198 protein-coding genes (1 of these 198 cut by a window edge) are annotated in these 230,686 nt (G+C 52.2%); 124 read left to right on the forward strand and 74 right to left on the reverse strand.

All coding sequences use genetic code 11. From position 1 onward, the window contains the following. The 5 genes from L2725_RS00005 to hemC all read right to left on the reverse strand — a co-directional run. Positions 1–4,432, reverse strand: a 4,432-nt coding sequence (locus L2725_RS00005) for an Ig-like domain-containing protein (protein WP_249246973.1), incomplete at its 3' end; no start/stop codon positions are given. Positions 4,433–4,735: 303 nt separating this feature from the next. Next, the gene (locus L2725_RS00010; protein WP_249246974.1) at positions 4,736–5,899 is read right to left on the reverse strand and encodes a heme biosynthesis HemY N-terminal domain-containing protein; all 1,164 of its coding nucleotides are present in this window, start codon (positions 5,897–5,899) and stop codon (positions 4,736–4,738) included. Beyond that, positions 5,896–7,089: a uroporphyrinogen-III C-methyltransferase gene (locus tag L2725_RS00015; RefSeq protein ID WP_249246975.1), complete on the reverse strand. Its 1,194-nt coding sequence runs from the start codon at positions 7,087–7,089 to the stop codon at positions 5,896–5,898. Before L2725_RS00015 ends, L2725_RS00010 begins: the two co-directional genes overlap by 4 nt. A 57-nt stretch (positions 7,090–7,146) precedes the next feature. Continuing rightward, the gene (locus tag L2725_RS00020) at positions 7,147–7,863 is read right to left on the reverse strand and encodes a uroporphyrinogen-III synthase (RefSeq protein WP_249246976.1); all 717 of its coding nucleotides are present in this window, start codon (positions 7,861–7,863) and stop codon (positions 7,147–7,149) included. A 2-nt stretch (positions 7,864–7,865) separates the two neighbouring features. Further along, positions 7,866–8,798, reverse strand: coding sequence for a hydroxymethylbilane synthase (gene hemC, locus L2725_RS00025; protein WP_115138370.1), 933 nt, complete (start codon positions 8,796–8,798; stop codon positions 7,866–7,868). 246 nt (positions 8,799–9,044) lie between these two features. Here hemC and L2725_RS00030 point away from each other — a divergent pair, with 246 nt between their 5' ends. Continuing rightward, the gene (locus L2725_RS00030; protein WP_428985254.1) at positions 9,045–11,540 is read left to right on the forward strand and encodes a class I adenylate cyclase; all 2,496 of its coding nucleotides are present in this window, start codon (positions 9,045–9,047) and stop codon (positions 11,538–11,540) included. A gap of 65 nt (positions 11,541–11,605) precedes the next feature. Here the strand turns inward: L2725_RS00030 and cyaY are convergent, their stop codons facing one another. Further along, the gene (cyaY, locus tag L2725_RS00035; RefSeq protein ID WP_115138369.1) at positions 11,606–11,938 is read right to left on the reverse strand and encodes an iron donor protein CyaY; all 333 of its coding nucleotides are present in this window, start codon (positions 11,936–11,938) and stop codon (positions 11,606–11,608) included. Between the two features lie 78 nt (positions 11,939–12,016). On the opposite strand from cyaY, the gene lptM reads away from it, so the two are divergent. The 6 genes from lptM to L2725_RS00065 are packed head-to-tail and all read left to right on the forward strand — an operon-like array spanning position 12,017 to position 16,576. Continuing rightward, a complete protein-coding gene (gene lptM / locus L2725_RS00040; RefSeq protein WP_428848487.1) occupies positions 12,017–12,157 on the forward strand; it encodes an LPS translocon maturation chaperone LptM in 141 nt (46 codons plus the stop codon). 6 nt (positions 12,158–12,163) lie between these two features. Then, positions 12,164–13,408, forward strand: a complete 1,245-nt coding sequence (gene lysA / locus L2725_RS00045) for a diaminopimelate decarboxylase (RefSeq protein WP_249246977.1) — start codon at positions 12,164–12,166, stop codon at positions 13,406–13,408. 60 nt (positions 13,409–13,468) lie between these two features. Beyond that, on the forward strand, positions 13,469–14,296 hold the full coding sequence (gene dapF / locus L2725_RS00050; RefSeq protein WP_249246978.1) for a diaminopimelate epimerase: 828 nt from the start codon (positions 13,469–13,471) through the stop codon (positions 14,294–14,296). A 59-nt stretch (positions 14,297–14,355) separates the two neighbouring features. After that, positions 14,356–14,961 (forward strand): DUF484 family protein, encoded by a 606-nt coding sequence (locus L2725_RS00055; RefSeq protein WP_115138382.1) that lies wholly within the window; start codon positions 14,356–14,358, stop codon positions 14,959–14,961. Positions 14,962–14,972: 11 nt separating this feature from the next. Further along, positions 14,973–15,866, forward strand: a complete 894-nt coding sequence (gene xerC / locus L2725_RS00060) for a tyrosine recombinase XerC (protein WP_249246979.1) — start codon at positions 14,973–14,975, stop codon at positions 15,864–15,866. After that, positions 15,863–16,576: an HAD-IA family hydrolase gene (locus L2725_RS00065; RefSeq protein ID WP_249246980.1), complete on the forward strand. Its 714-nt coding sequence runs from the start codon at positions 15,863–15,865 to the stop codon at positions 16,574–16,576. Before xerC ends, L2725_RS00065 begins: the two co-directional genes overlap by 4 nt. A gap of 49 nt (positions 16,577–16,625) precedes the next feature. On the opposite strand, the gene L2725_RS00070 is transcribed toward L2725_RS00065, so the two are convergent. Continuing rightward, positions 16,626–17,384 (reverse strand): outer membrane protein OmpK, encoded by a 759-nt coding sequence (locus tag L2725_RS00070; protein ID WP_249246981.1) that lies wholly within the window; start codon positions 17,382–17,384, stop codon positions 16,626–16,628. Positions 17,385–17,609: 225 nt separating this feature from the next. Here L2725_RS00070 and L2725_RS00075 point away from each other — a divergent pair, with 225 nt between their 5' ends. Then, a complete protein-coding gene (locus tag L2725_RS00075; RefSeq protein WP_249246982.1) occupies positions 17,610–18,095 on the forward strand; it encodes a hypothetical protein in 486 nt (161 codons plus the stop codon). On the opposite strand, the gene L2725_RS00080 is transcribed toward L2725_RS00075, so the two are convergent. After that, positions 18,051–18,545, reverse strand: a complete 495-nt coding sequence (locus tag L2725_RS00080) for an AlbA family DNA-binding domain-containing protein (protein ID WP_249246983.1) — start codon at positions 18,543–18,545, stop codon at positions 18,051–18,053. The genes L2725_RS00075 and L2725_RS00080 overlap by 45 nt on opposite strands. A 146-nt stretch (positions 18,546–18,691) precedes the next feature. Here L2725_RS00080 and L2725_RS00085 point away from each other — a divergent pair, with 146 nt between their 5' ends. Further along, a complete protein-coding gene (locus tag L2725_RS00085; protein ID WP_248933833.1) occupies positions 18,692–18,928 on the forward strand; it encodes a hypothetical protein in 237 nt (78 codons plus the stop codon). Positions 18,929–18,990: 62 nt separating this feature from the next. Here the strand turns inward: L2725_RS00085 and fis are convergent, their stop codons facing one another. From fis to prmA, 3 genes are all read right to left on the reverse strand, one after another. Continuing rightward, a complete protein-coding gene (fis, locus tag L2725_RS00090; RefSeq protein WP_011761333.1) occupies positions 18,991–19,296 on the reverse strand; it encodes a DNA-binding transcriptional regulator Fis in 306 nt (101 codons plus the stop codon). Further along, entirely contained in the window at positions 19,289–20,284 is a 996-nt protein-coding gene (gene dusB, locus L2725_RS00095) for a tRNA dihydrouridine synthase DusB (protein WP_249246984.1), read from the reverse strand. The genes fis and dusB overlap by 8 nt, the downstream gene beginning before the upstream one ends. Before the next feature lie 149 nt (positions 20,285–20,433). After that, positions 20,434–21,315, reverse strand: a complete 882-nt coding sequence (gene prmA, locus L2725_RS00100; protein WP_249246985.1) for a 50S ribosomal protein L11 methyltransferase — start codon at positions 21,313–21,315, stop codon at positions 20,434–20,436. Positions 21,316–21,646: 331 nt separating this feature from the next. Between prmA and L2725_RS00105 the strand changes: the two genes are divergently transcribed. From L2725_RS00105 to L2725_RS00115, 3 genes are read left to right on the forward strand one after another with little or no spacing between them, the layout of a single operon-like run. After that, positions 21,647–22,372 carry a fumarate reductase cytochrome b subunit gene (locus tag L2725_RS00105; protein ID WP_249246986.1) on the forward strand — a complete coding sequence of 242 codons (726 nt, stop codon included), beginning with the start codon at positions 21,647–21,649 and terminating at the stop codon, positions 22,370–22,372. 59 nt (positions 22,373–22,431) lie between these two features. Further along, positions 22,432–24,429, forward strand: a complete 1,998-nt coding sequence (locus L2725_RS00110; RefSeq protein WP_249246987.1) for a fumarate reductase flavoprotein subunit — start codon at positions 22,432–22,434, stop codon at positions 24,427–24,429. Further along, positions 24,426–25,163, forward strand: a complete 738-nt coding sequence (locus L2725_RS00115; RefSeq protein ID WP_249246988.1) for a fumarate reductase iron-sulfur subunit — start codon at positions 24,426–24,428, stop codon at positions 25,161–25,163. Before L2725_RS00110 ends, L2725_RS00115 begins: the two co-directional genes overlap by 4 nt. Before the next feature lie 81 nt (positions 25,164–25,244). Here the strand turns inward: L2725_RS00115 and L2725_RS00120 are convergent, their stop codons facing one another. The 3 genes from L2725_RS00120 to trxA all read right to left on the reverse strand — a co-directional run bounded on the left by L2725_RS00120 (position 25,245) and on the right by trxA (position 28,175). Continuing rightward, positions 25,245–25,931 carry a YajG family lipoprotein gene (locus tag L2725_RS00120; RefSeq protein WP_249246989.1) on the reverse strand — a complete coding sequence of 229 codons (687 nt, stop codon included), beginning with the start codon at positions 25,929–25,931 and terminating at the stop codon, positions 25,245–25,247. Positions 25,932–26,372: 441 nt separating this feature from the next. Further along, positions 26,373–27,638: a transcription termination factor Rho gene (rho, locus tag L2725_RS00125; RefSeq protein ID WP_115138353.1), complete on the reverse strand. Its 1,266-nt coding sequence runs from the start codon at positions 27,636–27,638 to the stop codon at positions 26,373–26,375. 210 nt (positions 27,639–27,848) lie between these two features. Further along, complete coding sequence (gene trxA / locus L2725_RS00130) at positions 27,849–28,175, reverse strand: thioredoxin TrxA (protein WP_115138352.1); 327 nt, start codon at positions 28,173–28,175, stop codon at positions 27,849–27,851. A 271-nt stretch (positions 28,176–28,446) separates the two neighbouring features. Between trxA and rhlB the strand changes: the two genes are divergently transcribed. After that, positions 28,447–29,763, forward strand: a complete 1,317-nt coding sequence (gene rhlB / locus L2725_RS00135; RefSeq protein WP_249246990.1) for an ATP-dependent RNA helicase RhlB — start codon at positions 28,447–28,449, stop codon at positions 29,761–29,763. Next, positions 29,764–30,681, forward strand: coding sequence for a Ppx/GppA phosphatase family protein (locus L2725_RS00140; protein ID WP_249246991.1), 918 nt, complete (start codon positions 29,764–29,766; stop codon positions 30,679–30,681). A gap of 62 nt (positions 30,682–30,743) precedes the next feature. Here the strand turns inward: L2725_RS00140 and L2725_RS00145 are convergent, their stop codons facing one another. The 13 genes from L2725_RS00145 to rraA form a co-directional block, all read right to left on the reverse strand. Further along, the gene (locus L2725_RS00145; protein ID WP_249246992.1) at positions 30,744–31,277 is read right to left on the reverse strand and encodes a thioredoxin family protein; all 534 of its coding nucleotides are present in this window, start codon (positions 31,275–31,277) and stop codon (positions 30,744–30,746) included. Between the two features lie 175 nt (positions 31,278–31,452). Beyond that, positions 31,453–32,463, reverse strand: coding sequence for a porphobilinogen synthase (gene hemB / locus L2725_RS00150; RefSeq protein WP_115138348.1), 1,011 nt, complete (start codon positions 32,461–32,463; stop codon positions 31,453–31,455). Next, positions 32,460–34,352: a sensor domain-containing diguanylate cyclase gene (locus L2725_RS00155; protein WP_249246993.1), complete on the reverse strand. Its 1,893-nt coding sequence runs from the start codon at positions 34,350–34,352 to the stop codon at positions 32,460–32,462. Before L2725_RS00155 ends, hemB begins: the two co-directional genes overlap by 4 nt. Beyond that, positions 34,349–35,149, reverse strand: a complete 801-nt coding sequence (locus L2725_RS00160; RefSeq protein ID WP_249246994.1) for a TatD family hydrolase — start codon at positions 35,147–35,149, stop codon at positions 34,349–34,351. The genes L2725_RS00155 and L2725_RS00160 overlap by 4 nt, the downstream gene beginning before the upstream one ends. Positions 35,150–35,151: 2 nt before the next feature. Continuing rightward, positions 35,152–35,670, reverse strand: coding sequence for a hypothetical protein (locus L2725_RS00165; protein WP_249246995.1), 519 nt, complete (start codon positions 35,668–35,670; stop codon positions 35,152–35,154). Positions 35,671–35,723: 53 nt separating this feature from the next. Continuing rightward, on the reverse strand, positions 35,724–36,476 hold the full coding sequence (gene tatC / locus L2725_RS00170; RefSeq protein WP_115138344.1) for a twin-arginine translocase subunit TatC: 753 nt from the start codon (positions 36,474–36,476) through the stop codon (positions 35,724–35,726). A 3-nt stretch (positions 36,477–36,479) separates the two neighbouring features. After that, entirely contained in the window at positions 36,480–36,914 is a 435-nt protein-coding gene (gene tatB, locus L2725_RS00175) for a Sec-independent protein translocase protein TatB (protein ID WP_249246996.1), read from the reverse strand. Between the two features lie 6 nt (positions 36,915–36,920). After that, positions 36,921–37,187, reverse strand: a complete 267-nt coding sequence (tatA, locus tag L2725_RS00180; protein WP_249246997.1) for a Sec-independent protein translocase subunit TatA — start codon at positions 37,185–37,187, stop codon at positions 36,921–36,923. Positions 37,188–37,250: 63 nt separating this feature from the next. Further along, positions 37,251–38,900, reverse strand: a complete 1,650-nt coding sequence (gene ubiB, locus L2725_RS00185) for a ubiquinone biosynthesis regulatory protein kinase UbiB (RefSeq protein ID WP_249246998.1) — start codon at positions 38,898–38,900, stop codon at positions 37,251–37,253. Continuing rightward, positions 38,897–39,517 (reverse strand): ubiquinone biosynthesis accessory factor UbiJ, encoded by a 621-nt coding sequence (locus L2725_RS00190; RefSeq protein WP_249246999.1) that lies wholly within the window; start codon positions 39,515–39,517, stop codon positions 38,897–38,899. Before L2725_RS00190 ends, ubiB begins: the two co-directional genes overlap by 4 nt. Next, on the reverse strand, positions 39,517–40,272 hold the full coding sequence (ubiE, locus tag L2725_RS00195; RefSeq protein ID WP_249247000.1) for a bifunctional demethylmenaquinone methyltransferase/2-methoxy-6-polyprenyl-1,4-benzoquinol methylase UbiE: 756 nt from the start codon (positions 40,270–40,272) through the stop codon (positions 39,517–39,519). The genes L2725_RS00190 and ubiE overlap by 1 nt, the downstream gene beginning before the upstream one ends. A gap of 291 nt (positions 40,273–40,563) precedes the next feature. Then, entirely contained in the window at positions 40,564–41,571 is a 1,008-nt protein-coding gene (locus L2725_RS00200; protein WP_249247001.1) for a formimidoylglutamase, read from the reverse strand. Between the two features lie 461 nt (positions 41,572–42,032). Further along, positions 42,033–42,518, reverse strand: a complete 486-nt coding sequence (rraA, locus tag L2725_RS00205; protein ID WP_115138337.1) for a ribonuclease E activity regulator RraA — start codon at positions 42,516–42,518, stop codon at positions 42,033–42,035. A 283-nt stretch (positions 42,519–42,801) separates the two neighbouring features. Between rraA and L2725_RS00210 the strand changes: the two genes are divergently transcribed. The 3 genes from L2725_RS00210 to L2725_RS00220 all read left to right on the forward strand — a co-directional run bounded on the left by L2725_RS00210 (position 42,802) and on the right by L2725_RS00220 (position 44,769). Continuing rightward, positions 42,802–43,047, forward strand: coding sequence for a uroporphyrinogen decarboxylase (locus tag L2725_RS00210; protein WP_248933851.1), 246 nt, complete (start codon positions 42,802–42,804; stop codon positions 43,045–43,047). Positions 43,048–43,126: 79 nt separating this feature from the next. Beyond that, on the forward strand, positions 43,127–43,669 hold the full coding sequence (locus L2725_RS00215; RefSeq protein ID WP_249247002.1) for a phosphatase PAP2 family protein: 543 nt from the start codon (positions 43,127–43,129) through the stop codon (positions 43,667–43,669). A 29-nt stretch (positions 43,670–43,698) separates the two neighbouring features. Beyond that, the gene (locus L2725_RS00220; protein WP_249247003.1) at positions 43,699–44,769 is read left to right on the forward strand and encodes an MJ1255/VC2487 family glycosyltransferase; all 1,071 of its coding nucleotides are present in this window, start codon (positions 43,699–43,701) and stop codon (positions 44,767–44,769) included. Positions 44,770–44,773: 4 nt separating this feature from the next. Here the strand turns inward: L2725_RS00220 and L2725_RS00225 are convergent, their stop codons facing one another. Next, a complete protein-coding gene (locus L2725_RS00225; protein ID WP_249247004.1) occupies positions 44,774–45,157 on the reverse strand; it encodes a gamma-butyrobetaine hydroxylase family protein in 384 nt (127 codons plus the stop codon). Positions 45,158–45,320: 163 nt separating this feature from the next. Here L2725_RS00225 and L2725_RS00230 point away from each other — a divergent pair, with 163 nt between their 5' ends. The 3 genes from L2725_RS00230 to L2725_RS00240 all read left to right on the forward strand — a co-directional run bounded on the left by L2725_RS00230 (position 45,321) and on the right by L2725_RS00240 (position 50,228). After that, complete coding sequence (locus L2725_RS00230; RefSeq protein ID WP_249247005.1) at positions 45,321–48,566, forward strand: nSTAND1 domain-containing NTPase; 3,246 nt, start codon at positions 45,321–45,323, stop codon at positions 48,564–48,566. Between the two features lie 22 nt (positions 48,567–48,588). Continuing rightward, on the forward strand, positions 48,589–48,936 hold the full coding sequence (locus L2725_RS00235) for a DP-EP family protein (protein WP_249247006.1): 348 nt from the start codon (positions 48,589–48,591) through the stop codon (positions 48,934–48,936). 317 nt (positions 48,937–49,253) lie between these two features. Then, entirely contained in the window at positions 49,254–50,228 is a 975-nt protein-coding gene (locus L2725_RS00240) for a sensor domain-containing diguanylate cyclase (RefSeq protein ID WP_249247007.1), read from the forward strand. Positions 50,229–50,351: 123 nt separating this feature from the next. On the opposite strand, the gene L2725_RS00245 is transcribed toward L2725_RS00240, so the two are convergent. Further along, positions 50,352–52,163: a tectonin domain-containing protein gene (locus L2725_RS00245; RefSeq protein WP_249247008.1), complete on the reverse strand. Its 1,812-nt coding sequence runs from the start codon at positions 52,161–52,163 to the stop codon at positions 50,352–50,354. 372 nt (positions 52,164–52,535) lie between these two features. Continuing rightward, a complete protein-coding gene (locus L2725_RS00250; RefSeq protein ID WP_249247009.1) occupies positions 52,536–53,138 on the reverse strand; it encodes a histidine phosphatase family protein in 603 nt (200 codons plus the stop codon). Positions 53,139–53,357: 219 nt separating this feature from the next. Between L2725_RS00250 and L2725_RS00255 the strand changes: the two genes are divergently transcribed. The 3 genes from L2725_RS00255 to L2725_RS00265 are packed head-to-tail and all read left to right on the forward strand — an operon-like array spanning position 53,358 to position 56,026. Further along, the gene (locus L2725_RS00255) at positions 53,358–54,407 is read left to right on the forward strand and encodes an HlyD family secretion protein (RefSeq protein WP_249247010.1); all 1,050 of its coding nucleotides are present in this window, start codon (positions 53,358–53,360) and stop codon (positions 54,405–54,407) included. 20 nt (positions 54,408–54,427) lie between these two features. Further along, entirely contained in the window at positions 54,428–55,504 is a 1,077-nt protein-coding gene (locus L2725_RS00260; protein ID WP_249247011.1) for a DUF2955 domain-containing protein, read from the forward strand. A 60-nt stretch (positions 55,505–55,564) separates the two neighbouring features. After that, positions 55,565–56,026, forward strand: coding sequence for a MarR family winged helix-turn-helix transcriptional regulator (locus L2725_RS00265; RefSeq protein WP_115138328.1), 462 nt, complete (start codon positions 55,565–55,567; stop codon positions 56,024–56,026). Positions 56,027–56,147: 121 nt separating this feature from the next. On the opposite strand, the gene hslU is transcribed toward L2725_RS00265, so the two are convergent. Both hslU and hslV read right to left on the reverse strand, forming a co-directional pair. After that, positions 56,148–57,479, reverse strand: a complete 1,332-nt coding sequence (gene hslU / locus L2725_RS00270; RefSeq protein WP_248933864.1) for an ATP-dependent protease ATPase subunit HslU — start codon at positions 57,477–57,479, stop codon at positions 56,148–56,150. Between the two features lie 22 nt (positions 57,480–57,501). Next, positions 57,502–58,026 carry an ATP-dependent protease subunit HslV gene (gene hslV / locus L2725_RS00275; RefSeq protein ID WP_115138326.1) on the reverse strand — a complete coding sequence of 175 codons (525 nt, stop codon included), beginning with the start codon at positions 58,024–58,026 and terminating at the stop codon, positions 57,502–57,504. Between hslV and L2725_RS00280 the strand changes: the two genes are divergently transcribed. Next, positions 58,019–58,216, forward strand: a complete 198-nt coding sequence (locus L2725_RS00280; protein ID WP_249247012.1) for a hypothetical protein — start codon at positions 58,019–58,021, stop codon at positions 58,214–58,216. The two genes, hslV and L2725_RS00280, sit on opposite strands and share 8 nt — an antisense overlap. A gap of 13 nt (positions 58,217–58,229) precedes the next feature. Here the strand turns inward: L2725_RS00280 and L2725_RS00285 are convergent, their stop codons facing one another. Further along, positions 58,230–58,805 carry an SPOR domain-containing protein gene (locus L2725_RS00285; RefSeq protein WP_248933866.1) on the reverse strand — a complete coding sequence of 192 codons (576 nt, stop codon included), beginning with the start codon at positions 58,803–58,805 and terminating at the stop codon, positions 58,230–58,232. 3 nt (positions 58,806–58,808) lie between these two features. After that, positions 58,809–60,554: an arginine--tRNA ligase gene (argS, locus tag L2725_RS00290; protein WP_249247013.1), complete on the reverse strand. Its 1,746-nt coding sequence runs from the start codon at positions 60,552–60,554 to the stop codon at positions 58,809–58,811. Between the two features lie 330 nt (positions 60,555–60,884). Here argS and L2725_RS00295 point away from each other — a divergent pair, with 330 nt between their 5' ends. The 3 genes from L2725_RS00295 to L2725_RS00305 all read left to right on the forward strand — a co-directional run bounded on the left by L2725_RS00295 (position 60,885) and on the right by L2725_RS00305 (position 62,857). Then, on the forward strand, positions 60,885–61,253 hold the full coding sequence (locus L2725_RS00295; RefSeq protein ID WP_249247014.1) for a hypothetical protein: 369 nt from the start codon (positions 60,885–60,887) through the stop codon (positions 61,251–61,253). A gap of 53 nt (positions 61,254–61,306) precedes the next feature. Continuing rightward, positions 61,307–61,963 (forward strand): DedA family protein, encoded by a 657-nt coding sequence (locus L2725_RS00300; protein WP_249247015.1) that lies wholly within the window; start codon positions 61,307–61,309, stop codon positions 61,961–61,963. 237 nt (positions 61,964–62,200) lie between these two features. Next, on the forward strand, positions 62,201–62,857 hold the full coding sequence (locus L2725_RS00305) for a DedA family protein (protein ID WP_205407365.1): 657 nt from the start codon (positions 62,201–62,203) through the stop codon (positions 62,855–62,857). A 61-nt stretch (positions 62,858–62,918) separates the two neighbouring features. Here L2725_RS00305 and priA read toward each other — a convergent pair whose 3' ends face one another. Beyond that, positions 62,919–65,114, reverse strand: a complete 2,196-nt coding sequence (gene priA / locus L2725_RS00310) for a primosomal protein N' (RefSeq protein WP_249247016.1) — start codon at positions 65,112–65,114, stop codon at positions 62,919–62,921. A gap of 73 nt (positions 65,115–65,187) precedes the next feature. Between priA and L2725_RS00315 the strand changes: the two genes are divergently transcribed. The 31 genes from L2725_RS00315 to tldD all read left to right on the forward strand — a co-directional run bounded on the left by L2725_RS00315 (position 65,188) and on the right by tldD (position 108,137). Then, entirely contained in the window at positions 65,188–65,901 is a 714-nt protein-coding gene (locus L2725_RS00315) for a LysM peptidoglycan-binding domain-containing protein (protein ID WP_249247017.1), read from the forward strand. Positions 65,902–66,043: 142 nt separating this feature from the next. Further along, positions 66,044–66,256, forward strand: a complete 213-nt coding sequence (gene rpmE / locus L2725_RS00320; protein ID WP_249247018.1) for a 50S ribosomal protein L31 — start codon at positions 66,044–66,046, stop codon at positions 66,254–66,256. A 418-nt stretch (positions 66,257–66,674) separates the two neighbouring features. After that, positions 66,675–67,922: a malic enzyme-like NAD(P)-binding protein gene (locus tag L2725_RS00325; protein WP_249247019.1), complete on the forward strand. Its 1,248-nt coding sequence runs from the start codon at positions 66,675–66,677 to the stop codon at positions 67,920–67,922. A 389-nt stretch (positions 67,923–68,311) separates the two neighbouring features. Further along, positions 68,312–70,210: an RNase E specificity factor CsrD gene (csrD, locus tag L2725_RS00330; RefSeq protein ID WP_249247020.1), complete on the forward strand. Its 1,899-nt coding sequence runs from the start codon at positions 68,312–68,314 to the stop codon at positions 70,208–70,210. A 297-nt stretch (positions 70,211–70,507) separates the two neighbouring features. Then, complete coding sequence (locus L2725_RS00335; RefSeq protein WP_249247021.1) at positions 70,508–71,329, forward strand: MSHA biogenesis protein MshI; 822 nt, start codon at positions 70,508–70,510, stop codon at positions 71,327–71,329. Next, complete coding sequence (locus L2725_RS00340; protein WP_249247022.1) at positions 71,326–71,943, forward strand: fimbrial assembly protein; 618 nt, start codon at positions 71,326–71,328, stop codon at positions 71,941–71,943. The genes L2725_RS00335 and L2725_RS00340 overlap by 4 nt, the downstream gene beginning before the upstream one ends. Next, positions 71,940–72,584: an MSHA biogenesis protein MshJ gene (locus L2725_RS00345; protein ID WP_249247023.1), complete on the forward strand. Its 645-nt coding sequence runs from the start codon at positions 71,940–71,942 to the stop codon at positions 72,582–72,584. The genes L2725_RS00340 and L2725_RS00345 overlap by 4 nt, the downstream gene beginning before the upstream one ends. Further along, positions 72,574–72,909, forward strand: a complete 336-nt coding sequence (locus L2725_RS00350) for a general secretion pathway protein GspB (protein WP_249247024.1) — start codon at positions 72,574–72,576, stop codon at positions 72,907–72,909. The genes L2725_RS00345 and L2725_RS00350 overlap by 11 nt, the downstream gene beginning before the upstream one ends. A 10-nt stretch (positions 72,910–72,919) precedes the next feature. Beyond that, the gene (gene mshL / locus L2725_RS00355; protein WP_249247025.1) at positions 72,920–74,614 is read left to right on the forward strand and encodes a pilus (MSHA type) biogenesis protein MshL; all 1,695 of its coding nucleotides are present in this window, start codon (positions 72,920–72,922) and stop codon (positions 74,612–74,614) included. A gap of 6 nt (positions 74,615–74,620) precedes the next feature. After that, on the forward strand, positions 74,621–75,520 hold the full coding sequence (locus L2725_RS00360) for an ExeA family protein (protein ID WP_249247026.1): 900 nt from the start codon (positions 74,621–74,623) through the stop codon (positions 75,518–75,520). Beyond that, on the forward strand, positions 75,517–76,758 hold the full coding sequence (locus L2725_RS00365; protein ID WP_249247028.1) for a tetratricopeptide repeat protein: 1,242 nt from the start codon (positions 75,517–75,519) through the stop codon (positions 76,756–76,758). Before L2725_RS00360 ends, L2725_RS00365 begins: the two co-directional genes overlap by 4 nt. Beyond that, positions 76,755–78,497, forward strand: coding sequence for a GspE/PulE family protein (locus L2725_RS00370; protein WP_249247029.1), 1,743 nt, complete (start codon positions 76,755–76,757; stop codon positions 78,495–78,497). The genes L2725_RS00365 and L2725_RS00370 overlap by 4 nt, the downstream gene beginning before the upstream one ends. Then, a complete protein-coding gene (locus tag L2725_RS00375) occupies positions 78,497–79,720 on the forward strand; it encodes a type II secretion system F family protein (RefSeq protein ID WP_249247030.1) in 1,224 nt (407 codons plus the stop codon). The genes L2725_RS00370 and L2725_RS00375 overlap by 1 nt, the downstream gene beginning before the upstream one ends. A 3-nt stretch (positions 79,721–79,723) precedes the next feature. Further along, positions 79,724–80,251, forward strand: a complete 528-nt coding sequence (locus L2725_RS00380; RefSeq protein ID WP_249247032.1) for a hypothetical protein — start codon at positions 79,724–79,726, stop codon at positions 80,249–80,251. Between the two features lie 69 nt (positions 80,252–80,320). Next, positions 80,321–80,932, forward strand: coding sequence for a pilin (locus L2725_RS00385; RefSeq protein WP_115138305.1), 612 nt, complete (start codon positions 80,321–80,323; stop codon positions 80,930–80,932). Between the two features lie 65 nt (positions 80,933–80,997). Beyond that, positions 80,998–81,501, forward strand: a complete 504-nt coding sequence (locus L2725_RS00390; protein ID WP_249247035.1) for a type II secretion system protein — start codon at positions 80,998–81,000, stop codon at positions 81,499–81,501. A 140-nt stretch (positions 81,502–81,641) separates the two neighbouring features. Continuing rightward, positions 81,642–82,136, forward strand: a complete 495-nt coding sequence (locus tag L2725_RS00395; protein WP_249247038.1) for a prepilin-type N-terminal cleavage/methylation domain-containing protein — start codon at positions 81,642–81,644, stop codon at positions 82,134–82,136. After that, the gene (locus L2725_RS00400) at positions 82,123–82,623 is read left to right on the forward strand and encodes a type IV pilus modification PilV family protein (RefSeq protein WP_249247041.1); all 501 of its coding nucleotides are present in this window, start codon (positions 82,123–82,125) and stop codon (positions 82,621–82,623) included. Before L2725_RS00395 ends, L2725_RS00400 begins: the two co-directional genes overlap by 14 nt. Next, positions 82,623–83,474 carry a PilW family protein gene (locus tag L2725_RS00405; RefSeq protein ID WP_249247045.1) on the forward strand — a complete coding sequence of 284 codons (852 nt, stop codon included), beginning with the start codon at positions 82,623–82,625 and terminating at the stop codon, positions 83,472–83,474. Before L2725_RS00400 ends, L2725_RS00405 begins: the two co-directional genes overlap by 1 nt. Beyond that, positions 83,464–83,928, forward strand: a complete 465-nt coding sequence (locus L2725_RS00410) for an MSHA biogenesis protein MshP (protein ID WP_115138301.1) — start codon at positions 83,464–83,466, stop codon at positions 83,926–83,928. The genes L2725_RS00405 and L2725_RS00410 overlap by 11 nt, the downstream gene beginning before the upstream one ends. 46 nt (positions 83,929–83,974) lie before the next feature. Further along, a complete protein-coding gene (locus L2725_RS00415; RefSeq protein ID WP_249247050.1) occupies positions 83,975–88,225 on the forward strand; it encodes a DUF6701 domain-containing protein in 4,251 nt (1,416 codons plus the stop codon). A gap of 135 nt (positions 88,226–88,360) precedes the next feature. After that, the gene (locus L2725_RS00420; protein WP_249247053.1) at positions 88,361–92,800 is read left to right on the forward strand and encodes a DUF6701 domain-containing protein; all 4,440 of its coding nucleotides are present in this window, start codon (positions 88,361–88,363) and stop codon (positions 92,798–92,800) included. A 215-nt stretch (positions 92,801–93,015) separates the two neighbouring features. Beyond that, positions 93,016–96,555, forward strand: coding sequence for a polymer-forming cytoskeletal protein (locus L2725_RS00425; protein WP_249247054.1), 3,540 nt, complete (start codon positions 93,016–93,018; stop codon positions 96,553–96,555). A 356-nt stretch (positions 96,556–96,911) separates the two neighbouring features. Next, positions 96,912–97,961, forward strand: coding sequence for a rod shape-determining protein (locus L2725_RS00430; protein WP_115138297.1), 1,050 nt, complete (start codon positions 96,912–96,914; stop codon positions 97,959–97,961). Positions 97,962–97,997: 36 nt separating this feature from the next. After that, on the forward strand, positions 97,998–98,867 hold the full coding sequence (gene mreC / locus L2725_RS00435) for a rod shape-determining protein MreC (RefSeq protein WP_115138296.1): 870 nt from the start codon (positions 97,998–98,000) through the stop codon (positions 98,865–98,867). Beyond that, on the forward strand, positions 98,864–99,352 hold the full coding sequence (mreD, locus tag L2725_RS00440; RefSeq protein ID WP_248933900.1) for a rod shape-determining protein MreD: 489 nt from the start codon (positions 98,864–98,866) through the stop codon (positions 99,350–99,352). The genes mreC and mreD overlap by 4 nt, the downstream gene beginning before the upstream one ends. After that, positions 99,352–99,936 (forward strand): Maf family protein, encoded by a 585-nt coding sequence (locus L2725_RS00445; RefSeq protein WP_283164150.1) that lies wholly within the window; start codon positions 99,352–99,354, stop codon positions 99,934–99,936. The genes mreD and L2725_RS00445 overlap by 1 nt, the downstream gene beginning before the upstream one ends. Positions 99,937–100,085: 149 nt before the next feature. Continuing rightward, the gene (gene rng, locus L2725_RS00450) at positions 100,086–101,594 is read left to right on the forward strand and encodes a ribonuclease G (RefSeq protein ID WP_248933902.1); all 1,509 of its coding nucleotides are present in this window, start codon (positions 100,086–100,088) and stop codon (positions 101,592–101,594) included. Beyond that, a complete protein-coding gene (locus L2725_RS00455) occupies positions 101,594–105,877 on the forward strand; it encodes a YhdP family protein (protein WP_249247055.1) in 4,284 nt (1,427 codons plus the stop codon). Before rng ends, L2725_RS00455 begins: the two co-directional genes overlap by 1 nt. Next, positions 105,801–106,658 (forward strand): carbon-nitrogen hydrolase family protein, encoded by an 858-nt coding sequence (locus L2725_RS00460; protein ID WP_249247056.1) that lies wholly within the window; start codon positions 105,801–105,803, stop codon positions 106,656–106,658. Before L2725_RS00455 ends, L2725_RS00460 begins: the two co-directional genes overlap by 77 nt. Positions 106,659–106,688: 30 nt before the next feature. Next, complete coding sequence (gene tldD / locus L2725_RS00465; RefSeq protein ID WP_249247057.1) at positions 106,689–108,137, forward strand: metalloprotease TldD; 1,449 nt, start codon at positions 106,689–106,691, stop codon at positions 108,135–108,137. A gap of 139 nt (positions 108,138–108,276) precedes the next feature. On the opposite strand, the gene L2725_RS00470 is transcribed toward tldD, so the two are convergent. Both L2725_RS00470 and L2725_RS00475 read right to left on the reverse strand, forming a co-directional pair. After that, the gene (locus tag L2725_RS00470; RefSeq protein WP_249247058.1) at positions 108,277–108,960 is read right to left on the reverse strand and encodes a hypothetical protein; all 684 of its coding nucleotides are present in this window, start codon (positions 108,958–108,960) and stop codon (positions 108,277–108,279) included. A 470-nt stretch (positions 108,961–109,430) separates the two neighbouring features. Beyond that, positions 109,431–109,922 (reverse strand): GNAT family N-acetyltransferase, encoded by a 492-nt coding sequence (locus L2725_RS00475; protein ID WP_249247059.1) that lies wholly within the window; start codon positions 109,920–109,922, stop codon positions 109,431–109,433. Between the two features lie 287 nt (positions 109,923–110,209). On the opposite strand from L2725_RS00475, the gene ppiC reads away from it, so the two are divergent. The 4 genes from ppiC (at position 110,210) to L2725_RS00495 (ending at position 114,436) form a co-directional block, all read left to right on the forward strand. Beyond that, the gene (gene ppiC / locus L2725_RS00480; protein WP_248933907.1) at positions 110,210–110,488 is read left to right on the forward strand and encodes a peptidylprolyl isomerase PpiC; all 279 of its coding nucleotides are present in this window, start codon (positions 110,210–110,212) and stop codon (positions 110,486–110,488) included. A gap of 343 nt (positions 110,489–110,831) precedes the next feature. Then, complete coding sequence (locus L2725_RS00485) at positions 110,832–113,285, forward strand: TonB-dependent receptor (RefSeq protein WP_249247060.1); 2,454 nt, start codon at positions 110,832–110,834, stop codon at positions 113,283–113,285. Positions 113,286–113,407: 122 nt separating this feature from the next. Continuing rightward, positions 113,408–113,770 carry a hypothetical protein gene (locus L2725_RS00490; protein WP_249247061.1) on the forward strand — a complete coding sequence of 121 codons (363 nt, stop codon included), beginning with the start codon at positions 113,408–113,410 and terminating at the stop codon, positions 113,768–113,770. Between the two features lie 117 nt (positions 113,771–113,887). Then, positions 113,888–114,436 (forward strand): sugar O-acetyltransferase, encoded by a 549-nt coding sequence (locus L2725_RS00495; RefSeq protein WP_249247062.1) that lies wholly within the window; start codon positions 113,888–113,890, stop codon positions 114,434–114,436. Positions 114,437–114,550: 114 nt separating this feature from the next. Here the strand turns inward: L2725_RS00495 and L2725_RS00500 are convergent, their stop codons facing one another. Next, entirely contained in the window at positions 114,551–115,468 is a 918-nt protein-coding gene (locus tag L2725_RS00500; protein WP_249247063.1) for a LysR family transcriptional regulator, read from the reverse strand. An 81-nt stretch (positions 115,469–115,549) separates the two neighbouring features. Between L2725_RS00500 and L2725_RS00505 the strand changes: the two genes are divergently transcribed. Both L2725_RS00505 and L2725_RS00510 read left to right on the forward strand, forming a co-directional pair. Next, a complete protein-coding gene (locus L2725_RS00505; protein WP_249247064.1) occupies positions 115,550–116,146 on the forward strand; it encodes a glutathione S-transferase family protein in 597 nt (198 codons plus the stop codon). After that, entirely contained in the window at positions 116,146–116,553 is a 408-nt protein-coding gene (locus tag L2725_RS00510; RefSeq protein ID WP_249247065.1) for a VOC family protein, read from the forward strand. The genes L2725_RS00505 and L2725_RS00510 overlap by 1 nt, the downstream gene beginning before the upstream one ends. A gap of 204 nt (positions 116,554–116,757) precedes the next feature. Here L2725_RS00510 and L2725_RS00515 read toward each other — a convergent pair whose 3' ends face one another. Beyond that, positions 116,758–117,798, reverse strand: a complete 1,041-nt coding sequence (locus L2725_RS00515) for an alkene reductase (RefSeq protein WP_249247066.1) — start codon at positions 117,796–117,798, stop codon at positions 116,758–116,760. A gap of 147 nt (positions 117,799–117,945) precedes the next feature. On the opposite strand from L2725_RS00515, the gene L2725_RS00520 reads away from it, so the two are divergent. Continuing rightward, positions 117,946–118,524: a TetR/AcrR family transcriptional regulator gene (locus L2725_RS00520; protein WP_249247067.1), complete on the forward strand. Its 579-nt coding sequence runs from the start codon at positions 117,946–117,948 to the stop codon at positions 118,522–118,524. Here the strand turns inward: L2725_RS00520 and L2725_RS00525 are convergent. Further along, on the reverse strand, positions 118,521–119,012 hold the full coding sequence (locus tag L2725_RS00525; protein WP_249247068.1) for a hypothetical protein: 492 nt from the start codon (positions 119,010–119,012) through the stop codon (positions 118,521–118,523). The two genes, L2725_RS00520 and L2725_RS00525, sit on opposite strands and share 4 nt — an antisense overlap. A gap of 77 nt (positions 119,013–119,089) precedes the next feature. Next, a complete protein-coding gene (locus L2725_RS00530; protein WP_249247069.1) occupies positions 119,090–119,719 on the reverse strand; it encodes a hypothetical protein in 630 nt (209 codons plus the stop codon). Positions 119,720–120,085: 366 nt separating this feature from the next. Here L2725_RS00530 and L2725_RS00535 point away from each other — a divergent pair, with 366 nt between their 5' ends. Genes L2725_RS00535 through L2725_RS00550 form a run of 4 tightly spaced genes read left to right on the forward strand, consistent with a single transcriptional unit; the run spans position 120,086 to position 124,903 of the window. Further along, complete coding sequence (locus L2725_RS00535) at positions 120,086–121,582, forward strand: TolC family protein (protein WP_249247070.1); 1,497 nt, start codon at positions 120,086–120,088, stop codon at positions 121,580–121,582. Then, entirely contained in the window at positions 121,572–122,543 is a 972-nt protein-coding gene (locus tag L2725_RS00540) for an HlyD family secretion protein (RefSeq protein ID WP_249247071.1), read from the forward strand. Before L2725_RS00535 ends, L2725_RS00540 begins: the two co-directional genes overlap by 11 nt. Positions 122,544–122,567: 24 nt before the next feature. Beyond that, positions 122,568–123,755 carry an ABC transporter permease gene (locus L2725_RS00545; protein ID WP_249247072.1) on the forward strand — a complete coding sequence of 396 codons (1,188 nt, stop codon included), beginning with the start codon at positions 122,568–122,570 and terminating at the stop codon, positions 123,753–123,755. Beyond that, positions 123,755–124,903 (forward strand): ABC transporter permease, encoded by a 1,149-nt coding sequence (locus tag L2725_RS00550; protein ID WP_249247073.1) that lies wholly within the window; start codon positions 123,755–123,757, stop codon positions 124,901–124,903. The genes L2725_RS00545 and L2725_RS00550 overlap by 1 nt, the downstream gene beginning before the upstream one ends. A 76-nt stretch (positions 124,904–124,979) precedes the next feature. On the opposite strand, the gene L2725_RS00555 is transcribed toward L2725_RS00550, so the two are convergent. Both L2725_RS00555 and yjgA read right to left on the reverse strand, forming a co-directional pair. Next, complete coding sequence (locus tag L2725_RS00555; protein ID WP_249247074.1) at positions 124,980–127,469, reverse strand: Ig-like domain-containing protein; 2,490 nt, start codon at positions 127,467–127,469, stop codon at positions 124,980–124,982. A 76-nt stretch (positions 127,470–127,545) separates the two neighbouring features. Next, complete coding sequence (gene yjgA, locus L2725_RS00560) at positions 127,546–128,076, reverse strand: ribosome biogenesis factor YjgA (RefSeq protein ID WP_115138276.1); 531 nt, start codon at positions 128,074–128,076, stop codon at positions 127,546–127,548. 192 nt (positions 128,077–128,268) lie between these two features. On the opposite strand from yjgA, the gene pmbA reads away from it, so the two are divergent. Next, entirely contained in the window at positions 128,269–129,612 is a 1,344-nt protein-coding gene (pmbA, locus tag L2725_RS00565) for a metalloprotease PmbA (RefSeq protein WP_249247075.1), read from the forward strand. A gap of 120 nt (positions 129,613–129,732) precedes the next feature. Here the strand turns inward: pmbA and rimO are convergent, their stop codons facing one another. Then, the gene (gene rimO / locus L2725_RS00570; protein WP_249247076.1) at positions 129,733–131,148 is read right to left on the reverse strand and encodes a 30S ribosomal protein S12 methylthiotransferase RimO; all 1,416 of its coding nucleotides are present in this window, start codon (positions 131,146–131,148) and stop codon (positions 129,733–129,735) included. 258 nt (positions 131,149–131,406) lie between these two features. On the opposite strand from rimO, the gene L2725_RS00575 reads away from it, so the two are divergent. From L2725_RS00575 to L2725_RS00590, 4 genes are all read left to right on the forward strand, one after another. Then, a complete protein-coding gene (locus tag L2725_RS00575; protein WP_115138273.1) occupies positions 131,407–132,108 on the forward strand; it encodes an oxidative stress defense protein in 702 nt (233 codons plus the stop codon). 141 nt (positions 132,109–132,249) lie between these two features. Further along, on the forward strand, positions 132,250–132,504 hold the full coding sequence (locus L2725_RS00580; protein WP_249247077.1) for a hypothetical protein: 255 nt from the start codon (positions 132,250–132,252) through the stop codon (positions 132,502–132,504). Positions 132,505–132,555: 51 nt separating this feature from the next. Further along, on the forward strand, positions 132,556–132,789 hold the full coding sequence (locus L2725_RS00585; protein ID WP_249247078.1) for a hypothetical protein: 234 nt from the start codon (positions 132,556–132,558) through the stop codon (positions 132,787–132,789). 149 nt (positions 132,790–132,938) lie between these two features. Beyond that, the gene (locus L2725_RS00590) at positions 132,939–133,169 is read left to right on the forward strand and encodes a hypothetical protein (protein ID WP_249247079.1); all 231 of its coding nucleotides are present in this window, start codon (positions 132,939–132,941) and stop codon (positions 133,167–133,169) included. 18 nt (positions 133,170–133,187) lie between these two features. Here L2725_RS00590 and L2725_RS00595 read toward each other — a convergent pair whose 3' ends face one another. Then, positions 133,188–133,745, reverse strand: a complete 558-nt coding sequence (locus tag L2725_RS00595; protein WP_249247080.1) for a MarR family winged helix-turn-helix transcriptional regulator — start codon at positions 133,743–133,745, stop codon at positions 133,188–133,190. 166 nt (positions 133,746–133,911) lie between these two features. Between L2725_RS00595 and L2725_RS00600 the strand changes: the two genes are divergently transcribed. Both L2725_RS00600 and L2725_RS00605 read left to right on the forward strand, forming a co-directional pair. Further along, positions 133,912–134,652 carry a hypothetical protein gene (locus L2725_RS00600; RefSeq protein WP_249247081.1) on the forward strand — a complete coding sequence of 247 codons (741 nt, stop codon included), beginning with the start codon at positions 133,912–133,914 and terminating at the stop codon, positions 134,650–134,652. A 10-nt stretch (positions 134,653–134,662) separates the two neighbouring features. Next, complete coding sequence (locus L2725_RS00605; RefSeq protein ID WP_249247082.1) at positions 134,663–135,241, forward strand: peroxiredoxin family protein; 579 nt, start codon at positions 134,663–134,665, stop codon at positions 135,239–135,241. A 30-nt stretch (positions 135,242–135,271) separates the two neighbouring features. On the opposite strand, the gene L2725_RS00610 is transcribed toward L2725_RS00605, so the two are convergent. From L2725_RS00610 to L2725_RS00620, 3 genes are read right to left on the reverse strand one after another with little or no spacing between them, the layout of a single operon-like run. Continuing rightward, positions 135,272–136,240 carry a 5-oxoprolinase subunit C family protein gene (locus tag L2725_RS00610; protein ID WP_249247083.1) on the reverse strand — a complete coding sequence of 323 codons (969 nt, stop codon included), beginning with the start codon at positions 136,238–136,240 and terminating at the stop codon, positions 135,272–135,274. After that, positions 136,222–136,932: a 5-oxoprolinase subunit PxpB gene (pxpB, locus tag L2725_RS00615; protein ID WP_249247084.1), complete on the reverse strand. Its 711-nt coding sequence runs from the start codon at positions 136,930–136,932 to the stop codon at positions 136,222–136,224. Before pxpB ends, L2725_RS00610 begins: the two co-directional genes overlap by 19 nt. Further along, the gene (locus L2725_RS00620; RefSeq protein ID WP_249247085.1) at positions 136,933–137,694 is read right to left on the reverse strand and encodes a 5-oxoprolinase subunit PxpA; all 762 of its coding nucleotides are present in this window, start codon (positions 137,692–137,694) and stop codon (positions 136,933–136,935) included. 186 nt (positions 137,695–137,880) lie between these two features. Between L2725_RS00620 and L2725_RS00625 the strand changes: the two genes are divergently transcribed. From L2725_RS00625 to L2725_RS00635, 3 genes are read left to right on the forward strand one after another with little or no spacing between them, the layout of a single operon-like run. After that, on the forward strand, positions 137,881–138,864 hold the full coding sequence (locus L2725_RS00625) for a TRAP transporter substrate-binding protein (protein ID WP_249247086.1): 984 nt from the start codon (positions 137,881–137,883) through the stop codon (positions 138,862–138,864). Further along, on the forward strand, positions 138,861–139,379 hold the full coding sequence (locus L2725_RS00630) for a TRAP transporter small permease (RefSeq protein WP_249247087.1): 519 nt from the start codon (positions 138,861–138,863) through the stop codon (positions 139,377–139,379). The genes L2725_RS00625 and L2725_RS00630 overlap by 4 nt, the downstream gene beginning before the upstream one ends. Next, positions 139,372–140,670: a TRAP transporter large permease gene (locus L2725_RS00635; RefSeq protein WP_249247088.1), complete on the forward strand. Its 1,299-nt coding sequence runs from the start codon at positions 139,372–139,374 to the stop codon at positions 140,668–140,670. Before L2725_RS00630 ends, L2725_RS00635 begins: the two co-directional genes overlap by 8 nt. 91 nt (positions 140,671–140,761) lie before the next feature. On the opposite strand, the gene gdhA is transcribed toward L2725_RS00635, so the two are convergent. After that, positions 140,762–142,105: an NADP-specific glutamate dehydrogenase gene (gdhA, locus tag L2725_RS00640; RefSeq protein WP_346429376.1), complete on the reverse strand. Its 1,344-nt coding sequence runs from the start codon at positions 142,103–142,105 to the stop codon at positions 140,762–140,764. Positions 142,106–142,297: 192 nt separating this feature from the next. Further along, positions 142,298–142,555 carry a hypothetical protein gene (locus L2725_RS00645; protein ID WP_249247089.1) on the reverse strand — a complete coding sequence of 86 codons (258 nt, stop codon included), beginning with the start codon at positions 142,553–142,555 and terminating at the stop codon, positions 142,298–142,300. Between the two features lie 334 nt (positions 142,556–142,889). Between L2725_RS00645 and L2725_RS00650 the strand changes: the two genes are divergently transcribed. Further along, positions 142,890–145,622, forward strand: a complete 2,733-nt coding sequence (locus tag L2725_RS00650) for a TonB-dependent receptor (RefSeq protein ID WP_249247090.1) — start codon at positions 142,890–142,892, stop codon at positions 145,620–145,622. A gap of 664 nt (positions 145,623–146,286) precedes the next feature. Here the strand turns inward: L2725_RS00650 and L2725_RS00655 are convergent. Further along, a complete protein-coding gene (locus L2725_RS00655) occupies positions 146,287–147,270 on the reverse strand; it encodes a helix-turn-helix domain-containing protein (RefSeq protein WP_249247091.1) in 984 nt (327 codons plus the stop codon). A gap of 647 nt (positions 147,271–147,917) precedes the next feature. Further along, entirely contained in the window at positions 147,918–148,730 is an 813-nt protein-coding gene (locus L2725_RS00660; RefSeq protein ID WP_249247092.1) for a hypothetical protein, read from the reverse strand. Between the two features lie 425 nt (positions 148,731–149,155). On the opposite strand from L2725_RS00660, the gene L2725_RS00665 reads away from it, so the two are divergent. Further along, on the forward strand, positions 149,156–149,878 hold the full coding sequence (locus tag L2725_RS00665) for a hypothetical protein (protein WP_249247093.1): 723 nt from the start codon (positions 149,156–149,158) through the stop codon (positions 149,876–149,878). 526 nt (positions 149,879–150,404) lie between these two features. Here the strand turns inward: L2725_RS00665 and L2725_RS00670 are convergent. After that, the gene (locus L2725_RS00670) at positions 150,405–152,012 is read right to left on the reverse strand and encodes an alpha-glucosidase family protein (RefSeq protein WP_249247094.1); all 1,608 of its coding nucleotides are present in this window, start codon (positions 152,010–152,012) and stop codon (positions 150,405–150,407) included. A 533-nt stretch (positions 152,013–152,545) separates the two neighbouring features. On the opposite strand from L2725_RS00670, the gene L2725_RS00675 reads away from it, so the two are divergent. From L2725_RS00675 to L2725_RS00705, 7 genes are all read left to right on the forward strand, one after another. Next, positions 152,546–155,266 (forward strand): TonB-dependent receptor, encoded by a 2,721-nt coding sequence (locus L2725_RS00675; protein WP_249247095.1) that lies wholly within the window; start codon positions 152,546–152,548, stop codon positions 155,264–155,266. 173 nt (positions 155,267–155,439) lie between these two features. Next, a complete protein-coding gene (locus L2725_RS00680; RefSeq protein ID WP_249247096.1) occupies positions 155,440–156,951 on the forward strand; it encodes a tryptophan halogenase family protein in 1,512 nt (503 codons plus the stop codon). Continuing rightward, positions 156,951–159,551 (forward strand): alpha-amylase family glycosyl hydrolase, encoded by a 2,601-nt coding sequence (locus L2725_RS00685; protein ID WP_249247097.1) that lies wholly within the window; start codon positions 156,951–156,953, stop codon positions 159,549–159,551. Before L2725_RS00680 ends, L2725_RS00685 begins: the two co-directional genes overlap by 1 nt. A 32-nt stretch (positions 159,552–159,583) precedes the next feature. Then, on the forward strand, positions 159,584–161,473 hold the full coding sequence (locus L2725_RS00690) for an alpha-amylase family protein (protein WP_249247098.1): 1,890 nt from the start codon (positions 159,584–159,586) through the stop codon (positions 161,471–161,473). A 60-nt stretch (positions 161,474–161,533) separates the two neighbouring features. Beyond that, positions 161,534–163,921: a TIM-barrel domain-containing protein gene (locus L2725_RS00695; protein WP_249247099.1), complete on the forward strand. Its 2,388-nt coding sequence runs from the start codon at positions 161,534–161,536 to the stop codon at positions 163,919–163,921. Positions 163,922–164,031: 110 nt separating this feature from the next. Beyond that, the gene (locus L2725_RS00700; RefSeq protein ID WP_249247100.1) at positions 164,032–165,558 is read left to right on the forward strand and encodes an MFS transporter; all 1,527 of its coding nucleotides are present in this window, start codon (positions 164,032–164,034) and stop codon (positions 165,556–165,558) included. Then, the gene (locus L2725_RS00705) at positions 165,551–167,209 is read left to right on the forward strand and encodes an alpha-amylase family glycosyl hydrolase (protein ID WP_249247101.1); all 1,659 of its coding nucleotides are present in this window, start codon (positions 165,551–165,553) and stop codon (positions 167,207–167,209) included. The genes L2725_RS00700 and L2725_RS00705 overlap by 8 nt, the downstream gene beginning before the upstream one ends. 60 nt (positions 167,210–167,269) lie before the next feature. On the opposite strand, the gene L2725_RS00710 is transcribed toward L2725_RS00705, so the two are convergent. Beyond that, a complete protein-coding gene (locus L2725_RS00710; RefSeq protein WP_249247102.1) occupies positions 167,270–168,310 on the reverse strand; it encodes a LacI family DNA-binding transcriptional regulator in 1,041 nt (346 codons plus the stop codon). A gap of 286 nt (positions 168,311–168,596) precedes the next feature. Between L2725_RS00710 and glk the strand changes: the two genes are divergently transcribed. Continuing rightward, the gene (gene glk, locus L2725_RS00715; RefSeq protein ID WP_249247103.1) at positions 168,597–169,577 is read left to right on the forward strand and encodes a glucokinase; all 981 of its coding nucleotides are present in this window, start codon (positions 168,597–168,599) and stop codon (positions 169,575–169,577) included. Here the strand turns inward: glk and aroQ are convergent. Together aroQ and arfB are read right to left on the reverse strand one after the other, a co-directional pair. Beyond that, positions 169,570–170,013, reverse strand: coding sequence for a type II 3-dehydroquinate dehydratase (aroQ, locus tag L2725_RS00720; protein WP_249247104.1), 444 nt, complete (start codon positions 170,011–170,013; stop codon positions 169,570–169,572). The two genes, glk and aroQ, sit on opposite strands and share 8 nt — an antisense overlap. An 82-nt stretch (positions 170,014–170,095) precedes the next feature. Beyond that, positions 170,096–170,512, reverse strand: coding sequence for an alternative ribosome rescue aminoacyl-tRNA hydrolase ArfB (arfB, locus tag L2725_RS00725; protein ID WP_249247105.1), 417 nt, complete (start codon positions 170,510–170,512; stop codon positions 170,096–170,098). 92 nt (positions 170,513–170,604) lie between these two features. On the opposite strand from arfB, the gene L2725_RS00730 reads away from it, so the two are divergent. From L2725_RS00730 to L2725_RS00755, 6 genes are all read left to right on the forward strand, one after another. Further along, positions 170,605–170,976, forward strand: coding sequence for a SpoIIAA family protein (locus L2725_RS00730; protein WP_249247106.1), 372 nt, complete (start codon positions 170,605–170,607; stop codon positions 170,974–170,976). Positions 170,977–171,036: 60 nt separating this feature from the next. Further along, a complete protein-coding gene (locus L2725_RS00735) occupies positions 171,037–171,207 on the forward strand; it encodes a DUF3012 domain-containing protein (RefSeq protein ID WP_115137428.1) in 171 nt (56 codons plus the stop codon). 212 nt (positions 171,208–171,419) lie between these two features. Next, a complete protein-coding gene (locus L2725_RS00740) occupies positions 171,420–171,836 on the forward strand; it encodes a hypothetical protein (protein WP_249247968.1) in 417 nt (138 codons plus the stop codon). A gap of 183 nt (positions 171,837–172,019) precedes the next feature. Continuing rightward, positions 172,020–173,372, forward strand: coding sequence for a TolC family protein (locus L2725_RS00745; RefSeq protein ID WP_249247107.1), 1,353 nt, complete (start codon positions 172,020–172,022; stop codon positions 173,370–173,372). A 12-nt stretch (positions 173,373–173,384) separates the two neighbouring features. Then, positions 173,385–174,587 carry an efflux RND transporter periplasmic adaptor subunit gene (locus L2725_RS00750; RefSeq protein WP_249247108.1) on the forward strand — a complete coding sequence of 401 codons (1,203 nt, stop codon included), beginning with the start codon at positions 173,385–173,387 and terminating at the stop codon, positions 174,585–174,587. A gap of 23 nt (positions 174,588–174,610) precedes the next feature. Further along, the gene (locus L2725_RS00755; RefSeq protein ID WP_249247109.1) at positions 174,611–177,754 is read left to right on the forward strand and encodes an efflux RND transporter permease subunit; all 3,144 of its coding nucleotides are present in this window, start codon (positions 174,611–174,613) and stop codon (positions 177,752–177,754) included. Between the two features lie 687 nt (positions 177,755–178,441). Here L2725_RS00755 and L2725_RS00760 read toward each other — a convergent pair. Together L2725_RS00760 and L2725_RS00765 are read right to left on the reverse strand one after the other, a co-directional pair. Next, on the reverse strand, positions 178,442–179,275 hold the full coding sequence (locus L2725_RS00760; RefSeq protein WP_249247110.1) for a DUF2726 domain-containing protein: 834 nt from the start codon (positions 179,273–179,275) through the stop codon (positions 178,442–178,444). 633 nt (positions 179,276–179,908) lie between these two features. Further along, positions 179,909–180,436 (reverse strand): SMI1/KNR4 family protein, encoded by a 528-nt coding sequence (locus L2725_RS00765; RefSeq protein WP_249247111.1) that lies wholly within the window; start codon positions 180,434–180,436, stop codon positions 179,909–179,911. A gap of 137 nt (positions 180,437–180,573) precedes the next feature. On the opposite strand from L2725_RS00765, the gene L2725_RS00770 reads away from it, so the two are divergent. Together L2725_RS00770 and L2725_RS00775 are read left to right on the forward strand one after the other, a co-directional pair. Next, entirely contained in the window at positions 180,574–181,149 is a 576-nt protein-coding gene (locus L2725_RS00770; RefSeq protein WP_249247112.1) for a GNAT family N-acetyltransferase, read from the forward strand. 3 nt (positions 181,150–181,152) lie between these two features. Beyond that, positions 181,153–182,481, forward strand: a complete 1,329-nt coding sequence (locus tag L2725_RS00775) for an NAD(P)/FAD-dependent oxidoreductase (protein ID WP_249247113.1) — start codon at positions 181,153–181,155, stop codon at positions 182,479–182,481. Between the two features lie 2 nt (positions 182,482–182,483). Here the strand turns inward: L2725_RS00775 and nhaC are convergent, their stop codons facing one another. The 4 genes from nhaC to L2725_RS00795 form a co-directional block, all read right to left on the reverse strand. Next, positions 182,484–183,950: a Na+/H+ antiporter NhaC gene (gene nhaC, locus L2725_RS00780; protein WP_249247114.1), complete on the reverse strand. Its 1,467-nt coding sequence runs from the start codon at positions 183,948–183,950 to the stop codon at positions 182,484–182,486. A gap of 140 nt (positions 183,951–184,090) precedes the next feature. Continuing rightward, positions 184,091–184,711: a DedA family protein gene (locus tag L2725_RS00785; RefSeq protein WP_249247115.1), complete on the reverse strand. Its 621-nt coding sequence runs from the start codon at positions 184,709–184,711 to the stop codon at positions 184,091–184,093. Positions 184,712–184,879: 168 nt separating this feature from the next. Then, a complete protein-coding gene (locus L2725_RS00790) occupies positions 184,880–186,694 on the reverse strand; it encodes a DUF3413 domain-containing protein (RefSeq protein WP_249247116.1) in 1,815 nt (604 codons plus the stop codon). A gap of 149 nt (positions 186,695–186,843) precedes the next feature. After that, complete coding sequence (locus L2725_RS00795; protein ID WP_249247117.1) at positions 186,844–187,305, reverse strand: NanQ anomerase/TabA/YiaL family protein; 462 nt, start codon at positions 187,303–187,305, stop codon at positions 186,844–186,846. Between the two features lie 151 nt (positions 187,306–187,456). On the opposite strand from L2725_RS00795, the gene L2725_RS00800 reads away from it, so the two are divergent. The 3 genes from L2725_RS00800 (at position 187,457) to L2725_RS00810 (ending at position 190,270) form a co-directional block, all read left to right on the forward strand. Next, positions 187,457–188,518 (forward strand): patatin-like phospholipase domain-containing protein, encoded by a 1,062-nt coding sequence (locus tag L2725_RS00800; RefSeq protein WP_249247969.1) that lies wholly within the window; start codon positions 187,457–187,459, stop codon positions 188,516–188,518. Between the two features lie 157 nt (positions 188,519–188,675). Then, complete coding sequence (locus L2725_RS00805) at positions 188,676–189,248, forward strand: LON peptidase substrate-binding domain-containing protein (RefSeq protein ID WP_115137417.1); 573 nt, start codon at positions 188,676–188,678, stop codon at positions 189,246–189,248. A gap of 98 nt (positions 189,249–189,346) precedes the next feature. Beyond that, positions 189,347–190,270, forward strand: coding sequence for a pseudouridine synthase (locus L2725_RS00810; protein ID WP_248933989.1), 924 nt, complete (start codon positions 189,347–189,349; stop codon positions 190,268–190,270). 238 nt (positions 190,271–190,508) lie between these two features. On the opposite strand, the gene L2725_RS00815 is transcribed toward L2725_RS00810, so the two are convergent. Then, positions 190,509–192,449, reverse strand: coding sequence for a metallophosphoesterase family protein (locus tag L2725_RS00815; protein WP_249247118.1), 1,941 nt, complete (start codon positions 192,447–192,449; stop codon positions 190,509–190,511). A gap of 140 nt (positions 192,450–192,589) precedes the next feature. Between L2725_RS00815 and L2725_RS00820 the strand changes: the two genes are divergently transcribed. The 3 genes from L2725_RS00820 (at position 192,590) to L2725_RS00830 (ending at position 195,257) form a co-directional block, all read left to right on the forward strand. Next, positions 192,590–193,843 (forward strand): sensor histidine kinase, encoded by a 1,254-nt coding sequence (locus tag L2725_RS00820; protein ID WP_249247119.1) that lies wholly within the window; start codon positions 192,590–192,592, stop codon positions 193,841–193,843. After that, on the forward strand, positions 193,840–194,373 hold the full coding sequence (locus tag L2725_RS00825; protein ID WP_249247120.1) for a response regulator transcription factor: 534 nt from the start codon (positions 193,840–193,842) through the stop codon (positions 194,371–194,373). The genes L2725_RS00820 and L2725_RS00825 overlap by 4 nt, the downstream gene beginning before the upstream one ends. A gap of 83 nt (positions 194,374–194,456) precedes the next feature. Beyond that, the gene (locus tag L2725_RS00830) at positions 194,457–195,257 is read left to right on the forward strand and encodes a hypothetical protein (RefSeq protein WP_249247121.1); all 801 of its coding nucleotides are present in this window, start codon (positions 194,457–194,459) and stop codon (positions 195,255–195,257) included. A gap of 84 nt (positions 195,258–195,341) precedes the next feature. On the opposite strand, the gene metJ is transcribed toward L2725_RS00830, so the two are convergent. Then, positions 195,342–195,656: a met regulon transcriptional regulator MetJ gene (gene metJ / locus L2725_RS00835; RefSeq protein ID WP_115137411.1), complete on the reverse strand. Its 315-nt coding sequence runs from the start codon at positions 195,654–195,656 to the stop codon at positions 195,342–195,344. 211 nt (positions 195,657–195,867) lie between these two features. Here metJ and metB point away from each other — a divergent pair, with 211 nt between their 5' ends. From metB to L2725_RS00865, 6 genes are all read left to right on the forward strand, one after another. After that, a complete protein-coding gene (gene metB / locus L2725_RS00840; protein ID WP_249247122.1) occupies positions 195,868–197,031 on the forward strand; it encodes a cystathionine gamma-synthase in 1,164 nt (387 codons plus the stop codon). A 3-nt stretch (positions 197,032–197,034) separates the two neighbouring features. After that, positions 197,035–199,431 carry a bifunctional aspartate kinase/homoserine dehydrogenase II gene (locus L2725_RS00845; protein WP_249247123.1) on the forward strand — a complete coding sequence of 799 codons (2,397 nt, stop codon included), beginning with the start codon at positions 197,035–197,037 and terminating at the stop codon, positions 199,429–199,431. Positions 199,432–199,629: 198 nt separating this feature from the next. Continuing rightward, a complete protein-coding gene (gene metF, locus L2725_RS00850) occupies positions 199,630–200,532 on the forward strand; it encodes a methylenetetrahydrofolate reductase (protein ID WP_249247124.1) in 903 nt (300 codons plus the stop codon). A 213-nt stretch (positions 200,533–200,745) separates the two neighbouring features. Beyond that, a complete protein-coding gene (locus L2725_RS00855) occupies positions 200,746–201,330 on the forward strand; it encodes an HdeD family acid-resistance protein (protein WP_249247125.1) in 585 nt (194 codons plus the stop codon). Positions 201,331–201,439: 109 nt separating this feature from the next. Further along, positions 201,440–202,891, forward strand: coding sequence for a basic amino acid/polyamine antiporter (locus tag L2725_RS00860; RefSeq protein WP_249247126.1), 1,452 nt, complete (start codon positions 201,440–201,442; stop codon positions 202,889–202,891). A gap of 57 nt (positions 202,892–202,948) precedes the next feature. Further along, entirely contained in the window at positions 202,949–203,572 is a 624-nt protein-coding gene (locus L2725_RS00865; protein ID WP_249247127.1) for an HAD family hydrolase, read from the forward strand. Between the two features lie 58 nt (positions 203,573–203,630). On the opposite strand, the gene L2725_RS00870 is transcribed toward L2725_RS00865, so the two are convergent. Beyond that, a complete protein-coding gene (locus L2725_RS00870) occupies positions 203,631–205,514 on the reverse strand; it encodes a DEAD/DEAH box helicase (protein ID WP_249247128.1) in 1,884 nt (627 codons plus the stop codon). Positions 205,515–205,812: 298 nt separating this feature from the next. On the opposite strand from L2725_RS00870, the gene L2725_RS00875 reads away from it, so the two are divergent. Continuing rightward, the gene (locus tag L2725_RS00875; protein ID WP_249247129.1) at positions 205,813–206,838 is read left to right on the forward strand and encodes a YncE family protein; all 1,026 of its coding nucleotides are present in this window, start codon (positions 205,813–205,815) and stop codon (positions 206,836–206,838) included. Between the two features lie 48 nt (positions 206,839–206,886). Here L2725_RS00875 and L2725_RS00880 read toward each other — a convergent pair whose 3' ends face one another. Continuing rightward, complete coding sequence (locus L2725_RS00880) at positions 206,887–207,120, reverse strand: transposase (RefSeq protein WP_249247130.1); 234 nt, start codon at positions 207,118–207,120, stop codon at positions 206,887–206,889. 372 nt (positions 207,121–207,492) lie between these two features. Between L2725_RS00880 and L2725_RS00885 the strand changes: the two genes are divergently transcribed. The 6 genes from L2725_RS00885 (at position 207,493) to dbpA (ending at position 213,841) form a co-directional block, all read left to right on the forward strand. Further along, complete coding sequence (locus tag L2725_RS00885; RefSeq protein WP_249247133.1) at positions 207,493–207,855, forward strand: VOC family protein; 363 nt, start codon at positions 207,493–207,495, stop codon at positions 207,853–207,855. Positions 207,856–207,864: 9 nt separating this feature from the next. After that, positions 207,865–208,284, forward strand: a complete 420-nt coding sequence (locus L2725_RS00890) for a DUF1801 domain-containing protein (protein ID WP_249247136.1) — start codon at positions 207,865–207,867, stop codon at positions 208,282–208,284. Between the two features lie 133 nt (positions 208,285–208,417). Continuing rightward, on the forward strand, positions 208,418–209,347 hold the full coding sequence (lpxL, locus tag L2725_RS00895; RefSeq protein ID WP_249247138.1) for an LpxL/LpxP family Kdo(2)-lipid IV(A) lauroyl/palmitoleoyl acyltransferase: 930 nt from the start codon (positions 208,418–208,420) through the stop codon (positions 209,345–209,347). Positions 209,348–209,500: 153 nt separating this feature from the next. Next, positions 209,501–211,483, forward strand: coding sequence for a U32 family peptidase (locus L2725_RS00900; protein ID WP_249247139.1), 1,983 nt, complete (start codon positions 209,501–209,503; stop codon positions 211,481–211,483). A 180-nt stretch (positions 211,484–211,663) separates the two neighbouring features. Further along, on the forward strand, positions 211,664–212,218 hold the full coding sequence (locus L2725_RS00905; RefSeq protein ID WP_249247141.1) for an SMI1/KNR4 family protein: 555 nt from the start codon (positions 211,664–211,666) through the stop codon (positions 212,216–212,218). 246 nt (positions 212,219–212,464) lie between these two features. Continuing rightward, complete coding sequence (gene dbpA, locus L2725_RS00910; protein WP_249247971.1) at positions 212,465–213,841, forward strand: ATP-dependent RNA helicase DbpA; 1,377 nt, start codon at positions 212,465–212,467, stop codon at positions 213,839–213,841. A gap of 64 nt (positions 213,842–213,905) precedes the next feature. Here the strand turns inward: dbpA and L2725_RS00915 are convergent, their stop codons facing one another. The 3 genes from L2725_RS00915 to L2725_RS00925 form a co-directional block, all read right to left on the reverse strand. Continuing rightward, on the reverse strand, positions 213,906–214,214 hold the full coding sequence (locus tag L2725_RS00915; protein WP_249247144.1) for a helix-turn-helix transcriptional regulator: 309 nt from the start codon (positions 214,212–214,214) through the stop codon (positions 213,906–213,908). A gap of 4 nt (positions 214,215–214,218) precedes the next feature. After that, positions 214,219–214,620 carry a hypothetical protein gene (locus L2725_RS00920; RefSeq protein ID WP_249247145.1) on the reverse strand — a complete coding sequence of 134 codons (402 nt, stop codon included), beginning with the start codon at positions 214,618–214,620 and terminating at the stop codon, positions 214,219–214,221. A 210-nt stretch (positions 214,621–214,830) separates the two neighbouring features. Beyond that, on the reverse strand, positions 214,831–215,838 hold the full coding sequence (locus L2725_RS00925) for a M20/M25/M40 family metallo-hydrolase (RefSeq protein ID WP_249247146.1): 1,008 nt from the start codon (positions 215,836–215,838) through the stop codon (positions 214,831–214,833). 147 nt (positions 215,839–215,985) lie between these two features. Here L2725_RS00925 and L2725_RS00930 point away from each other — a divergent pair, with 147 nt between their 5' ends. Next, positions 215,986–216,471, forward strand: a complete 486-nt coding sequence (locus L2725_RS00930; protein WP_249247151.1) for a flotillin family protein — start codon at positions 215,986–215,988, stop codon at positions 216,469–216,471. 71 nt (positions 216,472–216,542) lie between these two features. Here L2725_RS00930 and L2725_RS00935 read toward each other — a convergent pair whose 3' ends face one another. Continuing rightward, a complete protein-coding gene (locus L2725_RS00935) occupies positions 216,543–218,174 on the reverse strand; it encodes a WG repeat-containing protein (RefSeq protein ID WP_249247170.1) in 1,632 nt (543 codons plus the stop codon). 191 nt (positions 218,175–218,365) lie between these two features. Here L2725_RS00935 and L2725_RS00940 point away from each other — a divergent pair, with 191 nt between their 5' ends. From L2725_RS00940 to L2725_RS00950, 3 genes are all read left to right on the forward strand, one after another. Then, a complete protein-coding gene (locus L2725_RS00940; protein WP_249247172.1) occupies positions 218,366–218,734 on the forward strand; it encodes a hypothetical protein in 369 nt (122 codons plus the stop codon). A gap of 192 nt (positions 218,735–218,926) precedes the next feature. After that, complete coding sequence (locus L2725_RS00945; RefSeq protein ID WP_249247174.1) at positions 218,927–220,498, forward strand: GGDEF domain-containing protein; 1,572 nt, start codon at positions 218,927–218,929, stop codon at positions 220,496–220,498. After that, positions 220,488–220,928, forward strand: a complete 441-nt coding sequence (locus tag L2725_RS00950) for a hypothetical protein (RefSeq protein WP_249247177.1) — start codon at positions 220,488–220,490, stop codon at positions 220,926–220,928. Before L2725_RS00945 ends, L2725_RS00950 begins: the two co-directional genes overlap by 11 nt. Positions 220,929–221,200: 272 nt before the next feature. On the opposite strand, the gene L2725_RS00955 is transcribed toward L2725_RS00950, so the two are convergent. Further along, positions 221,201–221,563, reverse strand: coding sequence for a hypothetical protein (locus L2725_RS00955; protein ID WP_249247179.1), 363 nt, complete (start codon positions 221,561–221,563; stop codon positions 221,201–221,203). A 293-nt stretch (positions 221,564–221,856) separates the two neighbouring features. On the opposite strand from L2725_RS00955, the gene L2725_RS00960 reads away from it, so the two are divergent. Next, positions 221,857–222,762 carry a GGDEF domain-containing protein gene (locus L2725_RS00960; protein WP_249247183.1) on the forward strand — a complete coding sequence of 302 codons (906 nt, stop codon included), beginning with the start codon at positions 221,857–221,859 and terminating at the stop codon, positions 222,760–222,762. Positions 222,763–222,809: 47 nt separating this feature from the next. Here L2725_RS00960 and uvrA read toward each other — a convergent pair whose 3' ends face one another. Continuing rightward, complete coding sequence (gene uvrA / locus L2725_RS00965; protein WP_249247184.1) at positions 222,810–225,641, reverse strand: excinuclease ABC subunit UvrA; 2,832 nt, start codon at positions 225,639–225,641, stop codon at positions 222,810–222,812. Between the two features lie 289 nt (positions 225,642–225,930). Between uvrA and L2725_RS00970 the strand changes: the two genes are divergently transcribed. Both L2725_RS00970 and ssb read left to right on the forward strand, forming a co-directional pair. Further along, entirely contained in the window at positions 225,931–227,298 is a 1,368-nt protein-coding gene (locus tag L2725_RS00970; protein WP_248934017.1) for an MFS transporter, read from the forward strand. A gap of 35 nt (positions 227,299–227,333) precedes the next feature. Further along, positions 227,334–228,014, forward strand: a complete 681-nt coding sequence (gene ssb, locus L2725_RS00975) for a single-stranded DNA-binding protein (RefSeq protein ID WP_248934018.1) — start codon at positions 227,334–227,336, stop codon at positions 228,012–228,014. A gap of 258 nt (positions 228,015–228,272) precedes the next feature. Here the strand turns inward: ssb and L2725_RS00980 are convergent, their stop codons facing one another. Beyond that, positions 228,273–229,208: a response regulator gene (locus L2725_RS00980; protein ID WP_249247189.1), complete on the reverse strand. Its 936-nt coding sequence runs from the start codon at positions 229,206–229,208 to the stop codon at positions 228,273–228,275. 120 nt (positions 229,209–229,328) lie between these two features. On the opposite strand from L2725_RS00980, the gene L2725_RS00985 reads away from it, so the two are divergent. Next, entirely contained in the window at positions 229,329–230,576 is a 1,248-nt protein-coding gene (locus L2725_RS00985) for a sugar transporter (RefSeq protein WP_249247190.1), read from the forward strand. A gap of 54 nt (positions 230,577–230,630) precedes the next feature. Here the strand turns inward: L2725_RS00985 and L2725_RS00990 are convergent, their stop codons facing one another. Further along, positions 230,631–230,686: the final stretch of an NCS2 family permease gene (locus tag L2725_RS00990; protein WP_249247192.1), read on the reverse strand. Its footprint extends 1,306 nt past the window's final position; only the last 56 of its 1,362 coding nucleotides appear in the window; the start codon falls outside the window, past its right edge — the gene reads right to left on this strand; the stop codon is at positions 230,631–230,633.

Consider the following 230,686-nt stretch of genomic DNA (forward strand, 5'->3'; position numbering starts at 1 on the left):
CGACCACAGTGATGTCGCCCAGCTCAAAGCCTTTGATGGCTTCGCTGAAGGTGAAAGTCACCAGTGAGGTCTGGCCTTCATTGAGGGCATCGGCAGCAATGTCGATGTTCAAGGTTGGGGCCAGGGTGTCTACGGCTGTGGTATCGGAGTTACCGGTGCCGGCATTGCCATTCAGATCTGTGTAGGTGTCGTCGGCCACCGTGACACTGGCGGTGCCGGTGAAATTGTTATCCGGAGTGAAGGTGGCAGTCCAGGTGATGCCACCATCTGTGCTGACCAGATTGGTGAGTACACCACCGACCACAGTGATGTCGCCCAGCTCAAAGCCTTTGATGGCTTCGCTGAAGGTGAAAGTCACCAGTGAGGTCTGGCCTTCATTGAGGGCATCGGCAGCAATGTCGATGTTCAGTGACGGGGAAGATACATCTACTAAATACTCTTCTTTGTCGGAAACTGAAGTGCTGTTACCGGCGGCATCAATAGTGGTAACCGACGCGGTAATGCTGTTGCTGCCTGCATCGGCCAGTGCGCTGGCGTCGACATCAACGGTGAAGCCAAGCAGGCCGTCACCCAAATCAATGACGGTGGTAGAGGCTATGGTGCCATCGCCCAGCGTCAGGGTGACAGTGTCGCCAACCTTAACGTCACCGCCTACCGTACCGGTGAGGGTGACAGTGTCTTCGCTTTCAGCCTGGTTGATGACGTTGTCATCGCCGATGACGATAGGATTGAGATCAATGCTGGCTGCGGGTCCCTGAAGATCAATCACCACATCCTGAGTCACAGTGGAAGTGTTGCCCTGTGCATCAGTGACTGTGGCAGTAACCGTGTAGGTGCCGTCTGCCAGTTCAGTGCCGGTCACATCCAGCGTCCAGTTGCCGTTGGCATCGACACTGAGGAAGCCATCACCGACCGTGTAATCTTTGCCATTGAAGTTCACGGTCATGGTGTTGTTGTCGCCCATGTCGACCTGACCGGAAATCACCAGGGTTTGATCGTTGGTGATGAAGTCGCCGTCAATGCCAGAGTCTTCAGTGATGTCAGTAATAGAGACGGTCACGCCATCGCCATCATTGTCGGCAGTGGTATCAATCACTACATCCTGAGTCACCGTCGAGGTGTTGCCCTGTGCATCGGTGACTGTGGCGGTGACTGTGTAGGTACCGTCTGCCAGCTCAGTGCCGGTCACATCCAGTGTCCAGTTGCCGTTGGCATCGACAGTGAGCTCAGTATCCGCCAGCGTGTAATTCACGCCATTAAAGTTCACGGTCAGGGTGTTGTTGTCGCCCAGGTCGACCTGACCGGAAATCACCAGGGTTTGATCGTTGGTGATGAAGTCGCCGTCGACACCAGAGTCTTCAGTGATGTCAGTAATAGAGACGGTCACGCCGTCGCCATCATTGTCGGCGGTGGTGTCAATCACTACATCCTGAGTAACGGTTGAGGTGTTGCCCTGTACATCAGTCACAGTGGCCGTGACGGTATAAGTTCCGTCTGCCAGCTCAGTGCCGGTCACATCCAGGCTCCAGTTGCCGTTGGCATCGACAGTGAGCTCAGCATCCGCCAGTGTGTAATTCACGCCGTTGAAGTTGACGGTCAGGGTGTTGTTGTCTCCCAGGTCGACCTGACCGGAAATCACCAGGGTTTGATCGTTGGTGATGAAGTCGCCGTCGACACCAGAGTCTTCAGTGATGTCAGTGATGGAGATGGTCACGCCATCGCCATCGTTATCGGCAGTGGTATCAATCACCACGTTCTGGGTGGCGGTTGAGGTGTTGCCCTGTGCATCGGTGACTGTGGCCGTGACGGTATAAGTGCCGTCTGCCAGCTCAGTACCGGTCACATCCAGGCTCCAGTTGCCGTTGGCATCGACAGTGAGCTCAGCATCCGCCAGCGTGTAATTCACGCCATTGAAGTTCACGGTCAGGGTGTTGTTGTCGCCCAGGTCAACCTGGCCGGAAATCACCAGGGTTTGATCGTTGGTGATGAAATCGCCATCAATACCGGAATCTTCAGTGATGTCAGTAATAGAGACAGTGACGCCATCGCCATCGTTATCGGCAGTGATATCAATCACCACATTCTGAGTCACTGTCGAGGTGTTGCCCTGTGCATCAGTCACAGTGGCCGTAACCGTGTAGGTGCCGTCTTCCAGCTCAGTGCCGGTCACATCCAGTGTCCAGTTGCCGTTAGCATCTACCGTCAGGAAGCCATCATCGACCGTGTAATCTTTGCCATTGAAGTTCACGGTCAGGGTGTTGTTGTCACCCAGGTCAACCTGACCGGAAATCACCAGAGTTTGATCGTTGGTGATGAAATCGCCATCGATACCGGAATCTTCAGTGATGTCAGTAATAGAGACGGTCACGCCATCGCCATCATTGTCGGCAGTGGTATCAATCACCACGTTCTGAGTGACAGTGGAAGTGTTGCCCTGTGCATCAGTCACAGTGGCCGTAACCATGTAGGTGCCGTCTTCCAGCTCAGTGTCGGTCACATCCAGTGTCCAGTTGCCGTTAGCATCCACCGTCAGGAAGCCATCACCGACCGTGTAATCTTTGCCATTGAAGTTCACGGTCAGGGTGTTGTTGTCGCCCAGGTCAACCTGACCGGAAATCACCAGGGTTTGATCGTTGGTGATGAAGTCGCCGTCGATACCAGAGTCTTCAGTGATGTCAGTAATAGAGACAGTCACACCGTCACCATCGTTGTCGGCAGTGGTATCAATAACCACGTTCTGGGTGGCGGTTGAGGTGTTGCCCTGTGCATCAGTGACTGTGGCGGTGACGGTATAAGTGCCGTCTGCCAGCTCAGTGCCGGTCACATCCAGCGTCCAGTTGCCGTCGGCATCAACGGTCAGCTCGGCATCCGCCAGCGTGTAATTCACGCCATTAAAGTTCACGGTCAGGGTGTTGTTGTCGCCCGTGTCGATCTGACCGGAAATCACCAGAGTTTGATCGTTGGTGATGAAATCGCCGTCGACACCAGAGTCTTCAGTGATGTCAGTAATAGAGACAGTTACACCGTCGCCATCATTGTCGGCAGTGGTATCAATCACTACATCCTGAGTCACCGTCGAGGTGTTGCCCTGTGCATCGGTGACTGTGGCCGTAACCGTGTAGGTGCCGTCTGCCAGCTCAGTGCCGGTCACATCCAGGCTCCAGTTGCCATCGGCATCGACAGTGAGCTCAGCATCCGCCAGCGTGTAATTCACGCCATTAAAGTTCACGGTCAGGGTGTTGTTGTCGCCCAGATCAACCTGACCGGAAATCACCAGAGTTTGATCGCTGGTGATGAAGTCGCCGTCGACACCAGAGTCTTCAGTGATGTCAGTAATAGAGACAGTCACGCCATCGCCATCATTGTCAGTCGTCGTGTCAACGGTGGCGCTGTCAGAACCTGTCGCGCTGTTACCAGCCGGATCCGTCACCGTGGCGGTTATCTCCAGGCTGGCGCCGTTTTCCGGAGTTGGGGGGGAAAGTTGCAGGCCGTTATCCAGCATATCTTGAGTAACAGGGCCCTCAAAGATAACCTGGCCGTTCTGATCGGTGATGATCAGAGTGTCGCCGACCGCCGTGCCTTCTCCCAGTGACACGACGAAGCTAACACTGTCGCCAAGTTCAGCTTCATTGATGTATCCATCATTATTCTGGTCATTGGTGATTGCGACAGATACCGCTGGGGCTGTTGTATCCACATCTCCGACGTCTGAATCGTTGGCTGTGTTGTTATTGCTGTCGATCACTGTGCCGTCGACGTCATAGCTGCCATCTGGTAACGGCTCGGTTACCTCGGCACTGAATGAACCGTCAGGTTGAACGATTGCAGAGATGGTTTGCTGATTTCCCTCTGAGTCTGTCACGACGATAGTCACAGTGCTTCCCGGCGCGGCGTTGGTCGTGCCTGTGATGACAGGTGTGTTGTCCGAGCTGTTGTCTGGAGCAGACAGATCCAGTGTCAGAGATTCAATAAATGATGTCAGGAACTCTTCTTCACCGTTACCGCCCTGAAAGCCGACGTTGGTGGCATTTGAGTCATAGCCGGCACTGCCGAAAGTTTCGCCGCCGCTGCGATCAATATTGCTGAATCCAGCGTGGCCCTGATTGCCCCCATCTCCGGCTGCAGTTTCCGGCAAGCCTTCTGTTGGATCATCACCATCAAGGATTTGTTGCTGAAGGGCATCGATTTCTGCCAGTAAGGCATCGTCTTCTTCTATGGGAGTATCTGGATTGAAAGACGCCGTTTCATTGGACAGCGTGCTGCCGTCGTCGAACAGGATTTCAAATTCAGCATTGTCGTCGATCACCAAGATGCTGCCCTGTTCAAACCTTTCACCAGACTGCAGTTGGAGTTCAAGTTCTCCGGTATCAACGGATATGCTTCCGTTTACATATGTCAGTTGACCTGCTTTAGGTGTGGTGTAAGTTCCCATTTCATTGCTCCCAACAGCCTCAAAAAGTCCGTTTTTCTGATTCGGGTTGGGCGATGCCCAACCAAGCATCTAATGGTATTTTGTTGCAAGCTATAGGGTCAATTTATTGACGTAGGTTAAAGTGTTGTTTGATAAACGTTTTTATGTTGGTTTGTGTGGTTTGGCGGGCTTGATTTGGATTGTAATATTACTTTTTGGGTAATAATTAGACGATTGATGTGTTTGGTCTGGTTGGCGTCAGAATTTTGTGTGATTTCCTGTTTGGGCAGAGATTATACAATATCTACCCAAACAGCTGATTATTCACATTTTTGCAGCATGATGAAAGCTATTCAGGGCGGTCAGATTGTCTCCCAATTGCTGCTGAAGCTCACCTAAAGCTAACCATGATTGACGGCTTGGAGCCAATTCACATACACGTTGCCAATGCAATTTAGCCTGTTTGAACTCCCGACGACGTTGATTCAATTTGGCCATGGCTTCCTGGTAGGCTGCGTTATTTTCTTCTGCTACGGCGATATCGGAAAGAAACTTAATGGCGCTGTCATTGTCGGTTGGCGCTATCTCCGCCAGAGTGACTATCAGTTCTGGGTGCAGGTGTTTTTTCAGAGATTTGAGTAGCAGCTTGATCGCTTTCTCACCCTGATTGAACTTTGCAAGTCCCCGACAATAAAGCGCTAACAGATCTGAGTCCTGTTGCGTTCGTGGCACGTCACCCCATGTAAGTTCCAATTGTGGCAGTCCGGCCTCACTGGCATGCTCCAGTCGATGAGTGTGAACAGTGTGCTCCAGTGCAGCCAACTCTTCAGGTGTGGATATCTGTTTTTTCTTCAGAACAGGGATGAGTTTCAGTAGCTCTCCCCAGCTTTTTTCTTGGCGGTATAGCTCAAGTGCCAATTTAAGTACTGGAACACTGCTGCGTGGTCCAGGGTGTAGCTTATCCAGCTCGCGGGCCGCTTCGTCCCAGGCCTGTTGCTGCATTAAATAGCGCACCCGGCTGGTACGCACAGCTTGCTGCGCCTGAGGGTAGGTTTCGGCTTCAGTGAGGTAAAGATCCCGCTGCTCATAATTTTGCTGATGCTGGGCCGCGCGGGCCGCCGCAAGCAGATTCAGTGCCGGTAGCTCACCCTTTTGGGCGCCTTTGGCCATTGAAACTTCAGCCTGTTGCCAGTTCTCTTCGGCCAGTGCCAGTGCGCCCAGCAGGGTGTTTTTACGGGCAGCATTACGGCGCCAGCGTTCGGGTAACAGGCGACTGTTTATCATCAGGGTGAGTAGGCGGATCAGCAGCCATTCGACCAATTGCAGCAGACCGAAAGCCAAAACCAGCAGGAATGTGGCAAACACCAGACTGGTTTCAATCTGTTTATCCGCAATCGCAACATAGACATAGCCCGTATTGCCCACCATAAATGGGTTTAAACACAGACCCAGTAAAATAATGATAAGAAAAGCCAGCGCCCTGATCATAGAGACTCTCCCTCTGCCGGTTGCAGTTCACCCAGCTCGGTCAATTGTTTCAGCAGGGATGAAGAGGCAAAACGATTGAGGGTGACGGGTGACAGCTTCAGCGTCTCCATTACTTTCAGTACTTCCAGGGTAGATTCAACTTCTGGAGAGGACAGGTCGTAGTACTGATACAGCCAGTTATGGGCCATTTTAAGTGAGCTGCGGTAGTTCACTTCATCGCCCCGATACAGAGCCAGCTGTGCCTGCAGCAGCTTGCTGCGGATATTTTCAACCAGATACCACTGTTGTTCTGGTGTCAGCAAAGGTGCGGTGTCAGTTGTCCTTGTACGAATAACGATAAAGTCATCCAGTAACGCCTGCCAGGTTTTGTAGAGATTGGCTTGCCAGTCAGAAACAGAATCCGACAGCTCATTATTTTGCTCTTGAGGAATGAGGCCGGCCTGAGCGTCTGCACGGTTCAGCGGCAGCGTGTCCAGATTATTGATGATCTCATCCAGGGTGAAAGCGGTTCCGGCAATATCAGCCTGCTTAATTGCTTTTACGGCGGCAATGTCCCTGGCCAGCGCTTTACGCAGCGGCAGCAAAGAGGGATCTTTCATGGCGGCAATACGTTGATCGGCCGCCTCCAGCAGTCCCGCTGCAGTCAGGGAGTCTTGCTCCAGCCAAAGTTTGCGGCCTGCCATGGTTACCAGATAGTTGGCTTCTGCTGCCTGCCAATGGTTTGGATTTCGTTTCGCCAACGAGGTCAGGCGCTCACTCAGTTCTCTGTGTTGCTCCGGGAGAGACTCCAGTTGTGCCAGTTCCGCAGCGGTTTGTCGCTGCTGTTGGCTTAACGTCGCCAACTGAGATTGAGGACCTGCCAACGCCTGTTGCATGGCTTTGTCCTGCTGAGCTAACTGTTCATTCAGTCGCAGGTTTTGTTTGTTGAACTGGTCGTACAGATACAGGCCTCCGGCCAGAGCCAGAAGGCTTAGCAGAAGTCCCAATAGTGCCAATAAGGCTAATCCCCAGCGACGAGGCGCTGCAGGTGCCGTGGCAGTGGATTCATTGACTACAGGTTGGGGAGTGACCACTGGCTCCGGAGTTTCCGGTTCAGTGGGTGTTTCAGGGGGAATGTCCCGGGTGATCGATTCTACAGGCTCTTGCTGATTGTTTTCAGCTTCCTGGGACTTGGGCGGTTTGTTGTCCATGAAACAGTCCTTGATGGCGAAAATGCAACGACCGTGCGCTATGCCATCAAGGGTATGTCATTTCAGAGCTGCCAGCATGGCCTCCGCATGTGCGGCACCGGCGTTGGTGACATGGGTCAATCCCCTAGCGATGGCCTGCGCTTCGGCCCGGCTACTGGGTACTATGATATGACATGCGCTCAGCCATGGAAATAATTCTTTTGGTACCAGTGTGATAAGGTTTTCCAGCATGTCAGGGCTGGTTATTACTATGGTATCAATACCGAACTCTTGCCACTCGCGGCATACTTGAGCGGCATCATAATCCGGACAGGTGCGGCGATATACTTCCCAGAATTCGACAGTGGCGCCACGAGATGTCAGCGTCTGTGCCAGCAGTTCCCGGCCACCATTTCCCCGCACAATAACAACTTTCTTTCCATCGACATGCTGCAATGCGCCCAGCTCCAGCAAGCCTTCGGTTTGCTGATTGTCATCTGCGGCTCTGACGCCGGAAATTCCGGCAGCAGCAAAACTTTCCCAGGTGGCTTTTCCCACAGCAAAGTACTGTATGTGGGCAGGCCAGGACTGATCCAGAGCCTGAGTGCCAAAGTTCACGGCATTGGTGCTGACAAAAATAATGATGTCGGCGCTGAGGATGTCATCGGCGGAGCGGGAGGAGGGAGTAGCTTCAACGCCAAGCAGGGGCGTCACCAAATGGGGAGTACCGCGCTCAGACAGCGCGGTGGACATAGTCTGATTGCGCCCCTCGGGGCGCGTCAGCAGTACCTTCATGGTTACGCCTTGTTGTAAACGGCATCCAGAATGGTCTTGGCACCCTTTGACAGCAATTCCTCTGCCAGAGAGATACCCAGCTGTTCAAAATCAGCACTTGAACCGGTAACTTCGCCACGAATGATCTCGCTGCCATCCGGGTTGCCTACCAGACCACGCAGGTGCAGGGTGTCACCTTCAAGCGTAGCAAAAGCCCCGATAGGCACCTGACAACCGCCTTCCAGGCGAGTGTTCATGGCGCGTTCTGCCAGTACACGGTGGCGGGTTTCTTTGTGTTCCAGTGGTGCCAGCAGGGCTTTTACTCTTTCATCATCAGTGCGGCACTCAATACCTACAGCGCCCTGACCGTTTGCCGGCAGAGACTCTTCTTCGCTGATAAAGCTGGCGATACGCTCATTCAGTTCCAGACGGATAAGACCTGCGGCGGCTAGGATGATGGCATCGTACTCACCGGCGTCCAGTTTACCCAGACGGGTTCCCACGTTACCACGCAGATCTTTAATAACCAGGTCTGGGCGGGCTGCGCGGATTTGGCACTGACGGCGCAGGCTTGATGTGCCTACAACAGCACCTTCAGGCAGTTCATCGATGGACTTGTAGGTGTTGGAAACGAAGGCGTCGCGAGGATCTTCACGCTCACAGATAACTTCCAGGCCCAGACCTTCAGGGAACTCAACAGGAACATCCTTCATGGAGTGAACAGCGATATCTGCTTCACCGGCCAACATGGCAACTTCCAGCTCTTTTACGAACAGGCCCTTACCACCTACTTTGGCCAAAGGAGTGTCAAGGATGATGTCACCTTTGGTGCTCATTGGCAGCAATTCAACTACCAGGCCAGGGTGAATACGTTCCAGTTCGGCTTTGACAAACTCTGCCTGCCACATAGCCAGTGGGCTCTTGCGTGTAGCGATACGAATCAGGTTTTGGGACATGCTCTAAATCCATCTGAGATCTTAATTTCGGACATGCTAAACACTAATCTCCCGTGATGAAAGTCATGGTTGCAGGATCTTTGAAGTCTGTCCCTGTCGTTATCAGTAAATATCGCTTCATTTTTCAGCGAGACGTTGCTTTTTACAGCTTATAGCTCGCTAATTAGTGTGATCTTGATCTCGTTCTATTGTGTCGAACCGCTAAGCTGATAGCATCGACCTTGTTGTTTTTCTCGGGAAATTAATTTGGAAAACGGTAGGTTAATTGACGGCATATCAGCGCCTGACAACTCAGGTGTCGGGGAGGGTGTGTTTATTGAAGCCTTGCCGGGAAGTCGCAATGACAAACTGTCCCGTAGCCGGGATCTGGCTGCTCGCCTGAATCAGGTACGGCTTGCACGGGCACAGGCCTTGTTGTCTCCACTCAAACGTCAGCTGCTGAAATTAATTCCCGCTCTGTTTCATTGTCATGCCCGTGGTCTGCCGGGTTACAACGGCCCCTTCGCTCCCAGCGGCATCTTTGATTACCGCATTTCCCCCAGAGTACTGGAAACCCTCAAAAGCCTTGGCCTGCCGGAGCCGGAGTCACCATCTGGTTTGCCTGCCATTGAAGGCATCTACACCATGGGCAGTAGTGGCAGCTTTGGCCAGAACCGTTTCAGTGACCTGGATGTATGGTTGGTGCATCACCCCGAGCTGGGCCCCTATGAGCTGCAGCAGCTGCGTGAAAAAGCCGATCTCATCGGTCAGTGGCTAATGCAGTATCAGCTTGAAGCCAACTTTTATCTGGTTCATCCACGGCAATTTACGTCGAAGCTGGACGATGATGCCCCGGACAGAGCGATGGGGCATGAGCACAGTGGTACAGCTCAGCGCTGGCTATTGCTGGAAGAGTTCTACCGCAGTCATATCTGCCTGGCGGGTAAAACCGTGGCCTGGTGGCCTGGTGCTCAGGCCGCACCTGATCTGTTGCTGCTGGGAGATGTGCATCAGCAGCTGGCCGGAGAGTATCTCGGGGCTGCATTGTGGCAGTTGTATAAAGGCCTGGGCGCTCCTCATAAAGCTTTGCTTAAGGTGGTCTTGCTCGAAGCCTATGCCTCAGGAGAGGCCAATCAGGAACTGCTGACAGATCTGCTTTGGAAGCGCACCTGTGAAGGGGATTTCTCTGCCGGTAATGATCCTTATTGCATCCTCTACGAACGGATTGAAAGCTACCTGACCAAACTGGGAGACGACAGACGTTTAGAGCTGGTTAGACGCTGTTTTTATCTCAAGTGCGGTGTGCGTTTGACAGCCCGCGAACAAAGCATCGACTGGCGTTTCTATAAACTTAGAAGCATGGTCGAAGCCTGGGGCTGGGATGAGGAGTTGTTACAGCGTTTGGATGCCAGCGAGAACTGGCATGCGGGGCAGTTGTTGTGGTTCAACAGACAGTTGAATGAACTGATGATCCGTAGTTATCAGACCCTGCTCAAATTCGCTGCTTCCCGTCAGCTTAACAGTGATATGCGGATAGATGAACTGGGGATGTTGACCCGTAAACTGCACACCTACTTCAGTGGTGACAGTGATCAGCTGGTACGGCTCAACCTATTGTGGAGCAGTGGTGTTGCAGAGCAGAGGTTGAGAATCATCCATGAGCATCAGTTTCTATTGGTGAGAATGCAGCATGATGGTGATACCGAAGGGGAGCTGCTGTTTCAGGGGGATACCCTGGCGGCAGTATTGGCCTGGGCTTGTATCAATGGTGTGGCTACAGCGCAGACCGCCTGGTTCCGCGACAGAGGCGATGATCTGATCCCTGATCGGCGACTGCAAAGCCTGTGTCGGCAAATTCTGCCGTTGCTGCCACGCAATGAGATCAAAGTGTCCAAACAGGATCTCTGTAATCCATGGTATTTCAGACAGGTACTGTTCTTGTTGAATCTGGAGCAGGACCCCACAGGTCAATGGCAGGGGCAGGAGATGATGGTGGACCGTCTCAATGCCAACGTACTGTCTCTTGGTCGGGATAAGCGCAATATGTTGGCTGGGGTGGATATTCTCTCAATCAATAACTGGGGGGAGTTCCATATTCACCATTATCAGGGGGATAAGGCTCTGCTTCAGGCGCTGGTTTATGTGGCTCCCGGGCTAAAACGCTCGAAGGAAGAAGTGAAACTGGATGTGTTGTCTCACTCCCAGCGTTTGACGGCTCAGTTGAGCCAAACCGTACTCAACTTCCTGCGCCAAAATGCCAGATTGAGTCATCACGGCAAAACGGCAACAACCATGATGCAACCCGTCCAGATTGGCAAAGAGCAGTATGGGCTTTTCTACAGTACAACTGGACTGGTGTGGCAGGATCTCAGTGATACCAAGTCGCTGTTTCAGCAACTTGTGAAAGGTCATGTGGTGTCTTTACCCCGGCCTGCGCTGCCAGATGAGCCACTGGCGACCTTGCCTGAGGCGATTCAGCACTATGCCACTAAAGGCGTGACTCAGTATTTCCTGCGTCAGGATGGCCAGGACCTGGATGTGTTTGTGCTGGACGAAGACAATGCCCAGCAGCACTTTGTGCAGAAGAATTCTGAAATTGGCGCCATGGTAAAGCGCATCAGCCACCAGTTTGTATTCGGAGCTCAACACTCACCGGGTATCAGGTTCAATATGCCGCAGTTTTTCCGGCTTGAGCGGGTCAATGGCGAGCTGACACTATCACCATTTGGTATCGCCAGTCGCGAGCTAAACAGGGAGTTTTGAGTGAACCGCTGTATCGGCAACAAAAAAGCAGCCATATGGCTGCTTTGGGTCAGTAACAGGGAGTATCAGAAGCTCACCTGAATCCCACTTTGGCGGGCGATTGACTGCTGCACAAACGGCATAAACTCGCCGGCATTGGTGCGCATATCCAGCCATTGACCATTTTCAAATGAGAAGTGGTAGCCACCAAACTTGGTCGCAACCCAGATCTGATGCAGGGGTTCCTGCTTGTTGATTACGATTTTGGAGCCGTCATCAAATTCCAGCTGGAGCACACCACCACTGGCGTCTATATCCACGTCTGCATCCTGCTCGTCTATAGCGTTTTCAATAGCCGTCTCAATGGTATTGAACATCTCATCGGCTAATTGATGAAACTCGGTATCTGTCATAGCCATGTGTAACTGTCCTTTGCTTTCTCGCTGATGGATGCGATTATAAGTCCATTGCCCACAGAAGCACAGATGTTGAGAAAAATGAGACTGTTTTTACTGGTATTACTTGCTAGTTTAGTGAGCGTCGGATGTGGTCAGAAAGGCCCTCTGTATAAAGCCCCTGCCATGCAGGACAATCAGGCAGGCAAGGTGGAGCAAACAGAACAAAATTCAAAGGAATAAATTAAGTTGGATCACTTTCTCTATAAGGATGATGTACTCTGCGCCGAGGATTGCCAGATAGCGGATATCGCTGCTCAATATGGCACCCCTTTATATCTGTATTCGAGAGCCACACTGGAGCGTCATTGGCACGCATTTGATAAAGCAGTTGGCTCAGTTCCTCATATGATCTGTTATGCGGTGAAAGCCAACTCCAATCTGGCGGTATTAAATGTACTGGCCAGACTGGGCAGTGGTTTTGATATCGTTTCAGGCGGTGAGTTGGCCAGGGTGCTGGAGGCTGGAGGTGAGCCTGCCAAAGTGGTGTTTTCCGGTGTGGGTAAAACCCGGGACGAGATGGCTCAGGCGCTGCGAGCGGGGATTCACTGCTTCAATGTCGAGTCTGCGGCTGAACTGGAAACCCTGAATGAGGTGGCCGGTGAGCTGGATATGCAGGCACCTATCTCCCTGCGCATTAATCCGGACGTCGATGCAGGAACCCACCCTTATATCTCTACCGGACTGAAAGAGAATAAGTTCGGTATTGCCATGGAGGAGGCTGAAGGCCTGTTCCTGCGCGCTCACGCTTTGCCTTATCTGAAGGTCAAAGGTGTGGATTGCCATATCGGATCTCAGCTGACAGAGCTGAACCCATTTCTGGATGCCGTTGATCGCCTGTTGGCGCTTATCGATACGCTGGCAGAGCAGGGCGTGGTGATTGAGCACTTTGATGTGGGTGGTGGCCTGGGTGTGACCTACGACGAAGAGACTCCTCCTCACCCTGATGATTATGCCAAAGCCCTGCTGACTAAATTTGAAGGTCGCCAGCTGACGCTGATTTTTGAGCCGGGCCGTGCCATTGCTGCCAATGCCGGACTCTTTGTGACTCAGGTGCTTTATCTCAAAGAGAACAGTGACAAGAACTTTGCCATTGTCGACGGTGCCATGAATGATCTGATCAGGCCATCCCTCTACAGTGCCTGGCAGAAGATTATTCCCGTGTCGCCGCGGGCCGGTGAAACCCGGGCGTTTGATATTGTTGGTCCTGTGTGTGAAACCGGTGACTTCCTCGGTAAAAACCGTCAGTTGAATGTGCAGGCGGGCGATCTGCTTGCAGTGCGCAGTGCCGGAGCTTACGGTTTTACCATGGCATCCAACTACAATTCCCGTCCCCGGGTGGCAGAAGTCATGGTGGACGGCGACAAACATTATCTGGTGCGCGAGCGGGAAAAATTAGTCCAGCTCTGGCAAGGTGAGCACCTGCTGCCGTAAACTGACAATTAAGTTAATGAGTTAGCCGACGTCTGCGGGCGTCGCGAAAGGAACCTTCTTTTGATCCATTTCACTAAGATGCACGGTCTGGGCAATGACTTTATGGTGGTCGATGGCGTAACACAGAATGTGTTTTTTTCGCCCGAGCAGATCAAGCGTCTGGCTGACAGAAATTTTGGTATCGGCTTTGACCAGTTACTGCTGGTAGAGCCACCCTATGATCCTGATCTGGATTTCCATTATCGTATCTTCAATGCCGATGGCAGCGAAGTAGAGCAGTGCGGTAATGGTGCCCGCTGTTTCGCCCGCTTTGTACGTAATAAAGGACTGACCAACAAGCATAAAATCCGTGTCAGCACCGCCAATGGCAAGATGACGCTGCGAATTGAGCGTGACGGTAATGTCACGGTTAATATGGGCGTTCCTGTGCTGGAACCTTCACAAATTCCTTTCAAAGCCAAGAAACCTGAAAAGACTTACCTGCTGCAGGCAGGACAACAGGCGTTCCTGTGTGGTGCTGTCTCCATGGGGAATCCTCACTGCGTGATGGATGTGGATAACGTCGATGAAGCTGATGTCGATGGCATTGGCCGTCAGCTGACCCGCCACGAACGTTTTCCCAAAGGGGTGAATGTTGGCTTTATGCAGATACTTAGCAAAGATCATATTAAACTGAGAGTGTACGAAAGGGGCGCTGCAGAAACTCTGGCTTGTGGCAGTGGTGCCTGTGCCGCCGTAGTTGTAGGCCAATTGCAGGGTAAACTTGGACAGCTGGTTCAGGTAGACTTACCCGGTGGCAGCCTTTCCATCAGTTGGGAAGGCGAAGGTAAACCTTTATGGATGACAGGGCCTGCAGAGCAGGTATTTGACGGACAATTTCAGTTATGAGTGACATCATTCAGCCTGCCAGTCAGGTTGTGACTTCCGATATCGAGGCCGACGTGGCCATGCTGGATGAGCAGATAATCCGTGAGTATCTACTCGATAATCCTGACTTCTTTCAGCGTCATCCTGAGCTGCTGCTGGCACTCAGGTTACCACACGCTGAGCGGGGTGCTGTGTCTCTGGTTGAACGTCGTCAGGAGATGCTCAGGGCCAGAGTCAGTCAGTTGGAAGAGGAGATCACTCATCTGCTGTCGATGGCTTCCCGTAACGAAAAGATATTCAGATTTAATTGCGAACTTTCCAGTGAGCTGCTGGACTGTGAAGATATGGGTGAGCTGCGGCAACTGCTGTCGACCCGGCTCCAGACTCAATATGGTTTCAGCCATGTTCGCTTAATCACAGTGCATGACCTCGACAGCGCGCTGGCCGATATCTGGAAAAAACGGCTGGATACAGGTTACTACTTCGGTCGATTGACTCAGTCGGAGTCACAGCGATTGTTTGGTGCTGAAATTGGCTCTGTGGCCCTGACCCGCTTATCAGAAGAGTGTGGCCGGGTTATCTTTGCCATTGCCAGCCATGACGGCAGTCATTTCCATCCCGAGATGGATCATATGTTGATGGACCAACTGAGACTGATGCTGGATCACCTGTTACCCAAACTCTGACAGGGTAAGCCATGACAGATAAAGACAGCCTGTGGCTGGAACGCTTTAGCAATTTTCTCGCATCTGAGCGGCAACTGTCGCCGCTCACCTGTCGTAACTATCTCTACGAATTACAACGTATCAAACTGCTTAAGCCGGAGCTGAGCCTGCTCAGCGCAGACCGGGATGAACTGCAGGGTGTTTTGGCCAAACTGCACCGGCAGGGGCTGAGCCCTCGTTCCATTGCCTTGTCTGTGTCCGCAATCAAGCAGTTTTACGAGTTTCTGCGGCGGGAAAAGGTCGTCGAAGCCAATCCGGCCAGAACGCTTAAAGCTCCCAAACAAAATAAACCTTTGCCCAAGAATATGGATGCCGATGGCGTCAGCGCACTCTTGAGTATGGATGGCGACGACCCGCTGCTGCTCAGAGATAAAGCCATGATGGAGTTGTTTTACTCTTCAGGTTTACGACTGGCTGAGCTGGCGGCGCTTGATACCGGGGATATCGATTTTTCGACCCGGGAAGTCAGAGTCATGGGTAAAGGCAGTAAAGAGCGGATTGTTCCTGTGGGCAGTAAAGCCATTGCCGCGCTGCAGGATTGGCTCAAAATCCGTGGGACATTTCCCTGTCAAGACAATGCGCTGTTCCTCGCCAAAACCGGCGCCCGTTTATCCCACCGCAGCATTCAATCCAGGCTGGCCAGATGGGGTGTTGAACAGGGCAGTAGTGGTCGGGTTCATCCCCATAAACTGAGACACTCATTTGCCACCCATATGCTGGAGTCCAGCGGCGATTTACGGGCGGTTCAGGAACTATTGGGGCACGCCAATCTGGCGACCACACAGATTTATACCAGTCTGGACTTTGGCCATTTGGCCAAGGTATACGACGGGGCTCACCCAAGAGCCAGAAAAGGAAACAAATGAAGATCTATTTGCGGCCGGGCAACGTCAGTGTGTTGTCCTTTGATCTGGACGACACACTATATGACAACAGACCTGTCATCCGCACCGCCAGAGCCAGATTGAATGACCATTTGTGCAGCCGCTTTAATGCTGCACATGAATGGAGTGACTCCGATTGGCTGGCTTGCAAACGCCTGGTGGTCAGGGCTAATCCGGCACTGCTGAATGACACCGGTGCTTGTCGCGAGGCTGTATTGACCCGGGCGCTGACCCTGTGGGGATATTCACCGGATCAGGTCAAGCGGGAAGTGGCCCAGGCGATGGAGTGCTTTTTACACTATCGCAGTGACTTCAGCGTACCTGAAGATACTCTGGCGTTGCTGGCACAACTGGATGAGAAGTATGTTCTGGTTGGCATCACCAATGGCAATGTCGATGCCGACAAAATAGGCTTGGGTGAACTGATGCGATTTGTGTTGCACCCGGGGCAGGGGGTGAGAATGAAACCCTGGGGCGACATGTTTGAGCAGGCCTGTGAGCGATTGGCTGTTACTCCAGCTGAGATACTGCACGTCGGAGACAGCTGGTCGTCTGATGTGCAGGGCGCTCGTCGTGCAGGTTGCTACTCCGCCTGGTTGAACCCTGGCGTCGGTGCCGAGCCTTCTATACCGGGAGCGGGCAGTTTGCCCCACCTTGAACTGGCTAAACTGAGTGAATTGACTCAGATATAATGTAAAAGGCCCCGAATCGTTTCGAGGCCTTTTGGCTTTTACGTAAATATTAGAAGTGGTACTTGGCAATCACAGAGAAGGTGTTCTGCTGGATACCATCGACACCGAACTTGTTTTCCCAGAAATCATATTCGATACCGACCAGGAATTTGTCGGCTTTGGCGTCGCCCATCAGCAACTGGCCCAGATCGTATTTAATCTGTGGGTTGAAGTGGAAGTGAGGCTCAAAGGCGTCATCATCGGTAGCGAAAACCCAGTCGATATAGCCATCAATGATCAGCTTACTGCTGCCAACAGGGATGTCGATACGGAAAGAGGGAGACAGCTGCCAGCCATCAGTGATATTGCCATTGCTGTTGAGTGCGTGACGACGATAAGTGTTCAGGTTCAGGTAGGTAAAGCCGGGAACATCCAGGTCCATACCCAGACCATACAGCAGAGTTTCTACATCACCTTTGCCCTCTTCCAGAGACAGGGCCAGCGACAGGTCTGACACCGGTCCCATGGCCTGCATACCGAATATCTTGCCCATGCTGAAGCGGGTGGTGATTTCACCATAGGTGGAGTCATCTACACCACCGTTGTTGCCATTGAAGAAAGTGACATCCTGGAACGCAAACCAGTCACCGTACTTCCAGCCACCGGCCGTTTCAAAGGTCAGTCCGGTCTGATCATGGCTGGGGGCCAGGTCATAGTTTTGGCCATACAGGGCGGTAACGCTCACATCCCACCACTGGATCAGTTCTTCGCTTTGGGCAGCAGGTGCAGACAGCAGCAGGGCAGAGCAGAGTATAGCTTTTGTGTTCATCGGGCACTCTCATCTTATTGTTTTTGCTCTCCGATTTACGGAAAGCCTGGGGTTATGAAAAGCGGGGTCACTATAAAGCTTGGCAGATATGATGTTGCGATCCCGGTCAATATTTTAACCCGTTGTTTGTTCTGTGAATGCAATGCTGAATAGTCATTTCGGAACAATCCCAATTTCTCTTTGGTCGCCTATGCTTAAAGCTGGTGCTTGAGGGGAGAGGCGGCAATGGATAGGTTGCTGATAAGCATGTTGATCTGTTTGGTATTAGTGGGCTGCCAGTCCACATCTGACAAGGTGTTACCACTGCCACAGATCTGTGTGGTTAAACAGGGAGATGTCAGGCCTGATTTTACCGACAGTCTGATGGGCGAATTAAAATCCAGGCAGATTATTGTGACGCCTGTTTCAGAAGAGGTTGGTTGTGAGTGGTTGCTTACTTATGGTGCGAGTTGGGCCTGGCCGCACTCAGCCTATATGCAATCTGCGCAGCTCACATTCAGCAGGCGTCATCTGACGTTAAGTCAGCAGGCTTACCCGTCAGCAGGAGGTGCCTTGTTCGCTCAACCCGGTGATTGGATCTCCGCCTGGATTGAGTCAGGTATTTGCGAAAACCCTGAATATTTAAGTGCGATTGAAAAGGCTGTGATATCCCGTCCCTGGTTTGATCTATTGCCCAGAGAGAGCCTCCCTTGCCCGGCGCATCATCTGTGATACCTGACGCCGGCTGGCATGCATATCGGCTTCATCCACTCTCAGGTAGCAGCCACTGTAGGCATCGGTACCAATAAACACAGGCCTTTGATGAATCTCCGCCTGGGGAACCCGGATACGAATGACATGTTTATCGACAAGTCGAATAAGTTGAATATCCGTTGGCTGAAGTATGTTGATACTGACTTTGGATTTGTCGTTCAGGTGTTGCCACAGATACTCAATCATAGGGTCCGGCTGAGGAATACCTTCCAGGGTAAATACACCTTGCTCTTCCCGTACGCCAAGAATGATCTCGCCGCCAATGGTATTGGCGAAGGCGCTGTAACTTTCCCACATATCCTCGGGAACTTTTCCTTGGCCATCGCGACCGGCGGCCAGCTTAAACTCAACCTGTACCGATTCGGCCAAACTGGACATGTCGTCCAACACAAAGGTTTGATACTGCATACCTGCACCCGGGAAAAAGAGGGACTCTTCAGATGTAGCACGGCGCCGATACAATTGCCAGATTCTACTTTCTGGCAGTCGTCATTCGATGAAAGTCTTGATAGCTTGGATAAATTCGTTACAGCAACAGGCAAAGGAGCAGCTTGATGGACTTCTGGGTTTATCTGGGGGTGGATTGGTTGGCGATGCTGCTCACCTTTATCGCTATCTGGCTGATCGGCAACAAGAGTCGCAGTGGCTTTGTGGTGATGATATTCGGCAATCTGTGCTGGATAGTGGTGGGCGTAATGTCGGGCAGCAGTGCCATGTGGGTCGCCAATATGGTTTTCGCCCTGATGAATGTACGCGCCATTATCAAATGGACAGATGTGGATGCTGCCTAAAGAAAAAGGGCCCGTTAATTACTTAACGAGCCCTTTTGAATCAAAGCATTAAGAATACTTGATTAGTTCATGCCGTACTTTTTCAGCTTCTTGCGCAGAGTACCACGGTTGATACCCAGCATGTTGGCTGCGCGGGTTTGGTTACCGCGAGTGTGCTGCATGATGATGTCCAGCAGTGGAGCTTCAACTTCGCAAAGCACCATCTCGTAAACTTCCTGTGCTTCCTGACCGTCCAACTGAGCGAAGAAGTTGCTTACAGCGCGCTTTACAGCGTCGCGCAGCAACTGAGGCTTAATGGTGCCGTTAGCAGTTTCAATTTTGCCTACGGTAAGCGGATGGGCTTCTGTGTGAGTTGTCTGATCAAACATTCGTAATCTGCTCTTTGTCTAATTCTGAAATCAATTCATCAAAATAATATTCCACAAGGGAATATTGCTCCGCCGCGGATTCCAGCTTGTTAAACTGGGCTCTGAAATCCCGTTGTGCGTCCTGGTCCAGGTACCAGCCGATATGTTTGCGGGCGAATCGCACGCCTTTAAACTCCCCATACAGGGCATACAGCTTGGTAAGGTGGTCAAGCATCACTTGACGCTTTTCCTCCACCGTCACGGGCGGCAGCTTTTCCCCGGTATCCAGATAATGTTGTATTTCTCTGAATAACCAGGGGCGTCCCTGAGCTCCCCGGCCGATCATCAGGGCATCCACTCCGGTGTAGTCCAGCACATAACGTGCCTTCTCCGGCGTGGTGATATCCCCATTAGCGACCACGGGTATTGAGACGCTTTGTTTTATAGCTTTAATGGTGTCGTACTCGGCATCGCCTTTGTACATGCACTGTCTGGTACGGCCGTGAACGGCCAACGAGGCAATGCCACTATCTTCGGCTATCCGGGCGATCTGGACACCATTCCTGTGGTCCGGATCCCAACCCGTGCGAATTTTGAGCGTAACCGGTACATCCACTGCGCCAACCACGGCCTTGAGGATTTGATCCACAAGCTCGGGATTTTGCATCAGGGCTGAACCAGCCAGCCTTTTATTCACTTTCTTGGCCGGGCATCCCATATTGATGTCGATGATCTGGGCACCTTGCTCTACGTTGTAGCGCGCGGCCCAGGCCATGGCATCTGGATCTGCCCCGGCAATCTGTACTGAGCGAATACCTTCCTCACCTGAATGACTCAGCCTCAGGCGGCTTTTATCCGTGTCCCATACATCCGGATTGGCCAGCAACATTTCCGACACCGCCATGGCTGCGCCATAACGAAGGCAGAGGTTGCGGAAGGCTTGATCGGTGACACCAGCCATTGGTGCCACGATCAGCTGATTCTTCAGTTGATAGGGTCCAATCTGCATGATTGCTTCACCTTGCTCTTCAAAGGGGCGCTATAGTACGCCTTTTTACACTTCCTGAAAAGGTCAATAAATGACCTGAGTGCAACTTTTTTTCTTGACATTTGTCTGGCAAGAAGTCAGCGCTGACGCGCCATGCAAGGGTGTTTGTACTATTTACGTACACCCGTCAAGCGCGTCCAGTCCTCTTTGTGAGCAGGTTCATCCATCACAAACCACTGGGCATAACACTCGGAGATCTCTTCAGCCTGTTCACGCAGCAGGCCGGACAGAGCCAGCTTGCCACCCGGTTGCACCAGGTCGGCGATCAGCGGTGCCAGTTCGCGCAGTGGGCCGGCCAGAATATTGGCTACCAGAATCTCGGTTTTCAGGTCAGCAGGTTGGTCCTGAGGCAGATACAGAGACAGACGATCAGCCACGTCATTACGCTCCGCATTGGCTTTGGAAGCATCAATGGCCTGATAGTCGATATCGATACCGGTGACTTTGTCCGCGCCCAGTTTCAGGGCGGCTACTGCCAGGATGCCGGAGCCGCAACCGAAGTCGACCACCTCTTTGCCGGCCAGATCCAGTCCATCCAACCATTCCAGACACAGAGCTGTAGTAGGGTGGGTACCGGTACCGAAAGCCAGACCAGGATCCAGGATCACGTTAACGGCTTGTGGGTCAGGAATTTCGCGCCAGCTTGGGCAGATCCACAGACGCTGACCAAACTTGATTGGGTGGAAGGCATCCATCCACTCACGTACCCAGTCCTTGTCTTCAATTTGCTCAATCTTGTAGGCGAAGTCCTGGCTCATGTACGGCAGGTTCTTCAGCATTTCTACGATTGGTTGCAGATCCATATTGGCATCGAACAGGGCGATAACCACTGTATCTGTCCACAGCGGGGTTTCTCCCAGCTTAGGTTCAAAAATCGGTTCATCCTGACCATCTTCAAAGGTGATGGAAACCGATCCCAGCTCCATTAAAAGATCACTTAACAACTCGGCTTCCTGTTTGCCGGTATGAATTCGCAGTTGGATCCAGGCCATGACATGCCTCTGTGGCTATGTTGAAAATTGGGGCGGTATTGTAGCCCAAGGCGAGGTGCAGTGCGAATATTCGACCAATATGTGTCGACATCCTGTTGCTGCAATTGTGAGTTTCACATTGGGCGTCAGGTAACTAAATGAATTTATTGGTTAATTGGTCTGGCCACTTGCCGCAGAAGCAAGGGTTGGCGTGATCATGCTCTGAAAAAAGCTATCCTGCCGGTGATCTGTGTCGCAACTTGTTGATTATTGCGTCAAGGCTAACAGAGTCGCTGCTATCTTAATCGCCCCTACTCAAAACAGGTCGATACCGGCCACATAATAATTAACAATGACAACCAAAACCTATGTACCCAATCCCGTCAGCCCACGGGTGCTTGGTCATCACTGGTCAGCCAAGGCTGATCGGTTGCAAAGCGCCACCGGGGTACTGATGGGCGTATTTCTGCTGTTCCATCTGCACTTTGAATCCAGCATTCTGCTGGGCAAAGATGCTTTTTATCATGTAGTGCACTTTCTTGAAGGCAGCATTTTCAGTGACGATGGCAAAGGATTCCCGATAATCACCCAGATCATCTCTGTGTTTATGCTGGCCGTCTTTGTATTGCACGCACTAACAGCTCTGCGTCGTTTCCCGACTCAGTTGGGCCAGTGGCGCGCGCTGCAATCCAGCCTGAATACCATCCGCCACAGTGACACCCGTATCTGGTATTTCCAGTTGCTGACTGGCGCTGCACTCTTCTTCCTGGTTCCGGTTCACCTGTTTGAAATGATCCAGGCCCCCAATATTGGCCCGAATATGAGTGCTGAGCGGGTATATCACGACAACACCTGGGTTCTGTACGCCCTGTTGCTGCCAGCGGTAGTGGTACACGCTGTGTTTGGTCTGTACCGGGTTGCAGTGAAGTGGGGCCTGACTTTCCAGCGTCATAAACTGCGCCGTTTTGCCCATGGTCTGATGATCTATTTGATGGTGCTGGGTATCGCCAGTCTGATGTGCTACCTGCTGATTGGCAGTGAGTTGACTCTGCCGGTAACACCATATTCACCGAGCTGAGCCAAAGCTGAAGTGTAACTACTTGATATTGCAGCTGTAGAAAGTTGTAAGGAACAAGCGTGAAAATTATCTATACAGATTCATTGGTGGTGGGTGCCGGCCTAGCAGGTTTGCGGGTAGCCATTGCCTCCAAAGAACGTGGTCTGGACACTCTGGTATTGTCACTGATCCCGGCCAAGCGTTCTCACTCTGCTGCTGCCCAGGGCGGTATGCAGGCGAGTTTGGGTAACACTGTAAAAGGGATGGGCGATAACGAAGACGTTCATTTCCAGGATACAGTCAAAGGTTCAGACTGGGGCTGTGATCAGCAGGTGGCTCGTATGTTTGCCCACTGTGCCCCCAAAGCTGTGCGCGAGCTGGCCAACTGGGGAGTGCCCTGGACCCGAGTGACTCAAGGTCCCCGTCAGGTTGTGGTTAACGCCGAGAAGGTGACTATTGAAGAAGCCGAAGCGGCACACGGTCTGATTAACGCCCGTGACTTTGGTGGTACCAAGAAGTGGCGCACCTGCTACACCGCTGATGGCACAGGTCACTCGCTGCTGTATGCAGTCGATAACAAAGCTATCTCTATGGGCATTCCTGTGCATGAGCGTATGGAAGCCCTGAAGATCATTCACGACGGCAAGCGCTGTCACGGTGTGATCGCCCGCTGCCTGATCACCGGTGAGCTGCGCGCCTATATTGCCAAGTCCACCACAATTGCCACAGGTGGTTATGGCCGCATCTATGAAGTATCTACCAACGCCATTATCTGTGAAGGTATTGGCCAGGCGATGGCGCTGGAAACCGGCGTTGCGACCTTGGGCAATATGGAAGCAGTACAGTTCCACCCAACCGCCATTGTGCCTGTGGGCATTCTGACCACTGAAGGTTGTCGTGGTGACGGTGGTCTGCTGCGTGACGTCGATGGTCATCGCTTTATGCCTGACTATGAGCCTGATAAGAAAGAGCTGGCCAGTCGGGATGTGGTTTCCCGTCGTATGACTGAACATATGCGTAAAGGCAAAGGCGTTGACTCTCCTTACGGCCCTCATCTGTGGCTGGATATTACCCTGCTTGGCCGCGAGCATATCGAGACCAACCTGCGTGAAGTGCAGGAGATCTGTGAATACTTCCTGGGGATTGACCCTGCAGTGGATTGGATCCCTGTGCGTCCAACCCAACACTACTCCATGGGCGGTATCCGTACCGATGCCACTGGCGAAAGCCCACAGCTGAAAGGTCTTTTCAGCGTAGGTGAAGCGGCTTGCTGGGATATGCACGGCTTTAATCGTCTGGGCGGTAACTCCCTGGCTGAGACTGTGGTTGCCGGCATGATCATAGGTAAGTATGTGGCTGACTTTGGCGAGAACAACGATTTGGTGGTGGACACCCGTCTGGTTGAGCAGGCGATGGGCGAGCTGAGCACTGAGATTGATGCTCTGATTGACGGCCATGGCACTGAGAGCCCTTACATACTGAAGCAGGAAATGCAGCGAATCATGATGGACTATGTGGGCATCTTCCGTAACGGTCCTGAACTGGATAAAGCGGTTGAAGGCCTGAAAGCCCTGCTGGAGCGCAGCCGCAATCTGATCGTTAAGAACAAGAAGCGTCATGCCAACCCTGAGCTGGTGGAAGCCCTGCGGGTACGCCGCATGATTAAGGTGGCACTGACCGTTGCCTGCGGTGCTGCAGCCCGTACCGAGAGTCGTGGCGCCCATGCCCGTGAAGACTTCCCGCAGCGGAATGACCGCGACTGGCTGAAGCGCACTCTGTGCTGTTGGCCGGATGCCAATGCGCTGGAGCCGGAAATTCACTATGAAGATCTGGATGTGATGCAGATGGAGTTGCCACCTGGCTATCGCGGCTATGGTATCGACAACACTATTCCACACCCGGATACCGCTACCCGTGAAGCTGAAATCGCCGTTAAGCTGGCGGAGCTGGGTGAAAATGCAGACAGATATACCCAGCAGCAAGCGCTGATGCCATTTGAACTGCCACAAGAATTAATGCCAAAGAACGAACGTCTGATCGACAAATTGTCAGCGCAGGTTGGAGAGAAAAACTCATGAGTCAGGGCCGTACCCTAACATTCAATATTTTCCGTTTTGATCCGCAACAGCCGGGTGACAAGCCGAAAATGGTCAGCTATCAGCTGGATGAAACGCCGGGAATGACAGTGTTTATCGCCCTGAATCGTCTGCGTGAAGAGCAGGACAGCTCGCTGCAGTTCGACTTTGTGTGCCGCGCCGGTATCTGTGGCAGCTGTGCCATGGTGATTAACGGTATGCCAACGCTGGCTTGCCGTACCCTGACCAGCAAATTCAGTGATGCCACTATCACCCTGATGCCATTGCCGGGCTTTGAGTTGATTGGCGATCTATCGGTGAACACAGGCAAATTTATGCGTGAAATCGCCGAGCGTCTGAAGCTGTGGCTGCACCCACGTGGTGACGGACAGGATATCCATGTGCTGGAAGCGCCGATGGACCCAGAAGAAGCTGCCAGGCTGTATGAGCTGGAGCGCTGTGTTGAGTGTGGTGTGTGCGTATCCGCCTGCGCCACCAAGCAGATGCGTGAAACCTTCGTCGGTGCCGTTGGCCTGATGAAGATTGCCCGCTTTGAGCTGGATAGTCGCGATGCCCGCAGTGTCGATGACTTCTACCATGTTATTGGTAACCAGGATGGTGTATTCGGTTGTATGACGCTGTTGGGTTGTCAGGACAATTGTCCTAAGGACCTGCCGCATATGCAGCAGATCGCCTATTTGAGACGCAAGATGTCAGCTACCCTGGTGTCTTGCTAATCAAGTGAAAGCCAGCTGGAGCGAACCAGCCATTACTCTTACTCCGTAATTCAAAAGCCACCGTCTCCGGTGGCTTTTTTTCTATAGTGCTTCAGACACTGTCGCTGTTGTTTGGGCTTTGATAATGGCGGCCTTGAGTTCAGGATCAGACAGGAGTTGCTGGAGTTGATCCCTGTAAGCTCTGAGAACATTATTCTGTGGAGACTCAGACGCTTGTTCATCGATCACATCCCGCTCTTTGGTCTGCTTGTAGTAGACCTGACCCTGACCCTTTTCGAATAGGTAAAGGTGGGCATCGGTATCAAAGTTGAAGGCGGTCACCCAGTTGAGGTTGATACTGAAATACCACTCCTGCAACTCGAGAGTCAGTAATTGAGTTGCTTGATTTTGAGTCAGGGTGATTTCAGCCTGCTCTGAGGTTGGTACCGAGTTCAGGTCAACTCCCTTAACTGACCAGCCTTTTTCCTGCAGTCCTTTAACCAGTCTTTTTTGTAGCCACTGGGCAAGTGTGAGAGACTTATCATCTTTTTCAGTCGCCAACAAAATATCTACGTTCCAATCTACCGGGATACCAAAAGCGCCGTGGGCCACACCAACAAAGTTCGCCGGCTTACCTTCCTGCACCCGGTTTCTTTTATCGACAACACTGATAAGTACAGGTTGAGTCGCCTTATATTCAGGGGAAGGGATCTGTTCTTTCAGTGGAATGGGGGTTACACAGCCGGAGAGCCCGATAACTGCCAGAAATCCTATTATGAGCTTTTTCATCAATCTTCCTTTGTTGATTTATTATTTTGCCGACTTAAGTTAGCCATTTACCCCCAAAGTGGCAATTGCTCAATCTTACTAGATGTTTTGTTTATTAAGGGCGGAAAGACAGATTCAGACCTAGTGTGTTGGGTAGCACAGAAGCTCCTATCAGCGGCCATATCATAGTGCTGGTGGCATCGGGTCACAGACAATAAAAAAGCCACTCGTTTGAGTGGCTTTCTGTTCAAGCTTTCAGTGCAGTTAAGCAGCTGATTAAGACTTGGCGCCCTTCTTCGCAGTGAAGAACTCGTCACTAGTCTTGGTCATGGCCAGCTTGTCGATCTCAGGGTTACTCACATAGCCATGCGCTTGCACCATCAACTGAGCATCGCTCAATAAAAAAGCCACCTGGGAAAGGTGGCTTTTATATCAGACTATTGGTCTCAACGTATTAGCTGATTAAGACTTGGCGCGCTTCATGGCAGTGAAGAACTCGTCATTAGTCTTGGTCATGGCCAGCTTATCAATCAAGAACTCCATGGCGCTTACTTCGTCCATTGGGTTCAGAATCTTACGCAGGATCCACATCTTCTGCAGCTCGTCAGGGGTGGTCAGCTTCTCTTCGCGACGGGTACCTGAACGGTTAAAGTCGATGGCCGGGAATACACGTTTCTCTGCCGCCTTACGGGACAGGTGCAGTTCCTGGTTACCGGTACCTTTAAATTCTTCGTAGATCACTTCGTCCATCTTGGAGCCAGTATCAACCAGAGCCGTGGCGATAATGGTCAGGCTGCCACCGTTTTCGATGTTACGTGCAGCACCGAAGAAGCGCTTTGGACGGTGCAGGGCGTTGGCGTCCACACCACCTGTCAGTACTTTACCGGAAGAAGGGATTACTGTGTTGTAGGCACGGGCCAGACGGGTAATAGAGTCCAGCAGGATCACTACGTCTTTCTTGTGCTCTACCAAGCGTTTGGCCTTTTCAATCACCATTTCAGCAACCTGAACGTGACGGCTTGCTGGCTCATCAAAGGTAGAAGCGATCACTTCACCTTTAACCAGACGCTGCATTTCGGTTACTTCTTCAGGACGTTCGTCAATCAGCAATACCATCAACACCACATCTGGGTTGTTGTAGGAGATTGACTGAGCAATGTTCTGCAGCAACAAAGTCTTACCGGCTTTTGGCGGGGCTACAATCAGACCACGCTGACCTTTACCCACTGGGGAACACAGGTCAAGAATACGGGCGGTAATATCTTCAGTTGAACCGTTACCACGCTCCATACGCAGGCGCTCTTCAGCGTGCAGTGGGGTAAGGTTTTCAAACAGGATCTTGTTGCGGGAGTTTTCAGGCTTGTCGAAGTTAACTTCGTTGACTTTCAGCAGGGCAAAATAACGTTCACCTTCTTTAGGTGGGCGAATCTTACCTGCAATGGTATCACCGGTGCGCATATTAAAGCGGCGAATCTGGCTTGGTGATACATAGATATCGTCCGGGCCTGCCAGGTAGGAACCGTCGGCGCTGCGAAGGAAGCCGAAACCATCTTGCAGAATTTCCAGTACACCGCCACCGAAAATGTCTTCACCGCTTTTGGCGTGGGCTTTCAGGATAGAGAAAATAATGTCCTGCTTGCGGGCGCGGGCCATATTTTCCAGTTTCATGCTTTCGGCTAAGGCTACTAAGTCGGAAATCGACTTGTTTTTCAGTTCTGATAAGTTCATTTCGATGGGTCTTGTAACTACGCGACAGGCTCATCGCGCTCAATCTGCTTCGATTGTGTAGGCTTGAGTGGATTGAACGGTGAGGAGTGGGTTATTTGAAAGAATCTGGTTATTAAAGTAGCACTAACCAATGGAGGCGTCCATATTTTTTCGGAAGGAACGGCACAATTTATCAATAAAATTGTGCCGTTTGACGCACTCGGGCTCAAATTAGATCTGAGCGTCGATAAACTCTTTCAGTTGAGTCTTGGACAGAGCGCCAACTTTGGTACCAGCCAGCTCACCGTTTTTGAACAGCAGTAGTGTTGGAATACCACGCACACCATATTTGGCTGGAGAGGCGTTGTTCTGGTCAACGTTCAGCTTGGCTACGGTCAGTTTACCTTCGTACTCGCCGGCAACGTCATCCAGGATTGGAGCGATCATTTTGCATGGGCCGCACCATTCAGCCCAGAAATCTACCAGTACAGGCAGTTCTGATTTCAGTACGTCATTTTCAAAGCTGTCGTCGCTCAGGGTTACGATTTTGTCACTCATGATCTTCTCCGGTTTATGTGGTGCCATCGCTGGTTTGTGAATGGCATACCCTGTATATTGGGTGCGTTTTTTGGCTTTTCAAGCCCGGGGTATGAGACTCATTTTCATCTCAATGAAAATATCAGAAATCCATTCCGAATAAGGCGACCGCCAATATTTGAGTTTAGAAACCTGATTGATTATATCGCCCCGTTAGTTACACCTTGTTTTACTTGCCGCTATTTCAAACGATCGAGTATCTTATTGCAACCCTAACTGGTATGCTTGCGCTATGAGCGAAACACATTTATCCAAACAAAAATTTGCCGAGTTCCCTCTGCAAGAGAAGGTGCTTAAGGCACTGTCCGAAAACGGCTTTGAGTATTGCACTCCAATTCAGGCGCTGTCGCTGCCAATTCTCCTCCAGCAAAAAGATATCGCAGGTCAGGCACAAACCGGTACAGGTAAAACCCTGGCATTTCTGGTGGCTACCTTTAACCATCTGTTGACGACTGCTGAGCCGGAAGGTCGCCAGACTAATCAGCCTCGAGCCATCATTATGGCACCTACCCGTGAATTGGCGATTCAAATCGCCAAAGATGCCACTTTGCTGTCCAAGCATACCAAGCTGAAAGTGGGCATTGTTTACGGTGGTGAAGGCTACGATGCCCAGATGAAAGTGCTGGAAAAAGGCGTCGATGTCCTGATTGGTACCACAGGTCGTATTATCGATTACGTGCGTCAGGGGGTGATTAACCTGTCTGCCATCCAGGCCGTGGTGCTGGATGAAGCTGACCGCATGTTCGACCTGGGCTTTATCAAGGATATTCGTTTCCTGTTCCGCCGCATGCCGAACGCGAAAGACCGTCTGAATATGCTGTTCTCTGCCACCCTGTCCATGAAGGTACAGGAGCTGGCTTACGATCATATGAACGACCCTGAAAAGGTTGAGATCGCGCCGGAGGAGAAAACCTCCAAGAATATTAAAGAAGAACTCTTCTATCCTTCCATGGAAGACAAGATGCGTTTGCTGCAGACGCTGATTGAAGAGGACTGGCCGGACAAAGCCATTGTGTTTGCCAACACCAAGCATATGTGTGAAAAGCTGTGGGCAGCACTGGAAGGTGATGGTCACCGTGTTGGTCTGTTGACCGGTGATGTGCCTCAGAAGAAGCGTTTGCGTATTTTGGATCAGTTCACCAAAGGTCAACTGGATATTCTGGTAGCGACCGACGTAGCAGCCCGTGGCCTGCACATCTCTGATGTGTCCCATGTATACAACTATGATCTGCCGGATGATTGCGAAGACTATGTACACCGTATCGGTCGTACCGGTCGTGCAGGTCAGAAGGGCGTGTCTGTCAGCTTTGCCTGTGAAGAATACGCTCTGAATCTACCAGCGATTGAGGAGTACATTAAGCACTCCATTCCTCTGAGCAACTACGACAGAGAAGCGCTGCTGGAAGATCTGGCTCCGCCGGTGAAGATCCACCGTAAACACAGTACCGCGCCGCGCAATCTGCGCGAACGCACAGGTGCACCACGACCACAGGGAGCTCATCGCAGTGGTCGTCCTCCACGTCACGACAGGACCCGTAGACACTCGTAAATGCGCAAGACCAATTATGCAGCCATAACGCTGGGCTCTAACAGCTTTAACATGTTGGTGGCTCATACAGAAGGCCACCGCCCCAAGATCATCGCCAAGTACAAGCGCAAAGTACGCTTGGCTGAGGGGATGGGGGAAGATGGCCGACTGCAGCAATCCGTGATGGAACGGGGGCTGGATTGTCTGGCGATGTTTGGTCGTATGCTGGACCATCACAAGGTTGATCGTCGCAACGTTGCCGTTATCGCTACGGCAACACTGCGCAGTGTCAGCAATGCCGATGAGTTCAGCGAGCGCGCAGTGCCTCTGTTGGGATGTCCCATCGAAGTCATTTCCGGTATGCGCGAAGCCGAACTGATTTATCAAGGCATGGTGGCCAACACTCAGGGCGGCGGTCGTCGTCTGGTGGTGGATATTGGCGGCGCCAGCACCGAATTTATCGTGGGCGAGGGGATGGAAGTCCTGTTCAAAGCCAGTGTAGGTTTTGGTTGTGTGACCAGCTCACGTCAGTACTTCGATAGCTTCCCCTACTCAGTGAAAGATTTTGAAGATGCCGCCGCAGATGCCATCCGTATTCTGGGCGAGAAGGAGCAGGAACTGCGCCGACTCGGTTGGAATGGAGTAGTTGGAGCATCGGGTTCAGTGCAGTCTGTGATGGAGTTATTGGCTCACAGGGAGCTGCCACAAATCATCACCAAAGAAGTACTGCTGAGCATACGTGATGAAATTCTGACCCAGGCTGATGCCAGGCTGACCGGAATAACAGGATTGAACGCCGAGCGTGTCCCCACCTTTGCGGCAGGTGTTGCTATCCTTATCGCCCTGTTTGATCAGCTGCATATCGATAAGCTGCATCTGTCCGGTGGCGCCCTGCGTGAAGGTGTGCTGCAACAGTTGGCAGAAAACCTCAGTCATTAAGCTGGGGGTTCGATAGTAAAAAGGCCGCTACTGCGGCCTTTTTTGATCCTGGGAGATTTTGATTACTTCAGAATCTTCGCCAGATCTTTTTCCAGAGACTCAGTCGGACGCTCAACAATGCGGCCAATCTCTTTGCCATCCTGAATCACGATAAAGGTGGGGATACGGGTAAATTCATACTCGTTAGCCAGGCCCTCATCATCTTTTTTCTGACGATCAACGCCTATGTATTTGGCGGTGATGTTCGGGTTATTCAGCTCTTCCATAATGCTGATAAAGCGAGGTGTTTCGCGGTGACAGTCTGGGCACCAGGTACCGATAATCACGACAATCTCAGTCGGTGTGGTAACAGACTTCAGCGCAGCCAGCGAGCCCTGATCTACCTGATAACTTTGGTAGCCTTCACTGAAATCATCTTCCTGAATCAGCGTCTTGGGTTCTATCATTCCGGTCAGAATCACTTCTTGTTCCTCTTGGGTACAGGAGCCGATCAGCCCTGTGTTTTCTGTTTCAAAGCCGCATCCACCGGAAGCCAGAGTTTGAGCACTGAAAAACAGTGCAGTGGTGGCGAGCAGAACTTTTATCGCTTTAGTCATGGTATCAGAACCTCACACTTCAGTATGTTCTTATCCAATCATGGTGGAGAGTTTTTGCCCAGCGGTAGAGGCCCTGAATGTTAGCTGGATCACTTTGTTTATAAAAGATTAACTGGTGATATCACAGATACAAAAACGCCGCTGAATGCAGCGGCGTTTTACCTGGTTCAGGCGATTATCTGGCTTCTTTCAGCCACTGTGCAGCCTGCTTGGCAAAGTAGGTCAGAATGCCATCGGCACCGGCACGCTTGAAGCACAGCAGGGATTCCATGATCACTGCCTTTTCAGACAGCCAGCCGTTCTGAATGGCTGCCATGTGCATAGCGTACTCGCCACTGACCTGATAAGCGAAAGTGGGTACCGCCAGCTCTGTCTTCACGCGGCGAACGATATCCAGATAAGGCATACCTGGCTTCACCATCACCATGTCAGCGCCTTCCTGAATGTCCAAAGCCACTTCATGCAGGGCTTCGTCGCTGTTGGCAGGATCCATCTGATAGCTGTGCTTGTTACCGCCCTTCAGGTTACCGGCTGAACCAACTGCATCACGGAATGGACCATAGTAGTTGGAAGAGTACTTGGCGCTGTAAGCCATAATCTGGGTGTTGACATGACCGGCCTCTTCCAGTGCCTGACGGATGGCACCGATACGGCCGTCCATCATGTCGGAAGGAGCAACCACATCAGCACCGGCCTCGGCGTGAGACAGGGCCTGCTTCACCAGAATCTCTGTGGTGATGTCATTCAGGATATAACCGGTATCGTCGATGATGCCGTCCTGACCGTGGGTAGTGAAGGGATCCAGCGCCACGTCGGTCATAATGCCCAGTTCAGGGAATTCACGCTTGAGTTCACGTACTGCACGCTGAGCCAGCGCATCGGCGTTATAGGCTTCTTCAGCCATCAGAGATTTTTTCTCTGAAGGAGTGACCGGGAACAGGGCAATCATAGGGATACCCAGTTCAACCAGCTCTTCCGCCTCTTTCAGCAGCAGGTCAATGGAGTAGCGCTCAACACCCGGCATGGAAGCAACCTGCTCAGTACGGTTGTTACCTTCCAACACGAACATAGGATAAATAAGGTCGTTCACCGTCAGCTGATTTTCAGCCATCAAGCGGCGGCTGAAATCGTGCTTGCGCATACGGCGCATTCTGCGGTTGGGAAAAGCACTGGTAATGATATTCACATTCGACTCCTGAATTCGGTGACTGTCGTGTCCTTTGGCGAATAGAGGCACACCTTGTTACGGCCTGTTTGCTTGGCCTGGTACAGGGCCTTATCCGCTTGCTCTAGTAACTCTGTCGGGTGCTCATCGGACTCAATAATAGCGGCACTGACCCCGACACTGATGGTCAGTGGAATGGCTTTGCCCTCCCACTCAATATCGGCGTCTAACACGGCTTCACGTATCTGTTCAGCCAGCAGAATTGCCCCCTCGGCAGAGGTGTTGGGCAGTATGATAGCAAACTCCTCACCCCCAAAACGTGACAGCAGATCACTTGGGCGCTTAAGTTGTGACTGAAGTAACTCTGCCACCTGGCGCAAAATTTCATCACCGGCAAGATGGCCATAACTGTCGTTGATAGCCTTAAAGTGATCGACGTCTGCCATCAGCAGTGACAGCGCGGTTTGCTGACGCCGGCTAATGCGACCTTCTGCCACCAGGCGTTTATCAAAGGCACGGCGGTTTTTCAGCTGAGTCAGGCTGTCCACCGTCGCTTTTTCAGTGAGCTTTTGGTTGGCTTCATTCAACTCTCGCAGGGTGATTTCCAGCTCCAGGGTGCGCTCCTGCACCATGCGCTCCAATTGCTGCTTGGTCTTCTCTTCATCCCGCAGGGCTTCCTCTCTGAGGTCCTGCAGCCGCTGGGCCTGTTCCAGTGCCTTCTCTTGCATCGCCTGTTTGGCACGGCGTTCATCGTTGTAGCGAATAGCCAACACGGCGGCCATAAACACCACCTCAAATGTCAGCCCAACCATTACTGGCAACTGTGGTTTGTAGTCGGCATGGAGTATACCCAGATACAAGAGTCCTGTGTACAGGGCTCCTGCCAACATGGTGCACCAGCCAATGCTGTAGAGCCTGGCCAGCCTGTCACCCTTAATCGCCTGACGAATGGCGAAGAACATCAACATGCTGCTGATGGCCAGTACCATAATGATTTGGATACGTATCGCCAGATCATAGGGCATCAACGGCGAGATAAGGCTGATCAATACGGCGATGGCCGCCGTCGCTCTGGAAAGCTGTAACTGACGCACACTATGACGTTTAAGTTGCAGTAATTTCTCGGTAAACATGACGGCGAAGGCCATCACCAGCGGGATTAGAAAGGGGATTGCGTACAGTTGCATCTGCGGCAGCGAGGGCCACAGAAAGCGAAAAGCAAAGCCATTAATGGCCGCAACCAGCAGGGTCATACTCAGCACATAGCCCGAGTAATAGGCGTAACTGAATGATTTGGAGGTCAGGGCAATAAACAGGGAGAACAGACCTATCGCAGCCAGCGCGCCAAGCTGGGCACCATTGAGCAGCAGATAGGATTCCATCTGCTGGTACATCAATTTTGGTGACAGCAGCATAAAGTTCAGGTGCGCGGCGCCACGGGAGTCAATCCGAACATACAGAGTATGCTCAGAGTTGGGCTCCATCTCGATGGGGAACAGGAAACCTGTGCTTTTTACCGGCCGCTGGGAGAAGGGTAAGCTGTCCCCCATAATGGCCTGATCAATCAAGCGGCCATTTTCAAGATGGAAGATCTCAATGCGATCCAGCAGAGGATTATTAAGAGACAGGATGCGGTAGTTGTAGCCCAGACCGTTGGCAACCTTCAACCTGAACCAGAATTGGCTGACACCAATTCTTTCTGTGTCACCGGTTTTAAGAGGTTGCCAGTCATCCTCAGACAGACGCATCAGCGCATTAAGGCTCATCACCTCTTTAGTGCTGATATCCATCCACTGATTCAGGGCTATACGTGGCTGTGATGAGTCATTGATCTCCAGCTCATCTTTGGCCTGCGCAGTCGGTGCAACGAGCACCCATACCCAGGCCAGCAACAACATCAGGTGTTTCATGGCAGGGCATCCAGGCGGAAGAAACGGCGACTGTTGGCCAGGGTTCTGGCGGCAAACTGATCCGGTTGCTGGCGACGCAGGCCGGCAATGTACTCAGCGATATAGGGCAGGTACTTAGGCAGGTTTTTGCTGGATTTTGGCTTGGGGCGCATGCTGCGGGGCAGCAGGTAGGGACTGTCCGTCTCTATCATAATGCGGTCGTCAGGGATTAAAGGCACTATTTCGGCCAGCTCCTGACCACGACGCTCGTCGCACACCCAGCCGGTAATCCCAAGATAAATATCCTGCTGCAGATAAGCTTCAAGGGACTCACGGTTACCGGTAAAACAGTGCAGTACGGCATCTACCAAATGGGGTCTGTACTCTTTCAGAATTGCCAGAAAATCTGCATGGGCATCCCGCTCATGCATTAAAACGGGCAACTGCAACTCCACTGCCAGCTTAAGTTGAGCGGCAAAGGCTTCACGCTGTTTGTCTCTTGGAGAAAAGTCGCGGTTATAGTCCAGACCACACTCGCCCACAGCCACTACGCAAGTATTGGCGCACAGTGCACGGTTCTCGTCGTAGCTGGACTCATTCCAGCTGCTGGCATGGTGAGGGTGCACGCCAGCGGTGGCGTAGAGCTTGCCGGGATACCCCTGACATGCCTCAATGGCCTGACGGCTTTCTGCCAGAGAACTGCCGATAACAATCAGAGGAGAAACACCGGCTGCTTCGGCTTCAGCTACAACAGTGTCGAGATTCGATTCAAGGGCGCTGCCAATCAGATTGACAGCGATGTCTATGTGGTCGGACATATTTACTTAATGCGTTTGACCCTGATAGTGCTGTTACGGTCATCCATTCCCATCAGGAAAGAGCCCAGCGCGGCGCGTTCAATAAACACGGTCTGGCCTGCTTTCACCTTAAAACGGCGGCTTTCGGTTTGCTTCCACTTCTGGCCATTGCTGAAGGTCAGCTGCAGGCGACCATAGGGGTCTTTATCAACCGAAGCAACTTCGAAGTAGAGCTTTTCTATCTCTTCCGCTTGTTGTCTTTTGGCTTTGTTTTCATTACCAAACTGCTCTTCAGCACTGACTACAGCAACAGGTGCTGCCACCGGGGCCGCAGGTACTGGGGCGACGGCTGGCTTGGCTGGAGCAGAAACAACAGCAGGTTGGGAGGAGGAGTGACCGACAGCGGCCGCCAGCTTGTCGTAACAGATAAGCCTGTCCAGCTTATCGCTAATGGTGGCACATTGGGTCAATTGAGTTTCAACCGAGGCAAAGGCCTGAGTTGACAATAAAAGGCAAACGGCGGAAATCCCTGCAAAACGCATACACAGCATCCTTATTGTTTTACAGCCGGGAGATCCGCAGTACTGCAGTCGGATCAGTTGGCGTGTTCTTGTTCGTCGGATTCATCTTCGCTGTCAGTTTTACTGTAAAAACGAGCAGCAAGCAATCCGGCTTCAAACAAAAGCAGCATAGGCACGGCCAACATGGTCTGAGAGATCACGTCTGGCGGTGTCAACAACATACCAACTACGAAGGCACCAACAACTATGTAAGGGCGCTTCTCTTTCAGGTCTTCCACTGAGGTCACACCGGCCCAGCACAGCAGTACCACAGCCACAGGGATTTCAAATGACAGACCGAATGCGAAGAACAGCTTAAGCACGAAGCTCAGGTAGCTGTTGATATCGGTTGCAATGTTAACCCCTTCCGGCGCGACACTGGTGAAGAAGCCGAACACAACCGGGAACACAATAAAATAAGCGAACGCCATGCCCAGATAGAACAGCATAGTACTGCTGAACAGCAGAGGCATTACCAGTCGTTTTTCATGCTTGTACAGGCCGGGTGCGATAAACGCCCAGATCTGATAAAGCACGTAGGGAATGGCAATAAAAAACGACAGGATCAGTGTCAGCTTAAAGGGCGCGAAGAATGGCGCAGCCACATCGGTAGCAATCATGCTGCCGCTTTGTGGCATCACTTCCAGCAGCGGCGTTGCTACATAGTGATAGATGTCCTGCGCCCAGTAAACCAGGCAGAGAAACACCAGCATCACAGCAGCAACGGCATGCAACAGGCGTGTGCGCAGCTCCAGCAAGTGTGCGATTAAAGGTTGTTGTTGCGACATCGATTATCCGTTTGCTTGAGGCTTGTTATCTGCAGAGTCAGCAGTGTTGCCGGTCTGAGTAGCCTGTGCGGATGAAGTGGTGTTCGCTGGCGCGGCAGAGGGTGCTGATTCCTGCTTTTTCTGGTTGTCGAGCACATCGTCAACCTGATAAGGGCGGTTCACCGACTGAGCAGCCTGCTTAAGCTGATCAATGGACTCCTGCAACTCAGGGGACAGGTTAGACAGCCCCTTTGACTCTGCTTGTTTCAGGTCATTGTGCAGTTGTTCAATTTTCAGCTCTTGTTCCAACTCATCTTTCACTGAGTTAGCCATGCGTTTCATCGCACGGATCCAACCTGTGATTGAGCGAACTGCCACCGGTAATCTCTCAGGGCCCAGTACCACCAGGCCGATAATACCGATGAGCAGCAGCTCCATAAAGCCGATACCATCGAACATAGAAAATTACGCCTGTTCTTTCTTCTCTTCAGCTTTTTGAGCTGGTTGTGCAGTCTGCTCTGGCTGCTGCTGAGCTGCGGTCTGTTGTGGAGCAGCTTGCTGAGCTTTCTGCTCTTCAAGAGCCTTTTTCTCGTCTTCAGAAGACATGGCGTTCTTGAACCCCTTGATTGCACCGCCCAGGTCACCACCCAGGGTACGCAGTTTCTTGGTACCGAACAGCAGTACTACGATCAGCGCGATAATCAGAAGTTGCCAAATACTAATGCCACCCATGTGAAGCTTTCCTCTTAGATTAAGTATCGGTTCTATTATGAACCTTTAGTTGTTTAGTGCTACCTAAAATTTTCGCTTTCGAGGCCTGGCTCGCCATCCCAAAAGCCACACTGCTGCGCCGGTCACAATACAGGCGCAAGGAAGCCATAGTGTATCCATCTGTCCGAACAATATCGTGCCGCAGATCACCAAAACGGCAGAAGTTATCAGCAGGTAGTTACTTTTATGAGCTCTTTCTTGATGACTTAAGTAACGGTCAATGAGCTGTTGGTAATTACCCATTAACTTCTTACCCAGCTTGAGATTGTCATACACCAGCTCAGGAAGCTCAGGGAGTTTATCAGACCAGTAGGGGGCCTTGGATTGCACTTTTTTGAACATTGCTTTGGCACCGACCTGCTCAGCCATCCAGTTTTCAAGAAATGGCTTGGCGGTGGCCCACAGGTCAAGCTCCGGGTAAAGCTGGCGTCCCAAACCTTCAATATAAAGCAGGGTTTTTTCCAGCAATACCAGTTGCGGCTGCACCACTATGTCGAAGCGGCGGGCGGTGCGGAACAGCTCCAGCAGTACGTGACCAAAAGAGATCTCATTCAGCGGTTTGTTGAACATAGGTTCACATACCGCCTTGATTGCCTGCTCAAAGGCGGGCACATCTGTGTTGGCGGATACCCAGCCGGACTCCACATACAGCTGGGCAATACGCTTGTAGTCGCGGTTGAAGAAGGCCAGGAAGTTCTCGGCCAGATAGCGCTGGTCTTCCTCAGTCAGTGTGCCCATGATGCCGCAGTCCAAACCTATATAGTAAGGGTTGTCCGGGTGATCACGGGAGACAAAAATATTGCCCGGGTGCATATCCGCATGGAAGAAGTTATCGCGAAACACTTGAGTAAAGAACAGCTCTACTCCGCGTTCTGCCAGCAGCTTGAAGTTGGTGCCCTGAGCTGTCAGCGCCTCGATATCGGAAACCGGAATACCTTCGACCTTCTCCATCACCATCAGCCGGGGATAGCAGAGATCTTCGTAGACATAGGGAATATAGATGGCGTCTGAATCCTGGAAATTACCCCGCAGCTTCATGGCGTTGTGGGCTTCCAGCTTGAGGTTCAGCTCACCCAGAATGGTGTTCTCATAATCCTGCACCACTTCCAGTGGACGCAGACGGTTGCCGTCACCCAGAACCCATTCAACAAAGCGGGCGCTTTGGGTCATGAGTTCCAGATCCGCTTTCACCTGAACTTCCACATTGGGGCGCAGTACCTTGAGTACCACAGGCTCGCCGGTGCGCTTCAGTGTGGCGGTATGGACCTGACTGATGGAGGCTGAGGCCAGAGGTTCATCGTCGAAATCATCAAACAGGCTGTCGATGGATTGTCCCAACTCAGCTTCAATGGCTTCACGGGCCAGGGTTGAGCAGAAAGGTGGAACTCTGTCCTGCAGCATGGCCAGCTCTTCTGCCCACTCATCGCTCAACAGGTCTCTGCGGGTAGACAACATCTGACCGAATTTAATGTAAACCGGTCCCAATTCCTGCATTGCCAGTTTCAGGCGTTCGCCGGAGGGCTTGTCTTTATGTTGATTGCGCAACCAGAATAGGCTGCCTCGCAGAAGTTTGTAGTACCAGGGAGTGAGTTTCGCCGGTAGCATGTCATCCAGGCCATACTGCAGCGCAGTGCGGATAACCTGGTAGCCACGGCGGAAGCTGGCGCCTGTCATGGTTTTACCTTGTCTGTCAGTTGTTGTATCCGGGTGTCTATGTTGTCGACATCACGGCACAGATCTTCGAGTCTGTCTTTGAAGTGCAGATACTCCAGTCGACCCGGAGCGATGCGGTACTCTTCGGTCGCCAGTTCACTTAAATGATCACGGGTACCCTGGAGTACCTTGAGTGCGAACATCTGACCGGACTTGAGCGTTTCGAAGAGTTTATGGGTAGGTGCATCTCCCAGGTAGTGGGAAATGGGTTCAGCAAAATCCAGCGGGTTTTGCTGCAGGAACTGACTCAACGCCTGTAGGGTCGCCAGGTCACCGTCCAGAGACAGCTTGTCCTGCTTAATTAATTCAGTCAGCTGAGCGCCTTCGCCCAGCTTAATCAGAGTGGCTGCATCCGCTTTCACACTGACGCTGACATCACCTTCATAACGGCTCAGTACCTGAGCACGCTGGCCGCTGAATATCAGGGTCAGAGGGAAGGAAAGCTGAGTCAGTTCCATTGTCACCGACTTACCATCCAGCTGAGCTCTGGCATATTCCGCCGGAGCCTGCTGAATCATCCGGTTAATGCCGGACTCGGCGGCGGCACAAACCAACAAAGGCCACTCCCGCTGCAACATCAGAACTTGTACCCTTTGTGCAGGGCGACGATGCCGTCAGTCATGTTGGTGTAATCCACCTGCTCGAAACCGGCGTCGAGCATCATCTGCTTCAACGTCTCCTGATCCGGGTGCATACGGATAGACTCAGCCAGATACTCATAGCTACCGGCATCCTGAGTGATGATATCACCCATCTTAGGCAGGATTTTGAAGCTGTACATGTCGTACACCTTGCGCATCAAATCGTGCTGCGGCTTGGAAAACTCCAGCACTAGCAATTTACCACCCGGCTTCAGTACACGCTGCATAGAACGCAGGGCTTTGTCCTTGTCGGTCACGTTGCGTAGACCAAAGGCAATGGTGATGATATCGAAATGGTTATCAGGGAAAGGCAGGGCTTCAGCGTTGGCCTGAACATAGTTCACATTGCCCACAATGCCACGGTCGCGCAGTTTAGAGCGGCCCACTTTCAGCATGGAGTCGTTGATATCGGCCAGGATAACCTCACCTTTTTCACCAACCAGCTGGGAGAACTTTGCGGTCAAATCACCGGTACCACCGGCCAGATCCAGCACCTTCATACCCGGACGGGCTGCAGCCGTCTCAATGGTGAATCGTTTCCAGAGCCTGTGAATACCGAAGGACATCACGTCATTCATAATGTCGTATTTGGCGGCTACTGAGTGGAATACGTCGGCAACCATATCGGCTTTCTTTTCCGACTCTACGGTTTTATATCCGAAGTGGGTACTGGATGACTTGTCCTCAGACATTGATTGCTTCCTGTTGTATCGATGATGTACAGCGAGTGTATGTCAAAGGGGATATACCGGGTAACTTTGACGCCCCACTCTGTGATCGAGTTGGTAATTAACTTTCCTGTTATGTCGGCATCACTGCCTTTGCTCACCAATTCGGCGCGCAGAGTCATATTTGCTGGAAAAACCTGACACAGCGCACGGGTTTGGCAAGGCATGCCGCATTATAACCAAGCTGTAAGATTTAGCGATACGTAACATACGTCATCTTTCTACTTGAGGTTTATTGCGGCAAGCCAATGAAAACTAGGGCTTGCCGCTCATATAAGCCAGCAGCAGCTCGGCAATAGCCTGACCTGTGACTCTTTTACCCGCTTCGATACCGGCGGGATGACGTGCCGGCGCCGCTTCTGCCAGATGCAGATAAGCGCAGGGGCAGTGGGTCGCCAGGGAGGAAATATAGTGGCAGGCATCTGTCAGAGGCACACCGGCAAAAGTGATGGCGCTGGAGGGCAACTCACTGATGGCATCCAGATCCAGCTCCAGCCCCACAGGCTGCTTATTATTGGCCTCAATGATCTGCGTCAGCGCGTTTTCCAGCGAAATCGTGCGACGTACCCAGATATCCTGAAAGCTGTGCCAGCTGCCCCCAAAAGCTTCAAGCTGTTGCAGACTGGCTTCGCTGTTTTTCTGTTCATGCAGTCCCAGAATATGATACTGAGCCAGATATCCCTGATCGGCGGCATAGCTGAAGCCATTGCCACTGTGACGGCCTTCCAAAGGGCGGAAATCGCAGTGGGGATCCAGATTCACCGCTGCCACACCTTTACCATGATGCTCAGAGGTCGCCCGCAGCAAGCCATAGGCATTGTTATGACCACCACCAATCACCACAGGTACCAGTCCGGCAGTGAGCAGCATAGTGACAGTCTGAGTCACGGCATCGTCCAGCTGTGCTACTGCCAGGCGCAGTGCGTCCAGTTCGTCCTCAATTTGAGGGTGGCTTAAACTGATATGACCGACCAACAGGCACTGTTCACCATCGAAAAAGCGGTTGGACTGCAGGTTGGCAAAGGCTTTGATGGCAGGAGTAAAGCTGTGGTCGGCGCCACCCTGACCCAGATTGGCCCGGGGGCCTACATCTTCACTGACACCCAGCAAGGCATAGCGGGCACCATTGGCTTTGGCCTGGTTGAGTGCCTGTGGGGTAAAGCTGTCGAGCAGGGCAAAGCATTGGCCCAGTTTGGTTTCTCCCGGCCTTGGGGAGATCAGGGAATCAAGCAGTTCCTTGGGGAAAAGTGTCAGTGCATCCATTTGGGCCAGTCCATATAAATTTTGGCGATGGCCGCTATTTTCACTGTGGTGACGGGGGATTACAAGCAAGCTAGGGGCTGTTGACCTTTCAAGGTTGAATTTTGCTCGAGATAGACGCGCTTTAATCGCGACGCAAGGTGTGCCGCCTAGGGGCCTAAGCAAATACCTTGCAACAAAGAGTAAAGCGCGTATAGCCGAGCCCTTCGGGCAGCGTTTGTCGTCGCTTTCTACTGCATTAACGCTCATTTATGTAGGGCACTACACCACAATCGCGTTGCTTTGTATAAAACAACGACAAAAAGCTGCAAAACCATTCTCAAAGGTTAACAGCCCCTAGTATTCATTACCCAGCTTTCATTGTGCTGCGTGTAAATTGAGAAAAATAGCGCAAACAAAAAGGGAGCCAATGGCTCCCTTCCGGCGGTGTATCGCGTTGCTGTGGCGCGTTATTCAATCGCTCTTTATTCAATATCCAGGGGCTCAGGCGACAGGATAACGCCTGTGTTGTCGGCGTAGACATGGTCACCGGGCAGGAAGGTGACGCCACCAAAATTCACCGGTACATCAACTTCACCCACGCCGTTATTGTCAGCACCTACCGGAATTGAGGCGATAGCCTGAATACCAATATCAAACTCTTCCAGGGCATCGACATCACGCACACAACCATAAACCAGAATGCCTTCCCAGTTATTGGCTACTGCTGTCTCTGCCAGATTGGCATCCAGCAGTGCGCGACGCAGCGAACCGCCACCGTCAACCAGCAATACCCGGCCTTCGCCGTCTTCAGAGAGCACATCGGCAATCACACCGTTGTCTTCAAAGCATTTCACGGTGCTGATAGCACCACCAAAAGAGCTACAACCACCATAGTTGCTGAACATCGGCTCGACGACATCGACCACATCCAGGAACATGTCACAAAGTTCTGAGGTGTTGTATTCCATATAGCACTCCTGTTTGACGCACCCTGATATTGGGCATGGCTACTTATCGCAGTATATAAGGGAATCTTAAAAATTAAAGCGTCATCAATCACGGTATTGCCGCAATTTTGTGCGGCTTGTCACACAAGCTTTCAGCAGACTGATTTGTCAGGTTTTATCTGGCTTGATGCGACAAATCCTCATCATGACAACATATTATCCGATGGCAAACCCGACATGCGGGGGATTTTTAATCATCCCTTTGTTAGACTGCCATGGAAAGCCAAATGTTGCCGGAGGCCAAATGGATACCGTAGAAATTACTGGTTATGCTGCATCAGTCATGGTGGCCATTTCACTCATGATGAAAGATATTATCTGGCTGCGCTGGCTTAACTTTATCGGCTGCTCTCTGTTTGTCATTTATGGCGTCGCCATCACCGCCTGGCCGGTGGCGGGGATGAATGCCTTTGTCGCCTGCATCAATATCTACCACCTGATTAAGATTTACCGTGCCCGGGCGGCCCGGGATCACTCTGCGGTTTCATAAATCTGTAGGCAAACTGTCACGTTCGCGTCATGCCTCAAACTTAGCCTGAGTCAGAATCAATCTGACTGGAGGCACGCAAGTGCGGCTATTATTCCTGGCTCCGGCAAAGCTGTTAAGTGAACAGGACAAGCGTCTCTATTGCACCATAGTTGGCTGGTTTCACCGATATAACAGCCTGCGTTGGCTCAGGCGACTATCGGCGACCGCCGATGGCCCTGTTTATCTGGTGACGGCATTGGCTCTGCTCGGGCTGAGCGAAAAAGGTCAGCATTTTTTTCTGCTGTTGGCCGCCGGATTTGCCATTGAACTCCCCCTTTATTGGCTGCTCAAAAACAGCATACGTCGAACCCGTCCATGCCATCAGGCACTGGGGCTGAAAATCGATTTTGAACCCTCAGACAGATTCAGTTTGCCATCCGGTCATACCGCGGGCGCCTGTGTATACGCCAGTGCGATATTGGCGGTTTACCCCGTCTTTGCGCCTCTGGCCTTTGCCTGGGCGGCGATGGTTGGCCTCTCCCGTATAGGTTTGGGGGTGCATTACCCATTGGATATTGTGGCCGGGGCCGCTTTGGGGATCGGCGCATTTGGATTGGTCCCGGCAACCTTGCTGGTCGCCTGATTCAGGGAAGAAAGAGGGGATATGAGCCAATGAAAATATTGTATGGAGTGCAGGGCACAGGCAATGGACACCTGAGCCGCGCCAGAGTGATGGCTGATGCGCTGGCCAGGCAGGGCGTTGAGGTCGACTACCTGTTCAGCGGCCGGGCGACGGATCAGTTTTTTGATATGCAGGCGTTCGGCGACTACCGGGTTGCCAGAGGGCTGACATTTGTCACCTGCAGCGGCTCTATCTCGCCGGGCAAGACGGTATTGAAAAATCTGAACCTGGGATGGTGGCGGGAGATCAACTCGCTGGATCTGTCAGGTTATGATCTGGTACTCAACGACTTTGAGCCGGTTTCCGCCTGGGCAGCCCGTCGGCAAGGAGTGCCCTCTCTGGGGATAAGTCATCAGGCTGCCCTTAAGTATCCCGTGCCCAAAGTCGGCGATACCTGGCTTAACGAAAAGCTGTTGAACTACTTTGCTCCGGTAGACATTGCGTTGGGTTGTCACTGGCATCACTTTGGCTTTCCCATTCTGCCGCCTTTTGTTGAAGTCAGCCCCGTGCAGCAGGAGTTCCCCCATCATATTCTGGTGTATCTGCCCTTTGAGTCTCCCGAATCTATTGCCACCCTGCTGGCACCTCACATTGACTACAGCTTTAAGGTGTATCACGCAGGCATAAAGCCGGACGCATTGCCTCCACATATCGAGTGGCACGGGTTTGACCGGGATGGTTTTAAGGCGCAACTGGCAAGCTGCGGTGGTGTGATAGGTAATGCCGGATTTGAACTGGCCAGCGAAGCGCTGACATTAGGAAAGAAGCTGCTGGTTAAGCCGGTTATCGGTCAGTTTGAGCAGCTGTCCAATGTGGCGGCGTTGGAGTTATTGGGAGCGGCTGAGACCATGATGAGTCTCGACCCTGTCACCCTTGAACGCTGGCTGAAGCAGTTGTCTCCCCAGCCCATCAATTACCCCTGTGTTGCAGATAAACTGGTGCACTGGTTGTTGGCTGGAAGGTGGGATAATTCTGCGGAGCTGTGCCGTGATCTGTGGTCGGCAGTGGAGTTGCCCGACAGCTGGCGATCCCGTCGGGATGCCGCTGCCATAGCCGGATAGTTGCTCAGGAATACTTGATATTCATTGCGATCAGCGGCTCGCGGGAGGCTTTCTCTGCGCGCAGACGGGCCAGATATTGTTCCCACAGTGTGGTCTGGTTGCTGGCCAGATCCCACAGCACTTTCCAGGAGTAGAGGCCGGTATCATGTCCATCATCGAAGATCAGCTTAACCGCATAGTTTCCCACGGGTTCGATAGCCCTGATGTTCACATCTTTCTTATGGGTAACCAGTACGGGCTTGCCGTGTCCGTGGACCTCGGCGGACGGGGAGTGCACCCGCAAAAACTCACAGCTCAGGCTGTGCTGGCTGCCGTCGCTGAAGGTGATTTCCAGCAGGCGGGACTTCTTTTTCAGTTTCAGTGCTGTGACGTTGGGATGAGTGTTCATGACTGCTCGCATTCCAGAGTGATGAGCTGATTTTAAGCGCTTGAGCGCCACTTGTCCTGTTTGTCATAGATAAGCCTGTCCGTTCTTTTCAAATTGTTTCACTTGTTGGTTGTGTGATTAACTTTTGTTATTGAATGAGATATAAAGGTGCCTTGATTCAGGGATGGCATATCAAATGGACAGGGTAGAGTTTGGTTTGGGTGAATGGCAGGTATTGCCGGCCACCAACAAATTAGCGCGACATGGCCGGGCCAAATCCGTCGAACCCAAGGCGATGGAAGTGCTGCTGTTGCTCTGCGCCCATCCCGGAGAACTTGTTACCACCGAACAGCTACTGGACAGTGTCTGGCCAGCCTTCGAAAGCGGCGACAACCCGCTGCACAAGGTGATAAACCAGCTGCGCCGTGCGCTCGGAGACAGTGCATCCAATCCCTCATATATTGAAACCATTCGCGGCAAAGGCTATCGCATCCTTGCTGATATCCAACTGCCCCAAAGCCCTGCGCCACAGTCTGAATTAGCCTCTTCCTGGGCGGGAAAATCCCCCTTCCCCGGTCTGCAGGCGTACTCACCGGCGTATTCAGATCTGTTTTTTGGTCGTGAGCGGGCGCTGGATGCCCTGCTTGAACGCATTGTGCGCCAGGTCCGTTATGGCCGTGCATTTTGTCTGGTATTGGGGCCAAGCGGCTGCGGCAAGTCTTCACTGCTGCAGGCTGGAGTGCTGCCAAAACTGGCGGCGCCAGAAGGTGTTGATGGCGTCGCTGTATTGTCCCATGTCACAGTGGATTTTGCCGATGTGGAGCAGGGCATGCTGTTTATGGCAGTGGCCAGTGCCATGCTGGATTGGGAGCTGGATGATGAGGGGCTGTTCCCTGACGAAAGTGCCTTCAGCCTGTCAGAAAAGCTTCGCAACAATGCTGCTGAGCTGCTGAAAGACCTCAAAAAACGCCTGCCGCGAGTCGGGCCTGACATGCCCAGGCTGGCGTTGGTGGTGGACAGGCTGGAAGTGCTGCTTACCTCCCGGGCACACAGCCGACAGGACAGGACCGCCTTTATTGAGCTCCTGGAGACCCTGGCAGGATCTGGCGCGGTACTGGTGCTCAGCGCCTGTCGCAACGAGTTTTACCCTGAACTGGTGAGTTTTCCCACGCTGTCTGAAGGACGTGCCCGCGGGGCACAGTTTGATTTGGCCCAGGCATCCAGGGCAGAGCTGGCCCGCATGATACGACTGCCCGCGCGGGCCGCCGGATTAGAGTGGCAAACCGATCCTGAGTCGGGCCTGACTCTGGATGAACTGCTGGTGGAGGAAGCCGCCAACTACCCCGATGCACTGCCCATGTTGCAGTACACCCTGGAAGCCCTGTATCTGGGCAAACAGGACAATACCCTGCTGGTCAGTTGTTATCAGGCACTGGGCGGACTTGAGGGAGCCATAGGCCAGACCGCCGAGCAAACCATCAGTCAACTCCCCAAAAAGGATGCCGAAGCCCTGCCGAGAGTTCTCTCCCTGCTGGTCAGTTTCCGCGAAGACGAGGAGACACTGACCAGCCGCAGCGCCCGGTTCAGCGCCCTGCAAACCGATGCTGAAAGACGTCTGGTGGATGCTCTGGTGACCGCCCGTTTGTTTGTGGCTCACCTGTATCAGGGGGAGCGCTGTTTCCGCATCGCCCATGAAGCCCTGTTACGGCGCTGGCACAGAGCCAGTGAGTGGATTAATCAGCATCAGGATGCGCTCAAAAGCCGGGCCAGGCTCTCTGTTCATACCCGCCGCTGGCTGGATGAAAAGCGGTCCCGTAACTACTTATTACCCCATGGTAAACCGCTGCAGGAGGCTCAGGAATTGCGAGCCGATCCTCTGCTGGTATTAACCGAGTCTGAGATGACCTATATCAGAGAGTCAGAGCGGCGGGAGCGTTTACTGCAGCTGAGCAAAATAGCCATTGCCGCTTCTTTGCTGTTGTTGACCTGCCTGTCTGTCTACATGGGCGTTCAGAGTCAGCAGGCTGAGCAGCGTGCCACCGAAAAGCGGCTGGCGGCGGAAAACCTGCTGGGCTTTATGGTGGGGGATTTTGCCGACAAGCTCAGAGGCATTGGTCGTATGGACTTGCTCGACGGCATCAGCAACAAGGCGCTGGAGTATTTCAGCCGCCCGGATTGGGACGAGGGTGTTGGTTTCGACGCCCGTTTCCAGCATGGCCAAACGCTGGAGGCGATAGGCGAAGTGGCCTACTCCCGCGGCAAAACCGATGAGGCCAAACAGGCACTGTTGACCGCCCGGGAACAACTGCTGGCGTTGTCGAAGATTCAGCCCGAGAACTTGAAACTGCTTAAAACCCTGGGTGCGAATGCGTTTTGGCTGGGGCAGCTGGAGTATGACAACTCAGACTGGGACGCCGCCCGACCCTGGTTTAAGGCTTATCTTGACCACAGCGAGGCTATGGTAGCGGCTGCGCCGCAGGATTTTGACGCGCTGCTGGAGCTTTCCTATGCCCAAAGCTCCTTAGGCTCGCTGGCACTCAAGCGCATGGATTTCGACTCAGCCACAATCAATTTTGAGACGGCCTTGATGACTCAGGAGCGCTTATTGCAGTTACAACCGGATAATGAGCAGCTGTTGGCCAATACCGCCAACACTCAATCCTGGTTGGCCACGTCCAAAGTACATCTGGGGCAGATAAGTGCAGGGATACAGCTTTACGAGCAGATTGATGCTGCTCTGGAGCGGGATAAAGACGCTTACATCAAAGATCGCCGCAGCTATCTGCTTGAAAAACTGGCAGACCTTTATTTTTATAAAAGTGAAGTGCAGAAAGGAAAGTTGGCTTTAAATACAGCTTTTTCACTCAGATACGAGGTGCTAAAGGAAGACCCAAACAATTTGTTATGGGTCTATGAACTGGCTGTGCTGGAAGTCACTCGGTTGCTTCATGGCTTGATACCCGTTCAAGACCTGAATGCTATCAGCGATATAGAGCGTCGACTCAATATAGATACCACTCAGCTGTCTGCTGCAAGGCAGGACAAGCTTGCCGCATTGCTAAGTTATGCCAAAGCCGAACAATACCTACTCAGTGGCGATGATGCTGAAGCGTTGGCAGCAAGTCTCATAGCTGTGGATTTGCTGTCCAGCCTGCATCTGGAAACATCGGCTGATACCAGTCTGCTCAGTGACTTGTCTGCAGCAAAAATGCTCCTGTTTACCATAGAGCAAAGCCATTTCTCTCAGGCGTCAAAAGCGCTTTGCTTTGAGGTCGAGGCCAGCCTGGCCACTATGATTGATAAATCAATTGAGCCCAGGTTGCTGGTGCCCTATATCGAGGCGCTTGAATGTTTGGAAGAGGGACAAAAGCTTGAGTCGCTGAAACAGCGACTGGCAAGACAGGGCGAGTTGCCCTCTGTGTATTTGTAGTTTCAACAACAAGGAAGAAAAAATGGCACAAAAAGACATTACCGTAACTGTTACTTTGGATGAGGCTGGCGTTCCACTGTTTACTTATAACCCGCCAGGCACTGTAGTGGTAACAGAGGAAAATACCGAGATTATCTACAGTCTGGATGACCAGACAGGTAAAGGCTTAAGCTTTGCCGGAGCCTCATTTGCCAACCCCTTTGACGGCGTGATTGACTCGGTCAGCGTAACGCCAAACATTCTGACATTGCATGACTCCGACCAGGTGAATGGACAAACTGGATTTAGATTGCTGTTTAAGATCGAGGGCCAGACCCTGTTGTTAAATAGCCCAGATCCTGTGGTGATTGATAAAAAGCGCACAGCTTAAAGTCCGATTTGCAGCTGTGTGTGTAGTTTGGTGCCGATCTTTTTCGGCACTTTTATTTAGAGCAAATAGTCATCTTATAAGAGCAAATCGTCATCGATACGGTCAGTATTCTGTCTCTCCTTCCTTCAAACACCAGTTCCAACATCTCATTTTATCCGCCAGCAACCTTACAACAGGCTCCGTCTTGCTGTTGAGGTTGAATTTATTTTGTTTATAAACAGTAGGTTAAAAATCAAGGTTGCCGGAAGGTTCAACATATAGTGGCGTCATAAACTGGGCTTGCCAATTCGGGAAAGTGTACCGACAGGGAGCCGGTGATGAGCGTATTAACCGCCAAATATAACAAGATAACCTCAGCCAATGTGACACCATTTCACCCCAGATTGAACCATCTGAGAGTGGGACCAGATCCATTGCAGAATGAACTGACTCAACTGCTGGGGCAGATGCAGGACGCCAAGGTGCTGGTGGATGGTAAAGGCAAAGTGTTGAGTATCAATCTGGCGGCAGCCATGCTGCTGGGCGACACCTGCGAATCGTTTTTGGATGAACATTGGCAGAGCTGGCTTACCACGCCTTTTAAGTCTGAGTACGAGTTTATGCTGGTGCGCCGGGAGGGGATGTTGATGCCCCTGCAACACGGCCCCAGAGAGGTGGTGATTAATCAGGCCTGTGGCGGTGTGTTACCTGTGCATTTGTCGGTTTCCAGTATTGGCGAGCTGTTTGTGTTGTCACTGCAGGATTTAAGTGACCTGAAAGCCGAGCTGGCGCGCATGTCTGAACTGGCGGCCAAAGATCCCCTGACATCTCTTTATAACCGGAGAGCGTTTGATGAAGCGCTGCAGCGTCATTGGGACAGTTGTAAGGAGGATAAGTTGCCTCTGTGTACCGTCATTATCGATGTGGATTACTTTAAGTCTTTCAACGATATGCATGGCCATATTCAGGGAGATAAGTGTTTAAAGCGGATTGCCCGGGTGATCCGCGGTGAATTGCCCAACAAGCAGTCGATGGCTGCCCGTTATGGCGGAGAAGAGTTTGCCCTGATCCTGCCGGGCTGTGCGGAATGGCAGGCGCAGGAAGTAGCTGAACGTATTCGCGCCAGAGTGCGCTCGCTGGAGTTCGGCATGTATGGATTGCCGGAGGAAACCATGGTGAGCGTCAGCCAGGGAATTGCATCGGAAGAGGGTGAGAACTTTCCTTCGCCTGTTGCCATGCTGTGCTGTGCCGATACCGCCCTTTACCGCTCCAAAAAAGAGGGGCGTGACAGAATTACCAGTTGCAGTTGCTGAATGATTTGAACATCGCCCTGAGATGATTGGTGCTGCTCTATTGCTCCACTGAATAGTTGATGCAAAGTTGCCACAGCCGCCCGACGGATAAGCCTTTGGCTTTCCCCGGGCGGCGTTTTTTGCTTATCGGGCCGATACTGCTTTCATCTGACCCAGAGACTGCCAGCGGTTACCATCGCGGTAGTACACAGTATTGTTGCCGTTGACTCCCCAGACATTGCCATGGGTTCCGGCTGATATCTGCTTCAGACCGCCACTGATATTGCTCCATCCTGAGCCGTTCCAGCGCCAGATGGTGTTGTTGGGTGCTATGCCCCAAACCTCTGAGCCATCATCATTGACAGATACCTGCTTCAGACCGCCGTTAACCCGTGACCAACTGCCCGAAGCTGTGCGTTTGAAAACCCGGTTGCTGCTGGTGGTTGCCCAGAAGACGCCGCTGTCTGTGGCATCCACGGTAATCAGCTTTTCACCACTGTTCAATGAAGGTTTGGCCAGCCCGGTCCAGCGGTTGTTGGCTCTGTCTCTCTGATAAAGGTTGCCGTCACGGTTAACTCCGACTACCCGGCCTTTACCTGCAACCTGTACATGGACCAAAGCACCTGAGATACGCTGCCACCCGGCATGCTGGCTGGGGCGATGCCAGATACTATCGTTTGATGAGATCCCCCAGACTTCACCACTGCTGGTGGATGAGAGCTGACCCAGAGCGCCTGAGTTATGCACCCAACCCGCACCGGACAGGTTATGACGGGTGCGCACATAACGGTTGGTGTCGGTGGCATCGGCAGGTCGGAAATTATTCTTCAACCTCGCCTGATAGGTATGGAACTCATTCTGGCGCTGATCTATCACAGCCTGAGTACATCCGGACTTATTGAAATAGTCGCTGCAGTCCCAGTACATGGGGATCTCTACCGAAATGGCTCCCCAATTTGCAGCATTGTTCATGGCTCCTTTGAGTTCACTGATACCAAAGAAGTTACCAGTGTCGCTTTTGAATACATTGGTCTGGAAATAAACGGGATCACCAGCCTGTGCAACTTCATACAGCAGTTGGTTAACTGAGCCGTCATCATTGACTTCATCATGGCGCAGACTGTTGTTGCCCAGTACGCAACGCTTACCCAGGCGTGTGTTGTCCCGACAGTAGTCGAATAGCTCTTTGGTTTTGGCGTAATCACTGGTTTTGCTGCCATCGGAGTAGTCATAAACCTGATACAGATGGCTGCCAAACAGGGTGGGGGTGTTATGCCACTTATTGGCATGAATGCGGACCTGGCGCTTCAGGCAGTTGAAGTCGCGTTGGTTGGTGTATCGTTTTGCTGTGCCCAGAGCTCGCATTCTTTCCATGTTAATCGCTCGCACATCGCTGCGCCCGGTGCGGTTCCACATGATTTCAGTATGTACTGTCATACACATGGAGGCTGCAACGCCGCCGACCACATCGACATCATCGTATTGGCTTGCGGCCTCAGTCATGAGATCAGCGTAGTGATCCTGGTAGGCGCTGGTCCAGAACAGAGGCAGATCGTAAGTTTGATTGGCTGAGGTGTCTTTGAAGTGCCAGGTAATTTTTCCCACCTCGGGATCATCCTTCACCCAGTCCGGCGCGTAGACACCGGTACGGATGCGTATCATCACCTTATAACCATCCTTATTGGAAACACCCTTGTCTGAGTTGTAGTCTTCGGCCACTTTAATGGCATCGTCGATGACGTCCCAGTTGAATTCCCCTTTGACTGGTTCGACATCTTTCCAGTAAACCTGACAGTAGCCTGCGGCCATATTGCCCCGTGGTGCTTCACACCTGGTGCCGTCATATTTTCCCCGCATGATTAGCCCGGCGGGATAGGGCTTGATAACGGCCTCGGCTGTAGCGGTCAGACCCGCCAACAACAGCAATGAAGCCAAAGCGCTTTGATATAGTTTCATGGTCGCTCCCCTTGACCAGTGGTGACTTTTTGTAATTAACAACCGCTTTTTATACCGGCCCTGCCAGGCAATTCTGCCGCCGTGGAAACTATATGTATTATAAATACGATCAAAAAGTAAACGAACGTAATGCTGGCCATTAATCGAAATAGCCGATTTGAGGTGGGATCTTTACCTTCGCGTCAACCCCGGCAAAAAAACCAAGGTACAAGGTTTATCTTGGGTTTGCGTCGCGGTTTGTATTCAAAGTGTTGGGATTCTGGCTGGATAGGGAGGATTATGCGAAAAGTCTTTTTTTCACCCTGAATTGGCTCTGCTCGGACCTGTTGGCGAAGAAGGTATGTGGAACAGGAGGCTGTGCGCCTCCGAAGATCAACAGGACACCTTTATCCGGTTTAACTGGCCGTCCCGGAAATGATAAAAGGCATCTTGAGGCTTATCTTGCTGCCACAGGGCGTCATCATCCAGATGTTGCAGCATACCTCTGAGCACCACACCGGTCAGACCGTGTGAAACCAGTATCACCTTGTTTGGCGTCGCCGGATCCTGCAACCAGTTTTGCAGCCGACATCGGATCTGCGCCAGAGTCTCGGCATTGGGTGCCTGCAGATACCAGTCGCCGCGGCCATCCAGTTCTGGGTGAGTTGCCATAATGGTGGCGATCTCCTGTTGCTCCCAATCGCCGAGTCTTGCTTCCATCACCCGCTCATCGGTATGAATTGCGCTGTTATCCAATCCCAGACCCTCACATACCAACTGAGCGGTTTGCACGGCACGACCCAGCGGACTGGCGATCAACTGCCACTCATCAACAGGGCTGCCATCCTGAGTCAGGGCCCTTGCCAGCGCTGTTCCCAGGGCTCTGGCCTGAGACTCGCCCAGCTCAGTCAGAGGGGAATTACAGTGGCCCTGAAGTTTGCCTTCGGCGTTAAATCGGGTCTGGCCATGGCGCAGTATGTAGAGTTGTTTGTTCATTTAAGTGCCGGTCAATTCGGTGAGGAAAATCCTGATTCAGGATGGTGGCGCTTTTATCCAATGAATTCAAACCCTCAGCTGTGAGCTGCCCCGAATTTCATCAAGATCTTATTCTTTGTTAACGCAGATTGATCCGATCTATTCTGATTTTATTGTTGCTTGTGTAACAAAAGCAAATATAATGCCTCTCATTGTTTTTTTTGTTGCTTGGGTAACAATGTGAGAGAAGTCATCTATAAAACTTTGCTTTGGGCTGTGATTGCCGTGGCTGTGACATTTTCCGTCTTGCTGGTGATGTCGGATAACCTGGCGCCTTTCACCACTCAGGCAACCCTGCATAAGTCAGTGTCCAATATTGCCCCGGAAGTGTCGGGCGTGGTGACACAGGTTGCTGTGCATAATGGTGAGCAGGTTCAGCAAGGGCAGTTGCTGTTCAGCATAGATGCCACAAGCTACCAGTTGGCGGTTGCGCAGGCGCAAGCTGAGCTGAATAAGGCCAAAGAGGATAATGCGGCCAGAGTGCAGGAGCTGCAGGCCGCCAGACAGGCGTTAGCGCAGAAACGAACTGAAGCGGCCAACAGTCATGTGCGGTTGAAGCGGGTACAGGCATTACAGGCAAAGGGCCTGGTGTCTGAGCAAGAGCTTGACGATGCACTGGCTGCCACCAAGGTGGCTGACAGTGGTGAGGCGGCTGCCGGGGCTGATGTCAGCCGTATTCAGGCTGAGCTGACCCAAAGCGGTGAGTCTGCCTCTGTGGCATTGGCCCGTGCCAAGTTGGAAAGGGCGCAGCTGGATCTATCCAGAACTCAAATTAAGGCGCAGTCGGCCGGTACCGTCAGTAATCTGCAGCTGCAGACAGGCAGTTATGTTAAAGCCGGTAGCCCGGTGCTGTTTGTGGTGAATGAGCAAAGCAATTGGCTGAGTGCTGATTTCAATGAGAAAGGCATTACTCACCTTAAGCCGGATACCCGGGTACTGATCAGCTTTGATGCCATTCCGGGGAAGCTGTTCAGCGGCGCAATCATGAGTCAGGACAGAGCGGTTTTCGATGCCAGTAATCCGGGTAATCAGCTGTCGACCGTCACCAATGACAACCGTTGGATCCGCGAGCAGCAGAAGGTGCGGGTCCGTATTCATGTTGATGGTCAGGATCCCAGTCTGTTTTCCGGCTCCCGTGCCAGTGTGGTGGTGGATGATGGCGGAGCAATTATCGATGGCCTGAGCCATAGCTGGATAAAGCTGGTGGCCCTGTTTCGCTACTTGTACTGATGGCTCGAGGGGAGTTGCAGATGACAACTATGGTCAATCAAAGCGCCGACGAGACTCAGGTATCCCTGACAGAGCCGAAGAAATCAGGGCAGAGAACAGCGGCCGGGTACTGGTCTGTGGATGCCCTGCGCATCAGCCTGGTGGTCTGCGTTTGTATGCTGCTGGGCAAGCTGCTGCATCTGGACGCTTCTGTATACCTGTCATTGTTTCCTGTGATAGTGCTGACCAAGGGCAAAGATTACAGCTGGAAAGGGCTGGTGGGTATGTTTGCTCCCACTATGGCAGCGGCATGCGGTGCACTCATCACTTATGAGATGTTCAGTGACCACCCTTTTGTAGTGTGGAGTATCAGTGCGGTGCTGTTTGATCAGATGCGTCGGCGTGCCGACACCCCGGCCAAAATCGGCAAACTCTTTATGCCCACCATCAACTGGGTATTGATTGTGGTGTTTGCCCAGCATACCCAGGCGGATATGCCCCAGCGACTGCATGAGATTTTGTTGGCTATGGTGATCACTGCTTTGGTACTTAAAACCATGCTCTGGTTTTTGCCGGTCAAGCCTGAGGCTAAGGCTCAGAATACAGCGATAAGTTCTCCGCCGACTCAGGTCACCTATGAACAGAGGCTGGTGTCGCTCGGCTTGATAGGCGCTGGGCTGGCATTTCTGATGATGGTGGATCTGGTATCGGCAGCTTTCTGTATCGTGCCGGTTATTGCGGTGGCTACCCAAACCAGCCGACAGAGGTTTATGGCAGTGCTGCAGGACAGGTTTGTGACTCAGGTGGGGGGCTGTGCGGTGGCGGCATGCTTTATGATGTTGATGGCCGGCCATCAGGGCGTGGTAAGCTTGTATGCTATCTGTTTGTTTGCTTTGGTGTATTGGATTTCTTTCAATTTCACCAAGGAAACCGGTACATTGCGGGACGTACACGGTGACGCCCTGTTGGCGACCGTATTGCCGTTGCAGCTGTATATGACCAACACCAATATCGGGCTGTCTGATACCTTTTTACGGGGCTGGGAGCTGACCGCCACCCTGGGTATTTTGTACCTTATTTTTCGACTGACGGGTTGGTTAGTCCGCAGTGAACATTAAAGCGCGTTGCGCACAGCGCTTACCCTTGTATTTGATAACGCCAGAGAACAAGAGAATCCAATGAGCAAAGGCATTACCGATATTCCCGAGTTGGATATGAGCCAATCTTTTATGATGGGACTGGCTTACAAGCAGTTTCGCACCCTGGCCAACCAACAACTGGCAGCTGAGTTTGATATCACTCTGGAGATGCTGGGGGCACTGAGGGTGCTGGCCCACCTGGGGGAGGTGCCGCAGCAAACATTATGCGACCGGCTGCACCGGGAACGTTCAGTGATAAAACGTCTGGTAGACAACTGCATCAAGCGTGAGCTGATAGTGGCCCATAAGAGTGAGCAGAACAAAAAGGCCAGATATTTGAGCCTGACAGATAAGGGCCGGGAGGTGGAGACCTCAGCCCAGAAATCCGTGGCACTGGTGGTCGATGACTTTTATGCGCCTTTGTCTGGCGATGAGCGAGAGTTGCTGCTGTCACTGTGCAAACGTCTGATTAAAGAGGATGTGTTGTTGGGGGCTGACTGAGCGCCGATTGCTTCACTCCAGATACGCAAAAGCCGGGGACCATTCCCCGGCTTTTTTAATCAGTTACTCAAGGGCAACTGCAGTTTTCCCGCGCTAACAGGAACAAACAAACTTTGGCGCATTAAAGCACGAAGCGGCTCAGATCTTCGTCCTGAACCAGGTTGTCCAGGTGAGCGTTAACATAGTCAGCGTCAATCACCATGGTGCTGCCGGACTTGTCGGAAGCCTCGTAAGAGATCTCCTCCATCAGGCGCTCCATCACAGTGTGCAGACGACGGGCACCGATGTTTTCGGTACGCTCGTTGACCTGCCATGCGGCTTCAGCGATACGGTCGATACCAGACTCGGTAAATTCAATGCTCACACCTTCAGTCCCCATCAGGGCGACATACTGCTCGGTCAGCGAGGCATGTGGCTCGGTCAGAATACGCTTGAAGTCACCTGCGGTCAGGGCATCCAGCTCAACACGGATTGGCAGACGACCCTGTAGCTCAGGGATCAGATCCGATGGCTTGGCCATCTGGAACGCACCTGATGCAATAAACAGGATATGGTCAGTCTTCACCATGCCGTGCTTGGTGTTTACTGTGCAGCCTTCTACCAGTGGCAGCAGGTCGCGCTGTACACCTTCACGGGATACGTCCGGGCCTGAGGTTTCACCGCGCTTACAGATCTTGTCGATCTCGTCCAGGAACACGATACCGTGCTGTTCTACCAGTTCGATAGCCTGTTCTTTCAGGTCTTCCTGGTTGACCAGCTTGGCCGCTTCCTCTTCGATCAGTTGCTTTTGAGCATCCTTGATCTTCATCTTCTTACGCTTGCTGGCACCCTGGCCCATGTTCTGGAACAGACTCTGCAGCTGGTTGGTCATCTCTTCCATGCCTGGAGGAGACATGATCTCAACGCCCATTTGTGGCGCAGAGATATCGATTTCGATCTCTTTGTCATCTAACTGACCTTCGCGCAGTTTCTTGCGGAAGATCTGACGAGTGTTGGACTGGCTTTCGCTCTGGGTGTCGTTATCCCAGTCATTCTTTGGCTTGGGCAGCAGCGCATCCAGAATACGCTCCTCGGCAGCTTCTTCTGCGCGGGTGCGGCACTTCACCATCTGCTCTTCACGGGTCAGCTTAACGGCTGCATCGGTCAGATCACGGATGATGGTTTCAACTTCTTTACCCACATAGCCCACTTCGGTGAACTTGGTAGCTTCAACCTTGATGAAAGGTGCCTTGGCCAGCTTTGCCAGACGGCGGGCGATTTCGGTTTTACCGACACCGGTTGGGCCGATCATCAGGATGTTCTTTGGGGTTACTTCCTGACGCAGGGCAGCATCCAGCTGCATACGACGCCAGCGGTTACGCAGGGCGATGGCGACAGAGCGTTTGGCCTTATGTTGACCGATAATGTGGGCGTCCAGTTCGTGGACAATCTCGCGGGGGGTCATTTCAGACATATTACTTCCTCAACGCTCCGTCTCAGTAAGACAGTTCTTCAACGGTTTTGAATTGGTTGGTGTACACACAGATATCACCGGCGATGGTCAGGGCTTTTTCAGCAATGTCGCGGGCGCTTAAGTCTGTGTTTTCAATCAGGGCCAGGGCGGCTGCCTGGGCATAGTTACCGCCTGAGCCAATGGCCAGCAGGTCGTGCTCTGGCTGCACCACATCACCATTACCTGTGATGATAAGGGAGCTCTCATGGTCGGCTACTACCAACATGGCTTCCAGCTTGCGCAGGGCGCGGTCAGAGCGCCAGTCTTTGGCCAGCTCAACGGCTGATTTCAGCAGGTGACCCTGGTGCATTTCCAGTTTGGCTTCGAAGCGTTCAAACAGAGTAAAAGCATCGGCGGTGCCACCGGCAAAACCAGCCAATACTTTGTTGTTGTAAAGACGACGGACTTTTCTGGCGTTGCCTTTCATCACTGTGTTGCCCAGAGATACCTGGCCATCACCTGCGATAACCACGTGGTTGTTACGGCGTACTGATACGATTGTGGTCACGATAGATCCTCTCAAGTTGCCAGCAAAAACAGCATTGCTGCTGGTCGATGAAAAGGATATGGGGACAGCCAAAAGGGAATACAAGGGGAAAAATGATTTGTTACAAGGGCGCGGGGAGGGAGTGCACAAAAAAACAGCCCCGCGTGATGCGGGGCTGAAAAGCAATTCTCTATGTGGATTAGCTGGTTAACCTGCTGTAGGTATTAACCTTCCCAGAACCAGATCTGACATCCATTGATACCGGCACGTTGCAGCACATGGCGCTGACGTTCGGCGGCACGCTTGGTGTCATAGGGACCCAACACCACCTTGTACCAGGTGCCACTGCTGCCCTGTACCTTACGTACCTGAGCTGTAAGGCCCTGGAAGGCGATCATGGCTTTCATTTCATCAGCCTGTGACTCCACCCGGAACGAAGCGCACTGCATCTGATAGGGGCGGGTAGGTGCGGTTGACTGCTCTGGCAGGTCCACTTCCACCTGTTTGTTTTCCAACTCGGTCTGATAAGTCCACTCATCCTTGGGTTTGGGTGGCAGAGCGTCCGGATCCTTTTTGGGCGCGGGTTTAGGCTTGGGTTGCTCGACCTGAGTCTCTACAACCTCTGCCTGATCTGAGCTACCCGTGATGCTCCACAAAAAGTAACCAAAGCCTGCCAGTCCCAACAGGGCAATTGCCGCCACCACAACAGGGAAGCGCTTTTTCGGCGCTGCCTTACTGTTGCTGCGGGGTTTGCGGGGCTTGGTGCTGCGAGGTTTACGATTAGCGTAGTCCCGGGTCATTGATTACATGCGCTCCAGAGTCTCGATGCCCAACAGATCCAGACCTTGCTTCAGGGTCTTGGCTGTCAGTTGGCTCAGCAGCAAACGGCTGTGCTTCTGCTCTTCCGTTTCTGCGTTCAGTACCGGACAGGCCTCGTAGAAGCTGGAGAAGGCACCGGCCAGCTCAAACAGGTAACCACAAAGTACGTGCGGGTGACCTTTGCCAACCATACGGGTCAGGGTTTCGCCAAACTGAGCCAGCTTGTTACCCAGATCCTTCTCTTTGTCGTGTTCCAGGCTGATAGTCGCGTTGGACAGGTCAACGCCTTCAGCACGCTTAAAGATACCGGCAACACGAGTATAGGCGTACAGCAGGTATGGTGCTGTGTTGCCTTCGAAGCTCAGCATCTGCTCGAAGCTGAAGATATAGTCGCTGGCGCGGTTCTTGGACAGATCGGCATATTTAACAGAGCTGGTACCCACCACTTTGGCGATGTGTGCCAGTTCCTGCTCATCCATATCCGGGTTTTTGCTGCGAACCAGTTCCAGTGCGCGGACGTTGGCTTCATCCAGCAGGTCAACCAGCTTGACGACACCACCGGAGCGGGTCTTGAATGGACGGCCATCTTCACCGTTCATGGTACCGAAGCCCAGGTGTTCCAGGCTCATGGACTCAGGGGCAAAACCTGCAGTCTTGGCCAGCGAGAATACCTGCTGGAAGTGCAGCGCCTGACGCAGATCCACGAAGTACAGGGCGCGGTCAGCTTTCAGGGTGTTGGCACGGTGACGGATTGCTGCCAGGTCAGTGGTGGCATACAGGTAACCGCCATCGGCTTTCTGAATGATTACCGGCAGAGGCTCGCCCTCTTTGTTACGGAACTCTTCCTGGAATACCACTTTGGCGCCATTGCTTTCAGACAGCAGGCCCTGGGCATCCAGATCTTTAACCACCTGAGCCAGATCGTCGTTGTAAGCAGATTCGCCATGTACGTCTGCCTTGGTCATGCTAACGCCCAGACGCTCATAAATCTCCAGACAGTGGCTCAGGGAGATATCGTTGAACTCTTTCCACAGTTTCAGGCAGTACTCATCGCCTGACTGCAGTGATACTACCAGGTTACGGGCACGGGTCGCGAACTCAGCAGACTCGTCGAAACGCAGCTTGGCAGCACGGTAGAAGGTTTCCAGATCAGACAGTGCCAGTTCGGCCTGTTCGCCTTTTTCTGCCTGCAGCTCTTCCATATAGGCCAGTAGCATACCGAACTGGGTACCCCAGTCGCCTACGTGGTTTTGACGAATAACTTTGTGACCCAGGAATTCCAGAGCGCGGGCACAGGCATCACCAATGATGGTGGAGCGCAGATGGCCTACGTGCATCTCTTTGGCGAGGTTAGGGGAGGAGTAATCCACCACTACCGTCTGGGCAGCAGGCAGCTCAAGACCGAATTTGTCGTCTTTCAGGGCTGTCATCAGCTGGTTGGCCAGGGCGTTTTCATCAATAAAGAAGTTGATAAAGCCAGGACCTGCGATCTCTACCCTGGCCACATGGCTGGAGGCAGGCAGGTTATCGATGATCAACTGCGCCAGCTCACGTGGATTCTTGCCGGCGGCCTTGGTCATCATCATGGCCAGGTTGGTTGCCAGATCTCCGTGGCTCTTATCCTTGGTTCGATCTACCTGGATTCGCGGCGCAAAATCAGCTGGCAGAATTGCTTGCTGTTTCAGGGAATCGACAGTTTGTTCGAGTAACGATTGGATATGTGATTTCATGGCGTAGTTTTACCGACAACTTATGGCTTGGAAATTTGTGGAAGGTACCCTTCCTTACCGAATAACCGCTCATTCTAACGGTTTGTGGCGAACAATTGCTATCTTCTGAATGAATTTTTATTGGTGCTTTGTGCATAGGCTTGTGGCGGGGTTGGACACAGGGCTCAGATACAGAATTCCAGCCCGTTTTTGAGCCTGATTGAGGTGGCTTTGTTAATAAAATGGAACTGGAGTTTTAAATCCGCTGTTATCGCTTCATCTTTGCTTGCCTTTTATCCGTCTTGGCAGTAAAAATCTGCCATTCTCAACAGGTGCGTAGCCGGACTCTCAATGCGCCCATTTTCCTCCCGCCTATGGCCATTACTATCCATATTGACTGTGCTTCTTCTGGGGCAGGTATGGGTGTTGCTGGCTGCCAAGCAGGGGATAGTGCAGCAAACTGTTGCGGAGACCTCTCAGGTCAGGGGTGTCAGTGAAGGTCAGGTGACTCTGGCACCTAAGCGACAGCTACAACGTGCTCAGGCCTGCGGCGTGCAGCTGCCTGCGTTTTCTCCCCTGTTGTTGATTCTGTTGCCTTTGTTGGTGGCCAAACCCTTGTTGGGGCGATGGCCGCCGGGATATCTCAACTTCGCCAATCACAGACTGGGCGGCTGGCAGGAAGCCAATTTGCAATTCAGGTTTACCCAGTCCCGCCAATGATGGCTTGTGTGAATTGAACCGTTTATCTGCCTGTTTGTTTTTCGGAGCGTGAGATGTTGGACTCCATTTATACTGTATTGTCTGCCCTGTGGAATCAGGACTTTAATGCCTTGCTGGCCCCCGGCAGTGCAACCTTGATCTACCTGTGTGTAGGCACTTTGATTTTCCTGGAAAGTGGCTTTATTCCGGCTGCGCCTTTCCCCTGTGACTCTGTTGTGGTGCTGTCCGGCACATTGGCGGCAGTCGGGGTTATTGACCCGGTATTAATCCTGATACTGCTGATCGTCTGTGCGGCTATGGGCAGTTGGATGGCGTATCTGCAGGGCCGTTGGCTGAACCGTTTGCCCATAGTGCAGCGCTGGGTGGACTCGGTTCCATCTGAAAAGCTGCAGCTGGTGGACAAGCTGCTGGGCCGTCATGGTCTGGTTGCCCTGTTCTGCGCCCGCTTTGTGCCTGTGGTTCGCTCTTTGTTGCCGCTGATGATGGGTATGCGGGTGAAAGAAGCCCCCAAGTTCCATTACTTCTCCTGGCTGAGCGCTGTGCTGTGGACCATTCTGTTGGTGGGGCTGGGGTATTTGCTGCCGTCTTTGCCTGAGCCAATCAGCAAGACAGTCACTATGGGGCTGATGGCGGCACCTGTGATCACTTTCTGTGTGGCGGTGACCAGCTGGATTGCGATTAAGTTGCGCAGCAGATTCAAGCGCGCTTGATTCAGAGTAATGCGAAATCAGTAAAGGTCGGAATTAATCCGGCCTTTTTGCTATCTGCTGGTGAATATTAGTATCTGCTTGATGAATCTCACTATCTGCAAACATTGCCATTTTTTCATTAAATCCTTCACTTCGAAAAGATGAAATCGGTGTATGCTTGCTCTTCCCGGGCCACCAAGTGCCCGAAAATTCCCATTGTTTATGCTGGCCCCGCCAGGTTGTTTGGAGCATAAGGTATTGGACTCCCTCATTAATGTTATTACCGCTCTGTGGCATCAGGACTTTACTACCCTGATGGCGCCCGGGAGTGCTTTGCTGATTTACCTGTGTGTCGGGACCCTGATTTTTCTTGAAAGTGGCTTTATTCCGGCTGCGCCGCTGCCCTGTGATTCTGTGGTGATCCTCTCTGGCACCCTTGGGGCTGTGGGTGTGGTTAACCCTGTGCTGATGTTGATCATCATTATCTGCGCCGCCGCTATCGGCAGCTGGCTGGCCAATATGCAGGGTAAGTGGCTTAATCGCCTGCCTATGGTGCAGCGTTGGGTGGACTCGGTGCCATCCGACAAGCTGCAAACCGTGGATAAACTCCTGGGCCGACATGGTCTGGTGGCCTTGTTTACTGCCCGTTTTATTCCTGTTGTTCGCTCACTTTTGCCCTTGATGATGGGCATGCGTTTGCAGCGCCAGCGGGTGTTCCAGTACTTTGCCTGGTTCAGCGCCTTTATCTGGGGCTGCTTGCTGGTAGGACTGGGTTATCTGTTACCTTCACTGCCTGAAAATGTCAGTCGGGTAGTGACCATGATTTTGATGGCCGCGCCAATCATCACTCTGTGTCTGGCGATCAGCAGTTGGGTGATATTCAAATTCCGCGGCAAGTTAAAGAAGTCAGCTTAGCCATCTCATCTTATGTGTATGGAAAAGCAAAAAGCGCCCGCGGGCGCTTTTTTATTACTTCTCAGAGCAGATCCTGGGGATCTCTGTCCAGGCTCCAGCGGCACTTCTTGGCCGATTGCAGCTGACTGACCTGAGCCAACATGCGTTCGGTTTCCTTTTGCAGCCGGGTTCTGTCTTTGGCCTGGAACATCAGCTGTCGTCTGTATTTACCGGCTTTTCGGTCCAGCGGGGCAGGCATCGGGCCTATCACTTCAAACTCTCTGTCTCTGGGCAGCATCATCGCCATCTCATTCAAAAAGCTATCGGCATCCTGAGGGTTGTGGGCCTCGGCCCGGATAAGCACCATGTGCCAGGCGGGTGGCAGCAGAGCCTGTTGTCTCTCCTGCAGCTGGCTGCGGGCAAACTCACCATACCCTCGCTGCATCAGATCTCTCAGGATAGGGTTATCTCCCTGATGGGTCTGCAGCAGCACCATGCCGGGTTTGGCGGCCCGACCGGCGCGGCCGGACACCTGGGTGTAGAGCTGGCCGAAACGTTCAGGCGCTCGGAAGTCGGCACTGAACAGGGCACCATCGACATCAAGCAGACCAACCAGAGTTACATCGGGGAAGTGATGACCCTTAGCCAGCATCTGGGTGCCCACCAGAATTTTGTACTCGCCTCTGTGGATAGCACCCAGGTGTTCTTCCAGCGAGCCCTTGAGGCGTGTAGTGTCACGGTCGATACGCACCACAGGGTGTTTGGGGAAGAGTTTTTCCAGTACTGAGGCCAGCTGCTCTGTGCCGACCCCCTGACCGGCCAGCATGGTACTGCCGCAATTATGGCACTGGCGGGGAATAGGATACTGGTTACCACAGTGGTGGCAGCAGATCTCCCCCAGCTGCTGGTGCAGAGTAAAGAAGGCGTCGCAGCGATCGCACTCATGCAGGTGGCCACACTCGTGGCACAGTAGTGCAGGGGCAAAACCGCGGCGATTAAGAAACAGCAGTACCTGATTGCCCGCATCCAGGTGCAGGCGCATTTCATTTATCAGTGGTTGGGATAAACCGGCAGTCAAAGGCTGGCTGCGAATATCGATAATCCCTTGCTTAACATTCTGGGCTGCGCCCGCCCGTTTACTCAAACTCAGGTGGCGATAGCGCCCGCTGAGCGCATTATTAAGGGTTTCCAGCGAGGGGGTGGCGGTTCCCAGAATCACGGGGATCCCCTCCAGATGACCTCGCATGACCGCCAGATCCCGGGCGTGATAGCCAACGCCTTCCTGCTGCTTGAAGCTGGAATCGTGTTCTTCATCCAGAATAATCACACCGGGATATTTCATCGGCGTGAACAGGGCTGAGCGAGTGCCGATAATAATGGCCGCTTCACCACACTTGGCGTCGCGCCAGGCGTTCAGGCGGGCATTGTCGGTCAGGCCCGAGTGGATAACAGCGACCTTTACCCTGAAACGACGACGGAAACGGTTGATGGTTTGCGGTGTCAGGCCAATCTCGGGGACCAGGATTAGCGCCTGCCGACCCTGTTTAAGGTGGTGTTCCAGAGTAGCCAGATAGACTTCGGTCTTGCCTGAGCCGGTAATCCCCTCCAGCAAGGTACAGCTGAAATTATCTTCCTGAGTCATGGCTGCTACCGCCACGGCTTGCTCTTTGTTGAGCTTGTGAGGTTCTTCATCCATCACCAGCAGTTGGCGCCAACTGAGATCCAGTTGCTGGGTAATCTCCAGCTTTTCTACCCAGTTCTTGTCGCACAGGGCTTTAAGTCCTGACTTGCTCAGCTCCAGCGCGTTGAACTCTTCATCGGTCAGGGCTGACTTGGCCAGCTCCATCAAAATCTTCTGTTGAGCCGGTGCTCTTTTGATACTGGCAGGATCGGCAGCGCGCCCCGCTTCGGTCAGTTGCAGCTGGGTGATGGTATCGCGACTGGAGTCAGCGCCCTTTCGCAGCGCCGCTGGAATCGCCTGGCTCAGCATCTGACCATGACTGCAGAAGTAATACCTTGCAGCCCACTGGGTGAGTTTATAGAGTGGGTCAGGCAGTAGTGCTGAGTCATCCAGCAGCTCAATAATCGGTTTGACCTGCGCCGGAGCCAGGTCGCACTTATCTGTTACCCCTGTCACCAAACCTATCAGTTGCTGGCGGCCGAAAGGCACTTTAACTCTGGCACCTATGGCAGGTTGCTGTGGCATACTCTCTGGCAGGCGATAGCTGAAATCGCGTTTCAGGGGAACCGGCAGCGCAACCTCTACATACAGGGACATATCAGGGTAATTTCTTTTCAGGATGGCAGCTTAGTTTACCCAAAGGGAATGATTTGTGAAGGACGAAGGAAGAATGCTTAGATCAGGTGGTGCAGGATTTTTAGGGCTGTTATTGCTGTTGCTGACAGCTTGGCCTGCGAGCGCGGAGATTGAACATATCAGCTTGAACAAACTCCAGTTTCTTCAGGGCGAGTCGGTGAAGATGCGGATAAACCTGGTGGCTGAACCCAAAGATCTCAGGCGACTTGAGTTTGTACTGTGGCAGGAGTCAGGTCCGGAAAAGCTGATGGTGCAGCGCCTCAGCCCCTATCTGGTGGAGTTGATGGGGTTTGAAAAAGTGGTCGACCCCAATGCTTATATTATGGTGCGCGTATACTTGATAAACCGTTGGGAACCCATGACCCGCATTGCCCTGTTTAATGAACTGGATGCATTACCCGATTACAGTCAGATTGCGGCTGCAGTGGAAAATCCTGCCCCGGCTCAGATCAAAAAGGATCAATTGGGATCCGGATCCGATCTGATTGCTGCAAATTGCACCATAGATTATCAGCCCGGAGAGACCCTTTGGCGTATAGGTACCCGCTATGCCAAAACCTGGAACAGCCATGTTTATGGTGCAATTCTGGCGATTTTTGAAGCCAATAAAGGATCTTTTTACAAGAGTAATATCAAATACTTAAAGAAGAATGCTCATCTTGAGTGTCCTGCGCAAGGCGCCTGGAATGGCTATGGCAGCAAGGCTGAGGCGGAGCAGATGTTTGAACAGTTAAGCACCGCGAACTAAGGCTGGCGAAGGCTGGAAAATCTGCTTGTTTCCCTTGGCGAGATACTGTACTATTCTGCGCCCTGAACATATGTCATTAACTGCATGTGGTGTCCGACTTCGGGTTGGAAGAGCGACATGGCCTTAAATTGAGGTAATCCCAATGAAACCAGGTATCCATCCTGAATACGCAGAAATCACTGCAACCTGTACTTGTGGTAACGTTATCAAGGTGAACTCTACCGTAGGTAAAGATCTGCACCTGGACGTATGTGGTGCTTGTCACCCATTCTACACTGGTACCCAGAAAGTTGTTGATACCGGTGGTCGTATCGACAAGTTCAACAAGCGTTTCGGTATGCTTGGCAAGAAGTAATTGCGATTGCAATGATTTCTATAAAAGGCGCCTCAGGGCGCCTTTTTTGTATCTGGAATTTGTAAAAATAGCCACTCGTCCGACCAATTGTCCAATTTTCTAGTAAATTTACAATTTATCTTCAGTAGTTCCTCTGTAAACCGCATTTTTAGGCAGTTCTGAATGTAGCTTTTCTACAGTTAACCCTACTGCAAAAGCCTAATTTACTGCCTGAATAATTCAGCTAATATCAGGTTTGCTTTAATTTTTTTACACTAAACCCATAAATCACAATATTTTGTTTAAATAGCGTTGATATTGGCGTATTGTTGTGCGCCTGTAGACCCCGCACCTGTCAATACTGCTTTGGGAGAGACAGTGTTGATATCTGAAGGGTTGACCTCTTTCGCTCAAATTAGTTGTTTTTCAGGAATAGAAAATGACCGACCTTCGTCAACAAGCCCTTGATTATCATGAGTTTCCTGTGCCAGGTAAAACTGCTGTTTGCCTGACCAAACCCGCCCGCACCAGTAAGGATTTGGCACTGGCCTACAGCCCGGGTGTGGCTGAGCCTGTGCGTGAAATTGCGTCTAACCCGTCTGATGCCTACCGCTATACCAATAAAGGCAATACGGTTGCCGTTATTTCCAACGGTACTGCGATTCTGGGTCTGGGGAATCTGGGACCTTTGGCATCCAAGCCTGTGATGGAAGGTAAGGCTCTGTTGTTCAAGCACTTCGCCAATATTGACGCGACAGATATTGAAGTGAAGCACCGTACTACTGAAGAGTTTATCAATACCGTTGAAGCGATCGCCGACACCTTTGGTGGTATCAATCTGGAAGATATTAAAGCGCCAGAGTGTTTTGAGATTGAGCGCGAGCTGATTGAGCGCTGTGCTATCCCGGTATTCCACGATGACCAGCACGGTACTGCGATTGTGACTGCTGCCGGTATGATCAATGCGCTGGAAATTCAGGGCAAGGAACTGTGCAAGGCGGTATTCGTTTGTATGGGGGCCGGCGCTGCTGCGATCGCCTGTATGACCATGTTGGTTAAGTGTGGTGCCCAGCGCGAGAACATCTATATGCTGGACCGTCAGGGCGTACTGCATACCCGCCGTGATGATATGAATGAATATAAGCAGCTGTTCGCCAACAACACAGACAAGCGCACGCTGCAGGATGTTATCGCCGGTGCGGACGTATTCCTGGGTCTGTCCGGTCCGGACCTGCTGACCGAAGAAGATATCAAGTTGATGGCTGACAAGCCGGTGATCTTCGCCTGTTCCAACCCGGATCCCGAGATCAAGCCTGAGCTGGCCCATGCTACCCGTCAGGATCTGATCATGGGTACTGGCCGCAGCGACTATCCAAACCAGGTTAACAATGTTCTGTGCTTCCCATTCATCTTCCGCGGTGCACTGGATGTGCGTGCTACCCGCATTAATGATGAGATGAAGATTGCTGCCGTTCGCGCGATCGCCGATCTGGCGAAAGAACCAGTACCGGATTCGGTACTGGCAGCCTATGAAGGCGTGACCGAAATGAAGTTTGGCGCTGATTACGTACTGCCAAAGCCCATGGATCCACGTCTGTTGTCCCGTATTGCCAAGGCTGTGGCGCAGGCTGCCATCGACTCAGGCGTCGCTCAGCTGACTGACTTGCCTGATGGGTATATGGACTGATTGAGTTGAATCTGTCACAAGGGGCCTTCACGGCCCCTTTTTATTGGCTTCGACCCGTTTAACCTGGACCAGAGATTTATTGGCGTTTTATAACTGCTTGAAAGGCTGTGCAACAAGCTGCAAATATGGGTTTTTATGTGACTCAAGGTTGCCTTTTGTTGGTCACTTAGAAATAATCAAGCTTCCTCAGTACAGGTGCTGAAACATTTGGCAAAAAAGCTGCTCACTGCTTAAGGATACTTGATGAGTGGCACCGCTTTCACTGAGTTTATTTTGTTGTCGGGATCATGCTTGTCGACAGTTTATGGTTGTAGTTGAAGAAAATGACATTCAACTGCAGTTGACGTGGCGATGGCCGTTTTCAGAGTGACAGGGACAAGACGCTGAATATGAAGCTGACTCGAATGCTGACAAAAAAACTGGTGAGCTTCTGGATTGTATCTCTGGCGGCTGTGGCTTTCCTGTTCATGCTGTTTGCATTTTTCAGCTATGTGCACCTGACTTCCAGATTCCAGCAACACCAGGTTGATGAGTTGCAATCTCTGCTTATTGTTGAACGTCATGAGCAGCGCAACGAACATGTTAAAGAGTGGCTTCCCTCAATACTTCAGGCCTACGACGCCCAGTCCTTCGATCTTCTTGAAAATGGTAAAGTTATCTACAGCTATCGCGCAGAGCAAGTATCCGGGCGTCCGGTACTGTATCTAGAGCAGCTGTCAGTCGAACCGGATCTGAGGATGCGGCTTGAACTTCCCAGACCCTTCACCATCAATACCCCTGACTGGCAGGAGTTGTCGATTATCGGCGTCACTCTGTTGTTTCTTATCCTGTTGGTGACCTATGGGCAGAGTTGGTTGAGAAAACAGATGATGGGGATTGAAGAGCTCTCTTCCCGTAGCCAATTGATTCTGGCTGGTGATTACCAAAAAGCAGCCAAGGCCGAGGGTAACGGTCAACCTAAATTGATTAATAAAGCGATTACCGAGCTGTTGAATGCGCTTGAGGATGCCAGCGTAGAGCGCACCCGCTTTGATCAGTTTATTCGCACCAACACATTTCTCGATCCCGAAACCCGGGTGGGAAACCGGCTGTTTTTGAACAATCGCCTTGAGGCGCTGAGCTATCAACAACGGATGATAGTGTCGGGGACTCTCTACCTGATCATGCTCGAAGGTCTTGAAACCTATAAAAAGAAGCAAGGTGAGCAGGAATTGTCTGAACTGCTGGATCTGGTGATCGACGGCATCAATAAGGTGTTGAGCTTACAACCCAACAGCCTGCTTGCCCGACGGGCCAGCAATCAGTTTGCTGTGGTGGTGCCGCAGTTTTCTTTGGCCGAAGCCGATCATCTGGCGGAGCGCTTACTCAAGTTGTGTGTGTCGCAGCTGGATCTGGTTACCCGCAAAAAGGCTCGCTGTTACATAGGCGCAGCTTATTTTCGAGAAGGAGATCCAGTACACCAGTTGATGGAAGAGGCCGAGATGTCACTCAAGGCTGCTCAGCTGCAGGAAGCCAGTAATTGGTTTATGTACGATAAAGGTGCCGTTGATGAAGAATTTGCCAAAGGTTCTGTAAGATGGCGCTCATTATTGGAGACAGCTCTGGCTCACCGTCGTGTGTACGCCTACGGCCAGTCAGTTGTCGATATTGACAATAATGTGCTGCATACCGAATTGTTCAGCCGTATCAAGGATGCTCAAGGTAAGATGATCCGTGCCAACCAGTTTGTGCCCATGGCCAATAAGGTTGGTTTGATGCCGAGAATTGAGCGACAGCTTATCGAGTTGGTGTTGACCCAGGTTATTCCCAAATACCCTGATGCATATTTCAGCGTTAATCTGAGTCTGGACAGTTTGCAAAATAAGGCGTTTGTTCACTGGCTGACCGGCTATTTACTGGAGCACAGAGCACACATTCAAAGACTGATTATTGAAATATCTGAAGAAGTTATGGTCAGGCATGGGGATAAGTTCAAATCTGTGCTGCAGATGATTAAAACCATGGGAGCCAAGCTTTGTGTCGACAATGTCGGGCAGGATGTTGTCAGTGTTCACTATATGAGTGAGTACAAGGTCGATCTGATGAAACTGCACAGATCAATTATCCGTCAGATTCACCTTCGCCCAGAGAATCAATTGTTTGTGCGAAGTCTGATTGGCGGTTTGTACCGCACAAATGTTACAGTACTGGCAGAAGGTGTTGAATTGTTCGAAGAGTGGCAAACATTACAAATTTTAGGGGTCAGTGGTGGTCAGGGTAAATTCTTTGGTTCCCCTGAAGCGGTATAATCCTAATTTGCATTGCAAAGTTAGTAATTTAATTGGCGAACACGGTAAAATCCGCTTAACTTACAGATAGGCTGGGTAAATTGTGTTAATTGCCTAAATCACAAAGAATTATCTGCAAAGTTGTGCTTGGTAACGGCATCGAAAAACCGTTGCGATTATTGATGTGGCAGATTTTGTGCATATGTGCCGGGTATGGCAATTTCCCCGTTAATCACTACTGGAAAGTAGAAATATTATATGAATAACACTGTTTTCAATCGCCTCGCGTTTTGGAAGAAGCGCCGCGAGGGGAAGGTTTTGGGAGTCTATATTGCACCTGACAGGGTTTGGGTTCATCAGGCTGCCGCCGAAGACCAGGCCGCGGTTGAAATGGAGTTCGCAATCGAAGGTGACTGGGAAGACATTTTCGGTAAAGTGGCCAAAGAGTTTGGTCACGCCAGCTTAAGGATAGTGCTGGCCCCGCATTGGTATCAATTACTGCCGGTAGACCGTCCAGATGGTGACGACAATGAAGTCGCCAATAGCTTGCTGTGGGCGGTTAAAGATATGGTCAATATTCCTGTGCAGAATCTGCATCTGGATTTCTTCGACTCATGCTTGCCCAATCAACCCAAGGTTTCTGTGGTTGTCATGGATAAAAGCGAGTTGCAAAAGTTGGTTCACGGCGCCGTTGACTCCCATTTGACGATTGAAGGCATCAGCATCGAAGAGCTGGCGATGTGTCATGTCACTCCCAAAAACGAACAGGCGAAATTGATTATCAGCCACTACGCTGGCCAGGACCTGCTGTTTACTGTGATACGTGATGGTGGCCTGTGTATGCATCGGCGAGTCAGAGGTTTTACCGATATTCATGCCATTTCCGAGCAGGATCTGGCGTACGGCGCTGCTGACAATTTGAGTCTGGAGCTGCAACGCTCCATGGATTATTTCGAAAGTCAGCTGCGTCAGGCCCCTGTATCCGCTGTTGATATCCTTATCGATGGTGCCAATGAGGCCCTGGCCAAGCTGGTGGGGGCAAACTTTAATCAGCCTGTCTCTGCAGTGCCACACACCTCGGTAGGTATCTCTTTTGCTGGCTGTGCGTATCAGGAGTGGCAGCAGGAGGAGCAGGCATGAAAACCCGCATTAACCTGTTAACCCCGGATCTCCTGCCACCTGAGCTCCGTATCTCCTTTGAGCGAACCGTTCTGGTTGCGCTGATTGTCTTGGTGGTTGGTGGCGCAGCCAATGCCTGGTTTTACTGGAAGAATAACTTCCTTACCCAGGAGTTGTCCCAACATCATCAGGCCCGGACCCACCTGCAGAACCAAAAGAAAGATCTTGAACAGAAGGTCAGCAACCATAAGCCGGATCCCCGCCTGGTCGCTCAGGTTAAAGCCATGGATGAAAGGCTGTTACTGAAACAACAGCTGTTGGCTGAGCTGGATCGGCGCAGCGATATCACCAGCGAAGGTTTCTCCACGCTGCTGACTGATCTGGCGGGCGTGTCAGCAAACAAGCTATGGCTTACCCGTATCCAGGCCGCCAATCAAAAATTCAGTTTTGAAGGTTACAGTGTGCAGGCACAAACGGTTCCCTTCTGGATTGACCAGCTTAAGTCGACTGAAACCCTTAAGGGCTATGCATTCTCCGCCATCAATATGGACCGCGGCGAAGGTCAGCCTATTGCCTTTGTGTTAAGCAGCAAGCCAGAAGAGAAACCGGCTGCGACAGCGGAGGGCGCCAAATGAAGCATCAATGGCACCAGTTAAGAGATAAGTTTGATGCCCTGACCGCCAGAGAGCGAGGCTTGATTGCCATCGCAGTGCTGGCTGTATTACTCGCCATATTGATCTTGCCCCTGAGCAGTATGATGGAGAGTAACCAAAAGCTGAGCCGGGAAATTAAATCTGTCACTCAGGAAAATGACATTTCCAACCAACAGATCGCCATGTATCAGGCCAAACTGGCGGAAGACCCAAATGCCGAGTTCCGTCGTCGTCTCGATGACCTGCAGCAGCAACTGACAGATATTGAAGACAGGCTGGAAAGCCACAATGTCGTGCCCTCAGATGTTATGCCTGTGCTGCTGAATACCATGATGGCCAGCGCCAAACGGGTTACGGTTACCGGCTTCGAGTCTTTGCCACCCAAGCCTTTGCTTGATGGTGATACGGAAAGCAAAATCAATCTATATAGCCATGGGGCGAAATTAAATATTAAAGGCCAGTACTTTGATGTTTTACGCTTTATGCAAACGGTAGAGAAATTGCCTGAGAAGGTTTACTGGAAGCAGTTGGACTATCAGGTCAAGGAGTATCCGCTGGCTGAGGTATCGCTGGAGTTCTACACCCTGAGCGTCAATGAGGAGTACATCAGTGTTGCTTATTAGACTCGTTTCCACCGGCGCTTTGATGGGGCTGCTGACCTGTTCAGTGGCCTTTGGTGTTGGCGCCCAGACGCTTAAAGACCCAACCCGGCCTGCAGTGATATTTGATCCCGATGGAAAAGGTCCGGTTGCCAGTAGTGGCAACGGTAGGTTGGTACTCAACTCAATCACCTGGACGGGGAAACAGGCTTTCGCCGTTATCAATAACAAGATTTATCATAGGGGAGACAGTGTGCAGGGAGTGAAAATAAGTGAGATCAACAAAGAGCAGGTGATGCTTGAAGATGGTCGCAGATTGGTTTTGTTCACCTCTGTCACTGGGAAATAAGGTTAACCTCATGATTTCAAGTAAGTATTCTTTTCTTATTGTTCCCCTGTTTGTGATGGGGTGCCAGTCGGTGGATCGTCCTCAACCTGAGGCCGCCAAGGAGACAGTGCGGGATATGATGTCCCAGCAGCAAGCCAAAGCTGCAACGCCCCCGCCACCGGCAGTGATGCCAGATTCAGTGAAGCGGGAGTTGGCTGCCTCAAGCTTGCTGGGCGACAGCCAGGCAAGAGTGCCTTCTGAGCGCAGGTTTGATGTCTCTGCCAATGATGTGTCAGCCAGAGTCTTCTTTGCCAGCCTGGTTCAGGGTTCTCCATTGAGTGTGGTGGTGCATCCCAATGTGACCGGCGAAATTACTCTGTCTCTTAAGAAGGTGACACTGAGTGAGGCGCTGCAGGTCGTTGAGGATATGTATGGCTTCGACATCAAGGTCGAGGGCAATATCCTGCGTGTCTATCCTGCAGGCATGCGTACTGAAACCTTCCCGCTGAATTATCTGTATATGCAGCGCCAGGGGTTGAGTATCACCTCTGTCAGTGCTGGTCGCATTTCTGATAACAGCAATAATGGCAATTCCAGCAATACCAACTCCTCCAGTAACAATCTGAGCAATAACGTTGGCGGCAGTGATAGTGGCTCCAGCAGCCAGGAAACCAACGGTACTTTTATCCGTTCGCAAACTGATACGGATTTCTGGGGCGAACTGCAGGAAACCCTGACTGCTATTATCGGCAATACAGGTGGTGGTCGTCAGGTGGTATTGTCTCCTCAGGCCGGTCTGGTGACTGTGCGGGCTTATCCCAATGAGATCCGCGAAGTGCGTAACTTCCTGCAGAAAGCCGAAAGTCATCTGCAGCGTCAGGTGATTCTGGAAGCCAAGGTGCTTGAGGTGACTCTGTCTGATGGCTATCAGCAGGGAATTCAATGGCAGGATGTGCTTGGCCATGTCGGCAGTACCAATATTGAATTTGGTACCTCTCCAGCGACGTTGGGCGATACCATCACCAACACTCTTGGCGGCATTACTTCTTTGAAAGTTTCTGGTAAAGACTTCTCAGCCATGATTAGCCTGCTGGATACCCAGGGCGATGTGGATGTACTGTCCAGCCCACGGGTGACGGCGACCAATAACCAGAAAGCTGTGATTAAAGTGGGTAAGGATGAGTACTTCGTGACTAACGTGTCCTCCACAACTGTAGCGTCAGCAACACCGGTTACCACACCTGATGTGGAGCTGACCCCTTTCTTCTCCGGTATTGCATTGGATGTTACTCCTCAGATTGATGAGCAGGGCAATGTACTGCTGCATATTCATCCTTCCGTTATTGACGTCAGCGAGCAGGTTAAGCAGATCAAGGTCAGCGGCAGCACATTGGAATTGCCTCTGGCAGAAAGCGAAATTCGTGAGTCTGATACCGTAATCAAAGCCAACTCAGGCGACGTAGTGGTGATTGGCGGTCTGATGAAGTCTGACAACACTGAGGTGGTGTCTCAGATCCCGCTGCTGGGTGATATCCCGCTGCTGGGCGAAGCCTTTAAAAACCGTGCCATGCAAAAGCGCAAGACAGAGCTGGTGATCATGCTTAAACCAACCGTGGTAGGCAAAGACACCTGGCAGAAAGAGCTGGAACGTACCCGTGATCTACTGGACCGCTGGTACCCGACAGAACAGCAAGATGATTCCCAAGAGCAGGGGCAGGAGCAGTAACAGGCTATGTATCTGCAACACTTCAGGCTGACTGAGACGCCGTTTTCGCTGACGCCCAATACAGGATTTTTCTTTGGGCTGGCGCCCCATGTGGAGGCGCTGCAGGTGCTGCAGGCTGCGCTGCAAACCGGCGAAGGTTTTATCAAGGTTACAGGTGAAGTGGGCACAGGCAAGACGCTGATTTGTCGTAAATTGATGAATGAGCTGCCTGAACGTTTCCGCTGTGCTTATGTGCCCAACCCTTACCTGACACCTGCTGAGCTGCGCTGGGCAGTAGCGATGGAATTGGGCATTGAATACAGCAAAGAGGTGGATCAGCAGCAACTGACTCAGCTAATCCAACAAAAACTGGTTGAACTGGCGTCTGAAGGACTGCATACCGTGTTGGTGCTGGATGAAGCCCAGGCTTTGCCGGAAGACAGTTTGGAAGCTCTGCGCCTGTTCACTAATCTGGAAACAGAGAGCCGTAAATTGCTGCAGGTGGTGCTGTTTGGTCAGCCCGAATTGGATCAACGGCTGGCTGAAGACAGATTCCGCCAGCTACGGCAGAGAATTACGTTCAGCTATCAACTGCGTCCTCTGACGGCTGTCGAAGCTCAGGGCTATATCAATCACAGGCTTAACGTCGCTGGCTACCAGGGACGACCTCTGTTTACCGGCCGTGACAGCCAGATGATCGCCAAGGCTTCCAGAGGTATTCCCCGATTGATTAATGTGCTCAGCCACAAGGCCATGATGCTGAGTTATGGTGAAGGCGATGACAGAATTCGTCGTCGTCACATCAAAGGTGCCATTAAAGATACAGAAGATGCTTCCCAGTTGAACCGGCAGGGAATTTTGATCGCTGCTGCAGTGAGTATTTGCGCGCTGACCGCTGCAATTGTGTGGAGCGTAACGAGTCTATGAGTGTAATTAACCAGATGCTGAAGGATCTGGAATCCAGACAGCAGCAACATCAGGTCACCAATTTAGAGTCTGCAGCTCAGGCGCGTCTGCCTCAGCAGCCCAAATCCAGAGTTTGGCTGTGGGTTCTGCTGTTGGTAGCCATAGTGGCGGGCACAGGGGTAACCATCTACCTGTGGCTGCAATTGCAGGCTAGTTCGCCGAATGATCAGGATGCCCGACAGCAAACTCAGGCACAGACATCTGAGCCACAACCAGTGGTCAATAACGACAAGCCAACAGTCACCGGCTTGGCGCAGACAGATGAACAGGCCCTGACTCAGGTCGGTGAAGGCGCGGAACAATCGCCTCAGTTAGCAGCGCCAGCTCGAGACACTGTTCAGGCAGAGCCTGCCGTCGCCTCAGCTGTCCTTAATGAGGCTGGTACAGAAACAGCTGCTGCTCAGCAGTCCAGAACAAGTATTGCCGCCAAGCTGCCTGCCAGAGAGGAGGCTGTTGCTGACACCTCTGTACTCCCCAAAGAACAGCCGTCTGCAGAGGCAAAGGTTAAGCCAGAACCCAGAGTTACTGTATCCAGGCCGGTTCAATCCGCTGCAGTGAATACTGACAGGGGTAGTGATAAGCAGGCCGGGCAAATGGCGGTGACACCTGTGCCTATGTCTCCGGCAGAGTTGGCTCAAAAGCGTTACGAGCTGGGTGATAAAGCTCAGCAAAATGGCGACTTTGAGCGAGCCAAAGCTGAGTACATGAGGGCGCTTGAGTACAACCCAGGATTACACAGTGCCAGAGAACATCTTGCGGCGATCTTCTATGGTCAGGGTGAGCTGGAACAGGCTGCTTCTACTCTGATGCAGGGGCTGGATGCGTTTCCGGAACATCAGAATTACCGCTTGCTGCTGGCTCGGGTTTATCAGTCAGCCGGTCAACTGCAGCAAGCCTATGACAACGCCCTTTTGATGCAGGCCAGTGGTGTTCAGGCGATAGAAAAATGGGCTCTGATTGGCGATTTGGCTCAGGGGCTGAATCGTAACGATCTGTCTGAGCAGGCATACGACAGATTGCTGGCATTGCAGCCGGGACAGAGTCGTTGGTTGATGGCCAAAGCCTATGCGGTGGATCTGCAGGGCAGATACGCTGAAGCTGCAGGAGTTTATCGGAATGCCCTGGCGGCAGGTGGGCTGTCAGACAGCGCGACCACTTTTGTACAGCAAAGATTGGAGCAGTTGGGAGCTGTGGAATGAAGCCAAAATTAAAAATGCGTCTGGGTGATCTGCTGGTACAGGAGCAGATCATCTCTGAAGATCAGTTGATGCAGGCGTTGGCAGAGCAGAAAAAATCCGGTCAGAAGCTGGGGCGTGCACTGATCACCCTCGGATGTTTGACCGAGGAACAATTGCTGAAATTCCTGTCCCACCAGATGAACATTCCATTTTTGGATGTCAGTCGCCGGGCTGTACCCGCCGCTGTGGTCAACCTGCTGCCGGAAGTACAGGCTCGTCGTTATCGGGCCCTGGTGGTTGAGGACAATGGCGATTCTGTACTGGTGGCCATGAGTGATCCGGCAGATCTGCAGGCGATCGATAACCTCGAGGTGTTGCTGACTCCCAAGGCGATATCCCTGGCGGTGGCTACCGAAGCCCAACTGATGGCTGCCTTCGATACCCTGTATCGTCGTACCGGCGATATTGCGGCTATGGCGGGTAAACTGGAAGAGGAGTACGCCGCAGACGATATGTTTGACCTGGGCGCTCTGACCCAGACAGACAGTGACAGCGAAACCACAGTCGTTAAGCTGCTCAACTCTATTTTTGAAGATGCGGTGCAGATGCGGGCATCGGATATCCATATCGAGCCGGGTGAGAAGGTGCTGAGGATACGTCAGCGTATCGATGGTCAGTTGCACGAAAACACCCTCAATGAGTCAAATATTGCCGCCGCACTGGTGCTGAGACTTAAGCTGATGGCTGGCCTGGATATCTCAGAGAAACGTTTGCCGCAGGATGGTCGCTTCCATGTGGATATTAAAGGTCACGCCATTGATGTTCGTATTTCCACCATGCCGATTTATCACGGCGAGTCAGTGGTAATGCGTATGCTGGATCAGTCGGCGGGCCTGTTGACGTTGAATGAAACCGGTATGCCACAGGATATTCTTAACCGGGTACGTAAACAGATACGTCGTCCCCACGGCATGCTGCTGGTTACCGGCCCTACGGGTAGCGGTAAAACCACCACGCTTTACGGTATTTTGAGTGAATTGAATACTGCCGATCGCAAGATCATCACGGTCGAAGATCCGGTGGAATATCAGCTGCCAAGGATTAACCAGGTGCAGGTGAACCATAAAATTGGCCTCGACTTCTCCAACGTACTGAGAACCACCTTGCGTCAGGATCCCGATATCATCATGGTGGGTGAGATGCGTGACCAGGAGACAGTGGAGATCGGTCTGCGAGGCGCATTGACGGGTCACTTTGTTCTCTCGACTCTGCACACCAATGATGCCGTCACCAGTGCCCTGCGTTTGCTGGACATGGGCGCGGCCCCCTATCTGGTTGCCAGTGCATTGCGGGTGATTATTGCCCAGCGTCTGGTGCGCCGGGTTTGCCAGAACTGTGCGGTTCCCTACGAACTGACACCTCAGGATTCTGCCTGGCTGTCCAGCATTACCCCGGATGATTTCTCCTCTGCGCCACTGAAACAGGGTGTTGGCTGCCAAAGCTGTAACGGCAGTGGCTACCGTGGCCGTATCGGTATCTTCGAGATTCTAGAGCTGGATGAGATCATGGTCGAAGCAATGCGCAGCGGTAATCCTCAGGATTTCGCCAAAGCGGCTAAAGAAAGCCCCAACTTCACGCCTTTGTCTGAATCGGCGCTGTACTATCTTCGTCAGGGTATGACCACTATCAGTGAAGTGGCCAAGCTGGTGGAAGATGCCGGTGGCGAAGTGCCGGAAGAGCAGTTGGCTGAGGATAGATAATGGCTAAGTTCAGCTATCGGGGAAGGGACAGGCAGGGAGCCACTATTAAGGGGCACCTCGACGCAGCCAATGAATCGGCTGCGGCTGATGTATTGCTGCAGCGAGCAATTATCCCCCTTGAGCTGAGAGAAGTTAAGGATGGCCAGGGCTTTGATCTTCAGAGTTTGATTGGTGGTCGCCGGGTCACCTTGGATGAACTGCAGATTTTCACCCGTCAGATGTACTCTTTGACCCGCTCAGGCATTCCCATGTTGCGGGCGATTGCGGGCCTGGCTGAGACTGCCCACTCTCAGCGGATGAAAGATGCGCTGAATGATATTTCTGAGCAGTTGATTTCGGGACGCCCGCTATCGGCAGCTATGAATCAGCACAGAGACGTGTTTGATACCCTGTTTATCTCTATGGTTCATGTGGGGGAGAACACGGGTAAGCTGGAAGAGGCCTTTAAACAGCTGTCCGGTTATATCGAACGCGAGCAGGAGACCCGCAAGCGGATTAAAGCCGCCATGCGTTACCCTGTGTTCGTACTGTTCGCTATTACCATCGCCATGGTGGTTTTGAATATTTTTGTGATTCCAAAGTTTGCCACCATGTTCTCCAGATTTGGTGCCGAGCTGCCATTACCGACCCGGATTTTGATTGGCACGTCGGATTTTTTTGTCAGCTATTGGCCATTTATGTTGGTGGTCGCCGGTGGTGTCATCTTCGGTATTCGTTACTGGATGAATTCGGAGGAGGGGCAGAAAAAGTGGGATCGTTGGAAGCTGCATATGCCTGCAGTGGGCTCCATTATTGAGCGCTCTACCCTGGCAAGATATTGCCGCAGCTTCGCCATGATGATCAGCGCCGGTGTTCCCATGACCCAGGCGCTGAGTTTGGTAGCGGATGCAGTGGATAATGCCTATATGCACGATCGAATAGTGGATATGCGTAAGGGTATTGAGTCCGGTGACTCACTGCTGCGGGTATCCAACCAGAGTAAGTTGTTTACTCCTCTGGTACTGCAAATGGTGGCCGTGGGCGAAGAAACCGGACAAATAGATCAGCTGCTGAATGATGCTGCCGACTTCTACGAAGGCGAGGTTGATTATGACCTGAAGAATCTGACTGCCAAGCTGGAGCCCATACTTATTGGTATTGTGGCCGGTATTGTATTGGTGCTGGCGCTGGGTATTTATCTGCCAATGTGGGATATGCTCAACGTGGTCAAAGGTGGAGGTTAACGGATGGATTCATCCGAAGAATCCGCCGGTCGTCTGCAGGGCGTTTTTCGGCAGATGGTCGCAGTTGTGCTTTTGCTCTTGGTGTTGGCGGTACTGGGTTACAGATATTTTGAGGCTGTCCCCGGGGTTGTTGCCCAGGGGCTGCAGTTAGAGCAGACCCGACTGTTGAATGTATTGGCCATGACCCGCTCCAAATGGCTGGGAGAGGGCAAGCCACCAAAGCTGACCCTTGCATGGGTGGAGCGAGTGGATATGGCAGGAACCAGTGATGATGAGGCCGTCTCTTTGGAGCACAGTCGTCCATCACAGGTTGCTATGGCTGATGGTGGCTGGCCTTTGCCCCATGAGCAGAGTCAGTCAGGCTGTGAAACCTTATGGTATCAATTGCTTGGCGTCCGGCCTGACGGTGAGGATCTGCTGGTTGAGTATGATGCAGACTCCCGCGCATGCTGGTTTATGGCACCGGATGGCAGTCGCCTCAGCTATCAGCTGCAATCCGGTGAGGTGACTTTTTTAACGGGTGGCAGATGATGATCACAATCTGCTTTTTAATGTGAGATTAATTGGTAAAATGGACAGGTTATAGTCTATGGGGGAAGGATGAAGAGACAACAGCAGGGTTTCTCTCTGATCGAATTGGTTATTGTGATCGTTATCCTCGGGTTGTTGGCTGCTACGGCCATTCCCAGGTTTTTGAACGTCACTGACGATGCAGAGAACGCAAGTGTCGACGGTGTTGCCGGTGGTTTGGCTACTGCCGTCGGCTTTGTGCGTGCACAGTGGGAAGTAGAAGGTCGCAACAACGACAATGTGGTGTTGGATGGCAGCCGGGTGACTCTGGATAGCCGTTTCGGTTTCCCTACCGGCGCAGTAACAGGCGGTACTCAGGTCACCAATGCTACGCAAATGACGGATACCTCCTGTCAACAGGTGTTTAACAATGTTTTGCAAAATGCACCACGAAATGTGTTATACAATCAAGATGCTAGGGATAAGCGTTATACAGTAAAAGTGCTGGATGGTGCTGGTGGCAGCGGCATCTCCATTGATGGTGAAACCGTAAACAATCTGGATCTGTGTTTATTCCACCAGGTTGCGTCGTTAAAGCTTGACCCAAATACGGGGATTCCGGAAGGAACGCTGGATCTTTCTCTCGGGAAAGGTGTGGTATACAACCCGGGTACGAGTCAGGTGTTGAGCTTTACCAACTGATAATTGCGTAAAGCGTTTTGTATTTTGTCACTACTGGTGGCAGCTAAAGTAGAGAAGGTTGAGTTATGAAAAGACAACAAGGTTTTACCCTAATCGAACTGGTAGTAGTGATCATTATCCTCGGTATTCTGGCGGTAACCGCTGCGCCTAAGTTTATTAATCTGCAGTCTGATGCTCGTGTGTCTGCCTTGGAAGGAATGAAAAGCTCAATCCAGGGCGCCAACAGTCTGGTTTACTCCAAAGCAGCTCTGTCTGGAGAGCAAAATGAATCTACTTTTGATCTAGATGTAGGGACAGGGACAGATGTTGCTATCGCATATGGCTATATGCAAGCGACATTGGCTTCGATTGAAGCGGGTACTGATGTTACATTTAACGTCGGCACCAGTGCGACCGATTCCACTATAGTGACTGACAACAATGCTGATTGGACTATATTTGCTGATTCAGGTGTTGCAACTATATGGCAAGTAGGTGCTCCAGATACATGTCGTTTCACTTACACACAAGCTGCTGCGCTTAATGGGACTCCTCAGTATTCTGCTGTTCCTGCAGCGTCAAACTGCTAATTAGTCTGTTTATTAAAAGGCCTGCCCAGCAGGCCTTTTTTGTATCTATGCCATGAGTTTGTCATACTCACTAGTAGTGTTTTTTACAGTGCTGTCAGCCGCTTGCCCTGTGGCGAGCAATATCGTTGAGGAGAGGCCCGGTGCCGGGAATCATCAAACCTCAATCGGGATTTACCCTGGTTGAACTTGTAGTCACCATTTTGCTAATCGCTATATTGTCGGTTACCGTACTGCCGCGCCTGTTGTCTTCCACCAGTGTCAGCAGTTTTACCCTGAGAGATGAAGTGATTGGGGAGTTGCGCAAGGCACAGTTGATGGCGCTCAATAATGCCGACCGCTGTTATCGATTCAACGCCACTACCTCAGGCTATCAAATTGTTCATTACAACGGCCGCAGCGGTGACCTTTGCAGCGGCACTGTCGAACGTACCGATGCGCTGCAGGATCTGCCAAGAGGAACATCCCTCACCCTGACTCCCAATGCTTCTCAAACCTTCTTCCTCGACTTTAACCGTCTTGGGCAGGCCTTTTGGGGCGCCGGATCTGTGTGCGCCGGTAACTGCTTACAGATAACCGCCGATGACACTACGAGTATTGCCATTGAAGCCCAGGGGTATATCCATGAAGGCAGTTAAATACCGGTCGCAGGGTTTTACCCTTATCGAAATGGTCGTTGGCATGATGGTGCTGGCGGTGGCCCTGGTGATGTTGGGCACTATGCTTTTCCCTCAGGCGGACAGGGCGGCAGACACACTGTATCGGGTTCGCAGCGCTGAGCTTGGGCATTCTGTAATGAATGAGATATGGGGCAAGCGCTACGACGACAATGCTGATGCCAATGGTGGCACGCCCTGTGGTACCAATGGCTTACCCGCCTGCACGACAGTGCCTGGTCCGGAGGCTGGTGAAAGTCGGGATGACTGGGATGATATTGATGACTACAACGGCATGAACCAGAACTCTCAGATGTTGGACTCCAGCCAGACTTATGCGGATATTTATCCTGGCTATGGTCTGGCGGTCTCCGTGGGCAGCGGCAATACTACCCGTTTGATTACAGTGACGGTAACCACGCCTAATGGCGAAGCGATTACCTTCAATGGTGTCAGGAGTAACTATTGATGGTTAAGCGTCAGTTGCATCAATGCGGTAAAAAGAGCCTTTATCAGCGCGGTTTTACCCTGGTGGAGATGGTCACTGTGATTATCATTCTGGGGATTCTGGCGGTGGGCGTCACCAGCTTTATCGTGTTCGGTACCCGGATTTTCCTGGATTCTACATCCGTGGATCAGGTGTTAAGTCAAAGCCGGTTTGCCCTTGAGCGAATGACCCGTGATATCCGCAATGCCGCACCCAACAGCTTAAGAGTGCGCAGTAATGGCAGCCTGTGGCAGTGTTTGGAGTTTGTTCCTATTGAGGCAGCATCCAACTATCTGTCGATGCCGGTATACCCCAATGCCGCGTCCAATTCGGGGACGGCCATTGTGGCGCCGATGACTGTCAGTGCAAATTATATGGCGCTGATATATCCGCTGGTAACCTCTGATGTTTACACCAACCCTGAATCGACTACAGGTAAGCTGTTTTCCATCAATTCTGTGTCCACAGCAGCCAATGTCACTACCTATACTTTTAACCGTAATGTGCAGTTTGCTGAAGCATCACCAAGACAAAGATTTTTTTTAGTATCCCAGCCCATCAGCTATTGTTTTATAAGGGGGGGAAGCAGTGTGAGCCTTTATCGGTATGCAAACTATGGCATTAACAATCCTACTCAGCTTGCTCCATCTGCTATGGGCACAGGAGTTCTAATGGCTGAAGGTATCACCAATGATCTGGCGGCAGATGCACCGATTGAGTTGGAGCCGGCGACCCTGGTGAATAATGCCATTGTTATGCTGACTCCTGAATTCGAGGCTGTGGGTCAGAAGTTTAGATATCAACAACAGGTACAGGTGGTTAATGTCCCGTAATTTTATGCGTTCCAGACAAAGTGGCAGTGCGCTTGTGGTGGGCATTTTTATCATCACAGTGATGTTTGTGCTTACTGCCGCATTGATTCGGGTACTGGGTGATGCTGATGACAACGTCAACCTGGAAGTCTGGGGCACAAGAGCCTTATTGGCAGCTAATAGCGGCGCGGACGCGGCTTTGGCCCAGCTATTTCCCCCCGGAGGCAGTGCAGCAACCGATTGCAGTGCAGTGGGAACCAGCTGGACGCCACCCAATCAACCCGGATTCAGTGGCTGTAGCATCAGCGTCGGCTGCAACTTGATAACTGTGAATTTTAATGGCGACACCCTGCATCAGTTCACTTTGTCCAGTAATGCCGTTTGTGAGGCGGGACAATGCAGTGGCGGGGCAGGGGGAACCAGCAATTGCTTACGGGTAAACCGTATGGTGGAGGTGCAGGCGCGTGTGGACTAGCCTCAGGGCGATAGGGATATCAATCGGGATGTGGCTGGCAATGATAATGCCAGCATGGGCGTTGCCGTTATGTGAAGATGTTTTCACTGAACCACCCCAGGGTAATCAGGGGCTGAATACCCTGCAACCTCCCAGTGGTATTTTGGCCCCGCCGCTCAGTAATTTCACCTGCAACAACAATGCTACCTGTGACTTTCCACAGGGAGATACAGATTATAATAACGCGACCTTCAGCAATGGCTCTAAACTGACGACCAATGGTCCAACTACTCGCCTTTATCTCAATTCTCTATCGTTAATCAATGCTGACATCAATGTCGATGGTGACCCCGAAGACTTATTTATCTATGTTGCCGGTAGCCTGAGTGTTTCAGGGCAGAATGACATTAACGCTATTATTTATGTGAACGGCTCCGTTAGTTTTTCCGGAAACGCCTCTTTGAACGGAGCTCTTGCCTCTGGAGGAGCACTACAAGTTACGGGGAATACCGATGTTGATATTGACATTGGCTCGCTGGATGACGCTCAAATCAGTGATGTTTGTGCATCAGCGTTTGACCTTCAATTCGGAAGCACGTCTCAGCGCACAGTAACTTTTGCACGGGCATATCCTACTGGTGTTACTCCTCTGGTTTTCCTAATGCCAACGATAGATGCTGTTAGCCCTGCATCAGATGGCCCTGCTTCGCTGTTTTTAACCAGTGTCAGTGGCACAGGTTTCAGTTTCGAACAGCGGCAACCTTCTGGTTCTGACTTTGGCGCGGAGACGATGACAAATGTTTCCTGGATAGCTGTGACGCCTGGTACTCATACACTCCCGAATGGAGATGTTCTGCAGGCTGGTTCTGTGATAACCAATCGCTGGCTTAGAAGGAACAACGGCAGTTATGAAACAGTGAACCTGGCTTCTGGGTTAGATGTCGCATTACATCAGCTACAGTCCCGAAATAACAACTGCTGGTTGACTTCAACTTCTTTGCTGAGTAATCAAAGTATTCGTCTGTCTATGGATATGTCTCAGGTATACAGTAGTCGCCGTTGCCAACCGGGGAATATTGACCAGAATAATCTTGCCAATGAAACCATTGCTTACCTCGCACTGGATTCTGGCTCTGGCAATATGACGATTCACGGTGAGTCAATCAATTATCAGTTTGCCAATTTTAATATAGGTAATAACTCCCAGCTGTCTCAACAATGTGCCTTCAGCTCTTCGCTGACCGGATTTAGCTCACCTCCGGTATTAGTCGCTGGTAAGACTTCCCGCAATAGCTCTGAAGGTGGATGGCTCAGACGATGTCGTCTATCCAACTCGGCGGTTTCTATGGTGATAGATGAAGATCAGTTCAGAGATTCAGAGCGAAATCATACAAGGTTAGAGACCTATAGTGTCGCTGCCTTTGAAGTTGATGACAGTGACCCGTTAAAGTGCTTTGGTGACTCCTTTAGCAGTGGCAATATCAGCGATGACTGGGAGATTACCAAGCTGGGTAATTCGGTATCCCCCTCCATTGTCGGTGGCCGTCTGCGCATTACCGAAGATATCGGTGATCAGGCAAATTCCTTGACCTTCCAAAAATTGTTTCCTGCTGCTGATAATCTAGTGGTGGTAGAGTTCGATTATTACGCCTGGTCTGAATTTTCGGGCACGGGAGCTGACGGTGTCACCGTGATTTTCTCCGATGGGACTGTTGACCCCAGGCCCGGTAGTTTTGGGGGCTCCTTAGGCTATGCTCAGCGTAACAATGGTGATCCCGGTTTTGCTGGTGGTTGGATCGGTGTAGGTCTTGACGAGTGGGGGAATTTTTCAAACCCCACCGAAGGGAGGATTGGCGGGCCGGGGTTTCGTCGCCAGGCAATTGCAATTCGCGGTTCAGAAGCTTCAGGCTACCGTTATTTGGCAGGTACAGCTGCGGGGTTGTCTCCTGCAATTGATGTACGGGGTACCAACACTGCTCAGCCCAATCATAGATATCGAGTCAAACTGGATTCAAGAACCGCCGGTAGCACTATTGTTTCGGTTGAAAGAGATACCAGAAATGGAGCGGGCTATGTCGAGTTGGTGGCTCCTTTTGATGCACAGGCCATTGGGGGGCAAGGTGTTGTACCTGAAGACTTTATGTTGTCGCTGACAGGATCAACGGGGGGAGCTTACAATAACCACGAAATCGACTTTTTTGAAGTGTGTGCCATCAAGGCCAATGATTTTGGTGGAAATGTCGATCATTTCGAGATCTCTTATTCATCCTCTCCCCTGACCTGTACACCTGAGGTAATGACCATTCGCGCGTGCGCCGATGCCAGTTGTAGTCAGCTAGTGACTGATCCGGTAACGGGCACCTTATCGCTTAGTGATTCCAGTATTGCTAACTGGGTAGGTGGTAGTGGTTTTAATTTGGTCAATGGCAGTGCACAAATCAGTTTGCAGGGTTTATCTACTTCGGCCGTGACCATTGGCGTGGAGCGGTCTAATCCTGCCGCCGATAATCCCGTATTGTGCAGTCGTGGTGGAGCAACGCCCACTGCTGCCCAGTGTCAGCTGAGTTTTTCCGACAGTGGATTCCTGATTGATGTGCCCGATAAGCTGGCTGGTCAGCCTGTTACTGCCAATATCACTGCTGTACGTTCGTCCGACGATGCGCTGGTGTGCACTCCGGCTTTCGCCAGTGTGAGCAAAGATATTGAATTCTGGAGCAGTTATAACTCTCCTGCGGCACCTGTTCCGGTTGGGGCTCAGCCTCAGGTAGCTCTGTTTGGCAACGATATAGGTCGAACTCAGGGTACAGCGTCAAGCATCACGGCCAGTTTTAATGCCCAGGGACAGGCTCAGTTGACACTGGATTATCCCGATGCCGGAAGCGTGAATTTGAATGCCAGTTATTCAGGAGCGGTAGGGGATGATGATGAGGGTTTGACGTTCACCGGCTCAGGTAGTTTTATCAGTGCCCCAGCAGGGTTGTGCGTATCTCCGGAGTCAAGCTGCAGTGCGGCAGACGGAACTTGCCCGGTATTCAAGCGCGCCGGGGATACTTTCAAATTAACTGTCAGCGGCAGAGCCTGGGTGGCTGCCGATGATGGTGACCTCTGCAACAACCCTGTGACGCCGAACTATGCTCATGCCGGTATTCAGCTGGGCTCTCAGTTAGTGGCTCCTGTAGGAGGCGCAACCGGGGCAATAGGCCTGACAACCTACAACCATTCTGTTGCTGTCACCGGAGAGCAGGAACTTGATCAATCTATCAGTGAAGTTGGAGTGTTTCGTTTCAGTGCAACTCCGGCTGCAGATTATCTGGGCAGTAGCAGTGCTGTGGCAGATATCCCGGCTGCTGTAAGTGAGCCGGTCGGACGTTTTGTACCTGCCGAGTTTTTGTTGTCGACTGTCTCCCTGACCCCTTCCTGTGGCAGTGGCGGCGCTGCATTCAGCTATATGGGACAAGAGTTTTCTGTCAGCTTTACAGCCACCGCAAGAAACCTGCAACAGGCGCAAACTCAGAACTTTGTTTCCTCAGCCTCAGCCTCCGCTAACTTTGCCAATGCCACGGCGCTTTTTGCTGCCGAAAATGCTGATTCCGGCGTGGATTTGGCAGCCAGACTGAGTGCGGTACCGTCGCTGAGCTGGGTTAATGGTGTGGCCACTGTCACTGGCCATGCAGTGAGTTTTAACCGTCCGACAGCGCCGGGTATTGATGGGCCATTTGTGTCTCTGGATACCGGCATCATTATCCAGGATGGTGATGGCCTGGCAGAGATGGCCAACCCGGATATGGATGCCGGCGGCAGCGGTATTTGCAGCGGTTCCGCCTGCACATCTGTGAGGTTGGGAAGCCAACAGGTCTTGTTTGGCAGATTGGCCATGGACAATGTGTATGGTCCTGAGTCTGCACTGTTGCAGATGCCACTGCGCGCCGAGTACTGGAGTGGCAGCAGCTGGGCGACCAACCTGTTGGATAGCTGCACTGCTCAGGGCTCGGGTATTTCGGGCTTCAACCCTGCATTATTGTCTGCGGTAGATGACAGTAATGGATATAGTTATGACCCGGATCTTGGTACTGGCCAGGCCATTACTCGCAGTGGATCAGGAACTCTGGTTCAGGGGCAATCAAGCTTACGATGGCAATCCACGGGAAGCACCCTGTATCGCGGCTGGATACAGGCACCTCTGGCTTCACCCTCCTGGCTTAAATTTTACTGGAACTGGGATGGCAGCAGTCCAACCCAGGCTCAGGATCCAAGATCCAGTGCTTACTTTGGCACTTTCAGGGGGCATGACAAGAAGTTGCACTGGCGAGAGCAGTAGCAAAAAAGTGCTGCAGGTACGCCATAAGTTGCCTGAGTGGGGGATGCAGGAGTACGCTGTGTAACACAGTGATACATATGCCGCTTATTTGCCCGGTTTATTACCGGCTGCGGTTTTTGCAATAAGGCGCGTCCCATGGGCTGTATACGGCCACTCTCCGTCAACTATCTGATCATGACAGGGCTGGCACTGCTCTGCTGGTTTATCCCGCTTTCTTCCGCGCAGGCCTTACCTGCCTGCAAGCAGATCTTCACCGATCCTGTAACTGGCCTGCATCCCAATGCTTTGACCCCTCCCAGAGATCTGCGTAGTGCAGGCAACATCAGCTGTCATATGCTGTCATCCTGTCCTGCCAGTTTCCCAGATGAGTTTGAACCCGGTGATTACAGATTTGGCAATGGCCATTTCAGCGGTATCTCAGCCGTTGAAGCAGAGGACAGAAGTGTGCGTCTTTACTTCGATAATCTGTATCTGGATGCCACCTGGTTCAATGTTGATTATGGCTTTGGTGATGCCGCCAATCTGGTGATCTATGTATCGGGCAACCTGACCATGCGCCACGGCAGTAAAATTCATGGCGTGGTTTATGTGGGGGGCAGTGCAGATATTGATGTGACCTCTGAGATCACCGGCGCACTCTCTGCCGGGGGCGCAATGGCTCCCTGGTGGATAGACAGGGTCGATGTTGATTTGGATGATGTTGCCAATGCTGACTTTGGCCCTTTGTGTCCCTCCGCCGTCAAGACCGGCTTACCGCTTCAGTTTGGCCAGGCAAGCCAGCAAGCCGTCAGCTTTGACAGACCCTTCCCACCGGGCACTAAACCTCTGGTATTTCTGATGCCGCGTATTACTGCCTCCAACCCTGGGCGCAGGGCTCCCGCATCGGTGTTTTTAACCAGTGTGGACAGGTATGGCTTCAGTTACCGCAGTAAGACAGCACCGGGCAGCAGTGGGGTGGCGAGAGTGACTCCGGTTGACTGGATTGCTGTGCTGCCCGGAAAGCACTGGCTTAAGACTTCCACCGGCAAGCGTTTGATAGTCGCTGGCCGTGAAGAGATAGATACCGTCAACCGGGGAGGAAAACGGGGGCGTTTTGAAAGCCTTGATCTGGAACCCGGATTGACCACTGTATTGACCCAGTTGCAAACCAGCCGCAATAACTGCTGGTTGACCAGTGTGGGGCTGAGGCCATCTGCTTATTCTGATGAACTGTGGTTGGCGATGGAGAGCTCAGGTGCTGTGCGGGGAAACCGTTGTTATCCGGGTGGGGTAAATCTGAATCATCTTCAGGATGAGGATATCGCTTTCCTTGCAATGGCGCCGGGTAAAGGCGTGATAGACACACCCGATGGCGAGGTGCGCTTTCAGGCCGGCAGTGGCGTCAATGTCTCAGGATACAACGCCAGCCTGTCTCGCCAATGCGCTTATTCTTCGCCGCTTGCCTCTGGCTGGTTCAGCTCCGCCCCAGTGCTGGTGTCGGGTCTTGAGTCCAGAAATGACAATGATGGCGGTTGGCTGCGGATGTGCGGTATCAACGCCAATGAAGTCAGTATGGTGGTGGACGAAACCGCCAATCAGGATCGGCATGATAATCAAGAGAACTTTGGTTTCCTGGCGCTGGAAAAGCCAACTGAGCCGGAGATGACCTGCCTGCCGATCGATACCTTTTCCCGCGATACACTGGGCAGCAATTGGGTCTCTGCCAAGCTGCCGGGCTCCGCTTCACCCGGGATCAACAACGGTCGACTGGTGATCACCCGTAAGCTGGGTGATCAGGCTGCCTCTTTGACTTACAGATATCTGTTCCCGGCTGACGCCAATGCCATTCGGGTTTCGTTTGATTATTACGCCTGGCACCAGAGCGCCGGGCGGGGCGGTGATGGTGTCGCTGTGGTGTTCTCCGACGCCAACCAATCTCCTTCACCGGGTGGCTTTGGTGGTGCGATGGGATATGCCCAGCGAATGCGGGATGGCAAGCAATTCCCCGGTTTTCATGGCGGTTGGTTGGGTATCGCCCTTGACTCCTGGGGCAACTTTTCCAGTTCTGAAGGTGGCAAGGTGGGTGGTGCAGGTTCTCGTCCCGACACTGTGGCAATGAGGGGCGCATTTAATACCGGGTACGCCTATTTGGGGGGCGCGCCGGGTAACAGCCAGAGTACCGCAAAACTGAGCCCGCCATTGGAGCAGGCCAACAGTTCGTATCCTGGTCCGGGAGATCACTACAGTTTCCTGCTGGATACCCGCAGTGCTGATCACAGTTATGTTTCCGTGGACAGGGTGCTGGCAGGCAATGGTCGTCAGCAGCGCATAGTCAACAATATGGATATCACCCAAACCCTATCAGGACAAAGACAAAGGCCAAATAACTTCTATATCTCGCTGACAGGCTCAACCGGACAGGCATTTAACGAGCACGCTATTGATAACTTTCAGGTGTGCGCCTTAAAGTCTCAGCCAGTGGAGGAGGAGGTACATCACTTTGAATTCGATTACTCAGGTTCCCCATTGGCCTGCGCGCCTTTGGCTGTGACCGTCAGGGCTTGTGCCAATGAAGATTGCAGTGAACTGTACACGGATGACGTGCGGGCAGATCTGCTGCCGCGAAATTCAGGCTCCGTGAGCTGGTTGAATGCCAATCAACAACCGCTGGGTACCAATACTGTCAACATACAGGGAGGTGAACGCAGGTTGTTCCTCAGGCAAACCAGTGCAGCGCCTGAGGATGTGGTGAGCCTGGATGTTGGTAATTCTTCCCCCGCGACTATGCCATACAGCCAGACCCTCTGTTTCAATGGGGGAACCCGGGCCAGTTGCTCAATGAACTTTGCCGAGGCGGGATTTATTCTCGATGAGGTGGCGACCTACGCCGGGCGACCTGCCACTATGCGTTTGCAGGCGGTTCGCAAGTCGGACAGCAGCCTGATGTGCCAGCCTGCGTTCGCCAACCAGAGTAAAGATCTCTACCTGTCAGTGGAGCACCATCAACCCCGACTGCCGGTAGACCCTTCCGCAGATGGCCTGAAAATCAGGCAGTCCGGTGGTAAAACGGTGACACTGCCTAAAGTCTCCCAGGCGCCTTTGCTGACCCCGGTGAAGTTTGACAGCCAGGGTATAGCTCATCTGGAGCTGACATACCCTGATGCCGGTTGGCTTAATCTGAATGCCAGTTATCAGGGCAAAGGAGATGACACTGGTCTGGTGATGCGCAGTACCAACGGTAATCTGCGCAGTGTACCTGCAGGCTTGTGTCTTACGCCTCCTGCTGGCGCCGTGTGTCGCCTGGGTAATCCTGCGGGCTGTAAGCCCTTTGCGCGTGCAGGAGAAGGCTTCCAACTGGTCATATCAGCCCATGCCTGGCAGTCAGACTCAGACAACAAGTATTGTGATAACCCTGTGACGCCGAGTTTTGCGATGCCAGATATCAAACTGGGTAGCGAGCTGGTGGCTCCTGTTGGCGGTGAAACCGGTAAAACCGGGATGACGGAGCAGGACATCAATCTTGGTGGGGTTGCCAGATTTGAGCAGTCGATAGATGAAGTAGGCGTGTTCAAATTCAGCGCATCCAATCCTGAAAACAAACAAGGGCAACCTATCTATTATCTTGATGCAGGGCTCCCTGTGGGGCAGGCTCAAACACCGGCAATAGGTCGGTTTGTGCCCGCCGCATTCCGAATTGGCGATAGCGTGATCGCCCCAGGTTGTAATACTGGTTTCAGCTACATGGGGCAACCTTTCGGGTTGGGCTTTACTGCCACGGCGCTGAATCTTGAATACCATCAAACCTTTAATTATCGGGGGCAGTACGCAAAAGGTATCGCGGCCCTGCAGGCTGAAAACAGTGACGATGGCATATCACTGAGTCACAGGCTCAGCCCATTACCGCCTCTTGTTTGGCAACAGGGCAAGGCCGTGGTGGCGTCAACCCAGACAATCCATTTTGGCAGGCCACCGGCACCAGGCCTTGATGGACCCTATGAGCAACTGGCTGTGGGAATCGCTATAGATGACAGGGACGGTAATATGGCGGTGATGGCTGGCGCTGACATGAACTCAGATATACAGGGGGATTGCCATACTCTGGGTTGTGGCGCTGTTGCCCTTGGCACGCAGAAAATGCGTTTTGGCAGAATGCATATGGAGAATGTCTATGGACCGGAAAATGCTGATTTGGCGATGCCTGTTCTGGCAGAGTACTGGGATGGTAAACATTGGCAACTGAATGAGCTGGATCAGTGCTCCAGCCCCTTGTCCGTATCCCTGCAACCGAGCACACAATTCAGGCCTGAATTGAAATTTGGTCAGCGGGTGTCCAGGAGTTTGCCTCAGGGGCAGACTCACATCAGTAACGGCAGGCTGAAGCTAATCTGGCATAATCACTTTGCACCTTCCGCGCCGCAGGATAGTCGGTTCTACCGTGGAGAGGTGAGTGCGCCTTTGGCTGTGCCGGACTGGCTGAAATTTTATTGGGGTTGGCAGAAGTCTGACGCTCTCCAGGCCACAGACCCAAGAGGCAGTGCTTTTTTCGGTCGCTACCGGGGGGATGATAAGGTGATCTATTGGCATGAGGTAAAATAACCTCGGCTTTTTAGGCGCTTTGTTTGAACGAAAGTAATAATTTGCTGGACATTGCCTCTCAGGCAGAGACAATCTTCTGTAGGATTGTCATCATTTTGTTGTATTCGGTTTGCTACCAGCCTGAGAGGTCAGTTTTGTTTGCCCCCTTTATAAAAAGAGCCATATTAATGGTCGCAGTGGCTACATCGTGGTGGTCAACAACAGCTGTTGCGGCTGTGCAATGTGATGATATTTTTACCGACCCTCCTACTGGTAACCATGGCGATGCTTTGGTGCCTCCCCCTCATCTTTGGCCGCCTAAACAGGGCTCTTATCTTGAGTGTATCAATGATAAACACCTTGGCGGCAATGTTTGTACTACAGAACGTAAAGCCGGTAACAACAATCGGAATTGGTTTCCTGCTGTCTTTAATGCTGGCGACTACGTTTATGAAGAAGGTGTTGTTAAAAATAAAGCCCAGCTCTTAATGCCGGAGGTATCGGCCAGACTCTATTTCAAAACGCTGAATGTGGATAATGGAGAGTTGAATGCCGAACATGATGAGTCACACCTTGTGATTTATGTTGAAGACTCCATGAAGATTGCCGGTCAGTCGGAGATTAATGGGATTCTCTATGTGGCAGGTAACCTGAATATAGAAGGTAACGCCGAGGTCGAGGGCGGTGTGGCAGCTGGAGGATCATTGATCGTCAACGGCAATGGTGAAGTCGACTTTGAACAAGAGGCTATAGATAACGCCGACTTTGGTGGTATGTGTGAAAACAAGCTCAAGCCCGAGTCTTTCCATTTTGACTATGGAGTCAGTGAACCCACTAATGGTAAGGGGCAAGTCAGGTTTGAGACTCCTTTTCCTCAAGGGCAAAAGCCTTTGGTGTTTTTAATGCCCACCATCACCAGCGCTAATCCAGCAGCAGATCGGCCAGCATCACTTGAGTTGACCCATATTGACCACCTTGGCTTTACCTACGAGCAAGGGGCAGCGCCAAATTCTTACAACAATACAAGCTGGAAGCCAATGCCAGAGGTGCATTGGTTGGCAGTCAACCGTGGTGAGCACAGTTTTCCCAGTGGGCCGGATTTTAAAGCTGGGCTGCTCACCGCAAAAAATGCTCTGGGGCTGAGTAATAATGCCTGGATGCCGGTCACTGGAAAGAGTCGTTACTCGGTATTTTTAACTCAAAGACAGGACGACACTCAAAACTGTTGGTTGACTTCAACAGCAGAACCTACGGTGACTGGGTTGAATTTGGCCTTGGATACCTCAGAAGTTCGTTCGTGGAGTGGCGGCAAAATGCGATGTCGCCCGGGTGGTGCATCCAAGCTGAATGATGTCCCGGTTGCTTACATGGCGATTACCGGTGGCATGGGTAAGATGTTCCTTAATGGGCGATGGATAGCTTATGACTTTGGCCAGGGGCAAAACTTATCCAGAAACGGTGCTCAGGAGCCTGCTCAGCAGTGCGAATATCTCAATGACTTCAGGCAGGACTTCTCTGCACCACCGGTTTTTCTCGCAGGTAAACATAGCCGTAATGGCGGCAATGGAGGCTGGTTACGTCGATGTAAGCTTGATGAAAACAGTGTGTCTATGGTCGTTGAAGAGGATCAGTACTCTGACGCCGAGCGCCGTCATGTGAGGGAAACCTTCGGTTATGTGGCGCTGGAGCGACTTGATACTCCTGAGCAGCCTATACACCATCTGGAACTGAGTTACTCAGGCAGTCCGCTGGCATGTGCGCCATTGTCTGTCACGGTAAAAGCCTGTGACAATGCCGACTGCAGTCAGCTCTATCCCAATCCTGTGGTGGTGAATCTGGGCTCTGATAATGGCAAGGCGAACTGGACACCATCCAGTCTGAATATGACAGGCAGTGCTACGGTTTCTCTCAGCCACTTTCCGACGACACCTGTGACCCTGACTGCAGGTTCACCTACTACCTCTGTACTTAATAATACGCTTTGCCGCGCTGATGGTGGGACGGCGTCTGAGGCTGCATGTACACTGAGTTTTGCCGAAGCTGGCTTTGTGATTGATGATCTCAATAGCTATGCCAATAAACCCGGCAGTGTGAATATCAAAGCGGTGCGTAAGAGTAATAATGGACTTGAGTGTCAGGCCGCTTTCTCCGGTCGAACCAAAGAGGTCAATCTGTCGAAACAGCATGTCACCCAGGTAGCGCCCAGTTCCACAGCGGTATTGACCGTGAATGGTGGCAGTGTAGCGCAGTCGCCAAATATCCACAGACTCGACTTTGATGATGATGGTGTTGCCAGTGTGGAGTTGCAATATCCGGATGCCGGACACCTTGTACTCAAGGCCAGTTACTTTGGCTCTGGTGAAGAAGATGGCCTGGTGATGCACAGTGTGAACGGTAACCTGCGCAGTGTGCCCTACGGTTTGTGTGTCACCGGCGAGCGGCGGGGCGAATATAACGCATTAAGTGATACTGCTTACATGACTGCGGGTAGTCAGTTCCCAGTTTCTGTATCTGCTCATGCCTGGGCTGAAAACAGCTCCCGGGTATGTGGCAATCCGGTCACACCCTCGTTCCAGTATGAAAGTATTGAGCTTAACAGCGAGTTTGCCGATGTATATGTGCCTGCGCCGGAGCAGGGAGCGTCGTGGCACGATGGCATACTGACTCCCGGGCAGTATCAACACCCTTTAGGGGATGACCACCAACTGCAGGTCGCGCAGAATGAAGTTGGTGTGTTTTATCTCTCAGCTTCTGTTCCCGCAGGGCAGACCTACCTGAATTCCGGACTGAGCATTCGGTCTGAACCTTCTGCTGCTATGGGGCGCTTTGTTCCCGCCCTGTACCAGGTGTCAGGTGTGAGTATTACCCAGGGGTGTGGTTCCTTCAGTGGCGGTAACGCCTTTACCTACATGGACCAGACTTTCCCATTGTCATTGGTGCTGAAGGCTCAAAATCAGCAGGGGCAGCAAACCCTAAACTATCAGGGATGGTTGGGACGGGCTTATGCGTCTTTGGTGGCTGAGTCCGGTGATACCGGCCTTAACCTCAGCAGTCGTCTGACTGTTCTGCCCACGCTTGATTGGCAGGCGGGACAGGCCAGCCTGGCTTCTCAGCCAATCAGTTTCAGTCGTGTTGCAGCACCAGGGGCAGATGGACCTTATCCTGTGCTCAATCTGGGGGTGGATATACTGGATGGCGATGGAAGGATGGGCACTGTCGCCGATGCAGATATGAACCCGGACACCTCTGGAACTGGTGGCGGAATGACGGCCAAAAAACTGGATACCCTGGATTTGCGCCATGGCCGGGTGACATTGCAAAACAGCTATGGTCATGAGTCTGCAACCCAGAATATGCCATTGGCGATAGAGCAGTGGACACCTGCGGGTTGGCGGGTAAACAGTGATGATGTTTGTACCTCTGTTTCTCCTGCGGCCGGGACTGACATTAACTCAGGCCTGGCGACCCATGAAACAGATACAGAACTGGGTTATGTGTATCTGCCTGCAATCACTCCCGGGCAAGGGGTCAGCCGCAGCGGCACAGGAGTTGTCAACGGCGGACGATTTGATTTGCTCTGGCGTACCTTCACTTCTGGTTCTGCTGCCACTTACCGGGGTAAAGTCACGGCTCCGGTTGAGGTTGCTCCCTGGCTTCAATGGTACTGGAACTGGCAGGGAGATCGTCCGCAGCAACTACAGGACCCAAGAGCCAGTGTGGTGTTTGGTCAGTACCGTGGACACGATAAAGTGATTTTCCACCGTGAAGTGAGATAACTCAGCCAGTTCACTGAACTGGTGCAACTGGGATAAAACTGACATTTCTTACGCTTTTGGGGTATTTGGACTAAAGTTGCGAATTTTTGATGCTATCCATGTCGCTGACAGCTGAGATGCAATGGTTTTTCCTGTCAGGCTATTGGCAATTGTCCCGCGTTTTGACGCTGGTCACAGGCAGATGATGCAGTGAAAAGTGTCGAAAATATCGGGATATCTAAAATTACAGCGTATAACCGTAAAAAAATTTAACTCATTAGCGATTGTTAACCTCTGCGCTATTGTGGAAACTGGGGCGCATTGATAAAGTTAGCTGGTTTGAATTCTCAAGACTCCACCGATTACAGGCTAGATACATGTTCAAAAAGCTGCGAGGCGTTTTTTCCAACGATCTGTCGATCGATTTGGGTACCGCGAATACTCTGATTTACGTACGTGAAGAAGGTATTGTCCTGAATGAACCATCTGTGGTTGCAATCCGCGGTGAGCGCACCAGCAACGGTCAGAAGTCCGTCGCAGCTGTGGGTACCGAAGCCAAGCAGATGCTGGGCCGTACTCCGGGCAACATCCAGGCCATTCGTCCAATGAAAGACGGCGTAATCGCTGACTTCTACGTGACTGAAAAGATGCTGCAGCACTTTATCAAGCAGGTGCACAACAACAGCTTCTTCCGTCCAAGTCCACGTGTACTTGTGTGTGTGCCTGTTGGCGCAACTCAGGTTGAGCGTCGTGCCATTAAAGAATCTGCCATGGGCGCAGGTGCCCGTGAGGTTTACCTGATTGAAGAGCCAATGGCGGCAGCAATCGGTGCAGGTCTGCCTGTATCTGAAGCAACTGGCTCCATGGTAGTGGATATCGGTGGTGGTACCACTGAAGTTGCCATTATCTCTTTGAATGGTGTGGTTTACTCGTCCTCTGTCCGTATCGGTGGTGACAAGTTCGATGAAGCTATTATCAACTATGTACGTCGTAACTACGGCAGCCTGATCGGTGAAGCGACTGCAGAACGCATCAAGCACACCATAGGTACTGCTTATCCAGGCGAAGAAGTGCTGGAGATCGAAGTACGCGGTCGTAACCTGGCTGAAGGTGTACCACGCAGCTTTACCCTGAACAGCAACGAAATTCTGGAAGCTCTGCAGGAGCCTCTGTCCGGTATCGTCAGCGCTGTGATGGTGGCACTGGAGCAATCTCCTCCGGAACTGGCTGCCGATATCTCCGAGCGCGGTATGGTACTGACCGGCGGTGGCGCCTTGCTGCGTGACTTGGATCGTCTGCTGATGCAGGAAACCGGCATCCCAGTGATGGTGGCGGAAGACCCGCTGACCTGTGTGGCCCGCGGCGGCGGTCGTGCATTGGAAATGATCGACATGCACGGCGGTGACCTCTTCTCCGAAGAGACCTAAAGATAACAGGGCGGTGCAAACCGCCCTTGCTGTTCTATGAAACCCATTTTTGTTCGCGGTATCTCAATCCAACTGAGGCTGACACTGGCTATTGTGCTGTCGGTGGCACTCATGTTGGCCAACGACAGGCTTGAGCCTGTTCGTCAGTCCCTGTCTTCATTTCTCAGCCCGCTGCAGTATCTCGCTAATGTTCCCGGCCTGTTGCTGGACTGGTCAGCCGAAAGTCTGGCGACCCGCAATATGCTGGAAAAACAAAATAAAGAGCTGATGCGTCAGCAACTGCTGATGAGCGAGCGTTTGCAGCGCTTTGAACAGCTGCGTCAGGAAAACGACCGTTTGCGCGCACTGCTTGGATCTCCTGTTCATATGGACGCCCGCAAGATGGTGGCAGAAGTGATGGAGGTCGCCAGCGATCCCTATCGTCACTATGTGGTGCTGAATAAAGGCAGTGACAGCGGCGTGTTTGTCGGTCAGCCGGTGGTTGACGCCTTCGGTGTTGTCGGTCAGGTGACTCAGGTGTCCAAACTCACCAGCCGGGTGCTGTTGGTATCAGATGCCAGCCATGGTTTGCCGGTGCGGGTGACCCGTAACGACGTGCGTCTGGTGGCTAATGGTACCGGTGTGCTGGATGAAATCGAACTCAAGCACGTAGCCAAGAGTACCGACATCAAAGCCGGCGATCTGTTGGTAACTTCAGGTCTGGGACAAAGATTCCCGGAAGGCTATCCGGTTGCCCGTGTGACTCAGGTTATCAAAGATGATGGCCAGACCTATGCCAGTGTATTGGCCCGCCCATTGGCGGCACTGGACCGGATCCGTTATGTCTTGCTTATCTGGCCTGAACTTGAAACCGGTACTCCCACTGAGTTTGTAGAGCCAGATAAAGATGCTGAGGTGAAATCATGAGTTACCAGGCTGCACACGGCCGTCCGGTTGCCTGGCTGACTATGTTGCTGGGCCTGATGTTCCAGATTATGCCCTTGCCCAATCTGGTTGAGGCCTGGCGCCCTGACTGGTTGCTGCTGGTACTTATCTACTGGTCTATGGCCTTGCCCCACAGATACAATATTCTCACCGCATTTATGATGGGAATCGCCCTGGATGTGCTGCTCGGCTCTGTGCTGGGTATCCGCGCACTGGCGTTTTCTCTGGTGATCTATGTGGTAGTGCTGCACTTCCAAAGGCTGCGTAACTTCCCGTTGTGGCAGCAGGCCTTTGTGGTGGCACTGTTGGTGAGCTTCTATCATCTGGTGGTGTTCTGGGCCGAGTTTGTGATTGATGGTGCCCACTTTAACATCAGCCTGTTTTTGCCTGCCGTCGCCAGTTTATTGCTATGGCCCTGGGTATTTATGATTTTGCGTCGACTGCGACGCCACTATAAGGTGAGATAATGACTCTGGTATTGGCTTCCACCTCTCCCCGTCGTCGTGAGCTGCTGGCTCAGGCACTGTTCTCTGCTGACCATGATGGTTTTGAGCTGGTGGCGCCGGATATTGACGAGTCCCATCGCTCAGGCGAGGCACCCGCAGACTTTGTGGTGCGTCTGGCCTGTGAGAAAGCCAGTGCCGGGCTTGCATTGAGCGCTGGTGTTGATGCGCCTGTGGTGCTGGGCTCAGACACCATAGTGGTCTGTGATGACACCATTCTTGGCAAGCCGGTGGATGAACAGGACGCCGCCGTTATGCTGCGCAGTCTGTCTGGCCGTGAGCACACAGTGATGACAGCTGTGGCCGTCACCAATGGCGAACGCACTGAGTCTGAACTGGTGTGCACCAAAGTGCGCTTTTGCGAGCTGTCCGATAAGGATATTCAGGCTTATATCGCTTCCAAAGAGCCTATGGATAAAGCCGGTGCCTACGGTATTCAGGCCATAGGTGGCAGTTTTGTTGAGGCGATTGAGGGCAGTTACTCCGCCGTGGTGGGGTTGCCTTTGGTAGAAACCAGAAATCTGTTGAAACGCTTTTCTGTACTGTGATGGTGGGCTTTTGCGAGCAATCACGGCACAATTGACTACAACCAGTATGGGTTGGAGCAGTGAGTTCCCCACCGGTAGACCAACACCGCCGGTATTCCCGTAATAGATTGAATTTGACAGCCCAATTGGGCACCCGCCAGGGGTGAGTCGTGGATCGCAGCCGCAATAATAATTTAAAAACTGCCCGCAAACTGGGCTCAGAACTGCTTATCAATGTAACGCCATTTGAGGCCAGGGTTGCCCTGATCGAGCATGGCGTCCTTCAGGAAGTCCACATTGAACGCCGTATGAAGCGTGGTTTGGTGGGCAATATCTATAAAGGTAAGGTCACCCGGGTACTGCCGGGTATGCAGGCTGCATTCGTGGATATCGGCCTGGATAAAGCTGCCTTCCTGCACGCCTCCGACATAGTTCCCCACACTGAATGTGTTGCCGATGTAGAAAAAGGCAACTTTGTGGTGCGCGACATCGCTCAGTTGGTGCGTCAGGGCCAGGACATCATGGTGCAGGTGGTGAAAGATCCCCTGGGTACCAAAGGCGCCCGCCTGACCACAGATATCACTTTGCCATCCCGTTACCTGGTGTTTATGCCGGGTTCCAGCCATGTGGGTGTTTCCCAGCGTATCGAGTCCGAAGAGGAACGTGCCCGTCTGAAGAAGATTGCACTGCCCCATGTGGACGACGATGGCGGCTTTATTATCCGTACCGCGGCTGAGGGTGTAGGTGAAGAGGAGCTGTCACAGGATGCGGCTTTCCTTCGCCGGGTGTGGAAGAAGGTCAGTGAACGCCGTAAGCGTCGCGGTATCGCCTTGCTGTATCAGGATCTGCCTTTGCAGGTGCGAGTTGTGCGTGACTTTGTCGGCACTGAGCTGGATTGTATTCAGGTGGACTCAAAAACCACCCACCTCGAATTGATGGAGTTTGCCAACGAGTTTATGCCGGAAATGGCCGGTCGCATTGAACTCTACTCGGGCAAGTCACCGGTTTTCGAACTCTATGATGTTGAGAACGAGATCAAGCGGGCGCTGAACCGCAAGGTGGAGCTTAAATCAGGCGGCTATCTGATTATCGATCAGACCGAAGCCATGACCACTGTGGATATTAATACCGGGGCCTTTGTGGGTCACCGTAACCTTGAAGACACCATATTCAACACCAATCTGGAAGCGACCCAGGCTATCGCCCGGCAGCTTCGCCTGCGCAATCTGGGCGGCATCATCATTATCGACTTTATCGATATGGTGAATGATGAGCATAAGCAACGAGTGCTGGATGGGCTGCAGTCTGCGCTGGCTCAGGACAGGGTGAAGACCAATATCAGTGGTTTCTCCGGTCTGGGCCTGGTGGAGATGACCCGCAAACGTACCCGTGAAAGTCTGGAGCATGTCTTGTGTGAAGAGTGCCCGGCCTGTCGCGGTACCGGCAGCATCAAAACGGTGGAAACCGTTTCCTATGAGATTCTACGGGAACTTATTCGCCTGGATCACGCCTACAAAGTAGATGAGTTTATGTTGTATTGCTCGCCAGCGGTCTATGATCAGTTGACCAGTGACAACGGACAGCAAATTGCCGAGCTTGAAGTCTATATCGGCAAGCGCATTCGGGTTCACAGCGAGCCCATGTATGCGCAGGATAAATATGACGTGGTAATGGTGTAGTGAGCCAGTCCTCCGCTTTTGCAAAGTTTACCCGATTCTGCGGCTTTACCCTGGCCGCGGCCTTGGTGCTGTTTGCCCTGACGGTCAGCCTGATCCGTGGCTTGCTGCCTCAGCTGGACGAGGTGCGTCAGGATCTGGTGCATATGCTGGAAGCGGATTACGGCATTCACCTCGAAGTTGGCCGTCTGGAGGCTCAGTGGCAGGCATTCGGCCCGGCCCTGACGGTGACAGATCTGCAACTGCCTGAGCAGGATAAGTTACCACTGGCGCTGGATGTGAAGCAGGTTCAGGTGAAACTGGACTTCTGGGAAAGCCTGATGACACTGAGTCCTCAGGTAGAGGATGTGCTGTTTGACGGCGTCGCGGTCAAGCTGGATATCGACAGACTCAAGTCTCTCTCAAGCGGTGGCGGTGATACCAACCTGGATTGGTTGTATCGATTGTTGTTGGAACAGCTGCAGCGATTCTCCATTGCTGGCTTGTCACTGGACCTTATCAGCGCCAAACATGATTACCGACCGATTTACCTCAAAGACCTGCATTGGCTGAACAGTGGCGCAAGCCATCAGGGGCAGGGCGCTTTGTATCTTGATGCTGATGCGTCAGATAAAGAGCTGTTGACCCTAAGGGTCGATCTCAACGGCGATGGCAACCGTCCGGACACGCTCAAAGGTCAGGCTTATCTTGCGGCCCGGGCGCTGGATCTTGGCGAATGGGCATCCCGTCGTCCCAACCCCTACAATCCCAAAGCCACCTTGCCGCTGGAAGGCGTGGTTAACTTTGAAGCCTGGCTGGATCTGGGCAACCGCACTATCACCTCAGGCATGATGGCCTTTGCTCCCAGTTATCTGGAATGGCAACTGAATAAAGAAGTTCAGCGGCTGACAGTGCTGGGGGGGGAGATCAACTGGGTGCCATCAGCCCGGGGCTGGCAGATGTATACCCATGATTTGAGTCTGCAAACCAATGGTGACAACTGGCCTGATCCTCAGCTCAGCCTGACCCGCAAAGATGATGCCTTCTATCTGGAGTCGCAGCCGTTATTGGCTCAGCGCTTGCTGCCGCTGTTGCCTCTGGTACCTGGGGTCACCCTGGATGAGTTGTATCAATGGCAGGCGATGGCGCCCCATGGTGAAATTGGCCCGCTGGCACTTTACTGGCCTATGGGGCAGCAAGCTGTGGCCAAAGTGGATATCAAGCAGTTGGGTTGGAAGCCAGCTCAGGGTATTCCGGGTATCGAGTCATTGACGGCCACCTTGGGCTGGCAGAATGAACAGCTCTACTTCCAGCTGCCAAAGCAGCAGCTGATTACCGATTTTGACGGCGAGTTTGCCAAGCCGCTGAGCTTTGAGCTGGATGAGCTCAAGGGACAGTTCAACAGCTCCAGCAAAACCCTGATGTTGCCCGGACTGGTGCTGGATAACCCGGATATTCGTCTGGCTGCAGATACTCGCCTCGAGTTTGCTGATAAGCCCTTGTTGGCCCTGTCAGCAGACTTACAGATCAAGAATGCCGCCCATGCAGATCGTTATTACCCGGTGGAAGCCATGGGGCAGGATCTGGTGGATTACCTGGCTGACGCCCTGAAAAAAGGCAACAGCCCCGATGCCAAAGTGGTGTGGAACGGCGAACTGTCGGGCTTCCCTTACAAGGATAACTCCGGGGTATTCCAGGCCGGGTTCCACCTTAATGATGCCGAATTCAAATTCCAACCGGACTGGCCGGGAGTCACAGATCTCAGCCTTTACGCCCTGTTTGAAAACCTGCGCATGGATCTCTGGTTGAAACAGGGCAAGTTACTGGATGTCGACGCCAAAGGCGCCCATGTTTTTATTCCCAATATGGGCGATAAAGTGGTGCTGGGAGTGAAGGCTGACCTTAACACTCAGGCTGATAATGGCGTAGCCGTGATCAATCAGTCTCCGCTGGAGTCTGTCAGCTCGACACTGGATGTGGTGCAGCTCAGCGGCGATATTGGGGTGAAGCTGGACCTTACCATTCCGCTCTACGATGGTGGTGAGGAAGCGATTCTGGGTTGGGTAACCCTTAAAGACAATCCGCTGTTTATCAGTAAGCCCGGCATTCAGCTGGAAAAGGTAAAAGGCGTGGTTGCCTTTAACAATGACAGGGTGTCAGCTCCTGAGCTGCAGGCTCTGCTGTATGACCAGCCGCTGCAACTGGACTTTACCACTGAATCCAGAGGCGATGAGTATGCTCTGGATCTGAATCTGGCCGGTCAGTGGCAGTTGGATGCCTTACCACAGGTATTGGATAACCCCTTAAGTAATAACTATAAAGGCAGTGCCGACTGGGATGGCAAACTGACCATGATCTTCGATCAAACCGGTTATCGTTTGCAGGCCAAGGTGGATTCAGACCTTAAAGACGTTGAACTTATGCTGCCAGCGCCTTTTGCCAAACCGGCAGATGACAAGGCTTCTTTGAGCGCTGAGTTGATTGGCGACAACAAGGAAACCAATCTGAGCGTGAAGTTGGGTGATAAAGCTGAGTTCTGGGGAAGCTTTGATGCTGCCTCCGGCTCAGGATTTGCCTATTACGACCTGCTGCTCGGCCGCCTGTTCCGTCCCGGCGATCAACTGCGCCGTCAGGGGGGCCATATCCAACTGGCGCTGGATTCTGCCAGTATGGATGAGTGGATGCCTGTGATAAACAGCTTCCTGCCTGAGCAGCCCGCAGTGCCAGCGACAGAGGTGAATCTGAGTGGCAGCACCCAAGTGCCGGTGAAACCCTCTGAGCCAGTGACCTATCGTCCCGAAGTCGCTGGTGAAAGTGTTGCCATTGCAGAGCAGACCGCTCCGATTCAAACCGTACAGACAGATAAGACACCTGAGACTGCTTTAACTGAATCAAGTGAGTCGACTGACGTCGCCGGGAATGAATCCAGGCCACTGTTTCCATCATTGCAGGCCATCACAGGCGAAGTGACCAGTCTGAGTTTGCTGGGGCAAACACTGCAGCAAGTGAAACTTGATGCTGCGCCGACAGCCAATGCCTGGCGTATTAAAGGTGAGTCTCCTCAGTTTATCGGTCATGTGGACCTCTATCCGGACTGGCACAATCAGGGGCTGAAACTGGTGGCATCCCGCCTGTATCTGTCGGCCTTTGAAGATAAGTCAGAAACTGGCGAACAATCTGAGCCGCTGGGGGCAACCCAGTTACCGCCGATCGCTGCCGATGTGGATGATTTCAGGTATGACAATAAACCCCTTGGCCACCTGGTGTTGCAGGGTACACCTTCGGCAGAGGGATATGAGATCCAGACGCTGTCACTGAGCTCAGCGGACGCCACCTTGGCGGCCAAAGGTAACTGGTTCCACATAAATGGTCAGAACCTGACTGATCTTTCTTTGACGCTGAAGGCGAGTAAGTTTGATGCTTTGACCGGACGCCTGGGTATCGATCCCGGAGTAAAGGACGCTTCGCTTGATATGACGGCCAACCTGAACTGGCAGGGCGCACCCTACAATTTCTCAGTGGCCAGCCTTAACGGGGATGTGAAGTTTGACCTTGGTAAAGGGCATCTGTCCCAGATCAGCGATAAAGGCGCACGTATTTTCTCCCTGTTCAGTCTGGATTCTTTGCTGCGTAAGCTGTCGTTGGATTTCTCGGATGTATTTGGTAAGGGACTGTATTTCAACTCTTTTGGTGGTACGCTGCAGATAGACAATGGTGTGATTAAAACCACAGACACCGAGATGGAAGCTGTGGCGGGTAATATGAAAGTTCGGGGTTATACTGACCTGCGGACCGAAAGCCTGAACTATGACATCAGCTTTGTGCCACAGTTGGCGTCAAGTGTGCCCACTGTGGTCTTGCTCAGCACCAGTGCCTGGACTCTGGGTATCGGTGCCTTTGCGCTGACCAAGGTGCTTGAGCCTGTGATTGAAGTGATTTCAGAAATCCGCTTCCGCCTCACAGGGACCATGGCCGATCCCAAGCTGGAAGAGCTGGAGCGCAAGAGCAAGGAGATTGAGATCCCCGAATCTGTGCTGCCAAAGCAGCAGGTGACTGAACAGCCGACAGAGGAAGGAACGCCTCAAGGTAAACAGGCCGCACAGCCTGATACAGGTGACAAACCTGTGGAGCCAAAAACTCAGAATGAGACTGAGCCCGTGGAGTCCGGGGGCGATACCACAGTAAAATTGCTGCATTTCCCCGTTAAGGGAAAAGTACAGGGAGTGAGTAATGCAAATCAGTGTGCTGCAGTGCCAGAGCAGCCGGGATGTAAAGGACAATCTCAGGCAGCTCGAATCGCAGCTTAATCAATTGCAAACCCTATCGGGAGAACCACATCTGGTGGTGCTGCCCGAGTGCGTCTGCCTGTTTGGTGGTCACGAAAAGGAACAGCTTGCCCATGCTGGTGAGCTGACTGCCGGTCTTCATATGAGCGAACTGAAACAGGCGCTGGCTGAATTGGCCGGCAGGTTTCAGGTGTGGCTGGTTGCCGGTACCATTCCTGCTCTTGCTGAGGATGGCCGGGTTTACAGTCGCTGCTACCTGTTTGATGATCAGGGCGGTGTGCAGGGACAGTATGACAAGATGCATCTGTTCGATGTTGAGGTTGCCGATGGCACCCGCAGCTACCGTGAGAGTGACACCTTTTGTCCGGGCGAGCAGATTAGCGTTATCGATACCCCATTTGGCCGCCTCGGCCTGGCAATTTGTTATGATGTGCGCTTCCCGGACCTGTTCCGCGCCCTGCGTCTTGCCGGTGCAGAGATTATCGCACTGCCCTCCGCTTTCACCGCCGTAACAGGTGAAGCCCATTGGCAAACCCTTATTCAAGCCAGAGCGCTGGACAGTCAGTGCTTTATTCTTGCTGCCGACCAATGGGGACGCCACAATCAGGGCAGTCGGGAAACTTGGGGACAGAGCATGATTGTCGACCCCTGGGGACGAATTCTGGCCCAAATGGCGGAAGGTGTTGGCTGGGTTGAAGCCACACTGGATTTTGAAGAGCTGACCAGAGTCAGGCGTGCCATGCCCATCGTCAGCCATAATAGATTTGAGGCGCCGAAACTGAAGTCTGCGCCCACCAAGTAACTTATCCCAAGTGGATTAAAGAGAGAGTCAATGCCATTTCTAACGCAAGTAGGACAAAGTCTGTTACAGCAAGGATTGCAGCTGGACGATCTGCAGTCGTATCTGGATCTGATCCATCAGCACCAGATTGATTTTTCTGATCTCTATTTCCAGGGTAGCCGTCATGAATCCTGGGTGCTGGAAGATGGCATTATCAAAGACGGCAGCTTCCACATCGAACGTGGTGTGGGTGTGCGCGCCATTACCGGCGAGAAAACAGGTTTTGCCTACGCCGACGATATCACCCCGGAAGCCCTGACATCTGCTGCCATTGCCGCCCGCGGTATCGCCCAGAGTGGCAGTACCGGCAAGGTGCAGGCGTGGAAACGTCGTGGTGTCCATACCCTGTATGACAGTGCCGATCCAATTGCCGCCATGGAGCAGGACAAGAAGATCGACCTGCTGCGTCAGGCCGATGCCTACATCCGCAGTCTGGACTCCCGCATTATTCAGGTGGTTGTGAGCCTGTCCGGGGTGCATGAAGAGGTGTTGGTGGCAGCCAGCGACGGTACTCTGGCCGCGGATATCCGTCCTCTGGTGCGTTTTAACTGCTCAGTGATTATGGAAGACAATGGCAAGCGTGAACGTGGCGCTGCCGGTGGCGGTGGTCGCCATGGCTATGAAATCTTTATGGAGTCGGATGTCGAAGGCCTGCCAGCTTGTTTTGCCCACGCCCGCGAAGCTGTGCGTCAGGCACAGGTAGCCTTGATTGCCGTTGATGCCCCAGCCGGTGAGATGCCAGTGGTGCTGGGTGCTGGTTGGCCGGGTGTGCTGCTGCACGAAGCCGTGGGCCATGGTCTGGAAGGCGACTTCAACCGTAAGGGATCCAGTGCTTTCTCCGGTAAGATCGGCCAGCAGGTGGCTTCTGAGCTGGTGACAGTTGTGGACGACGGTACTATTGAGAACCGCCGTGGCTCCCTGAGCATTGATGATGAAGGTACCCCGACTCAGAAGACTGTGCTGATTGAGAACGGTATCCTCAAGGGCTATATGCAGGACAAGCACAATGCCGGCTTGATGGGCACAGCCCTGACAGGTAATGGTCGTCGCGAGTCCTATGCGCACCTGCCTATGCCACGTATGACTAACACTTATATGCTGGCCGGTCAGTCCGATCCAAAAGAGATCATTGGCTCTGTGAAGAAGGGTATCTATGCCCCTAACTTCGGTGGTGGCCAGGTGGATATCACCTCAGGCAAGTTTGTATTCTCCGCCTCTGAAGCCTATCTGATTGAGAACGGCGAGATCACCCAGCCAATCAAGGGCGCAACTTTGATTGGTAATGGCCCTGAGGCGATGAAGCAGATCTCTATGGTGGGTAGTGATCTGGAACTGGATAAGGGCGTCGGGGTCTGCGGAAAGGACGGACAAAGTGTGCCAGTCGGTGTTGGTCAGCCTACTTTGAAGTTGGACTTGTTAACTGTTGGGGGCACGGCTTGATCTTTGGGTTGAGCTAGCCTGAACCGCCGGGGCTATTTTCTCCCCTCGCGTTGTTGCCAGCGCCTCGTGTAGCGGACTACACGTCGTTGCTGGCGCCTAGCGAGGAATGAAAATCTCTCCCGGCCATTGTCTGATAGTTCTATCCAACACATCTCACATGTTTTTGTTGTTTAGCTTGTATTCTTTTTATTCGACCTTGAAAGCCTGTTTTCGTCCCATCATCTAGCCCAAGTGCTAAGGCTTCTTTACAAACTTCAATCGCCTCTAGGAATTTTCCATCTTCGGTATAGATGGTTGCCAGATATTGAAAAGAGGGAACTCGTGGCGTAACCCCTGCAATTTGTTTTAAATTCGGCAAAACTTTTGGAGTGTTTAAAATACTTTGTTTTGACGCTTCAATGCACTTTTGGCGGCTAATACTCAGCTTTCTGTCGCAATAAGTCAGATTGACTATGGCATTCAGAATGAAATGTCTCTCAAGGTCATTACGTTCAAATACGAGTGCTTTTTCTAACGACTTCAAATCCCCTCCATGCCAGTCTTGACGCACTGGTTGTGACATCTCTGTCGATGTTGGACCGGACTTAATTGGCTGGGTGATGGGTACAGAACACTTCTGTGATTTTTTGAAGCATGAGCTGCAAAGCGCATGGTTATTGCCATCAACGTTGACCCAATAGCGCTTTTGTTTTCGATGGCTAATTTGTTTATGGCATCGGTAACACTGAGAAAACTGAGGGGACGAATAATAAAAAATTGTCAAAATAAGCAGTAGTGGAAACCCAATTACCATTGCAATTAGATTTAATTCGTCCTTTGACATGCGCTGTTCCTGAGTTCCGAAGTTCATGGAGATTGAGATTATGTATTTGAAATCATCTTGTCACTTGATTTATATGGGGAAATTGAAGTCATTCTAGATAGTGTTCTCCATAGAATTTGGATAGGCATGTTTTTACTCAGTTCTAGCGGAACACTCCTGTCCCCGTCCGACGCTGCTGAAGGTGTTGTGGAAAATGGCGTAGCGAGGCATGGATGCCGAAGCAGTGACAGTCGAATCATGGACGAGCGTTTGTCACGTTAGTCAATTTTCGACATAAGCCTGAGGAGTTGTCAGCGTTGGTTGGGGCGTCCTTGGGGTTGTTAGGGGCGTTGGACGAGCAAGGCCCCTGACCCGGGTGTGGGTTGGAGACCCACGACTTTCTGGCAAGCGCAGCTTGCCTAACAACTAACAGCCCCTAGGCGCGTGAAGGGCAGACCCGCGATAGTAGGCAAGTCTGCCAAGCTACCCGCTTAACGATCTTGATCGGCAGGCAGGTTTTGGTGGGTAAAACATTGTCTTGTCACCGTGCCCCACTTCTTGTCCTGGTAAACATCTTCGACATAGTTGCCCGCGGTATAGTCATTGACCACATCCCGCCAGAAGCTAATGGCGTGATCAGCCCCAGCGACCTGCTTGATTTCCCATGACCCTCCCAGACGCTCAAATAAGGTTGAGATAAACCGCTTACCAACTTTGTTTTTTCGAAAGCAGGGCAGCACATAGAAATCGCATATTTCAAAGGTCGCAGGCGCCTTCTCATCAATTGCGGTTAACGCCGCAGGAATGCCTTCGAGGTAGAGCAAGTAGCCGGTTACACTGCCCTTGAGTTGAGGATAGATTTCAAACACGCCATTAGCGTCCGGTTTGTCGTCAATGATTCTGGAAAACTCAGCTCCATAGCCCTGATACAAGTTGGCATACACATGGGCATTGTTGTCATCAACGGTCACTATATTCATCATGGTTTCTCCATTACAGCTGGATCTTAATGCGCATATTCTTGCTTATCTGTGTCTCGATTAGAACCAATGGTTAACGCGGCGTGTTACCTAAAGAGAGAGTGGGATTGGTGGCCATACAATGTACAGTTATTCTAGGTCAGTTTACTGATTGAGCCCATGAATACCTATCATCACTGAGCTGTTGGCTTAAATGTTGTTGCGCCATATCAAGTGTGTTTAGAGTCGTCTCAGGCCTATGGTACGGGTATAATCCCCACCAATTACGACCAAGATTCACAGGTTTCATCGTGGCAAAAACTGCAGCAGCATTACACATTCTGGTTAAGCATCAGGAGCTTGCCGAGGACATCATTAAACAGCTCAAGCGCGGGGCGAAATTTGATGTGCTGGCCAAGCGTCACTCCACCTGCCCATCGGGCAAGAAGGGTGGCAGTCTGGGTGAGTTCAAGAAGGGGCAGATGGTGCCTGCATTCGATAAAGTCTGCTTTACTGGAGAGTTGCTGACGCCACATCTGGTGAAGACCAAGTTCGGCTGGCATGTGGTAAAGGTGTTGTACAGAACTTAAATTTACCAGCCGAATTGCTGGCAATGATCATCCCCTCAAGGTTTTATACCGAACCTGAACTCAGCCTGCCAATTGGTTGGCTACCCCTCAAAAGTCACCATGCTTAACCTTGTTTAAGCATGCCTGACTGGTAACAAACCGCAGCCAAGCTGCGGTTTTTTTATGCCTTGAAATCATCACTTAAACACACCTCAGTGTTCACAATCTGAACAGCCGCCATCGAAACCTGTGTTGCCTGGTCATACAAACTTGACATTTTTGTTATCGCAAGTATAAATGGCAACCTAAATGATAATGATTCCGATTTAAATTGTTGGTAATCTCTTAAATTCAGGACCAGTAAATGCCTCGTTTAACACCTTCTTCAATCGGGTTGGCTGTCGTCAGCGCGCTAATCTCTCCGCTGTCTGTCGCTGATGCCGCGCCAGCTGATAAATCCCGCTCCACACAAGCTGAACCTGATGTTGAGAGAATTACCGTTTATGGCCGGCATAATCAGTTAGTCACTGAGTCTGGTCTGGCGACCAAGTCAGATATGTCATTGATGGAAACCCCGGCCCCCGTGGTGGTTGTGGATAACGAACTGATCAATTCTCAGGGGGCCGACACCCTTCAGGAGTTGATTCGAAATGTCAGTGGCTTAACCCAGGCCGGTAATAACTATGGGATTGGTGATAATTTGCTGATACGTGGGTTGGGCGCCAACTATACCTATGATGGTATGTATGGCGGCGCTGGGTTGGGTAATACCTTTAACCCGACTCGCTCTCTAACCAATGTCGAGTCCATCGAAGTGCTCAAAGGGCCTGCCACAGGTTTGTATGGCATCGGCAGCGCCGGCGGTGTGATTAACCTGATTGAAAAGAAGCCTCAGTTTATCTCCAACCATGAAATCACCGCTAAGGTGGGGCAATGGGATACCTATTCGCTGGCGATCGACTCCACGGCGGGCATTACCGAAAACCTGGCGTACCGTGTTGTCGCCAAAAGTGAGCAAAGTGATGGCTACCGAGGCTTGGGTGTCGACAGAAACGAGATTTATACCTCACTCAAGTACCTGGTGGATGATGAGCAGGATCTGCTGATCTCATTTGCTTATATCGATGACTCTATCCCTGTGGACTCCATTGGTGATCCTATCCGTATTTTTAACTCTGCTTCTGTGGGCGGAAAAACGGCGTCAGAGGTGACCTGGGAGGATCTGATCAATGATCCAAAAGGGGAAGGGATCCAGCTGACTGAGGCGCAGCGTAAACAGCTGGCTGACTCGCTGGCTCCCGGTGATGGGTTAACCCCTTACCGCCTGAATGGCACAGGGCTGATTTCGCCGATGGCTGAGGCCAATAAGGGCGAAGAGGCCCGGGTTAAGCTTTCCCACACCCTCTATTTTGACGATTCTTTGTTCCTGAATCAGCAGCTGCAGTACCGGCAGTTTGAGTCTGACTACATTCGCCAAACCGGCGCATACAACTATGTGTACTGGGATCGCAGGGGCACCATCAACAAAGATCCCAGAGGCCCTCTGGTCGAAAATGGCGTGTTATATCCCTTTGCTGCCCGCCGTCAGGAGTACCGTAATACTGACGCGACTGAGAAGTCCTGGCAGTACTTTGCTGACCTGCGTTACGACTTTCAATTGGGTGAAGTCGACAACGAAATACTGCTGAATGCCAATTATGAAAACAGGGATATGCGCAACAGGTCTTACAGTATCTGGGACGGGGATTACCAACTGAAGAATAAGCAGGGCGATGTTACCTATCAGGGGAAACTGCCTTATATCTACGACATACGAAACCCCAATTGGGCACAGGGGAACTTTGAAGATTACGACCCTCTGCTAACCACAAATAATACCAAGAAGGTGATTGCCTGGGGCGTTGGTGTGCAGCATGTGGGCTACTTTGGCAATGGATTTACCACCCGGGTGGGGGTCGCCTTCAACAATATCGACCAGGAATACCAACACCTTGGGATAGACCCCAGATACCGTGCCAGCCAGGCCGCGCCGAGACCGGAAGCAGATACCTCTGACAATGGTATGACCTACAATCTTGGCGTGACCTACATGCCTACCGACGATATCGCCTTGTTTGCCAACCACTCAAAAGGGCGCACGGCCTACAGCATTACCGGCTCTCTGGTGGGGGACGGCAATGACAGAAAAGATGCTGAATCATTAAGCTATGATTTGGGGGTTCGCTATAAGCTGTTTGATGAACAAATATTAGGCTCTTTGGTGGTATTCAAGTCAGCAAACGCTAACTTACGTTACACCAATCCTGAATTTGAGGACGGCATTTCAGGCCCTGAGGTACCTCAGTATTATTACGATGGTAAGGATGAAACCACAGGGGTAGAGGTGGATGTGAATGCCTTTATCAATGAGCAGTGGAAGTTCAACATTAATGGCATATATCAGGATGCCCGTCTGAAAAATAATCCCTACAGCAGCAGTTATAACACCCGCCCCAAGGGCAGTGCATTTGTTTCGGGAAGTGCCTGGGTGACCTATTCTGCGGATTGGTTCGCACTGACAAGTCCAATCAAAATGAGCCTGGGGGCTGAATACGTGGATAAGCGTTCAGCTGAATCTGCCGCGTTCGGTATCCCGAATGGGTATATCCCCAGCTACACTGTGGTGGATTTGGCCGTCAGCTATGAAGCGGACAGTTGGAAGGTCAGTGCCAACCTGGATAACCTGCTCAACGAGGAGTACTACAGCAAAGCCTTGTTCCTCGGTGGCTTACCCGGAGAAGAGCGCAATTTGAGTGTCTCTTTCACTTATATGCTCTAGTTCCTGAATAGGGATACTTAAGCCTATGGAAATACCATAGGCTTTTTTATTTGTTTTAAGTCAATTTACCAGGGGGCCGGTGAGAATAAAATCGCCGGCCCTTTTCTTAACTGCTAACTATTGTGCTTAAAACAAGAGCCATTATTGTCAGCCTGGCTTTAATTCTTACAACGTCCGGCTGTACAACGACTCATAACTTTTACACAGGTGAAGAGGACCTCGCTTACGGCGAAGAATTTAGCCTTTTCAATACTATTATGCTGCCAGTAGCCATTGTCGGTGTTGCAGCGATCGCCTATGGTGCTTCTCAAGGAGGTGGCTCAAGCTACTCTGGCGTATCGTGTAAAGGCTATTATTGTAATTATGATGCCGCTTGGGACTATCTGCCTGGCAGCGGCGAGTATCGTTGCCGGGATACAAGTAATGGCCAGTTTGTTTACAATCATTACTGCGCTTCTCAATTGCAGCAAGATAATTGGTACTGATAGCTTTAGGTGTCAGATGCTGAAATAAGCGGAACAATTGGTGTGGCTAAGTGCGGTATCCGATAAGCTTCAACCCTTGCCTTCACCCTGAATACAATAATAAACGGCGTACCCTGAATGACAGAACTGCAAAAGATGATGAATGGCGAGCCCTTTGATGGCGGCGATGCTGAGATATGTGCCCTGCGGGATAGTGCGTATGCCCAGGTGCATGAGATAAATCAGTGCGGCAACGTTGATAAGGCTCAGCCTCTGCTGGCTGAATTGCTGGCGGCTATGGGGGAGGAGTCATTGATCCGCCCACCTTTTTGCTGTGAGTTTGGCAAAAATATTCGTGTAGGTCGTAATAGTTTCCTTAACTGTGGTGTCACTATGCTGGATGGTGCGCCCATCACTCTGGGTGACAATGTGATGGTAGGGCCCAATGTGCAGTTTTACACAGCTTCTCACTCCCTGAATCACCTTGAGCGTCGCAGCTGGGCCACCTTTTGTAAGCCTATCACGGTAGAGGATGATGTCTGGATTGGTGGCAATGCGGTGATTCATTACGGCGTGACTATAGGTGCCCGCTCTGTCGTGGCGGCCAATTCAGTGGTCAACCGCGATGTGCCGCCAGACTCTCTGGTGGGTGGGACTCCGGCCAAAGTGATTAAGCAGCTGGCATAGCTCATACCGCGATATCCCCAAGTTGTCCGGTACTTTTCAGTTGAAGCCTGTGGTAAAACCACGGGCTTTTTGCTGTCCAAAGACTCAGCCTCCAGAATAGCAGGCATTCCTATATTAACTATCGGTGCCCGTCGCAGTATTTCCCCTTGTACTGGCTGGGTTAAGGCTGCCCTCCATCGTCTTGCTCCACTGCTGTTTCAACTGACGGGCAAACGTCTGCACCAGGGCGTTGTTTATTTGTGAGCCATGGTAAACCAGCCACAGAGTCCAGCTGGGTAAAGGGTCGGTCGAGGGGATACTTTGCAGTTCAACATCGTCTTCAACAATAAAGTCCGGTAACAGACCTATGCCCGCGCCGGAACGTATCACCTGGGCCGCAGCCATATAGCAATCCACTTTAATCTGGTTATGGCATCTGTGTTTCAGTGCGCCTTGCCAGCGTTCAGCCGGCAGATGAGAGAAAGTACTGTTGAGCCCAATCCAGGTGTCAGGCTGTGGGCTGGCGTGTTTGCTTTTTGCCGGAACCAGAGTGAAATCGTTAAGCCGGATCGCCACCAGTGACTCATCAGGGGAGTTGGTGGCCCGTATCGCCATATCTGTGTGCGCCAATCTGAGGTCTTCGTGCACCGGGCTCACCTTAATATCAAAGCGAATGTCCGGATTGGCGCTGTTCAGCTTGCCAACAATCACAGAAAGGGTTGGCAGGGCGATATCACAGCAGTTGATGGTCAGATTACCTGATTGAGCCAACTGCTTTTGCTTGATCCAAAACTGAATCTGATTGTGCTGCTCTTCCATCTGTGCGGCGAAGTGACTCAGCTGCTCACCGTCTGTTGTCAGGGTTATTCTGTTGGCAGTTCGTCGGATCAAAGGAACGCCAACCACAGATTCCAGTCTGGATATCCTTCTGCAAACCTGAGAGTGGCTGATCTTGAGATGTGCCGATGCGCCCGATAGGGTACCAGCGCTCACCACGGCATTGAATATCCTGAGGTCATCCCAATTCAGCTCTGCATTATTGCAATCGCTCATTGCATTTCTCCCAATGTTCCAAAAATCATTTTGTTTCTAGAGTAGAGAAAGCTCAATCATCCATTAGAAGGAGGGCGGCTAATGAAACTCTATGATCTGGAGTTGTCCGGTAATTGCTTCAAGGTGCGTTTGTTCTGTGCCCTGACCCAGTTATCGCTGGAAGTATACGCAGTGGATTACATGGGAGGAGAGCACAAGTCAGATTACTTTCTGGGGATGAATCCTCTGGGGCAAATCCCCTTGTTTGAGGACGGCGACTTTCTGCTCAGAGACTCCCAGGCCATTTTGGTTTATTTGGCACAAAAGCACGTGTTACACGCCTGGTGGCCACAGGACGCTAAGGCTCAAGCCCAGGTGATGCAGTGGTTATCATTCGCCGCCAACGAGATTGCCAGAGGCCCAAATGATGCGAGGCTACATGACCTTTTTGGGGTTGATCTGAATGTGGGACTGGCCAGGGAGAGGGCTGAGTTTTGCGCGGCGATCCTCGATGAGCATTTGAGTAACCACAAATGGTTGGTGGGAAACGGCCCAACCATAGCTGATATCGCCTGCTATCCGTACATGGCTCTGATGCATCAGGGAGGCGTGGATGCTGCCCCCTATCTCAACCTGATGAGATGGATGGGGGATATCAGGAGTCTGGATGGATTTGTTTCTATGCCGGGAATTGAGTGATGGCTCTGGGCATCGAGATCATTGAGGTTGACCATGTGGGGATACGTGTAAAAGACCCACAGGCATCGATGGCCTTTTATCGTAAGTTGGGTTTTGACAAAGTCCTGATGCTGCCGGAGTTTAATGCCTGCGAGATGGAGAACACTGCAGGTGTCAGGGTGAATCTGATCTTCAATGGGGTCGCAACCCGGCAGCAGGGATTTAACCTGTTGCAGGATTTACCGGACAGGTACCCGGGAGTTACCCATATTGCCTGGGTGATTGATTCCATGGCGCGAGCCACAGAATTTTTTGCCAGACACAATATCGATATTACCGAGGGGCCGAAGAGGATCGGTGAACGCCGGCTGGTTTGCTTTATTCGGGATCCGGATGGCACTGTGCTTGAGTTTAATGAACTGGGTTAATCAGAAAAAAACTGCCACGCCGGGTGAGAGACCGCGAGGGTAGCCATACTCACCACGACGGGCAGAGGGGTAAATAAATCATCAGCGACAGTGTTATCAGCAGGGATGACGCAGTACATCTCCTTTACTGTCGCTAATTGTGAACCCCAGTCAGCAAAATTAGTGATTGCTTAATAAAAGGTCGGGATTGACGGGTTTTCGTTGCTAAATCAGGCTCGCCAGCATTTCATCTGAATATTCCACCAGGGTTTCACCAGCCTTAACTTTCGCCACATAGTCAGGGTTGGCGATCAGCGGACGACCAATGGCCAGCAGGTCGAATTTATTATCGGCAATCGCCTGGCTGCCGGTTTCGGCGCTGTAACCACCGACACCTACCAGCGTCTTGCTGTAGTTGGCTCTCAGGTAGGCGGAGCCTGTACCGCCAAGGTAATCAAATGTCATGCTGTCATCGAAGATGCCCAGATGCAGGAAGGCCAATTCCCGCTTTTCCAGCTCAGCAATGAAGTAATCAAAGACTTCACGGTCACGGGCGTCTGTGCCCATATTGAAGTAAGCACCGGGAGATACCCGCAGGGCGGTGCGCTCGGCACCTATGCGGTTACTGATAGCGTCCACTACTGCCAGCGGGAAGCGCGCCATATTCTCCGGCGTCTGGCCATATTCATCGGTACGTGTGTTACTTGCATGGTGCAGGAACTGATCTATCAGGTATCCGTTGGCACCGTGGATCTCCACTCCATCAAAGCCAGCATCTATGGCGTTGGCTGCGGCCTGACTGTAGTCCTCAATCAGTTTGGTAATCTCTTCATGGCTGGCGGCTTTTGGCACTGTGTACACCAGCTCACGCATACGGGGCACTGTACCTTCCACGGCGATGGCCGATGGGGCCAGCACATATTCGCCACCAAAGAAGTGAGGGTGCGCGACCCGGCCTGTATGCCACAACTGAGCGAAAATCTTGCCGCCTTTGGCATGCACAGCATCGGTCACCTTGCGCCAGCCCTGGATCTGCTCGGCGGTAAATAATCCCGGAGTATTGGGATAACCCTGGCCATCGGCTCTGATAATGGTGGCTTCAGAGATAATCAGGCCGGTATCGGCGCGGCGGGCGTAATAGTCTGCCATGGCCTGGGTGGGCACCAGGTTTTCATCTGCCATGCAACGCGTCAGTGGTGCCATGAGAATGCGGTTCTGCAGAGTCAGGGTGTCATTGAGGGCGTAAGGTTGAAATAAGTTGTCCATGCTTCTTTGCCTTTGGGATATTTATTGAATGCTTATTCAAATTAGACTATCTTGAATGAACGTTCAAGATGTTTTTTGAGCACTCATTCAAATCAGGCCGGGATTTGAGTTAGAATCCCTGATATTCGAACCGATTAGAGAGTCACAATGCGCAGTGCAGAGTTTGACCGTGAGCAGGTGCTTCGCGCCGCTATGGATGCCTTTATTTGCAAGGGTTACGGCAAAACCAGTATGCAGGACCTGAAGCAGGCTACCGGCTTGCATCCGGGGTCTATCTATTGCGCCTTTACCAATAAGCGCGGTTTGCTGCTGGCAGCGATGGACCACTACAGGGCTGAGCGCGGTGCTGAGTTTGAGACTTTCTTTGCCGATAAGGCCAGTGTGCTGGAGGGGGTTGAGGCGTATCTTGCCTGTGTGCTGGATGAGTGCGAGCGGGATGAGATACGTGACTGTTTGCTGCAAAAGGCGTTAAGTGAACTCTCCCATCAGGATGAGGAAGTGGAAGCCCTGATAGGTTCCATGTTGACCGACTGGCAGGCTGCTTTTACCGATAAGCTTGAGTTGGCACAGCAACAGGGAGAAATCCCAAAGAACAAAGATTGCCAGGCCCTGTCGCGGTTTCTGGTGATGGGTATTTACGGTATGCGTACCTATGCTCATACCAAGCCGGAAAAGGGCGCACTGGCAGGCCTTGCCCGGCAATTGATGGATTATATTCGCAGTTAATTGCTCTGGTTTTGGCACTCGGTGAGCTGGATATTAGCCACCCTGTAGCGTGCGAATTTGTCGTTAAACAGTGAATGCCCCGCCTGGTAGTAACCGTCGGGCATTCTGCTGTTAAGTTTGGCATCTCTCAGCCGTTTATCTTCCTCTTTGGTGATGGTGGCGAAGATAAGATTCTCGTCGATACAGGCAGCTATCTCCTCCAGTGAGGGAGCCTTGTCTGCACTCAGCGCAATCAGTTTTTCAACTATCACTTTCAAGGGCACCACATGCTCTTTGACCAGCTGCTTTTTGTCTGACTCCAACACAGCCAGCGATGACACATAGCCGTGCCAAAGCAGTTTGCTCCAGTTGGCCTTTCCTGATGAAGTTACCAGGCCATGCTGGTAGCAATAGTATTGGTCGATAAAGTGGCGCATATGCTGGCTGCGACCGTGGCCCAGTTCCAGTTGGATATGCAAAAGTTCAATAAGGGCGTTTTGACTGTACATGAATTGAAATCGGACGAAGATTATTTCGTCTCTGGCAGGACTTGATACCCAAGGTGTAAAGAGGCGGGAGAGTAGCGTTATTCCGTATTCAGCGCCAATACCTTTCTGTGCCATTTGTCGCTGTTGACCTGTCTGGAGATGTTTTCACTTATCTCCATCTCTTCTATTGAAGGGTCTGAAAACTGAAGCCCGGTAAGGAGTTCACCAGTGGCGCATTTGGCCTGAAACGCCTTGATTCCAAAGACCAGATGTTCACTGATAAAGGCACTCACATCGAACTCTTCATCATGGGTTTGTAACCCGTAATCACGTATCTGACTGACCAGATCATCAAGTGGATTGAACTCATCTATATTGCTGTAGAGATAGTCCCAATCCGGTGCGCTCATCTCTATCTGCAGATCTGAAACCTGTAAATAGTTGGCAGCCAGATCCGGATGCTGCTCAAGGGTTTCCAGCAGTTCGGCTTCAGATTGTCTTATTCGGCGTTTCAGCGCGATCAGACTTTTATGGGTCGACGCTGCGATGCCAAAAGCACAAAAGCCCGAGGCGCAGTAAAGGCTATAGGCATACAAGCCATCCTGTTGCAGATCACTGTGGATGTTTGCAAAGTGATTTACCATACCGCTGGTTATTATCTGGCTCAGTTGCTTGCCGATGGAATCGATATCCAAAGCGACTCCCTCTTTGGTTGTGGTCTTAATCAAGGAACTAATCTACAGAATTCACTGCAAAGTTAAAGCCGGACTGATCCCCTGATGGCGTTGAGACTCTTGGTCGTAGTTGAGTAAGTCATTGGCGGTGACAGATTAAATTAACTACACAGAACGCTGATAAAAACTACATTTCCTGCGATATTAGGTGTAGAATTTCACCCATTTAGAGTATTTGCTCTAAATTTTTTTGGGATGAATGCCGACATTGGGCGTATGAGTCTGACTCCGGGACGGATATGCTGCGCTCTGTGTATTATCCGGCAGCAAAGTTTCGCCGTCTTATTCTGGATGATATTTAACTGGCGTAAACTCTGCATTCGCACTTTCCAACAAGCCTGCCAAAGATGAGGGATACAAGTGAGATTAACGATTCTGGCACTTTGTCTGCTGTTGCCTTTGCCGTCTTTTGCTACGCAAGGGGCGCAAAGCGGGCTACAGCAAACAATTAGCTTTGATAAAGCCTGGGAGCAGCTGCAGACAGTCAGCGATAAGCTCAAAGCCGATGAGGCTCACCTCAGTCGGGTAGAGGCATTGAAGCGGGGCGGTGAAGCCCTGGATTTGCCCACCGTGGGGATCACCGGCAGCTATACCCATCTGGACAAGCCGGTGGAGCTGGATCTTCGCGACCTCAACCCTTTGGCCTCTCTTAATGGCGGTGACCTGCCAGTTCCTATTCCTCCGGCTATTGCTGGTTTGCTGGAAAGCCTGCCTATGGTGACGCCATTTACCGAGCAGGATATTTTCCGCGCCAGTCTGCAGGCGCTGTGGCCTATCTATACCGGCGGTAAAATTACGGCAGCACAAAGCATTCAAAAGGCGCAGGTAGCAGAGCAGAAACAGGCTGCTGAGCTGGCTAAGCGGGATCTCTTTACCACCTTGGTGGACAGATATTACGGCGTTATCGTCACTCACAAGGCCTGGCAAACCCAGCAGGCTCTGGTGGATGCGTTAAGCGAGCATCTGGAGCATGCCATTAAGCTGGAGCAGCAGGGGCAGATTGCCAAGGTCGAGCGTTTAAATGCCGAAGTGGCACTGTCCAATGCCAGAGTCAATGCAGCCAGTGCCATGCGCCAATATCAAATGGCGGGGATTGCTCTCAATCGTATGCTGCATCTGGAGCAGGCCGATCCCAGATCAGATCTGTTTATGCTCAATACCGATCCTTCCCTGCCTCAGCTAACTCAACTGACACTGGCTCAACATCCGGCGCTGCGACTGCTTGAGGCCAAAGAAGCTCAGGCTCAGGGCCTGGTGGATGTGGAGAAGAGCCAGTATATGCCCACCGTATTCCTCTACGGTAACTACACACTTTATGAAGATGACAGCCTGGCCTCCAAAATGGAGCCGGACTGGTTGGTCGGCGTTGGCATCAAGATGCCAATTATCAGCAACTCAGGCCGGGGCGATAAGGTCGAGGCTGCCAAGAGTGCGCTATTGCAGGCCAGATACACCAAGGCCCAGACCCGTCAGGACTTAAGCCTGCTGGTCGATCAAAGCTATCGACAACTGGAGCAAGCCAGGGAAGAGGTCACCTCACTGAATACCTCATTGGAACTGGCTAAAGAGAATCTGAGATTGCGAGAGCTGGCTTTTAATCAGGGGATGTCCACCTCCATTGAGCGGGTGGACGCACAGGTTAAGCTGACTGCGGTGCAAACACAGCAACTGGCCGCCACTTACAGATATGTGCAGGCCTATGCCCGCCTGATGGCCGTGTCCGGCCAACTGGATGAATTTATTGCCCGAAGCAACCTGACTGGCACTCACGGTGTCACACCAGCTTCGGTCACACCAGCTTCGATTACACCAAACAAGACTGAACACAAAGATGGGGAGAATCACAATGCGCGCTAACCGAATCCTGGCTCTGGTAGCCCTGTTGGCTCTGGTTGTCGTGCTCGGCTACGGCATCAAACTGGCATACAGTCCCAAGCCTGTGGTGTTACAGGGGCAGATTGAAGCCCGTGAATACCATGTCTCCTCTAAAGTGGCCGGTCGCATTGAGCAGGTGATGGTACGCCGTGGTGATGTGGTGAAAGAGGGTGACCTGATCTTTTCCATCAATAGTCCTGAGCTGAATGCCAAATTGATGCAGGCTCAGGGGGGGCGCGACGCTGCGCTGGCACTGAAAGATGAAGCTGATGCCGGTGCCCGTAAACAGCAGGTGATGGCGGCCAAAGAGCAGTGGCAGAAAGCCAAAGCCGGTGCTGAGCTGGCTCAAACTACTTTCAAACGGGTAGAGAACCTGTTTGATGAGGGCGTGCTGCCACGTCAAAAGCGCGATGAAGCCTACACCCAGTGGCAAGCGGCAAAGTATACCGAGCAGGCTGCGCTGGCTATGTATCAGATGGCACAGGAAGGCGCACGTAAGGAAACCAAGGCTGCCGCTGCGGGTAAAGCCATGATGGCTCAGGGGGCGGTTAATGAGGTGGAATCTGTGCTGAAAGACAGCCAGATGCGTGCGACTCACAGTGGTGAAGTCAGTGAAGTCTTGCTGTTTGAAGGCGAATTGGCGCCAACAGGTTTCCCTGTGGTCAGTCTGACCGATATGCAGGACAGCTGGGCATTGATGCAGGTGCGTGAAGATCTGCTCAAGCATTTTAAAATGGGTGAAACCCTCAAGCTGCATATCCCCGCCCTGGATAAAGATGCTGAGTTTAAGGTGAGCTACATCAGCCCCATGGGTAACTTTGCTACCTGGCGTGCGACTGAGGCCGGACACGATTTTGATATGCGAACCTTTGAGGTAGAGCTGCGTCCGCAGGCGCCGATTGACGGTTTGCGTGCCGGCATGTCTGTGCTTTTGCCACTTTAATTCACTGCGAAAAGGTATGGATAGATGATGCTGGAGCCTATTCGTCGCGAATGGCACTCGATGCTGAAGGATCCCTGGTTACTGGCCCTGGTCAGCTACCTGCCTTTGTTGCTGGCGCTGGGGTTGTGGGGGCTTTTTTCTGCTGCCGTGCCCAGAGAGCTGCCGGTTGCCCTGGTGGATTTGGATCAAACCCAGCTCAGCAGGGCGCTTGGTCGCCACATTCAGGCCAGTCCTGCCAGCTTACCGCTTTCTTATAATTCTGAGGCTGATGCCATTGATGCCATGAAGCGGGGCAAGGTGTTTGGCATGGTGATTATCCCAAGCCAGTTCAGTGCCGGTTTGCAAAGTGGTAAACAACCGACGCTGGAGATCCGCTACAACGGCCAGTTCCTCTTGGTGGGAAAACTGCTGAACAGCAACCTGCAGCAGAGTCTGGCGCCGGCGCTGCAGCAATTGGCCCGCACTCAACTGCTGGCCAAAGGCGTGCCCAGTGTGCAGGTCGGGGTGAATGTCAGTCCTGTCCAGTTCCAGATCACGCCTCTGTATAACCAGGCCAGCAACTATGTGGCTTTTTTGATGCCACCACTTTTTATCGCCCTGTTTCAGATTGTCGGCATGCTGATTTTTGTCAACGCCCTGAATCGGGAGCTGGACACCAGCGGCTATGGTAACTGGCTGGCTAATTGGGGCAGTAACCTCACGGTTAAGTGGCTGGTGTATTTGCCACTGGCCTTGCTACAAAGTGCTGTGATGATGGTGTTCCTCTATGGCTATCAGGGTATGCCCATCAATGGTGGCTTTGGTTGGCTGGTGCTGGCGCAGGCGGTAATGCTGTCTGCTGTATTCCTGTGGGTTTCGACCATTTTCTTCCTGCTGCAGGACAAGGCCAGGGTTGTCAGTTTCTGTACCGCTTTATTTGCTCCGGCATTTGCCTTTATGGGGGCGACTTTCCCTGTGCATGAGATGCCGGAGTTAGCCAAGTTGTGGCGGATATTGATGCCATCGAGTCACTATATCGAATCCCAGATTGCAGTGGTCAGTTATGGCCTGGGCGGAGCAGATGTGCTCAACGAACTCACAGGTTACTGGGGCTTTTTGCTCCTGCTTGTTCCTATCGGTGCGTTGGCGACACTGCGTAAACGTCAGTGGCAAAACAATGCACTTGTGGTGACCAATACCGGCTCTTCCAAGCCGTCCGGGGAGGAGGCCTGATGAGTATCTGGAAACTGGTTTGGCTTGAGCTCAAAGCCATAGCGACAGATAAAGCCATTGCCATCACCCTGTTCGGCGGCGTGCTGTTTTACTCAGTACTTTACCCCTTGCCTTACCTGCATGAAGTACCAACCAGACAGGCGATAGTGGTGGTGGATTTGGACCGTAGCAGTCTGAGCCGCGAACTTATTCGCCATGCCAATGCCAGCCCCAAGCTGGAAGTGGTGGGGACGGTGGGCAGTATTCCGGAAGCAGCAAACTGGATTGCGCTGCCTAAAGAGGGTATCCAGGCCCATGGCCTGCTGGTGATCCCTGAGCATTTCAGCCGGGATGTGAAGTTGGGTAAGGGGGCGACCCTGGCCATTGGCGGCGATGCCAGCTACTTCCTGGTGTATTCGGCCATTGCCGAGGGGCTGGTGGATGTGGGGATGGACTTTGCCACCGAGCTTAAGTGGCAGGCTTTGACCAGTCGCGGTACCAACCCGGTGGCGGCCGAGTTGCAGTTAAATCCGCTGGATATCAACTCAGTACCCGCTTTTAACCTGTCGCTGGGCTACACACCTTATGTGGTGCCTGGGTTGTTTTTGTTGATCCTGCAGCAAACCATGCTGGTGGGGATAGGTATTCTCGGTGCCGGTCAGTGGCGCAACAAGGGCTACTGGGACCAGGTTTCACCCCTGATGCTGCTGGGTGGTCGTATGCTCGCCTTTATGCTGATCTACTCTGTCTTTACCGCCTACTATGTGGGTTGGTGTTACTACTGGTACGGTGCCAATCTAATGGCCAGCGCCACCGAGGTGGGTTTGCTGTTGCTGCCATTTTTGCTGGCGACCACTGTGGTGGGGATTGCCTTCAGTGCCCTGTTTACCAAGCGGGAACAGCCGACTCAGGTGCTGCTATTGCTGTCGATGCCTATCCTGTTCGCCTCTGGCTTTGTGTGGCCCTTGTCATTGATCCCCGAGCCTTTGGTGTGGCTGTCGCAGATCTTCCCGGTAACCCCGGCAATTATGGGGATGTTGGAGATGAATCAGATGGGCGTTAGCTGGAGTCAGATACTGCCCTACTGGCTGCATATGTGGGGGCTGTTGATTGTCTTTGCCCCTCTTGCCTGGTGGGGCATCCGGCACCATAGAAGCAAGTTGGATTAACAACAAGATGCCGCCAACAAAAAGCCAGACTCACTGTCTGGCTTTTTTATTTGCTTGTGTCCCGTCCTGTAGAGGATTACAGCAGAGTAACTGGCAGCGTCAGTGTGGTTCTGATACCTGCAGGAGTGGACACCTGAATGCTGACATTGGCTACTCCGGCCTCGCCATCATGTTTCAGGCTGAAGCCTGTTTGAATACCGCCATCGGAGTTGCCTTTTGGCACAGTGTAACCATTGAAGCTAACAGTACCTGCATCTGCGGAGACTTCGACACTGGTTCCCGAAGGCATGATCTGATTGGCGCTGTCATACAGACGGACTGTGAATGATGACGAACCATTAGGACTTATCGGTGAGGCTGACACAGTTCCACTGGCGCTGTTATAAATCTCTGTGCCGTCCTGGGAAATGGTAAAGAAGGCGGCTGAACCGGACATGGTCATCACCAGAGCTTTACGCACATAGGTTTTATTCGCCTGATCTTCACCACACAGACTGCCTTCGCACTGAGGACCGTTAAACTTGCCATCGGCTGCGCCATAGCTGTTGCTGCCCTGAGTGTTAAAGAACTTCTCTCCGGCATCATAGCTGAAGTTTTCATTGTCATCCCTGAAGGCATCGGGAAGATCGCTGAAGCCGGATGCCATATAGGCTTCTCTGTCCATGCCGTTACCACTACAGCTTGCCGCATTACCTGAGCCATCCAAACAGGCGACCACGGCACTGCCATCGGCGGCATCAAAGATGTTATTGCCATTGGTATCGAAGAAGGTCTCATGACCCAGGGCATAGGCCATCACAGTGATTCTGTGATCAGGAACCCTTGGGTTGGCCGACGTCCAGGTGACGCTACAGCCGCCTCCCGAGGTCACACAGCTTGGCTGTATCTGGCCGCCCTCAGTGGTGAAGTTGATCGTGGTGTCGTTGGGAACAGGGTTACCAAAGCTGTCGGCCAATCGGGCTGTGATGGTGACTTCAACACCGTCTGTGTTGTCTGTCTCCGGATTGGCATTGGAGGTCGCCAGACTCATGCTCAACTGCTGAGGCAAGCCAGTGTTGATCGACAACTGCTCTGACTGAGTCACTATGGTTTCGCCTGAGTCACCGTCGGTGGCTGAAGCCTGAATGCGAACCGGTGTTGGCACTGTGCCCGCCAATACCCGCACGCTCACCAGACCTTCTGCATTGGTCAGGCTGGAGTCGGTGATCTCGCCATTGGCAAAGGTGATACCGCCGACCACAGTGTCCAGGCTGAAGTCCACTTCCTGCTGGGCGGCACCCTGACCATTGGCACTGGATACTTTGAAGGTCACCAGTGAAGACTCGCTGGCATCTGTCCCGCCGCTGCCTTTGATACGTATGCTGCTGGGCTCAGCAGAAACAAAGCTCAGATTGGCCAGGGTTTGACGTGCCAGTGAAAATGGCAGGGTGGCGGTCAGGGTCTCATTACCTGCAAGCGTGGTTGCCACTATCTGGTCGTCCCGCTCACTGTTGCCACTGCAGCTGACATCCTGGAAGGTGGAGTCGGCACTGCCGGACAGGGTGGTGACAGGGGAGTCCAGTGTTGCAGCTTCAGCGGTCACACAGTCTGAGCTGAAACTGATGCTGGAAGGTGTTTGCACCAGAGTAATGCTGCCGTCACTGGCTTCACTGACCAGAGTTGCGGTAATGCCGAAGGAGCCCCCGGCACTGACCACATATTTGCCATCGGCATTGGCAGTCAGAGTCGTTTTCAGTTTGCCTTCAACAAAATCACTGCCATCAAAGTAGCCCAGTTTCAGTATGCCATCTGTACCTATGGCATCTTTGGCGATCACTTCATACAGGCTGGCACCCGTCAACGGGTTGCCGTTGATCTCGGCTGAGACGGTCAGGCTGTGTGCTCCCAACTCTGCTTCAGCCGGGGTATAGCTGACCTGTGCAACTCCAGTTTCAGAGGTCAATGCGGTATTGGGGGTGAGAGAGGCGTTGCCCGCACTGAAAGTAACCAATTGATTGGCCAGGCCGTTGCCCTCGTTGTCGGTCAGTTTGGCTTGCAGCTGCACGGCTTCATCTACCCGAAAACGGGTCACGGCTTCGCCAGACTGGAGAATACTGGCGTTCAGGCTGGGAAGTGTTGCTGTCGGTGGCGTTGGCTCTCCCACAAACTCAAAGTTGCGATTGGCTCGCAGGGAATCGCCTTCATCAGGCGTAAAGGACACACTTGCAGTGCCTGCGCCCTGGGCTGCATCAGGGTTGCTGACTACCAGAGTGGCTTTACCATCGGCCGAGGTAAGGGCTGTGGCTGCCGAAAGGCTGCCCAATGTAGTACTGAAGTCGATGATTTCCCCGGACTGGGGACTGGAACCTTTGGAAAGAGAAGCGACAGCACAGAAGCTGTCGCCGGCATTAAAGCTCTGGGTGTCTGTGGTCTCGCCACATACCCCGTCGACCCGGGTCTGGAATTTGATGGTCAGGCTGTAACTGCCATTATCACCCGTTGGGTCTGTACCATCAGCGGCACCATTGCACCCTATCAATCCCATGGCGGCCAGTGCCGCCACACCATAACGAAAATCTCGTTGCATGGTCACTTCCTTGTAGAAGTCTTAAGGAAGGTGCATACATGGCCCCGTTAATAATACGCAGGACACCTTCCTGTGGTTATTCAATCTCGCTGCGCAGGTACTTAAACAGCTCAGTGGCTGATTTGGATTCGGGTCCCTTGGCCAGCTCTTTGTTACCTGACCGAACCAACTGACGCAGCTTCTGCCTGTCGAGATGTGGGTGTTCTTCCAACAAAAGCTGGATCTCAGCATCTCCATCACTTAACAGTTTATCCCGAAGTTTCTCAAAAATCTGGATTTTTGCTGCTTCATTGTTGTTTTTGTTAAGCAAGTTGGCCAGGTGTACTTCCAATTGCTCGACATCTTCGTTACGCATAACTTTGCCAATAAACTGTACCTGACGACGGTAAGCTTCGGTCTTTGGCTTAATCTTCTTGATGGCCATCAGGGCGTCATACAGTTCTTCGCTCAGCTCCAGCTTTTCCAGCTGGCTCTTGCTCAGGTTAACCAGCTTAAGGCCAGCTTCCTGCAGATCTGCACTTTCTTTCTTGTATGACGTCTTGCTGATGTAGTCATCATCATTGTCGTAGGGCTGCTTAAAATGTTCTGAATCGCCAACGATATTCATGGGAAAACCTCACTATCAATATGGCGCTAATATTAACATCCCGCTCAGGCTTTCGCCTAAAGCAATCTCAGTGCTGGCGATACTTTAACCAGAACAATATGTTAAACCGGCTTCTCTACACTTTATGTCAGTGGAATGGTATCTGCCTGACTGTTATGCTTAGGCCAACATAGATCAGTGAAGAGACAAGACGTGTCGTCAAACAATATTGAACATGAACTGGGGGCGCTGAAAGAAGCTGTCGCCATGGCACTGGACTACGCCAGGGAATTGGGCACCAGTGACGCCGAAGTTGCTATCAGTAAGCAACAGGGCTTGTCGGTATCTACTCGTTTGAAAGAGGTAGAGACCGTGGAGTTCAACAAGGATGGTGCTTTGGGGATCACTCTGTATCGGGACGGTCGTAAAGGCAGTTCCTCTACCTCGGATCTGAGCCCGGAAGCGATTCGTCAGGCGGTTCAGGCGGCCAATGATATTGCCCGTTATACAGGCGAAGACAGCTTCAGCGGTCTGTCTGACAAAGAACTGATGGCAACAGAGTTTCCGGATCTGGATCTGTACCACCCGCAGGATTTGTTGCCGGAGACTCTGGCTGAACTGGCCATTGCCACCGAAGATGCAGCCATGTCTGCCGACAGCCGTATTACCAACTCTGACGGTGCCAGCGCCAATGCCCATACCGGCATCAAGGTGTACGGTAACAGCCATGGCTTCCTCAATGGCTATGCCAGCTCACGTTACAGCCTGAGCTGTGTGGTGATCGGCGAAGATGAGCAGGGCAATATGCAGCGTGATTACGATTACACTGTATCCCGTAAATACGGCGAACTGGCCCCTGCTGCCGAGATTGGTGCCAAAGCCGCCATGAAGACAGTGGGCCGTTTGGGCGGTCGCAAGATTGCCACCACCAAGTTGCCTGTGCTGCTGAGCCCGGAGATCTCTACCGGCATGATGGGACATCTGATCAGTGCCATCAGTGGCAGTAGCCTGTACCGTAAGTCCAGCTTCCTGCAGGACTCTCTGGGCACTCAATTGTTCCCTGAATGGTTCAATATTGCAGAGCAGCCACACCTGTTGGCTGGCCTTTCAAGCGCACCTTATGACAGTGAAGGTGTCGCGACCAAAGATCGCGATATCATCAGCGCCGGCATGCTGGAAACTTACCTGCTGACCAGTTACTCAGCCCGTAAACTGGGTATGGTGAATACAGGTCACGCCGGTGGTATCTACAACTGGACTGTGGGTGACAGCGGCCAGACCTTTGATGAGCTGGTGAAAGCAATGGGCACAGGCTTGATTGTCACTGAGGTTATGGGCCAGGGTGTTAACATGGTCACCGGTGATTACTCCCGTGGGGCAGCCGGTTTCTATGTGGAGAATGGCGAGATCCTGTTCCCGGTAGAAGAGATCACCATGGCGGGTAACCTGAAGGATATGTTCCGCAATATTCAGGCTGTGGCCAGCGACAGAGATTATCGCAGCGCCATTCGTACCGGCGGTATTCTGCTGGACGAGATGAAGATCGCCGGTAACTGAGAACCTAGACCCTAGAACCTAGGGCCTAAAACAAAAAAGCGAGTACCTTATCAGTACTCGCTTTTTTAGTTTCTCGAAGCGGCTTGCCGCGCTCTCGAATCTCGATCCCAGGACCTTATTTTAGTCTTGCAGCTGCACCATTTCAGCCCACAGATCGTGCTCATCTGAGTGAGTAATCACGGCGCGTACCATATCACCCGGTGTCAGTTCGGTTTCGCCATTCAGGAACACCATACCGTCGATCTCAGGAGCGTCGGCGTATGAGCGACCGATAGCACCTTCTTCATCGACATCATCGATCAGAATGTCCAGTTCGCGACCGACCAGGCGGGCCAGGCGCTCGGCGCTGATCTCTGCCTGAACTTCCATAAACCGGCGGTATCTGTCTTCTTTCACTTCGTCGCTGATAAGCTCACCCAGAGTGTTGGCGACTGCGCCTTCCACTTCTGAGTACTTGAAGCAACCCACGCGATCCAGTCTGGCTTCACGCAGGAAGTCCAACAGGATTTCGAAGTCCTCTTCGGTTTCACCCGGGAAGCCAACGATAAAGGTGGAGCGGATAACCAGATCCGGACAGATCTCGCGCCAGCTCTTGATGGCATCCAACTGACGGTCAACACGACCCGGACGCTTCATCATCTTAAGTACCCTTGGGCTGGCGTGCTGCAGCGGCAGATCCAGATATGGCAGGATCAGACCTTCTGCCATCAGTGGGATCAGCTCATCAACCCAGGGGTATGGGTAAACATAGTGCAGACGCACCCAGGCACCCATCTTACCCAACTGGCGGGCCAGTGAGGTGATGTCCTGCTTAACCGGCATACCATTCCAGAAATCGGTACGGCCGCCATTGTCTTTACCATAGGCAGAGGTGTCCTGGCTCACCACCAGAACCTCCTGAACGCCACTTTCCACCAGACGCTTGGCTTCATCCAGCACGCTGCCGACACCACGGCTGTCCAGATCGCCACGCAGCTCAGGAATGATGCAGAAAGTACAACGGTTGTCACAGCCTTCAGAAATCTTCAGGTAAGCATAGTGCTTGGGCGTCAGCTTAACGCCAGTCTGAGGAACCAGGCTGGTGAAAGGGTTGTGTTCTGGCTTGGGCACATACTTGTGTACGTGCTTGAGCACTTCTTCATAGCTGTGCGGGCCGGTGATCTCCAGTACATCAGGGTATACCTGACGGATCTGGTTTTCTTTGGCACCCAGACAGCCGGTAACCAGTACCTTGCCGTTTTCTTCCAGTGCTTCACGAATGGCATCCAGTGACTCTTCCACTGCGGCATCGATAAAGCCACAGGTGTTAACGATCACCAGATCGGCATTGTGGTAGGTGTTAACCACTTCATAGCCGTCGATACGCAACTGGGTCAAAATCCGCTCTGAGTCCACCAGGTTCTTTGGGCAACCCAGAGACACAAAACCGATGCGCTTGCCGTTGCAGATGCTGTCATCCGGAGTGGCGCTGGCCAGGGTCTTTTCCGCTGTTTCCAGCGTGGTGGTTTGTTTTGGATTAAAGGTTTCGACTGTCATAGCGTTGCGTATATTCTCTGAATACTGAGTGATGCAAATGGCCGATTATCCTGCAAGTTGAGGTACGGCGCGTCAGGCGCGGGATTATACCCGAACCAATATAAAGATACAGAGTGAGTGGTTAAAAAACACCCTTATCTAGGAAAGCTTTTCACGGACGAAAATTTTTTTTGAAAAAAATAACCCCTTTTCTGAATCGGCCCGTTTATAGGGGTAAATCAAGTCAAAAACCTGTTTAGATTTTTTTGGAGTCTTTATATGAAACATTCTGTGATTGCCGCCGTTTTGGGTTCTGTATTGTTTGCCTCTGCCCCTGTGTTTGCCGATGTTCCTGACTTCCCGCACCTGGAAACTGTTGGTGTGGGCGAAGTGATTGCTGTGCCGGATATGGCGGTTATCCATGTGCAGGTGAGTGTGACCGAGCAGTCTGCCGCCGCTGCCAAGCAGGCATCTGACAAAGCGGTTGCCAACTTTATCAAGCAACTGAAAAAGGCGGGTTTGAGCCAGAAGGATATTCAGAGCGCCAATATCAACCTGCAGCCTCAATACAAATACCAACAGGGTAAGTCGCCTGAGCTGACCGGCTATCAGGCCAGCCGTGATGTCACTGTTATGGTGCGTAAGTTGCCTATGTTGAATGGACTGTTGGACTCAGCTTTGAGCGAGGGTATTAATCGCATCAACAATATTGAGTTCAAAGCCAGCAATATGGAGGCGCTGAAGGCTGAAGCCCGTTTGGCTGCCATTAAAGATGCCAAGGCCAAGGCTAAAGCTGTAGCTGACGGCTTCGGTGAAGAATTAGATGGGGTATGGCAGATCCGTTACTTTGAACAGCAACCCATCCGTCCAGTGATGTATAAGGCGGCCAGAGCGATGAATGACGCTGTGGGTGAAAGCTACCAGAATGCTCAGATCACTGTGACCGACAGAGTGGAAGTGACCTATAAAATATCCAACTAATTCAGACTATTGAATAATCTATCTGGGTGTCGGGTTTATAACCTGCCACCCATTGTTTTTTAACACCAAAGTAATATGCTGGAACAAGTACCAATCTGCACGGAGTGACGGAACTCCTGCTCGGCTTAACAAGGAGTTGTTATGGCAGATTTTCTACCCCCATACGTTAAGTATGAGTCTTCTCTCAGTCGCAAGCACTCCGGAGAGACCAATACCAATCAGGTCGAATATGCTGGCACGGCACAGGGCGTTGCCAACGAAGCGCAGCTATACAATATTCAGCACAACGAACAGTCATCCCATGAACTGACACTCTTATGCGGCTTGCTGTTTCTGGCGTTTGTATGGCATTGGTTGTGGGACCTGGCCAGAAAAAAGACCCAATCAAATACCTAGCTCAGGCTGCCCACTTACCGCTAACCGCATTGGCTAAATCAGGGAGGAGATATGGCGAATTCGGAATCAGATAAACAGCATGAAATCCCTTATCCAGGTGCCTTTCATCCTGCCGCTTTTTACGTCCCCTCTGCTAAGCACCATCAACACGTGAGTACAAATGTGCAGGTGCTCGACCAGAAAGAGGTGGATTACGGCGACCATTCCCAGGGTTGGATTACTCTGGCTTTGGTGGTTTTGGTCTTGGTGCTGCTGGTGGATTGGATGTGGCGCAACCGTCACTGACCGTTTCCCCTTACAATTCCGGCGCCACCTATCACTGTTGGATTTTAAGGTTTTGATTTAATTTAATTAAAATGTGATTTAGTTTGCTGTTTGCAGTGAGGTTTCAGGATTAACTTCAGGTGATGTCATACTTCAGGGAGGAAGAGCTTATGGCTAATGAGCATTCGTCAAATCAGGTTGAGTGGCAATCCGGAACTCACCATCCCGCTTTTTATCAACCCGGGTCTCAAGCTGTAATCAAGCTGGAGGCTGTGGGTATCCAGCAACCGGTTCAGACTGAAGTAAAGTACGGCAATCAGTCTGACGGCTGGATTATATTGATTCTTATGCTGGTGTTTGTGTTCAGTTTGATGGACTGGTTTTGGCGCAACCGCCATTAGCGGCAAAACCCAACTCCATTAAGGGCGCTCAAACTCCCGGCACAGCAGCAGCGTTTCCTGTTCCTGCAAAGGTTCTTTGGTGAGCTCACACAGGTATTGTCCCTGGGCCAACTCAGTATTGTGACGACACTGTCTGCATTGCCCGAATGGACGCGACTGATTGGCCTGTTGCATTGAGGTCAGCAGGTTTTGCAGCGGTTGATAACAGTCATTCAGCAATTGGCTTTCAAGCTGAGCCAGCTGAGGTGACAGCTGTTGCGTGTCCAGTATTTCACTCCCCGCCTCGGTCAGCTTTAAATGGCTGACCCGCTTATCTTTACTGTCTCCCTGTTTAACGATCAGCCCCTTGGTCTCCAGCACCTTGAGGGTCTGTGAGACTGTGCCTTTGGTTTGCCCCAGATACTCTGTCACAGCCATGGGCGTATCTGAGTAACGGTTGCAGTGGGCCAGATAGTTCAGGGCCTCGAACTGCACAGGCTGTAGGCCATATTCGGCCAGCAGCTGACGTCTCTCATTGCGCAGCAAACCGGTAATGCGTTCCAGCAGGAACTGTACTTGGTAGATATCCTGATTCATGGAGTAGATAGTATCGAATCAATACTAGGTTGACAATTGGTTATGGCTTTGTTTATTATTGTTTCGACTCGAAACTATAAGGTTTGAGCCTGAACAGATTACAACCCGATGAGTTTATGTCTGTGAGGGTGGGAAACCGGATTCAATTTGCAATGAGGACTGACAGATGAAAACTCTAACCCTTACGTTGGCCATCTCTGCTGCACTGGCTTCCCCGCTGGCGGATGCACACGGCAACAAACATCAGGGCGGTATCCAGGCGGACAGCAACAATGCGGTGCGCTCGGCATTTGACATAGTGCATGCCAAGGTCTCAGCCAAAGGCAATGTCGCGACCTTCCATATGGGAGTGAAAGGCGCGGCTGGTGGCGCCAAGCCAGCTTTGAATGGCAAGTTGGGTGGTGCCGAAGCCTACGCCTATGTGTGGCCGACCAGTATCAATGCCTATGAGGTGGGATTTGATAAGGACGCGGGCATTCTGGCACTGGCGGTGGCCAGCCATCCCGACTTTGACGATACCCCACTGTTCGATGAGAACAATGACAATGACACAGGTAATGATGGCGGAGTCTGGCACAGTCACTGGGTGGTATTGGTACCGGATGAACGCTGTGGGCCGGGGGCTCTGACGGTAAAAGATATTCCGGAAGGCAGTAACCCAAGATTACCGGCCACCTGGCCAGGCTTACCGATTTTACTGGACAGCCCGGGCTGGGACCCTGTGCTTGAGGGGGACACTGTGGAGATCAAAGTCCCCTTCGCCAGTGCTGATGTGCTCAGTGGTGTCTCCTATGATGGTGTCACTGCAGGCTTGAGAGTTAACGCCAATATTCACGCGCCACTGTTTTGTGTGGTGGATGTGATGGATGTGGCCTCTGGTGACCTGAGCTTGCCAGGAAAAATATAAGGAGGATGTAATGAAATATCCTGACTATGGCTTGTTACCTGAGCTGGATACCTCACAGTGGTTCAATACTTCTGAGTCACTGACGCTTGATGCGCTGAAAGGCAAAGTGGTGGTGATATATGCCTTTCAGATGCTGTGTCCGGGATGTGTCAGCCATGGCCTGCCTTTGATGCGTAAGCTGGATGCTTTCTATCAAAACACTGAGGTGCAGGTTATTGGTCTGCATACGGTATTTGAGCACCACAGTGCCATGGAGCCTGTTTCATTGCAGGCATTCCTGCACGAATACCGTATCCGCTTCCCTGTTGCTGTTGACCGGCCGGGCAGCAGTGGGCCGGTACCCACCACCATGGCGGCCTATGGTCTGCAGGGCACGCCCAGCTATCTGGTATTGGACAGGCAGGGGCATCTCAGACTTAAGCACTTCGGCGCATTGGATGAGCTGCAACTGGGAGATCTGATAGCAGGTTTACTGGCTGAGCCAGTCGCTTGTGAACAGTCTGCAACTGACACAGATAAGTCCACAGCAAGTCCTGATGAGACAAAGGGGGAGCTGCCAGTCTGTGATGAGCATGGCTGTCGCATCTGATGCAGTGCTAACCGCTTTCGAGCTGCTTGTTTATTCAAACAGCTCGAAAAAGCGGACAAACTCCTGCCACTGTTTTGATGCGTGGGTCAGATCGCCGGGGACAAAGCTTACCTCTGTTCCCGGCATACACTGGGCCAGACACCACTGGGAGTAGCGACTCAGGATAAAGGGCTTGGGGTAGCCGCCCAGTGTTTGTCTGTCTGACATCAGGATAATCGGCTGTCCATCCGGCGGCAGCTGCATGGCACCTGCACTTATCCCCTCAGATATCATGCCTGCAGGACCGGCTTGGACTGCCTGCCCCTCAAATCTGATACCCATACGGTCAGAGCTGGGACTGATACGATAGCGACTGTCAAACAGAGTAGTCAGCTGTTCCGGGGGATAATCCATGTACTGTGGACCGTGCAGCAGCTCCAATCTAACCGGGTCTGAATAGTTTGGCTGATAGCGATCAGGCACCTTATTGCTGCTTACATCAAGATTTGTTTGTGAGTCATTACTTACTTCGAGGGTGTTTTCTTCGGTGAGTTTTTCACCATTGATTCCCCCCAGCTTGTTTCTCACCACTGTAGCCCGGCTGCCCAATATTGCTTGGGTTTGAAATCCCCCTTTAACCGCCAGATAGGCCCTCAGACCAGAGACAGCAGCGCCCAGTTGCAGCTCTTCGCTGGCCTTAAGGGGAAAGCTGCGCCAGTTGGCCTGTGGCCTTGCTTCCCCATTGCTGACTATTCTTGCCTGCATATCGGCACCGCAGAGGGATAAGGTCATATCCTGATGGGCGAGAAAGCTGGCCTGACCCAGAGTGATCTCCAGCATTGCCGCAGACATGGGGTTGCCCAGCAGGCGATTGGCCCAACAAAAGGCGTGCAAGTCCATGGGACCGCCCTGACTCAAGCCCAGCCCTGCCACGCCAAAGCGACCGGGATCCTGGATCAGGGTCAGTGGACCGGGTTGAAGTACTTCCAGACCTGATGGCGCTACTTCCAAACCGGGCATGGCTCGCCTCCCAGTTCGATAAATTGCTCCTCTGTGACCTGATAAAACTCCACGCTGTCACCGGCGATAAATGGTGTCATAGGCTCATTGTCCGGATTGAACAGGGTCAGTGGGCAGTTACCAATAATCTGCCAGCCTCCCGGTGAGGCATCGGGATACACAGCAGTTTGTGCCTCGGCGATGCCGACACTGCCTTTGGGAATGCTGAGCCTGGGCGCGGAGTGACGGGGATGGCGGATGGCGTTATCCACTTCGCCCAGAAAGGCGAAGCCCGGCGCGAAGCCAATGGCACATATTGTGTAGCGTCTGCCTGTGTGCAGCTTGATAACTTCTTCGGGAGAGAGTCCTTTGGCCTGGGCAAGGGCGGCCAGATCAGGCCCATAACGGCTGCCATAAAGTACCGGCAGTCGGTGCAGTGTGCCGACAGACTCCACTGCCTGAGCCTGTATCCACAATGTGGGTATTGATGTGGAAAGTTCCAGCGGCGACAGCTTCAGCGGATGGTATTCAATCAGCAGTGTGGTGTAGGAGGGCACAAGCTCAAGTAAAGCATTGCCAAAGCGCTGCTTCAGCGATGTCGATAGCGCGGCAATGCGAGCGGGTAGGGCAGTATCTATCGCCTCAGCAAATCTAACTAGCAGCTGGGCCTCGCCAATTTGAATCACCTCTGGTGCATTGGGTGACTGTGACATTTATGTATTGCTCAGCGGGGATTTGCCGCTCAGTTGGGCAGCGATATCCGCTATGGTCTGAATCGAAGCCGGGTTATCGCCGTGCACACAGATACTGTCCACTTCAAGTTTCAGCAGGCCGCCGTCCTGAGTCATCACGGAACCGGCTGCCAGCAAGGCGGTTTGTCGCAGAATATCGGTATTGCTTGCCAGCACTGCGCCCGGTTCATTGCGTGGGACCAGTAACCCCTCCCGGGTGTAAGCCCGGTCGGCAAAAGCTTCCAGCAGCAGTGGCACTCCGGCGTCCGCCGCCAGGGCTTGATATTCACTGTTATCGGCACGGCTCAGCACCATAAGCGCAGGCTTACCGGGCAATTGTGCAACTGCCGCCAGTATGGCGCTGAACACCTGGCTGTCGGCCATCATCAGGTTGTACAGAGCACCATGGGGTTTGACGTAATCCACTTGAGCTCCCACCTGACAGGTCAGTCCCATCAAGGCGCCCACCTGGTAGGCGATAAGGTGTTTGATCTGTTCCAGAGAGTGGGGGATATGGCGGCGACCAAAACCCTGCAGATCGGCATAGCCGGGGTGGGCACCTATGCTGACCTTGTGTTCCAGCGCCAGTTTGGCCGTGGCAGTCATGACGTCGGGATCGGAGGCATGAAAGCCACAGGCAATATTGGCCTGCTGAATATGGGGCATGACAGCCGCATCCTGTCCCATCGGCCATTGACCGAAGCTTTCGCCCATATCGCAATTCAGTCTTACCCTGCTGCTCATCTCTGTTTTTTTCCGAGTCTTGTACCTATTGATAATGATTGGATTCTATGGGTTTGTTGTCAAAAGGTTTCTGCATGGTTAGTTTAGGGTTTCACCCTAATTAGCAAAGTCTGAAGCAAGTTGGATAAAGTGACCGCCAGAAGTCTCATCATTGTCATACTCTTTGCGCTCTTATCTGGGTTTGCCATGCCCGAGCAGGCTGTGGCCGCGAATCATATGGCCAACAATGACCAGAAGCAGAGTGACAGCGTCCGCTGGGATATGCCCACCCCTTATGGTGATGCCACCCACCATACCCAAAATCTGAAGCAGTTTGTGGCTGATGTAGAGCAGGCCAGTCATGGCCAGTTCAGAATCGTGCTGCATACAGGCGCTTCCCTGTTTAAACATAATGAACTGCCCAGAGCTGTGCGCAGTCGTTTGGTGCCCATGGTGGAGGTGTTTGGTGGCCTGCTGGGCAATGAAAATCCCCTGTTCAAACTGGATAACCTGCCATTTCTGGCGACAGATTTTGATTCTGCCTGGCAGCTGTACCAGGTCAGTAAACCCGCTATGGAGCAGGCGCTGGCACACCATGGACTGATACTTCTGTACGCAGTGCCCTGGCCGCCTCAGGGGTTATACAGTCAAAAGCCGGTCACAGGATTGGATGACTTCTCCGGTGCCAGAATGCGGGCCTACAGCCCAGTCACCTCGCAAATGGCGCTGCTGCTGAATACTCAGCCCACTACAGTGCAGACGGTGGAGATCCCCCAGGCCTTTTCCACCGGCATGATAGATATGATGGTCACCTCTCCCACCACTGGGGTCAGTTCCCAATCCTGGGACTATGTCTCTCACTACACAGATATTCAGGCCTGGCTGCCCAAGAATCTGGTGCTGGTGAATCTCAGGGCATTTGAACGTTTGCCCCCAGTCAGCCAGCAGGCGCTGATGACAGCCGCTGCCCAGGCTGAAAAGCGCGGATGGCAACTGGCCAGAGAGGAAACCCTGACCAAGACCAAAGCTCTGGCAGAGCAAGGAATGCAGGTCAGCCTGCCGACACAGGCTTTGATGCAGGGGCTTAATGATATCGGTGTGCAAATGACGGCGGACTGGCTGAAGGAGGCTGGCGCTGAGGGAGAAGCCGTGGTTAATCAGTTCTATCAGTTGCGGGAGGCGTCGAGATGAAGTCTGCCTCAGTAATGCGGCTTTGGCTGGATAGATTGTACCTGTCGGGGGCACTGGTCTCCGCACTGGCCATATTGCTTATCTGCCTGCTTATTCTTGCCCGGGTTATTGGCCGCTGGTTCGGCATTATTGTGCCTGCAGCCGACGCTCTCAGCGGCTATTTACTGGCCACCTCCGCCTTTATGGCCATGGCTTACACCTTTCGTCACGGTGGCCATATCCGTGTGAGTCTGGTGATAACCCGCTTGCCGCCCCAGTGGCAAAAGTGGGTTGAGACAGGTGTGCTTCTGCTGGCCAGTCTGTTTGCCGCTTACCTGACCTGGCAGCTGATCTACATGGTGTGGGAAACCTGGATGTTTAAGGAGGTCACCACTGGTTATCTGGCATTTCCCCTGTTTTGGGTGCAATGGACACTGCCATTGGGCATGGGGCTGTTCACCCTGAGCCTGCTCGATGGATTGCTGATGGGCACTGGAGCTGAAACCTCAGGTGCAGGAGGTGCCGCCCATGAGTGAGTTGATGATAGGCGCTGTTTTGCTGGTGGCGCTGTTTGCCCTGCTGTCAGCCGGTCTGTGGATTGCCCTGACCCTGATCATGGTTGGCATGTTGGGCATGGCACTGCTGGGCAATGATGCGTTTGGCCTTAACTATGCGGTGGCAACCTGGGGCGCAGTATCTGACTGGTCGCTGGCAGCCCTGCCTCTGTTTATCTGGATGGGGGAGATACTGTTTCGAACCCGGCTGGCCCGCAACCTGTTTGAGGGCCTGACTCCCTGGCTGGCCAATTTGCCCGGCCGTATGCTGCATATGAACATTCTCAGCTGCGGTATTTTTGCCGCTGTGTCCGGCTCATCCGCTGCAACAGCAGCGACCATAGGTCGTATGACGCTGCCTGAACTTAAACGCGCCGGTTACGACGATAAGATGGCGCTTGGCACGCTGGCAGGTTCAGGTACGCTTGGGCTTTTGATCCCGCCATCCATTATTTTGATTGTGTATGGTGTCGCCGCCGAGGTTTCCATCGCCCGTTTGTTTATCGCCGGGGCCTTACCCGGACTTATGCTGGTGGGCCTGTTTATGGGCTTTACCATGCTGTGGGCACTGAGACATCCCGAAGGCGTCCCCGGGGAATCCCAGCGTTACTCATGGGGAGCCAGGTTCAAAGCCCTTATCGGTCTGTTGCCCCTGGCGGCACTGGTGCTGTTTGTACTGGGCAGCATCTATGGCGGTTTGGTCACCCCAACAGAAGCCGCAGCACTTGGCGTTCTGGGGGCTCTGCTGCTGGCGGGTCTGAGTGGCGAGCTTAGCTGGCAGAACTTTAAAGATAGCCTGATGGGGGCGGTAAAAACATCCTGCATGATCCTGTTTATTCTGGCGGGAGCCGCGTTCCTGACCCTGGCGATGGGTTTTATCGGATTGCCCAGTCTGTTGGCCTCTGAAATAGGGGCGATGGGGCTATCGCCCTTGCTGTTATTGGCCTGCTTGACCCTGCTATTTGTATTGCTGGGCTGCTTTCTGGATGGCATATCCGTGGTATTGCTGACCACCTCAGTGGTGCTGCCCATGGTGCAGCAGGCTGGGATAGATCCTCTCTGGTTTGGTATCTATCTAGTGTTGGTGGTGGAGATGTCGCAAATCACCCCGCCAGTGGGCTTTAATCTGTTTGTTATTCAGGATCTCACCGGCCGGGATCTGCTTTATATTGCCAAAGCCGCTTTGCCCTTCTTTCTGCTGCTTTTGTTGGCCTGTATGCTGATTACGGTCTGGCCGGGCATAGTCACAGCGCTGCCGGCATCCATGGCATGATATTTCAGCGATAAAAAAGGGCCGCAAGGCCCTTTTCTTTTTCAGTTACAGAGAAGCGTTTTAAGCCAACGCGCTCTTAATAAACGCGCTCTTAGTAAACGCCTTGGGCCTTCATGGCTTCGGCGACTTTTACGAAACCGGCGACGTTGGCACCCAGCTCGTAGTTGATATGGTCGCCGTCACGGCCATATTTCTCGGCGGTGGCGTGGATGGAGTACATGATCTCCTTCAGACGCTGATCCACCTCTTCACGGCTCCAGCTCAGGCGCAGTGCGTTCTGGCTCATTTCCAGACCTGAAGTGGCTACACCACCTGCGTTGGCGGCTTTGCCCGGCGCGAACAGTACTTTGGCTTCGTGGAACAGCACAATAGCTTCAGCTGTGCTTGGCATGTTGGCGCCTTCAGCCACAAAGCGAACGCCATTCGCGATCAGCTGGCGGGCATGCTCTTCATTCAGCTCGTTTTGAGTCGCACATGGCAGTGCTACCTCTACCGGGAACTGCCATGGCGTCGCGCCAGTCACATATTCCAGACCCAGCTCATGGGCATAGTCTGATACGCGGCCGCGGCGCTCGTTCTTAATTTCCATCAGCTTAGCCAGCTTCTCAGGAGTGAAGCCTTCCGGGTCGTAAACTGTGCCGGAGGAGTCAGACGCGGTCACTACCTTGCCGCCCATCTCCATTGCCTTTTCGATGGCGTACTGAGCCACGTTACCAGAGCCGGATACAGCGATGGTTTTGCCTTCCAGAGTCTCACCTTTGGCTTTCAGCATGGCTTCAACGAAGTAAAGCACGCCATAACCTGTGGCTTCAGGACGGATCAGGCTGCCACCGAAAGACAGGCCTTTACCTGTGAATACACACTCGGCGCTGTTGGTCAGCTTTTTCATCATGCCTGTCATATAGCCCACTTCACGGGCACCAACACCGATATCACCGGCCGGTACGTCAGTGTCTGCGCCCAGGTGACGATACAGTTCCAGCATCAGTGCCTGACAGAAACGCATAACTTCGCCTTCGCTTTTGCCTTTCGGGTCGAAGTCACTACCGCCTTTACCACCGCCCATTGGCAGAGTAGTCAGGGCGTTTTTAAAGGTCTGTTCGAAGGCCAGGAACTTGAGTACTGACTGGTTAACTGACGGATGGAAACGCATGCCGCCTTTGAAAGGGCCAATAGCTGAGTTGTGCTGGATACGGAAAGCGCGGTTTACCTGCACTTTACCCTGATCATCAACCCAGGATACCCGGAACTGGATCAGACGCTCTGGCTCGACCAAACGCTCCAGAATACCGGCATTCAGGTACTCAGGGTGCTGCTGAACATAGGGCCAGATAGAGGTCAGTACTTCACGCACGGCCTGCAGGAATTCTGGCTGGTTTGGGTTGCGGTCAGCAACAGTGGCAAGAAAGCTGTCGAGAGTCATCTCAGCGCTCATTTAGGGCTCCTGTGGGAATACAAAGGATGAAGAATCATGATTATTAGAGTGGACCGGCTGGTCTGGGCAAGCCTTCCACGCCTTATGGCAGCGTTTTATAGCAGGGTTCACTGGCAACTGAACATGACACTTTGCTAAACCTGTGGTTTTCCTCAAGAAAATTGAAGGCATTCAGAACTTGCTGAGCATTCGTTAATAAATCTGCCTTTGGATTCGTAAATCTTCAAAAAACAGGATCTGTTGTGAAAGTGTTGGAGTTTCGAGCGCTTGCAAATCCGGCTGACTCTTTATTGAGTCATGAAGTCGCCATGATTGATGGGGGAGGTGTTTGTGGCCAGTTGAGGTGCGCTTGTATCTTCCCTCTGCTGCATACGTATGCATAGTTGGGTTGTGGGTTAGTGTGATGTTTTTAAAAGTTAAATTCTGTTTTTGGTTATTGGCTTTTGCCATTGCCAGCCCACTGCAGGTCACCCTGCCTGCGACCCGAATATTCTTCGCTGTCGGTCAGTATAGAAAATCACCTGTCTGTCAATCTTCAGTGTGTTACTTAATTGTTATTTTAATACAGTTAGTTAGCTTGGGTTGTGTTGCTCCTGACCGCGTGAGTTTTGACCACGGGGAGCGTCTTGTATTGCTAATACAGGATGAATGAATACGTATGCATAAAATTGAGTCACATGTAACCAAATGGTAACAAGTATTGCATTGTGTACCGGTTGCAACAGACCTCTTAGGCGAATCGGTGCATGACCCTGATAAAAAAATTAAATCCGGAGGGGAGAGCATGTCACTGTTTAAGCCGAGTCTGGTGATGTTGGCGCTGGCATCAACTGGGATGGCCCAGGGCGTGGTTGCCGAAGAGCAACAGGCTGCAGATGAGAAAATAGAAGTAATTGAGGTGCGTGGTATTCGTGGCAGCATGCTGGCGAGCCAGGCAGTTAAGCAGGGTTCTACTGAGATTGTTGAATCCATCAATGCTGAAGAGATAGGTAAACTGCCGGATGTGAGTATTGCTGAGTCGCTGGCGCGTCTGCCGGGCCTGGCGGCGCAGCGTCTCGATGGCCGCGCCAATGTGGTATCGATTCGTGGTCTGGCACCTGACTTCACCATAGCGACCCTGAACGGTCGGGAGCAGGTGACTGTGGGTGACAACCGGGGGGTTGAGTTTGACCAGTATCCTTCTGAGCTGATCAACTCTGTAGTGGTTTACAAGACGCCCAATGCTGCGCTGCTGTCTCAGGCCATTGGTGGCACGGTTGATATGCGTACCGTCAAACCCCTGTCCTACAACGAACGTCAGCTGGTGGTTAACGGCCGTGGCGAATACAACGATCTGGGCAAGCTTAACCCGGATGGTAAAGACAAGGGCTATCGCGCCAGTTTCTCCTACATAGATCAGTTCAATGATGACACGCTTGGGGTGGCTTTCGGTTATGCCAAGTTGTATTCCCCAAACCAGGAAGAGCGCTGGCAAGCCTGGGGTTATCCCAATTTGGGTTATGACGACGCCAATCCACTGGTGTTGGGTGGCGCCAAGCCATTTGTTCGCTCCAGCCTGCTTGAGCGTGATGGCGTGATGTTGGTTATCGAGTATCAGCCAAGCAGTAATTTCAGCTCCACTCTGGATGCTTACTACACCAAGTTCACCGATGAGCAGTTGCTGCGGGGGATTGAGATCCCCGGGCAGTGGGGTGCCGGATGGGCCAATGATGGTGTGATTGGTACTCAGAATGAAGATGGACTGGTGACAGCTGGCTCCTTTGTAAACTCCAAGGTGTTGGTACGTAACGATTTGAACCGCCGTGATGCGGATACCATCTCTGTGGGTTGGAACGGCATTTACACCATCAATGATGACTGGAGTCTGGAGGGAGATATCTCCTACTCCAAGGCGGATCGTACCGACTTCGGTCTGGAAACCTACGCAGGTACCAGCCGTGGCAATGGATGTACTGAGGGCGGTTGTGAAAATCTTAAGTTCCAGATGCAGGGCGATCGCGGCGCGACCTTCTTCCCCACCATCAATTATGCTGATCCCGCGCTGATCAAACTGGGTGGCCCTTTCAACTGGGGTAACAATGTCACGGTTCCCGGTAATGCTCAGGATGGCTTTATCAATACCCCAAGCATTGAAGATGAACTGTCTGCAGTGCGTCTGACCGCGGAGCGCCTGCTGTCAGAGGGACCCCTGGCCAGCATTCAGTTTGGTGTGAATTACAGCGAGCGTGAGAAATCCAAAAAGGATGAGGGTTTCTTCCTGACGCTGAAAGATTATCCGGATACCCTGGCGGTGCCGTCTCAGTATCTGATGTCACCCACCTCGCTGGACTTTATCGGTATGGGTCAGATGCTGACCTATAACGCCGAAGCGCTGCTGAATGATGGTTACTACAATCTGACCTCAGAGGGTGAAACCGTCTCCAGTCGTGCCACCGGCACCTGGAGTGTGAAAGAGGAAGTGACCACAGGTTATGTGATGGCCGAGGTGGATACCGAGCTGGCGGATCGCTCGCTGGTGGGTAACTTTGGTCTGCAGGTGGTGCACACCAAGCAGTCTTCAACCGGTAAGGCGGTGACCCAGAAAGATGGTCTGGTGGTGCTGCAGGATAACTCTGGTGGCGATACCTATACCGAGTGGTTGCCAAGTGCCAACCTGTCCTGGGAGGTGATGGACAGCCATCAGCTGAGGTTTGCTGTGGCACGTTCACTGGCCCGCGCCCGTATGGACAAGATGAACGCCGGTCTGACCTTCAACTATGACCCGTCACTGGCTGGCAGCACGGATATCGACAACTCTCCCTGGAGTGGTGGCGGTGGTAACCCAAGCCTCAAGCCCTGGCTGGCCTGGCAGTACGACCTCGGCTATGAGATCTATCTGGATGAAGGCTATCTGGCGCTGGGTGTGTTCTACAAGGATCTGGAAAACTACATCTTCGATGAGTCCGTGGTCTACGATTTCAGCGGCTTTACCGTACCTGATCCACAGCCAGCATTGACCGATGGTCAGTTTACTCAGCCGGAAAACGGTCGTGGCGGCTATATCCGCGGGGTTGAAGCGTCTGCCCACCTCACAGGTGGCATGCTGACAGATGTATTGAGTGGCTTTGGCCTTATCCTGTCCGGCTCTTATAACGAGAGTGAGGTGCAGGAAACCGCTGATAGTGACCCAATAGACCTGCCAGGCTTGTCACAGAAGGTTGCCAACGCCACCTTCTACTATGAAGACTATGGCTTCCAGGCGCGTATCAGTGCCCGTTACCGCAGCGACTTCCTGGGCGAAGTGACCGGTTTATCCCTGGCCCGTATCCCGGTTTACGTGAAAGGCGAAACCCTGGTAGATGCCCAGATCGGCTATGACTTTACCGAAATGGGTGTGGATGGTTTGTCTGTACTGTTGCAGGTAAACAACCTCACCGACGAGCCGTTTGTAACCTACCAGAATGGCGATACCCGCCAGATACGCGATTATCAGCAGTATGGTCGTAACTATATGCTGGGATTCAGTTATAAGTTCTGATTTGGCGTAATCTGCTTACGAGAGTTGAAGCCCAGTTGGGGGAACCTGACTGGGCTTTTTATTACCCTGTTATTGCCACCGTATCGCCGGTGAGACTCTTTTTTGATATCCCTGCGGGATATGCCACTTGCCAGCGGTGAGAGTATTGGAGCTGCGCTCCAAACTTGCTTTCGCAGGGGTAGCCAAGCTGCGCTTGGCCGAAATCGAAGCCTTCCAGGCTTCACCCGGGTCAGGGGCGTTGCTTGTCCAACAAATACATCCCTGTACAAAGGCCAGTTCGGCATCCTTGCCTCTCGCTCATAAGCTCGCTCGCCACAGGCAAGCATTCGCCCTACCACCCCAAAGGGCGCCCCAACCAACGCTGAAAACTCCTCGGACTTATGTCTAAAATTGGCTATCGCGACAGACACTCGTCCATGATTTGACTGTCGCTGCTTCAGCGAAGCACTTCCCTGTCCTTCACTCCCCGCTCGGCTATCCTGCCTCGCGCTCGTGAGCTTATCGCTGCGCGATACTCGCCCATGCCTCGCTACGTCATTTTCGACAACGACCTCGGCAACTTCGGACGGGGATCGGTGTACCCTGAAATTACTGAGTAAGTGGCCTGCCAGTCCTGTCTTTTCATGGCTGTTTGGTTTTCTATCCTTTTATCAGAAAGCAATCTTCAGAGCGGTTCGTCTTTATGTAGCAGTTCCATCAGTCCTATTAATGCAGCGAACAGGACGGCGCTGACTGGCCAGATTATCCAGGTGATGCCCCAATCCATGGTCCATAAGCTCCAACCCAGAAATATGGCAACAACTAATGGCCAATAGAAACCCGCCAGCTTTTTCGCCTGCCTTGCTCGTCTGGCTTTTGCAGTATTGACCATCTTGTCTGTCAGTATGACTGTGAAGGCATCAAATTTTGCTGATGCCGGGATAACCAGATACAAGCCCAAGGCGATCATCAGAATTAATACAATCAACATCATCAAAGAGATGATGTGCCCCTGATTGAAAACCGCGCTTAGCATTAATGGCAGAAAGCTACTGATAAACAGGAATATCCCTATAGAAAGTCTGCGGTAATAGGTAGGGCTAAAACTCTCGAGTTTCTGCTGAAAGGCGCTGTGAACGCCATAACTGAGTTCAAATGGCTCATCATCAATAGATGTAGTAGCAGATTCAAACTGGCTGATTCTAATGAGATAGCTAACTCCCCAGCTCACCATCACCAGTATGCCGATTATGCCGCAGGCAATGGCAATATTATTCGTTATGCCCAATCGCTCGTTTGCGGCCAGGGCTAAAAAGAATATCAGGGGAATGACCGAGCAAACACATAAGAGTACCCCCTTAATCGTTAACTCTGCGGCTGCCATTTTGTGCTGTAGATATTGATTGGCCTCTTCAATAGAGACTTGCATCACCTCAGGCGCATCACTCATTGAGCCAGCGTCTAAATGCTCCGCATTGTCGTTGACAAGGTAATCAACAGAAACACCGAAGATGTTACTCAGCAGGATAATTTTGTTCAGATCAGGAATACTGTTCGCGCTCTCCCACTTGGAGACGGATTGCCTCGACACGCCAACTTTGTCGGCCAGTTCTTCCTGAGACCAACCAGCTTGCTTACGTAATTTAACTATCTTGTCAGCCAATATCATTGCACTCGTCCCTTATTGCGTTTTAGAGGCCTTCATCGTAGAAATTCAGCCAGTTGCGCACCACCAACCTCACTTGTAATTCTGTCAACCAGCGGTTGCGAATTCCCTAAAAGCTGTGCTTTGAGTGATACATCACCTCTGGTGACGACATTTTTCTCGTCGTTTGTACTTCATCATACATAGAGTCTGTGGTGGGGTTAACCTTGAGGGCAGTCAGGATTTTTTCAAGCCGGATGTCGCCAGTGAGAGCATTGGAGCTGCACTCCAAACTTGCTTTCGCAAGGGTAGCCAAGCTGCGCTTGGCCGAAGTCGTGGGTTTCCAACCCACACCCGGGCAAGAGGGGATCAACAGCAATTCCCTCTTGCATCTCCCTTGCCGCCCCAACCGAAGTTGTCTCCCATCGTGCATTGCATGCAACTGACGTGACCGGTGACGATTCACCGTCCATGGCTCAGCGCCACCTATGTCATCATCCATGATGACATCCACTATTGCACACAATCCCCTCCGGCAACTTCGGACGGGGACTGGTGTACTCCGCTATCACTGAGTAAGCGTTATGCCTGTCCTGTCTTTCTTATCGGTGGCCTTAAATTGCCCGTCCGGCAGCAGTTGCACCCGCGCATCGGGATAGTCAGCTTTGGGGTTAGTGTTCTGCACAAAGCTGTTTATATTTCCGCTTGGCATTTCTTACTTGTATGTCGTCAACCAGCTTATCAACTGGAATATCAAAAGCGACATTTACAAAAGCAGCAATGGCTTGGTTCGACAATTCAAAGTCATCTGGGATTCTAAAATAGCAATCATGACCATCGTTCTCTTGGGAAAACTGCAGAGCTTCTAACATTGCCCTGATTTGATCAGCATTGGATGGGCGTTCAGTACTAGTAATAATTAGATCTAATTCTGAACTTGTCTCAATTAAGGCATTTTGAGCATCAACCCCAAGTTGGGTGACTACTTGACTAATAGATGGGTAATACCTTAGATCATATGGGCCGACTGTATTACTCAGCGGATCTTTTAAATAACTCTCAAACAGATAATTTGATCGCCCTGCATCTTCAATAAGTTTGAATAACGCATAGTGAGTGTTACTGGTGAATGATGTCATTTCGTGTAACTGAGTTCGTTTATTTAATTGTTCGGCTAGTTCAAATGCCAAATTGGCAATTTTGCCATTGATGGCCTTCAATTCTTTTGGAGTATTCCTAACCTCCTCGACTTCGTTCTCATTTCCTAATGCCGCTGCGTCAATCATCAAGTCAATTAAGCGATTCATCTGAGGGTTCGTTAGGGTCTGATACATGACATTGATGTGTGACTCAATCTCTGAATATCGCTCTAACAATCTTTTAATTACCGCATAGTCTGAGCGGTGCCTCTTTCCCTCGTCAGCTTCCTTTAATTGCAACCCCAAATACTCAAATACGTCCAGCTCTGCGAATTTACCCATCATTCAATTTTCCGTTCTCGTTAAGTGGTGCTTTGCAAAGCTAACCGATCTCGAACCTAAAGAACCAATCTGAGTTAAGATTTTTTAAAGCCAACTGAGATTGCAAATCAAGATCCACTTTCCACCCAGTTTAAACCCTGTTGAAATCCTCCATTAAGCCATTGAGTAGGGTTTAGATGTTGCGCTCGTTACAGACTCGCTCTGGCGTTTTGACCCGTTGGCTGAACTTACCCTATGATATCGCCCGCATGATGCACCCATTACTCAGCCATTAAGGAAGGCCCATGACCGTTGACAGCCAAACTCTATCCCCAGAAGCTGCCAGCCAGCCCGAAGTGGATACGCCACAGCCCCAACTCGCAAGCACACAGCAGCAAACCACGGTCGATAAAACCCGCGAGACAGAGGAACTACCCAGCTTTAAGTTTGTGGTGATTTTGGTCGGCTTGCTCGCCGGGTTACTGTTGATACTTTACTTTTCTCAGTTTAATGGCGGCTTTGGCAATCAAGGGGACTTTGGCGCGTTCGGGGATTTTATTGGTGGTACGCTTAACCCAATCCTCGGTTTTATCACTGTGGTGTTACTGATCTGGTCACTGCGTAAACAAGCGGAAGCATTGAAAGTGTCGCAGACTGAGCTGGCACTGACCCGACAGGAACTGGCTGAGACCAAACAAGAAGCTGCACTGAGTCGTTTAGCGATGGAGGCGCAAGTCAAACATTTGGAAAAAGAGGCCCAACGAAATGAACTGCAAAGCATTATCAAAACACAGTTTGAAATTGTCGAAAAGTTAATGACTACCTCACTAAACACTCGTGATTGCAATTTTGCTGATGTCATGAATCAAACTCAAGAAGGGGCGCATTGGACCCCTAAATTCAAAGAGCAATTTAATTCACCTAACCCCTCTGCTTGTCAGATAGTTGGTCGAGAACTTGAAGTGCAATTACTTCAACTGGGCGCACTGGCACTTGAGTACACCCGAATATCCAGCTCTCCACTGCTTGCCCTCCCCTATTTAGTTAAGGCAAGAGCTCTGGTGTTGGGCTTTCGTCGATTTCATCAGTCTATATCCAATGAAAAATTGCTGAGGATGCTGGAGGAGCAAATAGAGCACTTTCAAAAAACAATCTCATCAACCGATAAATAGCGCTGCAGTATCGCCATCACCTCGCCTTTAAAAATAACATGGACGCCCATTATTAAGCGGGAGACTCTGAATTGGCGGGGTACACCATGTCTCCCTCGAAGTGGCCGCGAGGGATGGAGGCACATGCCGTGGACGAGGCATGGACGCCGAGTCAGCGCCAGTCGAATCAGGGACGAGTGTCTGGCGCGGTAGGCAATTTGACGCTAATCCCCAAGGGGTTGTCCACTTCGTCGGGAGTCGCAGGAGGATTGAATAAGGGGGCCTGCCGAAACGGTCCCCTTTTCCCGGGTGTGGGTTGGATACCCACGACTTTGCATCGCCTGAAAGGCGATTAATTAGTGTCCCGCAGGGACAGAACGAGAGTTCCGCCAAGCAGAGCTTGGCTGCTCCCCGCCGTAGGCGACATGGATGCGAAGCATTAAATCTGCGACTGCTGAATCGCAATCAGCAAAAACAAAAGAACCCAGTCTAAGCTGGGTTCTTAATCAAATCACACAGACTGTTGATCGACAGTCACATCAATCTATCAATCCGCAGAAAGCACAGAATACCCAAACGGCGGCAGGTGCAAGGTGTTGCCTGACACCTCAACACCACCTGGTGCCAGTTGTACGGCATTGGAAGCGATAGCGTCCAGCGAGTGGGCATCAGCACTCAGGTTGAATACGCACAGCAGCTGTTTGCCTTCATATTCACGCCAGAAGCCCAGCAGTGGCTCGGACAGCTCAGTAAAGCGGATATCACCGGCCAGCAATACCGGCTGAGTCTTACGCCAGTGCAGGAAGGCCTTGGTGCTTTGCAGTACCGAACCTGCTGCCTGCTGTGTATCAACGGCAACGGCCTTGTGCTCATTCACCGCCGGCAGCCATGGGGTCACGGTACTGAAACCGGCGAACTCATCATTTTGCAGCCATGGCATTGGCGTACGGCAGCCGTCACGGCCTTTAAAGTTGGGCCAGAAGGTGATGCCGTAAGGGTCCTGCAGCAGCTCATAAGGAATATCTGCTTCGCTCAACCCCAGCTCTTCACCCTGATACATACAGATGCTGCCACGAATACAGCCCAGCAGCACATTAAGCATGCTGGCCTGAGTGGCAGACACTTCACCATTACGGGCCCAGCGGGTGGCAACGCGCTTAACGTCGTGGTTACTGAAGGCCCAGCATGGCCAGCCCTGTCCCAGTTTGTCTTCCAGGTTTTCCACTGTGTGACGGATATACCCGGCATCACTGTCATCGGTCAGAAACTCGAAGCTGTAACCCAAGTGCAGTCTGCCCGGTTGGGTGTACTCAGCCATGGTGGCCAGTGAGTCTTCAGAGGAGATCTCGCCCAGGGCTGCGGTGTCTGGATACTTGTCCAGCAGGGCCCGCAGGTCATCGATAAAGGCCAGGTTTTCCGGCTGGGTATTGTTGTACCAGTGGTACTGGAACGCATAGGGGTTGTCGTTGCTGAATCCTCGACCCGAGCGTTCCGCTTCCGGCTTGGCTGGATTGTCTCGCAGCTGCTTATCGTGGAAGCAGAAGTTGATCGCATCCAGGCGGAAACCGTCCACACCACGCTTCAGCCAAAACTCCACATTGTCCAACGCCGCTTGCTGTACTTCCGGGTTGTGGAAGTTCAGATCCGGCTGGCTGGTGAGAAAGTTGTGTAGATAGTACTGGCCACGACGGGGTTCCCACTGCCAGGCACAGCCACCGAAAATCGACAGCCAGTTGTTGGGGGGAGTGCCGTCCGGACGGGGATCTGCCCATACATACCAGTCGGCTTTGGGGTTATCACGGCTTTCACGACTTTCCAGGAACCAGGCGTGCTGATCTGAGGTGTGACTGAGTACCTGATCAATCATCACCTTAAGGCCGAGATGGTGGGCCTTGTCCAGCAAACGGTCGAAGTCAGCCAGGGTGCCGAACATAGGGTCGACATCGCGGTAGTCGCTGATGTCATAACCGAAATCTGCCATTGGAGATTTAAAGAAAGGGGAGATCCAAATGGCATCCACGCCCAGGTCGGCGATATAGTCCAGCTTGTCTACGATCCCCGGCAGATCGCCGATTCCATCGGCATTGCTGTCAGCAAAGCTGCGGGGATAGATCTGATAGATGACGGCGCCACGCCACCATTCCACGTTGTTCATTAAAGCTCCTAATTGACCCCGGAATTCATCTACACGGGGAGACGCTAACAAACGTCCTTCAGCCTACTCATTTAAATTACGTTAATGCTTCCTGAGGTGCCCGTCACTTTGCATACGTATGCATGCCCAGAATGAGTGCTACGTCATTGAATTTTATTCATGTGTGAGGTCTTATTGGCGAGCTTTAAAAAATTGTCAGTGACCATGTTAACCAATGTCACCAAATTGGCGGCCAGAGTGATGTTCGGCACGTTTTAGCCGGAATTGAAATGGACGTCTCAGTTGACTGAGCTCTTGTCATGGAATTGACGTTTGAAAAGTGAATACAAGGAGTTACCTGTTTCCCGGATTGCATGTTTGAAGCAGAGCAGGCATCGGGAATGCGTTTTGCCCAGGGATGAATACGTATGCAGGAAATTGAGCTGGGTTTAACCGGATGGTAACAAAGATGTGATGAGACGGGAGCGCATACCCTACAACAAAGCGCACCGTGTCATACCCAACAGAATGACAATTATATCCAAGGGGGAGACATGTCACTGTTCAAGCCTAGTCTGGTGATGTTGGCTTTGGCCGCAGCTGGTGTATCCAGCATGAATATTGCGGTTGCAGCCGAGCAGTCTACAGCAGACGAGCCGGTAGAAGTGATTGAAGTCCGTGGTATCCGAGGTTCATTGGCCGCTGCACAGGCCACGAAAATGGATAACAGTTCCATCGTTGAGTCTATTTCAGCGGAAGATATTGGTAAGTTGCCCGACAACAGTATTGCCGAGTCTCTGGCACGTCTGCCGGGCCTGACAACACAGCGACTCAATGGTCGTGCCAACGTGGTGTCGATTCGTGGTCTGGCACCTGACTTTACCACCGCCACACTGAATGGTCGTGAGCAGGTCACTGTTAACGAAAACCGTGGTATCGAGTTTGACCAGTACCCGTCTGAACTGATCAACTCTGCTGTGGTTTATAAGACCCCGGATGCCAGCCTGATGGCTCAGGCGATTGGTGGTACGGTGGATCTGCAAACCATTCGTCCTCTGGCGTTTGGTGAGCAGGCGTTGGTGGTTAATGGTCGTTATGAAATGAACGACATGGACCAGCTTAACCCTGATGTCAGTAACAAGGGTTACCGCAGCAGTATCTCCTATATTGACCAATTCCTGGATGACACCCTGGGTGTTGCCATCGGCTTTTCCTCCATGTCCAGCCCAAGCCAGAACGAGCGCTCCCATGTCTGGGGTTACCCTGAAGCCAAGGACCTTGAAGGCAGCCCACTGGTGATTAGCGGCTATAAGCCTTATGTACAGTCTTCCGAGCTGCAGCGTGATGGCGTGATGGCGGTGATTGAGTTTGCCCCCAATGACAAGCTGCACTCTATTGTCGATATCTTCTATACCAACTTTGAAGATAACTACAGCCTGCGTGGCGCAGAAATGCCACTGTATAACTACAACGGTGACACCAACACTTCCAACCTGACCAATGCCGTGGTTGAAAATGGCATGGTGACCTCAGGTACTTTCAGTGGTGTTAACCCAGTCTTGCGTAACGATTTTGAAGACAAGGAATCTGATTTGGTCGCCGTGGGCTGGAACCTCAGCTATGACGTCAGTGACAACCTGACCCTGGCTGCCGATCTGTCCTATTCCAAGGCTGATACACATACTTTCTCGCTGGAAAGCTACTCAGGTTTCGGCCGTGGTGGTTCTGAAGCCGGTTATGACGTCGACTTCGTGATGTCAGAAAACGGTGCCATCTTCGACACCGATGCCAACTTTACCAATGCCACTTTGGGTAACCCGCAAAATTGGGGTATTCCTGGTAACAATGGTGTCCAGGATGGCTTTATCAATGATATCGAGCTGGAAGATGAGCTGTCGGCTGTCCGTCTGACCGCCAACTACTATCTGGGCTCAGGTATCGTCGAAGAGATTGAGTTTGGTGTTAACTACACCAATCGCGAAAAGACCAAAGATTATGAGTCTGCCTTTCTTCAGTTGAAGAGCAACGCACCGACAGCGGTACCGGGCGAGTTTCTGATGTCCCCTGTGGATCTGGGCTTTATCGGTATTGGTCCAATGCTCACCTATGATCCCCGCGCTCTGTTTGCCAGCGGTATTTACAACGTCTATGACGCTGCAGAGTTTGACGCATGGCGTAATACCAAGTCCTGGTCTGTCACTGAAGAGGTGATTACCCCTTACGTGCAAGCCAATCTGTATACCGAAATCGGCGATATGCCGCTGAAGGGTAATGTAGGTTTGCAGGCGGTATATACCGACCAGAGCTCTGATGGCTTTACCACAGTGCGTGATGATGCCGATGAAATCATGCCGATTTCCGGTGGCACAGATTACTGGGAACTTCTGCCAAGCCTGAACCTGAGCCTGGAAGTGGCTGATGACCAGTATGTACGTTTAGGTATTGCCCGCACCCTGGCCCGTGCCCGTATGGATCAGATGAATGCCAGCCGCGAGATCAACTACAACCCGGATAAAGCGGACTCCACTGATATCGATCAGTCTCCATGGAGTGGCTACGGCGGTAACGCTGAGCTTAAGCCGTGGATGGCCTGGCAGTTTGACCTGAGCTATGAAAACTACTTCTCCGGTACCAGCTACTTCGCAGTGGCTGTGTTCTACAAGGATCTGGAAAACTACATCTTCAATCAGCAAACCATAGGCGACTTCAGCGGTTATCCAATCGAAGGCGAGCAGCCTGCGTTGACCGAAGGTTATGTGGGTATCTGGCAGAACGGTCAGGGCGGTTACATCTGGGGCAGCGAAGTGACTCTGGCGCTGACCGGTGATCTGTTGCACGACTCTCTGTCTGGCTTTGGTATGTCAGTTAACTACTCCTATACCGATAGTGAAGTACAGGAAGATGCTGACAGCGATCCTATCCCGCTGCCGGGTCTGTCAAACGATGTGGTTAACGCCAGCTTCTACTACGAAGATTACGGCTTCCAGGCCCGGGTCAGTGCCCGTTACCGTTCCGACTTCCTGGGTGAAGTCAGTGGTCTGAGTCTGGCCCGTGATATGCGCTTTGTGGCCAGCGAAACCATTGTTGATGCTCAGATTGGTTACGACTTCGCTGAGTCAGGTATCAAGTCACTGGAAGGCCTGTCAGTGGTACTGCAGGGTCTGAACCTGACCGACGAACCATTTATGACCTATGAGAATGGTGACGAGCGTCAGATCAAAGATTACCAGAGCTATGGCCGCACCTTTATGTTGGGTGCCAGCTACGCGTTCTAACGGTTAATCGAAACTCAACAATGTCCGGCAGTGGCTGCTGCCGGACATTGTTTTAACCGGGTTATTCAGTAAAGCGTGTTTTAGTTAAAAACGGTTGATTCAGTTGTTTTTAACCAAGATACAAGGGGCCGCCTGACAGGGTGGGAGCAATGAAGATGCAGCAGGGAGTTGATATGCAACAACAGCTGGTAATCCTGGGCGGTGGCAGCGCCGGATGGATGGCAGCCGCTATGTTGGCCAAAACACTGGGCCACAGCGTCGCTATTACTCTGGTAGAGTCAGAAGAGATCGGCACTGTGGGTGTCGGTGAAGCCTCTATTCCTCCGCTGACCTTGTTTAACCGCGCGCTGGGCATAGATGAGCGCGACTTTATGGCAGCCACTGCCGCCACCTTTAAGCTGGGTATTCAGTTTGAAGGCTGGGGCAACCCCGACGCCTGCTATATGCATGCCTTCGGCGCTATGGGTCGGGATCTGGCATTGACTCCCTTTGTACACTTTTGGTTAAAGCAACAGGCTCGCCTTGGTGAGCAAGCAGACAAGAGTGATTTCTGGCGATATTCAGCCAATGCCTGCGCCGGTGCCGCCAACCGGTTTGGCTTGAGCGGCGGACAAGGCGATTTGCCCCACGCCTACCACTTTGATGCGGGACTGTACGCCAACTATCTGCGTGAGTTCAGTCAGAAGCTGGGTGTCAAACACATCAATGGCCGGGTCAGCAAGATTCATACAGATTCAACAAGCGGTGATATCACGGCGCTGGAGCTGAGCGATGGCACTCGGATTGCCGGAGACCTCTTTATCGATTGCTCCGGCTTTGCCTCATTGCTTATCGACAAGACACTGAATGCCGGGTTTGAAGACTGGTCCCATTGGCTCCCCTGTGACAGCGCCTGGGCCGTGCCCTCTGCCAGAGGCGACAAGCTGCGTCCTTACACACGTTCGATAGCCCATCAGGCCGGTTGGCAGTGGCAGATCCCGCTGCAGCACAGAACCGGTAATGGCATGGTGTTCGCCAGCCGTTGGTGGGATGAACAGGATGCCAAAGCGGCACTGCAGGCGAATCTGGAGACCCAGGCTCTGGATGAACCCAGATTGCTGAAATTCAAGGTGGGTCGCAGACGCAAACAGTGGCACCACAATTGTGTGGCACTTGGGCTGGCCAGTGGTTTTCTTGAGCCTTTGGAGTCCACCAGTATTCATCTGGTGCAGAGCGGCATTATGCGCCTGGTGAAGTTGTTCCCGGCCAAAGGTCTGGCTGCCGACGCATTGCGCGACGAATACAACCGTCAGTCTCAACAGGAGTTTGAGCAGATCCGTGACTTCATCATATTGCACTACTGCCTGAATAGCCGCGACTCAAACCAGAGTGAGGCCGGAAGCTTGTGGCGTCATTGCCGCAATATGGCACTGCCAGCTTCTCTGGAGTACAAAATCGCCCTGTTCAAAGAGTCCGGCATGGTGGTGCGGCAGCAGGATGAGCTCTTTGCCGAGGTCGCCTGGCAGCAGGTGATGCTGGGGCAGGGCGTTAGCCCTCAATCCTGGTCGCCGATGGCAGACAAGCTGACACCTGAGCAGCTGACTGAGTATTTGCAAAATATCCAGACCATTACGTCCGGCGCTGTGTCCAAAATGCCGCCCCATGACCAATTTATTCAAGCCTATTGTCAGATGGAGACTGCGTAGTGAGGCTGTTACTTCCCCTGTTACTGGTTGGCAGCGGCTGTGTCTCTGCCGCAGAGCCGACAAATGCTGAGCCTTTGCTGCATGTGCCGTCTCCCGACTGGCGCGAGCAGATCATCTATTTCGCATTAACCGATCGTTTTAACGATGGCGATCCATCCAATAATGATCAGGGAGCTGGCGAGTTTGATCCCAAAGATCATCGTAAATTCAGCGGTGGCGATCTCAAGGGGATGAAGGCTCGACTGGATTATATGCAGCAGCTGGGCGCAACGGCCTTGTGGCTGACGCCGCCTGTGGCCAACCAGTGGTGGTATCCCAAAGGTCAGTACGGTGGTTATCACGGCTACTGGGCTACCGACTTCAAGAGTATCGAGCCTCACTTCGGTACGCTTGAAGATTACCAGGCTTTGTCTGATGGTCTGCATCGCCGTGGTATGTACCTGATCCAGGACATAGTGGTTAATCACACAGGTAACTTCTTCGGTTATGAAGGCGAGTATGATCCGCTGAATACCGCCAAAAACTTTACCGTTTTTGATGATGCCCATCCGGGCAATCGTTTCCCGACTCAGGCACCGTTTGAGCTGGTCGACCGACATAATCCTGAGCATGTGGCAGCAGATATTTACCACTGGACGCCACCTATTACCGACTACAAAGACCCGGCTCAGGAATTTACCCATCAGCTGGCGAATCTGGCGGATCTCAACACCACTAACCCCAAAGTTCGGGAAACCCTGAAAGACAGCTACAGATACTGGATTGAAACCGTGGGTGTGGATGCCTTCCGGGTCGATACCGCCAAGTATGTGGAGCATGATTTCTGGAATGATTTTCTGCATGCATCGAACGGCATTATGGCGGCTGCCAAAGGCACCGGCCGCAATGACTTTTTAGCCTTTGGGGAGATCTTCGATGGCTCAGCCCCTATGGAAAACAGCGGCGAGCATAAGCTGGTGAGTTTTCTGGGGACCGAAGACAAACCTGAGCTGAACTCAGTGATTGGCTTCCCTCTCTATTTCGAGCTGGGACGGGTGTTGGCCGAGGGGGCCCCAACGGCGCAGCTGGCCTACCGGCTTGAGCAGCAGATGGCGGTTTACCCAAATCCCTGGGTGATCCCCAACTTTGTCGACAACCATGACACTCGCAGATTCCTGTCCTCCGGTTCGCTGGCATCTTTCCGTCAGGCGATGGCGGTTATCTTCACTGTGCCGGGTATCCCGGTGATCTATCAGGGTGATGAACAGGCACTGACACAGACGCGTCAGGCCATGTTCGCCGGAGGTTATGGATCGAAGCAGAGTCAGTTTGATACCAACTCAGCCATGTTCCGTTTTGTTCAGGATCTGGCGGCACTCAGACTGAGTGATAAAGCCCTGACCCGAGGCGATCTGACCATACTGGCCAGCTCCAGTCAGGGAGCCGGTGTGCTTGGTTTCGAGCGCAGCTATCAGGATCAGCAGACTCTGATACTGATGAATACGGCCCAGAGCAGCCAGCTGCTGGCTAATATGCCACTGCAATCAGGACATTGGCTGCTGGTGCTTGATGAAAATGGTGCTGTTGCTGACAAGCAGGTATTAAGTAGCAGTGGTGAGCTGACCATGAGTCTGCCCGCCAAGGCAATCCGGGTTTACCGCTGGCTGGAGGAGTCTGGAAGGGGTCAGCCAGAGGCAATGCCGGAAATGACGCCAGAGCTGACGCTGGAAACCCAGCTTCAGGGCCAGACGCTGACATCAGACACTCTGCTGCAGGGACGTTTCAGCCAGCCTGGTACCCCATTGCAGCTGGTGTTGAACAGCAATCTGGATACTGCTGTTCCCCTGACAGTCTCTGCCGATGGCAGGTGGCAATATCAACTGCCGGTTAGATCTGTTGGCGAATGGCCCCAGTCTATCAACCTCTATGCGCCGGAACTGGGGCTTGCGGGAAAGGCTGTCAGTTTTACTACTCAGGTGAGGAATCCTGCGTGGCAACTGGAGATCACCGACCCGGTTGGCGATGAAAAGTATCAGCGACCACAACACGTTAACAGTGGCGCCCAGCGAGATATCACTGCAGCCAGTGTGCGCAGCGGCGGCAGTGTACTTGAGCTGACACTGAGTATGGCTGAGATCAGTAACTCCTGGTTGCCCGCTCAGGGCTTCGACAATGTCAGTTTTGATATCTACTTCGATCTTTCCAGTCAGCTGCCAGAAGCCAAAGGGGCGAAAGCTCTGCCCAGTCTTAAGGCTAGTATGCCTGAGGGACGCTGGCATCTTGGTCATACCCTCCATGGCTGGGGAAATACCCTGTTTATCCCCGGTGAAAGCCAGCCGGATGGCGCTGAGTCAGGTAACACGGACGCTATCCAGCGGGTCGCGCCTGCTCCTCAGATCAGTGTCGACAAAGCTGCAGCAACCCTGACGCTGAAATATCGGGGAGAAGGGCTGGGGCTGAAGCAGTGGGATGGCGTCAAAATCTATATCACCACCTGGGATCGCAGTGGTGAAGGCGATCTGCGCCTGGTGACACCAGAGGCGACCTCCTGGTCATTCGGCGGAGGTAACAGCCAGTCGCCGCTGATTATGGATAGTCTGTGGCTCGATACACAGCATTAAGAACAAGCAATAATAAAAGAGTGAGATACCCTATGTCGTTTTTCCGCATTTCACGGCTGTCGGCCATGGTGGCCGTTTCCATTGGCCTGGCTGGATGCAGCCTTACACCAGATCAGGACAAGGGCGAAGCTACTGTCGCTGGTGAGCATCAGCACAATAAAGCTGTGGTGTACCAGATGTTCACCCGTCTGTTCGGTAACACCCAGACCGCCAATATTCCCTGGGGAACTGCTGAACAAAACGGCGTAGGAAAGTTTAACGATATCTCCGACAAAGCGCTGGAAGGGATCAAACAGCTGGGTGTCAGTCATGTCTGGTACACAGGCGTGCCCCACCATGCGCTGGTGGCAGACTATAGCGCCTATGGCATCAGCAATGATGATCCCGATGTAATTAAGGGGCGTGCCGGTTCCCCTTATGCGGTCAAAGACTACTACAGTGTGAACCCGGATCTGGCTCAGGATCCTGCCAGGCGTATGGATGAGTTCAAGGCGCTGGTGGATCGTAGCCACCAACATGGTTTGAAAGTGCTGATTGATATCGTGCCCAACCATGTGGCCCGTAACTATGAGTCTCTGGGTAAGCCGGAAGGTGTGAAGGACTTCGGTGCTGCTGATAACACCAATGTCGAGTATGCCCGTGATAACAACTTCTACTATGCCGTTGGTGAGGCCTTCAAAGTTCCTGAATGGCTGGACGGTTACCAGCCGTTGGGGGGCGAGTCTCATCCTCAGGCCGATGGCGAATTTGTGGAGAACCCAGCCAAGTGGACAGGTAATGGTGCCCGCTCTTCTCAGCCTCATTTCCACGACTGGTATGAAACCGTCAAGGTGAACTATGGCGTGCGTCCTGACGGCAGCCATGACTTCCCACAACTGCCTGCTGAGTTTGCCAATATGGATGTAACGGCTCACTACGAGTTCTGGCAGGGTAAAGATGTACCTGACTCCTGGGAGAAATTCCGTGATATCGCCCTGTTCTGGACTGAGTTCGGTATCGACGGCTTCCGTTACGACATGGCGGAAATGGTACCGGTTGCCTTCTGGAGCTATCTGAACAGCCATATCAAACATGCCAACCCGGATGCCTTCCTGCTGGCGGAGGTGTATCAGCCACACCTGTACCGCGACTACCTGCATATGGGCAAGATGGATTACCTGTATGACAAGGTGGACCTGTATGACAGCCTGAAAGCCATTATTCAGGGGCGTGAAAGTACCGATGCCATAGCTTCAATTCAGGCCGGCAAGGCAGATATTGAACACAATATGCTGCACTTTCTGGAAAACCACGACGAGCAGCGTATCGCCAGCCCTGACTTTGCCGGTGAAGCGGTAAATGCGCTGCCTGCCATGGTGGTATCAGCCACTCTGAGCACTTCGCCAACCATGCTTTACTTCGGTCAGGATGTGGGTGAGCGCGGCGAACAGGACGCAGGTTTTGGCAAGGCGACCCGCACCACCATCTTCGACTACTGGGGCGTGCCTGCACACCAGCGCTGGATGAATGGCGGCGAATTTGATGGCGGCGCACTGACTGCCGATGAACGCCAGCTGCGTGACTACTATTTGCGCCTGATGCAGTTCGTACAGTCCAGTCCGGCATTGATGGGTCAGTACGCTGAAATCCATACCGCCAACAAGCACAACCCCGGTTATACCGACAGCACTTATGCCTTCCTGCGCTGGAGTGATGAGCAACAGCTGATCATCGCCACCAACTTTGCTCAGGTGGCGGGCACTGAGTTTGAACTCAAACTGCCTGCTGAGCAGATCTCCGCCATGGCGCTGAAAGATGGCCGCTATGAGCTGGTGGACCAACTGAGTGGTGACGAGCTGACGCTGACTGTCGTAAAGGGCGAAGGTCAGGTCGCTATGGCGCTGGCACCGCTGCAGTCACGCATTCTTGAGCTGAAGCGCTGATAGTTAACTGAACCAGATTCAGCAAAATAAATAACGAGTAAACAGAATAACGAGATACCCATGAAAAAATTACTCTGGATCCTGATGGCGGGTATGAGCTTAAGCCCGGTTGCTCAGGCCGCCATGCTCAAAAGTCATCACTTTGATGGTAATAACCTGGTGCTGAGTACAGATGAAGGTCTGGTCACACTATCCGGCTATGGCGAAGGTGCCGTTGCCGTTCACTATGCCAATGAGGGCGTTAAGCAGCTGCCATCCTATGCGCTGGATGAGCACGCCGCTATCCAGCGAGGCACACTGCAAAAGCAGGATGGACGTTTGCTGTATAAGCTGCCTGAGCTGACCGTGGCGATTCAATCTTCACCTTTGCACCTGAGCTTTTTCCATGAGGGCGAACAGATCCTGGCGGAAGAGAGCGGTCTGTTTGTGCATGACAATATCCGGGGCTTCCGTTTCGAGCTGGAACCAGATGAGAAGCTGATTGGCGGCGGCCAGCGGGTGCTGGGGATGGATAGACGTGGTCACAGACTGCCTTTGTACAACAAGGCTTCCTATGGCTACACCACCCATGCCGAGCAGATGTATTACGGCCTGCCTGCGGTTATGTCTTCCAACAAGTATGCATTGGTGTTTGATAACTCAGCCACGGGCTGGATGGATCTGGGTAAAACCCAATCCGATGTCATGCAGTTTGAAGCTCAGGGTGGTCGTACCGGCTATCTGGTGGCTGCGGGCAGCGACTATCCAGAGCTGATTGAAAACCTGACTGCAGCGACCGGTCGCCAGCCTTTGCCACCACGTTGGTCTCTGGGTAACTTTGCCTCCCGCTTCGGTTATCACACTGAGCAGGAAGCCCGTGACACAGTGGATACCTTTGCCAAAGAGGACTACCCGTTGGATGCCATCGTACTGGACCTCTACTGGTTCGGTAAGGATGTGCAGGGCCATATGGGGAACCTGGACTGGGATCGTGAAGCCTGGCCAACTCCGGAGAAGATGATCAGCGATTTCAGCGAACAGGGTGTGAATACCATTCTGATCACTGAGCCCTTTATCCTGACCACCTCCAAGCGTTGGGACGAAGCGGTTGAAGCCGGTGCGCTGGCCACTGATTTTGCCGGTGAGCCAAAGACCTTTGACTTCTACTTTGGCAATACCGGCCTGGTGGATGTGTTCTCACCCAAGGGTGAGGAGTGGTTCTGGGGTATCTACGAAACCCTGATGAAGCAGGGAGTTGGTGGCTGGTGGGGGGATCTGGGTGAGCCGGAAGTGCATACCCATGACACAGTGCATACTGTGGGCACCGCGGATGAGATCCACAACGCCTACGGCCACGAGTGGGCCCGCTTGGTGTATCAAGGCCTGACTCAGGCTCAGCCTGACAAGCGCCCTATGATCATGATGCGCTCTGGCTTTATCGGCTCCCAGCGCTACGGCATGATTCCCTGGACCGGTGATGTGAGCCGCAGCTGGGGTGGCTTGAAGCCTCAGGTTGAGCTGTCGCTGCAGATGGGTTTGCTGGGCCTGGGCTATACCCACTCAGATCTGGGCGGTTTTGCCGGTGGCGACAAGTTCGATGCCGAGATGTACACCCGCTGGATGCAGTATGGCGTGTTCCAGCCGGTATATCGTCCCCACGCTCAGGAGAACATCGCACCTGAGCCGGTATTCCACGATCAGCAGACCAAAGACATTCTGCGTGAATACGTAAAGCTGCGTTACCGCATGCTGCCTTACAACTACACCCTGGCTTATCAAAACAGTGCTACCGGCATGCCGCTGATGCGCCCTTTGATGTTTGAAAATGAGGCGGACTCCAGCCTGTTTGATAACAAAGATGCCTATCTGTGGGGAGATGCCTTCCTGGTCGCGCCTGTGACTGACCCGGGTGTTGAATCTGTGGCTGTGCAGCTGCCCGAGGGGATCTGGTTCGACTATTTCACCGGCAAGCGTTATTCGGGCGAGCAGCAGGTCAATGTGCCTGTGACGCTTGAAACCATTCCTGTGCTGGTTCGTGGTGGCAGCTTTGTGCCTATGGCGCTGGCACCAGAAAAAGCCAACGGCGAACTGGCCTCCAGCCGCGACTACAGTACCCAAACTTTGGATCTGAGCTTCTACTTCGATAAAGCCGTCAGCCAAAGTCATGGCGAGATGTTTGATGATGACGGCGTGGGTGCCAACAACCTGAAAACCGGCAACTTTGAGCTGCTGAGTTTTGCGTCTGAATTTAAGCAGGATCGCCTGACATTGACTCTGTCCAGCAGTGGTAAACCGCAATTTGCCGACGGCCGCAGCATCCAACTCAGTGTGCTGCATCTGGACGCCAGGCCAGCCTCGGTGACATTGAATGGCAAGCCGGTTGAGTGCCAATGGCAAGCTGGTGTGCTGACACTGGACAGCAAGCTGCAGGGCCAGAAAGCCAGCAACCGGGTGGAAATCCGCCTGTAAGCCACAAATGCATGCCATGAATACGTATGCAGATGGGTGCCCAGCCCGAACAGGGCTGGTTACCATAATGTTACAAATGCCAACAAGAATTATGGATAAGAGGAAAGGGCATGGTGAACGAAAAACCTAGTCTGAGTTTCTGGCAGATTTGGAATATGTGTTTCGGCTTTCTGGGGATCCAGTTTGGTTTTGCCCTGCAGAACGCTAACGTCAGCCGAATTTTCCAGACACTGGGCGCGGATATGGAGACCATCCCGCTGCTGTGGATCGCAGGGCCGGTAACCGGTCTTCTGGTACAGCCTATCGTCGGCTATTTGAGCGATAACACCTGGAACCGCCTGGGTCGCCGTCGTCCCTACTTTCTGATTGGTGCCATCTTTACTTCCCTGTCACTGCTGGTGATGCCCAATGCCAGTGTGCTTTGGGTGGCTGCAGGTATGCTGTGGATTCTGGATGCATCGATAAACATTTCCATGGAGCCTTTCCGCGCCTTTGTCGGTGACAATCTGCCCAAGCGGCAGCAGCCGAAAGGCTATGCCATGCAGAGCTTCTTTATTGGCGTAGGTGCCGTGGTGGCGTCCATGCTGCCCTGGATCCTGAGCCACTTCGGCGTCAGCAACAGTGCTCCTGAAGGCCATATCCCGGATACCGTCAAGTACGCCTTCTACATGGGTGCTGTTGTGCTGTTTGTTGCCGTTGGCTGGACCATCATCAGCAGCAAGGAGTACAGCCCTGAAGAGCTGGCGGCCTTTGGTGAGCAGGATGAAGAGGCGCAATCCGACAGCCCTGTGCGTGACAGTGGCCGCTGGTTTAAATCCGGTATGCTGTTTATGGTTCCGGCCGCATTGGGTACCTTGCTGGTGTGGATGCTGGGCTGGGACAAGCAGCTGTATATTCTCTCCATAGGTTTGGTGCTGTTTGGTCTGGCCCAGTGGCTGATGAGCTGGCGTCGCAAGACTCCAAAAGCCAACTCAGGCTTTGATACCGTGATGGATGACCTGTTCGCCATGCCGCAGATCATGCGTCAGCTGGCCTGGGTACAGTTCTTCTCCTGGTTTGCCCTGTTTGCCATGTGGATCTACACCACGGCAGCAGTGACCTCTCATCACTATGGTACCGACGACCCTGCTTCAGAGCTCTTTAACCACGGTGCCAACTGGGTGGGCGTGCTGTTTGGTGCCTATAACGGCTTCTCGGCGCTGGCCGCCATTATTATTCCTGTGATGGTCAGCCGCATGGGGTTACGCATGGCTCACAGCGTCAACCTGCTGTTAGGTGCTCTGGGTCTGCTGTCATTCCTGTGGATCAAAGATCCTCAGTGGCTGCTACTTTCCATGGTGGGTATAGGTTTCGCCTGGGCATCAATTCTATCTTTGCCATACGCCATGCTGGCCGGTTGTCTGCCGTCCAACAAAATGGGCGTGTATATGGGTATTTTCAACTTCTTTATCGTGATCCCTCAGCTGCTGGCGGCCAGTATTCTGGGTTTGTTGCTGCGCTATGGATTCGAGTCCAACCCTATCTACGCCATGGTCATTGGCGCCGTTTCCTTCGCGCTGGCCGCCATGATGGTGGTGAAGGTGAAACTGCAAAATGGTCATCAGGTTGAACTGGTGGGGGGAGGTGCCCATGGCTAAGTTGAGCTTTGTGGGAGCGGCCATTGCGGCCGCCCTCACGGGCAATGCGCTGGCTTCGCAGCCCGAGCTGGTAGGAAGCGATTTGATGGGTACCAGGGATCCTTTCGCTGCCAATGCGGTTTACTTTGTCGTGACCGACAGGTTTGTGGATGGCGATCCTGCCAACAACTTTGAGCAGGAGTCAGGTTGGCAGCTGCCTGTCTCGCTGGAAGGCAACAGTGCCAACGTGGGCTATATGGGCGGAGATTTCAAAGGGATTTTGAATAACGCCGACTACATTCGTGAGATGGGTTTTTCCGCCATCTGGATGACGCCCATTGTCCAGAATCCCGCAGAGGCTTTTACCGGTGGTGATGAGATTAAGCCCCATGGTTTCGCCATGGACAGAGGCAAGGCGGCATATCACGGCTATTGGGGCACCAATTTCTACAAGCTGGATAAGCACCTGCCATCGGCCGGACTGGACTTCGCCCAGTTGAATAAACAACTGGCTGATAAAGGCCTGAGCACAGTGCTGGATGTGGTGATAAACCACGGCTCTCCCGCTTACACCATGACGGATGAGCAGTACCGCACCAGCCTGTTTGGCAAACTGTATAACGAGCAGGGCGAGCTGGTGGCGGATCACGGCAACCTTGCGCCTGAGCAGTTGGATACCGACAAGCCTTTGCAGGCTTTCTTCAATACCAAAAGAGATCTGGCCCAGTTGGCTGATATGAATACGGGCAAGCCAGAGGTGATGGATTACTTTGTTAATGCCTATCTCAAATGGCTTGGTCAGGGCGCCGGGGCGATGCGGATTGATACCGTTAAGCACGTACCCGCTGAGCACTGGGGTGAGTTCAGTCACCGTATTCGTGCCCAGTATCCCGGCATGTTTATGTTTGGTGAGGTGTACTCTTTCGATCCCAAAGAGATAGGCCAGTATACCTTCCCGGACAAGGGCGGCATGAGTGTGTTGGATTTCCCCATGAAAGCCGCCATGGACAGCGTGTTCGCCAAGGGGGCTGATTACAGTGAACTGCAAAAAGCGCTGTTCCTGCAGCCAAAGAACAACCCTTACGCCAATCCCTACGATCTGCTGACCTTCTACGATAACCATGATATGCCGCGGATGAACGCCAGCGATGAGGGCTTTATCGATGCCCACAACTGGCTGTTTACCGCCCGCGGAATACCTGTGATCTACTACGGCTCAGAGATGGGATTTGAGCGTGGCAAGGGCGAACATATGGGTAATCGTAACTACTTTGGTCAGGACAATGTCGACAAAGCGGTGAGCCACCCTATACGTCAGGCACTCTTGCCCATTGCCAATCTGCGCGCCCAGCTGCCCAGCTTGCAGCGTGGCCTGCAGTGGGATCTGGGCTATGACAAAGATACAGCGGCCTTCTATCGGGTAGTGCAGAGTGCTGAAGGCTATGAGCTGGCTTTGGTGCTGCTTAACAAGGGGGATAAGTCAGCTTCGGTTGCACTGTCAGCGCCCCTGCTTGCCGGTGAGTGGCAGGAGCCTATGGCGGATAACAATCTGACTCTCGGGAAGGCAGCTGAACTTCAGGTTCCTGCCCATGGCGTCAGAGTGCTAGTACGCAGGGGAGATAAACTGCCGGAGCAGGTCAGTGACAAACTCGCTGAGTTGAGTTTTCACTGAGCTTGGTTTCCACTGAGTCAGGTTCTTACAAAGCCCTGTTTTCACAGAGCTTAGGCAGAGTTAAACCTTACCCGGCAGAGCGCCGCAGCTGTTGCGGACGATAAGTTGAGTGGGGATGGTGACGGCTTCGACACTCTCCCCACGGATACGACTGATCAATTTATCCACCAGAGTTTCACCCGCCAGCTTGGTATCCTGCCGCACTGTGGTCAGGGCGGGGGTGGTGAAACGAGCCAAAGGCAGGTCGTCAAAGCCCACGATGGCGACATCTTTACCCGGCATCAGACCTCGTTCAGTCAGCGCCTGCATGGCTCCTATGGCAATCAGGTCACTGGCTGCAAAGATAGCGGTGAAATCACCGGCAGATTTGCTGTCCAGCAAAGCGCAGGTGGCTTTGTACCCCGACTCCTCCGTGGTAATCGCATCTACCTGCAGACCGGGCTCAAGGGAAATGCCGGCGGCCAATAAGGATGCAGCATAGCCCTGATAGCGGGCGAACAGTTCAGGGTAGTGGTTGGAGGCATCTCCGATAAAGGCGATGCGTTGATGGCCAAGTTCAATCAGATGTTGGGTCGCCAGAATACCGCCCTGGCGGTTGTCACTGCTGACACACAGGGTGCCGGAGTCGGCTCCCCAGCGAACGTAACGGGTTCCCTGGGCGTCCAGCTGCTGCATCTTGGGTTGATAGTCCACGTCGTCACCGTACCCCAGCAGAATAATGCCATCGGCTTTGTGGCTGTCTTCATAGTCGGCATGCCAGTCGTCGGACAGTTGCTGGAAAGAGACCAGCAGGTCGTAACCTTTTATGGCACAGGCGCGGGTTATCGAGCCCAGCATGGACAGGAAAAATGGATTGATCAGTGAATCGTCTGAGGTGGGGTCCTCAAACAAGAGCAATGCCAGTGTGGTGCTTTGTTGGGTACGCAAACTACTTGCATGTTTATCGACTTTGTAATTGAGCTCACGGGCGATCTGCTGAATTCGGGCCACAGTCTCAGGTTTGACCAGCGGGCTGTTGCGCAGTGCCCGGGAAACGGTAGATTGAGACACTCCGGCCAGATAAGCGATATCAATAGAGGTGGCTTTGCCTTTGTTGGTCACTGTTTTTACGCTCTTTTTTGTTATAGGCGTTCAAGGACGCCTCACTTGTAATACCGCGCAGGTCGGGTAACTGTCTTGCTTACGCTTGAACATTGTTCATAATGAAACCGCTTTCTCAGCCTCGCTGACTGTGTTGTACTGTGGCGAAGATGAAGCTTATTCGGTAAACATCACGATTTTTTGAAGAAGATGCAATTGCCACTTGTCTATAGACGTTCTGGTTTGCAGCTTCAGTGAGATTAATAATCATAATTAGGCATTTCCCTGACAGGAAGATCAAGAAAATATGGAGCAGAATCAATTCGTATTGGTTGGTGACGTTGGTGGTACCAATGGTCGGTTCGCGCTGGTACAGCGGGATGGTCAACGTTTTTGCCTGACCCACCAACATACCTTGCCCAGCGCTAATGCCGGGTCATTGCTGGAGTTAATCCGTCAGTATCAGGCATTGTTGCCAGAAGATACCAAGGTGGTCGGCGGCTCAATTGCGGTAGCCGGGCCGGTAAGCAGTACTGGTGCCAACCTGACCAATCTAGGCTGGCGGGTGGTCACCGCAGAGCTTAAGGCCGAACTGGGCCTGAAGCATTTATGTTTGCTTAATGACTTTGCCGCTTACGCCAACAGTCTGCCGCTGCTGGCCGCCGCCGAGATCGCCCGTATTAAGCCGGGTAAAGCCGATAAGAGTGCGCCAGTATTGGTGCTGGGGCCGGGCACTGGCTTTGGTATTTCATCTTTGCATCCTCAAGCCGGTGGCTTTAAGCCGGTTGCCTGTGAAGGTGGCCATATGGCACTGGCTTCGAGCAATGAACTGCAGGATGCGGTGGTGCGGCAGCTGCGTACCATGGATGAGTTTGTCAGTGTGGAGACCATATTGTGTGGTCCCGGGCTGGTAAATCTGTACCGGGCATTGGCCGCTGTCAAAGATGAAGCGATTGAGTTTGAAACTGCTGCCGAGATCAGCAGCGCGGCGATGGATGGCAGCAATGCCCTGGCCGTGGAAACCCTCTCCCTGTTCTGTCGCTGGCTGGGACAAACCGTTGGCGATCTGGTGATGGCTCATGGTGCTCTGGGTGGCGTGGTGCTGGGTGGCGGTATTCTTCCCCGTATGCTGGACTTCCTCAAAGAGTCTGAGTTTGTTGACGGCATGTTGGATAAGGGACGTATGTCTGACTATCTCAAGGATGTACCGGTTCAGTTAGCCATGAAGAGCGACACCGCCCTGACCGGCGCAGCCGCCTGGTATTATCAGAGTAATATGTTCAGTTAACTGCCAGAGTCCTGACCGCAGCCCGTAGTGCCAGTTCGTACCCCTGGGTACCCAGGCCACAGATCACGCCGACAGCCACATCTGACAAGTAGGAGTGTTGGCGGAAAGGTTCACGGGCGTGCACATTGCTGATGTGCACTTCGATAAAAGGGATGGCAACACCCAGCAGGGCATCGCGCAGAGCGACGCTGGTGTGGGTAAAGGCAGCCGGATTGATAATGATAAAGTCGGCATCCGTGTTGTGGATGGCATCGATCAACTCATGTTCGGCATTGGACTGCAGGTGCTCAAGGGAGACATTCAGCGAGCTGGCCACAGATTCCACCTGCTCAACCAGTTGGGCCAGTGTCTGGTGACCATATTTTTCCGGCTCACGGCGACCCAGGAGGTTCAGATTGGGGCCATTAAGCAGCAGGATTTTGTGGCTGGATGTCATTGAGTGCGGTCCTTGGTTCTTGATATGGCTTAATCAAACCAAATGCCACCGCCTTTGTCGATGATTTACCGTTGAAAATTACTTAATCAAACTTCTTCTGTTGGCGCATGGCTTTCACGTTGCCGCGCTGCTTTTTGGCGTCGACTCTGCGCCTCTGACTGGCCTTGGTCGCCTTGGTGGGAATGCGTTTTTTCTGTGTTACGCCAACACTGGCTACCAAAGCAATAAACTGTTGCAGGGCTTCTTCCCGGTTGGCTTCCTGACTGCGGGATTGCTGGCACTTGATAATGATCCTGCCACTTTGGGTAATGCGATGGTCGCTTTTGGCCAGCAGGCGCTCCTGATACATCTCTGGCAGGGAGGAACCCCGAATCTCAAAGATTAGCTGTGCTGCGGTGGACACCTTATTGATGTGCTGGCCTCCGGCGCCGCTGGCCCGGATAAACTGCCATTGAATTTCATTTTCCGGCAGGAATACACGGTTTGAGATTTTTATCATGGATATGCTAGTTTGCCGTATCAGTTTCGCTGAGTTGGTTTTACTGCAGCGAAGCATACCAGTTTCGCAGTCTCTTTTGGGGGAAACGCCCTATGCTATGCCAGATTCAGGATATTGCCAAAGGGGTAATCAGCCTGTTTGTCAGTGGTCGAATATCCAACGAGGATTATGTTCAGTGTCTCCTGCCTTTGATGGAAAGTGCCCGTCAGCAGGGAGAGAAAGTGTGCCTGTATATCGAGGCCGATGTGTTGCTCGAGGGATGGGAGGTGCTGGTGTCACCGGACGTCAGTCAGCAACCTTTGCCGCCTCTGGACGCCCTGGTATTCGTTGGTGGCCCCGACTGGGTTGGCAATGCTGTACATCTGCTTGGTCCATTTTTGAATGGCGATATTGCCTGGTTTCCGCTGGAGAAAAAACAGGACGCCAGAGAGTGGATTTCACTAAGAAGTCAGACAAATTGTTGATAAATTGAGTTAGTATTGACGCGCCGATGAGATTTTTAATCTTCAAAAAAGGAAAACGAGATGAAATCAGTTAAAGCTTTGCTGGCAGCCCTGTCAGTAATGACCCTGTTGGCGGCCTGTGCACCTGAAGTAGGCAGTGAAGCCTGGTGCAAAGAGATGAAAGAGAAGCCAAAGGGTGACTGGACTGCCAATGAAGCGGCGGATTACACCAAGCACTGTGTATTTAACTAAATCGCTGTAAAAGCCTCTGTTTAACAGGGGCTTTTGTTTTTGCAGTCACCAGCTTGTGTTGATCTTGTTCACAGCCCGAGTGCTGATAAGTCTAAAAACTTCTCAAAAGACTTGTTGTTCGGGAACTCGCGCCTACAATCCGGGTCTGTTAAATTAATTACTCTTTATCAACTTCAGGACAGCATTAAGTGCTTAATTCGGTCTCACAGGGAATGCACAAACTGGCGCGGGCAATGATTGCCATCGTGCTGTTGCAGTTTGCTGCCGCCAACCTGGGAGCCCATCAGCTGCACGCTGGTAGCCCTGAAGATGAAGATATTGAACATGCTCACCTGCACTTTGTGGCTCCGGTGCAAACCCTGGAGCAGTGCGTAGATTGTGTCTGTGAACCGGACAACCCGGATCCTAGGCATGTGCTGGAACACAGCAAGGACGAACACCAGCATCTGGTGACAGAGCTTAAGCAGTTCGATCTGTGTCTGGACTGCCAGTGTCATGGTGGCGTCGTCAGTATGTTGTCCTATGTATCCGCCTTGCCGGATGCTCAACCTGAGTTTATTTCCCCTTTCAGCGATGGCCTGTATCTGCCTCCTTTGGTGCAGCCTGACTATCGCCCTCCTATCGCCTGATCCCAACTCAAAATCCAAATATTCAGTGTGCGTTGACCTCAACCCATAAGGTCGCCTTGCGTCCGGGTGTAGGTATTGAACTTGAATTTGATCTGATGTGAATGAGCCCTGTGCGTCTGTACAAGGCAATACATAGTCATATCCGCACACTGCCAAAAATGCTTTTTTGAAACAGGATTGGTTATGAAGAAAACCATTTTGGCTATGGCGTTGGTGGGACTGTTTGGCAGCCCCATAGCGTCTCAAAGCTGGGCCGCATCAAGCTTGGCCGCATCGGCCTCCAGCGCTATGGCCGGATTGCCCGGTGATATGGCACCGGCTCAACACCATAGTGCAGAGTACAGAGCAGCAGTCTCCCATGAGTGGACAGTTCAACTGCTTGAAAACATCAATAAGCTGCCGGAAATGGCGGCACAGCAGGCTCGTGCCCGTCAACTGGGCTTCGAGCTGGAGGCGGCCTCTCAGGCGGTTTACAACCCGGAGCTGGGCCTTAGTTATGTCAATGGCCCTGAAGATACCTATGGTATCGAGTTGAGTCAGACCATCGATTGGGGAGACAAGTCCGGTAATGCCCGCAGTCAGGCCTTGCTAACGCAGCAGATTGCCCAGCTGGAGATGAAGCTGGAGCGTAGTCGTCTGCTGGGTGACTCCCTGAGTGCCTTGATTGAGCAGCGCCTGCGTAACAAGGAGCTGGCGTTTGCCCGTCAGCAGCTGGAATACGCAGGTACTCAGCTTGAGATTGCCCGTCAGCGGGTTGCCGCCGGAGATATCTCCCAGGCTGAGTTGGAGCTGATGTCCATGGAGCTGGCCGGTAACAGTGCCGACTATGCCATGGCTGAGCAGGCCGCGCTGGCGGCAGATATTCAGGTGATGTCCCTGCTGGGAGCTGAGTCTCAGTCGTTCTCCGATTTTCTGCCGCTGATCTCCATCGATGGCTTTGCGGCTGTGGATATGCAGTTACCTGCGCTGGAACTGGTTTACAAGCAGGTGCAGCTGGCCAAATCTCAGGCTGCAGTTTCCCGCAGTGATAACAGTATCGACCCAACTATCAGCCTGAGTGCTGAGCGGGATGGCGATGATAATAAATTCGGTATCGGTGTTTCTGTGCCGCTGCAGGTGCGCAACAGCTACCGGGATGTCAGCGCCGCAGCGGATGAGGCGGTGACAGTCGCCGAGCAGGGTTACCTGTCCACCGAGCGTTTGCTCAAACAACAACACAAGCAATTCCAAATGAGTGTGCCCAGATTGCAGGAGCGATATGGCGACTGGCAGCAGCTGGCATTTTCTGCCGGCTCTCAGGCCGCGAGCTCTCTGGGCCAGCAGTGGCAGCTGGGTGATATCAGTACCAGCGACTATCTGCAAAGCCGACGTCAGCTATCCGCCAACTATCTGGTGGGACTGCAGCTGGAAACCGCCATTTACCAAAGCTGGATCGACTGGCTGGCGGTATCGGGTCAACTGGAAACATTCATTCTCAAGCTGGCCTCTCAAGCCCAAACCCAAGCTCAAACCCAATCAGGGCCGCTGGCTGAATAAAGGAATTGCATCATGAAAACCAATAATCAAATCAAACTGTCTGCTGTTGCCCTGGCTCTGACCTTGAGTATGGCGCTGTCCTTATCCTTTACTCCTGCAGTGATTGCAGGTCCGGGCCATGGTCATGGTCCTGAGGAGGCAGAGGTCAAAGAGGGTGAAGATGACCATGGTCTGCACCTGAGTGCCGAGCAGATGCAACTGGCGTCTATCAAGCTGATGCCTGTGGCTGAGCAGGCATTCAGCCTGGACTCAGTGGCAACGGCTACCCTGACTGTAGACAGAGACAAGACAGTGACCCTGGCACCACAACTGGATGTGCGGGTGTTGGCCCGTCATGTGGTGCCGGGTCAGGAAGTTAAAACCGGTGAAGCGCTGCTGACGCTGGGCGGCGCCGCCGTGGCGCAGGCCCAGGCGGATTACATTAATGCCGCAGCCGAGTGGAAGCGGGTCAGCAGTATGGACAAGAGTGCTGTCAGCGCCAGTCGTCGCCTGCAGGCCCAGGTCGATGCTGAGCTAAAGCGTGCCATTTTGCAGTCTTTGAAGATGACGCCAGCCCAAATTAAAACCCTCGAAAGTCGCCCACAATCCATTGGTCAATATCAACTGTTGGCGCCGATTGATGGTCGCGTGCAGCAGGATGTGGCCCAGCGTGGTCAGGTGTTTGCTGCAGGTACTGCCTTGATGCAGCTGACCAATGAGTCATTCCTCTGGGTTGAGGCTCAGTTGACGCCTATGCAGGCCGAGGAGTTACAAGTCGGTGCCAAAGCCATGGTGCGCGTGGGTGATAAATTGCTGCCCGCCGAAATCATAGGTCGCTCCCATGAGCTGAATGCGGTGACCCGCACCGAGCAGGTGCTGGCACGTTTGCATAACCCGGGACATGTGTTGCATGCCGGTCAGTTTGCTGAACTCTACTTTAAGCAGGCTGTTGCCAACGCCACAGCCGATTCAAACAGCGGTAGCGAAGGTCCAAAGAGCGATAGTCATGGTGTAGTACTGCCAGATGCGGCGCTGACCCGCAGCAGTGACGGTCACTGGCAGGTGTTTGTGGCCGAGGGCGATGGCTTTGAGGCCAAAGAGGTAACAGTGCTGGAGCGTCAGCGGGGCATGAACCTGGTCATGGGTCTGCACCATGATGAGCAGGTGGTGGTATCCGGCGCCTTCTTCCTGGCATCAGAGCAGGCCAAGTCTGGCTTTGATATCCACAATCACTAAGGCGCAGCGCTGAGGCAAGCAATATGTTGAATAACTTGATTCAGGTGGCAGTGCGCCACCGTTTGCTGGTGTTGTTGGCGTTGGTTTCAGCCCTTATCGCCAGTGTCTTTATTCTGCCGAGGTTGAATCTGGATGCGTTTCCCGATGTGACCAATGTACAGGTAACTGTTAATACCGCGGCTGAAGGTCTGGCGGCGGAAGAGGTGGAGAAGCTGATCACCTATCCGGTGGAGTCGGCCATGTACGCGCTGCCGGAAGTCACGGAAGTGCGCTCTCTGTCCCGCACGGGCCTGTCTATTGTTACTGTGGTGTTTGCCGAGGGCACAGATATCTATTTTGCCCGTCAGCAGGTGTTTGAGCAGTTGCAGGCGGCCAAGGAGATGATCCCATCAGGTGTGGGTGTGCCTGAAATCGGCCCCAATACCTCAGGCCTGGGGCAGGTGTATCAGTACATTCTGCGGGCGGATAAAACCTCCGGTGTGAGCTCTGATGAACTGCGCAGTCTCAATGACTATCTGGTGAAGCTGATTTTGATGCCGGTTGGCGGCGTCACAGATGTGCTCTCCTTCGGTGGTCATGTGCGTCAGTATCAGGTGCAGGTAGATCCCAACTTGCTGCTCAGCTATGGCCTGAGCATGGAGGATGTGACTGCGGCGCTGGAGAGCAATAACCGCAACGCCGGTGGCTGGTTTATGGATCAGGGCCAGGAGCAGCTGGTGGTGCGGGGTTATGGTCTGCTGCCCTCCGGTGATGCCGGGCTGGAAGCTATCGGCCAGATCCCGCTGACCGAATCGGCAGGCACCCCGGTGCGGGTGGCCGATATTGCCAGAGTGGATTATGGCTCTGAGATCCGTGTGGGCGCAGTGACCATGACCCGCAAGGCCGATAATGGCGAGGTAGAAAACTTAGGTGAAGTGGTTGCCGGTGTGGTGCTTAAGCGTATGGGCGCCAACACCAAGGCCACCATTGATGATATCGCCGAGCGGGTGCAGTTGATCCAGCAATCTCTGCCTGAGGGTGTGCACTTTGAAGTGTTTTACGATCAGTCGGATCTGGTGAAAACCGCGGTGACCACAGTAGCCGATGCCTTGCTGATGGCCTTTGTGTTCATTCTGGTGGTGCTGGCGCTGTTTTTAGTGAATATCCGCGCCACTGTGTTGGTGCTGCTGTCGATCCCTGTGTCTATCGCGCTGGCGTTGATGGTGATGAGCTACTTTGGCATGTCGGCTAACCTGATGTCACTGGGTGGCCTGGCCGTGGCTATCGGTATGCTGGTAGACGGCTCTGTGGTGATGGTGGAGAACATCTTTAAACACCTCTCTCATGCTACTAATACCGAAGGAAAGGAGTCAGTGGCTCAGCGAGTGCTGACAGCCGCCCGCGAGGTATGCAGTCCGGTATTCTTCGCGACTGCCATTATTATCGTGGTATTCGCGCCCCTGTTCGCTCTGGAAGGGGTTGAGGGCAAGATGTTCCAGCCGATGGCCGTCAGTATCATCCTGGCGATGATCTCTGCCCTTGCTGTTGCCCTGATTGTGGTGCCTGCGCTGGCAGTATATCTGTTCAAGCGTGGGGTAACCGTTCGTCGCAGTCCATTGCTGGAGCCACTGGAAGCGGGCTATCGCAAGCTGCTGAAGGGTGCCATGAACAAGCCCAGGCTGGTGCTGGGCAGCGCCCTGGTGATGTTTGGTTTGAGTATGGCGCTGCTGCCACGTCTGGGGACTGAGTTTGTGCCTGAGCTGGAAGAGGGCACCATCAACCTGCGAGTGACGTTGGCACCGACGGCCAGTTTGCAAACCGCCCTGGATGTGGCACCACATCTGGAAGCCATTTTGATGGACTTCCCTGAGGTGGAATATGCTCTGAGCCGTATCGGTGCGGCCGAGCTGGGGGGCGATCCTGAGCCGGTATCCAATATCGAAATCTATATCGGTCTAAAGCCAATGGAGGAGTGGACTTCGGCGTCCAATCGTCAGGAACTGCAACACCTGATGCAGGACAAACTAAGTGTGTTCCCGGGCCTGCTGTATACCTTCTCTCAGCCCATCGCCACCCGAGTGGATGAGTTGCTGTCCGGGGTAAAAGCCCAGCTGGCGATTAAGCTGTTTGGGCCTGATCTGGATGTGCTGTCCAGTAAAGGTCAGCAACTGGCTGAGCTGGTGGCAACCATTCCCGGCACGGCCGATGTGTCGCTGGAGCAGGTGACGGGTGAAGCCCAGTTGGTGGTGCGTCCCAAGCGCGACATGCTGGCCCGTTATGGCATCAGTGTGGATGAGGTGATGAGCCTGGTCAGCAGCGGCATTGGTGGTACCGAGGCCGGACAGGTGATCGACGGCAACGCCAGATACGATATTCATGTGCGTTTGGCTAAAGAGTTTCGTAATACCCCGGATGCCATCGAAAACCTGCTGCTGACTGGCCTTAACGGCGCCACTGTGCGCCTGGCTGAAGTGGCCGATGTGGCCGTTGAAATGGCACCCCCCAATATTCGCCGCGACGATGTGCAGCGCCGTGTGGTCGTGCAGGCCAACGTATCCGGTCGGGATATGGGCTCTGTGGTACAGGATATCTATGCCATTGTGCCCAAAGCAGAGCTGCCTGCGGGTTATACCGTGATGGTCGGTGGTCAGTATGAAAACCAGCAGCGCGCCCAGCAAAAGCTGATGCTGGTGGTGCCTGTTTCCATCGCTCTGATCGCCCTGCTGCTGTACTTCTCCTTCGGTAGTGCCCGTCAGGTGGGTCTGATTATGGCTAACGTACCTTTGGCCTTGATTGGTGGTGTATTCGCTCTGTATCTCAGCGGCACTTATCTGTCGGTGCCAAGCTCAATCGGCTTTATCACATTGTTTGGTGTTGCGGTATTGAACGGTGTGGTGCTGGTGGATGCCATCAACCAACGTAGAAACTCCGGAGAGAACACCTTCGAGGCGGTATTTGAAGGGACTGCCGGTCGTCTGCGTCCGGTATTGATGACAGCCCTGACATCGGCGCTGGGTCTGATCCCGATTTTGATGTCTTCAGGCATCGGCTCGGAAATCCAAAAGCCGCTGGCGGTTGTGGTTATCGGCGGCCTGTTGAGCTCAACAGCACTGACTCTGCTGGTACTGCCAGCCCTGTACAACCTGCTTGAGGGTATGCGGTCTGTGTCGAATTCAGCCGAAGGCTGATTTGGGCTGAGTTTTTGAATTACCACTCAAGGACGAGAGAATTTTTTCGGTTGTGTCTTGCCTCAAGAGATAACACCTTCATCCTGAAAGCCGCAGGAACTGCCTAACCTTCTGTGGATATTGGGTAAGGCGCTAAGACTTAGCGCCTTTTTCTTTTCCTTATCGTCGGAAATGACCTCTTTTCTTCAGCTAAAGAGTTGCCTGCCAGTTCTGTGTTTCTCAGTCGCCAGAAAGGGTGTTTCCTTCTAGCAGAGTTGTCTGCAAGTTTTCAGTATTGAAATCCATGCTGGATTTCGCCGTTGGCTAAGGCTTGCCAAGCTGCGCTTGGATTAGTTTGTCCCAGAGGGACAGGTTGGTATTTTGCACTTGCAGTTGGGACAAGAAGTCGCCTTTCAGGCGACAGAAAGTCGTGGGTTTCCAACCCACACCTGGGCAAGAGGGGATCAACAGCAATTCCCTCTTGCATCTCCCTTGCCGCCCCAAACGAAGTTGTCACCCATCGTGAAATACTCCCAATAACGCAAACGCCACCGATTCCACATCCCTGTATCAGCGGTGGCTGACCTGTCATCCATGACAGGCCTTGCTATTGTGAGCATTTCCCTCCGGCAACTTCGAACGGGGAGTGGTGTATCCCGCGAGCCCTAGTAAAAGTGATGCATGTACTATTTTTTGAGGATTTACTTGTTACAAGCTATTTAACCGCATGATATTGTTTATCTTTTTTCTAAAGTCTGATTTTGTCGTTAAAGAATCGGATTCAGCTCGAATTCGATGTAGTTGAAGACTGGCAGCATTAAAAATCGCATCTTTCTTTTCGTCGCGTAATCTAGCCTCTGGTCGATCATGATAAAAGCTATCTACCTCAAAGAAAAATTTCGGCATATGGTTATCTGCTGGATCATATACAACAAAGTCAACTACACCTTTGAAGTAAAAGCTTTGTTCTTCTGGGCTTAAGCTTGATGATATAGATGCATATTCAAAGATATTGCTCAAAGCTACATTAGGGTAAATAAAGTACGAGGGAAAGACATCTTTTAATGCTTGATAGAACTCATATTCTAAAGAACTTTTGAATAGAGGATTTAACCAATCAGTTCGTGGGAAATAAGTTCTTTTCTGCGTGATTTCGCTTGTGACGGAGGTTTTTTTCACATTTTTTGAACCATTAATCACGTCTTTGGCTAGAGATGAGTAGCGGCAAATCTTGGCAAAACTAATGGCTTCTGAATCACCTTGTAACTCAGATGATTTCAATCCTATTTCTTCTATCTTTAATAATGCGGGTTCAGTTAAGTAAATATAACCAGCCATATTCAGCTTTATGTAATCAAAGCATAATTTTGAAACTAACACCGGCTTTTCTCTTTCAGAATAAGAGATAAATTCAGACTCTAGGAAAGAACAAATTCTTTCCCATTCTAACTTGTTATTTTTAAGAGTCGATTGCTGTGTTTTGGCTAGCTTAAGAATTTCACCCCAACTTTGGCTTGCCATAAGTCTGTAAAAGTCTTCCATAGAACCTCAAATTAGTAACATGTAATATTTTGACAATGAGGCTACCTGTTTATTTGAATAACAATTCGTCTTGTTTACCCATTTATTCGTGCTCACACAATTCATCCGTTTCAATCAGAAATCAGAAACCTAAAATTTCGTCGACAGACACTTTTACGGACAAAAGCGAGATGCCTCGCTATCTGACTCCAAAGGTCATGGTTATTGGATAGACACTACCAGTATTTGTCTTAAAAAATCGATACTTTTAAGTTAATCAGCAGATAAGTTTGCAGGGGCGTGTTAAGGAAAGTGGGGACATCCCTGAGGGATACACAGCGATTGAAAGTGGGGACACCCAAAACACTTTTGCTGAGGGATACACTGAGTCCCCGTCCGACGCTGCCGATGGTGTTGCTGAAAATGGCGTAGCGAGGCATGGATGCCGAAGCAGCGACAGTCGAATCATGGACGAGCGTCTGTAGCGATAGCCAATTTTCAGCATAAGCCTGAGGAGTTGTCAGCGTTGGTTGGGGCGCCCTTTGGGGTGGAGGGGACTTTGGGCGAGCAAAGCCCCCTCCCCGGGTGTGGGTTGGAGACCCACGATGTTCTGCCAGGCGCAGCCTGACAAACTAATGCCCCGCCGGGGCACAGTTAACTCTCGGGTTTTCCTTCCACTATCTGAGCCAGCAGATGGGTGAAGGAATTTGCCATCAACACCAGTCCTTCATAATTGTGATTGCGCCAGTCTCTCTCACGAATACCGCAAGACAGATACCAGATCTTGCCGTAGTTCCCTTTTGTCAGATCCAGTAGCAATTTGTCGTGGGAAATAGAGTTGGTAATCACCAGCAGATGGGGAGGGATTTTTGAGTCGCCATCATCGTCGACGTCACAGGCCATTTGCGTAAAAGTAAGCACATCAATGGCGTCCCGGAACCAGTCCAGAAACTCCATCCAAACGCCATTTATCCGAATATTTACCTGTTTATCAGTCAGAATTCTGCGGCCAACATGGGTCATAAACCATTTGTAGTCTTCCGGCAGACTGGTGCCCATAAAGGCTTCTATGGCGGCAATGTCGCTATCAGCAGAGTAGTAAAGCTCTGCTGTGTCTCCATCCTCAGTATCTACCGGCTCCCATTTTATTTGCGCACTCAGCTTGGCGATCTGATCTGACATGTCCTGGTTCCCTTTCCGTCACAGACTCAAACACTCGTGATTACTCATAATTCTTGGTTAAAACCTGTGATAGTGCTATGACCCAAAGGTCTGTGATAGTGTGATTTACAAAATAATAACAAATCACAGGTAACACCATGTCCAACCAGGAATCCCAACTGATTATCCGCCAGATGGCCCCCAGAGACTTTGATGCTGTGCTACTGCTTGGTGAGCAGGTCCATGGCGGAGGGTATTTGGATACTCCTCACCTTGAACAGCTATGGCAGGCCGGGATCTCCGGTGGTATCAATGCCAGTTTTGTGGCATTTCGCGGGGACGATTTACTTGGGTTCAGGTTGACGGTAGCTGCGGGAAACTGGCAACCGGATGAGTGGTGCTCGCCCGAGCTTTGGGGGTTAGCAGTGGATCGGGTTTGTTATTTTAAGTCCAACACTCTGTCAGAAGCGGCAAGGGGTCAGGGATTGGGGGGACGTTTGTTGCAGAAGTCTGCTGACGCAGTCAAAGCTCAGGGAGCTTTGGGTGGTGTCGCCCACCTGTGGCAGCAGAGCCCACATAATGCCGCCGTCAGGTACTTCACCAAGGCGGGAGGGCGATTAATTAAGGCTCACCCTGATCGCTGGAATCAGGCCCATGATAACCCTGACTATATCTGTACTCTATGCGGCGATGATTGCCATTGTGTGGCTTGCGAAATGCTGCTGGAGTTCTGATCTATGTATGACCCTCTGACCAGTTCAAATCCCCAGGGGTTACCTTTAGCCAACTCTTACTGGGCCTCTACGGTTGATATTACTCCTGCAAGACCTTCCCTGAACGGTCGTCGGCAAACTGATATTGCAGTGATTGGCGCGGGCTTTACCGGCTTACTGACAGCCCGTTATCTGGCGGAGGAGTATGGTCGTGAAGTCACTGTTGTTGAAGCGAACCGGGTTGGTTTCGGAGCCAGCGCACGCAATGGCGGCTTTGTGTTGAAAGGATCTGGACGTTTGGGGTTTGCCCAGATGGCCAGGCGCTGGGATCTGGACACTGCCCGAGGGATATATGGCGAGTTTTCAGAGGCGGTTGCCAGAGTAAAGGGGATGATAGAGTCAGACAAGATTGCCTGTGAGCCCCAGCAACCAGGTTATTTGAAAATTGCCCATAGTCCAAAGGCGATGAAGTCTCTGCAATCAGGGGCTGAGTTTATTACCGGGCAGATGGGAATGCAGGCTGAGTTTATCGAGCCGGAACGCTTTCGCCGCGAGTATTTAAACCACAGGCAATCATTCGGTGCCCTGCGTCTGGAGGACGGTTTTGGACTGAATCCTTTAAAGCTGCTGCAGGGCTATGCGCAGAGGGCACAGGAGTTGGGAGTGACGATTTTTGAGGACTCCACTGTGCTGGGTACGCAACGCACCGACAAAGGATTCACGCTGGAGACGGCAGGCGGACAGCTTGAGGCCAACGCTGTTGTTTACGCTGGTAATGCATATACCCAGCCGACCCTGACGGCTATGCTCAGTGGGCGTGCCTTGCCTATCCTCAGCAATGTGATTGTGACCGCGCCATTGACCCCGGAGCAGCTGCAAATGGTGGGGCTGCATACGACTCAGGTCGCCATGGATACCCGGGTGCTCAAATATTACTATCGGTTGCTGCCGGATAATCGCTTGCTGTTTGGGGGCCGCGGGGCTGTGTGGGGCAAGCACGCAGATAAAGAGGTGTATGTCACCCGCTTGAAACAGGCTATGGTTCGGGCTTTCCCACCTCTGGCACAGGTTGATATCAGCCATCACTGGCATGGTTGGCTGGCGGCATCTCTCGATGATATTCCCCACATTTATACCCGTGATGGTGAAGGTTACAGCCTGGGATATTGTGGTGCCGGCGTGTCATTTTCGGCTCAGGCAGCCTGGCGTCTGGCGGGCATGCTCAATGGGGTAAAACCACCTGATTTACCCCTGTATGGCCAGCCGCTGCCCAGCTTCCCCTTTGCCCGGTTTCGGCGGTTTGGGCAATGGGGTTTCTATCACTTTGGCCGGTTTATGGATGCCCTGGGATAGACTCAGACCTCCTGGGGAGTCAGCTCTGTATCCTCATCCAGAGGCAGTAGCTTGATGTTGAACCAGGCATAGCCGGCGCTGACCAAAGGGCAGATATAGTTGAAGAAGGCAAAAGGCAGATAAGCCAGAGTAGCGACTCCCAGTGTACTGGCCATAAAGGCCCCACAGGTATTCCAGGGAACCAGTGGGCTGGTAACCGTGGCGGAATCCTCCAGTGCCCTGGAGAGGTTTACCGGGGCAAGATTGGCGCGGGTGAATTCTATTCTCAACATCCTGCCGGGCAATATAATGGCAATGTACTGATCGCCAGTCACCAGGTTGGCCCCAATACCGCTTACCAGAGTGGTGATAACCAGGCTGGATGAGCTCTTCACCATGGACAGCATTCCCTGCAGCAAACGGTTCAGCAGGTCTGTTGCTTCCATCACTCCACCAAAAGCCATGGCTGCCAAAATCAACCAGACTGTGGTGACCATACTGGCCATGCCGCCACGGCTTAACAGACTGTTGAGGATAGGGTCATCGGTGTTGGCCACGTAGCCATTGAACATGGCGATCCAGAGCCCTTTAATCAGCGCCATAGGCTGGCTCAGGTTATTTTCCCCGGACAGGGCTACCGTTCCGTCAAATTGAAATAAGGCTGCACAGACTACCCCTGCCAGTGTACCCAGAATCACAGTGGGAAAAGCGGGCATCTTCCGGTAGGCCAGGTAGATAACGACCAGCAGTGGCAGCAGCAGATGGGGTCCCACGTTGAACTGAGTATCGAGCAGCTGTTCTGTGGTCGCCAGGTTGGCTTCCAGCCCTGAGGTGTCCTGAGTCAGGCCAATAATCAGAAACAGTGTCATTGCGATAATAATGCTTGGAACCGTCGTCCATGCCATATGTCTGATGTGGCTGAAGATATCTGTACCTGCCACCGCAGGAGCCAGGTTGGTGGTATCGGACATGGGCGACATTTTGTCACCAAAGTAGGCGCCGCTGATGATGGCTCCGGCCGTGATCTCTATGCTGAGTCCCATCGCCTGAGCGATACCAATAAGCGCGATACCCAGAGTGCCTGCCACTGTCCAGGAGCTGCCGATGGACAGAGCAACCATGGCACACAGCAGACAACTGGCGGTATAGAAATAATCGGGGTGAAGCACCTGGATTCCGTAGTAGATCATGGCAGGTACCGTGCCGCTTAAAATCCAGGTCCCTATCAGCGAGCCCACGGTAAACAGGATCAGCAAGGCTGGTGTTGCCAGGCCGATACTGCGAACCATACCCTCTTCGATATCCTTCCACTTGTAGCCGTTTTTTATCCCCACCAACATGGCGACACAGGCAGACAGGATCAGAGCTATCTGGTTGGCTCCCCCTGAGCTGTCAAAGGAAAACAGATAGACGGCAGTAGCCAACATAGCCATAAGGGTCACTACCGGGATCATGGCATCAATCAGGCTGGGTTGTTTGACCTTGTTCATCTTTGTTGTCTCTTATTTATTGTTATTGTGTCCTGCGGGAAGGAGGCTGGCACACTATCCGGCGCATTAGGTTATGCTGACACAAGTAACAGGCAATGGTCGATAACAAATTATTTACAAGCTTGTAGGCGATCTCTGATTCAGCCGGGAGTTTGGCCTTGTTTACGCTGCCACAGCAAGATAATCAGAGCACAGATGGCAAGGACCAGAGTTCCGGTCGACCACATCAGCATTCTGTGGCTGTGATAGAAGGCCACCAAAGGCCCCATTTCATGGGTTAGCAGGGCGGGTCCTACGCCGAAGATAATTACCCACACCAGAGTGGCTAAAGTATTACCCAGCAGAAAGGTGCGCAGTGGCAGCTTGGCTATGCCGCAGCCGATACACAGGGTTTGCTTGAGCCCCTCAACAAAGCGACTCATCAACAGTGCGGCGATACCATATTTGCCGATAAACCCGTGCAGCTTCTTTTCTGTTTCTGGTTTTACCCAGCCCTTTTCCAGCAGGACATTGCCAAACTTCAGACCGATAAAGTAACCGATACAGTTGCCGCTGAATGCCGCCAGTGCGCCCACACTCAATACCCCGGGCAGGGACATTTCGCCATTGGCGGCAAGCATACCGGACACAATAAGAAAGGACTGCCCGGGGGCAGGGACGCCAAAGCCTTCGACGGCCACGGCCAGCGCCAGAATAAACAGGCCATATTGATGCAGGTAGGGGCTGAGCTCATTGATGATGTGGTGCAGGGTATCGAGCATGGTAAGGCCCCGGGAAGCGTTGTGTCTGAAAATACGATAATGCAGGGAGAAAGTGTAATCCAGCCGGTTTTTCCCGGGGATTATCTTTTGTTCATTGAGCTATGGCGACGCGGTGGCATTAGCCAGCAAGCGCAACAGATTGCGCTCGCTGGCTTGGTTCCTGCCGGGCTATTTGAGGAACTGCCGCATCTGGCCCATCGCCTGCTGCAGCTGGGTAAAGTCTGGGTCACCGGCAATAGCGTGATACTGCTTGTCCAACAGTTGGTAACCGCCATTGGTTCCGCTTACCGCCAGGATGTTGCGGTTGGAAACCAGCGCATAATCCGTGTAGCTGGCCAGCAGCTGGTAAGGCCGTGGTTGTGGGTTCAGCAGATCGTCTCCAGTGCTGTAATCGGATAGCGGGTTCTCAAGGCCCAGATAACGGCTCAACAGAGTCGGTGCGATATCGGCGTGGCTGGTGGTTTGGGTTTCCATACCCGCCTTGATACCTGGCCCGGCTATGATCAGCGGAACCTTAATCTGGGCGTCGGTAAAGTTGGAGTTGTGGCCCCAGAAGTTAAGGTGGTTGTCGTTCAGCTCCTGGCCATGATCTCCTGTGATTATCACCAGAGTATTGTCCCAGTCCGGACTCTGCTTAAGGCTGTCCAACACCTTACCCACCAGAGAATCTACATAGTGGGCACTGGTCATATAGCGATTGCGCATCAGGCTGGCATCATAGTCGTTATCGAACGCCATATAATCCACGGTTTCAGCCATAGGTTCAAACTTCACCGGGTAATCGGCCGGGAAGGTATACATATGGGGTGCGTCGTAGAACAGGAATGAGAAGGCTGGTTTGTTCTGGTCCCTGTGGGAATTCCAGTCGAGCCAGAGATCGGTAATCTCTTCATCACGGCCTGTTACCGAGTCCGCTTTGGAGCGCAGTCTCAGATCCGGCACATTGGCAAAAACTGTCTGGTCAAACTCAGGTTTTTGCAGGTGCGCTGAGGCGAAAATCCTCAACTGGTAGTCTCGCTGTTGCAGTACGTCCATCAGAACCGGACTGCGACGGTTGGCGTAGAAACTTTGCCAATAGGTTGCCGGCATGCCGTAGAAGAGGCCAAAAATGCCGGCACGGGTGGCGTTGCCGGTAGACAGATGATTGTCGAACTGACGGGCCTGCTGAGCGAACTGCCAGATATTGGGCGAGTATGCTTTGGTCATGGCGTCCCAGCGCCAGGAGTCCACCACTATCATCACAATATTGACCGGCCTGGTCTGCTGGTTAAGTTGCAGCGGGGCTTTGGGATAGTCCAGAGTGCCGCCGTTTTTCAGTTGCATCTGTTTTTGCCGGGCCAGCTTTTCTTCGTCCAGCCAACCCCATTTACGCATCAGGCTGTTGGCCGTCGCCGGATAGAAGAGTGGCAGGTAACGGTTTTGAGCTGTGATGCTCTGTACCGCATTGGCTGCAGCCCAGATATGGGTGAAGTGGGTCGCCAGTAAGCAGATAAACAGCAAGGCCAGAAAACCCTTGTTCAACGGATACCTTTGCCAGTTCGCAAAGCGGGAAATCAGCAGGTAGCTGCCCGTCATTACTGCTAACGTCATCAGGCTGACCGCGGCTATGGTTAGTAGGTTGCTGAGTGTGGGCTCCACCATACCGCCGGACAGTATCATCTCCACCAGAACCCACTGAATATGGAATCTGTACTGAGCGAATACCTGGGTGTCGGTATACAGCGCCAGCAAGGGAAGGGCAAAGGCCAGTCCGGTCAGTACAGCTCTGACTGTAAAAGGGCGGATAAAGACCAGAGGCAGGCACAGCAGGGACCAGAGTCCGATAAGCAATCCCATTTGCCCAAGTGTGGCGACAGTCAGGTAGCCAAGACTCAGGGCGTTTTGGCTGTCAGGCAGGTATGAAAAGTACAGGCCAGCGATCGCACTTGCCAGCAGTGACGTGATGATAAACATCACACCATGGTTAAGTAATCTGTTGCGCATGAGAAAAGGTTTACGGCGCTGATGTTGGAAGGCGACGTCATGTGCCCACATCAAAGCAAAAAGGTTGACCCAGAAGTCCAGTTTTGGGAGCTTTTACAACAAGTAAGGACGGCATTGCACCGTCCCGATTTCAATTAACGTTATAGGTTTTAGCGGCGAACTTTAACCACGACTTTACGCACCTGTTCGCTGCCAGGAGCTGCGCCCGGCATATGAATATCTTCCGGGAAGAAGATAGCGAACATACCGGCTTTCAGGGTGACGAAGTTAGCTTCATCCAGCAGCGGCGCGCTATGGAACTCTGCAAAATCGCGCTGGGCATTGTACTCGGTGTCCGGTGTGCGGCCAGCCAGAGGTAAGCAGCCACAAGCCTCCTCTCCGCTTACGACAAACTGTACATCAATGTAATCACGGTGAATTTCAAACGGCGCTGTGGTTCTGTCTCTTGGGGCGTAGTCATTCACTATGGCAAACACATTGTCACCATCAATGTTGTGGCGTCCGATTTCAGCCTGACTGTAGTCAGTCACTGCAAGATGCTGCAGGGCCAGGGCAATACCGGGATGCAGTGTTGCGTACTGCTCATGGTTGGCAAGGGTGTCCAGAATCATGTGTTTAACCTCAGTCTGTTGTCTGCAGGGGAGTATACGCTGATAGCCAACCGCGTAGAAGTACTGTGCCTTGCTGAAGGGGGAAACAGGACAGAGTTCACGCCGAGGGGGATTTTGTTATAGTGAGCGTCCCAAACGAAGAGGTATGAAAGTGAATTCAATCAGGTTGTTGGCAGGTCGAAAAGCGAAACAAACCATACTGGAACAGGGGCTCAAACCTGAGCTGTTTACCCGGGTGCTGGCGGCATCGGGGGGACCTAAATGGTTGGGAATCGCCGGGCTGGACAAGTACCTGTTTGGCACCTTTCTGAAAGATCTGTCTCACCCTTTAAATACTCTGGGCGCTTCGTCCGGAGCCTGGCGTTTGGCCTGTCTTGCTCAACAAGATCCTCTGGCTGCTTACGCAAGACTTGAAGATGCCTACATTGGCCAAAGATATGACACCAAACCATCACGGGCGGAAGTTGAGCGGCAGGTGCAGGGAATCATAGAGCATATTCTCGACGGTAATGGGGCAGAGCAACTGCTGGCCAACCCTAATGTTCACAGCCATTTTATCGTCTGCCGGGGTAAGCATTTAAATCAAGTGATGCAAAGGCCTGTATTAGCCGCGGGACTGGCGCTGTCAGCCATGACCAATCTGGTAAGTCGTCATACTCTGGGCTGGCATTTTGAGCGTCTGGTGTTTGGCGTTGATAACGGGGCATCACCCTATCGGGAGTTGGCAGACCTGCCCGGACGATTTTGCGACCTTACTGCAAACAACCTTAAGTCTGTACTGCAGGCCACCGGCAGTATTCCGCTGCTGTTACCGCCGGTAACTGAGATCCCCGGGGTGGCATCCGGTCATTACTATGATGGTGGTATCACCGACTATCACTTTGACCTGGATTTGGCTCAGGCTGAAGGTCTGACGCTGTATCCTCATTTCTATCCTCATATGGCTGCAGGCTGGTTTGATAAAGGACTTAAAAGTCGACGGGCAAACATCGCCAGCGCCAACTATGACAATGCTCTGGTGCTTGCGCCATCGGCCGGGTTTATTGCCAGCCTTCCCGGTAGCAAAATACCGGACAGGGATGATTTTAAAACCCTGGATACTGACACACGACGCAAGTACTGGCGGCAGGCTGCGGCAATGAGTGACAGACTGGCTGATGAGTTGCACGAACTCCTGGAAACCGGCAGATATGAGTCTGTACTGGAGTCCTGAGCTACTTGTTTGGGTGTAATGAGCTGAGCGTTCTGGTGTAATAATTTTGTCTGGCAAGCTGTCTTATCTTTAGGCTTACAAAGATAACGGCGAGTGCTAAACTAAAACTTACTGGTTAAATTTTAAGCGGTACCTCTTGCTCGCTAAGGAGGTTACTATGCGTTCTCAGGAAATGGCGTTGCTCACCCACGACGCTCTCTTGTTGCCACAGGGAAGGCTTGAAGTCCGCGTGATTGACCCTTCCAATCTGCGCGTAGTAGCCGATGTGTTTAAAGATAGATGTCAACTCGCCGTCGGCATGTTCCGTGCTGATGGTACTCCTCCCTGTTACCCCATCGCTACTCAGTGCGAGATTATCGATTTTAATCAGTTGGAAGACGACTCTCTGTCGATCGTGCTGGAGGGAAAGCAGAAGGTCAAAGTGCTATCTGGAGCACAGCAGGCCGATGGTCGTTGGATGGTCCGAACCCTGTGTTGCCCCAACTGGGTGCCTGAGCCCATCGAAGGTGAGTTTGAGCTTATCAGTCAGGCGCTTGAGCAGTTTTATGAGGTAAACCCAGATCTGGCTGAGCTGTATTCCAATGTCAAACTGGATGATGCCTGCTGGGTAAGTCAGCGTTGGCTTGAAGTTTTGCCCATGTACAACAGGGATAAGATTAAGCTGCTTAACCAGCCGGATTGCCATAAAACAATGGCGTTCGTGCTTCGTCTGATCAAGGCCCATGCATAAGCTTGTCGGTAATAGCTTCTACTGACAGAGCTATGGCTGACACTCATGTGTTCTGAGGGGTACAATGCCCCTCTCAGTTCTGCCTTTCACTTATATCAATGACAACAGTTCGTGCCGCTCAGCCATCCTATATTGTGCTTCCCCGTGAAGTGACAGATAAGCCTACCGTACTCAGCTTTCTGATGAGTCATTTTGCCCGTATTGGCGAAGAGGTTTGGCTGCAAAGAGTGCGGGATGGCAAGGTGCATTGGCAGGACGGCACCCTGATTGACGAAAACACAGAATATCGCCCGACTGCCAGGGTTTATTACTACCGGGAAGTGGTAGCTGAAACCCATATCCCTTTTAAAGAGCAGATACTGTATCGGGATGAAGAGATCCTGATTGTCCACAAGCCTCATTTTTTGCCTGTGACCCCCAGTGGTAATTATGTGAATGAGTGCCTGGTGCACCGCCTGCGTATCGACACAGGTATAGAAACCGTATCTCCGGCGCACCGACTTGACAGGGAAACGGCCGGCGTGATGTTGATGAGCCTGAATCCGCAAACCCGCCATCAGTACCACGACTTGTTTAAATCCAAGACCATTACCAAGGAGTATCAGGCGCTGGCCCGATTAACTCCTGAGCTGAAGCAAAAGGCAGATGCGGGGGAGCTGGATTTGCCTATTCGCTGGACGGTAAAAAACCGAATGAAACCAGCCAACCCCAGCTTTCTGATGCAGGTGGTTGAGGGGGAGGCCAATACTCACTCGGAGATAGCTTTGATTGCTGTGCAAGGGGAGTTTGGCCTGTTTGAACTCAGTCCGATAACCGGCAAAACCCATCAGCTTCGAGTACATATGCTGTCACTGGGAATGCCATTGCTCAATGACAGGTTTTATCCTGAACTGCAGCCCAAGAAAGAGGATAACTTTGAGCAACCTTTGCAGCTACTTGCCTATCGTCTCAGGTTTGAAGATCCCGTTACCGGCAAGCAGCATGACTGGCAGGTGGATGGGCTGGAGTTTCCACGGGGTTAAGCAATAACTTCCAGGATAGAGATAACGAAAAGCGCTCTGTATTGAGCAATGCTGTTCGTTTAAGAAAAACCCCCAAGAACAAGCACTGAAAAACTTAAACCACGAAGGGCACGAAGGGCACGAAGAAAAGCAGTATTCTTTTGTGCTCTTCTTCGTGTTCTCTGTGTAGTTCGCGAAGCGAACGCTTCGTGGTCGCTGCTTTTCAATTTTTTGTCGATTGACCGTTAGCCGAGCGCCATTACTCGGGCTTGGGCAAGGCCGGACGCTCCTGACGGCTGAAGGTATGCCCAGGCGGATCAAAACGGGTTTCTGTCATATCTCCGTGTAGCACACTGATGCTGACAGGGGCTCCACTGGCCGCAAATTCCACCATGCCCACGCCGCTTTGATTAACCAAACGCTTGCGGATATCGCCATTGGGGCGACGGCCACGAATGAGCATGCGTTTACGCTTGGTCAGCAGATTCAGCGGTGAGAAGTAGCCATACAACCAGCCATTAAACTTATCAAACCAGGGCAATAGCTTTTCCGGGAACTGGTTTTTAAACCCTGATGCGGTGATCTGATAGATCCCCGGGCTCTCACTGCGAAAGCGTACACTCACGTCATAGGCAAAGGAGTAATGCACATCGCCGGACAGGATCACAAACTCCTGTGGTGTCTTGCGATGGGTGAAGATACTCAGCAGCGCACTGGCCGCACCCGGGTGAGCCATCCAGTTTTCCGCGTCTACCATCAAAGAGGCCCCTATGAAGGTGGCTGTACGCTGAACTGCCTCAATCAACTTAACCCCGAACATAGGGGCGGGGGAGACGATAATGACCTTATCCAGATCGATCAGCTCCTGCTGCATATCCATCAGGGCTTCCCAGTCCATCAAACCTGAAGGCTTAGCCAGGTTGGACTCGCTGCGCCAGCGGCGGGTGCGGGTATCCAGCACGACAATTCTTGGCGAGGTATCCAGGCTGTAGTGCCACTTTTCAAACTTGAGCAGGGCATCGATAAGTGAGTTCTGCTTTTGCTTGTCGAGCGCGTGTCCCTGCTGATTGAGCAGATCATCCAGTAAGGGGCGGATATCCTGCTCAAACCGTTTGGGTTGATTGCCAAGGCCCTGAAACAGGGTGTAGCCAATCAGTGCATTGCCTATGATGCGTTTTGAAAACCTGTGACCATAGGCGGCTTCTTCCCACTTGGCGGTCAGGTTCCAGTCATCGGTAATATCATGATCGTCAAAGATCATATAGGTGGGAATATGAGCCAGCAGGCGACGCACCTGACTCAGACCGCTTTTGAACTCCAGCAGATGTTGCCACTCTTTTTGCCATCTGGCCTGATTGGGGCGGCTGAGGCCGCTGACATTTTTAGGGATATCAATTCGATCCCATAGCTCAGGCGACCAGGTCAACAGATACAGGGCGATGATTTCGCTCAGACACACCAGGTGATTTTCACCCATGGCGGTAGTGAAAATCGGATGATTGATATACCAGTGCCACAGCGGCGTTTTGGCCGGATATTCAGTTTTTGGCAGCAGGCGTTTGTGGCGCTGATACATGGCTGCAGGTTGGTAACTGATCTGGTTGGAATTATTCAGTCCAGCCCCTTCAAAGCTCTCGGTCGGCAGGCCAAGCGCCTGAATCACCTTGCCGATGGCGTACAGCATAGGGCCGCCGATATCGTCTACATACACCTGATCACCCGTCATCATCAGCAATGAAGGACGCTCTTGCGGTTGCACACCAGCGATTCGGGTATCTGCGGCGACCAGGGCATCGGCGCTGAAGTGGTGTGGGTTGCGGCAGGAGCCATGCATCAGGTTCTGCACACCGGGCTGCACAACCAGGTTGGGGTGCGCCTTGCCGGCATAGGTCAGTCCGCTTAAGCGGCCAAACAGATCGCCATGCTCGCTGTCATTGAGTTGATAGCTCACTTCCACCTTGCTTGGCAGCAGTTGCTGCTGCTCCAGCTGGATCAGGTACTGCCAGGCTTTGCTACCCAGCTGCACACAATGCAAATCCGCTTCGCCCAGCTGGTACGCTTTATCGCCCAGAGTCAGGGTTAGCTGTTGCATCGGACTGCTGGTCACAAACCAGAGTGTGAAGTGATTATTATCGCAATGACGCAGTACCGGGCCAGCCAGTACCAAAGGAAGCGAAGCGATGTTCAATTGGTGATCCATGTTGGAGATGACAGATAAGCTAAGGGTAAACAAGTGATTTGGTATTGAAAAGTTTTTACACTCAAGGCTGCGATTGTTGGCAGTTAAATTAAGCACCTACTGATGAGTCTGTAGCAAAGGACAGCGTTGGAACAATAATAATGACCTCAACAAAACCTCTTCCCAATCAAGCGGACCAACTGGCCTTGTTGCGCCTGCTGGGCTTCGCCTTGCAATTGCTGTTGGTATTGTTCGGAGCAGAGACCTTTGGTTTGAGCCTGCAGGTTGAGGCGTTAACCTGGGTCATGCTGGCTGAAGGCGTCACCCTGACGCTGCTGATTTGGCAGCGCCACAGACTGACCCATCACGAACTCAGCCTGTTTGTTACCCTGCTGCTGGATATTCTGTTCTGGGGCTTGTGGCTTGCCTTTTCCGGTGGTGCCACCAACGCCTTTGTCACTCTACTGTTAATTCCCATCGTGCTGGCCGCAGTCACCTTGCCGCTGTGGGCACCCTGGGTGCTGGCTGTCGCTGCGACTCTGGTATACAGCTTGATGATGAAGATGCTGCCTGTCAGCGACATGATGCACCATGGTCACGGCATGGATATGAGCTCTCACTATCTGGGCATGTGGCTCAATTTTGTGCTCACTGCGCTGGTGATTACTACCACAGTGGCGCTGCTGATCCGCCGTATTCGCAAGCAGGATGCACAGATGGCTTATTTGCGTGAGTCGCAACTCCGGCAGGAGCAATTGCTGGCGCTGGGCACTGCATCAGCTCAGATGGCCCACCAGTTGGCTACGCCGCTTTCCAGCATGAGATTGTTACTGGAAGAGGTTCAGGAAGCCAATTGCCCGGTCGCCCTGTCAGAGATGGATACTGCATTAAGTCGTTGTGAGGCCACACTCAATGAGCTGCGGGAAGCGACCCGCTCAATTCGTGAGGGGCATGTGACTCAGGCTTCGGCGGGAACTCTGGCGCACCAACTGAGGCAGAAAATTCTGCTGTTGATGCCTACGACCCAGCTTGATTGGCAGGTGGCTTTGTCAGCAGATGACGCCAGCGCCAAAGTGCTGATGGATATGAATCTGGTTCCGGCTTTGATGGCGCTGGTGGAGAACGCCTCAGCATCGACTTTGGAGTCCAGAGGCGATGCCAAAGTCAGTGTGACCTTTGAAAGGCATGAGCAGGAACTGCTGGTCCGGGTCAGGGATTATGGTGGTGGCATCGACAGTGAGTTGATGTCACAACTGGGTTCAAGTTTAATCTCCAGCCCCAAAGGGATGGGGATGGCGCTGTTGCTCAGTCATGCCAGCTTTGAGCGTCTTGGGGCATGTTTGACCCTGAGCAACCATCCAGAGGGTGGAAGCGTCGCAGAGGTTCGGCTGCCTTTGATAGTGGAGGCGGCATGAAGCGGATTTTGATTGTTGAAGATGATCATGCGCTGGCCGGAGTATTGTGCCGCCGCCTGACTAAACATGGCTTTGACTGCCACCATGTGGACAATCCCAGCGACGCTCTGTTGCAGGCCCGCAAGTTACTGCCGAGCCATATTTTGCTGGATATGAAGCTTGAGTTCAGTAATGGTCTGAGCCTGATTTCGCCTCTGCGACACTTGCTGCCTAAAGTGACCATGGTTCTGCTGACAGGTTATGCCAGTATTGCTACCGCAGTAGAGGCGATACGGGCGGGGGCCGATAACTACCTTGCCAAACCTGTGGATACCCAGACTTTGTTGTCGGCGCTGCTGCCGGATGAGTTTGAGCTAACTCAGGATACGGTGGAGGAGGACGCCCCGCTGAATCCAAAACGACTGGAATGGGAACACCTGCAACAGGTGCTGCAGGCCAATCAGGGCAATGTGTCGGCGACCGCCAGACAATTGGGTATGCACAGGCGAACGCTGCAGCGGAAACTGATGAAAAAGCCTGTGACTGATTGATGCTTAAAAATACAGTCCCGGCAAAGGAATCAGGCTAAGCTTTAAATTCAAGACTCGATGCACAGGACAAAAGGAGGTGGAGCTTGCGCAACAAGTTACTGTATTTACCCGCTGCTGTGCTGTCAGTCCCACTGTCCGCAGAGCCCGATATCAGCACCTCGCCAGACTCCATCGCCGACGGCGAGAGTATCGATATCAGCCGTGCTCCGGCCGAGTCCAGTGTCGAAACTCTGGAGACAGAGGTGACTCAGGTTGCCCAGCCTCTGCTCGCAGAGCTGGACTTTCAGCTCTTCTCCAGCAGTTACCGTCATCTGATAGGTAATCAACCCTCAATCTCCTCTCTGGGCGATAAGTTCGGAGGTATTGGCGTATTCCCGGTTGCCAGCTCTTTTGATATGAGTGAGCTGAGTATGTCTATGGGGCTTTGGTCACTGCAGGGGGAAAACCCACTGAGTCTGGATGTGACCTCCAACTATTGGCAGCGTAATTTGCCACTCACTCCGGCAGGGATGGGCTGGGACGGTCAGACAGAGTCGGGTGCTGGTATGGGCCTGGGCATGACCGTCAGGCCGCTCGATGCTTTCGCACTGGAGATCAGCGGCCACAACCTGGTGGGGATTTTGCCTGATTCCCACTGGAGCAATGGTATTACTCAGGAGTGGCGCTGGCGCGGCAGTCGCTACTGGCAGTTAAGTGGTGAATTGGTGCCTGTGAATGGCTGGTCATTGAGCCTGGGATACCGTCAGGACACGGCCAATAAAGAGAACCAGTTTTTGTTGGGAACCGGCTTTGAACTGAGTGACAGAGTGCTGCTTGATTTTACCGGGACCATGACCCAGGAACAGGCACTGGAAGCTATCTTCCGAACTTCAGTCAGTTTTTAAACTCTTTATGCTCAGATACGACAACACCCGGACATGCCGGGTGTGTTGCAAGTAATGCTTTTTGCACTCACTTGAGGAGTTGGCTTATTCCAGCTCTTCCCACTCAATGCCCATTTCAGTCATGAGCTTTTTGGCGTCAGACGGGATGCTGTCGGGTCTGTCTTTGGACAGATCTTCATCATGCGGCAGCGGCTGGCCAGTGTATGCGTGCAGGAAAGCTTCACACAAAAGTTCACTGTTGGTCGCATGACGCAGGTTGTTCACCTGGCGGCGGGTGCGCTCATCAGTCAATATTTTCAGCACTGACAGGGGAATGGATACAGTGATCTTTTTCACCTGTTCATTCTTCTTGCCGTGCTCAGCATAGGGGCTGATATAGTCGCCGTTCCACTCAGTCATTGACTCACCTGTTGATTCTGTAATTCGCTGCTGATTTTAAACACTTACTTTTTACAGTCAAATTATTGCGGTGAAAACGGGATGAATGCAAATAGAATTCTTTATGTTTGGACGTCTAAATGGCTTTATGGCTGTTGACCGTAAAGTAACAAATGGGGTAATTTAGACGTCCAGACATCCAGTATGCCAGGTAAACCAGCAGGAGCGAGTGATGACCCAGCGTCGTGTAGCCACAGAAGCAGTCAGGCAAGGCATTGAGAGCGATACCCAATACGGGGCCGTAGTACCTCCCATCTATCTGTCTACCAATTACAGTTTTGATGGCTATACCAATCCCAGAGAGTTCGATTACAGCCGTTCCGGCAACCCAACCCGAAATGTGTTGGGGGAAACGCTGGCGGCATTGGAGCAGGGCAGTACAGGTGTGATTACCAGTACAGGTATGGCGGCTATTACTCTGGTGGTCAACCTGCTTGGTCCGGACGATCTGCTGGTGGTTCCCCATGACTGTTACGGTGGCAGTTATCGTCTGTTTACCAACCTGGCCAAAAAAGGTCAGTTTAAGCTGCTGGTTGTCGACCAGACAGATGCCGATGCACTGGCGTCGGCCATTGCCCAGAAGCCAGCCCTTATATGGCTGGAAACCCCATCCAATCCATTGCTGCGCGTTGTGGATGTTAAAGCCATATGCGAGCAGGCCAGAGCGGTTGGCGCCAAAGTCGCCGTTGATAACACCTTCCTGTCTCCGGTATTGCAGCAGCCCCTGACCCTGGGCGCTGATATCGTGATTCACTCCACCACCAAATATATCAATGGCCACAGCGATGTCGTGGGTGGCGCTGTTGTGGCCAAAGACCCACAACTGGGCGAAGACTTGGTATGGTGGGCCAATACTCTGGGATTAACCGGTGGCGCGATGGATGCCTATTTAACGCTGCGTGGGGTGAGAACCCTGGCGGTGCGGATTAAAGAACACCAGCGTAATGCCCAGCTGATAGTTGATGCCCTGTGTGCCAGCGATGTGGTGGCCAGGGTGTATTACCCCGGACTGACTGATCACCCGGGTCATGAGATTGCCAAAGCTCAGCAGCAAGGGTTTGGTGCCATGGTGAGTTTTGAACTCAAGGGAGGCGCAGGAGAAGTGGAAGCCTTTCTGAATCAGCTTAAGCTGTTCTCTTTGGCTGAAAGCCTTGGCGGTGTAGAGAGCCTGGTAGCTGTGCCTGCTACCATGACCCACAGAGCCATGGAGCCGGAGGCGAGACTGGAAGCGGGTGTGAAAGATACCTTGATCCGCCTGTCGGTGGGCATAGAAGATGGTGAAGACCTGTTGGCGGATATCCAGGCAGGTTTGGCAGCAGTCGCAGCAGGGAGATAATCGATGGCACCCAGTCATTTACATAAATTTGGTGGTTCAAGTCTGGCAGATGCGGATTGCTATCGTCGCGTTGCCCATATTCTGCTGACCCATGGCCACAGCGATGATCTCGTGGTGGTATCAGCGGCCGGTAAAACCACTAACTTCCTCTACAAGCTACTGGAACTGACTGACAGCAATCAGTTATGGCAAGAGGAATTGCAGGTGCTGATCAGCTATCAGCAAAACCTGATTGAACAACTCTTGTCCAGTGATACAGCCAGAGATCTGAGAGAGCGACTCTCCACAGATAAGGCGCAGCTTATCAGCCTGCTTGGCCTTGAAGTGCGTAATACCTATGAAGTCAATCAACTGGTCAGCTTTGGCGAGCGCTGGTCAGCCCGTCTCCTGGCAGCTCTGCTGAGAGAGCAGGGTGTTGCAGCCAGTCATGTGGATGCCACCAGTTTGTTAGTCGCCGATGAAGGCGCTGTGCCGCAGATCCGCAAAGAGGAATCCCGCAGCCGTATTCAAGCCTGTCTTGCCAATCACGCCAACGAGCGCCTGGTGATCACTGGTTTTATCTGTGCCAATGAAGTGGGTGATACCTTGCTGCTGGGGCGCAACGGTTCTGACTTCAGTGCGACTTTGATTGCTGCGCTGGCGGGTATTGAACGCTGTACCATTTGGACCGATGTTGAAGGGGTGTTTAACGCCGACCCCAATAAGATTAACGATGCCACTTTGCTTTCCAGCCTGTCACTGGAAGAGGCTGACAGGCTGGCACGTCTGGGCTCGCCTGTACTGCACAGCCGCACTCTGCAGCCTTTGTTTGATGCCGATGTCAGTTTGGCGGTGCGCTCCAGTTATGCCTCTCACACCGACTTTACCCTGATAGCGCCTCAGTCCTCATCGGCCAGTGCGCCAGTGGTCACCAATCTGCCCCAGGTCGTGCTGATCTCCTTAAAGCTATCAGGCAGTGCAGATGAATTGCTGAATGAATTGAGTAACCAGGGCGTAACGCCGCTGGCCAACTGGAAGCAGGGACAGGATGCTTTGTCTCTGGCCTACACCCATGAGTTGGCTGAGCAGGCCAGGAGTCTGTTGACCGGTTTGTCTGACAGCTTTGCGGTTCAGCAGGTCAAAGTGTCTGAAGATTACGGGCTGGTGGCCCTGGTGAGCAGTGGTGCCAACCTTTATCGTCGCAGCTTTGCCCGTCTGCTCTCCAGAGGTGCTTTGCCTGTTTATCAGGACAGACTGAGCCTGGTTACCCTGGTGCCCAGAAGAGCGGTAAATCTGTTGACCCAGAAAGTCCATCGCCGCTGCGCCGGGCCACGCAAACGTATCGGTGTGGTGTTACTGGGAACCGGCAATATTGGTCAGTCCTGGGTTGATCTGTTCCGCCGTTCGGTAAAACAGTTGAACAGTGAGCTGGAAGCCAGTGTTGAACTACTGGGGCTGTTGAGTTCACGTAAGGCGCTGATCTCTGATGAAGGCATAGATGTCGATAACTGGCAGCAGGCGTTTGAGCAAAACGCGCAGCCCTGGGGATATCCGGCGTTATTTGAGCAGCTTGGAGCGCTGAAGTGCGATGAGTTGGTGGCGCTGGACATCAGTGCCAGTGCGGGGCTGACTCTGCATTATCCAGAGTTTTTTGCCCGTGGTATTCATATGGTCAGCGCCAATAAGCTGGCCGGTTCAGGACCATTGGCTTTCTATCGTGACCTTAAACGTCAGCTGGGGTTCCGTCGTCTGTTCTGGCGCTACAACGCCAGCTGTGGTGCAGGGCTACCGGTACAGCATGCACTGAATGATCTGCATAACAGTGGTGACAGGGTGGAGGCCATTGGCGGTATCTTCTCCGGAACCCTGTGCTGGCTGTTTGAGCAATATGATGGCAGTAAGCCATTTGGTGAGTTGGTGCTGGAAGCCAAAGGCCTGGGTATTACCGAGCCGGATCCAAGGGATGATCTTTCAGGTCGGGATATGCAGCGTAAACTGCTTATTCTGGCCCGGGAGATTGGCCTTGAACTGGAACTGGAGGATATTGAACTGGACTCTCTGGTGCCGGACAATCTGGCGCAGGTGTCTCTGAATGAGTTCCTGAGTCGTATTGATGAGCTGGATCAGCCTCTGGCGGAAGCACTGGACGAGGCCAAAGCTGAAGGTAAGGTCATCCGTTACGTGGCTCAGCTGGATCAGCAGGATGGCAAACTCAAGGCCAGAGTCGCACTGGAGCAGGTGGCTGCCGACCATCCTTATGCCAACCTGACGCCGGGGGACAATGTATTTGTGATCCGTTCAGCTTTCTACCAGAACAACCCGTTGATCATCCGTGGCCCCGGTGCCGGGCGCGAAGTGACAGCCGCTGCCGTGCAGTCAGATCTGGCTCATATCTGCCGGGATCTGCTGCAGGAGCAGTAATCTGCTGGGAGGAATTTCATTAAAGAGTGCTTCGGCACTCTTTTTTGTTGCCTGTTCACTGGCACAGTGTGAGCAAAATTGAAGAGGTATGTGAGCAGTTTTAACTTGACTTCAAATTCACTTGTTCTAGTATGTGGACATATAGACGTCTAAACACCTAAACGTCTGGTCGTAATCAGAGGGACAGAGGACAGTTACATGGCATTTCATCACGCACAATTCTCGCAGTCGTTGAACCAGAGCCTGGCGGAGCTCAATGGTGGCATCAACGTGTCTTTTGAGTTCTTTCCTCCTTCGACTCCGGAAATGGAAAAGCTGCTGTGGAGCTCTATTCGTCGTCTGGAGCCTCTGAATCCCAAGTTTGTGTCGGTAACCTATGGTGCCAATTCTGGTGTCCGTGACAGAACCCACAGCGTGATTGACCGCATTCAGAATGAAACCAACCTGGTGGCAGCACCGCACCTGACGCTGGTGGATGCTGAAGAAGCTGAACTGCGGGATCTGGCTAAGCAGTACTGGGAAAATGGCGTGCGCAGCATTGTCGCCCTGCGTGGTGACTTGCCTGACGGTTCACCCAAGCCAACCCGGTTTGCGGCTGATCTGGTCGGCTTGCTGAAATCTGTAGCCGACTTCGATATCTCGGTGGCGGCTTATCCTGAGGTGCACCCTGAGGCTGCCAATGCTCAGGCGGATCTGATTAACCTCAAACGCAAGATAGATGCCGGCGCCAACCGCGCCATCACCCAGTTCTTTTTCGATGTGGAATCCTACCTGAGATTCCGTGACCGCTGCGTAGCGGCAGGCATTGATGTGGAAATCGTGCCCGGCATTCTGCCGGTGACCAACTTTACCCAGCTTAAGCGCTTCGCGGGCTTGACCAATGTGTCCCTGCCTTCCTGGTTACACAAGCAGTTTGATGGCCTGGAGGATGACCCTTCTACGCGTCAGTTGGTGGGCGCCAATGTGGCCATTGATATGGTGAAAGTACTGTCCCGTGAAGGGGTGAAGGATTTCCACTTCTATACCCTTAACCGGGCTGAGCTGACCTATGCCATTTGTCATACTCTGGGCGTTCGCCCGCAGGTGGCATCGGCGTCATAGTCGCCGGCAACGGTAAAACTTGTCTCGCTCAACCCAATGAAAAACCGGCAAATGCCGGTTTTTTTGGTTTTTAAAGCAGAGTCATTTATCGCATAAAGCTATAACAAATTAATCTCTCTTAACTTAAGGCTATAGCTGGGGAAAAGTTCTGGTCACTGACAGTTTTTGTTCGGTAGACTCAGAGACATAGATCACACCGTCAGGTTTCCTCCTATGATGACCGCAGACCGTTTACTGCATAAAGCTTATAAAACCAGCAAGACCTGGGGATACGTTACCATTGTTTTGGGCATATTGGCCCTGGCTCTGCCTTTGGCCATGGGGCTGGCTGTCGCGGCGCTGTTTGCCATCGCGTTGGTGGCCGTTGGGGTCGTCCAGCTGCTGGCTGCCTGGCCCGGTGAGGGCAGGGGCTTGAGCTTCAGATTAGTGTGGGCGGTACTGACTCTGGTTGCCGGTCTGTATATGTTGATTAATCCCGGCGTGAGCCTGGCAACATTGACCCTGTTCCTCGGCAGTTATTTTCTGGTGGATGGCATTGCCAACATACTGGCTGCTTTCCAGCTCAAGCCAAGACATGGTTGGGGATATGTGGCAATGGGAGGCCTGTCTTCGTTGATATTGGCACTGATTATTCTGGTGCAGTGGCCTGTATCGTCAGAGTTTGTGATTGGCATTTTAATCGGCATTAAGCTGCTGATATTGGGGATCACCATGGTAGCGCTGGCGAAAACCGCTGAAAAGCAGTTGTCGCAAATCCAGCCTGAGCCTCAGGAGAAAGAGGTTAACCCACAAGACTGATTTTGCTGCGCCGGGAGGCGCGGACACACCCTGCGGGGTTCCGGCCTATGGAAGTACCACCTGATTGTTGTCGGTGGTTGGGCGAATAATATGGGTCAGTACTGGAGATATGACTCCCGACTGGCTGGGCTTCTACAGATATTCGACTCGTTTAACCATGACCACAACTGACAACAAACTTGGACTGGGGGCACTGTGTGCCCTCGTTGTAGGCTCTATTATCGGTGCCGGTGTATTCAGCCTGCCACAGAATATGGCGGCGGTTGCCAGCCCGCTGGCGGTGATGATTGGCTGGACCATTACCGGTACAGGCATGATCTTTCTGGCACTGACCTTTCAGCGCCTTTGCCTGGATAAACCCGAGATAAACACAGGGGTATTTGGCTATGCCAAAGCCGGTTTTGGTGATCTCGTTGGTTTCTTCTCCTGCTGGGGATACTGGCTTAGTGCCGTGTTGGCCAATGTTTCCTATCTGGTGATTATCTTCAGTACCCTGGGGCTGTTTTTTGACACGCCCCAACATGAGGTATTTGGCCAGGGCAATACCCTTGTGTCGGCGCTGCTGGCTTCCGGCTTTGTGTGGATGATCCACTTCCTGTTGCTGCGCGGCGTACAGACCGCAGCCATCATCAACGCTGTGACCACGATTGCCAAACTTATCCCCCTGTTTGTGTTTATCGTGGTGGCTGCTGTCGCCTTTAAACTCAGTACCTTTACCCTGGACTTCTCCGTTGTGACGGCCATGCCCGAAGCGGATCTGATGACCCAGGTCAAGGAGACCATGCTGATTACCGTGTGGGTATTTATCGGTATTGAGGGGGCTGTAGTGGTTTCCAGCCGGGCCCGCAATCGTAAGGATGTGGGCAGAGCGACCATATTTGGTTTGCTTATCACTCTGTTTATCTATGTGATGGTCAGCTTGCTGTCCATGGGGGTGATAACCACCACTGAGCTGGCTCAGATGCAAAACCCCTCTGCCGCTCAGGTGCTGAAGCATATTCTCGGGCCGGTAGGCCTGTGGATTGTGGGGCTTGGCTTGATTGTGTCTGTGAGTGGGGCTTACCTCAGCTGGACTTTGCTCGCCAATGAGTCGCCCTATATCGGCGCCCGGGAGAAGATGTTTCCCAGCCTGTTTGGCAAAACCAACTCCAAAGGTACGCCCAAGAATATCCTGTTGATCTCCAATGCCGTGGTGCAGTTTGTACTCATCTGGGTGACCATTGAGGGTGGCACCTATGAGTCACTGTTGAATGTGGCTTCCGAGATGATTCTGGTGCCTTATCTGTTTGTGGCGCTCTATGCCCTTAAAACCGGGCGTCAGGACGGCAATATCAAGATGATGCTGTTCGGTGGCATGGCCAGTGTCTATGGGTTCTGGCTGCTCTATGCCGCCGGGTTGCACCACTTGCTCTTGACCAGCCTGCTCTATTTCCCCGGGCTGGCTTTCTACATCATGGCCAAACGAGAGTATGGTGAACCCTGGTTTGCCGGTAACAATCGCTGGATAATCTTAGGCTTAATGGCGTTGGCAATGACTGCCGCAGTTGTGATCCTGTTCTGAGCCCAAGGCAGTTACTGCGCGTATAGTAAGCTTTAAAGCCAACAAGACAGGGACGCTATGCCGCTAATCAAACAGAAAGAAGTGGATTTGGGCCGGGTTAAAGGAGTGATATTCGATCTGGATGGCACCCTTGCCAGCTCAAATCCTGACTTTGACTCTCTGTGCGCCGAACTGGAGATCTGCCGGGGAGTGGATATTCTCAAATGGCTTGATGATATCGAGTGCCCCGATCGTAAAGCCAGCGCCAACGCCGTTATTCATCGCTATGAACTGGAAAGTTCTGCCAGAGCCGAGTGGATCCCCGGGGCGCAGGCTCTGGTGGATTATCTCGACAGCGCTGGCCTGCCCACCGCTATTCTTACCCGAAATATCCGCCAGGCCGCAGGCGTCACTCTGGGGCGTCTTGGCTGCTCAATTCCTGCTGTGCTCACCCGGGAAGATGCGCCAGCCAAGCCATCACCTGAGGGTGTTCTGATGATGTGCCGGGAGTGGGGGATAGCACCACATGAGTGTCTTTATGTGGGGGATTATCTGTTTGACCTGCAAACCGCTGCCAATGCCGGAGCCATCAGTCTGCTCTACAATGTCCAGCAACCTGTCCCCGAGTATGCCGCGATGGCGGATATGGTGACTGATGATTATCTGGCGTTGGTAGAGGCGTTAAAGCTGGCAGGACACTGACAACAGGTCACAGATAACAAAAAAGGCGCCATGGGCGCCTTTTTTGTTTGCTCAGGGATTAGTCGCGGTCGCGATTACCCTGGTAGCCACCTTTGCGGTGTGGCTTACGGTCACCACCTTCGTGGTTGCGACGTTCACGACGCTCACCGCCATGACCGCGACGCTCACCGCCATGACCGCGACGGTCACCACCGTGTGGACGACGATCACCGCCCTGAGGACGACGACGGCGTGGTGCACCTGAACCTGAATCTTCGAAAGTCATGTTCTCGGTCACTTCACGGATGTTCAGTGGACGACCACATACGCGAACCTTTTTCAGGTGCTGCAGTACGTCTTTAGGCATGCCGTCTGGCAGGTCAACTGTGGTCACAGAATCGAACAGTTGGATCTGGCCAATGTAGCGGCTGTCGATGTTGGCTTCGTTGGCGATAGCGCCCACGATGTTACCTACACCTACGCCATTCTCACGACCCACATCGATCACGTAACGGCACATTTTCACATCAGGGTTGTCCTTCAGTGCTTCTGCGCTGCCCAGCATCTCTGCGGTTGGGCGAGGACGACGCTCACGACCTTCACGGCCACCGCGCTCATCACGGCTGTCACGCTGACGCTCCTGCATTGGAGGCAGTTGCAGTGGACGCTCTTTCTGAACCAGTTGCAGCAGAGCGGCAGCCAGTTTATCGGTATCTACTTCCAGTTGCTGGCACAGCTGAGCCACTGCAGCTTCCATAAAGTCCAGAGACTCATTGGCAACCACTTCAGCAACCTGCTCACCCAGACGGGACAAACGACGCTCTGCTACAGTCTCTGGGCTAGGTACCTTCATTGGAGAGATACGGCTGTTGGTGGCGCGCTCGATGGTGCGCAGCATACGCATTTCACGATGGGTCACGAACAGGATTGCCATACCGGTACGGCCGGCACGACCTGTACGACCGATACGGTGTACGTAAGCTTCAGTGTCGTATGGAATATCGTAGTTAACTACGTGACCGATACGCTCAACGTCCAGACCACGGGCCGCAACGTCGGTGGCGATCAGGATATCCAGCTTGCCGCACTTCAGTTGGTCAACGGCACGCTCACGAGCCTGCTGGTTCATATCACCGTGCAGTGGAGATGCAGCGTAACCACGGGCTTCCAGCTTCTCAGCCAGTTCCACACAGGAGTTACGGGTACGTACGAAGATGATGATACCTTCGGTGTTTTCCACTTCCAAAACGCGTACCAGAGCTTCCAGCTTGTTGTGCTGAGAAACCTGAACGAAACGCTGTTCGATAGATTCTACAGTGGTGTGGCTTGCAGCAATGCTGATCTGAGCTGGTTCACGCAGGTGCTTGTTGGCAACGCGCTTGATCTGCTCTGGCATAGTGGCAGAGAACAGAGCCAGCTGACGCTCTTCAGGCGTGTGTTCCAGGATCCATTCGATATCATCGATGAAGCCCATTTTCAGCATTTCATCAGCTTCGTCCAGAACCAGAGCACGCAGAGTATCCAGTTTCAGGGTGCCGCGACGCATGTGGTCCATTACACGACCCGGGGTACCAACAATAACCTGAGGACCGCGGCGCAACGCCTGAAGCTGCTGATACATGCTCTGGCCACCATAGATAGGCAGAACATGGAAACCTTTCATAAATTTGGCATAGCTGCTGAAAGCTTCTGCCACCTGAACAGCCAGCTCACGGGTAGGAGCCAGTACCAGGATTTGAGGAGTATTTTGGGTGTGATCGATTGCACTCAAGAGTGGCAATGCAAAAGCACCGGTTTTTCCGGTACCTGTTTGCGCCTGGCCGAGAATGTCACGTCCTTCCATCAGAGGGTCAATACTGGCCGCCTGAATAGGAGTTGGTTTCTCGTAGCCGAGCTCGTCAAGAGCGCGCAACAGCGGCTCGGACAGACCGAGTTCGCGGAAAGTTTTTTCATTGGATGACATGGGTTGTTGCCTTATGGACGTGTTATTGCAACACGTTAGAGTTGCTTCATAGACAGAAAATCAACCCCCGTGTCGATTTCCCGCACCGAAAACGAAGGATTATATCAGTATTCCCTTACCGTGGGCAATCGCTATCACCGTATTGGGAGTGATATGGGCTTATTTGGTCCTGCTGGGGGCAATGTGAACTCACGCCATTTTGACCTGATTTGTGAGCATGCTGTGATACTTCCGTGAGATTTTCCTGCGAACTTGGGGATGTGGCCCGCTAGGGGGCATTTCAGGGAGCAACTTCACTATGTTGATAAAATCAATCCTATCTTTGGTTCTCGCAGGCAGCCTGCTGTCTGCGACGTCTTATGCCGAAAATGCAGATGGCAGTGTTGCTATTGCCAATCGAGCCGATGGCACTGTCTCAATTATTTCAGTCGGCGATGACACCGTTCGTCATACTCTGACCTTACCTGCGGGGGAAAACAGTCCTGAGCCCATGTATGTGGTGTACAAAGAAAACCGCATGTATGTAGGAGACAGGGCCAATAACAGAGTGCTGGCCTACGATAGCTTTGGCTTTAACCTGCTGGCGGAGATCCCTGCTGGGCGTGGTGTGTTTCATATGTGGGCTGCGGCAGACGCGCAAAAGCTGTTGGTCAACAATGATATCGACAACACTGTTACAGTGATTGATACCAATAGCCTGACCAGTAAAGCCACAGTTGCTATGCCCGCTGATCTGGTTGCTGCAGGTTTTAAGCCCCACGATATTTTTGTTTCTGCGGATGGGTCGAGCTGGTTTGTCAGCTTGCTTGATGGGGCGCCAGGCAATGATTGGGTGGTGAAATATGAGGTTGGGGCACAAGGTGCGGTTGAAACGGCCAGAGTATCCGTTGGCGGCGATCCGCATCTGTTCTTAAATAACAAAGACAGAGCTTTGCTGGTTGCCTCTCAGGATTCCAGCACAGTAGCCCGTTTCGAATCCCGCTCATTAAGACTCAGACATACAGCAGATGTTGCCAATGCCCACGGCATTTTTGCCAGGGATAAGCAGGTCTACCTAACCAATATTGCTGACGGTGGCGTCAGTGGTCTTCATCTGTTGCACAGTCGGAGCCTCAGCAGTCGGGATGTGGATGACACGCCATTCGCTATTCCTCACAATATTGTTATAACCAATGACGGCAGTAAGCTCTACATTACCCATTCAGGTGGGGGCAGTAACAAGGTATCCGTATTTACCCTGTCAGGGCGAAAAGGGGAGCCAGAACTGTTAACCGATGTGACAGTGGGCCTGAACCCCTTTGGACTGGCCTTTATTCCCCACTGATTTAACTCATACATCAATAAATACGAGGCGCAACAGCGCCTCGTATTGTTAATGCGGCTCCAGTTGACGCATCTGTTGCCTGAGCTGATGCAGTTTACGGGTCAGCTTCTCGATTTCATCCTCAATGCATTGGCGACTCTGGCTTTTGGTACTTTTGGGCTCCCGTAGCCAGCGGTACAGAAGTCGACTGGAGATCCCCAACTCTTTGGCCACTTCAGATGGTAACTGGCCATCCTGCTGTACCTTGTCCAGTGCGGTGGATTTCAACTTTGACTCACTCATGGTTCAAGTCTCCCATCTTCGGGTTCAGATGTTTCCCATTGACTGATCCCCGCGTGGCGAACATAGCGCCATTCTGATGCCAACCAATGGATACAGTATTTGAATGTGTTCATCGTCACCTCCTGTTGCTTCCGTCGATAGCTATGTAAGAAACGTGCCAGATATTAATCTCTAATTATTTCAATAAATTGAATAAATGAATGCGAATTGATGACAGCTTGCTTGCCCATTGATGCTGCAAACATGCCTGCTGTTGGTGCAGGAGATTCATCTCTTTGAGAGCGGAGTGGTCAAAAATTGAGGGCGGGATAACTGGCTCTATCCATCTGAGGTGGCTATGTTGGGGTATTCCCCTGACAGAGGAGAAAGACGATGGAAAAAGTAACAGGTATAGGTGGCGTGTTTTTCAAAGCCAAAGACCCAGTGGCAATGTCTGCATGGTATGAGAAACATCTGGGTATCGACCCTGTCCCGTCAGATTACGAGACTCAGCCCTGGAGTCAGCAAGCGGGTTTTACTGTATTTGCAGCGTTCCCGGCGGATACAGACTACTTCGGTAAAGCAGAGCAGAGCTGGATGATTAACTTCAGAGTCAATGACCTTTCCGCCATGGTGGCGCAGTTAAGGCAAGCTGGTATTGCAGTAGAAGTGGATCCCGAAACTTATCCCAACGGCCTGTTTGCCCGCCTGCAGGATCCTGAAGGTAACCCCATTCAGCTTTGGCAACCTGCATGAGTTCTGCCCATGACAGCAAATAAAACCCAGCCGACGGAACTCAGTGTGAAAACCTGGTTGGAGGGGATTACAGACCCTGTTCGTCGCCGTGATTGCGAGCAGCTCTACACCATGATGGCTGAGCTGACAGATACCCAAGGGGTGATATGGGGCGACAGTTTAGTGGGGTTTGGTCAATATCACTATCGATATGAATCCGGTCGGGAGGGAGACTTCTTCCGCACCGGTTTTGCATCCAGAAAAGGAGGACTGAGTATCTATCTTATGGCCTGCGGTATGGACCAGCATCAGCTTCTTCCCAAACTGGGTAAACACAAGATGGGAAAATCCTGTTTGACGGTAAAACGCCTGTCGGATGTCGAGCTGGATTTGCTGAGACAAATTTTGCTGGACTCATTGCAGGAAATGGCGCGGCGATATCCTGAGTAACTTGTTTTAATCAATTTTTCATCTGCAGATCACTTTCCTCTTTGGCGCGCGGAGCATAAAATGCGCTCCTTTTTTATCGGGATCTGAAGGGAGTCGGATCTATTGCTGGACTGGCCTGGAGGCCGTTGTAGTCATGAATAAATATCCTGCTCCTGAATTCTCAGCTAGGTTTCTGCTGCCTAAATACTGGGGAACTTTATTGTTGGTGGCCTTTGCGTATCTGCTGAGCCTGCTGCCCTGGAAATTACAGTTTGCCATGGGGAAAGCTCTCGGAAGAGCTGCCATTCGCCTGATGCCAAAGCGTCGCAAAACCATGATCAGAAACCTTGAGCTGTGCTTTCCCAATATGCCAGCTGCTGAGCGTGAAGCGCTGATCAAAGCCAACATAGACAATACCGGTCTGGCACTGTTTGAAACCGGTATGGCCTGGTACTGGTCTGAGGCCCGTGTGGCCAAACATGTTTCCTTTGAAGGGCTGGAACATCTGGATAAGCTTAGAGCGGAAGGTCGCGGTGTGTTGCTGGTGTCGGTTCACTCTTTAAATCTGGAGTTCGGTGGGCGAGCCTGCGGCCTTAAGTTGTCTGGCATGGGTGTATATCGGCCCAACAATAATCCCTGCTTTGATTACTTCCAGTTCAAGGGGCGCACCAAGGGGGGTCATGAAATGATCCACCGTAAGGATGTGAAAACCATGCTGGAGAGTCTGCGCAAAGGCCGGGTGCTATGGTATGCGCCGGATCATGATTATGGACCCAGACGTCATGCCTTTGCGCCTCTGTTTGCCGTCGAGCAGGCCTGTACGACAACAGGTACAAGTCTGTTGGTGGATGAAACCGATTGCGCCATTGTGCCCTTTACCGTGGTTCGTAACGACGATAATGGCCATTACACCTTGACGATAAGGGAACCTCTGGTGGATAGCTTCCCCAAACATGACCCGGAGGCAGGTGCCCGCGTCATCAATAAGGTGGTGGAAGAGTCCATCATGGCAGCGCCGGATCAATATATGTGGTTGCACCGCCGCTTCAAGACGCGACCAGAAGGGCAGCCGTCTTTATATTAATCCCTGTGAAAGCTCACCTTGTGTGAGCTTTTTCATTTCTGTGTTGCATCCAATTATCCCCAAAGAGAGCTCGAAATTGAGTGGGGAAGTCTCTACAATGCGCCGCCTGAAATTTGCCCGATTTCCCGGTTAATCCATCTTCCGAGCCCATGTATGTACCAGAAAGATCAATTTGAACTCCTTGCCCCGGGTGGTGACCTTGATGCCATTAAGGCTGCGATCGCCGCCGGTGCCGATGCCGTTTATTGTGGCCTGGATAGATTCAACGCCAGAAATCGTGCCACCAATATCACCCTAGATCTGCTGGATGGCGTGATTGAGCTGGCACACAGCCATAACTGCAAAATCTTCCTGACCCTGAATATTATGCTGCTCGAGAGTGAGTTGCCCGCCATGTTGCGTCTGTTGCAGCAGCTGCAACAGACGCAAGTGGATGGTGTGATAGTGCAGGATCTGGGACTGGCCAGCCTGTTGAAACGTCACTTTCCTTCTCTGGATGTGCACGCCTCGACGCAGATGAATACTCACAATCCGGGGCAGATGAAGCTGCTTTCCGGCATGGGGATGAGCCGGGTCAATCTGTCCCGGGAGCTGAGCCTGCCGGAGATTACCGAGCTGGTGGCGGTTGGCCGGGAAATCAACATGCTGACAGAGGTTTTTGTACACGGTTCCTACTGTGTAGGCTTTTCCGGAGTTTGCTATCTGAGCTCAGCTCGCAACGGGGCATCCGGTAATCGCGGCCGTTGCAGTCAGCCCTGCCGGGAGGCTTATGAGCTAACAGCAGCAGGCAAGCAATATCCTCTCAATATGAAAGACAACTCGGCCTTTATGGACTTGCCCGCATTGGCTGCAGCCGGAGTGCATTCACTGAAAATCGAGGGGCGAATCAAGAAGCCTCACTATGTCTTTACCACTACAGAAAGCTGGCGAAAACAAATAGATGCTTTGTGTGAGGGAGGGCTGCAATCCAGTGATATGTCCTCTCTTTACACTGTATTTAACCGGGATTTTTCCAACGGTTATTTAATGGCAGATGTTCATCACGGCATGTTTATCGACAACCCCAGAGATCATGCACCAGTGCATTTCAGTAAATTGCACAAGTGCGAAACCAGTGACGATATCAAGCGGGTTAAACAGCAATTGTACAGCACTAAAACCGGCATTATGCAGCGTATGCACAGTTGTATTGATGCTATGGAGGTTCCCGCCAACAAGGCGCGAAGCCTGAAAGGTACTGAGTTGAATATCCCCTTGCCAGCCGGAGTGGGTTGTAAAGATATTCGGCCACAGCTGGTGGTGATACTGGATATGGTTCAGCTGCAGGACTCCAGACCCGAGTCTACCGATATTCACTATTGCGTGATGCTACCTGACACCCTGGCGGACAGTATGGATGAGGTGTTGGCGGCATTCAGGCAAGCGCCTGGATTAATCCCCTGTTTTCCTGCTGTGGTGACCGGCAAACACTTCGAGGCCGCGCGAACCTTGCTCGACAGTGTCAGACCGGATTGGCTTATGACCCACAATCTTGGGGTGGCGCAATTGGCCAAAGAGATGCAACTGCCCTGGGTGGCCGGTTCTCAGCTGAATATCGCCAACTCTGCGGCGCTGGATTGTTTGCACAATGAATTGAACGCCTGCGGTGCTGTGTTGTCAAAAGAGTTAAGTGGCAAACAGATGGAGCGGATTGTACGGCCAACAGAGATGTGGCTGATGGCAACCCTGTTTGAACCCAACCACCTGATGACCAGCCGTCAGTGCCTGCTGATGCAGAGCGTTGGTTGTAAAAAACAGCGTATGAATGCTGGTTGTCTCAAACGCTGCAGCAAGAGTGCCGGATTGCAAAATCTTAAGGATGAGCCCTATGTGATTCATAAGGCGCGTGGCAGTTATAACCGCTTGTACAGCGACAGACACAGCTATACCCCTGAGTTGTTACAGGAGCAGCAGGGCAGATTCACTCATTTGATAGTGGATCTAAGGGAGATCCCTACCAACACCCAACTTCAGGGAATCCTGACTGAGAAGTTGGCGCTGTTTGTTGAGACGATTGCCGGGGATGATACCGACCAGGCAATACTGCAGCAGCGAATATCAACCTGGCAAAATAACCATTATTTGAAAGGGGTTTAAATTATATTTCCTGAGCTTAGCTGAATGGGTAAATCAGTTGGAATATATAAGATAAATAGGTTGTTGCGTTAGGCTTGTTGGTTGTGGCAGCCTAATAATTCAAACCCTCTGTAAAAGTGTGGTTGAATATATCGGGGTGGGCGCCCGCAGAAATGACAAGGTACTTTGGAAAGGAACTAAATGAGCTATCTAAGTATTTCTGAACTCTGCAAATCCCTGTTGTGGGCTCCGGTCGACCATGAAAGCGGGGAGCGCGCCGATGTTTATTGTGCCACCGATACGGATTTGGATATCGCAGAATCCCGCCTGGGAGTTGACCTGCCACAAGATTACCGCTGGTTTATGAAACACTATGGTATGCGTGGCCTGGAAGATCCCCGAGTCAATGTTGGCTTGAATGGCATTTCCCTCTCTTTTCTTGGCATGTTTGCCGCCATAGATACGGCAGTGACTCTGACTCACCAATATGCCAGACCCAACCCCCTCGGACGAGCTGCCATTCCCGACAGAAGCCTGGTGATTGCAGACTCCATTGCCGGTGATCTTTTGCTGCTTGATCTCTCAACGCGCGACTATGGCAAAGTGCGATTCAGGCATAAAGATCTGATGAAACAGGTTTGGACTGAAGAACCTCAGGAACTCACCTTATTGGCCAATTCATTCACTCATTTGCTGGAGCAAATTGTGGCCAGTCCCAGGCCCAAAGTTGAGCATTTGCAGCTGCAGGAGTTATAGGGTCTGTCGTCGCTTTCTACTGCATTAACGCTCATTTATGTCGAACAACTACACGTCAATCGCGTTGCTTTGTATAAAATAACGACAAAGTGCTGCAAAAACCACCTTCAAAGGCCAACAGACTCTGGTGGTGACAGTTGATGATATTTGATACTATTAGCGCAATTCGCCGCACATATTCACTGTGCGGCTTTTCATTTTCTGCAGGACAATCCCTTGAATCAAATTCAAACCAACAGCCCTTCGATGGCATTTTCTTCTCTGGCGCTGAAAAGTGAGCTGCTGTCGACGCTGGAGTCTATCGGCTTTGCTCAGATGACAGCAATTCAGGCTCAGAGCCTGCCACAGATTTTGGCTGGCAAGGATCTGATTGCTCAGGGTAAAACCGGGAGTGGCAAGACGGCTGCATTTGGTCTGGGATTGCTGCACAAACTGAATGTTAAACGTTTCCGTATTCAATCTCTGGTGCTGTGTCCTACCCGTGAGCTGGCGGATCAGGTTGCCAAAGAGATACGTACGCTTGCCCGGGGCATTCACAACATCAAGGTGCTGACCCTGTGCGGTGGTGTGCCAGTTGGGCCTCAGATTGGCTCCCTTGAGCATGGCGCACACATTATTGTGGGTACGCCAGGGCGGGTACTTGACCATCTGGAGCAGGGCCGTCTGGATTTTTCTGAGCTGACCACCCTGGTGCTGGATGAAGCAGACCGCATGCTGGAAATGGGCTTTACCCAGGCGATGGACAGCATCATTGCCCAGACACCAGCTAACCGCCAGACCTTGCTGTTCAGTGCGACCTTCCCAGCCCAGATCCAGGGAATGGCAGAGCGTATTATGCACAAGCCTGAGATGGTGAAGGTGGAGTCGACTCACGACAGCCAGACGATTTCCCAACACTTCTATCACCTGGAAGCGCGCAGTGAGCGTATGCAGGCACTGCAACTCCTGTTGTGTAAGTATCAGCCCGAGTCTGCAGTGGTGTTCTGCAATACCAAGCGTGAAACCCAGTCAGTGGCCGATGAGTTGGCAGCGTTGGGCTTCAGTGCTCTGGCTCTGCACGGCGATCAGGAGCAGCGTGAGCGTGACCGTACTCTGGTGCAGTTCGCCAACAAGAGTATCAATATTCTGGTGGCCACGGATGTCGCAGCCCGGGGTCTGGATATCGATAATCTGGATGCTGTGGTGAACTTTGAAATGGCCTACGACAAAGAGGTGCACATTCACCGTATCGGTCGTACCGGTCGTGCCGGCAGTCAGGGTGAAGCTTTCAGCTTCTACACAGGTAAAGACAGCTACAAAGTTGCCGCCCTAGAAGAGGTGCTGGGTCACGAGATCCAGGATGATGAGCTGCCGGGCGAGCAGTACCTGAATATTGCGCCTTATAAGCCAAAGATGACCACGATTTTGATTGATGGCGGTAAGAAGCAGAAGTTGCGTCCGGGAGATATCCTCGGGGCCCTGACGGCAGATAAGTCACTAACAGGCGACGATATTGGCAAGATTAAGATCACCGATATCCGCTCTTTTGTGGCGGTAAAGCGTCAATTCGGTAAGAAGGCACTGACTATCCTGAACAAGGGCAAGCTCAAGGGCCGACAGTTCCGTGCTTTCTCTGTGTATTGAGTTGCTTCTTAGCTGAATAGCTTCAGGGAGTGGATACCGGGAGACTGGTATCCACTTTTTTGTATCACGCTGCCAAAGTTACCAATGCCGCCCCTGCCAATACGCCGGCAGCAAAGGTGCTTGCGCTGATAAGCCAAATCGACGGCATGGTTTTACCTGAATCGCTTTGTGGTTGCTGATTGGCCAGCAGCAAGCTGGAGTACTCCACTTCAAAGGCGGCAGCCAATGAGCGCCCCGTTTCCAGAGAGGCTGTGCCATGCAGTTCCACCCTTTGAATGGTGCGCAGGCTGAGGCCGCAAATATCAGCCAGCTGTTGTTGGGTCCAGGCTTTCTCCTGTCTCAGGTTGCGGACTTTTACGGTATCTAACTGCATTACCTTATCCTTTCAACCAGGTTGTCACTGTGTAGCCGACAAACATGCCGACAGCCCCAAAGATCAATCCCGTGACAAAGCCTTCGAAAACAACCCGTTTAAATGACTTTCCACCTGGCATGATCTGCTGGTAGTCAAAACTGTCCTCATCCAGGCATTGTTCACCCAACATGAGCTTTATGTCGATTGGCCCTTTCATTACGCTGTGGACCAGAATGTGAACATCCAGTTTCTGACCATCGAGAGTAAAGCTGTGGTTTGAGCTATACCCCAGACTGCGTTTATGAGAAATCAGTTCCTCGTCCACATAGACCCATTCTTTACCGCTCAGGGTTGAGTTTTGTACTGTGATGCTATGACCCTGCCACTCAAAATAACTGGTGAGGATATACTTGCCGGTTTGCATGTAGACTCCTTGTTCGCAAATGGTCTGCATATCTTGGATAAGACAGGCCTTGAATCGTGACGACTGTGGGGTGACAGTGGCACAGATGTCATGCGTCACCTATATGACAGCGTAATAATATCAATGTGTTACGTGTGTGCTTGTTGTTGGGAGAGTAACATTGTTAAACGCTTGTTGGTAACGTAAATTGGGGCTATGACTGTTAAATCATCAATCAGCGAGGGGCGCTTTTTGGGTGATAAGCTGGTTGGTCAATTGGCTGACCTGATGGATAAAGTTCAAATCCAGCCGGTCAATGCTATCTTGCTCTGTGTGGTATTGGTTGTGGTTGCCACTGGCAAAAAACAGCCAGGGGATATCTTTCTTGTGGAAAGGGTAGTGGTCTGATGCTCTGAGCCAATCGATGCGGTCGCTGACAAAAGAGCCCCTGCCCATCCCTTTCGGGTGACCTACCCGGGAGCATAGCCCAATGGTTTGGTAGCCCAGTTGAAGTTGTTGCAGTACCTGATATCGGCTAGCCGGAACCATGCTTTGAATGCCTTCAACATACAGGCGCCTGTGTTTATCCGGGCGGCCTACCATATCCAGATTGATTACCAGCTCAATCTGGCTCAACACTCCGGCGTTCTGCAGCTCCCTGACCAGCGCTTTGCTGCCATAAAGTCCGGGTTCCTCAGCATCGGTAAACACCATCAGCACATTGGCAGATAATGCCTGTTTCTTCAGGCTTTCGGCCACTGACAACATGGCAGCCACTCCGGAAGCGTTGTCATCTGCGCCCGGAAAGTATTTGCCATCCGGACGACTAAGACCAGCTCTGCCGCCAAGATGGTCATAGTGAGCCAACACCAATCGCCAGGGAGCATTGTCAGTGTCGTCTGCTGCCGGAAGCATCACTGCCAGGTTGATCCCCTGCCTGTCGGAAAAGCCCTGAGTGTATTCAAAGCTGTGTTGAAACTTATCTTGCCATCCCGCCAGTCCCAGCTGTTTGAACCTTTGCTGCAGATACTGACGAGTGAGTACAGCACCCTCGCTACCGGTTTTTCTGCCATTCAGGGCGGGACTGGTTAGCTGCTCAAGATCATTCGACAAACTGCGTATCTGTTGGGCTGGTTCATTGAGTGTAATTGGCTCCCGGCAGCTCTCGCCAATTAGCCTGTCACTGCTGGTGCAAGCTGCCAACAGCAGAAGTATCAGGATTAGGGCGTTATTTTTCATGGCGATAAATTAGTCGAGGATGAGTAACCAGTTAACTCTACCTTCAGCGTGTCCGCAACCGTGGTGCTCCATCGTTCAGCTTGTGTTCATAGCTTAAAGGCTCTATTGATACAGTTTGTTACGCCCGGAGGGCAACAAGGAGCTCAAATGAAAACACTGAATAAAAGTTTACTGGCTATCGCACTGGGAGTGTTAACCACAGCGGCTTATGCCGACCCAGATGACTATAAAAAAGAAGCGATGAAGCAGGAAGCAGAACTGCGTCGGGAGCAAGCCGAACTTAAACGTGAGGTCGCAAAAGATAAGGCTGAGTATCAGCGAGAAGCTCGACAGTTAACTGCAGAAACGGAACGTGAGACTCGCAAAGCACGAACAGAAGCTGAGCGCAAAGCGAGAAAGGATCGGATGGAAGCGGAGCGTGAGGCGAGAAAAGCTGACGCAGAGTATCGAAGAGAAGCTAAAAAAGCTGATGCTGAGTTTCATCGGGAGTCTAAAAAAGCCAAAGCAGATGCTAAAAAAGAGAAACGCAAGCTGGAGCGTGAAGCCGACAAAGAAGCCAGAAAGGCAGAAAAAGAAGCACGCAAAGCTGAAAAGGCACGTCTGCAGGCTGAGCGAAAAGCTGAAAAGCAGTAGTTGTCAGATCAGGTCTGAACCACTACAAATTAATGCCGGGAGCATTGCCTCCCGGCATACTTCTTATCTAACTATTCGGCTGGGTATTGATACCATAGGCCTTCTTTTCTTAATTTGATGACAGCACCAGTCTCTTCCCCGTTTACATAATCATATTCAAAGGGGACTCGTAAATTTCCCTGCATATCAAATATGCCATAGTGATAACCGGCTTTGTCGCCCTGTTCCCATCTGCGCTGAGCAACGATCACTTTGAGTCCTGGGTTATACCAAAAGGTTTGATATTCATTGGGTACAATCGTTTTGCCCTGAGCATCAATTAACCCTGCATCGCCATAGCGGATGCTGTACTTTTTGACTTCGGTTATATACCTGAAAGTAAACAGACCACTTTCATCCAATGCAGAAAGGTGTTGTTTTTGCAGTGGAATAACCCAGCCCCTGGATTCGATGTCATAGACTCCTTCTTTTTCATCCTCCTCTTCTATCTGGTAGAGGCTGCCATACAGCTTTCTGAAGTACTCTGCTTTCAACAGGGATTTACCCGACAGGTCCAATAGCTCTTTACCCGCCTTTGATTTACCGATAAGAAAATTGTCATCCCAGTAAATCTCCTCAAACCGGTTGGCAAGGATCTTTTCTCCTTTATCGTTGAGTAGTCCGGCAGCACCAAAAAAGTAGTCATCCGGGTTGTTATGTTTATCAAAGACCTCAAACCAGCCAGGAAGCTCATCTATTGGGTCAACATGGCCGTACTTAAACAGTTGGGTGCGCCACTGTGCCGTCAGCCAGGGCAGTCGATTGCCAGCGGGCAGTTGGTTACATTGGTGAATAAACTCCATCTGTTTTTTTACCGTGATGGAAGAGGGTAGAGATAGCAACAGGTTCAACCCAGATTCACTGATCATGCAGTAGCTGATAAATGCCTGAGGATTGCGTCTGCTTTGGAATAGCAGGCTGCCGGATTGTTTGCCCGCAACAAACTCCTTTTGGTAAGACAGCTCCCAATCTTTTTCTTTAGCGGAAGCAATAAGTTCGTTCAGGTAAGCTGGATCTGACTCGATATAGGCATCAACCGTATCACTGAATGAATCAGGGTAGAAATAGAAGCCATCAAGGGAGTCCTCTTTCAACAGCCAGGAGGGTGTTAGCTGCCTGGGTAATATGTCGTCCAGTTGCAGGGCGAGTGGGTTTTCGTCCCAATGAGGAATAGTTTCCATCTCTCTGGCGGCATTAAAAGGGGCGGTATATTGCTTTTTTTGTGGGCCGGGAACGAAGGAGTGGAGTATTTCAAATGCGGCGTAGGCTGCAGGCAGATCGCCAGTATCAAATAGTGTCGCTTTACCCAGTACATGCTGCTTGTCTGTATATAAATAGGTGAATACATGCAACGCGTCTGCCGAATAATAGAGTACGCCGTGACTGGCTTCGTGAATGATTTCAGCGCCATGCTCGGTCAAAGCGTTGCGCCATGCCGGGTAGTCAAAGTCCGCCTCGGGGGCGTCACTGAGCACGATATCCAGGTTGTAGGGATGAATCACATAAACGGGGTTGTTCTCGGCGGTGAGCCGCAAATCACCTATATACCAGAAGTAAAATTCCGACTCCCAAGGCATCAGTTCTGAATCGATAGGGATATCCAGGGTTAGTTCACCGTGGAAGGGGACTGTAACCGTTTTCCATACCGGCTTTTCATCTTGCATTGCAGTCTCCTCCCTGGCTGTTGCCGACAGAACCAGACAAATGGTTGTGCTCAGGAGCAGAAATTTTAACAAATTGGCCATTCGTTCCCTCTTTTGGCTGGACTGTATCCCTCGTTAATGCAAATGTAAACTAACAGTGAAATATGCTGCGGGGCAAGATGCTTGCGGCATTGTGTGCTAATGGAGGGACTGTGGGAAAGAGAGTGTTGATGATTGGGTTGGACCCTGCTGTGGTCAATTATGATAAGTGGCCGGAGTTAACGGAAGAAAAGCTGATAGCTGCGCTGAATATGGGTAAGGCAGCGTTGGAGTTTGAAGGTTTTGAAGTGGACTTTTGTGCTATCGACCATGGTGAAACGGCTGCTGAAGTGATAGCTGCAGCATTACAAAAAACACAGTACGACTGCATCATGATAGGCGCAGGGGTACGCAACGACCCGGATGAGTTTCTGTTGTTTGAGCAGGCAATTAATCTGGTTCACAAACAGGCGCCCCAGGCCAGCATCTGTTTTAACACAGGCCCTATGGATGGAGTGGCTGCAGTCAAACGCTGGCTTTAAGTCGTCTTAATATAACTATAACAATGTGATGGAAAGTCGCGGTCGATATCTTTGGAATCCAGTAAAGCTAATTAGCTTCCCGAATTTCGATTCTGCTTTCTAATTTAACCTTAAAAAATCACTTGTATCACATTAACTCAGGTTGCTCTCTGTTAGGTTAGCGACCAATAGTCGTGCAAGGTGGGGCGGATAATGTTTTACACTGTTTACCAACCCATGGTGGGGGAGGGGGGAGTCTATGCTTATGAGGCTCTGGTAAGGCTAAGGGATAGCAAAGCAAATCTGGTTAATTTTCTGGCGACGCTGATTAATAAGCCTCTCTTTGATTATGAGAATATTCTCCGGATTCTGACTGAAAACAAAAACAATGAGATGCTATTGTTTATCAACGTGCATGCAGAATCCCTTATATGTCAGGAGTTTGTTGAGCGTATAGCTAAGCTCAAACCATTTTTTCACCGTATGGTGATCGAAGTAATGGAAACTTCCTGCGATTCCCCTGAGTTACTTTGCAGTAATGTGAAGCTGTTACGGGAGTTGGGGCTGGCGTTTGCCATTGATGACTTCGGTGCCAGTTTTTCCAATCTGTCTCGCCTGAGCGAGCTGGAAACAGAGTATGTGAAATTGGACAGGACACTGCTCACCAAGGTTTCTCATGACTTTTTTTCCTTCTCTGTACTGATAAAGATCTGCCAGCTGATCCTCTTTAATCGGCCGGACACTCGAATTGTTGTTGAAGGGATTGAGACCTGGACCCAGCATGCCCTGGTTAATGCTATCGAAAATTACATTAACCATAGCGTGATTCGTCAGGGATACTTCTACGCCAAACCTCAGCAAGGCTTTGTATTACCTTCTGAAAATCTGCTCCCTGAATTCTCCGTTCAAAAAGAGCAAAGCCGTCATATCAATCAGAAGCTGACCTTGATTAAAGATGCTTATGAATCCTTTCTTGGCGCCGGTAATGAAGAGGCTTTTAAGTCAGATATGGCTTTTTACGCAAGCCTGGAATCTATCGGCATGATAGGTCTGAGCAAAAGTCTGGAGCTGTCGAAACAGATTATCGTGTTGAAAAACTCCGATGGAGACATGATCTATCACAACAAGAAAAGTCGTGACCTGATGGCGGTGGAAGATACATCCCTTAGTCGGCAGGAATTGACCCAGAGGTTTCCTGAGTTTGGTTTGTGCCTGGAAAATGATGCCCAGTTTTTGCAGAGTCATCAGGAGCTTTCCGTATGCGAAGAGCTGATCTATGACAAAACTTTCATTGTTAACCGGTATCTGATTGAGCGGGACGATCATGCGCCCAATATCCTGAGCTTTATTGTCGAGAAAGATAAAGCTCTGGTGGACAGGTTCGACGAAATGACTGGCTTACTGCTGCGTCATGACTACTCAGCTTATCGAGATATCAGCTGCCTGGCTTTCATGGATATTAACGGACTTAAAGAGGTTAATGACTCCCAGGGGTATGAGGCCGGAGACCGGCTGATTATCGAGATGGGAGAACTGCTGAAACAGTCATTCAGACAAACCGATCTGTTGATCCGCCACGGAGGAGATGAATTTATGATCTTATGTCGCGATACTTTGGCAGATGAGCTTAATCTGAAGCTGGCTAACCTGGCACAACGGCATAGTGTCGGGGGACTCTCTTTCTCCTGGGGCGTTGCGAATAGAAGCCAGGATATTAGTCATGATATTGCCCTTGCATCTGAGCGCATGAAGCGGCAAAAGAGAGAGGAAAAATATGTCGTCTGACAACACCCTAAGTAAGCAGCTGTATCGACTGGAGCTAAGGTTGGATTGTTACTCCGGTGAATTGCTGGAGTTGATGTTGGATCAGCTTAAGGAAAGGGCCAAACAACTGGAATATCTGGCAGTCTCTCCTGTGCTTTATACCCGAAACAAGCGACTCCTGATTCAGGATTTTGCCGAGTATGATGTCGCCGATGGGATACCCTATGCTTCAGTAACCCTGACGAACAGTCAGGGAGTTGTGCAGTACGCCAGTTATTACTCAGACTTTATGCCTGTGAATTTTGATGCGGTGATCCGCATGGCTCAGGCTATCGCTGTTGTCGAGCAGAAAGGGGAGCTGTGCCCGGCTAACTGGCATCCGGGTAAACGCACCGTCAGAGCAGATAGCTGGGATGTCGCCGACTATATTCTGAAGGAACTGCTGGTCTGACAGTATTTATACCAATCCGCATAGGAGTTTAGTCACTCAGCGAGAATTTAAAGGCGTGGAGACAATCGGAGCGACCGAAGATCTATCGGGATAAATCAAGAGAGCTGTGGGCGGTATGCGCGTCTTTAAAACTCGCCCTTCGGGAGCCTGTCAGCCCCACGATTACTGCCCCAAATTGTCTAGTCATAGAACCACTATGTCGTCACCAATTTGGATTGTACTCGAATGGCTGACATGGCTCTGATGAGATCAATCTTCTATACGGATTGGTATTACCGCTTTCCGAGCACTGTCAGGACAATACCCGCCAGTAACATCAGGCCACCCAGCATTTGCATTGGACTTGGAGCTGTTTTCTGGATCAGAAAGGTTAATGCAATGCCTGTGATTGCTGACATGCCTGCAGCAACCAGGACCAAAGAAACATAGGGAAGTTGCTTGGCGCCTGAGCCGTAATAGACGGAGAAGCCTACCGCTGAGATATACATAAGCGGTATAGCAAACAGGCAGAGTTTAGCTGCTGAGAGAAACACATTGGAAGCATCCAGATAACGGATGCTGAGCATATTTGCGAAGTGAACACAGCCGGTGGCCAAAGCCAGGGTGCCGGCGAGCTTAACCAGTTGAAGCGCCATAAATTCTGCCTGTGATATCCAGCCATGCAAGCTTGTTGCATCGCCCAATGTCAGACAGAAGAAGGTCTCCTGAATACCCTGTCTGTGAATTATGCCACCTCATGCGGCGGCGTGCATATTAATCAAGTGCTCAAAAAACATCCATTACCAATCGCGTTTGTGTGATCCGTGTCACGCCGGGTGGCCCAAATACAGGCCTTTAAAACACAGGTTTGTTGCTTTTTAGTGTCCGGTTGATATTTTGTAGTCAGACTAATTACTGAAAGCCGAACGCCAAGGATGAGCAAAGGCATATGGAAAACCTTAACCCTGAGCAGTTGAGTGAGGTAGTTTCACTTCTGCCTGATCCTGCGTTTATTCTCTCCAGTGATGGCAAATATATCGCCTATCTGGGCGGTGTCGACCGACAGGCCTACCATGATGGCAGCCCCCTTGTGGGCCACTACTTAAAAGATGTTCTCCCCATTGATAAAGCGCTCTGGTTTCTCAGTCAGATAGAAAAAGCTATATCTGATAATGAGATACAGATTGTTGAGTATGATCTCGATATTGCTGAGTTAAATGAGGTGGGGCGTGAAGGCCCTGAGGGTGTACTCAGATATGAAGGCAAAATCGTTCCCCTGACCAGTAAGTTTGATGGTAAACGCGCCGTCCTTCTGCTCACCCGCAATATCACCCGAAGATACAAGCTTGAAAAACAGCTTCGTATTCTCAGCGAGACCGATGGCCTGACTGGCTTGTTTAACAGAAGGTTCCTGCTGGACACCCTTGAAAAATATCTGAGTACCAGGCGCTACCAAAGCCAGGCTGCTTCGCTGATCTTCCTTGATGTGGACTTCTTTAAAGAGATTAATGACCAGAATGGCCACCTTGTGGGTGATGAGGTGTTGAAACAAATCTGTCAGCGCCTGGAAACCCAGCTCAGGACTCAGGATATTGCGGCGCGGATCGGCGGAGAGGAGTTTGCCGTGTTTTTGCCTGAAGCCTGTATGGAGGAGGCGACCCGGGTGGCGGAAAGGATTCGCTGTATCATAGATGCCAGTCCTGTCATTGTTGGAGAGCTGATTATGCCGGTGACTATCAGTGCGGGTATTACCGTGTTAGCCAGTGATGACGATGTCAGCCAGGTGTTAACCCGGGCAGATAAAGCCCTCTATCAGGCGAAATCGCTTGGGCGGAATCAGGTCAGGCGGGCCTGATTGATAAAAATAAAAGGCGCCTCGAAGGCGCCTTTTTGATTCTCTGCTCAGGACATCTTTTCCAGCAGCGGCTTAAGGAAGCGCGCGGTGTGAGAGGTGGGATGCTGAGCTACCTCTTCCGGTGAGCCGGTAACCAGAATCGTACCACCACCTGAGCCGCCTTCAGGACCCAGATCCACAATCCAGTCTGCGGTTTTAATCACATCCAGGTTGTGCTCAATCACCACCACGGTATTGCCGTGAGATTTGAGGCGATGCAGCACATCCAACAGCAGCTGAATGTCGGCAAAGTGCAAACCGGTCGTTGGCTCATCCAGAATATAAAGTGTCTTGCCGGTATCCCGTTTGGACAGCTCCTTGGCCAGTTTAACCCGCTGAGCTTCACCACCGGACAGGGTCGTGGCACTCTGGCCCAGGCGGATATAGGACAGGCCCACATCCATCAGGGTTTGCAGTTTTCGGGCAATAGCAGGCACAGCATCGAAGAAGCCACGGGCTTCCTCTACCGTCATCTCCAGCACTTCATGAATGTTCTTGCCTTTGTACTTCACTTCCAGGGTTTCACGGTTGTAGCGCTTACCCTTACAAGAGTCACAGGGCACATACACATCCGGCAGGAAGTGCATTTCCACCTTGATCAAACCATCACCCTGGCAGGCTTCGCAGCGTCCGCCTTTTACGTTAAAGGAGAAGCGGCCGGGCTGATAGCCACGGGAGCGAGACTCCTGAGTCGCCGAGAACAGCTCACGGATTGGCGTGAAGATACCTGTGTAGGTCGCCGGGTTGGAGCGTGGGGTACGGCCAATCGGGCTTTGGTCGATATCCACTACCTTGTCGCAGTGGTCCATGCCTTTGACCTTCTTGTAAGGTGCAGGCTCATCCACTGTGGCTTTGTTCAGCATACGGTGGGCAATTTTGAAAAAGGTGTCGTTGATCAGGGTCGACTTACCTGAGCCGGATACCCCGGTAATACAGGTCATCAGGCCCACAGGAATAGTCAGGTCGACATCTTTAAGGTTGTTGCCACTGGCACCGAACAACTCAATCACCTTACTGGCATCATAAGGAATACGTCCGCCCTCAACAGAGATCTGCTTCTTGCCGCTGATGTACTGGCCGGTAACCGACTTGTCGCAACCCACGATGGCTTCAATCGGGCCATCACAGATCACTTCACCGCCATGAACCCCTGCGCCCGGACCGATATCGATAATATGGTCCGCCATGCGAATGGCATCTTCGTCGTGCTCAACGACTATAACCGTGTTGCCCAGGTCTCTGAGGTGAGTCAGGGTGCTAAGCAGTCGCTCGTTATCGCGCTGGTGCAAACCAATGGAAGGTTCATCCAGTACGTACATTACCCCCACCAGACCGGCGCCAATCTGGCTGGCCAGACGGATACGCTGAGCTTCGCCACCTGACAGGGTCTCTGCACTACGGGACAGGCTCAGATAGTTGAGGCCCACATTCACCAGGAAGCCCAGACGGTCGCGCACCTCTTTGAGGATCTTCTCGGCAATCTGTGCCTTCTGACCATCAAACTCCAGGGCATCGAAGTAAGCCATGGCTTCGCCAATGGACCATTCGGTCAGGGTCGGCAGATTCAGCTCTTTAATAAACACGTTGCGGGCTTCTTCCCGCAGACGTGAGCCACCACAGCTGTTACAGCTCTGGTGAGAAATATATTTGGCCAGCTCTTCGCGCACCGAGTTGGACTCGGTTTCCCGGTAGCGGCGATCCATATTGTTGAGGATCCCCTCAAACGGGTGCTTGCGTACCACTACATCGCCACGGTCGTTGATGTACTTAAAGGAGATATCTTCCTTGCCTGAGCCGTAGAAGATGAGCTTCTGCACTTTGGCGGGCAGATCCTTGAAAGGTACTTCCACATCGAACTGATAGTGTTCGCCCAGCGACTTGAGCATCTGGAAATAGTAGAAGTTACGACGGTCCCAGCCGCGAATCGCACCACCGGCCAGCGACAGGTCATCGCTGATCACCACCCGCTCAGGATCGAAGAAGGTCTGCATACCCAGACCATCACAGGTTGGGCAGGCACCAGCCGGGTTGTTAAAGGAGAAGATTCTCGGTTCCAGCTCCGCCATGGAGTAGCCACAGATAGGGCAGGCGAAATTGGCGGAGAAGACAAGCTCTTCACCTTCACCGTCCATAGGGGCGACCACTGCGATACCACCGGATAGCTCCAGTGTGGTTTCAAAAGATTCCGCCAGGCGCTGCTGCAGATCCGGTTTGACCTTAAATCTGTCCACCACCACTTCAATGGTGTGCTTGACGTGCAGGTCCAGCTCCGGTGGGTCGGACAGGTCACATACTTCGCCATCGATACGGGCGCGGATATAGCCCTGAGCGGCCAGGCTGTCCAGCAATTTGACGTGCTCACCCTTACGGCCTTTGACCACAGGTGCCAGCAGCATCAGACGGTTGCCCTCAGGCATCTCCAGCACTTTATCCACCATCTGGCTGACAGTTTGTGCTTTTAATGGCTGGCCATGAGTCGGGCAGCGGGGCTCACCTACGCGAGCAAACAGCAGACGCAGGTAGTCATAGATTTCGGTAATTGTGCCCACGGTTGAGCGAGGGTTGTGGGAGGTGGACTTCTGCTCGATGGAGATTGCCGGGCTCAGACCTTCGATATGGTCGACATCGGGCTTTTCCATCAGGCTGAGGAACTGACGTGCATAGGCGGAAAGCGACTCAACGTAGCGACGCTGGCCTTCTGCGTAAAGGGTGTCAAATGCCAGGGACGACTTGCCCGAACCAGAGAGGCCGGTAATGACGATGAGTTTGTCCCGTGGAATTGTCAGGTTGATATTTTTGAGGTTGTGGGTGCGGGCACCCCTGACTTCAATATTGTCCATCTCTCGCTCAAGGTTTGGCTGCACAAAAGAGCATAAGTATCGCACAGAACACTTTGTGATTGCAGGCAGTATTAACGATTAGCTTTAGCGACGCTTTACTTGCCTGGCGAAGTAAAGTCAGACCCATGTCATGGCTCTGTGATATGACTTGTTTGGCAACTGCGGTTGCCGTCCAGCGGTTTGGTTTTCTTGCCAAAAGGTGAATTCGGTTTAAGGGTTTTGTTTTGGGCATATGAGGGGCTTATGTTAATATCCCGCCCCTGAATTTTAACCAGCAGGACAAATTTTCATGTCGGCAAGCGGTCTGTCGGGCACCGAGAAAAAAGTCGCGTTTTCCCTCGCCAGTGTGTTCGGATTGCGAATGATGGGCTTGTTTATGATCATGCCCGTGTTTGCACTTTATGGTCAGCACCTGGAAGGTTTTTCTCCACTGTGGGTAGGTATCGCCATCGGCGCCTATGGTCTGACTCAGGCTGTACTGCAAATCCCCATGGGCATTTTGTCGGATCGCATTGGTCGCAAGCCTGTGATTATGGGGGGCCTGTTGGTGTTTGCGCTTGGCTCTGTGGTTGCCGCCATGGCAGACAGCATCTATGGCGTGGTCGCGGGCAGGGCACTGCAGGGTATGGGCGCGATTGCCGCCGCTGTGCTGGCTCTGGCTGCTGATCTCAGCCGTGATGAGCAGCGCACCAAGGTGATGGCCATTATCGGCATGTGTATCGGTTTCTCCTTTGCATTGTCGCTGCTGGTAGGCCCGGTTGTTGCCCAGCATCTTGGATTATCTGGCTTGTTTGCCATGACAGCCGGTTTGGCGCTGCTGGGCATAGTGATAGTGCAGCTGCTGGTGCCCAACCCGGTAACCCATGCGCCCAAGGGAGATACCCTGGCGGCACCTGCCCGTATTGTGCAGATGCTGAAGAACCCTCAGCTTATCCGTCTTGATGCCGGTATCTTTATTCTGCACCTGGTGCTGACGGCGGTGTTTGTGGCGCTGCCTTTGGATCTGGTGGATGCCGGTTTTGCCAAAGAAGAGCACTGGATGCTCTACTTCCCGGCCTTTATCGGTGCTTTCTTCCTGATGGTGCCCCTGATTATCATCGGCGTGAAGCGCAAAAACGCCAAAGGTATGTTCCAGGTTGCTTTGGTGATTCTGCTGGTGGCACTGGGCATGATGGCAGCCTTCTCCCACTCTCTGGTGGGGTTGAGTGTGGCTGTGGTGCTCTTCTTTACCGGTTTTAACTACCTTGAGGCGTCGCTGCCGAGTCTGATTGCCAAATTCTGCCCTGTGGGCGAGAAAGGGACTGCCATGGGCGTATATTCCACCAGTCAGTTCCTGGGCGCCTTCTGTGGCGGCCTTATCGGTGGCGGTGCATACCAGTGGCTGGGAGCAACCGGAGTGTTTATTGCTGGCATGATTCTGATGGCAATCTGGCTGATTTTGAGTCTGGGAATGCAGAATCCTGTGCTGCTGAAAAGTTACACTTTAGCGGCAAATGTTGAGGGAACTGATCAGGCAAAAACAATGGCCATGGAACTGTCGAAATTGGCCGGTGTGGCGGAAGCTATTGTGGTGCTTGAGGAAAAAGTTGCATATTTAAAAGTCGATGAGCATTTCGATTTGAGACAAGCTCGAGCTGTGTTAGGCTCTGTCAATTAAACAGATTTTTTCGAGATTAATCGCAGGAGATTTTAATGGCCAGTCGTGGTGTGAATAAAGTGATTCTGGTAGGTAACCTGGGGCAAGACCCTGAGGTTCGCTACATGCCAAACGGCAATGCTGTTGCCAATGTCACTGTTGCAACCAGCGAAACCTGGAAAGATCAACAAGGTCAACAACAGGAGCGCACCGAATGGCACCGTGTGGTGGTATTTGGCAAACTGGCTGAAATCGTGGGCGAATACCTGCGCAAGGGTTCTCAGGTTTACTTTGAAGGTAAACTGCAGACCCGTAAGTGGAAAGATCAGAGTGGCCAGGATCGTTACTCTACTGAAATCGTGGTTGATCAGGGCGGCAGCATGCAGATGCTTGGCGGTCGCAACCAGGGTCAGGGTGGTGGTCAAAGCCAGGGCGGTTATGGTCAGCAGAACCAAAACCAGTACGGCGGTGGTCAGCAGCAACAGCAGTACCAGGCATCTCAGCAGGGCGGTTACGGTCAGCAGCAGACTGGTTATGCACCACGTCAGCAGCAATCTGCTCCACAACAGCAGCAGTCTTCCGGTTACCAGCAGTCTGCGCCTCAACAGCAGTCAGCTCCTGCACAGCAGGCACCGGCTCAGCGTCCGGCTCCTCAGCCACAGCAGCAAGCTGCGCAGCAGAACAACAACTACACACCTGATCTGGATGACGGTTGGGACGACGATATCCCGTTCTGATCCAGGTCGGATGCCAGAGCTTGTGAATAACATAAAAACCCCGCTTTCGAGCGGGGTTTTGTTTTTTGGAGCACAAAAAAATGCCAACCATCGGAGGTGGTGATGGCTGGCAAGATAAGTTTGTATTTGGAACCAACGGATGCAATTTGTCATTGGGGGCTGCCAAATCGCTTTTCAGTCAGCGACTTATTTATAGCCTGAATTTATCATTGAGCCTTTTGAAAGAGTTTGAAAATTATTGAAACCAAATAAAAACAGTTAGTTACTATCGGTTTCTATAGGCAGGTACGCTGCCAGAAGCTGGTATAACTCCTCATCATCAACGGCAACGCCCTGAGCTCCGTAATCTTTCAGCAACTGTTGCTGCGCCTCGGAAGGCAGAATGGTGTACATAAAGAAGGGCGTTTCATGTCCGTGGCGGCGCATGGTTTCCACCAGTTTTAATCCGGCCAGAGGATCACTTTGCCGCCCCATATCTGAAATCACCACATCGTATTGATACATGCTCAGCAGGATAAGGGCGTCCTGTGTTGATCTGGTGTTGTAGACAGCGACACCCTGATTCTCGAGGAATTTCCGCTCCACCTGATTGTTCTCGGGGTGATCATCAACCCAAAGCACCCTGGCTCTGGTGTCGGCAGGTTCGCTGATTTGCAGCGGTTTGCTGTTATCTAGCCAGAAATAGAGTGTGGCTGACAGCAACAATAAGGTGACTGACAGGCTGGCGATTAACCTGACCGGGCGAGTAGTTCGGGTTTGCCTGTCGGCGACTGAGGGCTCTGTCTGCACTGAGGGCTCTGTCTGCGCTGAGGGCTCCGGCGGTGCATGCTGCTCTTGCTGCAGCATGGTCAGCACTTCAGCGGAGAGTCTGTAGCCCCGGCCATGGAGGGTTTGGATTACGGCGAAGTCAGCCCCGACGGACTTAAATAACTTTCTTGCATCGGAAATCAGGCGTGAAATGGACCAGTCGCTGACCACAGTATCCGGCCAGAGACTATTCAGCAGTGTCTGCTTATCCACATGCTCAGGTGCATGCTCTATCAGTAACAGCAGCAACCTGACAATGCGCTCATCACAGTTAAGCAGTTTCCCCTCATGACTCAAACTTTGAGTCAGGGTATCAAGCTCAAACTGATCGAACCTGTAGCGCATCAGCTCCCCCAAAAGATGACGTTGCGAAATTGTTAAATGCATTGAATCACCACTGCTTACATCTAGTCAAACGCCAAGTTGTTTCAAGAGTTTGATGCAATCGTGATTCCCCATACTGACAGAATTTTTCTGGTTGAAATTTGACCATTGTCAGATGGGTTTATGCACTGTAGAATCTGCTCCCTTTTTCGCCTGATTAACCTGAAGATGCAAGCTCAACCTAATACCATGATGCCCTGGGTCAGGGTCTTTCTGCTGGCATTGGCCGCGTTTATTTTTAACACCACAGAGTTCGTCCCTGTCGGCATGCTGGGCAATCTGGGTGACAGTTTCGGTATGCGCCCGGAAGAGGTGGGCCCCATGCTGACCATCTATGCCTGGATCGTGGCCCTGGCTTCGCTACCTGCTATGTTGCTGCTGGCCAATGTAGAACGCAGGCGTTTGTTGCTGTGTGTCTTTGCCCTGTTTGTTGGCAGCCATATCGTCAGCGCGATGGCGTCCAGCTACAGTATGTTGCTTGTCTCCCGGGTCGGTATTGCGTTGGCGCACTCAGTGTTCTGGTCAATCACTGCTGCCATGGCGGTTCGTCTGGCACCGCAAGGTAAGAGCGCGCAGGCCCTGGGTCTGCTGGCAACCGGCACTGTGCTGGCCATGGTGCTGGGTATCCCTCTGGGACGGGTAGTCGGTGAGTGGTTCGGTTGGCGCGCGACTTTTGCCGGTATAGGTATTACCTCTGCTCTGGTGATGCTGGCGCTGTGGCGCTGGCTGCCAACACTGCCGGTATCCAACTCAGGCAGTCTGGCGAGTTTGCCACAAATTGCCCGTAACAAACCCCTGTTGTGGTTGTACTTATTGACTGTGATTGTGGTGACAGCCCACTTCACCGGCTACACCTATCTTGAACCTCTGGTACAGCAGGTTTGGCATTACAGTGGCGATGTCACGACCTGGGTTCTGCTGGCCTATGGTGCCGCTGGTATTGTTGGCAGCACTCTGTTTAGCCGACTTCAGCCGAAACATCCAAACAATCTGTTGGTGGTGGGAACCGCCTTGCTGGCTCTGTGTCTGGCCATGCTATCTTCATCGGCTCCGGCACTGACTCAGCTAATCCCGGGCGCCATGCTGTGGGGTATCGCCATGATGCTGGTGGCATTGGCCATGCAGGCCCGGGTACTTGAATATGGTGCCAGTGCCACAGACATTGCTATGGCGATCTACTCAGGCATTTTCAATATTGGCATTGGCGGTGGTGCCTTGCTGGGCAGCCAGGTCGCGATTCATTGGGGGGTAACCAACAATGGGCTGGTGGCTGTGGGTGTGATCGCATTTGCCATTATTCCGCTGCGATATCTGCTGCGCCGCGGCAGAACAGACAACACAGATCCCGGCCTGGCGCAGGTGCAGCCTTAACAAACAAAAAGCCGCTGAACAGTCAGCGGCTTTTTTGTATTGTCAGGGTGAGACTTAAATTGCCCAGCCGCCGGCGTAGAAGGCCACCAGAGCCAGAGTCAGAGCCACAA

It is taken from the genome of Shewanella corallii (assembly GCF_023349125.1).
In the GTDB taxonomy this organism is placed as follows: domain Bacteria; phylum Pseudomonadota; class Gammaproteobacteria; order Enterobacterales; family Shewanellaceae; genus Shewanella; species Shewanella corallii.

Excerpts from the sequence above, each read along its gene's own strand:
- L2725_RS00010 (WP_249246974.1), bottom strand. The coding sequence starts at position 5,899 with ATGATCAGGGCGCTGGCTTTTCTTATCATTATTTTACTGGGTCTGTGT.
- L2725_RS00015 (WP_249246975.1), bottom strand. The coding sequence starts at position 7,089 with ATGGACAACAAACCGCCCAAGTCCCAGGAAGCTGAAAACAATCAGCAA.
- L2725_RS00020 (WP_249246976.1), bottom strand. The coding sequence starts at position 7,863 with ATGAAGGTACTGCTGACGCGCCCCGAGGGGCGCAATCAGACTATGTCC.
- hemC (WP_115138370.1), bottom strand. The coding sequence starts at position 8,798 with ATGTCCCAAAACCTGATTCGTATCGCTACACGCAAGAGCCCACTGGCT.
- cyaY (WP_115138369.1), bottom strand. The coding sequence starts at position 11,938 with ATGGCTATGACAGATACCGAGTTTCATCAATTAGCCGATGAGATGTTC.
- lptM (WP_428848487.1), top strand. The coding sequence starts at position 12,017 with ATGAGACTGTTTTTACTGGTATTACTTGCTAGTTTAGTGAGCGTCGGA.
- L2725_RS00055 (WP_115138382.1), top strand. The coding sequence starts at position 14,356 with ATGCTGGATGAGCAGATAATCCGTGAGTATCTACTCGATAATCCTGAC.
- xerC (WP_249246979.1), top strand. The coding sequence starts at position 14,973 with ATGACAGATAAAGACAGCCTGTGGCTGGAACGCTTTAGCAATTTTCTC.
- L2725_RS00065 (WP_249246980.1), top strand. The coding sequence starts at position 15,863 with ATGAAGATCTATTTGCGGCCGGGCAACGTCAGTGTGTTGTCCTTTGAT.
- L2725_RS00070 (WP_249246981.1), bottom strand. The coding sequence starts at position 17,384 with ATGAACACAAAAGCTATACTCTGCTCTGCCCTGCTGCTGTCTGCACCT.
- L2725_RS00075 (WP_249246982.1), top strand. The coding sequence starts at position 17,610 with ATGGATAGGTTGCTGATAAGCATGTTGATCTGTTTGGTATTAGTGGGC.
- L2725_RS00080 (WP_249246983.1), bottom strand. The coding sequence starts at position 18,545 with ATGCAGTATCAAACCTTTGTGTTGGACGACATGTCCAGTTTGGCCGAA.
- L2725_RS00085 (WP_248933833.1), top strand. The coding sequence starts at position 18,692 with ATGGACTTCTGGGTTTATCTGGGGGTGGATTGGTTGGCGATGCTGCTC.
- fis (WP_011761333.1), bottom strand. The coding sequence starts at position 19,296 with ATGTTTGATCAGACAACTCACACAGAAGCCCATCCGCTTACCGTAGGC.
- dusB (WP_249246984.1), bottom strand. The coding sequence starts at position 20,284 with ATGCAGATTGGACCCTATCAACTGAAGAATCAGCTGATCGTGGCACCA.
- prmA (WP_249246985.1), bottom strand. The coding sequence starts at position 21,315 with ATGGCCTGGATCCAACTGCGAATTCATACCGGCAAACAGGAAGCCGAG.
- L2725_RS00105 (WP_249246986.1), top strand. The coding sequence starts at position 21,647 with ATGACAACCAAAACCTATGTACCCAATCCCGTCAGCCCACGGGTGCTT.
- L2725_RS00115 (WP_249246988.1), top strand. The coding sequence starts at position 24,426 with ATGAGTCAGGGCCGTACCCTAACATTCAATATTTTCCGTTTTGATCCG.
- L2725_RS00120 (WP_249246989.1), bottom strand. The coding sequence starts at position 25,931 with ATGAAAAAGCTCATAATAGGATTTCTGGCAGTTATCGGGCTCTCCGGC.
- rho (WP_115138353.1), bottom strand. The coding sequence starts at position 27,638 with ATGAACTTATCAGAACTGAAAAACAAGTCGATTTCCGACTTAGTAGCC.
- trxA (WP_115138352.1), bottom strand. The coding sequence starts at position 28,175 with ATGAGTGACAAAATCGTAACCCTGAGCGACGACAGCTTTGAAAATGAC.
- rhlB (WP_249246990.1), top strand. The coding sequence starts at position 28,447 with ATGAGCGAAACACATTTATCCAAACAAAAATTTGCCGAGTTCCCTCTG.
- L2725_RS00140 (WP_249246991.1), top strand. The coding sequence starts at position 29,764 with ATGCGCAAGACCAATTATGCAGCCATAACGCTGGGCTCTAACAGCTTT.
- L2725_RS00145 (WP_249246992.1), bottom strand. The coding sequence starts at position 31,277 with ATGACTAAAGCGATAAAAGTTCTGCTCGCCACCACTGCACTGTTTTTC.
- L2725_RS00155 (WP_249246993.1), bottom strand. The coding sequence starts at position 34,352 with ATGAAACACCTGATGTTGTTGCTGGCCTGGGTATGGGTGCTCGTTGCA.
- L2725_RS00160 (WP_249246994.1), bottom strand. The coding sequence starts at position 35,149 with ATGTCCGACCACATAGACATCGCTGTCAATCTGATTGGCAGCGCCCTT.
- L2725_RS00165 (WP_249246995.1), bottom strand. The coding sequence starts at position 35,670 with ATGCGTTTTGCAGGGATTTCCGCCGTTTGCCTTTTATTGTCAACTCAG.
- tatC (WP_115138344.1), bottom strand. The coding sequence starts at position 36,476 with ATGTCGCAACAACAACCTTTAATCGCACACTTGCTGGAGCTGCGCACA.
- tatB (WP_249246996.1), bottom strand. The coding sequence starts at position 36,914 with ATGTTCGATGGTATCGGCTTTATGGAGCTGCTGCTCATCGGTATTATC.
- tatA (WP_249246997.1), bottom strand. The coding sequence starts at position 37,187 with ATGGGTGGCATTAGTATTTGGCAACTTCTGATTATCGCGCTGATCGTA.
- ubiB (WP_249246998.1), bottom strand. The coding sequence starts at position 38,900 with ATGACAGGCGCCAGCTTCCGCCGTGGCTACCAGGTTATCCGCACTGCG.
- L2725_RS00190 (WP_249246999.1), bottom strand. The coding sequence starts at position 39,517 with ATGTTGCAGCGGGAGTGGCCTTTGTTGGTTTGTGCCGCCGCCGAGTCC.
- ubiE (WP_249247000.1), bottom strand. The coding sequence starts at position 40,272 with ATGTCTGAGGACAAGTCATCCAGTACCCACTTCGGATATAAAACCGTA.
- L2725_RS00200 (WP_249247001.1), bottom strand. The coding sequence starts at position 41,571 with ATGGATGCACTGACACTTTTCCCCAAGGAACTGCTTGATTCCCTGATC.
- rraA (WP_115138337.1), bottom strand. The coding sequence starts at position 42,518 with ATGGAATACAACACCTCAGAACTTTGTGACATGTTCCTGGATGTGGTC.
- L2725_RS00210 (WP_248933851.1), top strand. The coding sequence starts at position 42,802 with ATGGATACCGTAGAAATTACTGGTTATGCTGCATCAGTCATGGTGGCC.
- L2725_RS00220 (WP_249247003.1), top strand. The coding sequence starts at position 43,699 with ATGAAAATATTGTATGGAGTGCAGGGCACAGGCAATGGACACCTGAGC.
- L2725_RS00225 (WP_249247004.1), bottom strand. The coding sequence starts at position 45,157 with ATGAACACTCATCCCAACGTCACAGCACTGAAACTGAAAAAGAAGTCC.
- L2725_RS00230 (WP_249247005.1), top strand. The coding sequence starts at position 45,321 with ATGGCATATCAAATGGACAGGGTAGAGTTTGGTTTGGGTGAATGGCAG.
- L2725_RS00235 (WP_249247006.1), top strand. The coding sequence starts at position 48,589 with ATGGCACAAAAAGACATTACCGTAACTGTTACTTTGGATGAGGCTGGC.
- L2725_RS00240 (WP_249247007.1), top strand. The coding sequence starts at position 49,254 with ATGAGCGTATTAACCGCCAAATATAACAAGATAACCTCAGCCAATGTG.
- L2725_RS00245 (WP_249247008.1), bottom strand. The coding sequence starts at position 52,163 with ATGAAACTATATCAAAGCGCTTTGGCTTCATTGCTGTTGTTGGCGGGT.
- L2725_RS00250 (WP_249247009.1), bottom strand. The coding sequence starts at position 53,138 with ATGAACAAACAACTCTACATACTGCGCCATGGCCAGACCCGATTTAAC.
- L2725_RS00260 (WP_249247011.1), top strand. The coding sequence starts at position 54,428 with ATGACAACTATGGTCAATCAAAGCGCCGACGAGACTCAGGTATCCCTG.
- L2725_RS00265 (WP_115138328.1), top strand. The coding sequence starts at position 55,565 with ATGAGCAAAGGCATTACCGATATTCCCGAGTTGGATATGAGCCAATCT.
- hslU (WP_248933864.1), bottom strand. The coding sequence starts at position 57,479 with ATGTCTGAAATGACCCCCCGCGAGATTGTCCACGAACTGGACGCCCAC.
- L2725_RS00285 (WP_248933866.1), bottom strand. The coding sequence starts at position 58,805 with ATGACCCGGGACTACGCTAATCGTAAACCTCGCAGCACCAAGCCCCGC.
- argS (WP_249247013.1), bottom strand. The coding sequence starts at position 60,554 with ATGAAATCACATATCCAATCGTTACTCGAACAAACTGTCGATTCCCTG.
- L2725_RS00295 (WP_249247014.1), top strand. The coding sequence starts at position 60,885 with ATGCGCCCATTTTCCTCCCGCCTATGGCCATTACTATCCATATTGACT.
- L2725_RS00300 (WP_249247015.1), top strand. The coding sequence starts at position 61,307 with ATGTTGGACTCCATTTATACTGTATTGTCTGCCCTGTGGAATCAGGAC.
- priA (WP_249247016.1), bottom strand. The coding sequence starts at position 65,114 with ATGTCCCTGTATGTAGAGGTTGCGCTGCCGGTTCCCCTGAAACGCGAT.
- L2725_RS00315 (WP_249247017.1), top strand. The coding sequence starts at position 65,188 with ATGCTTAGATCAGGTGGTGCAGGATTTTTAGGGCTGTTATTGCTGTTG.
- rpmE (WP_249247018.1), top strand. The coding sequence starts at position 66,044 with ATGAAACCAGGTATCCATCCTGAATACGCAGAAATCACTGCAACCTGT.
- L2725_RS00325 (WP_249247019.1), top strand. The coding sequence starts at position 66,675 with ATGACCGACCTTCGTCAACAAGCCCTTGATTATCATGAGTTTCCTGTG.
- csrD (WP_249247020.1), top strand. The coding sequence starts at position 68,312 with ATGAAGCTGACTCGAATGCTGACAAAAAAACTGGTGAGCTTCTGGATT.
- L2725_RS00340 (WP_249247022.1), top strand. The coding sequence starts at position 71,326 with ATGAAAACCCGCATTAACCTGTTAACCCCGGATCTCCTGCCACCTGAG.
- L2725_RS00345 (WP_249247023.1), top strand. The coding sequence starts at position 71,940 with ATGAAGCATCAATGGCACCAGTTAAGAGATAAGTTTGATGCCCTGACC.
- mshL (WP_249247025.1), top strand. The coding sequence starts at position 72,920 with ATGATTTCAAGTAAGTATTCTTTTCTTATTGTTCCCCTGTTTGTGATG.
- L2725_RS00360 (WP_249247026.1), top strand. The coding sequence starts at position 74,621 with ATGTATCTGCAACACTTCAGGCTGACTGAGACGCCGTTTTCGCTGACG.
- L2725_RS00365 (WP_249247028.1), top strand. The coding sequence starts at position 75,517 with ATGAGTGTAATTAACCAGATGCTGAAGGATCTGGAATCCAGACAGCAG.
- L2725_RS00370 (WP_249247029.1), top strand. The coding sequence starts at position 76,755 with ATGAAGCCAAAATTAAAAATGCGTCTGGGTGATCTGCTGGTACAGGAG.
- L2725_RS00375 (WP_249247030.1), top strand. The coding sequence starts at position 78,497 with ATGGCTAAGTTCAGCTATCGGGGAAGGGACAGGCAGGGAGCCACTATT.
- L2725_RS00380 (WP_249247032.1), top strand. The coding sequence starts at position 79,724 with ATGGATTCATCCGAAGAATCCGCCGGTCGTCTGCAGGGCGTTTTTCGG.
- L2725_RS00385 (WP_115138305.1), top strand. The coding sequence starts at position 80,321 with ATGAAGAGACAACAGCAGGGTTTCTCTCTGATCGAATTGGTTATTGTG.
- L2725_RS00390 (WP_249247035.1), top strand. The coding sequence starts at position 80,998 with ATGAAAAGACAACAAGGTTTTACCCTAATCGAACTGGTAGTAGTGATC.
- L2725_RS00400 (WP_249247041.1), top strand. The coding sequence starts at position 82,123 with ATGAAGGCAGTTAAATACCGGTCGCAGGGTTTTACCCTTATCGAAATG.
- L2725_RS00405 (WP_249247045.1), top strand. The coding sequence starts at position 82,623 with ATGGTTAAGCGTCAGTTGCATCAATGCGGTAAAAAGAGCCTTTATCAG.
- L2725_RS00410 (WP_115138301.1), top strand. The coding sequence starts at position 83,464 with ATGTCCCGTAATTTTATGCGTTCCAGACAAAGTGGCAGTGCGCTTGTG.
- L2725_RS00415 (WP_249247050.1), top strand. The coding sequence starts at position 83,975 with ATGCCAGCATGGGCGTTGCCGTTATGTGAAGATGTTTTCACTGAACCA.
- L2725_RS00420 (WP_249247053.1), top strand. The coding sequence starts at position 88,361 with ATGGGCTGTATACGGCCACTCTCCGTCAACTATCTGATCATGACAGGG.
- L2725_RS00430 (WP_115138297.1), top strand. The coding sequence starts at position 96,912 with ATGTTCAAAAAGCTGCGAGGCGTTTTTTCCAACGATCTGTCGATCGAT.
- mreC (WP_115138296.1), top strand. The coding sequence starts at position 97,998 with ATGAAACCCATTTTTGTTCGCGGTATCTCAATCCAACTGAGGCTGACA.
- mreD (WP_248933900.1), top strand. The coding sequence starts at position 98,864 with ATGAGTTACCAGGCTGCACACGGCCGTCCGGTTGCCTGGCTGACTATG.
- L2725_RS00445 (WP_283164150.1), top strand. The coding sequence starts at position 99,352 with ATGACTCTGGTATTGGCTTCCACCTCTCCCCGTCGTCGTGAGCTGCTG.
- L2725_RS00460 (WP_249247056.1), top strand. The coding sequence starts at position 105,801 with ATGCAAATCAGTGTGCTGCAGTGCCAGAGCAGCCGGGATGTAAAGGAC.
- tldD (WP_249247057.1), top strand. The coding sequence starts at position 106,689 with ATGCCATTTCTAACGCAAGTAGGACAAAGTCTGTTACAGCAAGGATTG.
- L2725_RS00470 (WP_249247058.1), bottom strand. The coding sequence starts at position 108,960 with ATGTCAAAGGACGAATTAAATCTAATTGCAATGGTAATTGGGTTTCCA.
- L2725_RS00475 (WP_249247059.1), bottom strand. The coding sequence starts at position 109,922 with ATGATGAATATAGTGACCGTTGATGACAACAATGCCCATGTGTATGCC.
- L2725_RS00485 (WP_249247060.1), top strand. The coding sequence starts at position 110,832 with ATGCCTCGTTTAACACCTTCTTCAATCGGGTTGGCTGTCGTCAGCGCG.
- L2725_RS00495 (WP_249247062.1), top strand. The coding sequence starts at position 113,888 with ATGACAGAACTGCAAAAGATGATGAATGGCGAGCCCTTTGATGGCGGC.
- L2725_RS00500 (WP_249247063.1), bottom strand. The coding sequence starts at position 115,468 with ATGAGCGATTGCAATAATGCAGAGCTGAATTGGGATGACCTCAGGATA.
- L2725_RS00505 (WP_249247064.1), top strand. The coding sequence starts at position 115,550 with ATGAAACTCTATGATCTGGAGTTGTCCGGTAATTGCTTCAAGGTGCGT.
- L2725_RS00510 (WP_249247065.1), top strand. The coding sequence starts at position 116,146 with ATGGCTCTGGGCATCGAGATCATTGAGGTTGACCATGTGGGGATACGT.
- L2725_RS00515 (WP_249247066.1), bottom strand. The coding sequence starts at position 117,798 with ATGGACAACTTATTTCAACCTTACGCCCTCAATGACACCCTGACTCTG.
- L2725_RS00520 (WP_249247067.1), top strand. The coding sequence starts at position 117,946 with ATGCGCAGTGCAGAGTTTGACCGTGAGCAGGTGCTTCGCGCCGCTATG.
- L2725_RS00525 (WP_249247068.1), bottom strand. The coding sequence starts at position 119,012 with ATGTACAGTCAAAACGCCCTTATTGAACTTTTGCATATCCAACTGGAA.
- L2725_RS00540 (WP_249247071.1), top strand. The coding sequence starts at position 121,572 with ATGCGCGCTAACCGAATCCTGGCTCTGGTAGCCCTGTTGGCTCTGGTT.
- L2725_RS00545 (WP_249247072.1), top strand. The coding sequence starts at position 122,568 with ATGATGCTGGAGCCTATTCGTCGCGAATGGCACTCGATGCTGAAGGAT.
- L2725_RS00550 (WP_249247073.1), top strand. The coding sequence starts at position 123,755 with ATGAGTATCTGGAAACTGGTTTGGCTTGAGCTCAAAGCCATAGCGACA.
- L2725_RS00555 (WP_249247074.1), bottom strand. The coding sequence starts at position 127,469 with ATGCAACGAGATTTTCGTTATGGTGTGGCGGCACTGGCCGCCATGGGA.
- yjgA (WP_115138276.1), bottom strand. The coding sequence starts at position 128,076 with ATGAATATCGTTGGCGATTCAGAACATTTTAAGCAGCCCTACGACAAT.
- rimO (WP_249247076.1), bottom strand. The coding sequence starts at position 131,148 with ATGACAGTCGAAACCTTTAATCCAAAACAAACCACCACGCTGGAAACA.
- L2725_RS00575 (WP_115138273.1), top strand. The coding sequence starts at position 131,407 with ATGAAACATTCTGTGATTGCCGCCGTTTTGGGTTCTGTATTGTTTGCC.
- L2725_RS00580 (WP_249247077.1), top strand. The coding sequence starts at position 132,250 with ATGGCAGATTTTCTACCCCCATACGTTAAGTATGAGTCTTCTCTCAGT.
- L2725_RS00585 (WP_249247078.1), top strand. The coding sequence starts at position 132,556 with ATGGCGAATTCGGAATCAGATAAACAGCATGAAATCCCTTATCCAGGT.
- L2725_RS00590 (WP_249247079.1), top strand. The coding sequence starts at position 132,939 with ATGGCTAATGAGCATTCGTCAAATCAGGTTGAGTGGCAATCCGGAACT.
- L2725_RS00595 (WP_249247080.1), bottom strand. The coding sequence starts at position 133,745 with ATGAATCAGGATATCTACCAAGTACAGTTCCTGCTGGAACGCATTACC.
- L2725_RS00600 (WP_249247081.1), top strand. The coding sequence starts at position 133,912 with ATGAAAACTCTAACCCTTACGTTGGCCATCTCTGCTGCACTGGCTTCC.
- L2725_RS00605 (WP_249247082.1), top strand. The coding sequence starts at position 134,663 with ATGAAATATCCTGACTATGGCTTGTTACCTGAGCTGGATACCTCACAG.
- L2725_RS00610 (WP_249247083.1), bottom strand. The coding sequence starts at position 136,240 with ATGCCCGGTTTGGAAGTAGCGCCATCAGGTCTGGAAGTACTTCAACCC.
- pxpB (WP_249247084.1), bottom strand. The coding sequence starts at position 136,932 with ATGTCACAGTCACCCAATGCACCAGAGGTGATTCAAATTGGCGAGGCC.
- L2725_RS00620 (WP_249247085.1), bottom strand. The coding sequence starts at position 137,694 with ATGAGCAGCAGGGTAAGACTGAATTGCGATATGGGCGAAAGCTTCGGT.
- L2725_RS00625 (WP_249247086.1), top strand. The coding sequence starts at position 137,881 with ATGCCCGAGCAGGCTGTGGCCGCGAATCATATGGCCAACAATGACCAG.
- L2725_RS00630 (WP_249247087.1), top strand. The coding sequence starts at position 138,861 with ATGAAGTCTGCCTCAGTAATGCGGCTTTGGCTGGATAGATTGTACCTG.
- L2725_RS00635 (WP_249247088.1), top strand. The coding sequence starts at position 139,372 with ATGAGTGAGTTGATGATAGGCGCTGTTTTGCTGGTGGCGCTGTTTGCC.
- gdhA (WP_346429376.1), bottom strand. The coding sequence starts at position 142,105 with ATGAGCGCTGAGATGACTCTCGACAGCTTTCTTGCCACTGTTGCTGAC.
- L2725_RS00645 (WP_249247089.1), bottom strand. The coding sequence starts at position 142,555 with ATGGCAAAAGCCAATAACCAAAAACAGAATTTAACTTTTAAAAACATC.
- L2725_RS00650 (WP_249247090.1), top strand. The coding sequence starts at position 142,890 with ATGTCACTGTTTAAGCCGAGTCTGGTGATGTTGGCGCTGGCATCAACT.
- L2725_RS00655 (WP_249247091.1), bottom strand. The coding sequence starts at position 147,270 with ATGATATTGGCTGACAAGATAGTTAAATTACGTAAGCAAGCTGGTTGG.
- L2725_RS00660 (WP_249247092.1), bottom strand. The coding sequence starts at position 148,730 with ATGATGGGTAAATTCGCAGAGCTGGACGTATTTGAGTATTTGGGGTTG.
- L2725_RS00670 (WP_249247094.1), bottom strand. The coding sequence starts at position 152,012 with ATGAACAACGTGGAATGGTGGCGTGGCGCCGTCATCTATCAGATCTAT.
- L2725_RS00675 (WP_249247095.1), top strand. The coding sequence starts at position 152,546 with ATGTCACTGTTCAAGCCTAGTCTGGTGATGTTGGCTTTGGCCGCAGCT.
- L2725_RS00680 (WP_249247096.1), top strand. The coding sequence starts at position 155,440 with ATGCAACAACAGCTGGTAATCCTGGGCGGTGGCAGCGCCGGATGGATG.
- L2725_RS00690 (WP_249247098.1), top strand. The coding sequence starts at position 159,584 with ATGTCGTTTTTCCGCATTTCACGGCTGTCGGCCATGGTGGCCGTTTCC.
- L2725_RS00695 (WP_249247099.1), top strand. The coding sequence starts at position 161,534 with ATGAAAAAATTACTCTGGATCCTGATGGCGGGTATGAGCTTAAGCCCG.
- L2725_RS00700 (WP_249247100.1), top strand. The coding sequence starts at position 164,032 with ATGGTGAACGAAAAACCTAGTCTGAGTTTCTGGCAGATTTGGAATATG.
- L2725_RS00705 (WP_249247101.1), top strand. The coding sequence starts at position 165,551 with ATGGCTAAGTTGAGCTTTGTGGGAGCGGCCATTGCGGCCGCCCTCACG.
- glk (WP_249247103.1), top strand. The coding sequence starts at position 168,597 with ATGGAGCAGAATCAATTCGTATTGGTTGGTGACGTTGGTGGTACCAAT.
- aroQ (WP_249247104.1), bottom strand. The coding sequence starts at position 170,013 with ATGACATCCAGCCACAAAATCCTGCTGCTTAATGGCCCCAATCTGAAC.
- arfB (WP_249247105.1), bottom strand. The coding sequence starts at position 170,512 with ATGATAAAAATCTCAAACCGTGTATTCCTGCCGGAAAATGAAATTCAA.
- L2725_RS00730 (WP_249247106.1), top strand. The coding sequence starts at position 170,605 with ATGCTATGCCAGATTCAGGATATTGCCAAAGGGGTAATCAGCCTGTTT.
- L2725_RS00735 (WP_115137428.1), top strand. The coding sequence starts at position 171,037 with ATGAAATCAGTTAAAGCTTTGCTGGCAGCCCTGTCAGTAATGACCCTG.
- L2725_RS00740 (WP_249247968.1), top strand. The coding sequence starts at position 171,420 with ATGCACAAACTGGCGCGGGCAATGATTGCCATCGTGCTGTTGCAGTTT.
- L2725_RS00745 (WP_249247107.1), top strand. The coding sequence starts at position 172,020 with ATGAAGAAAACCATTTTGGCTATGGCGTTGGTGGGACTGTTTGGCAGC.
- L2725_RS00750 (WP_249247108.1), top strand. The coding sequence starts at position 173,385 with ATGAAAACCAATAATCAAATCAAACTGTCTGCTGTTGCCCTGGCTCTG.
- L2725_RS00755 (WP_249247109.1), top strand. The coding sequence starts at position 174,611 with ATGTTGAATAACTTGATTCAGGTGGCAGTGCGCCACCGTTTGCTGGTG.
- L2725_RS00760 (WP_249247110.1), bottom strand. The coding sequence starts at position 179,275 with ATGGAAGACTTTTACAGACTTATGGCAAGCCAAAGTTGGGGTGAAATT.
- L2725_RS00765 (WP_249247111.1), bottom strand. The coding sequence starts at position 180,436 with ATGTCAGATCAGATCGCCAAGCTGAGTGCGCAAATAAAATGGGAGCCG.
- L2725_RS00770 (WP_249247112.1), top strand. The coding sequence starts at position 180,574 with ATGTCCAACCAGGAATCCCAACTGATTATCCGCCAGATGGCCCCCAGA.
- L2725_RS00775 (WP_249247113.1), top strand. The coding sequence starts at position 181,153 with ATGTATGACCCTCTGACCAGTTCAAATCCCCAGGGGTTACCTTTAGCC.
- nhaC (WP_249247114.1), bottom strand. The coding sequence starts at position 183,950 with ATGAACAAGGTCAAACAACCCAGCCTGATTGATGCCATGATCCCGGTA.
- L2725_RS00785 (WP_249247115.1), bottom strand. The coding sequence starts at position 184,711 with ATGCTCGATACCCTGCACCACATCATCAATGAGCTCAGCCCCTACCTG.
- L2725_RS00790 (WP_249247116.1), bottom strand. The coding sequence starts at position 186,694 with ATGCGCAACAGATTACTTAACCATGGTGTGATGTTTATCATCACGTCA.
- L2725_RS00795 (WP_249247117.1), bottom strand. The coding sequence starts at position 187,305 with ATGATTCTGGACACCCTTGCCAACCATGAGCAGTACGCAACACTGCAT.
- L2725_RS00805 (WP_115137417.1), top strand. The coding sequence starts at position 188,676 with ATGCGTTCTCAGGAAATGGCGTTGCTCACCCACGACGCTCTCTTGTTG.
- L2725_RS00810 (WP_248933989.1), top strand. The coding sequence starts at position 189,347 with ATGACAACAGTTCGTGCCGCTCAGCCATCCTATATTGTGCTTCCCCGT.
- L2725_RS00815 (WP_249247118.1), bottom strand. The coding sequence starts at position 192,449 with ATGGATCACCAATTGAACATCGCTTCGCTTCCTTTGGTACTGGCTGGC.
- L2725_RS00820 (WP_249247119.1), top strand. The coding sequence starts at position 192,590 with ATGACCTCAACAAAACCTCTTCCCAATCAAGCGGACCAACTGGCCTTG.
- L2725_RS00825 (WP_249247120.1), top strand. The coding sequence starts at position 193,840 with ATGAAGCGGATTTTGATTGTTGAAGATGATCATGCGCTGGCCGGAGTA.
- metJ (WP_115137411.1), bottom strand. The coding sequence starts at position 195,656 with ATGACTGAGTGGAACGGCGACTATATCAGCCCCTATGCTGAGCACGGC.
- metB (WP_249247122.1), top strand. The coding sequence starts at position 195,868 with ATGACCCAGCGTCGTGTAGCCACAGAAGCAGTCAGGCAAGGCATTGAG.
- L2725_RS00845 (WP_249247123.1), top strand. The coding sequence starts at position 197,035 with ATGGCACCCAGTCATTTACATAAATTTGGTGGTTCAAGTCTGGCAGAT.
- metF (WP_249247124.1), top strand. The coding sequence starts at position 199,630 with ATGGCATTTCATCACGCACAATTCTCGCAGTCGTTGAACCAGAGCCTG.
- L2725_RS00855 (WP_249247125.1), top strand. The coding sequence starts at position 200,746 with ATGATGACCGCAGACCGTTTACTGCATAAAGCTTATAAAACCAGCAAG.
- L2725_RS00860 (WP_249247126.1), top strand. The coding sequence starts at position 201,440 with ATGACTCCCGACTGGCTGGGCTTCTACAGATATTCGACTCGTTTAACC.
- L2725_RS00865 (WP_249247127.1), top strand. The coding sequence starts at position 202,949 with ATGCCGCTAATCAAACAGAAAGAAGTGGATTTGGGCCGGGTTAAAGGA.
- L2725_RS00870 (WP_249247128.1), bottom strand. The coding sequence starts at position 205,514 with ATGTCATCCAATGAAAAAACTTTCCGCGAACTCGGTCTGTCCGAGCCG.
- L2725_RS00875 (WP_249247129.1), top strand. The coding sequence starts at position 205,813 with ATGTTGATAAAATCAATCCTATCTTTGGTTCTCGCAGGCAGCCTGCTG.
- L2725_RS00880 (WP_249247130.1), bottom strand. The coding sequence starts at position 207,120 with ATGAGTGAGTCAAAGTTGAAATCCACCGCACTGGACAAGGTACAGCAG.
- L2725_RS00885 (WP_249247133.1), top strand. The coding sequence starts at position 207,493 with ATGGAAAAAGTAACAGGTATAGGTGGCGTGTTTTTCAAAGCCAAAGAC.
- L2725_RS00890 (WP_249247136.1), top strand. The coding sequence starts at position 207,865 with ATGACAGCAAATAAAACCCAGCCGACGGAACTCAGTGTGAAAACCTGG.
- lpxL (WP_249247138.1), top strand. The coding sequence starts at position 208,418 with ATGAATAAATATCCTGCTCCTGAATTCTCAGCTAGGTTTCTGCTGCCT.
- L2725_RS00900 (WP_249247139.1), top strand. The coding sequence starts at position 209,501 with ATGTACCAGAAAGATCAATTTGAACTCCTTGCCCCGGGTGGTGACCTT.
- L2725_RS00905 (WP_249247141.1), top strand. The coding sequence starts at position 211,664 with ATGAGCTATCTAAGTATTTCTGAACTCTGCAAATCCCTGTTGTGGGCT.
- dbpA (WP_249247971.1), top strand. The coding sequence starts at position 212,465 with ATGGCATTTTCTTCTCTGGCGCTGAAAAGTGAGCTGCTGTCGACGCTG.
- L2725_RS00915 (WP_249247144.1), bottom strand. The coding sequence starts at position 214,214 with ATGCAGTTAGATACCGTAAAAGTCCGCAACCTGAGACAGGAGAAAGCC.
- L2725_RS00920 (WP_249247145.1), bottom strand. The coding sequence starts at position 214,620 with ATGCAAACCGGCAAGTATATCCTCACCAGTTATTTTGAGTGGCAGGGT.
- L2725_RS00925 (WP_249247146.1), bottom strand. The coding sequence starts at position 215,838 with ATGAAAAATAACGCCCTAATCCTGATACTTCTGCTGTTGGCAGCTTGC.
- L2725_RS00930 (WP_249247151.1), top strand. The coding sequence starts at position 215,986 with ATGAAAACACTGAATAAAAGTTTACTGGCTATCGCACTGGGAGTGTTA.
- L2725_RS00935 (WP_249247170.1), bottom strand. The coding sequence starts at position 218,174 with ATGCAAGATGAAAAGCCGGTATGGAAAACGGTTACAGTCCCCTTCCAC.
- L2725_RS00945 (WP_249247174.1), top strand. The coding sequence starts at position 218,927 with ATGTTTTACACTGTTTACCAACCCATGGTGGGGGAGGGGGGAGTCTAT.
- L2725_RS00950 (WP_249247177.1), top strand. The coding sequence starts at position 220,488 with ATGTCGTCTGACAACACCCTAAGTAAGCAGCTGTATCGACTGGAGCTA.
- L2725_RS00955 (WP_249247179.1), bottom strand. The coding sequence starts at position 221,563 with ATGGCGCTTCAACTGGTTAAGCTCGCCGGCACCCTGGCTTTGGCCACC.
- L2725_RS00960 (WP_249247183.1), top strand. The coding sequence starts at position 221,857 with ATGGAAAACCTTAACCCTGAGCAGTTGAGTGAGGTAGTTTCACTTCTG.
- uvrA (WP_249247184.1), bottom strand. The coding sequence starts at position 225,641 with ATGGACAATATTGAAGTCAGGGGTGCCCGCACCCACAACCTCAAAAAT.
- L2725_RS00970 (WP_248934017.1), top strand. The coding sequence starts at position 225,931 with ATGTCGGCAAGCGGTCTGTCGGGCACCGAGAAAAAAGTCGCGTTTTCC.
- ssb (WP_248934018.1), top strand. The coding sequence starts at position 227,334 with ATGGCCAGTCGTGGTGTGAATAAAGTGATTCTGGTAGGTAACCTGGGG.
- L2725_RS00980 (WP_249247189.1), bottom strand. The coding sequence starts at position 229,208 with ATGCATTTAACAATTTCGCAACGTCATCTTTTGGGGGAGCTGATGCGC.
- L2725_RS00985 (WP_249247190.1), top strand. The coding sequence starts at position 229,329 with ATGCACTGTAGAATCTGCTCCCTTTTTCGCCTGATTAACCTGAAGATG.